At 53.9% G+C, this 174,888-nt stretch carries 161 protein-coding genes and 1 tRNA gene (1 of these 162 cut by a window edge); 106 read left to right on the forward strand and 56 right to left on the reverse strand.

Annotated elements, in window-relative coordinates; genetic code table 11:
• The 7 genes from putP to LJ739_RS15180 form a co-directional block, all read left to right on the forward strand.
• Positions 1-449, forward strand: partial view of a sodium/proline symporter PutP gene (gene putP, locus LJ739_RS15150; RefSeq protein WP_229161873.1) — the final stretch only. The gene continues 1,048 nt to the left of window position 1, outside the view; 449 of the gene's 1,497 nt are visible here — the last part of the coding sequence; the start codon falls outside the window, past its left edge; it ends in the stop codon at positions 447-449.
• A gap of 18 nt (positions 450-467) precedes the next feature.
• Positions 468-1,577 (forward strand): glutamate 5-kinase, encoded by a 1,110-nt coding sequence (proB, locus tag LJ739_RS15155; RefSeq protein WP_267494395.1) that lies wholly within the window; start codon positions 468-470, stop codon positions 1,575-1,577.
• Positions 1,574-2,821 carry a glutamate-5-semialdehyde dehydrogenase gene (locus LJ739_RS15160; RefSeq protein ID WP_229161875.1) on the forward strand — a complete coding sequence of 416 codons (1,248 nt, stop codon included), beginning with the start codon at positions 1,574-1,576 and terminating at the stop codon, positions 2,819-2,821. The genes proB and LJ739_RS15160 overlap by 4 nt, the downstream gene beginning before the upstream one ends.
• A 109-nt stretch (positions 2,822-2,930) precedes the next feature.
• Positions 2,931-4,181, forward strand: coding sequence for an MFS transporter permease (locus LJ739_RS15165; protein ID WP_229161878.1), 1,251 nt, complete (start codon positions 2,931-2,933; stop codon positions 4,179-4,181).
• A 189-nt stretch (positions 4,182-4,370) separates the two neighbouring features.
• The gene (locus tag LJ739_RS15170) at positions 4,371-4,568 is read left to right on the forward strand and encodes a DUF1328 domain-containing protein (protein ID WP_229161880.1); all 198 of its coding nucleotides are present in this window, start codon (positions 4,371-4,373) and stop codon (positions 4,566-4,568) included.
• Positions 4,568-4,852, forward strand: a complete 285-nt coding sequence (locus LJ739_RS15175) for a hypothetical protein (RefSeq protein ID WP_229161882.1) — start codon at positions 4,568-4,570, stop codon at positions 4,850-4,852. The genes LJ739_RS15170 and LJ739_RS15175 overlap by 1 nt, the downstream gene beginning before the upstream one ends.
• Before the next feature lie 270 nt (positions 4,853-5,122).
• On the forward strand, positions 5,123-5,686 hold the full coding sequence (locus tag LJ739_RS15180; RefSeq protein WP_229161884.1) for a lipid-binding SYLF domain-containing protein: 564 nt from the start codon (positions 5,123-5,125) through the stop codon (positions 5,684-5,686).
• A gap of 27 nt (positions 5,687-5,713) precedes the next feature.
• On the opposite strand, the gene LJ739_RS15185 is transcribed toward LJ739_RS15180, so the two are convergent.
• Positions 5,714-7,339 carry a diacylglycerol kinase family protein gene (locus LJ739_RS15185; protein WP_229161886.1) on the reverse strand — a complete coding sequence of 542 codons (1,626 nt, stop codon included), beginning with the start codon at positions 7,337-7,339 and terminating at the stop codon, positions 5,714-5,716.
• Between the two features lie 146 nt (positions 7,340-7,485).
• Between LJ739_RS15185 and LJ739_RS15190 the strand changes: the two genes are divergently transcribed.
• Positions 7,486-8,409 (forward strand): pepsin/retropepsin-like aspartic protease family protein, encoded by a 924-nt coding sequence (locus LJ739_RS15190; RefSeq protein ID WP_229161888.1) that lies wholly within the window; start codon positions 7,486-7,488, stop codon positions 8,407-8,409.
• A gap of 82 nt (positions 8,410-8,491) precedes the next feature.
• Positions 8,492-9,409, forward strand: coding sequence for an EamA family transporter RarD (rarD, locus tag LJ739_RS15195; RefSeq protein ID WP_229161891.1), 918 nt, complete (start codon positions 8,492-8,494; stop codon positions 9,407-9,409).
• Here the strand turns inward: rarD and LJ739_RS15200 are convergent.
• Both LJ739_RS15200 and uvrD read right to left on the reverse strand, forming a co-directional pair.
• On the reverse strand, positions 9,381-10,583 hold the full coding sequence (locus tag LJ739_RS15200; RefSeq protein WP_229161894.1) for a sensor domain-containing diguanylate cyclase: 1,203 nt from the start codon (positions 10,581-10,583) through the stop codon (positions 9,381-9,383). The two genes, rarD and LJ739_RS15200, sit on opposite strands and share 29 nt — an antisense overlap.
• 117 nt (positions 10,584-10,700) lie before the next feature.
• Positions 10,701-12,869, reverse strand: a complete 2,169-nt coding sequence (uvrD, locus tag LJ739_RS15205; protein WP_229161896.1) for a DNA helicase II — start codon at positions 12,867-12,869, stop codon at positions 10,701-10,703.
• Positions 12,870-13,036: 167 nt separating this feature from the next.
• On the opposite strand from uvrD, the gene cysE reads away from it, so the two are divergent.
• Complete coding sequence (cysE, locus tag LJ739_RS15210; RefSeq protein ID WP_229161898.1) at positions 13,037-13,840, forward strand: serine O-acetyltransferase; 804 nt, start codon at positions 13,037-13,039, stop codon at positions 13,838-13,840.
• Between the two features lie 3 nt (positions 13,841-13,843).
• Here cysE and LJ739_RS15215 read toward each other — a convergent pair whose 3' ends face one another.
• The 8 genes from LJ739_RS15215 to LJ739_RS15245 form a co-directional block, all read right to left on the reverse strand.
• Positions 13,844-14,560 (reverse strand): HAD-IA family hydrolase, encoded by a 717-nt coding sequence (locus LJ739_RS15215; protein WP_229161900.1) that lies wholly within the window; start codon positions 14,558-14,560, stop codon positions 13,844-13,846.
• A 3-nt stretch (positions 14,561-14,563) separates the two neighbouring features.
• On the reverse strand, positions 14,564-15,457 hold the full coding sequence (locus LJ739_RS15220; protein WP_229161902.1) for a tyrosine recombinase XerC: 894 nt from the start codon (positions 15,455-15,457) through the stop codon (positions 14,564-14,566).
• A complete protein-coding gene (locus LJ739_RS15225) occupies positions 15,457-16,152 on the reverse strand; it encodes a DUF484 family protein (RefSeq protein ID WP_229161904.1) in 696 nt (231 codons plus the stop codon). Before LJ739_RS15225 ends, LJ739_RS15220 begins: the two co-directional genes overlap by 1 nt.
• Complete coding sequence (gene dapF, locus LJ739_RS15230) at positions 16,149-16,979, reverse strand: diaminopimelate epimerase (protein WP_229161905.1); 831 nt, start codon at positions 16,977-16,979, stop codon at positions 16,149-16,151. Before dapF ends, LJ739_RS15225 begins: the two co-directional genes overlap by 4 nt.
• A 30-nt stretch (positions 16,980-17,009) precedes the next feature.
• Complete coding sequence (gene lysA, locus LJ739_RS15235) at positions 17,010-18,260, reverse strand: diaminopimelate decarboxylase (protein WP_229161906.1); 1,251 nt, start codon at positions 18,258-18,260, stop codon at positions 17,010-17,012.
• Complete coding sequence (gene lptM / locus LJ739_RS19200) at positions 18,261-18,461, reverse strand: LPS translocon maturation chaperone LptM (protein WP_407646790.1); 201 nt, start codon at positions 18,459-18,461, stop codon at positions 18,261-18,263.
• Positions 18,462-18,530: 69 nt separating this feature from the next.
• Positions 18,531-19,601 (reverse strand): MJ1255/VC2487 family glycosyltransferase, encoded by a 1,071-nt coding sequence (locus tag LJ739_RS15240; RefSeq protein ID WP_229161907.1) that lies wholly within the window; start codon positions 19,599-19,601, stop codon positions 18,531-18,533.
• A gap of 4 nt (positions 19,602-19,605) precedes the next feature.
• On the reverse strand, positions 19,606-20,118 hold the full coding sequence (locus LJ739_RS15245) for a phosphatase PAP2 family protein (RefSeq protein WP_229161909.1): 513 nt from the start codon (positions 20,116-20,118) through the stop codon (positions 19,606-19,608).
• Positions 20,119-20,294: 176 nt separating this feature from the next.
• Here LJ739_RS15245 and rraA point away from each other — a divergent pair, with 176 nt between their 5' ends.
• Complete coding sequence (rraA, locus tag LJ739_RS15250; RefSeq protein WP_229161910.1) at positions 20,295-20,780, forward strand: ribonuclease E activity regulator RraA; 486 nt, start codon at positions 20,295-20,297, stop codon at positions 20,778-20,780.
• 48 nt (positions 20,781-20,828) lie between these two features.
• Here the strand turns inward: rraA and LJ739_RS15255 are convergent, their stop codons facing one another.
• From LJ739_RS15255 to mpl, 3 genes are read right to left on the reverse strand one after another with little or no spacing between them, the layout of a single operon-like run.
• Positions 20,829-21,611, reverse strand: a complete 783-nt coding sequence (locus tag LJ739_RS15255) for a S1/P1 nuclease (protein WP_229161911.1) — start codon at positions 21,609-21,611, stop codon at positions 20,829-20,831.
• Positions 21,608-22,243, reverse strand: coding sequence for a flavin prenyltransferase UbiX (locus tag LJ739_RS15260; protein ID WP_229161912.1), 636 nt, complete (start codon positions 22,241-22,243; stop codon positions 21,608-21,610). The genes LJ739_RS15255 and LJ739_RS15260 overlap by 4 nt, the downstream gene beginning before the upstream one ends.
• Position 22,244: 1 nt before the next feature.
• The gene (mpl, locus tag LJ739_RS15265; RefSeq protein WP_229161914.1) at positions 22,245-23,588 is read right to left on the reverse strand and encodes a UDP-N-acetylmuramate:L-alanyl-gamma-D-glutamyl-meso-diaminopimelate ligase; all 1,344 of its coding nucleotides are present in this window, start codon (positions 23,586-23,588) and stop codon (positions 22,245-22,247) included.
• 209 nt (positions 23,589-23,797) lie between these two features.
• On the opposite strand from mpl, the gene LJ739_RS15270 reads away from it, so the two are divergent.
• The gene (locus tag LJ739_RS15270) at positions 23,798-24,769 is read left to right on the forward strand and encodes a class 1 fructose-bisphosphatase (protein WP_229161915.1); all 972 of its coding nucleotides are present in this window, start codon (positions 23,798-23,800) and stop codon (positions 24,767-24,769) included.
• A gap of 65 nt (positions 24,770-24,834) precedes the next feature.
• Here the strand turns inward: LJ739_RS15270 and LJ739_RS15275 are convergent, their stop codons facing one another.
• Complete coding sequence (locus tag LJ739_RS15275) at positions 24,835-26,838, reverse strand: sodium-translocating pyrophosphatase (RefSeq protein ID WP_229161916.1); 2,004 nt, start codon at positions 26,836-26,838, stop codon at positions 24,835-24,837.
• 332 nt (positions 26,839-27,170) lie between these two features.
• Between LJ739_RS15275 and ppa the strand changes: the two genes are divergently transcribed.
• The 4 genes from ppa (at position 27,171) to LJ739_RS15295 (ending at position 31,198) form a co-directional block, all read left to right on the forward strand.
• On the forward strand, positions 27,171-27,719 hold the full coding sequence (gene ppa / locus LJ739_RS15280) for an inorganic diphosphatase (RefSeq protein ID WP_229161917.1): 549 nt from the start codon (positions 27,171-27,173) through the stop codon (positions 27,717-27,719).
• Positions 27,720-27,779: 60 nt separating this feature from the next.
• Positions 27,780-28,988 (forward strand): MFS transporter, encoded by a 1,209-nt coding sequence (locus tag LJ739_RS15285; RefSeq protein WP_229161918.1) that lies wholly within the window; start codon positions 27,780-27,782, stop codon positions 28,986-28,988.
• A 12-nt stretch (positions 28,989-29,000) separates the two neighbouring features.
• Positions 29,001-29,459: a DUF3299 domain-containing protein gene (locus LJ739_RS15290; RefSeq protein WP_229161919.1), complete on the forward strand. Its 459-nt coding sequence runs from the start codon at positions 29,001-29,003 to the stop codon at positions 29,457-29,459.
• A gap of 119 nt (positions 29,460-29,578) precedes the next feature.
• Positions 29,579-31,198 carry a methyl-accepting chemotaxis protein gene (locus LJ739_RS15295; protein WP_229161920.1) on the forward strand — a complete coding sequence of 540 codons (1,620 nt, stop codon included), beginning with the start codon at positions 29,579-29,581 and terminating at the stop codon, positions 31,196-31,198.
• 50 nt (positions 31,199-31,248) lie between these two features.
• Here LJ739_RS15295 and LJ739_RS15300 read toward each other — a convergent pair whose 3' ends face one another.
• The 3 genes from LJ739_RS15300 to uvrA are packed head-to-tail and all read right to left on the reverse strand — an operon-like array spanning position 31,249 to position 35,181.
• Positions 31,249-31,944, reverse strand: a complete 696-nt coding sequence (locus tag LJ739_RS15300) for a 2OG-Fe(II) oxygenase (RefSeq protein WP_229161921.1) — start codon at positions 31,942-31,944, stop codon at positions 31,249-31,251.
• Positions 31,941-32,339: an acyl-CoA thioesterase gene (locus LJ739_RS15305; protein ID WP_229161922.1), complete on the reverse strand. Its 399-nt coding sequence runs from the start codon at positions 32,337-32,339 to the stop codon at positions 31,941-31,943. Before LJ739_RS15305 ends, LJ739_RS15300 begins: the two co-directional genes overlap by 4 nt.
• A 16-nt stretch (positions 32,340-32,355) precedes the next feature.
• Complete coding sequence (uvrA, locus tag LJ739_RS15310; protein WP_229161924.1) at positions 32,356-35,181, reverse strand: excinuclease ABC subunit UvrA; 2,826 nt, start codon at positions 35,179-35,181, stop codon at positions 32,356-32,358.
• Positions 35,182-35,324: 143 nt separating this feature from the next.
• Here uvrA and LJ739_RS15315 point away from each other — a divergent pair, with 143 nt between their 5' ends.
• The 28 genes from LJ739_RS15315 (at position 35,325) to tldD (ending at position 69,823) form a co-directional block, all read left to right on the forward strand.
• A complete protein-coding gene (locus tag LJ739_RS15315) occupies positions 35,325-36,674 on the forward strand; it encodes an MFS transporter (RefSeq protein WP_229161926.1) in 1,350 nt (449 codons plus the stop codon).
• 15 nt (positions 36,675-36,689) lie between these two features.
• Positions 36,690-37,268, forward strand: coding sequence for a single-stranded DNA-binding protein (locus LJ739_RS15320; protein ID WP_229161928.1), 579 nt, complete (start codon positions 36,690-36,692; stop codon positions 37,266-37,268).
• A 253-nt stretch (positions 37,269-37,521) separates the two neighbouring features.
• Positions 37,522-38,451: an MSHA biogenesis protein MshI gene (locus tag LJ739_RS15325; RefSeq protein ID WP_229161931.1), complete on the forward strand. Its 930-nt coding sequence runs from the start codon at positions 37,522-37,524 to the stop codon at positions 38,449-38,451.
• Positions 38,448-39,065: a PilN domain-containing protein gene (locus LJ739_RS15330; RefSeq protein WP_229161932.1), complete on the forward strand. Its 618-nt coding sequence runs from the start codon at positions 38,448-38,450 to the stop codon at positions 39,063-39,065. Before LJ739_RS15325 ends, LJ739_RS15330 begins: the two co-directional genes overlap by 4 nt.
• Positions 39,055-39,738 (forward strand): type II secretion system protein GspM, encoded by a 684-nt coding sequence (gspM, locus tag LJ739_RS15335; RefSeq protein ID WP_229161933.1) that lies wholly within the window; start codon positions 39,055-39,057, stop codon positions 39,736-39,738. The genes LJ739_RS15330 and gspM overlap by 11 nt, the downstream gene beginning before the upstream one ends.
• Before the next feature lie 10 nt (positions 39,739-39,748).
• Positions 39,749-40,057: a hypothetical protein gene (locus tag LJ739_RS15340; protein ID WP_229161934.1), complete on the forward strand. Its 309-nt coding sequence runs from the start codon at positions 39,749-39,751 to the stop codon at positions 40,055-40,057.
• Positions 40,047-41,705, forward strand: coding sequence for a pilus (MSHA type) biogenesis protein MshL (gene mshL / locus LJ739_RS15345; protein WP_229161935.1), 1,659 nt, complete (start codon positions 40,047-40,049; stop codon positions 41,703-41,705). Before LJ739_RS15340 ends, mshL begins: the two co-directional genes overlap by 11 nt.
• A gap of 2 nt (positions 41,706-41,707) precedes the next feature.
• On the forward strand, positions 41,708-42,616 hold the full coding sequence (locus LJ739_RS15350; RefSeq protein ID WP_229161936.1) for an ExeA family protein: 909 nt from the start codon (positions 41,708-41,710) through the stop codon (positions 42,614-42,616).
• Complete coding sequence (locus LJ739_RS15355; protein WP_229161937.1) at positions 42,613-43,752, forward strand: tetratricopeptide repeat protein; 1,140 nt, start codon at positions 42,613-42,615, stop codon at positions 43,750-43,752. The genes LJ739_RS15350 and LJ739_RS15355 overlap by 4 nt, the downstream gene beginning before the upstream one ends.
• Complete coding sequence (locus LJ739_RS15360) at positions 43,749-45,512, forward strand: GspE/PulE family protein (RefSeq protein WP_229161938.1); 1,764 nt, start codon at positions 43,749-43,751, stop codon at positions 45,510-45,512. Before LJ739_RS15355 ends, LJ739_RS15360 begins: the two co-directional genes overlap by 4 nt.
• On the forward strand, positions 45,499-46,731 hold the full coding sequence (locus LJ739_RS15365; protein WP_229161941.1) for a type II secretion system F family protein: 1,233 nt from the start codon (positions 45,499-45,501) through the stop codon (positions 46,729-46,731). The genes LJ739_RS15360 and LJ739_RS15365 overlap by 14 nt, the downstream gene beginning before the upstream one ends.
• The gene (locus tag LJ739_RS15370) at positions 46,724-47,254 is read left to right on the forward strand and encodes a hypothetical protein (protein ID WP_229161943.1); all 531 of its coding nucleotides are present in this window, start codon (positions 46,724-46,726) and stop codon (positions 47,252-47,254) included. Before LJ739_RS15365 ends, LJ739_RS15370 begins: the two co-directional genes overlap by 8 nt.
• 15 nt (positions 47,255-47,269) lie before the next feature.
• Positions 47,270-47,872, forward strand: coding sequence for a prepilin-type N-terminal cleavage/methylation domain-containing protein (locus LJ739_RS15375; protein WP_229161945.1), 603 nt, complete (start codon positions 47,270-47,272; stop codon positions 47,870-47,872).
• A gap of 111 nt (positions 47,873-47,983) precedes the next feature.
• Entirely contained in the window at positions 47,984-48,541 is a 558-nt protein-coding gene (locus LJ739_RS19155) for a prepilin-type N-terminal cleavage/methylation domain-containing protein (protein WP_324254911.1), read from the forward strand.
• A gap of 36 nt (positions 48,542-48,577) precedes the next feature.
• Positions 48,578-49,099, forward strand: coding sequence for a pilus assembly FimT family protein (locus LJ739_RS15385; RefSeq protein WP_229161947.1), 522 nt, complete (start codon positions 48,578-48,580; stop codon positions 49,097-49,099).
• Positions 49,059-49,679: a type IV pilus modification PilV family protein gene (locus LJ739_RS15390; protein WP_229161948.1), complete on the forward strand. Its 621-nt coding sequence runs from the start codon at positions 49,059-49,061 to the stop codon at positions 49,677-49,679. Before LJ739_RS15385 ends, LJ739_RS15390 begins: the two co-directional genes overlap by 41 nt.
• A complete protein-coding gene (locus tag LJ739_RS15395; protein WP_229161950.1) occupies positions 49,679-50,521 on the forward strand; it encodes a PulJ/GspJ family protein in 843 nt (280 codons plus the stop codon). The genes LJ739_RS15390 and LJ739_RS15395 overlap by 1 nt, the downstream gene beginning before the upstream one ends.
• A 10-nt stretch (positions 50,522-50,531) precedes the next feature.
• On the forward strand, positions 50,532-50,936 hold the full coding sequence (locus LJ739_RS15400; RefSeq protein ID WP_229161952.1) for a hypothetical protein: 405 nt from the start codon (positions 50,532-50,534) through the stop codon (positions 50,934-50,936).
• Positions 50,933-56,794, forward strand: coding sequence for a LamG domain-containing protein (locus tag LJ739_RS15405; RefSeq protein ID WP_229161954.1), 5,862 nt, complete (start codon positions 50,933-50,935; stop codon positions 56,792-56,794). Before LJ739_RS15400 ends, LJ739_RS15405 begins: the two co-directional genes overlap by 4 nt.
• A 221-nt stretch (positions 56,795-57,015) precedes the next feature.
• Positions 57,016-58,893, forward strand: coding sequence for an SUMF1/EgtB/PvdO family nonheme iron enzyme (locus LJ739_RS15410; protein WP_229161956.1), 1,878 nt, complete (start codon positions 57,016-57,018; stop codon positions 58,891-58,893).
• 250 nt (positions 58,894-59,143) lie between these two features.
• Positions 59,144-60,187, forward strand: a complete 1,044-nt coding sequence (locus LJ739_RS15415; protein ID WP_229161958.1) for a rod shape-determining protein — start codon at positions 59,144-59,146, stop codon at positions 60,185-60,187.
• A gap of 150 nt (positions 60,188-60,337) precedes the next feature.
• The gene (gene mreC / locus LJ739_RS15420) at positions 60,338-61,198 is read left to right on the forward strand and encodes a rod shape-determining protein MreC (RefSeq protein WP_229161960.1); all 861 of its coding nucleotides are present in this window, start codon (positions 60,338-60,340) and stop codon (positions 61,196-61,198) included.
• The gene (gene mreD, locus LJ739_RS15425; RefSeq protein ID WP_229161963.1) at positions 61,195-61,671 is read left to right on the forward strand and encodes a rod shape-determining protein MreD; all 477 of its coding nucleotides are present in this window, start codon (positions 61,195-61,197) and stop codon (positions 61,669-61,671) included. Before mreC ends, mreD begins: the two co-directional genes overlap by 4 nt.
• Positions 61,672-61,682: 11 nt before the next feature.
• A complete protein-coding gene (locus LJ739_RS15430) occupies positions 61,683-62,255 on the forward strand; it encodes a Maf family protein (RefSeq protein ID WP_229161965.1) in 573 nt (190 codons plus the stop codon).
• On the forward strand, positions 62,245-63,711 hold the full coding sequence (gene rng, locus LJ739_RS15435; RefSeq protein WP_229161968.1) for a ribonuclease G: 1,467 nt from the start codon (positions 62,245-62,247) through the stop codon (positions 63,709-63,711). Before LJ739_RS15430 ends, rng begins: the two co-directional genes overlap by 11 nt.
• Positions 63,708-67,568: a YhdP family protein gene (locus LJ739_RS15440; protein WP_229161971.1), complete on the forward strand. Its 3,861-nt coding sequence runs from the start codon at positions 63,708-63,710 to the stop codon at positions 67,566-67,568. The genes rng and LJ739_RS15440 overlap by 4 nt, the downstream gene beginning before the upstream one ends.
• A 1-nt stretch (position 67,569) precedes the next feature.
• A complete protein-coding gene (locus LJ739_RS15445) occupies positions 67,570-68,388 on the forward strand; it encodes a carbon-nitrogen hydrolase family protein (protein WP_229161974.1) in 819 nt (272 codons plus the stop codon).
• Positions 68,381-69,823 (forward strand): metalloprotease TldD, encoded by a 1,443-nt coding sequence (tldD, locus tag LJ739_RS15450; protein WP_229161977.1) that lies wholly within the window; start codon positions 68,381-68,383, stop codon positions 69,821-69,823. Before LJ739_RS15445 ends, tldD begins: the two co-directional genes overlap by 8 nt.
• Here the strand turns inward: tldD and yjgA are convergent.
• Positions 69,820-70,338 (reverse strand): ribosome biogenesis factor YjgA, encoded by a 519-nt coding sequence (yjgA, locus tag LJ739_RS15455; RefSeq protein WP_229161979.1) that lies wholly within the window; start codon positions 70,336-70,338, stop codon positions 69,820-69,822. The two genes, tldD and yjgA, sit on opposite strands and share 4 nt — an antisense overlap.
• A 106-nt stretch (positions 70,339-70,444) precedes the next feature.
• Between yjgA and pmbA the strand changes: the two genes are divergently transcribed.
• Positions 70,445-71,779, forward strand: coding sequence for a metalloprotease PmbA (gene pmbA, locus LJ739_RS15460; protein ID WP_324254912.1), 1,335 nt, complete (start codon positions 70,445-70,447; stop codon positions 71,777-71,779).
• 69 nt (positions 71,780-71,848) lie between these two features.
• Here the strand turns inward: pmbA and arcA are convergent, their stop codons facing one another.
• From arcA to LJ739_RS15475, 3 genes are all read right to left on the reverse strand, one after another.
• Positions 71,849-72,556 (reverse strand): two-component system response regulator ArcA, encoded by a 708-nt coding sequence (arcA, locus tag LJ739_RS15465; RefSeq protein WP_229161984.1) that lies wholly within the window; start codon positions 72,554-72,556, stop codon positions 71,849-71,851.
• 68 nt (positions 72,557-72,624) lie between these two features.
• A complete protein-coding gene (locus LJ739_RS15470; RefSeq protein ID WP_229161986.1) occupies positions 72,625-73,158 on the reverse strand; it encodes a YfiR family protein in 534 nt (177 codons plus the stop codon).
• On the reverse strand, positions 73,158-74,801 hold the full coding sequence (locus LJ739_RS15475; protein WP_229161988.1) for an ATP-binding protein: 1,644 nt from the start codon (positions 74,799-74,801) through the stop codon (positions 73,158-73,160). The genes LJ739_RS15470 and LJ739_RS15475 overlap by 1 nt, the downstream gene beginning before the upstream one ends.
• Positions 74,802-74,894: 93 nt before the next feature.
• Here LJ739_RS15475 and LJ739_RS15480 point away from each other — a divergent pair, with 93 nt between their 5' ends.
• Complete coding sequence (locus tag LJ739_RS15480) at positions 74,895-75,332, forward strand: DUF3293 domain-containing protein (protein WP_229161989.1); 438 nt, start codon at positions 74,895-74,897, stop codon at positions 75,330-75,332.
• On the opposite strand, the gene LJ739_RS15485 is transcribed toward LJ739_RS15480, so the two are convergent.
• The 5 genes from LJ739_RS15485 to LJ739_RS15505 all read right to left on the reverse strand — a co-directional run bounded on the left by LJ739_RS15485 (position 75,319) and on the right by LJ739_RS15505 (position 79,795).
• A complete protein-coding gene (locus tag LJ739_RS15485) occupies positions 75,319-75,648 on the reverse strand; it encodes a hypothetical protein (RefSeq protein ID WP_229161990.1) in 330 nt (109 codons plus the stop codon). The genes LJ739_RS15480 and LJ739_RS15485 overlap by 14 nt on opposite strands.
• Positions 75,645-77,078 carry a glycogen synthase GlgA gene (gene glgA / locus LJ739_RS15490; RefSeq protein ID WP_229161991.1) on the reverse strand — a complete coding sequence of 478 codons (1,434 nt, stop codon included), beginning with the start codon at positions 77,076-77,078 and terminating at the stop codon, positions 75,645-75,647. Before glgA ends, LJ739_RS15485 begins: the two co-directional genes overlap by 4 nt.
• Before the next feature lie 182 nt (positions 77,079-77,260).
• Positions 77,261-78,280 carry a 16S rRNA (guanine(1207)-N(2))-methyltransferase RsmC gene (gene rsmC, locus LJ739_RS15495; RefSeq protein ID WP_229161992.1) on the reverse strand — a complete coding sequence of 340 codons (1,020 nt, stop codon included), beginning with the start codon at positions 78,278-78,280 and terminating at the stop codon, positions 77,261-77,263.
• Positions 78,280-78,999: a tRNA (guanosine(46)-N7)-methyltransferase TrmB gene (gene trmB / locus LJ739_RS15500; RefSeq protein WP_229161993.1), complete on the reverse strand. Its 720-nt coding sequence runs from the start codon at positions 78,997-78,999 to the stop codon at positions 78,280-78,282. The genes rsmC and trmB overlap by 1 nt, the downstream gene beginning before the upstream one ends.
• 103 nt (positions 79,000-79,102) lie before the next feature.
• Positions 79,103-79,795 carry an alpha/beta fold hydrolase gene (locus tag LJ739_RS15505; RefSeq protein ID WP_229161994.1) on the reverse strand — a complete coding sequence of 231 codons (693 nt, stop codon included), beginning with the start codon at positions 79,793-79,795 and terminating at the stop codon, positions 79,103-79,105.
• 43 nt (positions 79,796-79,838) lie between these two features.
• Between LJ739_RS15505 and mutY the strand changes: the two genes are divergently transcribed.
• The 3 genes from mutY (at position 79,839) to LJ739_RS15520 (ending at position 81,450) form a co-directional block, all read left to right on the forward strand.
• Entirely contained in the window at positions 79,839-80,921 is a 1,083-nt protein-coding gene (gene mutY / locus LJ739_RS15510; protein WP_229161995.1) for an A/G-specific adenine glycosylase, read from the forward strand.
• A gap of 24 nt (positions 80,922-80,945) precedes the next feature.
• On the forward strand, positions 80,946-81,218 hold the full coding sequence (locus tag LJ739_RS15515; RefSeq protein WP_229161997.1) for an oxidative damage protection protein: 273 nt from the start codon (positions 80,946-80,948) through the stop codon (positions 81,216-81,218).
• Positions 81,219-81,374: 156 nt separating this feature from the next.
• Positions 81,375-81,450 (forward strand) — tRNA-Phe (locus tag LJ739_RS15520).
• 388 nt (positions 81,451-81,838) lie between these two features.
• Here LJ739_RS15520 and LJ739_RS15525 read toward each other — a convergent pair.
• Positions 81,839-83,386, reverse strand: coding sequence for a methyl-accepting chemotaxis protein (locus tag LJ739_RS15525; RefSeq protein ID WP_229161999.1), 1,548 nt, complete (start codon positions 83,384-83,386; stop codon positions 81,839-81,841).
• A 532-nt stretch (positions 83,387-83,918) separates the two neighbouring features.
• On the opposite strand from LJ739_RS15525, the gene LJ739_RS15535 reads away from it, so the two are divergent.
• The gene (locus tag LJ739_RS15535; protein WP_229162001.1) at positions 83,919-84,878 is read left to right on the forward strand and encodes a carbohydrate kinase family protein; all 960 of its coding nucleotides are present in this window, start codon (positions 83,919-83,921) and stop codon (positions 84,876-84,878) included.
• Here LJ739_RS15535 and LJ739_RS15540 read toward each other — a convergent pair.
• Entirely contained in the window at positions 84,823-85,686 is an 864-nt protein-coding gene (locus LJ739_RS15540; protein ID WP_229162003.1) for a type 2 periplasmic-binding domain-containing protein, read from the reverse strand. The genes LJ739_RS15535 and LJ739_RS15540 overlap by 56 nt on opposite strands.
• Before the next feature lie 189 nt (positions 85,687-85,875).
• Here LJ739_RS15540 and LJ739_RS15545 point away from each other — a divergent pair, with 189 nt between their 5' ends.
• From LJ739_RS15545 to LJ739_RS15575, 7 genes are all read left to right on the forward strand, one after another.
• Positions 85,876-87,888, forward strand: a complete 2,013-nt coding sequence (locus tag LJ739_RS15545; RefSeq protein WP_229162004.1) for a methyl-accepting chemotaxis protein — start codon at positions 85,876-85,878, stop codon at positions 87,886-87,888.
• Between the two features lie 61 nt (positions 87,889-87,949).
• The gene (locus LJ739_RS15550; protein WP_229162005.1) at positions 87,950-88,198 is read left to right on the forward strand and encodes a DUF6482 family protein; all 249 of its coding nucleotides are present in this window, start codon (positions 87,950-87,952) and stop codon (positions 88,196-88,198) included.
• A complete protein-coding gene (locus tag LJ739_RS15555) occupies positions 88,189-89,088 on the forward strand; it encodes a DUF1295 domain-containing protein (protein ID WP_229162006.1) in 900 nt (299 codons plus the stop codon). Before LJ739_RS15550 ends, LJ739_RS15555 begins: the two co-directional genes overlap by 10 nt.
• 245 nt (positions 89,089-89,333) lie before the next feature.
• Positions 89,334-91,229 carry a methyl-accepting chemotaxis protein gene (locus LJ739_RS15560; RefSeq protein ID WP_229162007.1) on the forward strand — a complete coding sequence of 632 codons (1,896 nt, stop codon included), beginning with the start codon at positions 89,334-89,336 and terminating at the stop codon, positions 91,227-91,229.
• Between the two features lie 167 nt (positions 91,230-91,396).
• On the forward strand, positions 91,397-93,637 hold the full coding sequence (locus LJ739_RS15565; protein WP_229162008.1) for a TonB-dependent receptor: 2,241 nt from the start codon (positions 91,397-91,399) through the stop codon (positions 93,635-93,637).
• 129 nt (positions 93,638-93,766) lie between these two features.
• Positions 93,767-94,537, forward strand: a complete 771-nt coding sequence (locus LJ739_RS15570; protein ID WP_229162010.1) for a dienelactone hydrolase family protein — start codon at positions 93,767-93,769, stop codon at positions 94,535-94,537.
• Between the two features lie 3 nt (positions 94,538-94,540).
• Positions 94,541-95,227, forward strand: coding sequence for an SOS response-associated peptidase (locus LJ739_RS15575; protein ID WP_229162011.1), 687 nt, complete (start codon positions 94,541-94,543; stop codon positions 95,225-95,227).
• Here the strand turns inward: LJ739_RS15575 and LJ739_RS15580 are convergent.
• Entirely contained in the window at positions 95,224-95,748 is a 525-nt protein-coding gene (locus tag LJ739_RS15580) for a hypothetical protein (protein WP_229162012.1), read from the reverse strand. The genes LJ739_RS15575 and LJ739_RS15580 overlap by 4 nt on opposite strands.
• 290 nt (positions 95,749-96,038) lie before the next feature.
• Here LJ739_RS15580 and LJ739_RS15585 point away from each other — a divergent pair, with 290 nt between their 5' ends.
• Positions 96,039-98,342, forward strand: a complete 2,304-nt coding sequence (locus LJ739_RS15585; RefSeq protein ID WP_229162013.1) for a carbohydrate binding family 9 domain-containing protein — start codon at positions 96,039-96,041, stop codon at positions 98,340-98,342.
• A gap of 2 nt (positions 98,343-98,344) precedes the next feature.
• Here LJ739_RS15585 and LJ739_RS15590 read toward each other — a convergent pair whose 3' ends face one another.
• Positions 98,345-99,292, reverse strand: a complete 948-nt coding sequence (locus tag LJ739_RS15590) for a GGDEF domain-containing protein (protein WP_229162014.1) — start codon at positions 99,290-99,292, stop codon at positions 98,345-98,347.
• A gap of 138 nt (positions 99,293-99,430) precedes the next feature.
• Here LJ739_RS15590 and LJ739_RS15595 point away from each other — a divergent pair, with 138 nt between their 5' ends.
• From LJ739_RS15595 to rplI, 7 genes are all read left to right on the forward strand, one after another.
• Positions 99,431-100,366, forward strand: coding sequence for an SPFH domain-containing protein (locus LJ739_RS15595; protein ID WP_229162015.1), 936 nt, complete (start codon positions 99,431-99,433; stop codon positions 100,364-100,366).
• A gap of 4 nt (positions 100,367-100,370) precedes the next feature.
• Positions 100,371-100,841 carry an NfeD family protein gene (locus LJ739_RS15600; RefSeq protein WP_229162016.1) on the forward strand — a complete coding sequence of 157 codons (471 nt, stop codon included), beginning with the start codon at positions 100,371-100,373 and terminating at the stop codon, positions 100,839-100,841.
• 16 nt (positions 100,842-100,857) lie between these two features.
• Entirely contained in the window at positions 100,858-101,931 is a 1,074-nt protein-coding gene (locus LJ739_RS15605) for a peptidase M42 (protein ID WP_229162017.1), read from the forward strand.
• A gap of 122 nt (positions 101,932-102,053) precedes the next feature.
• A complete protein-coding gene (locus LJ739_RS15610) occupies positions 102,054-102,932 on the forward strand; it encodes a DMT family transporter (RefSeq protein WP_229162114.1) in 879 nt (292 codons plus the stop codon).
• Positions 102,933-103,102: 170 nt separating this feature from the next.
• Complete coding sequence (gene rpsF, locus LJ739_RS15615; protein WP_229162019.1) at positions 103,103-103,495, forward strand: 30S ribosomal protein S6; 393 nt, start codon at positions 103,103-103,105, stop codon at positions 103,493-103,495.
• Positions 103,496-103,506: 11 nt separating this feature from the next.
• A complete protein-coding gene (gene rpsR, locus LJ739_RS15620) occupies positions 103,507-103,734 on the forward strand; it encodes a 30S ribosomal protein S18 (RefSeq protein ID WP_229162020.1) in 228 nt (75 codons plus the stop codon).
• A gap of 28 nt (positions 103,735-103,762) precedes the next feature.
• Positions 103,763-104,212 carry a 50S ribosomal protein L9 gene (rplI, locus tag LJ739_RS15625; RefSeq protein WP_229162023.1) on the forward strand — a complete coding sequence of 150 codons (450 nt, stop codon included), beginning with the start codon at positions 103,763-103,765 and terminating at the stop codon, positions 104,210-104,212.
• A gap of 51 nt (positions 104,213-104,263) precedes the next feature.
• Here rplI and LJ739_RS15630 read toward each other — a convergent pair whose 3' ends face one another.
• A complete protein-coding gene (locus LJ739_RS15630; RefSeq protein ID WP_229162024.1) occupies positions 104,264-104,902 on the reverse strand; it encodes an MOSC domain-containing protein in 639 nt (212 codons plus the stop codon).
• A 106-nt stretch (positions 104,903-105,008) separates the two neighbouring features.
• Between LJ739_RS15630 and LJ739_RS15635 the strand changes: the two genes are divergently transcribed.
• The 5 genes from LJ739_RS15635 (at position 105,009) to LJ739_RS15655 (ending at position 111,520) form a co-directional block, all read left to right on the forward strand.
• Positions 105,009-105,572, forward strand: coding sequence for an RNA polymerase sigma factor (locus tag LJ739_RS15635; RefSeq protein WP_229162025.1), 564 nt, complete (start codon positions 105,009-105,011; stop codon positions 105,570-105,572).
• The gene (locus LJ739_RS15640) at positions 105,565-106,074 is read left to right on the forward strand and encodes a hypothetical protein (RefSeq protein WP_229162026.1); all 510 of its coding nucleotides are present in this window, start codon (positions 105,565-105,567) and stop codon (positions 106,072-106,074) included. The genes LJ739_RS15635 and LJ739_RS15640 overlap by 8 nt, the downstream gene beginning before the upstream one ends.
• A 41-nt stretch (positions 106,075-106,115) precedes the next feature.
• Positions 106,116-107,069, forward strand: coding sequence for a DUF4097 family beta strand repeat-containing protein (locus tag LJ739_RS15645; protein WP_229162027.1), 954 nt, complete (start codon positions 106,116-106,118; stop codon positions 107,067-107,069).
• A gap of 157 nt (positions 107,070-107,226) precedes the next feature.
• Positions 107,227-108,615 carry a replicative DNA helicase gene (dnaB, locus tag LJ739_RS15650; protein WP_229162028.1) on the forward strand — a complete coding sequence of 463 codons (1,389 nt, stop codon included), beginning with the start codon at positions 107,227-107,229 and terminating at the stop codon, positions 108,613-108,615.
• Between the two features lie 73 nt (positions 108,616-108,688).
• Positions 108,689-111,520 carry an EAL domain-containing protein gene (locus LJ739_RS15655; RefSeq protein WP_229162029.1) on the forward strand — a complete coding sequence of 944 codons (2,832 nt, stop codon included), beginning with the start codon at positions 108,689-108,691 and terminating at the stop codon, positions 111,518-111,520.
• A gap of 62 nt (positions 111,521-111,582) precedes the next feature.
• Here LJ739_RS15655 and LJ739_RS15660 read toward each other — a convergent pair whose 3' ends face one another.
• Positions 111,583-112,806 (reverse strand): OmpA family protein, encoded by a 1,224-nt coding sequence (locus LJ739_RS15660; protein ID WP_229162030.1) that lies wholly within the window; start codon positions 112,804-112,806, stop codon positions 111,583-111,585.
• Between the two features lie 181 nt (positions 112,807-112,987).
• Here LJ739_RS15660 and LJ739_RS15665 point away from each other — a divergent pair, with 181 nt between their 5' ends.
• Positions 112,988-113,761: a substrate-binding periplasmic protein gene (locus LJ739_RS15665; protein WP_229162032.1), complete on the forward strand. Its 774-nt coding sequence runs from the start codon at positions 112,988-112,990 to the stop codon at positions 113,759-113,761.
• Here the strand turns inward: LJ739_RS15665 and LJ739_RS15670 are convergent.
• From LJ739_RS15670 to rsd, 4 genes are all read right to left on the reverse strand, one after another.
• The gene (locus tag LJ739_RS15670; protein WP_229162034.1) at positions 113,728-114,183 is read right to left on the reverse strand and encodes a secondary thiamine-phosphate synthase enzyme YjbQ; all 456 of its coding nucleotides are present in this window, start codon (positions 114,181-114,183) and stop codon (positions 113,728-113,730) included. The two genes, LJ739_RS15665 and LJ739_RS15670, sit on opposite strands and share 34 nt — an antisense overlap.
• Complete coding sequence (locus tag LJ739_RS15675) at positions 114,173-114,637, reverse strand: chemotaxis protein CheX (protein WP_229162035.1); 465 nt, start codon at positions 114,635-114,637, stop codon at positions 114,173-114,175. The genes LJ739_RS15670 and LJ739_RS15675 overlap by 11 nt, the downstream gene beginning before the upstream one ends.
• A gap of 73 nt (positions 114,638-114,710) precedes the next feature.
• On the reverse strand, positions 114,711-115,148 hold the full coding sequence (locus LJ739_RS15680) for a transcriptional repressor (RefSeq protein WP_229162036.1): 438 nt from the start codon (positions 115,146-115,148) through the stop codon (positions 114,711-114,713).
• Between the two features lie 31 nt (positions 115,149-115,179).
• Complete coding sequence (rsd, locus tag LJ739_RS15685) at positions 115,180-115,641, reverse strand: sigma D regulator (RefSeq protein WP_229162037.1); 462 nt, start codon at positions 115,639-115,641, stop codon at positions 115,180-115,182.
• 148 nt (positions 115,642-115,789) lie between these two features.
• Between rsd and nudC the strand changes: the two genes are divergently transcribed.
• The 3 genes from nudC (at position 115,790) to LJ739_RS15700 (ending at position 118,660) form a co-directional block, all read left to right on the forward strand.
• A complete protein-coding gene (gene nudC, locus LJ739_RS15690; protein WP_229162038.1) occupies positions 115,790-116,599 on the forward strand; it encodes an NAD(+) diphosphatase in 810 nt (269 codons plus the stop codon).
• 325 nt (positions 116,600-116,924) lie between these two features.
• Positions 116,925-117,989: a uroporphyrinogen decarboxylase gene (gene hemE, locus LJ739_RS15695; protein WP_229162039.1), complete on the forward strand. Its 1,065-nt coding sequence runs from the start codon at positions 116,925-116,927 to the stop codon at positions 117,987-117,989.
• 20 nt (positions 117,990-118,009) lie between these two features.
• Positions 118,010-118,660: a hypothetical protein gene (locus tag LJ739_RS15700; RefSeq protein ID WP_229162040.1), complete on the forward strand. Its 651-nt coding sequence runs from the start codon at positions 118,010-118,012 to the stop codon at positions 118,658-118,660.
• On the opposite strand, the gene queG is transcribed toward LJ739_RS15700, so the two are convergent.
• Positions 118,657-119,793 (reverse strand): tRNA epoxyqueuosine(34) reductase QueG, encoded by a 1,137-nt coding sequence (gene queG, locus LJ739_RS15705; RefSeq protein WP_229162041.1) that lies wholly within the window; start codon positions 119,791-119,793, stop codon positions 118,657-118,659. The genes LJ739_RS15700 and queG overlap by 4 nt on opposite strands.
• Here queG and LJ739_RS15710 point away from each other — a divergent pair.
• The 10 genes from LJ739_RS15710 (at position 119,793) to LJ739_RS15755 (ending at position 130,938) form a co-directional block, all read left to right on the forward strand.
• Entirely contained in the window at positions 119,793-121,301 is a 1,509-nt protein-coding gene (locus LJ739_RS15710) for an NAD(P)H-hydrate dehydratase (protein WP_229162042.1), read from the forward strand. The genes queG and LJ739_RS15710 overlap by 1 nt on opposite strands.
• Before the next feature lie 2 nt (positions 121,302-121,303).
• Positions 121,304-121,768 carry a tRNA (adenosine(37)-N6)-threonylcarbamoyltransferase complex ATPase subunit type 1 TsaE gene (tsaE, locus tag LJ739_RS15715; RefSeq protein WP_229162043.1) on the forward strand — a complete coding sequence of 155 codons (465 nt, stop codon included), beginning with the start codon at positions 121,304-121,306 and terminating at the stop codon, positions 121,766-121,768.
• Positions 121,765-123,099 carry an N-acetylmuramoyl-L-alanine amidase gene (locus LJ739_RS15720; RefSeq protein ID WP_229162045.1) on the forward strand — a complete coding sequence of 445 codons (1,335 nt, stop codon included), beginning with the start codon at positions 121,765-121,767 and terminating at the stop codon, positions 123,097-123,099. The genes tsaE and LJ739_RS15720 overlap by 4 nt, the downstream gene beginning before the upstream one ends.
• A 33-nt stretch (positions 123,100-123,132) precedes the next feature.
• On the forward strand, positions 123,133-124,869 hold the full coding sequence (gene mutL / locus LJ739_RS15725) for a DNA mismatch repair endonuclease MutL (RefSeq protein WP_229162046.1): 1,737 nt from the start codon (positions 123,133-123,135) through the stop codon (positions 124,867-124,869).
• The gene (gene miaA / locus LJ739_RS15730; RefSeq protein ID WP_229162047.1) at positions 124,862-125,803 is read left to right on the forward strand and encodes a tRNA (adenosine(37)-N6)-dimethylallyltransferase MiaA; all 942 of its coding nucleotides are present in this window, start codon (positions 124,862-124,864) and stop codon (positions 125,801-125,803) included. Before mutL ends, miaA begins: the two co-directional genes overlap by 8 nt.
• Before the next feature lie 88 nt (positions 125,804-125,891).
• Entirely contained in the window at positions 125,892-126,143 is a 252-nt protein-coding gene (gene hfq, locus LJ739_RS15735) for an RNA chaperone Hfq (RefSeq protein ID WP_229162048.1), read from the forward strand.
• Between the two features lie 19 nt (positions 126,144-126,162).
• Positions 126,163-127,452, forward strand: coding sequence for a ribosome rescue GTPase HflX (hflX, locus tag LJ739_RS15740; RefSeq protein WP_229162049.1), 1,290 nt, complete (start codon positions 126,163-126,165; stop codon positions 127,450-127,452).
• A 65-nt stretch (positions 127,453-127,517) separates the two neighbouring features.
• Positions 127,518-128,669, forward strand: a complete 1,152-nt coding sequence (gene hflK / locus LJ739_RS15745; RefSeq protein ID WP_229162050.1) for an FtsH protease activity modulator HflK — start codon at positions 127,518-127,520, stop codon at positions 128,667-128,669.
• Between the two features lie 3 nt (positions 128,670-128,672).
• Positions 128,673-129,554 carry a protease modulator HflC gene (gene hflC, locus LJ739_RS15750; protein ID WP_229162051.1) on the forward strand — a complete coding sequence of 294 codons (882 nt, stop codon included), beginning with the start codon at positions 128,673-128,675 and terminating at the stop codon, positions 129,552-129,554.
• A gap of 103 nt (positions 129,555-129,657) precedes the next feature.
• Positions 129,658-130,938: a ComEC/Rec2 family competence protein gene (locus tag LJ739_RS15755; protein ID WP_229162052.1), complete on the forward strand. Its 1,281-nt coding sequence runs from the start codon at positions 129,658-129,660 to the stop codon at positions 130,936-130,938.
• On the opposite strand, the gene LJ739_RS15760 is transcribed toward LJ739_RS15755, so the two are convergent.
• Positions 130,935-131,759 (reverse strand): LysR family transcriptional regulator, encoded by an 825-nt coding sequence (locus LJ739_RS15760; protein ID WP_229162053.1) that lies wholly within the window; start codon positions 131,757-131,759, stop codon positions 130,935-130,937. The two genes, LJ739_RS15755 and LJ739_RS15760, sit on opposite strands and share 4 nt — an antisense overlap.
• 126 nt (positions 131,760-131,885) lie before the next feature.
• Here LJ739_RS15760 and LJ739_RS15765 point away from each other — a divergent pair, with 126 nt between their 5' ends.
• The 3 genes from LJ739_RS15765 (at position 131,886) to LJ739_RS15775 (ending at position 136,455) form a co-directional block, all read left to right on the forward strand.
• Positions 131,886-133,067, forward strand: a complete 1,182-nt coding sequence (locus LJ739_RS15765) for an acyl-CoA dehydrogenase (RefSeq protein ID WP_229162055.1) — start codon at positions 131,886-131,888, stop codon at positions 133,065-133,067.
• 92 nt (positions 133,068-133,159) lie between these two features.
• Complete coding sequence (locus LJ739_RS15770) at positions 133,160-135,403, forward strand: dehydrogenase E1 component subunit alpha/beta (RefSeq protein ID WP_229162057.1); 2,244 nt, start codon at positions 133,160-133,162, stop codon at positions 135,401-135,403.
• Positions 135,400-136,455, forward strand: coding sequence for an ACP S-malonyltransferase (locus LJ739_RS15775; RefSeq protein WP_229162059.1), 1,056 nt, complete (start codon positions 135,400-135,402; stop codon positions 136,453-136,455). The genes LJ739_RS15770 and LJ739_RS15775 overlap by 4 nt, the downstream gene beginning before the upstream one ends.
• Here LJ739_RS15775 and LJ739_RS15780 read toward each other — a convergent pair.
• Entirely contained in the window at positions 136,452-137,174 is a 723-nt protein-coding gene (locus tag LJ739_RS15780) for a hypothetical protein (protein WP_229162061.1), read from the reverse strand. The genes LJ739_RS15775 and LJ739_RS15780 overlap by 4 nt on opposite strands.
• A gap of 216 nt (positions 137,175-137,390) precedes the next feature.
• On the opposite strand from LJ739_RS15780, the gene LJ739_RS15785 reads away from it, so the two are divergent.
• Positions 137,391-138,107, forward strand: coding sequence for a hypothetical protein (locus tag LJ739_RS15785; RefSeq protein WP_229162062.1), 717 nt, complete (start codon positions 137,391-137,393; stop codon positions 138,105-138,107).
• A gap of 929 nt (positions 138,108-139,036) precedes the next feature.
• Here the strand turns inward: LJ739_RS15785 and LJ739_RS15790 are convergent.
• The 3 genes from LJ739_RS15790 to LJ739_RS15800 form a co-directional block, all read right to left on the reverse strand.
• The gene (locus LJ739_RS15790) at positions 139,037-139,864 is read right to left on the reverse strand and encodes a DUF2306 domain-containing protein (RefSeq protein WP_229162064.1); all 828 of its coding nucleotides are present in this window, start codon (positions 139,862-139,864) and stop codon (positions 139,037-139,039) included.
• Positions 139,865-140,064: 200 nt separating this feature from the next.
• Positions 140,065-140,496 carry a hypothetical protein gene (locus tag LJ739_RS15795; RefSeq protein ID WP_229162066.1) on the reverse strand — a complete coding sequence of 144 codons (432 nt, stop codon included), beginning with the start codon at positions 140,494-140,496 and terminating at the stop codon, positions 140,065-140,067.
• 160 nt (positions 140,497-140,656) lie between these two features.
• On the reverse strand, positions 140,657-142,558 hold the full coding sequence (locus LJ739_RS15800; protein ID WP_229162067.1) for a propionyl-CoA synthetase: 1,902 nt from the start codon (positions 142,556-142,558) through the stop codon (positions 140,657-140,659).
• 329 nt (positions 142,559-142,887) lie between these two features.
• Between LJ739_RS15800 and LJ739_RS15805 the strand changes: the two genes are divergently transcribed.
• From LJ739_RS15805 to LJ739_RS15825, 5 genes are all read left to right on the forward strand, one after another.
• Entirely contained in the window at positions 142,888-144,480 is a 1,593-nt protein-coding gene (locus tag LJ739_RS15805) for an AbgT family transporter (protein WP_229162068.1), read from the forward strand.
• Positions 144,481-144,563: 83 nt separating this feature from the next.
• Positions 144,564-145,652 (forward strand): ferrochelatase, encoded by a 1,089-nt coding sequence (gene hemH / locus LJ739_RS15810; RefSeq protein WP_229162069.1) that lies wholly within the window; start codon positions 144,564-144,566, stop codon positions 145,650-145,652.
• Positions 145,652-146,071 carry a DUF4112 domain-containing protein gene (locus LJ739_RS15815; RefSeq protein WP_229162070.1) on the forward strand — a complete coding sequence of 140 codons (420 nt, stop codon included), beginning with the start codon at positions 145,652-145,654 and terminating at the stop codon, positions 146,069-146,071. Before hemH ends, LJ739_RS15815 begins: the two co-directional genes overlap by 1 nt.
• A gap of 103 nt (positions 146,072-146,174) precedes the next feature.
• Positions 146,175-146,783 (forward strand): glutathione S-transferase family protein, encoded by a 609-nt coding sequence (locus tag LJ739_RS15820; protein WP_229162071.1) that lies wholly within the window; start codon positions 146,175-146,177, stop codon positions 146,781-146,783.
• A gap of 3 nt (positions 146,784-146,786) precedes the next feature.
• Positions 146,787-147,446, forward strand: a complete 660-nt coding sequence (locus LJ739_RS15825) for a glutathione S-transferase family protein (protein WP_229162072.1) — start codon at positions 146,787-146,789, stop codon at positions 147,444-147,446.
• Here the strand turns inward: LJ739_RS15825 and LJ739_RS15830 are convergent.
• The 4 genes from LJ739_RS15830 to LJ739_RS15845 form a co-directional block, all read right to left on the reverse strand.
• Complete coding sequence (locus LJ739_RS15830) at positions 147,436-148,323, reverse strand: transporter substrate-binding domain-containing protein (RefSeq protein ID WP_229162073.1); 888 nt, start codon at positions 148,321-148,323, stop codon at positions 147,436-147,438. The genes LJ739_RS15825 and LJ739_RS15830 overlap by 11 nt on opposite strands.
• 66 nt (positions 148,324-148,389) lie before the next feature.
• Positions 148,390-149,283, reverse strand: a complete 894-nt coding sequence (locus LJ739_RS15835; protein ID WP_229162074.1) for a carbon-nitrogen hydrolase — start codon at positions 149,281-149,283, stop codon at positions 148,390-148,392.
• 4 nt (positions 149,284-149,287) lie between these two features.
• Positions 149,288-150,331 carry an agmatine deiminase family protein gene (locus LJ739_RS15840; RefSeq protein ID WP_229162076.1) on the reverse strand — a complete coding sequence of 348 codons (1,044 nt, stop codon included), beginning with the start codon at positions 150,329-150,331 and terminating at the stop codon, positions 149,288-149,290.
• A 76-nt stretch (positions 150,332-150,407) separates the two neighbouring features.
• Complete coding sequence (locus LJ739_RS15845) at positions 150,408-152,417, reverse strand: TonB-dependent receptor (RefSeq protein WP_229162078.1); 2,010 nt, start codon at positions 152,415-152,417, stop codon at positions 150,408-150,410.
• A 183-nt stretch (positions 152,418-152,600) separates the two neighbouring features.
• Between LJ739_RS15845 and LJ739_RS15850 the strand changes: the two genes are divergently transcribed.
• From LJ739_RS15850 to LJ739_RS15860, 3 genes are read left to right on the forward strand one after another with little or no spacing between them, the layout of a single operon-like run.
• Positions 152,601-153,020: a rubrerythrin family protein gene (locus tag LJ739_RS15850; RefSeq protein WP_229162080.1), complete on the forward strand. Its 420-nt coding sequence runs from the start codon at positions 152,601-152,603 to the stop codon at positions 153,018-153,020.
• Between the two features lie 55 nt (positions 153,021-153,075).
• The gene (locus tag LJ739_RS15855) at positions 153,076-154,428 is read left to right on the forward strand and encodes a heterodisulfide reductase-related iron-sulfur binding cluster (RefSeq protein ID WP_229162082.1); all 1,353 of its coding nucleotides are present in this window, start codon (positions 153,076-153,078) and stop codon (positions 154,426-154,428) included.
• 4 nt (positions 154,429-154,432) lie between these two features.
• Complete coding sequence (locus LJ739_RS15860) at positions 154,433-155,035, forward strand: DUF3501 family protein (RefSeq protein ID WP_229162083.1); 603 nt, start codon at positions 154,433-154,435, stop codon at positions 155,033-155,035.
• Positions 155,036-155,039: 4 nt separating this feature from the next.
• On the opposite strand, the gene folM is transcribed toward LJ739_RS15860, so the two are convergent.
• A complete protein-coding gene (gene folM, locus LJ739_RS15865) occupies positions 155,040-155,756 on the reverse strand; it encodes a dihydromonapterin reductase (protein WP_229162085.1) in 717 nt (238 codons plus the stop codon).
• 143 nt (positions 155,757-155,899) lie between these two features.
• Between folM and LJ739_RS15870 the strand changes: the two genes are divergently transcribed.
• A complete protein-coding gene (locus LJ739_RS15870) occupies positions 155,900-156,649 on the forward strand; it encodes a ferredoxin--NADP reductase (protein WP_229162087.1) in 750 nt (249 codons plus the stop codon).
• Position 156,650: 1 nt separating this feature from the next.
• Here LJ739_RS15870 and LJ739_RS15875 read toward each other — a convergent pair whose 3' ends face one another.
• A complete protein-coding gene (locus tag LJ739_RS15875) occupies positions 156,651-157,007 on the reverse strand; it encodes a hypothetical protein (RefSeq protein WP_229162089.1) in 357 nt (118 codons plus the stop codon).
• A 286-nt stretch (positions 157,008-157,293) separates the two neighbouring features.
• On the opposite strand from LJ739_RS15875, the gene LJ739_RS15880 reads away from it, so the two are divergent.
• The 5 genes from LJ739_RS15880 to LJ739_RS15900 all read left to right on the forward strand — a co-directional run bounded on the left by LJ739_RS15880 (position 157,294) and on the right by LJ739_RS15900 (position 160,971).
• A complete protein-coding gene (locus LJ739_RS15880; RefSeq protein WP_229162091.1) occupies positions 157,294-158,082 on the forward strand; it encodes a substrate-binding periplasmic protein in 789 nt (262 codons plus the stop codon).
• A 120-nt stretch (positions 158,083-158,202) separates the two neighbouring features.
• Positions 158,203-159,105 carry a DUF6662 family protein gene (locus LJ739_RS15885; RefSeq protein WP_229162093.1) on the forward strand — a complete coding sequence of 301 codons (903 nt, stop codon included), beginning with the start codon at positions 158,203-158,205 and terminating at the stop codon, positions 159,103-159,105.
• 64 nt (positions 159,106-159,169) lie between these two features.
• Positions 159,170-159,718 (forward strand): FMN-binding protein, encoded by a 549-nt coding sequence (locus LJ739_RS15890; RefSeq protein WP_229162095.1) that lies wholly within the window; start codon positions 159,170-159,172, stop codon positions 159,716-159,718.
• The gene (locus tag LJ739_RS15895) at positions 159,690-160,511 is read left to right on the forward strand and encodes an FAD:protein FMN transferase (protein WP_229162096.1); all 822 of its coding nucleotides are present in this window, start codon (positions 159,690-159,692) and stop codon (positions 160,509-160,511) included. Before LJ739_RS15890 ends, LJ739_RS15895 begins: the two co-directional genes overlap by 29 nt.
• Before the next feature lie 13 nt (positions 160,512-160,524).
• Positions 160,525-160,971, forward strand: a complete 447-nt coding sequence (locus tag LJ739_RS15900; protein WP_229162097.1) for a hypothetical protein — start codon at positions 160,525-160,527, stop codon at positions 160,969-160,971.
• Here LJ739_RS15900 and LJ739_RS15905 read toward each other — a convergent pair.
• Entirely contained in the window at positions 160,968-162,905 is a 1,938-nt protein-coding gene (locus tag LJ739_RS15905) for an alpha-amylase family glycosyl hydrolase (protein WP_229162098.1), read from the reverse strand. The two genes, LJ739_RS15900 and LJ739_RS15905, sit on opposite strands and share 4 nt — an antisense overlap.
• A 265-nt stretch (positions 162,906-163,170) precedes the next feature.
• Here LJ739_RS15905 and LJ739_RS15910 point away from each other — a divergent pair, with 265 nt between their 5' ends.
• Positions 163,171-165,582: a TonB-dependent receptor domain-containing protein gene (locus LJ739_RS15910; protein WP_229162099.1), complete on the forward strand. Its 2,412-nt coding sequence runs from the start codon at positions 163,171-163,173 to the stop codon at positions 165,580-165,582.
• Positions 165,583-165,700: 118 nt separating this feature from the next.
• A complete protein-coding gene (locus LJ739_RS15915; protein ID WP_229162115.1) occupies positions 165,701-166,921 on the forward strand; it encodes an MFS transporter in 1,221 nt (406 codons plus the stop codon).
• On the opposite strand, the gene LJ739_RS15920 is transcribed toward LJ739_RS15915, so the two are convergent.
• The 6 genes from LJ739_RS15920 to LJ739_RS15945 all read right to left on the reverse strand — a co-directional run bounded on the left by LJ739_RS15920 (position 166,848) and on the right by LJ739_RS15945 (position 173,907).
• A complete protein-coding gene (locus tag LJ739_RS15920) occupies positions 166,848-167,723 on the reverse strand; it encodes an SGNH/GDSL hydrolase family protein (RefSeq protein ID WP_229162100.1) in 876 nt (291 codons plus the stop codon). The two genes, LJ739_RS15915 and LJ739_RS15920, sit on opposite strands and share 74 nt — an antisense overlap.
• Before the next feature lie 17 nt (positions 167,724-167,740).
• A complete protein-coding gene (locus LJ739_RS15925) occupies positions 167,741-169,837 on the reverse strand; it encodes an alpha-amylase family glycosyl hydrolase (protein ID WP_229162101.1) in 2,097 nt (698 codons plus the stop codon).
• 21 nt (positions 169,838-169,858) lie between these two features.
• Positions 169,859-170,833, reverse strand: a complete 975-nt coding sequence (locus LJ739_RS15930) for an aldo/keto reductase (protein WP_229162102.1) — start codon at positions 170,831-170,833, stop codon at positions 169,859-169,861.
• A 111-nt stretch (positions 170,834-170,944) separates the two neighbouring features.
• Entirely contained in the window at positions 170,945-171,943 is a 999-nt protein-coding gene (gene cydB, locus LJ739_RS15935; protein ID WP_229162103.1) for a cytochrome d ubiquinol oxidase subunit II, read from the reverse strand.
• Complete coding sequence (locus tag LJ739_RS15940; protein ID WP_229162104.1) at positions 171,940-173,331, reverse strand: cytochrome ubiquinol oxidase subunit I; 1,392 nt, start codon at positions 173,329-173,331, stop codon at positions 171,940-171,942. Before LJ739_RS15940 ends, cydB begins: the two co-directional genes overlap by 4 nt.
• Positions 173,332-173,361: 30 nt before the next feature.
• The gene (locus tag LJ739_RS15945) at positions 173,362-173,907 is read right to left on the reverse strand and encodes a GbsR/MarR family transcriptional regulator (RefSeq protein WP_229162105.1); all 546 of its coding nucleotides are present in this window, start codon (positions 173,905-173,907) and stop codon (positions 173,362-173,364) included.
• A 168-nt stretch (positions 173,908-174,075) separates the two neighbouring features.
• On the opposite strand from LJ739_RS15945, the gene LJ739_RS15950 reads away from it, so the two are divergent.
• Together LJ739_RS15950 and LJ739_RS15955 are read left to right on the forward strand one after the other, a co-directional pair.
• Positions 174,076-174,258, forward strand: a complete 183-nt coding sequence (locus tag LJ739_RS15950) for a hypothetical protein (RefSeq protein ID WP_229162106.1) — start codon at positions 174,076-174,078, stop codon at positions 174,256-174,258.
• A gap of 80 nt (positions 174,259-174,338) precedes the next feature.
• Positions 174,339-174,743, forward strand: a complete 405-nt coding sequence (locus tag LJ739_RS15955) for a nuclear transport factor 2 family protein (protein ID WP_229162107.1) — start codon at positions 174,339-174,341, stop codon at positions 174,741-174,743.
• The last annotated feature ends 145 nt before the right edge of the window (positions 174,744-174,888 follow it).

Here is a 174,888-nt window from a genome sequence, read left to right on the forward strand (position 1 = left end):
AAGACATCTATCGTCTGAAGGCCGGACGTGCAGCCACCGATCAGGAAACTGTCAAGATTGGCCGCTATGGCGTGGCGGGCGTAGCGTTTGTGGCGCTGCTCCTGTCACTGGACAGCAGCAACAGCATCTTGTCACTGGTCAGTAACGCCTGGGCTGGCTTTGGCGCGGCATTTGGTCCACTGGTGTTGTTCAGTTTGTACAAGGCCAACCTGACACACAAAGCCGCCATCGGCGGTATTGTGGCCGGTGCCGCAACGGTCCTGTTCTGGATCTATGCGCCGGTACTGGCGGACGGGCAGGCGTTGAGCAGCGTTATTTATGAAATTATCCCGGGCTTCATCGTCAGTAGCGTGGTGATTTGGCTTATCTGCCAATTTGATGAGGCCCCCGAACAAGCGGTGCAGGATACCTTTGCCAATGCGCAACGGGTTCTGGCCGAACAACAGTAATACGAGGAATTTAGCGAAATGATTAACAACTCAAAGTGGAAGCGCATTGTCATCAAAGTGGGCAGTGCATTGATCGCTCCTCATAAACAGGGGTGTAGCAGCCACTACTTGCTCAGCATTGCACAATTTATTGTGCGTTGCCGAACGCAGGGGATCCAGGTTGTTCTGGTCTCTTCAGGTTCGGTTGCAGCGGGTTCTCACCTGTTTCCTGAGCATGAGAAAAGCAACATCGCAGTGAAAAAGGCCATGGCTGCAGCGGGACAGACGGAAATGATGGCGACGTGGGATAAGTTGTTTGACTTCCCCTCAGCACAGATCCTGCTGACCCATGCTGATTTACGTGACCGCGAACGCTACGTCAGTGTGCGCGAAACGGTTTTCAGTCTGCTGGACCATGGTGTGTTGCCGATCATCAATGAGAACGACACGGTAACCACTGACAAACTGAAAGTGGGTGATAACGACAATTTGTCGGCCATGGTTGCTGCTGCGGCAGACGCCGATGCGTTGATCATCTGTTCGGATGTGGATGGCTTGTACAACAAGAATCCTCATACCCATGACGATGCCAAGTTGTTGTCGTGGGTGGCGGATATTGATGAGGACATCTACGCAATGGCAGGCGGTGCTACCAGTGATGTGGGTACCGGTGGCATGAAGACTAAAATACAAGCGGCAGAAAAAGCGGTCTCTCACGGTATTGATACGTTTATCATCAACGGCTTTACCGAGTTGTCATTCAACATGTTGTTGGATGGCAAGAACCCAGGCACCCATTTCCAGCCGTTCGAAAAACCGATGAAAGAAGATGTGCATTGGATGACGCACACGTCCAAGGCACAAGGTGAAGTGATTGTTGAAGACAACTTTGAAATCCAGCTGGATCAGGAGAGTCAGCAATTGACCAGCGACGAGATTGTTGCAGTGAAGGGCGATTTTTCGGTAGGCGATACCATTCTGGTGCGTAAGGGTGACGGGACCAAGTTGGCCAAAGCCCGTTCCAATTACAGCAGTTGTTTGCTGAGTTTTATTGCAGACCAGGATGATCAGAGATTTGCCTCAGAATTCCAGGAAAAGACCGGCCCAATCATTTCTGAGAAGAACATAGCAGTATTGGAGAAATCATGAGCTTAATTAGCGAATTAGCTAAAAACGCTGCGATTGCAGCACAAACACTTTCTATCCTTGATGAAGCCCGTAAGAATGCCGTGCTGGGTGAGATGGCGGCGCGCATTCGTGACAACAAAGCGGCGATCATGGAAGCCAACCAAAAAGACCTGGCTCATGCCAAAGAGCAGGGACTGTCCGATGCAATGATGGATCGTCTGACCCTGAACGATGAGCGTATCGAGGACATGGCGCAAGGCATCGAAACGGTCGCCGAGTTACCCGATCCTGTTGGCGCAGAGCGCAGCCTGGGGCAGCGTCCCAATGGCCTGGAAATCAGTAAGATGCGCGTGCCATTGGGTGTGGTATGTATGATTTATGAGGCGCGTCCGAACGTGACCGCTGATGCCGGTGCATTGTGTTTCAAATCAGGCAATGCGGTGATTTTGCGTGGCGGTAAAGAAGCCTTGGTCAGCAGCATGGCTATAGCCCGTTTGATGCAGGATGTTCTGAAGGAACATGACTTGCCGGAAGCGTTGGTCAGTGTGGTACCCGATCCAGACCGTAAGCACATGATGGAGTTGATGGAGCAGCGCGACTACATTGATGTGATCATTCCGCGCGGTGGTGAAGGCCTGATCAACTTTGTGACCGATAACAGCAAGGTGCCTGTTATTCAGCACTTCAAAGGTGTTTGCCATCTGTATGTGGATAAAGATGCTGATTTTGTCACCGCAGTGAAATTGTTGTTGAACGGTAAAACCCAGCGCACAGGGGTGTGTAATGCCATTGAAGGATTGGTTGTACACCGTGAAATCGCCGATCAGTTCCTGCCCATTGTGGCGGAGGCGTTGTCGCGCAAAGGGGTCAAAATCAATGCCTGTCAGCGCGCCGCTGAGCATTTTGAAGGCTGTACCGTGTTGGCAGATGATGAATTCGGTGAAGAGTATCTGGCACTGGAGATTGCCGTCAGAGTGGTGGACGATATGCCGCAGGCGCTGCAACATATCCGCCAGTTTGGCAGTAACCATACAGAAGTGATTTGCACCCGCAATGAAAAGACCGCCCGTCTGTTCCAGCGGGCAGTCGATGCGTCGGTGGTGATGGTAAACGCATCATCCCGTTTCTCTGACGGCAGCCAGCTAGGTCTGGGCGCCGAGATCGGTATCGCAACCACCAAACTGCACGCGTACGGACCGATGGGTCTGGAATCCCTCACCACTGAAAAGTACCTTGTGAATGGTACCGGACAGGTGCGCGCCTAACCGAACAGTCGGATGAAAAGGGCGCAGTTTTTGCGCCCTTTTTTGTGCTTAACTTTCTGTTCCAAGTACCTTTTGTTGCACGCCCGTGAGGCTGGCTCTAGGATAATCTGTGCAGATACGCGCTATTGACGCGCTCAGCATTTCCATCGTCGGAGACACCAATATGTCAGAACAGAGCGGTCCATCAGCGTCCCAGCCTTTTGTGCGCTTGGTTACCATGTCAACGCTGACCAAACTGGCAGATGTGCTGATCTCGGCAAAAACCACTCTGCCTTGGTTGCTGGGTCACCTTGGGGCGCCTGCGTGGATGACAGCGTTGTTGGTGCCGATACGTGAATCCGGCGCACTGATCCCGCAATACATCATCAAACAACGCACCGCTGATTGTCGGGAACGGGTTCGGCTATGGCAAACAGGGATACTGATTGAAGGTATGGCCGTTTTGAGCATGGCCCTGATTGCGATGACATTGACAGGCCCCATGGCAGGTGCCGCCATCCTAGTGGCGCTAGGCGTGCTGAGTGTGGCCCGGGCGCTGTGCTCCCTAACCAGCAAAGACATGCAAGGGGTGTTGGTTGAGAAAGGGCGTCGTGGGCGCCTGGTCGGCATGGCCAGTAGTCTGTCGGGGATATTGAGTTTGCTTGGTGCCGGCTTGCTGCTATTTGGCGAACAGGTTATTGCGCAAGGGGTCATCACTGCGCTGTTGTTTGTTGCGGCGATGGGTTATCTGGCCGCGTTGCTACCGTCCTGGGGATTGTCCGCTGAGTTGAAAGATTCACAGGGCGAGGGCACTGCTTCACTGTGGCATAGCATACAATCCCATCCGTCACTGCGTCATTTGATCATCAATCGCTGTCTGCTAATGCACGGCGCCCTTATTGCACCTTACTTTGTGATGCAAGCTCAAGGGCAAAGCGGTTCCTTGTCACTGGCCTATTTCATCATTGCCAGTGCCTGCGCGACATTCTTGTCTTCCTACGTCTGGGGTCAGTTATCAGACCGCAGTGCGGTGCTGACGCTGCGGATCGCAGGCATCGCCTGCGCGGCCGTGGCGCTGGTGTTCTATCTGGATGTTGCAGGGTCCGGTGTGTGGGTATCGGTACTGCTGTTTTTCCTGCTGTCATTATCCTATGCCGGTGTGCGTACCGGGCGAAAAACCTATCTGCTGGACATTGCCGAGGGTACAAAGCGGACCGAATTTGTTGCTACCGCCAATACCTGTGTTGGTTATGTGTTACTCGCATTAGGAGGGCTCTATGCCTTGCTACATTCAGTACTGGGTCAACATCTCACGGCGCTGATGGCCGGTCTGATGTTGCTGGGGGTTGTTCACAGTCGTTGGCTGCAACGGGAAAAATGAACCGTTGGGTATGCAGACCTTGGGCTGTTTGCGTTAGGGGTGTCGCACATTAGCGACGAATGTGCTGTGAGTAGCGCAAGTCTGTTTTAAATAAATTCATATAAATCATGTGGATATGAGCTTTTTGCTCACGTTGGCATGAAATGAGCAATGTCTTCTGTCGACGAAAAGCTCGGCTAAGGAGGCAGAATGTTAGGTTGGGCAATAGTGTTTTTTTTCATTGCCGTCATTGCGGGCGTTCTCGGCTTTGCAGCTGTTTCCGCCGCCGCTGTGGGTATTGCAAAAGTATTGTTTTATCTGTTTGTGGCATTTTGGGTAATTTCAGTATTGACCAATGCCCTGCTTGGCCGAAGTAGCAAAACCCTGAGTCTAAAAAGGAGAATATAATGAAGACTGTAGTGAAACTTGTTCCATTCAGTGTGTTGATGGTTGCGTTGCTGGCCCTGGGAGGCTGTGGCGAGGACGACACAGCCGAGGATACCGGCAAGAAAGTGGATGAATGGGTTGCTGAATCCAAGGATGCGCTGGAAGACGCAGGTGATGACGTTAAAGACCTGGCCGAAGACGCCAGGGATGATCTTGATGATAAGGCGACGGATGTCGGCAACGCGATTGAAGATGCCTGTGAGAATGCCAAAGAGCAACTAGATACCGAAGACAAAGATTGCTAACGGTGCTTTTTTGATACACAAGCAGCCGACAACGTCGGCTGTTTGTGTATTTGTGGTCCGGTGTCTATCAATAGCGACTACTGAGTGCGCGAAACGAAAGACTGGCTTGAATAGCCATAACATGGGCAAGCTTTAGCGCTGAAAAAGCACGTCGCCAACATGCAGGGGTGTGAATACCCGTTTCACGGCAATACTAAAAAGTCCCTGTAACGTGACGGATCCGCAAATGCTTTGCTATGTTGGATGTACACAAATAAAAGGAGAAACACAATGACAGCATTACGCTATGTCAGTATTGGGTTGATGGCGATGATGTTGCTGGGCTGCGCCGCTCAGCAGGGCCAAAGTGTGGCGGAACGTCGTTCAGCGGTGATGACGATGCAACAGGAAGTGCTGCAGCAGTTGTATGCCGAAAAACCCAGTGTGAAGTCGCAAATCCGCGACGCAGTGGGCTATGCGGTGTTTGACAGTGCCAATGTGAATTTAATCTTAGCGAGTTTCGGCGGCGGTTACGGCGTGGTGAAAAACAACCGTAGCGGGGCTGTGACCTACATGAAAATGGCAGAAGCCGGACTGGGATTTGGCGCGGGTGTAAAAGATTTTCGTCTGGTGATGGTGTTTCACGAAGCAGCCGCTTTATCACGCTTCATTGAACATGGATGGGCGTTTGGTGCACAGGCGGATGCCGCCGCAAAGGCCGGAGATAAAGGCGCCGCTGCCGGAGGGGAAGCAACGGTTGACAACATTACCGTGTATCAGCTGACGCAGTCAGGGATCGCCTTGCAGGCGACCATCAAAGGCACCAAATTCTGGGTCGATGACGAGCTAAACTGAACCTGTTCAACGTGCCTTTGATGGAGGTTATTCCTCCATCGGGGCACAGAATACCCGCAGTGAGCGGGGCACAATGGTAACCAGCACTTCGTTATCAGTGTAAGGTTCCCCGTCAATCACATACTCAATGGTGTCCTGGGAGCGAATGCGAATGCGGCGCGCCCGGGTGTAGTGTACATCATCGGCCAACGCCTGATTGGCAAGGCCGCTCAGCGCCAATTCAAACATGCTCACCAGATGGTTCTCCGGGCGGGCATCTTCTGCCAGCCAGGTGATGTCAAGTAAGCCGTCTTCAATATCTGGGGCTCCACCTCCCTGTGCCAATACTGTGGTAAAGGGGGCTGCGTTGGCAATCACCAGGCTGCCGGTATTCAGCGGACGCTCTGCTTGCTCATCCAGCTTTACAGTGAGGGCCATTTGCTGGTTGCGTCGCACCGCTTCCCATAGCGCGTTGAGATAGGCAAATTGACCCGACATGTCTTTTTGTTCCCGGTTCGCGGCAGAAATCATTTGTTGTTCGAAACCAATGCCGGCAACCAGCAACATCACTCGTTCGTTACAGCGCGCGGTATCAATGGTACGCCGGGTACCCTCGGCGATGTGGGAACAGGCCACTTCCACCGGCAACAGCTTACTGCTGCTACCGTAGAGAACGTGGGCCAGCGCGTTGGCAGTGCCTAACGGAATGATACCCAGGGTCGCTTCCGTGTTGATCAGGGCGCTGGCGACCTCAGTGACCGTGCCATCACCACCGCAGGCGATCACATTGATTGCGCCGTTTTGCAGGGCCTTCTCGGCCAATGCAGTGCCATTGACTGACTCGCTGGTTTCGACCGTTTTAAGCAGGTAATGGGGACTGAGAATTTGTTCGATTTCCCGCCGGTAGGTTTGCCATTTACCCCCACCGGCTACCGGGTTGGCAATTAGCCAGGTGGTGGGGCGTAAATCCAGAACAGCGTCGCGATGCACATTCTCCAACGCCCGCAGTTGCGCCCGGTTCAGGGCTGCGGTGGTCCGTATCTGCTGGATCTGTTCGAGGACTTCTCGCACGGTGCGCTGACGATCTTTGGCCAGCAGGTAGGCGGCCATAACCAGTACTGAACGACCTCGTCCCAAAGCACAGTGGATCACGACTCCCCGCGATTGGCGACGTTGATACTCTACCCAGCGAATGGCTTGTAACAATTGCCCAGGGGGAGGGCTTTGATGATCGAGGACCGGAATGTTGAGGTACGCAAGTTCCTCCGACTCGGCGGTCCAATCCAGCCCGTCAAATTCCGCGGTGACATCCAGAATGGCCTGAACCCCTTTGGCCTGTAAGGTGTGCACATCTGACGGGAATAACCGGCAGGCCAGATATAGTCCCGGTTGGATTTCCTGAATGGCCGGTACCTCATCCCGCTTACGTTGCCATAGGTTGTAAAACTGTGCGCCAAGCAAGAAGGGAATGAATAACCAACGGACGTACAGGGGGATCGAACCATTCGCCCGTTTGCGAAATATCCCCGGTGCTTTAAAAAGATAGGCGACGGAGACAGCCAGCAGTGAAAAGCCAATCCACAAGCACAGCGCCTGTAGCAGCCACCATGGCAGATACCAGGCCAGCGCAGCAAATGCCGCAGCCGCTACCAAGTAATATTTGATGATGAACATCTTGGATCCTTTTTAAGTGTGGATGTCAGACCATGCTAATTTGGCTTGTCGTTACCCCTACGAACATCCTTTGTTACAACCGGAAATAATTCTGAGCTTCACTTTATCTTACACTGTGTGCAATCCCAATGATCAAGGATAGAAAGATGTTTTCATTTAAGAAGTCAATTGCACTGTCGCTGGTGTTGCTGGTGAGTCTGTGCAGCCAGTCGGTACTGGCGGGGGCAACCCGGTGGGTGCCTTTTGAACTGGTGCAAGGACGCATTTCCATTCCCATCGAACTGGATGGCGTCAGTACCCGTGCCATTCTGGATACGGCATCAGAATTTAATGCCATAAGCGAGTCTTTCATTCAACAACACAACCCCGACGTTGCTGAAGGCAAAATTATTGAAATTCGCACCGTGTATCGTGACGAAAAACGTCAAAGTTACAACGAAGTCGACATCGAGATGTTCGGCGTCGACTTTACCATGGACAAGCTGGTATCGATTGACATCGGTGTACCCGACACGGCAATTTTGCTGGGTGCAGGTTTCTTCGATGACTTTATCATTCAGATAGATTACCCGAATGAGCGACTGCGCCTGTTGAGCCCTGGCAGTGTTGATTTGGCAAAATTAAAGAATGTTGAGTCTCAAACTCATCGGGAAAACTATATGCCGATCGTCAAAGCGTCTCTGAATGATGATGAAGATGTGTGGCTTGTGCTGGATACTGGCCTGAGTGGCGGCGTGTTGCTGGAACGCAGTATTGCTGACGACAAGGGCTGGTTATCGTCAGCTGTTAGCCGCCCGACCCCGGACGTGCTTGAGCTAACTCAGGTCGATACCTTTGCCTTCAACAAGGTCACTATTGGCCCGTACGAACTGGACAATATTGAAGGATGGGTGCCGGTTGCCGGACAGGATATGCCCATCACTAAAACGGGCAAGGCGCAAGGAGCAACCCGCATCAAAGGCAAGAAAATTGACGGATTGCTGGGCAACGATGTGCTGCAATACTTCGTCCTGACACTGGACTACAAATACGGCCATGTTCACCTCGGTCTGGCTGAAGAGACTAATTAATCTTGTATAAAGGGGGATATGGCATTGCAATTTACGGCCGTATCCCCGACACTCTCGGTCTCTTCTTTCCCGAGAGCTTTCCATGTCCGATAAAACCGCAAAAGCTGGCGTTTTGTTCGCGATCGCAGCGTATAGCATGTGGGGCGTTGCGCCCATGTATTTCAAGCTGCTCACCCATGTCCCTGCGATGGAAATCCTCGTTCACCGAATTGTCTGGTCGGTGTTGGTACTGTTGATCCTGGTCTTGGCGCTGGGCCAGTGGCGCAAGGTCACCACGGCGTTGGGCGATCTTAAAGTGTTGCGGGTGCTATTGGTGTCCGGGATATTGTTAGCAGGTAACTGGTTATTGTTTATTTGGGCAGTGAACAACGATCACCTGCTGGATGCCAGTCTGGGCTACTATATCAACCCGTTGCTGAACGTGTTTCTGGGGCGCCTGTTCCTGGGGGAACGCCTGCGTCCACTGCAACAATTGGCTGTGGTGGTTGCGCTTATCGGTGTAACGATTCTTGTTGTGTCATACGGGCAAGTACCCTGGATCGCATTGGTGCTGGCGGGTAGTTTCGGGGTGTACGGGTTGTTACGCAAACAAGTGGCAGTGGATTCCATGCCCGGGTTGTTGGTGGAAAGCAGCATGATGTTGCCTTTTGCGGTGGCCTACTGGATTTGGTTCGCAGGACCGGCCAGCGACTTGACGACCAATAGTCTGTCGATGAACCTGATCCTGATCAGTGCCGGTATTGTCACCACTGCCCCGTTGCTGTGTTTTACCGCAGCGGCAAGACGGATCATGTATTCAACGTTGGGTTTTTTCCAGTACATCGGACCCAGCATGATGTTTGTGCTTGCCGTGGCGTTGTATAACGAGCCCCTGAGCCAGGCGCGGCTGATCACCTTTGCCTTTGTTTGGACAGCGCTGGTCATTTTCAGTCTGGATTCGTTGCGCAACTATCGCCAGGGACGTAAAGAACTCAAGCGTTCTCAACAGGCGGCGTCATAACAAGGCAGTTGCGGCCCTTTTTCTTAGCCGTGTAGAGGTTGTCATCCGCACTTTTAAGCAACTGCTCTATCGGCTCATCACGACAAAAACCGACGGCGCCAAGGCTGACGGTACATTGTATGGTTTGTTTCTCGTAGGGGATGGTTGCGGCTTCCATTTCACGCCTGAAGGCGTCTAAGCGCTCCAGCGCACGCTGCTGTTTGTCATCCCTGACCAGCAGGCAAAATTCCTCACCACCAAACCGCGCGGTGAGATCCTGCTTGAAGTGCTGTTGGATGAGATTGGCCACGTGCTGAAGGACTTTATCACCACCATCGTGACCGTAATTATCATTGACCCGTTTAAAATGGTCTAAATCCATCAGTGCCAGCACATCTCCCGCTCGGGCATGGTAGCGGGTAAGTTGCTCGAAAAAGTACCGTCGGTTGGCCAGCCCCGTCAGGTAGTCACTGTTGGCAGCCCGCTGTATCTCTGCAATTTGATCGATGTAATCCATGTTCTGGACAACACGGCACAAAAACTCTTCATGTTCGCAGGGCAGGTAAAGGAAGTCACTGGCGCCGTTTTTCATTAATCGCGCCGAAATGGAACCGGAGCGTTTGTCCGTCATGCCGATGATCGCAAGTTGGGTAGCGTCAGCACTTTTACGAAACTGAGCGATCAGGGAAATGGCAGACTGCTCTACCAGATTGTCATGTACCAGAACGAGCTTTATGTCTGGCGTTTCGGCCTGGATCTGCAATGCAAGGTCGGGATTGCTGGCAGGGTAGACCAGAAAGTTTAGCTGGGTGAGGCGGGTGCATAGCGCGCTGCGGGAGCGTCGTTCACTGTCAACCACCAACACGCCGGTGTGTTTGTTGATTTCCAGTCTGTGCAGCAAACGCTGAAGATATTCAAACACCTGGACACTGTCTTTAACGATGTAATCAACCACGCCAAAGCCCAGCACGTGCTTGCGCATTTCATTGTCGAGGTCGGTGGTCAGGGCGATTGTGGGAAGAAACGCGTCAACTGCAAACTGAATGCCTTCACCGTGAGGCGCGTCAGGCAAAGTGTAGTCGACCACGGCGCACAGGAATTGTTCAGGTGACTCTTGGTTAAACACCTGTTTGGCCTGAGTCAGAGAATCGCAACAAATGGCCGTTAACTGCGCTTTACCAATGACACGCTTCAATAACCTCGTACTGTGAGGTTGGTGTTCAATGACGAGCACTTTGTGGTGCATAGGACAGCCGCCGCGTGGATTTACTCTCAATCTATCAGATGGCAGCTGTCCGTCAATGTTCAGTGCTTATAGCGGGACCAGTTTAGCGTAGGCCATCATCAGCCATTTGTTGCCAAAGTCATCGAATCCTACTTCCACCCTGGCGTGGTCACCACAGCCCTCGTAATTCAACACTGTTCCGTCACCAAACTTTGGATGCGCTACCCGTTGACCCAGCGCCAGCCCGGTGTCATTGAACACTTCGTGACTGGTGGCCGGCTGGAAACGGTTGTGAACCGGGCGACTCACCGTATTGCGCAGGCGGACTTCCTCAACACAGTCAGCAGGTATTTCCCGAATGAAGCGCGATACTGTGTGGTACTTGTCCTGGCCATAGATACGTCGGCTTTCGGCGTAGGTCAGATAGAGTTTACGCATTGCACGGGTCATACCCACGTAACACAGGCGTCGTTCTTCTTCCAAACGACCAGGCTCTTCGTGACTCATCTGGCTGGGGAACATGCCTTCTTCTACACCGGCGATAAACACCAATGGAAATTCCAGTCCCTTGGCCGTGTGGATCGTCATCATCTGTACCGCATCCTGGTGCGCATCGGCCTGCGCTTCGCCGGCCTCCAGCGAGGCATGGGCCAGAAAAGCTGCGAGCGGTGTCATGTTATCGACATCCTCTGGCATATCAAACTGTTTGCAGGCAGTGACCAATTCTTCGAGGTTTTCCAGCCGTGACTGCGCCTTTTCACCTTTTTCGGCTTGGTACATGGCGTATAAACCACTGCTACGTATCACCGTGTCGGCCTGCTGATCCAGACATTGTTGTGCCGTGTGTTCCTGCAAGTGAAGGATCAGGTCAACGAAGCCTTGCAAGGCACTCGCTGCGCGTCCTGAAAGACGCTTTTCGCCGAGCAATTGCAATCCAGATTGCCACAGTGACTGGTTGGTGTTCTTGGCGGCATCCCGCACCAGGGCCAGGGTTTTCTCACCAATACCGCGAGCCGGCGTGTTCACTACCCGTTCAAACGCCGCATCATCAGCGGGGTGATTCACCATGCGCAGGTAGCCCAGTGCATCTTTGATTTCCTGACGCTCGAAAAAGCGTAAGCCGCCGTAGATGCGATACGGTATGCTTTCCTGCAGCAAAGCCTCTTCAAGGACCCGGGATTGGGCATTGTTGCGGTATAAAATGGCCACGTCTTCCAGTGCGTCGCCCTGGTCCCGCCATTCTTTGATACGGGCAATGATAAACCGCGCTTCATCCAGTTCGTTGAAGCCGGCGTAAACGGAAATTTTCTCGCCATCCCGATCATCGGTCCATAACTCTTTACCCAGACGACCCTGGTTATGATCGATCACCGCGTTGGCTGCTTTGAGAATGTGACCGGTAGAACGGTAATTCTGCTCCAATCGGATGGTTTCTGCGCCGGGGAAGTCACGCAGGAAATGCTGAATATTTTCAACATTCGCACCACGCCAACCGTAAATGGACTGGTCGTCATCGCCCACAATGACCATGGTATTTTCAGGGGTTTTTAGCATTCGCAGCCAAGCGTACTGGATGTTATTGGTGTCCTGGAACTCGTCGACCAGAATAGCCCGGAAACGGCGCTGATAATGGGCCAGTACGTCGGGATGGTTGACCCACAATTCGTGGGCGCGCAGCAACAGTTCAGCGAAGTCGACCAGCCCTGAACGATCGCAGGTTTGTTGATAGACCTGGTATATTTCACGCATCTGGCGCTGGGTCGGATCGTCATTGACCTCGATGTGCTGGGGGCGCAGTCCTTCATCTTTATTGCCGTTGATGTACCATTGTATGTGCTTTGGTGCCCAGTGCTTTTCATCCAGGTTCATGGACTTGAGCACCCGCTTGATCAGCCGGTACTGATCGTCTGAATCGAGGATTTGAAAGTTTTGTGGCAGGTTGGCTTCCTGATAGTGGCTGCGTAGTAATCGATGCGCCAGCCCATGAAACGTGCCCATCCACATGGTGTGCAGAGAACGTCCCATCAGGTGTTCTACCCGACCACGCATTTCCCGCGCTGCTTTATTGGTAAAGGTAACCGCCAGAATGCTGAATGGCGCGATATTCTCTACTTCCATCAACCATGCAATACGATGGACCAGTACCCGCGTTTTACCTGAGCCTGCACCTGCCAGCACCAGCATGTCTTTGGCGTCAGCACCGACTGCTTGTCGTTGTCGCTCATTGAGTTGGTCGAGTAACCGCGATACGTCCATCTGAGGTCCTTTGGGGTAGCTTACTTCAGCCGCAAAGTATACCGATACATACTGTGTTTTTATACACTTAATTGGATTCGCTATTAGATAGAACCCATTGCTATTCGGCAAAACCCGGTAACAACCGTTACACTTGTGTTTTGCCTCAATCATCACTACGGAACAGCATGAGCGCCACAGCACCCCTACACCATACCGACACTTTTTGGCAGACATTGAAACAAGAAGCGGAGCAAGTGATCCGTCAGGAGCCTTTATTGGCCAGTTTTATTCATGCCTGCATTCTTGCTCATCACAACTTTGAAGCGGCGTTGAGTTTTATTTTGTCGAATAAAATGAAAGATGATGTGATGCAGGTGCTGGCCATTCGTGAAGTGTTCGATGAGGCCTATATGCTCGAGCCCGCCATCGTGGATGCTGCTATCAGTGACATCAAGGCGGTGTTTGACCGCGACCCTGCTGTGCATTCCTACCTGACGGTACTGATCCACTTTAAAGGCTTCCAATCGATTCAGGTTCATCGACTGGCCCATTACCTGTGGAAACGAAGACGCACGGATCTTGCGCTGTTCATTCAAAGCCGTAACTCCCAGGTGTTCGGTGTTGATATTCATCCGGCAGCGCAGTTTGGTCGCGGCGTGATGTTTGACCATGCCACCGGCATTGTGGTCGGCGAGACCACGGTGATTGAGGACAATGTATCTATCCTGCAGTCGGTAACCCTGGGAGGGACCGGCAATGAATCTGGTGATCGTCATCCGAAGATCCGCCAGGGTGTCATGGTCGGGTCCGGCGCTAAAATCCTCGGCAATATCGAAATTGGCAGAGGCTCCAAGGTGGGAGCCGGTAGTGTGGTACTGAGTGATGTACCTGCCCACGTCACTGTAGTGGGTGTGCCGGCTAAAATCGTGGGTCGCCCCTGTTGCGAAAACCCCTGTGAAACCATGGATCAGAACGTTTTAGAGGACTGAGATCTAAGCCAGCTCAAGCAGTTCATCCAGCGTATCAAGCTGAATATCGGGTAACACCTGAACAGGCTCATGTTGCAATGACATGGGCCGGTTGTGTGCATACCAGGCAGTGCTGTAACCGGCACGACGGGCGCCCATAACGTCTTTCTCCAGATTGTCTCCGATGTGCAAGATGTGCTGGGCGGGCAGGTCAAGGTGTTGCTGAGCGATGGTGAACATGGTGCCATCAGGTTTCATCGGCTGCTGCAGATTGGCATGCAGACACAGGTCAAAGTAGTCTGCGATGCCAATTGCCTTAAGGTTCACATTGCCATTGGTAATGGCCACCAGTGGCCACCGTTGTGCACACCTGCTTAATAAAGAACATATAGTCTTATCTACTTTGAAGTCACTTCGAACCGCGTAAAAGTGGTTGAATGCATCCTCGACCAAGCGAGAGAGCTGAGGCTCTTTACAGCCAGCTAAAGACAGGCCGTGGGTTAGGGTGTGCAGACGCAGCGCACCCATATCGGTGGCCAGTCGGGGCTGCCGAGACAGCACATGGTCGCGACAGTCCCGCCAGTAGGAAGGAGCAAGTGATTGTGTGGCGGGCCATTCTTGGTGCAGGTAAGCGCGCAATGCCTGTTCTGCACGACGCATCACCGGGGTGTTGTCATACAGGGTATCATCGAGATCAAAACTGAGGGCGGCCGGTTTGGGCAGGCGTCGATACCAGCGCATAAACTATCCTTTCTTGGCGCGCGGGTGCGCCTTATCGTAGACCTTGGCCAGGTGTTGAAAATCCAGGTGGGTATAGATCTGGGTGGTGGACAGGTTGGCGTGTCCGAGCAACTCCTGCACACCGCGCAGATCGCCGCTGGATTCAAGAATATGGGTGGCAAAAGAGTGTCTTAATTTATGTGGATTGACGGTAACGTCCAATCCCTGCTGGCGAGCCCAATGGGCCAGCCGCTTGGCAATTTGCCGCACACCAATACGTTGTTTACGCTGGCTCAGAAACAAGGCGGGCTCGTGATCCTGACGCCACTGTTCGCGCACAGCCAGCCATTTTTGCAGCCAGTCTCTGGCCTGTCGTCCAATGGGGACGCGGCGTTCCTTGCTACCTTTACCCCAGACCCGAAGTTGACCATTGGCGAGCACATCGCCGACGTTAAGCCCCTGTAACTCGGACAACCGTAACCCACACCCATAGGCCAGTTCGAACATGGCGCGATCACGAATGGCCATCGGTGAGTCAGGGGCGATGGTCAGGAGCTGCTGAACTTGGTCCACATGCAGTTGCTTTGGCAGAGGGCGCCCTTGCTTAGGCGGCTGGATACCCTTGGCGGGGTTGCTTTTTAACACGTTATGGGCGACTAAAAACTCGCACAAGCCGCGTAACGCAGATAGCCGTAATGCCAATGAGCGCGGAGAAAGGTTTTGGCGCCTGCTACGTTGCAATACCTCGCGCACTTTGCGGCTATCCAGCTCGGACCAATCATTGATCGCTGCCAGTGCCATGACGGTGTCGAGCTGGCGACGATAATGAACGCGGGTCGCCTGGGCCAGGTTGCGCTCGTAATGAAGGTGTTCGATGAATTTATCCAGCCAGGCATGCATGCCATGTGGCCCAGACATCAGTAGCCTGCCAGTTTGGGCAACAATATGTTGAGAAACTGTTGGAGCTGAGAAATCAGCAATGTGTCCATGTCCGGATTGAAGTGGCTCGGGTCTCGGCTGCCCACTGCCAGAATGCCCAGTTCGCCTTTATCGCCCAGCAACATCAGGGCGGCAGACTCGGCCGGCTGGACACCAAACAACAGTTGTTTCTCGTGTTGGCTTAAACGACCAAAGAAGAAACATTCTTTTTTAAATCGCTTTTCAATGAATAACTTACGTTGAATCTCAGGAAGAGCATTGGCGCCGCTGAAGGCCCGCAAAGTGACCGATGCCAATTTCAATTGATTGATCATCGCGTCTCGCAAAACGTCAGTGACTTCGCTGAAATAACGGCACTTGAGCAAGCGCATGTTCAGATCGGCATAAACCCGATAGATGGCTTCATTCTGCTTGGCGATGTCGATCAACTGATTGAGTTTGATACTGAGCTGTCGTGACTTGGCTCGTAGCTGCTCGCTCTGTAACTCGACCAGAGATACGCTACCTTTTTGCTGATGAGGGATCTGCAGCTGTTCGAGAATATCGGGGTGCTGAATGAAAAAGTCAGGGTTGGCCTGCAGGTACGCAACCACATCGGCGTCGCTGACGGCAGCGACACTGTCCAATTCGGTCAAGGGTGCTTTGGCGCAGGATTGTCCCGATACTTCATTCATAGGCTCAAATATCCATCAAAAATGTGCTCGGCGGGCCCGGTCATCTTGAGCACATTGTCTTTGCCCTGCCAACGGATCCGCAGACTGCCACCAGGTAAATCTACCTGAACATCTTTGCCCAGTTTACCTTGAACTTGCCCAACTGCAACTGCTGCGCATGCGCCGCTTCCACAGGCCAGGGTTTCACCACAGCCGCGCTCGTAAACCCGCAGCTTGATGTGACTGTCATTCAGTATTTGCATAAAGCCAACGTTGACCCCTTCAGGGAAACGTTCGTGCTGGGTCAGTATGGGGCCAGTGGTTTCGACATCCGCTTGGTCGATATCGTCTACCGTCAGTACACAGTGTGGATTGCCCATCGACACGGCACCGACAAAGAAGGTCTGCTCGTCGGCGCGGATAATGTAAGTGCCTTCTTCTTTATTCGCTTTCAGCGGGATGTCGACAGGGTCGAACTGTGGCTTTCCCATGTTGACCGTCACCTGGCCATCCTTTTCAAGGTACATGACCATGCGACCTGCTTTGGTGCTGACAACGATCTTATTGCGGTTGGTCAGCCCTTTCATGCGCACAAAACGGGCAAAACAACGGGCGCCATTTCCGCATTGGGACACTTCCGAGCCATCCGCATTGAAAATACGATAGTGGAAGTCCTGTTCAGGATCATAAGGAGGCTCAACCAGCAACAACTGATCGAAGCCGATACCAAAATTGCGGTCAGCCAGTTGGACGATTTTCTCTTTGGAGAAAAACACGTTTTGCGTGACGTTGTCGACAACGACAAAGTCATTGCCAAGTCCTTGCATCTTAGAAAATTGGATTTGCATTACCACATATTCGGCATCGTTTTCGCTAGTTTACGAAACTTTATGCTCTCCTTTCCATAGGTCTTGTCGTTTTTCTCGTTCACGCACCAGAAAAGCCCGTTCGCCATCCACCAGGATTTCGGCCGCGCGGGGCCGACTGTTGTAATTGGAGGCCATCACAAAGCCATAGGCACCCGCACTGCGCACGGCCAATAAATCGCCGGCCTGGATCCCCAACTCGCGATCTTTACCCAAAAAGTCGCCGGTTTCGCACACCGGTCCCACCACGTCATAGATGCGGTGAGTGCGTTGCAGAGATTGATCCACTTCGATGATCCGCTGCCAGGCTGAATACAACGCCGGGCGCAGCAAATCATTCATCGCAGCATCAACGATGGCAAAATTCTTTTCTTCACCTTCTTTCAGAAACTCAACTTCGGTCAGCAATATGCCAGCATTGGCCATGATTGCACGTCCGGGCTCAAAAATCAGAGTTAAATCCGGTCGTTGTGCCATGCGGGTCATCAAGGCTTCGACATATTGGTCGGGATGTGGGGGAGTCTCCTCACGGTAATTCACACCCAGACCGCCGCCCACATCCAGGTGGCGAATGTGGATGCCTTGCTCTGCCAGTTCATCAATCAATGCCAACAAGCGATCTAAGGCATCGACAAAGGGCGTGCTGTCGGTTAACTGGCTGCCGATATGACAATCCATCCCAACCACATCCAGGTTCGGATAGCTGGCGGCCAGTTGGTAGATACGCACGGCGTGGTCCCGGGCGACGCCGAATTTGTTGGCTTTTAATCCGGTCGAAATGTACGGGTGTGTCTTGGCGTCAACGTCTGGATTTATTCGGATCGAAATCGGTGCCTGCTTGCCTCGGGCTCCGGCTACCTCATCAATGCGCGCCAGTTCCGCTTCTGACTCAACGTTAAAACACAGGATATTGGCATCCAGGGCTTCACCAATTTCTTCGCGGGTTTTGCCCACACCGGAAAACACCACTTTGGCGGGATCACCGCCAGCTTCAAGTACCCTCGCCAACTCACCGCCGGATACAATATCAAAGCCGGAGCCAAGCTTGGCCAGTACACTCAGCACGCCCAGGTTGGAGTTGGCCTTTACCGCATAGCAGACCAAATGTGGATGTTTGCCTGCTGCCCGGTCAAAGGCATGCCAGTGACGTTCAATGGTGGCTCGGCTGTAGACATACAAAGGCGTGCCGTGTTGCCTGGCCAGCTCAGTGACATCACACTGCTCTGCAAACAAACGTTGATTCTGGTACTGGAAAAAGTCCACTCAGGCCCCCTGTTCTTGATCAGGCGATTGCGCGGGTGGTGTTTGTTGTTCAGGCGCATTATCTGCCGGTGGAGGCGCGGTTAGCGGCCCTTTATTGCCACAGGCGCCAAGGGTGAATAACAGGCAGATGAGCGCGAAACAACGGCGGAAAGTCGGCTGCATACCAAGGACTCTCGGATAATTTGATGATGCCGGTATCATCCCATCGGTGGGGGAAAAATCAATAACCGAATGGGAATTTTAACCATCCGATGGCATAAGGTGAGAAGGTCAGCTGGTAGCCAGCTTAAGCAGCCGTTGTTTTACCGAATGGGGGTAGTTGACCTGCGCCCACAATGCCTTGCAGATCTGCTCAGTATCCTCCCACTCTTCATTCAGCAACCAATCGATAAACAGATCGGGGTTGCTCGGAAACGTCACCGGTTCCGGCGCAGGCAGTTGTAGCCAATGTTGCATGGTCTGGAGGTCGAGCGTTTGCATGCTAGTACACAGATCAAGCTGTTGTAGTGTGAGTACGTTGGACAACTGTTCGTATTGTCCCGCCAGGGGTTTGAGTAACAGCTTTTTGCCCAGCTGCAACGCTTCACTGGACAATTCAAAGCCTGCGTTGGCAATCACACCGCTGCAATGTTTGATGGCATGCTGGAAACGGGGTTTGGACGGTTTGCACCAATGAATGTTGCCGCTGGTGTGATCGTCTCTGATGTGCGGATGGAAGCACTGAAACGCGGTGTCCGGTTGACTCGACAACAAGGCTGTAATGGCCGGCACTTCCTCAAAGGGCAAGTACACCAGACAGTGTTTTTCATCCGGTTGCACGTCCAGAGCTTCTTCGATGAACGGTGGCATGATGGTGTGGCCAAAATGATACCAGTGCACGCCCAGTTGTATGTCTCCCGGGGCGAAAAAGCGGGTCAATAGTCGGTCAACAAAGCGATCACCCTGTTTTGGAACCGGATAAGCAAAGGATGCCTGGTGACTGATCGATATGCACGGTGTGTTATCCCGTTTCGCCGCCCAGGCGGTGATCGGCTCAAAGTCGTTCAACACCACATCATAGGACGTCGTATCGCATTGGCGGATATCACGCCACAGTTGCACAAGATTGGCTTGTTTCAGGGTTTGCCACTGGCTGACACGTCCTTTTCGGGTGCTGAACGTCAGTCCTCGCAGGGCCTCGTACTGACCAAACACATCCATGTCAAAGTAGCCCTGCGGCTGACGGCCGCTAAACACAAAATCCACCGACAGTTCGCTGCGTCGTGCCAGTGCTTTTGCCATTACCCTGGCCCGGGCAATATGACCATTGCCGGTGCCTTGTACGCCATACAGTATTTTCATCGTCCTACACTAAAACCACCAGACTGAAGGAGGAAATCATCAAACCAAGACACGCGCCGACCACAATGTCACTGGGATAGTGAACCCCCAGCAACACGCGGGAAAGTCCGATGGTGCACGCCCAGGGATAGGCAATAAATGCCATGGTGGGATAAAAGTGCACTACCTGGGATGCCATCAGGAAAGCCGCGGCAGTGTGCCCAGAAGGCAAACTGAATTTATCTGACGGTGTAATGTGGGCGTGCAGGTTTTTGAACAGGTCACAGGGCCGTTGTCGCTTGAAGGCCTTTTTCAGCACCACGTAAAGCGGTAATTCCAGCGCATAGGCAATCAATGCAGAGTACAAAAACAGGGCGCCATGCAGGGGATCGAATGCCCACAGCGCGAGTCCTATCAAGAAGTACAGATGGCCATCCCCGGTACGTGAAACCCAGCGTATCCAGCGACAGTCACGATTGGCTGTCATATTAAATAGCCAGTAAAACAATCGGGTGTCAGTTTTGGTTAAGCGGTTCATGGTCACCACCTCTCCCTGTTACTGACCTGCACAGTACGCAGGGGCTGTGACACAGATGTGACAATCCAGCGAAGTGTTTATGACAGTCGCCAGGGACGTCTTTACAAAGAACTGTTTTACAAAGTGAATATCTGCCACTACTCTGTCAGAAACAGCCTTGGGTATGGAACCGACGTATGGACTACAACACCTCCGAGCTTTGTGATTTATTCGCCGACAATGTGGATGTGGTTGATCCGATGTTTGTCAGTTATGGCGGCCGAGCCTCTTATGGTGGTGAGGTCTCAACCATCAAGTGTTTTGAAGACAAGGGGTTGATCGATAAAGTCCTTACCCAAAATGGTGCTGGCAAGGTGCTGTTGGTCGATGGCGGCGGCTCTACCCGTCGTGCACTGATAGACGCAAACACAGCCATGATCGCGGTTGAAAACGGTTGGGAAGGCATCGTCTGTTACGGCAGTGTGCGTGATGTCGATGCCCTTGAAGACATTGATTTGGGCATTCATGCGTTGGCATCCATTCCGGTCAACGCCGACTTTGAGCAGACCGGTGAAGCGGATGTAGCGGTTAATTTTGGTGGCGTGACATTCCTGCCGGAAGATCATATCTATGCCGACAGCACAGGGATCATACTGTCTCCGGAACCTCTCGACATCGACTAGCGCACAAAAAAAGGGCCATCGGCCCTTTTTTTATTGCTATTCAACCGCTTATGGCTGGCTGAACAGGGCGTTGAGGTAACTGGCGATACGAACGCCGGCCTGCTGCAGACGCTGTTTTACCGTGGGCAGGTTCTGGTGCAGGTATTGGTAAGAAATGGCATCTTTGTCCGGATAAATGGTGTCGCGAATCGCGGTTGATTCTTTAATCCATACCAACGGATCGTTTTGAAGCCATTGCTGCTGTTGCTCGGCGGTGATTTTGGCCAGCAACCAGTCGCTCCACTCCGTATACGATAATTGCTTCTGATCAATCATGCCCGAGTCCCACACCCGGTGCAGGTTTGAGTTTTGCCAGAAAAATTCCAGTTTTACATCGTTGCCGCCCCGGTCGGTGCCGTTCCCGGCATGCAGTGGCTGGTGCAAATCGCCAATGATGTGGACAATAAAATGCAGCGCCAGACGACGGTCTTCCAGCGGCGCCTTGGGATCTTTCAGGGTACGGCTGAAATCCTGCAGTGCGGTGTATGCATCACCGTGCTCGGGATGTTCCGCTTCAGCGTAGGTTTTGCCATGGGGCACCGTCACGTAATGCCAGGGATTGGCGGTCTTCTGCCAGAACTCGGTTTGTTCAGAGCGCATTTCGTCCGCCAGTGTAGACATTTCAGCCAGGGTAACGGTGGGGAAAAGGGCGGCGATTTGCGCCTGTGCCTGTGGTGTCAGATATGCCTGGGCGATTTGCCCGCTAATCCGGTGGCCGGTTTGACCCCAGCCGAAAGCTGGCGACTGGAACAACACGCCGACGGCGATGATGGCAAGCAGGTTTTTAATCATGATCTATGATCCCTTCCATTTGGCTGGTAGCCCCAACGGGGTACCAGCGTTTGTTCTATTGCGAGGTGGTCCAGTATACGGGCCACCACAAAATCGACCATGTCCTGAATGGATTCAGGCTGATGGTAAAAGCCTGGTGCTGCAGGCATCACAGTAACACCCATGCGAGACAGTGCCAGCATGTTTTCCAGATGCAGTGTAGACAGCGGCATTTCGCGAGGCACCACAATGAGTTGGCCCCGTTCTTTAAGTACCACATCAGCGCCCCGTTCGATCAGGTTGTCACTTTTGCCCGTCGCCACCGCAGACAACGTGCCGGTTGAGCACGGACAGATGACCATCTGACGAGGTGCGGCAGAGCCGGACGCGACCGGTGAAAACCAATCGTCTTTACCAAATACCGTCAATTGGTCGTCTTCACAGCCAAAGCGGGTGCGAAAAAACGCACTGGCTGCATCGGGCCCGGCGGGGATTTTAAGGTCCTGCTCGGTGGCCATGACAACCCTGGCCGCCGATGAAATCAGCAGATACACCCGGCACTTTGCGGCCAGCAGCTTCTCCACCAAACGCAGGCCGTACGGTGCACCGGATGCGCCAGTGAACGCGACAGTGATGGTCTGTGGTTGTTGCATGTCAGGCCAGCTCCTCTAGCAGTCGTTGATGGATACCGCCGAAGCCACCATTACTCATGACCAGCAGGTGATCGCCCGGACGGCAATGTTGGATGATAGCACGGACCAGATTATCCATATCCTGATACACGCCAACATCGACGTCACTGAAAGCTTTGAGATCATCGGTTGGCCATCCCAGCCCTACCGGGGCATACACAAACACACTGTCGGCATCACCCCAGCTCTTGGGCAAGGTCTCGCGGTGTACACCCATCTTCATGGTGGCAGAACGCGGTTCGAGTATTGCCAGAATACGCCCGTCACCGACCCGTTTTCTGAGCCCTTGCACCGTGGTCTGGATGGCGCTGGGGTGATGGGCAAAATCGTCATACACGGTGATGTCGTTAACTTGTCCACGAACTTCCATGCGCCGTTTAACGTTGACAAACTCGCCCAGCGCGGCGATGGCAATGTCCGGTTTAACACCGGCATGACGGGCCGCAGCAATGGCCATCAGCGCGTTGTTGACATTGTGTTGTCCGAACAGCGGCCAATTCACCCGGCCCAGGCGTTGACCCTTAAAGCTCACATCAAAGGCGCTACCGTCTTGATTCTGGTTGGTGGCCAGCCATTCACCGCCGAGAAATTGCACCGGGCTCCAGCAGCCCATGTCCAGCACTTTACGCAGGTTTTCATCCTGCTTTGGCGCAATCGCCAGGCCAGTGCCGGGCAGTACCCGCATCAGATGATGAAACTGGCGCTGAATGGCCGACAGATCGTCAAAGATGTCGGCATGATCGAACTCCAGGTTGTTCAGCACCAGCGTGCGGGGATGATAGTGAACAAATTTGGAGCGCTTATCGAAGAAGGCACTGTCGTATTCATCGGCTTCGATGACGAAAAACGGCGCATCGCCCAAACGCGCGGAAATACCGAAGTTTTCCGGCACACCACCGATCAGAAAACCCGGATTCAAACCGGCATATTCAAGGATCCAGGCCAGCATACTGCTGGTGGTGGTTTTGCCGTGGGTGCCGCTGACCGCCAGGACCCAACGATCCCGCAGCACATGTTCGCTTAACCATTGTGGACCACTGATATAGGGAATATTGCGATCCAGCACGTATTCAACCGCCGGGTTGCCCCGCGACAACGCATTGCCAATGATCACAATGTCCGGTGCCGGGTCAAGCTGCTGGGGATCGAAACCTTGTGTCAGCGTGATCCCCAACTGCTCCAGCTGGTCGCTCATGGGCGGATAAACGTTGGCGTCGCTGCCTGTGACCTGATGGCCCATCGCCTTGGCGATCGCGGCAATGCCGCCCATAAAGGTGCCGCAAATGCCCAGAATATGTATGTGCATAGTTTCAGAGTTGAGCTCGAATTTTGGCTAAGATTACCAGATTCATTTCGCCTAACCCACTGAAACTCTATCAGTTCGTGTGAAGAATCTGGCCATTACGGCTGAGTTTTTGTGCAAATGCAGGTACAATCCTACGCCGTGCGAAAAAAAACAATGACAAGCACAGCTACCTTCAGTACCTACACACAAAGGAAAAGGGCCAGAACCCGATGAAACGACTTAACTCCCAACTGCAAGAAGACGGTGCACCGCTTGAACTTATCCTGCTGATCAGAACATTGTTGGCGGGCTGTAAAGAAATCTCTTTCCGCGTTAGCCAGGGTGCTTTGGCTGGCGTGCTGGGATCACTGCTGAGTGAAAACGTACAGGGTGAAACGCAGAAAAAGCTGGATGTGATTTCCAATCAGATCCTCAAGGACATCCTCAAAGAATCCGGTTATGTTAAAGCCATATCGTCGGAAGAAGAAGACGATGTGGTGGCCTGTAATCCGGAAGGCAAGTACCTGGTCAGTTTCGATCCCCTGGATGGCTCGTCAAATACCGACATTAACAGTCTGATCGGCACGATTTTCTCCATTACCCACGCACCACAGTGGATGGAGGCGGATGATCCTTCTGCCTTTCTGCAGCCGGGTATCCAGATGGTTGCGGCAGGCTACGTGCTGTACGGACCGTCTACCATGCTGGCAATGACCACCGGACGGGGTACACATCTGTACACGTTGGATAAAACCCACGGTGGTTTCCTGTTAACTGAAGCCAATGTGCAAATCCCGGAGCAAACCAAAGAGTTCGCCATCAACGCCTCCAATCAGCGTCATTGGGAACCGCCGATGCAACAATACGTGTCAGATCTGTTGCTGGGTGATGAAGGGCCTCGGGGCAAAAACTTCAACATGCGTTGGGTCGGGGCAATGGTCGGCGATATTCACCGGGTATTGTGTCGTGGTGGCATTTTCGCCTACCCGTTTGACCAGCGTAATCCGAAGATTCCGGGCAAGCTGCGGTTGTTGTATGAAGCCAATCCAATGTCATTCCTGATTGAACAAGCTGGTGGTGCTTCTTCCACCGGCGATACGCGTATTCTTGAAGTGATGCCGCGGGAAATCCATCAGCGGGTGCCGGTGATCATGGGCTCTCGTGAAGAGGTTGAAACCTGTTTGACCTATTACGCCAAATAACAGCGTTACATCAGAATGAAAAAACCGCTCAGTTGAGCGGTTTTTTTATATCAACAGCACATCGTCTAAAGATGTGGCAGGATTGGCGCTATCACCAGACTGACAATCGCCATGACGTTGATCAGGATATTCATCGAAGGACCCGAAGTGTCTTTGAACGGGTCTCCGACGGTATCACCCACAACAGCGGCGGCGTGCACGTCAGAGCCTTTGCCACCGAGGTTGCCTTTTTCGACATACTTTTTGGCATTGTCCCAGGCGCCGCCGGCATTGGCCATCATCAGCGCCAGCAACACGCAGCCCAGTAATGCACCGCCCAACATACCGCCGAGTGCATGGGCACCAAGGCCAAAGCCGACAATCGGTGGCACTGCCACGGCAATGGCACCTGGCAACAGCATTTTCTTCAGTGCTGCTGTGGTAGCAATGTCAACGCAGCGCGCTGTATCCGGCTCCGCCTGACCTTCCATCAAGCCTTTGATTTCACGGAACTGACGACGAATTTCCTGGATCATTTCAAACGCCGCATCACCGACCGCCGTCATGGTAATAGAGGCGATCAGAAACGGCAGTACGCCGCCGATGAACAAGCCAATCAACACCATCGGATTGCCCAGATGCAGGGTGAAACCGTCAAACCTCAGGGTCATGGTTTCCACAAATGCGGCAATGATTGCCAGCGCTGCTAAGGCTGCTGCGCCAATCGCGAAGCCTTTGCCGATCGCAGCTGTGGTATTACCCAGTTCGTCCAGAGAATCGGTGATCTCGCGGGTTTCTTTGCCCAGCCCACCCATTTCGGCGATGCCACCGGCATTATCAGCGACCGGACCGTAGGCGTCGATGGCCATGGTGATGCCGACCGTGGCAAGCATACCCACTGCGGCGATACCTACTCCGTACAACCCGGACAGGCTGGTCGACACAAAAATGATCACGCAGATGGTCAGCACAGGAATCACCACCGATTGCATGCCGACCGACAGGCCAGTGATCATGACGGTGGCCGAACCGGTCTCTCCGGCTTTGGCAATTTTTCGTACCGGGGCGGCAGCGGTGTAATACTCCGTGACCAGACCGATAATGATGCCACCTACGGCGCCGCTGAGTACCGCCCACCACACGTGGGTATCAATGCCGGCCTGACCGACTACGAAGTAGGCGGCGGCGATGAACAACACCGCAGCAGACATGGTGCCGGCGCGCAATGCCACGTCGGGTTTGGAAGAGGACATCATATTGACCAGAATGATGCCCAGCACCGAGCACAGTAAGCCTGTGGAGGCGAGCGCCAGGGGTAAAAACATCAGTGATTCACGGCTACCCAGAGTACCCACGGCCATGGTTGAGGCAATCGCAATAGTGGCAATCATTGAACCGCAATAGGACTCAAAGATATCTGAACCCATGCCCGCAACATCGCCCACATTGTCACCTACGTTGTCGGCAATTACGCCGGGGTTGCGGGGATCGTCCTCGGGAATGCCGGCCTCGACCTTGCCGACCAGATCAGCGCCAACGTCAGCACTTTTGGTGTAGATACCGCCGCCAACACGGGAAAACAAGGCGACCACCGAGGCACCCATGCCGAAGCCGTGGATGATGTGCGCGGTGCTGGGATCACCCCCAAAATACCAGTAAAGACTGCCAAGGCCCAACAGGCCCATGGACGCCACACACAGCCCCATGATTGAACCGCCCATAAAGGCGATGGATAAGGCGTCTGCAGCACCCGTATCGTGGGCCGCCTGGGTCGTTCTGACGTTCGCTTTGGTGGCAGTAAACATGCCGATGTAGCCGGCCAGTGCAGAACACAATGCGCCAACCGTGAAGGCAATCGCGGTGTACTGCCCGAGCGAGAAATACAGTGCGATGCCCACCACCAGCGCGAATAAAAACAGCATTTTGTATTCACGGTGCATGAACACCATGGCGCCATGGTGAATGGCATCAGCAATTTTGCCAATCGCCGCGTTGGTGACCGGCTTGCTTTTGATGATCATATAGATGGCCAGTGCGCAGCACAGGCCGGCAATCCCCAGCACGGGTGGCAGGTAGAGTAGGTCGGTCATAATATCCCCTAAAGACAGAGTGGCTATGACACAAAGTGCGACATCACTGCAATTACCCTGGGCGAAAGCAGCACACGCTTTGCGATGTTTGGGTCTGTCGGTACGCGTTTTTCGCGTAGTGATTGGCGCCCGATAGCCCTTTGTTTTATTTACAAAAAATTAACATCTTCGGAGTGACTATAACGATCATTATGGGCAAAGTTCAAGCTTTTGCTGATTTATTGTGCGTTTTGCTCAAAAAGCTGCCTTATCCGGCGGCTGAAAGATTTCATCTTGGCCCTGTAGCCAGTATAATTGCACCATCCCAAACACGTTTTTAGAAGGTTACTCCGATGAGCTTGAATGCTGTGCCCGCAGGTAAAAACCTGCCTGACGAAATCAATGTGATCATTGAAATCCCCGCCCATTCTGATCCGGTGAAATATGAAGTCGACAAGGAATCCGGTGCGATTTTTGTAGATCGTTTCATGGCCACCTGCATGCACTACCCTACCAACTACGGTTACGTGCCGCACACTCTGTCAGAAGACGGCGACCCGGTTGATGTATTGGTGATCACGCCGTTCCCACTGTTGGCCGGTTCCGTGATCCGTTGCCGCCCGGTAGGCGTGTTGAACATGACCGATGAGTCTGGGGCCGACGCTAAAGTCCTGGCGGTGCCGGCTGACAAGTTGTCGACCATTTACCGTGGCATCACAGAAATTGATCAGACCCCTGAATTGCTGCGCAATCAGATTGAGCATTTCTTCGAGCACTATAAAGATCTGGAACCTAACAAGTGGGTTAAGATTGAAGGCTGGCAAGGCAGCGATGCAGCCAAGCAGGAAATTCTCGACAGCGTGAAACGCTACGAAGAGACCGACGACAAGCCTGCGTTCTAACGCACTGAAAAAGCCGACCATGAGTCGGCTTTTTTTATCCCTTTTTTGTTTGGAGCGCGCATGAATCTTCAACCCTGGCACAAGCAACCGCATACTTTGCTGTTGGCAATGGCCGGTCTGATGCCCTTGGTGTTTTCAGTATGGATGGCGTTGCTGAATAACTTTGTCGTTGAGAAGGCTGCCTTCAACGGTGCCCAGATAGGGATTTTGCAAAGCTTGCGCGAAGTGCCAGGCTTTTTGGCATTCACCGCGGTGTTCGTGCTGCTGGTGATCAAGGAACAGTCCTTCGCACTGTTGTCGCTGGCACTGATGAGCATCGGGGTCGCCGCCACTGGCTGGCTGCCGTTTGAAATTGGGTTGTATTGCACAACCGTAGTGATGTCGATTGGGTTTCATTACTTTGAAACCATCAATCAATCACTCACCCTGCAGTGGCTGGCGAAAGACAAGACCCCGCATTTCATGGGTCAGCAATTGGCGGTCAAGAGCCTGGCGTCGTTGTTAGCGTATGGCGGCATCTGGTTGCTGATGGAATGGTCAGATGTCAGCTATCGCACCACCTACATGCTGGCCGGCGGGATTGGTGTGCTGGCAGTGTTGGCGTTGTGGTGGCACTTTCCGCGCTTCGAACAACCAAACACCCAACACAAGCACCTGCTGCTGCGCAAACGCTACTGGTTGTATTACGGTCTGACGTTTTGCAGTGGCGCCCGGCGACAAATTTTTATGGTCTTCGCCGCGTTCATGATGGTGGAAAAGTTCGGCTATTCTGTGGGCGATATCAGCCTGCTGTTCTTGATCAACTATGTGTTCAACCTGCTGTTTGCGCCCGCGATCGGACGCTGGATCCATCGCGTCGGCGAACAGCGCGCACTGATGATTGAATATACCGGCCTGATCCTGGTGTTTGTGGGCTATGCCGTGGTGGAGGATGGCCATGTGGCAGCGGGTCTGTATGTCGTTGATCATCTGTTTTTTGCCATGGCCATCGCGATGAAAACCTATTTCCAGAAAATCGCTGATCCCAAGGACATCGCTGCCACCGCCAGTGTCAGTTTTACCATCAATCATATTGCTGCAGTGGTTATACCGGCGTTGCTCGGTATGGTATGGTTGGTGTCTCCTGCGGCGGTTTTTGTGACCGGAGCAGGATTCGCATTGTGTTCATTTGCCCTTGCCGCTAACATGCCCCGCCATCCGGCGCCCGGTTGTGAAGTGCGCAGAAATCCGGGCCGCTGGGCCAATCAATTGTCTGAATCGATCGACTGAGAGAAACTGACCATGCGCTGTGTAGTACTGTTTGCCTTGTTACTGTCGTCAACGGTGTTTGCCGAGCCGCCGGAGGTGTATTGGGAAGACCTTGTACCCAGTGGTCAGAGCCAGGCTCAGGCCCCGGTAAATCATGACGGTAGCATGGTCCAGCAGGATCTGGATGCGCCAGTAGTGCATACCTACGACGGCAAGACGGTCAAGATTCCGGGGTTTGTCGTGCCGTTGGAAGGGGATGGGCGCAACACCACTGCCTTTTTGCTGGTGCCTTACTTTGGCGCTTGTATCCACGTTCCACCACCGCCCCCGAATCAGATCGTGTATGTGAAGTTTCCCGATGGCGTGCCGATAGATAATATCAATGACGCGATTTGGGTCACCGGCGTTTTAACCACAGACGGATGGCAGGGCGATATCGCCACGGTTGGCTATGTGCTGGAAGGCAAACAGGTCAGCCCGTTTGAAGGCTAGCGGCTAAAGACCAATGGCAGTTTACCGCTGTGTTGCCAAAATCTCGTCTATACTCGTCTAAGTGTTGAATATCTAACGCAATATTCAGTGACGCTGGCACATTAACGGTAGGTAGATTGATGAATTTTTTACTGCGCATGTCAATTGCTCAAAAGCTGTTCCTGATCCCGATCATTGGCACCGCCATGTTTGTGGTCTATTTGTTGATCACCAGCGTAACGGCACTCAACAATGTGGCGTCGCTGGAAGATGCCAAAGACGTGCAGTTCCCTGCATTGCAGGCCTCCAGCAGTGCGTTGGTGGATATGGAAAAGGTGCGTGATGTACTGGCCAGCGCGGTGACCACCGGTGACGAGGAGTCACTGAATCAGGCCAGTGAATATGCCAACCAGGCCCGGCAAGGGCTGAATACCATCAAGTCGGTGGCACCTAATCTCAGTGCCCAGGCCAATGGGATCCAGAAAACCTTCGACGATTACTATTCGCTCGCTTTTGAAGTGTCAAAATCCATGGTCGATGGCACCGCTGACTTTTCCAAGTTGGGTCAGTTGTCGTCACAGATGAACGAATACTACGATAAGGCCACCAAAGACCTGGCGGCGTTTCGTGATGCCCGCCTGAACGATTTCGAATCCGCCATTTCTGAGTCCAACAGCGCTGCCCAACGTATGATCGTGGTGGGCGTGGTGATGGGCATTTTCACCACCGTGGTGTTGTTTGCCACGGCGTTCCCGATCGTCAACAGTCTGAAAAGCAGCGTCAATAAGGTGGTTGATTCACTGCGCGACATCGCGCAGGAAAACGGTGATTTGACCGTCCGTCTGGATACCCGCAACAAGGACGAAATTGGCGATTTGGTGTATTGGTTCAATCAGTTTATGGAAAAGCTGCAAAATGTGGTTAAAGACATCGTTAACGCCTCTTTGCCATTGTCCGAGCTGGCGCAAAACCTTAACCAGCTTACTGACGACACCAATCGTACCATTGAAGTGCAGCAGCGCAGTGCGTCACAAGCCAAGTCGGGTGTTGATCATCTGACCGAGAGTGTTAACTCAGTGGCAACCAGTGCGGCAGAAGCGGCGACCGCTGCGTCTGAAGCGTCTGACGCGGCCCATGACGGTCAAGCGGTGGTGGATGAGACCGTGCGTAGCATCCAGCAACTGGCGACCAACGTGCAGGAAACGGCAGATGTGATCAAAAAACTGGAGGCGGACTCGAATCAGGTTGGTGTGGTACTCGATGTGATCAAAGGTATCGCAGAACAAACCAACTTGCTGGCGTTGAACGCGGCCATTGAAGCCGCCCGTGCTGGTGAGCAGGGACGCGGTTTTGCCGTGGTCGCGGACGAAGTACGCACCCTGGCGTCACGCACCCAACAAAGTACGGAAGAGATCCAAACGACCATTGAGCAATTGCAAAATGCAGCCCGCTCTGCTGTAACAGTGATGGGGCGCGGTACCGATCAGGCCGATGCCAGTGTGGAGACCGCCAATAAAGCGGGTGCAAGCCTGGAAGTGATCACCAATACGATCGGCAAGATTACCCATATGAATGACCAGATTGCAGCGTCCACCGGCGAGCAGCAAAAAGTGGCAGATACCATTTGTATGAACGTGGATGAAATCAACGAGAAAACGGCCGAAACGTCAAACAGCTCCGGTCGCATGGCGTCGGTCAGTAGCGAGCTGGCACAACTGGCCAAACACCTGGAAGCGATCACCAAGCAGTTCAAGGTCTAACAACGTCTTTTGCAACAATCTGACGCCCCGCACCCTGCGGGGCGTTTTGGTTATTGGGTGTAGATTTTTTCTGCCTGGTTGAACAGGATCCATGAGGTCAGAATGTATTTGTCATTGGAGCGTGGAATGTTGCCCCGGTGGGTATGGGTGAAATAGGCCGGTGCGATAACCATGCGACCTGCTTTGGGCTGCACCTTACGCTGCTGGTAATAGAATTCGGTTTCACCGCCTTCATCGACATCATTGAGGTAAAACATGAACAGCATGATGCGGTGCAGGGCATCGTTGTGCACCGGCTGCGGGTACACTTCTGAATGCCAGTAGGGATAACCGCCTGAATTCGCGTCATATTTCTGCGCGTTAATATCGCCAATACGGAACAGGTACTGCACCAGGTTGCTCAGGTTGGGCTTACCGACCCGGTCAAAATTTTCCATCGTTAATTTGACCGGTTGCCCGTTGTCCGGGTCTTTGACGGTCAGGCCGATGGGGCCGATCAGGGCAAACAGGTGCTTTTCAAAATACTTGATCACATGCTCACTGATCTTGGGTAACAATTGCTGAAAACTGTCTCTGAACTCCGGATGCTGACTGATTGACACGTCTGTTGAACGTTTCTTATCGGTATCCACACCGCCACCCGTGCGTCCTTGATAACGGTTGTTGCTGTTTTCGAACTGCTGAATGAACTGCTCGCACAATGCCGGGCTGAGCACATCGTCGATGACTTCGATAAAATCGCTCATGCCGTCTCCTTCAGGTGCTGACTGAGTGCCTCTCGTTGCTGAGCCGTGATCGGCGCAGCTTTATTGGCCTCGTAATCAAAATGTACCAGGGTGGTGGTACCCGAAGCGCATTTCTGACCGTTTTGCCAGACTTCCTGGTAAGTATCGAAAGAGCTGTTGCCCATGCGGGATACGTAGGTACGCACTTCCACCGGCGAACCGTAAAACAGCTGTTGATGAAAATCGACCTGATAGCTGGCCAGGATCAACGGCCAGTTATCCAATGACAGGGTCGGGGTGAAAATCCGGAAGATATCCTCCCGGGCGGTTTCGAACCACGCCACGATCACCGTATTGCTGACATGGGCGAGGCCATCGGTTTCACAAAATCTGACTTTAAACGTTTCACTGAGCATGTGGTCTCCGCAACAATCAGTTGAGCATGGGTTTCAGGAACCGGGCGGTATGTGATACAGCGCTCTGGCAAAGGGTTTCCGGCGTGCCTTCGGCGATAATTTGGCCGCCACCGGCGCCCCCTTCAGGGCCCAGATCAATCAGCCAGTCGGCGGTTTTGATCACATCAAGGTTGTGTTCAATGACCACCACGGTATTGCCGTGATCACGCAGTCTGTGCAGTACGTGCAACAGTTGCTGGATGTCGTGGAAATGCAATCCGGTGGTGGGCTCGTCAAGAATGTACAGGGTCTGGCCGGTATCCCGCTTGGACAGCTCCTTGGCCAGTTTGACCCGTTGGGCTTCACCACCTGACAGGGTGGTCGCAGACTGCCCCAGCCGAATGTAGGACAGGCCGACATCCATCAGGGTTTGCAGCTTGCGGGCAATGGCCGGAATGGCATCAAAAAAGTGACGTGCATCTTCTACGGTCATTTCCAGCACTTGGTGGATGTTCTTGCCTTTGTATTGCACTTCCAGGGTTTCCCGGTTGTAGCGCTTGCCCTTACACACATCGCAGGGCACGTACACATCGGGCAGGAAGTGCATTTCTACCTTGATCACACCATCGCCCTGGCACGCTTCGCAGCGTCCCCCTTTGACATTGAACGAGAAACGTCCGGGTTTGTAACCGCGGGAGCGGGCCTCTTGGGTACCGGCAAACAGCTCCCGTATACCGGTAAAAATGCCCGCATAGGTGGCCGGATTCGAGCGCGGTGTGCGTCCAATCGGGCTTTGATCGATGTCCACCACTTTGTCTAGCTGATCGAGCCCTTGTATGGATTGGTAAGGGGCCGGTTCACCGGTAGTGGCGCCATTCAATTCGCGATGTGCGATTTTGTAAAACGTGTCGTTGATCAGGGTTGACTTACCCGACCCGGATACACCGGTCACACAGGTCATCAGGCCAATCGGTACGCGCAGGGTAACGTCTTTGAGGTTGTTACCACTGGCCCCTTCCAACACCACCCACTGGTCGTCCTTGTTCACCGTACGTTCGGCAGGCACTTCGATCTTTTCCCTACCGGATAGATATTTTCCTGTGAGTGAGTGTTCACTTGACTTTATTGCCTCAACGTCACCCTGGGCGACGATTTCTCCACCGTGAACGCCGGCACCGGGGCCAATGTCGACCACATAGTCGGCCGCCCGGATGGCATCCTCATCATGCTCAACCACGATCACGGTGTTGCCGAGGTCACGCAGATGCGTCAGGGTTGCCAGCAGTCGTTCGTTGTCACGCTGGTGCAGGCCGATGGACGGTTCATCCAACACGTACATGACGCCCACCAGACCGGCACCAATCTGGCTGGCCAATCGGATGCGCTGGGCTTCGCCGCCGGACAGGGTGTCGGCGCTGCGGGACAGGTTCAGGTAGTTCAACCCAACGTTGACCAGAAAACGCAAGCGGTCACCGATTTCTTTGAGGATCTTTTCCGCAATCTGGGCGCGTTGGCCGTGCAAGCTGAGGCCCTCGAAAAAGGCCAGTGAATCGGCAATCGACAGCTCAGTGATGGCGGGCAGGGTGGTGTCTGCGATAAACACGTTGCGGGCTTCGAGGCGCAGGCGGGTGCCACCACAACTGTTACAGTGCTGTTGGCTTAGGTATTTGGCCAGTTCTTCCCTTACCGCGTTGGATTCTGTTTCGCGGTAGCGACGCTCCATGTTGGGCAGGATCCCTTCGAACGGGTGTTTGCGCTCCATGATGTCACCGCGATCATTGATGTACTTGAATTTGATCGAGGTGCCTTTGCTACCGTATAGCACAACCTCCTGCGCCTTTTGGTCGAGATCCTGCCAAGGTGTGGTCAGATCGAAACCATAATGTTCAGCGACGGCTTGCAGCATCTGGAAATAGTAATAGCTGCGTTTGTCCCACCCGCGGATTGCTCCACCGGACAGGCTGAGTTCGACATTACTGATCACCCGCGCAGGATCAAAAAATTGCCGTGTACCCAGACCATCACAGGTCTGGCACGCACCCGCAGGGTTGTTAAACGAGAACAAGCGGGGTTCCAGTTCCGCCATGCTGTAGCCGCAATGGGGACAGGCGAAATTGGCGGAAAACACCAGGGGTTCTTTGCCCGGCTCATCCATAAACGCCACTCGGGCGGTACCACCGGACAGTTGCAGCGCGGTTTCGAAAGATTCTGCCAGACGCAGTTTGAGGTCGTCCCGGACTTTAAAGCGGTCGACCACCACTTCGATGGTGTGCTTTTTATGCAGATCCAGCGGCGGCGGATCGGATAGATCGCACACTTCACCGTCTATTCGGGCGCGGATAAAGCCCTGGGCGGCGAGGTTTTCCAGGGTTTTGATGTGTTCGCCTTTACGGTCCTGTACAACTGGCGCCAGCAGCATCAGTTTGCTGCCTTCGGGCATTTCCAGTACCCGGTCAACCATCTGACTGATGGTTTGCGCAGCCAACGGGGTATGATGATCGGGGCAGCGGGGTTCGCCGACGCGGGCGAACAACAAACGCAGGTAATCGTAAATTTCGGTAATCGTGCCCACCGTCGAACGGGGATTGTGTGAGGTCGACTTTTGCTCAATGGAGATCGCCGGTGATAAGCCCTCGATGTGATCAACATCGGGCTTTTCCATCATCGACAGGAATTGGCGCGCATAGGCAGACAGGGATTCGACATAACGGCGTTGTCCCTCTGCGTACAAGGTATCGAATGCCAGTGATGACTTACCTGAACCAGACAGCCCAGTGACCACAATCAGCTTGTCCCGGGGCAAGTCCAGGTCAATGTTTTTCAGGTTGTGGGTGCGTGCGCCGCGAATTTCTATTTTGTCCATACCGACCTTATGGAAGCCGAAAAGCGACAATTATTGCACAGTCTGTCACGTCACTCTATATCCGTGCAGCCAAGGGCTAACTGATTTATCAAAATATGCTAAACTGCGCCGCCTTGTAGTCACCTTAAATCATTGAAGTTGTTTTGAACGCTACCGAAATCCGCGGCGCTGTGTCGCTTGCCATTGTCTATGTACTGCGCATGTTGGGCCTTTTTATGGTCTTGCCGGTACTGGCCGTATTGGCCATTGAATACCCGGATTATTCGCCGTTGCTGGTGGGCCTGGCCGTCGGTGGCTATGGGCTGACCCAGGCCTGTCTGCAAATTCCCATGGGCGTGTTGTCTGACCGTCTGGGTCGCAAGCCGGTGATCATCGCCGGTTTGTTGCTGTTTGCCCTTGGCAGTGCAGTGGCGGGTATGGCCACCAGTCTGCAATGGGTCGTTGTGGGGCGTTTTTTACAGGGCGCAGGTGCGATTGCGGGTGCTGTGATGGCACTGGCCGGCGATATCAGCCGTGAGCAACAACGTCCGAAAGTCATGGCGATCATCGGCATCGCGATTGGTTTCTCGTTTTATTTGGCGGTCTTGCTGGGCCCTATCCTGGCGGAGCACGTGGGTCTATCAGGCATATTCTGGGTGACCGCAGTGATGGCCTTGCTATGTTTGCCGTTAGTCGTTTTTGCGGTGCCGACGGCAACGAATCTGGCGCCGGTGGGCGATACCCTGCCGGTGCCCGGCGATGTGCTGCGACTGATCAGTCATCCCACGTTGTTGACCCTCAACGTCAGTGTGTGCTTGTTGCACCTGTTGATCACTTTATTGTTCATGCAGTTGCCGACATGGTTGGCAGATAAGGGCTACGGGTTGGATGAACACTGGCAAATTTACCTGCCGGTGTTGGTGGCGTCTGTGTTAGCCATGGCGATGCTGATGCGTTTGACCCCGCGGCTCGGAAATACCCTCAGTGCCGGTATTGCATGGTTGTTGTTGGGCACATCGTTGCTTGGTTTCAGCACCTCGGTTGAGCAACTCTGGACCCTTGCGTTGTTGTTGTGGGTGTTTTTTACCGGGTTTAATTTCCTCGAAGCCAACTTGCCTGCCTGGGTATCCAGCGTAGCACCGGCCGGGAAGAAAGGCTCTGCCATGGGGATCTATGCGACATGGCAGTTTTTCGGTGCGTTTTTAGGTGGCAGTATTTCTGGACTTGCAAGCGATTTAAATGTGCCACACTTAAGCTTGAGCATTGCAGGTGTTGTCTGCATTGTGTGGATTTTCAGTCTGCGCAAATTGCAGAGGACTGAGCGTGTAAAACGGTATACACTACCCATCAATCTGGGCGCCCGCAGTGAGGCGCAACTGAGCCAGGCGCTCGGTCAGTTGCAAGGTGTCCTCGACATTACCCTCGTACCTGACCAGCAGGTGGCATATCTGAAAGTAGAAGGCGCGTCCTTCGATGTACGAAAGGCCCGAGCAGTGGCCAGCAATGAACAGTAAAAAGCAGGAGTTAGCATGGCGAGTAAAGGCGTAAACAAAGTAATCTTAGTGGGCAATCTGGGCCAAGATCCAGAAGTTCGCTACATGCCCAACGGCAATGCCGTCGCCAATTTGAGCCTGGCTACCAGTGAAAGCTGGAAAGATCAGCAGGGACAAATTCAGGAACGTACCGAGTGGCACCGCCTGACCATGTACCGTCGTTTGGCTGAAGTGGCTGGTGAGTACCTGCGCAAAGGCTCACAGATTTACGTGGAAGGCAAATTGCAGACCCGTAAATGGCAAGACCAACAAGGCCAGGATCGTTACACCACCGAAATCATTGTCGATCAAATGCAAATGTTAGGTGGTCGTGGTGGTCAGGGTGAAGGTGGTGGATTCCAGAATCAGGCACCTCGTCAACAGAACCCGGGTTACAATCAAGCACAAGGTGCACCTCAAGCCCAAGGGCAATACGCAGGTGGCAACCAAGGCGGTAGCCAAGGAGGAAGTCAGGGTAATTACCAGGGCAGCCAGCAGGCGCCACAGGGTGGTAGCAAGCCACAGCAACCCATGGCCGAACCGGATTTTGACTTTGATGACGACATCCCGTTCTAAATCCCTAAAAACCTGCTTCGGCAGGTTTTTTTTGCGCTCGCTGAGGGTCATTTTGATCAGCTCAACTCAGCGATTTGGCAGTGGTCGGTTGGCAACCGACCCTGATTCAGGGTTAGGAATGCCGTTTTAGGTCAGAAATAACCGCGAAGAAATGGACTAACTTGTTATTTTAAATAGGGTTTTAAGTGCTAGCACTTTGATACATTCTTTGCTGTAATAGCCCTAAGGCATATAACGACAATAAGCTGCCACTATGCGCATGGGTTGGCGGGCGTTTCTGAAGCAACGATTCAGGGGCGCTTCGAAGTTCTTTTCACTGGGGATTGAGTTAGGTTTGCAGGAACTGCACCTGACCGCCTTGGTACGTTCCGGATCGTCCCTGCGCATTGCGCTTCGCACCACATTACCCATGCAAAACTGGGTTGAACACCTGAGTACCTACGTTGCCCAACACGGATTGGCCAACACGCCCTGCTATGTGGCGTTTTCGGTGACACGCTATCAAGTCCTGCAAATTGAACGCCCGAATGTCCCAGAGGCGGAGATCGCCCAGGCATTGCAATGGTCTGCCAAAGAGCTTCTCGGCACCGACCAGCCGCTGGTGGTGGAATACTATGAGCATCCGGTTCAGACGCCGGGTCACAACAAACTCAATGTGATTGCCATGCCGCAACAGGACATTGAGAACATCTGCGGCGGCATGGTGATGGCTGGATTACAGTTGCGTGGGATCAGCGTTGCCGAGCTTGCCATCTGTGAACTGTTTGCTCCAGAGGACGATGCTGTCCTGACATTGGTGCAACAGGGGGGCCATGATCTGTGCCTTAACATTGTCAAAAACGGCAACTTATATTTTTCCCGGCGCTTGCGGGGATATGAAAATCTGGCCGGTTTTTCCGCTCAGGAACTGTCGATGGGCGTGGCGGAAAACCTGTCGATTGAAATTCAACGCTCGATGGATTATTTCGAAAGCCAACTTCGACAGGCACCGGTACGCAAGCTCTTGGTAGGGATCGACACCCAATACCCAGATGAGTTGATCAGTGTGTTGCAGGCGCAGTTACTGATGCCGGTGGAGGTCATTAATCCTCCGGGTGTGGCCAATCAAGAAGCACTGGGAGGGACGCCGTTGCCGAGTCTTGGCGCTGCACTGACACCTTGTTCGTTGGGAGGTGTTGAATGAAAAACCGGATCAATTTCTACCGCCCCGCGTTTCAACCTCGTTTGGTATTGCTGAGTGCGGGTTTTTCCACAACCTTAGTGGCGTTAGCATTGCTTATCACGGTGGGGTGGACCGCCTATGCGTATCAGCAGCGGGCCTTGTCACAGCAGCAGGCGCTGCAGGGCGCCGATAGTCTGGCGCAAGCGCGCACGACGCTGGAAAAACTTACCCAGACCTTGCAGCAACGTAAACCGGATCCGGTATTGGTGGCGAAAAACCGCGCATTGTCTGAGCAGAACCGCATGTACCGCAAAATAGTCTCTGCGTTGCAGGCCAGAGAACAACAAAAGCAGCGGGGGTTCTCGCCTCTGCTTAGCGATCTGGCACGCCTGCATCATCAGGATATTGCCCTGACCCGTATCCAACTGGGCGCAGATTTCATTCAGCTTGAAGGCCACAGCGCCAGTTCTTCAGCGGTGCCGGCCTGGGTTGAAAACTTAAAACACAGTGATGTCCTGTACGGTACCGGGTTTGCGCAGGCGCGCTTACAGAGAGATGAAGATCAGGCTTCACTGGGTTTCGTGTTGACCAGCGCCAGTCATGCTGACACCGAGGAGGTGCGCCGTGGCCAGTAATCGTATGTCGCGCTGGCAAACGCTGTTTGAACAATTGACTGCCCGTGAGCGTGGTTTGGTGGTGATTGCTGGTGTGTTGGCGATCACCATGGTGGGTTACTGGATGGTGATTGAACCGATGAACCAACAACAGCAACAGGCCGCGCAGGAAGCGCAAGGATATGCCCAGCGTTTGGCCGCCACTGAAGGCCAGATTGCGGCGGTAATGACCGCGTTGAAAAACGATCCTAATGACAGCGAGCGGCAACAACAGGAGGCGTTGCTGGCTGAACAGGTCGCGTTGAAAAACGCCCTCTACTCGCAAACTCATGACTTGATCCCGGCCGGTAAGATGGCGTCTTTGCTGCGAGAAATGCTGTCCCAATCCGATCGTGTCGAACTGATTTCGTTGCGTTCGTTGCCGCCAACACCATTGTTAACGGCGGACACGACCGGCGGTGGCGACCAGCTGGCGGTGGACACCAATCTTTACCAGCACGGTGTTACGCTGACCATCGAAGGCCGGTATACCGATGTGCAGTCCTATTTGTCAGCCCTGGAGTCCTTGCCCTGGCAACTGTACTGGCAGGCCATGGACTATCAGGTGACGAATTATCCGGTAGCCAGCGTGGAGCTGACCGTGTATACCCTCAGTACCCAATCAACCTTTATGGGGGTGTGGGATGAAGGTTAGCGGCGTTTGCTTGATACTGTCTTTGATGGCCTTTTATAGCCAGGGGGCTGTGGATCCAACCCGGCCACTGAACAGCAAGGGGCAGTCGGCAGAAGGGCCGTCGGCGGTCAAGAATATTGAGGTCAATGCAGTGTTTGTTGGCCCGTTAAATCGACGCGCAATCATCAACGGTGATTTGGTCACCGAAGGGCAGGTGTGGAAAGGTATTGAGGTGAAAGCCATTGATGCCGAGGGCGTAACCCTGCTTGATAATGATCAGATAAGGCGCATTAAAATGAATCAAAAAACGGTGTTGAAAGAGCATGGGAATGAAGGCTAAACGCTGGCTTACCGGTCTGGCTGCGGTGGTCCTGACAGGATGTCAGAGTACATCTGTCGGGCCCGCACAGCAGGCAATGGAGTCATCAGCGCAGGAAGCTGAACAACGCACGTCTGCCGCTGCTGCAGATCAATTGAACACATTGCCCAGTGCGGTCGATGAAGCATTGATGCCCCAAACCGAGGGCAGTCAGCAAGCGCTGTTCAGTGAACCCTTGTATGACGTTAACGCGCAACAGGTGGATGCGGTCAGTTTCTTTTCGTCATTGGTGGCGGACACGCCATTCAGTGCAGCAATTCATCCGGACGTTAGCGGGACGATCAGCCTGCACCTGAAGCAGGTGACCCTGTCGGATGTGATGACGCTGGTGTCAGACTTGTATGGATTTGACATTCAACGCAGCGGCAAGGTCTACCGAGTTTATCCGGCGGGTATGCGCACAGAGACCATTGCGGTCAACTATCTGCTGATGCAGCGTGATGGTATTACCCAAACCAGCATTTCATCCGGTGGCGTGTCTCAACAGGATGGTTCCAACCGACAGAACAATAATCGAAACGGGTTCAACAATTTCTCCGGGAATAACAGCAACGGCAACAGTATCGGCAGCGGCCAGTTTGGCAATACCATCAATGGCACCAATATTCAGACCCGCACGGAAACCAATTTCTGGGAACAGTTACAAGAAACATTGAACGGTCTGTTGGGTGATAAGGAAGGCCGTTCGGTGATGGTGATGCCACAGGCGGGTCTGGTGACGGTGCGCGCATTACCCCGTGAAATTCGCGAAATTCGTACCTTTTTGCAAGCGTCCCAACGAAATATCCAGCGCCAGGTGGTACTGGAAGCCCGGGTGCTGGAGGTGTCCTTAAGTGACGAGTATCAGCAAGGCATCAACTGGAGTCAGATTGTTGAGAACAGCGGCAGCACGGAGTTTGTGTTGAGCACCACCGGTGGCAGTTTCGGCAATGGCATCTCGGCAACCTTGGGGGGCGTCACCAACCTGTCGTTTCTGAATGCTGATTTCTCCGGAGTGTTGTCACTGCTGTCCACCCAGGGCAACGTGCAAGTGCTTTCCAGTCCCAGGGTCACGGCGACAAACAATCAGAAAGCGGTGATCAAAGTTGGTGATGATGAATACTTTGTCACTGATGTGTCCAACCAGAATACCATCACATCGGGCACCACCACGGTGACCCCCAACATCGAGCTGACGCCGTTTTTCTCCGGTATCGCCTTGGATGTAACACCTCAGATTGATGACGATGGCAGCGTGTTGTTGCATGTGCATCCTTCTGTTGTTGAGACCGAAGAGCAGGAAAAAGTTATCACCCTCAACGAAGAACGCTTTGTACTGCCGCTGGCACAAAGCAACATCCGCGAATCAGACACTGTGATTCGGGCCAGCTCCGGTGAAATTGTGGTGATTGGTGGTTTGATGCAGTCGATTATCTCTGAACGTCATTCGAAAACCCCACTACTCGGCAGTATCCCGTTACTTGGCGAGTTGTTTACCAGTCGACACGACGTGGAAACCAAGAAGGAGTTGGTGATTTTGCTCAAACCCACGGTGGTTGGGCCGGATACCTGGAAGCAGCAACTCCGACAGAGCCGTGACAAGATGGCCGACTGGCTATACGTGGAGTAGTCATGTACCTGTACCACTTCGGCATCAAAGAGCTACCGTTTACGCTGACCCCGAATACCAGCTATTACTTTGCATTGCCCAGTCATAAAGAAGCCTTGAATGTCCTGATGACCGCGCTTAAGACCGGTGAAGGGTTTATCAAGGTTACGGGTGAAGTGGGCACGGGTAAAACCCTGATCTGCCGAAAGCTGCTGAATGAGTTGCCGGACAATTTTGTTACGGCCTATATTCCCAATCCGTACCTTTCCCCCGCCGAGTTGCGCCGCGCGGTGGCAGGGGAGTTGGGTGTGCAACTGACCGATGGTGCCGACCAGCAGGAGTTTACCCAACGCATTCAGCAACAGGTGATCGCATTGCACCAACAGCAAAAAGCCGTGGTGTTGATCATCGATGAGGCGCAGGCCCTGCCGGTTGAAAGCATTGAAGCGTTGCGCCTGATGACCAATCTGGAAACCGAATCCCGCAAACTGCTGCAAGTTGTCCTGTTTGGTCAGCCTGAGTTGGATGACAAGTTGGGCTTGCCCGAATTGCGCCAGCTCAAACAGCGGATCACGTTTTCCTATACCCTGAAACTGATGGACTCCCATCAGGTTCATCAATACGTGCAGCACCGTATGCGGGTGGCTGGTTATCGTGGCCAGGATCTGTTTTCTCCGGCGGTATGCAAGGTATTGTTTGCCGCCAGTCGCGGCACCCCCCGGGTGGTCAATGTGTTATGTCACAAGTGCCTGATGTTGGCGTTTGGGGAAGGAAAGAGCGGCGTGGATCGCAAACACGTTGCCATGGCCATCAAAGATACTGAAGCAGCCCATTCGGTGGCATCAAGCCATTGGCAGCGGCTGCTGATTGCAGGTCTGGTGTTGCTCAGTGCCGGCGCCTTGTACCTGGCTTATGCGAGGTATGGCGCATGAGTGTGGTGAACAAAATGCTGCAGGATCTCGAGCAGCGTCAAAACGGACAAATCCCTGACAATGAATACCGTCCACCCCGCAGTGGTTCGGGTAAGACCTGGATACTCGGCAGTTTAGTGATCATTCTTATGATGGTGGTGGCGTGGCTATGGTGGCAAGGCCATGGTGCACCCGAGCCGGCAAGTCCAGCAACGACGTCATCATCACCGCAATCAACACACAGCGCTGACACTGCTGTTGCGCCAGTGGTGAACCAAGCCCAGCCTCAGGCTGAAGTCGTCGAAGACGATACCGTCCTCAATCCCCAGTCGAACGAAGCGGCGCCAAGTCCGTCGATGAACCCTGAACGACGGGTGTCATTGGGCGTGGCAGCTACCCCAATGACCCAGCCGCAAACCGACCTGTCCACTCGTGAGCAACCGGCGTCGGTAACCACGCCATCCTCGGACATGACGATTAACGAGACTGCTCCGAAGAGAGCGGATGAACAGACGACGGAACAAAGCAACGCGCTGCCCGAGGAAGAGGACGGCACAATGTCCGTGGCTTCGAGTAGCGCAGGTGTGTCGGTGATGGATTTTCAGCAGCAAGTCGAACTGGCGCTGGCGGAAGGGGATGATGCAGGCGCGATGCTGGTATTGCAGCAATGGCTGAAGATTACGCCCGGTAACGGCAAGGCACGCAAGCAACTGGCGGCGTTGCAGTTTGCCAACGGCCAGGTGGCGCAGGCGCGGGATGTCTTGCAACAGGGGCTTGCACAAGCGCCGGAACACGACGACATCCGTACCATGCTGGCGCGGTTGTATGTGCAACAAAACGATCAGCAACAAGCGCTGGCGCTGTTGAAAGAAGCACCAGCGACCAGTGGTCCATCACCTCAGATGTTGGCCTTGCGCGCAGCACTTGCAGCTCGGCAGCAGGACAACACCACCGCATTGCAGGACTATCAGTATCTGGTCCGCTACGCACCGGATAACAGCAGTTGGCGCCTGGGGCTGGCCATCGCGCTGGAACGTGCAGGTAAAAATCACACTGCGCTGAGCGAATACCGGATATTGCAGCAGCAACACAGTTTGTCAGATGCATTGATGTCGTTTGTTGATCAACGCATCGGTGTGCTGGAGGGCGGCTCATGAATCAGCCCAAACAGAAAATCCGTCTCGGTGACCTGCTGCTACAAAACCACATCATTAACCAACAGCAGCTTGAGCAGGCACTCACCGCCCAGAAAGCATCGGGGCGTAAACTCGGCCATGTGTTGGTTGAGCAGGGGATTGTCAGTGAACAGGAACTGTTGAGCTTTTTATCCCAGCACCTGAAGGTGCCATTGATTGATATCCCCAGCAGCCGTATTCGTTTGGAGCATGTGAAGCTGTTGCCCGAAGTGCAGGCACGACGCTACCGGGCGCTGGTTATCGAAGACAGCGGTGACCACATGCTGGTGGCGATGAGCGATCCGGCGGACCTGGCCGCAGTGGATACCCTGAGCGACCTGTTGCCTAAGCCGATAAAACTGGCGGTAGCCAGTGAATCTCAGTTACTCGAGGCGTTCGACCATTTTTACCGGCGCACCGAAGAAATCGCATCTTTCGCCCAGGAATTGGCCGAGGAATACAACGAGGAAAGCGATTTTGACTTGCTCGGCGGGCTTGAAGACGAGCAGGACACAGCGGTTGCGCGACTGTTGCAATCGATATTCGAGGATGCGGTGCAAGCCAAAGCATCAGACATCCACCTGGAGCCCGATGAAGGGATGCTGCGTATCCGCATGCGTGTCGATGGCCTGTTACAGGAAAACCTGATCCGGGAAAAGAACATCGCGTCGGCACTGGTACTGCGCCTCAAGCTCATGTGTGGTCTGGACATTTCCGAGAAGCGTCTGCCTCAGGACGGCCGTACCCAGATACGCATTAAAGGTCATGTGATTGATGTCCGTTTGTCGACCATGCCGGTGCAGTCTGGCGAGTCGGTGGTGATGCGATTGCTCGATCAATCGGCGGGCATTCTGACCCTCGAACAAACCGGCATGCCATTGCCGATGTTGCGCCGTTTACGCACCCTGTTGACCCGACCACACGGTATGATCCTGGTCACCGGACCGACCGGTTCGGGTAAAACCACTACCCTGTATGGGGCGCTTAGCGAGCTGAACCAACCGGAAAAGAAAATCATCACGGTGGAAGACCCGGTGGAATACCGCTTGCCACGGATCAATCAGGTTCAGGTTAATCCGCGCATCGATCTGACCTTTTCAAATGTATTGAGAACCACGTTACGCCAGGATCCCGACATCATCATGGTGGGGGAGATGCGTGACACCGAGACGGTTGAGATTGGCCTGCGTGGCGCCCTTACCGGTCACTTGGTGTTGTCGACGTTACATACCAATGATGCTATCAGCAGCGCAATCCGATTGCTGGACATGGGCGCGCCGGGTTACCTGGTCGCCAGTTCACTGCGCGCCATCGTGGCACAACGGCTGGTGCGGCGGATCTGTGATAATTGCAAAGAAACCTACACCCCCTCAGAAGAAGAAGTGTTCTGGTTGAGTCACCTGGATGCCAACGTCGGCCAGATGCAGTTTAAGCGGGGTAGCGGCTGTCAGAATTGCAACCAGACCGGTTACCGTGGCCGTGTCGGCGTATTTGAACTGCTGGAAATGACCGAGAGCATGATGGACGCATTGAAGGCCGGTGATACGGCGGCGTTCAGCCATGCTGCGCAAAACAGCCCACAATACGCGCCGTTGTCGAATGTCGCGTTGAGTTACGCCAAGCTTGGTGTGACCACCGTAGAAGAAGTGCTGCGATTGGTGGAGATGGTGTCAGAAGTGGTCGCACCCAAAGCCAAAGACGACAGTGACGAGCCGGACGAGGTGACCCATGGCGATGTATAAGTACAGTGCCAGGGATGCCAACGGCAACCTCACCACCGGGGCGATTGAAGCCGCGGATGCCGATGCGGTGGCCAAAGTGCTGCTGAATCGCAGTATTACACCATTAACCATTGAATTGCGCAGCGAAGATGAGCAGGCGCAACAGTCCGGCATTCACTGGTGGACGCCCCGTGTCAGCCTGGACGATTTGGTGATTTTCGCAAGGCAGATGTATTCGCTGACCAAATCCGGCATACCCATTTTACGCGCCGTCAACGGGCTTGCCCACAGTAGCAGTGCCAAGCGTATGCGGCTGGCGCTGGAAGATGTGGCCGACCAATTGGAACGTGGCCGCGGTTTTTCTTCCGCCTTGCATCAGCATCCCGAGGTGTTCAGTCCGCTGTTTGTCAGTGTCGTTCACGTGGGGGAAAATACCGGTAAGCTGGATGAAGCGTTTCTGCAACTGGCCCGTTATCTTGAGCGTGAACAGGAAACCCGCAAGCAGATAAAAGCCGCCACCCGTTACCCGATTTTTGTGATTGTGGCGATCGCCATCGCGATGGTGATCCTGAACCTCAAAGTGATCCCGGTGTTTGCCGGCATGTTCAACAAATTCAATGCGGAATTGCCCGCCATGACCCAATTCCTGCTCGGCATGTCAGCGTTTTTTGTCAATTACTGGCCGTATATGCTCGCCACGTTATTGTTTGGCATTTGGTCAGGGCGTCGATACCTGGCCAGTGCTCAGGGCCGTTATCGTTGGGATCGGCGCAAATTAATGCTACCCGCGGTAGGCAGTATTTTTGAACGTACCCTGCTGGGGCGATTTGCACGTAGCTTTTCGATGATGATCACCGCCGGTATTCCGTTGACCACCGCCTTAAATCTGGTCGCCGATGCGGTGGATAATCACTACATGGCGGACAGGATTATCGGTATGCGGCGCAACATTGAAAAGGGTGAAAGCTTGTCCCGTGTGGCCTCAGCTAGTGGTTTGTTCACGCCGCTGGTGCTGCAGATGATCAATGTCGGTGAAGAAACCGGCCGGGTCGACGAGTTACTGACCGAAGTGGCCGACTACTATGAGCGCGAAGTGGATTACGACCTGAAAAGCCTGACGGCCAGGATAGAGCCCTTGCTGATTGTCATTGTAGCGGGGATGGTACTGGTACTGGCGCTGGGTATCTTTACGCCGATGTGGGACATGATGGGCGCCTACAGGGGGACGACCAGTGGATAAATTTGAAGCCGGACAGGAAAGCGCACGCACCTTGATGGGCAAATTGGCGGTGTTGGCAGTGTTTGTCACGCTGATGGTATCGGCGATTGTGTATTTCAACCGCTATGAACCGGACTACAAGCGTCAGACACTGGTCAATCTTGCCGACCAGTTTGCCAAGAGCGTGGTCAATGCTCACTGGCAGTGGCAGGCGGAGGGCCGTCCACAAATTGTGATGTTGAAACATTATGAACCGCGCCTGGATAACGAGGCGGAATTGATTGAAACCGATCGCCGACCCATTCGCATGAGTCACCTCGGTTGGCCACGCACGGAACCGTCCAGCCAGGGCTGTGAGCAGTTGTGGGGCATGGTGCTGAACTTACCGCTGGAGATCGAAGGGTTTAAGGTGTTCGCCGAGTACTTCGACGGGGTTCAACAATCGGATCAGGCGCTGGATGCTCGTTGTCGTTTCCGGTTGTCAGTGGGACCTTATTTTGAATATCACATTTTTACTGGTGCGGTTAGCCAGGTCAAAGACTAATCACGGGAGAGGGAGATGGAGCACGCAGGTATAAAACGAAACGGATTTACCTTGATCGAGCTGGTGATTGTGGTGGTAGTGCTGGGGATCCTGGCGGCCACGGCACTGCCTCGGTTGCTGGATGTGACGGAAGATGCTGAAGATGCCACCGTCGAGGGCGTGGGCGGTGGATTTGCCACCGGTGTGGGGTTGGTGCGGGCGCAATGGGAGATTGAAGGTCGCCCGTCTGAGAACCAGGCCACCAATGAAACCTTCGTCACCATCGAAGGGATCCCGATTGGCGTGGATAAAGACACGGGTTTTCCTACCGGCCACCTGGATAACGACGGTAGCAGTGAGGACGACAGCCTGGTGGACCTCGACTGTGAGAGCATTTTCAATCTGATCATGCAAAGTGCACCCACCATCAGTTCAGACTGGGCGCAACGGCCGTTTGACGATTACCGTTACTTCACCCGCGCCACTGATGGCAACGGCTCTGGTGGCAACGATTTGTGTTACTACTACCTGACCCGGACGGTTAAAAACCAGGTCGCCGAACCCACCGACAATACATCGGGCAATGGGTTTATTTATGATCCGCGTATCGGTCAGGTGATCATTTTCAGTAACAACTGATAAGGGCCGGTGACATAGGCCACCGACCCACGGCAATACGGTGCACTCAAGGGGTGAGGCACAGGACAAATTCAGGGAAATAAAAACTATCACTTACGTGAGGATAACAACATGCAACAACGTGGTTTTACATTAATTGAACTGATCATCGTGATCGTGATTTTGGGGATTTTGGCGGTCACGGCTGCGCCGCGTTTCATTAATCTGCAATCGGATGCGAGCCGTGCAACGCTGGAAGGTGTTGCTGCTGCTTTGCAAGGTGGTTCGCAACTGGTTTATGCAAAGTCAGCGATAGAGGGCGAACAGGCCAATGCCAATGCGGCGGATCAGGCAGCAACCCGTACCGACGACGTTGAAATTTCAGGGGTACGGGTGGAAACTGAATTTGGTTACCCGGATGCTGATGATACCGATGCGGCCAGCCTTGCTGCCTGGGTAGATTTGTCTGCGGGCGATTGGACCCTGGTGGAAGGCACTGGTGCGGCTGCTGTGGCAAGCCCGGCAGACGAAACATTTGCGATATATCCTGCGGGCAAAGTTGTGGGTGCCGGGCAGGGCGTTGATTTTTCAATTGTTGCTGAAGACGGTGCCAGTTGCCATGTACTTTACACAGAGGCTCAGGCAGCAAATGCATTACCGACGATTACGATTGTAGGTGGTAGCTGCTAACGCGCATTCGGCTCCGTTAGCCCAAGGATGTTGACTGTGAGGCATCTCAAGGGATTTACACTGATTGAATTGATCACCGTGATGGTGCTATTGGCCATCTTGGTGGTCACAGTGGCCCCTCGCTTGCTGGGCAAGGGAGGGTTTAGCGAAGCCGTGTATCAAGGCAAGTTGATCAGTGCGTTGCGGGCTGTGCAGTTGCGTGCCATGCAGCACACCAACAGTGCGCTGTGTTTTCAACTGACCGTGCGGACTGGCAACGCCTCGGCGTTTGGTCCGCCCATCAGTGACTTTTCCGATACCAGTGCAGCCAATGTTGCAGACAGCTGTTCTGTGCAGATCAGTGCGGCGCAAACGGTCGAATCCCTCAGCACCAGTAATGCCCAATTAACCGCCGATGGTATTCGGTTGATCGGCGATGTTCCTTACGTGCGCTTCTCACCCATGGGTTGCCCCATCGTCGCTGGCAATGCCTGTGGCAGTGAGGTCGTGATTACAGTGCGTGGGGAACGGGATGTGAATGTCTGTATTGAAGCACAAGGCTACATCCATGCGTGCTGAGTCACGAGGGTTTACCTTGATTGAATTGGTGATTGGCATCATTGTTTTTGCCATCGCCCTGACCACGATTATCAGTTTCCTCGCTCCTCAGGCCAGGCGCAGTGCTGATCCCATAATGCAAGTGCGCGCGACGGAGCTGGCCCAATCATTGTTTGATGAAATCACCGCCAAGGCGTATGACGAAAACAGCTATGCCAACGGCTCCCAGGTTCGCTGCAACGAAGACATTAACCAGGACGGTGAGTTACTTGTTGCCGACGGTGAAATTGCCTGCAGCGCTGTACTCGGTGCGGAAGAAGGGACGCGGGACGCGTTTGATGATGTGGACGATTATCACAATTTTGTCTTGGACTACAATCTGCCCGGCAGCTTTACCAATGCACTGGGGGAATCGATTGTATTGGATGGTCGTCAACTGTATGCAGGCTTTCGTGCGGAAATAACCGTTTCCTATGCCGGACAGTTTTATGCCGAACTTCCTGCGCCCGAGCGGTTTCAGGACAGCAAACGGGTGGATGTGCTGATCACCCTGCCTAACGGTGACGAACTGACCTTTAGTCAATACCGGAGCAATTTCTGATGACCATCAGAGCGGGTTCAGGGGGATTTACGCTTATCGAGTTGGTGACAGTGATTGTGATCCTTGCTGTGGTTGGCTTAGGTATGGTCAATTTCACCCGTTTGGGTACTCGTGTGTTTGTTGATGTCACTCAGCGCGATCAATTATTGTCCGACAGCCGTTTTCTGGTCGAGCGGCTGAACCGGGAAATTCGTACTGCATTGCCCAATAGCCTGCGGGTGACCGGCAATAGTAACGGGCACTGTCTGGAGTTTATGCCGATACGCTGGAGCACCTATTACTTTACCTTGCCGGTGGCTCCGGACACAGGCACAGAAGCTGAGGTGGCGTATGTGACCGCACTGGACACTCTGGTGCCGCCACCTTATACCTTGCAGGTTGGGGATCAGGCAATTGTGTACCCCTTGGTTGCCAGTGATGTGTATGAGACCTCGGACAAATCCGTGGCGATTGATAGTGTTTCGGCACCGGTCGGTGGCAAAGTCACCCTAACCTTTGCAGACACTGCCTCGTTTCCTCAGGGGTCTCCCAGTCAGCGACTGTTTGTGATCAATCAGCCGGTCAGCTACTGCGCCTTGGCCGATGGCAGCGTGCGACGTTTCAGTGGCTATGGGGTGAATGCCGTGCAGCCACAACTTCAGGCGGTTGACGGTGGTGTGCTGATGGCTGAAAATCTGGTCAATCAATTGTCTGCAGCGGCGGGCAGCAGTAGCGATGACCCGTTCAGGGTGGTGCCGGCAACCCTGACCCGCAGCGCCCTGGCGCTGGTGCGGCTGCGTTTCGGGCGAGACGCAGAGGTGATTACCTTTAACAATGAGGTACACTTACCCAATGCGCCATAGTAGCCGACCTATGCAAAGTGCTCGTACTCAACATGGAAGCATGTTGGTGATGGCTATTTTTGTGATAACGGTACTCGCCTTTCTTGGTCTTGCCGCGCTGCAACTACTCACTACCTCCAGTACCAATACCGTGTACGAAGTTTACGGCCTGAAGGCCCGTCAGGCGGCCCAGTCAGTGCTGGAAGCCAGTATGGTCAACGCCTTTCCACTGGATGGCAGCGTCGCCAGTTGTCAGGAAATCAACGAGGTGTTTGATGCCTCCTCCGGCCTGCAAGGCTGTCAGGCCGTGTCCCGATGTGCCCTGCAAACCTATGACAACGAAGTGTTTCTGCGTTTCGTCAGTACCGGCTCATGTCAGGTTGGCGAGATCTACACCCAGCGTCGCTTGATGGTTGATACGGTGGTGGCGCAATGAGAACGGTGTTGGCGGTGCTCATGGTAATGCTGTCGGGGTGGCAAAGCGCCTTGGCGCAGAGTTGTCAGGTGAATTTTCCTGATGGGTTGTCCACCACCGGCACCGGCGCGATCCATTTTGGCTACAACGCCCGTCTGATTGGCAGTCCCGACAACATACTGGACACCAACAACATTACCCAAAACGCTGGCTCGACACGCTATACCTGTACCACGGCTGATTGTTCCGCGGCTGTTACCGGTGGCCTGAACAGCTTTTCACCGGGTCCGTTCCAGACCCATGCCAGTGCGGTTGATGCGTACATCGGCAACAACCGGGCTGCACAATTTGGTTCCTATGACTATTCTGCCTATCGCAATGTGGCAACCGGGCAAAAAACCGCGCTGTATTTCAGTGCCAATCATACAACTTACTATTTCAATTCCCTGTACATCGGCTATCAGAGCATTGTGTACCTGCGCGCCGGACAGACCTACTGGTTCAATGATTTGAGCATGAGCTCCGAAGTGGTGTTCAACGTGGTCGGTACCGGCACCGCGACGGTGTTTGTTAACAACAGTACTTTGACCTTGCCCTTTGCGACCCGGATCAATAGCAGCAATTACTTTGCCGACGGTGATGCCAGTAAACTGGTGCTATACACCTATGGCAACCTGACCATGAACAACCTGGCTACCGTATCAGGCTTGGTTTATAGCCAGGGGGCGGCCAATCTGGTGTCTGCCAGTTACCTGTCCGGCGCGCTGACTGCAGGTAGCGCGACGCTGAACAGTGAGTCAATTGTCAAATATCAACCTGCTGCTGTCAGCGGCGCCAATTATGGCGCCTTGTGTATTGCCCAGACGAGTCTGGTCGCCCGTTACGATTTTGAAGAAGCAGACTGGTTGGGGGCCGGTTCGGTATTGGATTCTTCCGGTAACGACAACCATGGCTCTCCGGTGGGTGGGGTTTCACCGGTGCAGTACAGTGGCGGTACTTGTTCGGTCTTGTCGGTGCCCTCGAACACCACAACGACCCAGGATGCGGTGGACTCACAGGTGGATATCAACGATGTGGGTAACACCGGCAGTATTTCGTTCTGGTACCGCAGCCAGTTGGCTTGGTCGAATAGCACAGCCCGCCAGTTATTTGATGCCTCCAATCAGGTCCCAGACCTGGATAAGCATTTTTACCTCAGTCTGGCCGGTGGTGTGCTGGAGTTTGGCATCGAAGATGACCTCGACCGTGGCGTGTTTGCCCGGTTGACCGGTCTGAGTTTTGCAGCCCAGGAATGGGTATTGATCACGGCGGTGTGGGATTTGCCCAACCGGCGCATTCAGTTGTATGCCAACCGGCCCGGCACCAATCGCACCACCACGGTCAGTGACAGTAACCTGACCAACGTGCTGGGCGATATGAGCACCTTGTATTGGGGAGATAATCGCAGCGGCTACTTTGTGCAACGCAGCACCGACAATTCCGCCAATGGCGAGTTCGATGAAGCCAGGATTTACAATTATGTGCGCAGCAGCAGCGAGATCCAGGCCGATGCCAGTAATCCGCCGTCGTGCACTGATCCTCTGCCTGCACCGGTTGCGCACTGGCCGATGGATGTTTGCAGTGTGGATGGCAGTGTTGGCGAAATTGAAGACGTGATAGGTAGTGCAGACGGTCAGACGGTCGATGGTGCAACCATTTCATCCAGTGGCCGTTATTGTCAGTCAGGTGAATTTGACGGTACCGGTCAGCATATTCTGATCCCTCACAATGCCGTATTTGCGTTGCCACAAGGCAGTATTTCACTGTGGTTAAAAACGCCGGACCTTACACACAACAATGACTACTCTACGGGTGGCCAGGGGATTTTTTCCAAAGATTCTACCGGCACCGATTTTGGCGGCTATCACCTCGGCTTCTGGTTGGACGGCAACGGCGCGGCAGTGGTGCGCCACCAGGATGATGCGGATAACAGTTACATCATTTATTCCAACAACGGCGTGCTGCAATCCGAACAGTGGCATCACTGGGTATACACCTTCGGACCTGCCGGCATGCAACTTTACATTGATGGAAACCTGGTCGGCAGTGTCAGCGGGTTTACCGGTGGCCTGGTGAGCAATCCTGAACCGGTGGTGCTCGGTTCCAACGGCTGGCAAACCGGCAATGGCGAAGCGTCACCGGCAGACTTACGGGATCATTTCCTCGGTCAATTGGATGACGTGCGTCTGTATGATCAGCAACTCACGGTCGATCAGGTACAAAGCCTTCGCGCTCTCAGTCCCTACGATTGTCTGGTGTGTCAGCAGACCGACGAATTGATTGCCCATTGGCCACTGGATCTGTGCAGTGTCGATGGCAGCAGTGACGAGGTCACCGATATTGTCAGCGCCTATCACGGCCAGACGGTCGGTGGCGCCAGCTTGAATCAGGATGGCAAGTATTGCCAATCCGGCGTATTGGACGGGGATACCGGTCATTTGTTGATGCCTTACCAGGGCGCTTATGAAACCCCGAACGGGGCGATTTCACTGTGGTTTAATAGCGCCGATGTGACCTTTAACAGCCATACCGGACAAGGGGGGCAGGCATTATTCTCACGTGACGCTGATACCTTTGGCGGTGGTGGTCACCTGACCATCTGGGTGCAGAATAACGGCGCCATCCGGGTTCGCCATCAGAGTGACAACACCAGCAATGACATCAGTGTCAGTAATCTGGTGCAAAGCAATCGCTGGTATCACCTGGTGTACAGTTGGGGTGTGCGCGGGATGGAGCTGTACCTCGACGGGGAGCTGGTCGGCAGCAAAGCCAGTTTCCGTGGCGGACTGGAAGGCAACCAGGAAGACATCGTGTTCGGTGCCAATGCCTGGACTACCCAGAATAACAACAAAAACACCCCGGATTTACGCGATTTCTTTTACGGTGAACTGGATGACATTCGCTTTTTTGCCAGTCAGATAAGCGCCGATAAAGTGACCGCACTGTATCAGCAACCATCCTACTCCTGCATCAATTGTGACACCGACGTGCTGGCGTTGTACGGCTTTGAACAAGACAGCTGGTCGGGCACCCGGCCCATACTGGATACCAGCGGCAATACCCGGGATGGCTCGAATCTGGGTGATGTCAGTCCGTTATTTCCATCCCAACAGGTGGCGTGCCAGGTGATGGACGTGCCGGCAAACAGCGATACCACGGTGGATGCGATGGATACCCATATTGATATCAATGATCAGGGTGGTCGTGGCACCTTGTCGTTTTGGTATCGCAGTGCATTGGACTGGAGTGATAGCACCGCGCGACAATTGCTCGACGCATCTTCTGATGTCACCAGCAAATATTTTTATCTCACCCTGGCGGGCGGCGAGCTGGAGTTTGCCCTCGAAGACAGCGATGATGCCGATGCCCAACTGAATGCCGGCGGATTGACCTATGCTGCGGGGGAGTGGGTGCACATCGCGATTGCCTGGGACCTGACCACCGACAGCATGTGGCTGTTCGTCAACGGTGCACTGCTGGCACAGAATACCAGCCTCGGACTGAACGGCACGCTCGGTGATGTGGATACAGTGTACATTGGCGATAGCCGCAGCAGTTATGTGCGCAGTCTGGGCACTCATCATTCGGCCGAGGGGGAATTTGATGAGGTGCGGTTCTATGCCTTCGCGCAGGACGCCACCCAGGTGACCGAGGACATGGATGCGGCAGAGCCCTGTGCGCTGGTGGATCATTTTGAAATCCTTCACGACGGGATCGGTCTGACCTGCGAGGCCGAGTCGTTCACGGTGCGGGCGTGTGCGGATGCCGATTGCGATACGTTATTCGAAAGCAGTGTCAATGTTACCCTGGCGCCGTTTAACCAGGTGTTGTCATTCTCCTCCGGTCAGGCAACGGTGTTGGTGAATCACGATGTAGCGGAAACCCTGGAGCTGGGATTGAGCAGCACGTCTCCGGCGGCGTTCACCGTACCAGGATACCAGTGCCACAAAGGGGCCGTACAAAGCTGTCGTTTTGAGTTTACCGATGCCGCCTTTGAATGGTTCTCGCAGACGCCAGGCCAGCCGCTTGGCGATCAGGTGGCAGAAACGCCGTTTGATGGGGTGTCCTTGCGCGCGGTGAAAGATGAACAAGGTGTGTGTACTGCGCTGGTTGAGGGCAGCCACACGGTCACCCTGACCCAACAGTGCAGCGATCCTGATGTTTGCCAGACACCGCTGACCGTTAACGGGGTTGCCTTGGCCGACGCCAACCCGGTGTCGCTGACGTTTGACAGCAACGGCTATGCCGACGTGACCGGCCTGGCCTATGCCGATGCGGGTGAGATCAGTCTGGCTGCCAGCACTGACATCGCGACAGATACCGGCAATGTCACGATTGAGTCTGGTGTCAGTCGTTTTGTGGTTTACCCGGCATCGCTGGATATCAGCCAGACCGTTGCTGCCAATGGTAGCGTCGCAGGTGAGCCTTTCACCCTAGTCATCCAGGCCAAAGGCAGTGACGGTAGCGTGCTGCCGAATTATCGGCCCGGTCAGTTGCAGCTTAAATTGCAGCAGGACATCGGCGGCTTGCTGCCGGGCAAACTGAATATCGGCACATTGGTCACCAGCTCTGCATCACCTGCGTGGCAGGATGTCGCTCTAGCCTTTAGTGATGGTGAATACCGTAATGGCAGTGCGACGTACAACGAAGCCGACACGCTGCAGCTTTCGGTTCAGGATGCCGATTATCATGGCCATCTGATTGGCGGGGCGCCTGCAAGTCAGACATTGGGGCGCTTCGTACCGGCGTATTTCAGTGCCGCCTGGCGAGCCTCCAATGCGGACCGTCACCCGTCACTGGTTCCTTACTGTGATGTCAGCAACAGCTTCAGTTATTACGGTCAGTCCATCGGTTTGTCGGCCACGCCGAAGCTGGTGATGCTGGCCAAAAATGCCGCGGGTGAGCAGATGGGCAACTATCGCGACAGCCGGAATGACTGGGATTGGGCCAAAAATGCCAGCGCCGCTCAGATACTGTGGCAGGATGACACGCCGAAACTGACTGAACAGGGCGAAGTGGATCCCGCCGGTTGGCAGGTTGGGTTTGCCAGCACCCCGTCATTTAGTTTCACTGAACCCACCGGACGCTTCGGCACGTTGGTGATCACCATGGATGACGCCAGGATCAGTTATGCGCAACCGGTGCAACCGTTACCGCCTCACGACGGCGAAGTGACCCTCACCTGGTCCAAAGAAATGTTGACTGATGATCGCTTCGACCCGGCCAATCCGATTTGCTACCACGGACAAGGGGGGGACTACACCACCGATGCGTGTCAGGGCTTCTCACCGGCCAGTGCGTTCACCGGCACAGAGCTGCGCAGTGGGCGGCTGGTGTTGGACAATGCCTACGGACCCGAAACCCGCGACTTGCTGGTGCCGCTGCGCATAGAGCACCGTATTGATCAGTCCTGGCAGCTCAACACCGATGAACAATGCAGCGCGCTGGCCTGGACAGCCGCTCAGTACCGAATGAGTGAACCGCCGGGTACGTCCGACTACCGGGACGTCAGTGCCTGGACCAGTGTTGATTTGGCCCGTACAGATTTGCGCCTTTACAATGGCCAGAGCGTGGCGCAGCAGGGTATTCACGTCAATCATCCGGTGGTAGCAGGGGTACCCCAACAGGGGCAGGCATTGTTGAGCATTAACCCCTATGCGGATGGCAGCGAAACCTGGGATGATTACCTTAATTTTGACTGGAACGGTGATGGTATGATCTGTAATCACAGCACCCAGCCGGGCTGTAGCAGCGAAACCATTGACCGACCGTCTGCTCTGCTATCCTTTGGGCAGTACCGTGGCAATGATCGGGTCATACATTGGCGGGAAACGTTCTGAGTCGGTTTGCGCGCTGCCTGACCATGCACTTGGCCGGACAGGACAGGTTTTTGCCCATTCCCGGGACAGAACGCTTGCGCTTTTTGTGTCAACTCAATAGCATAGAAGATTAGTGTGAAAATAAGCACATGGTTTTTTTCAGGCTCTGGCAATATGCTTGTCACCCATACGATAACAACAAAACGCTGTATGCCGTTTGGCAAAAAGTTTGGAACCGAATAATGAATCGATTAGCACACTTGGCTCTGGCCGTCGCTGTTTCACTGAGTGCCCCGGCTGCATTGGCAGCCGATTTGTCGGTGCCCGAAATCGAGCAGCAAATCGCGCAGAAACAATCGGAGTATGCAAACTACAACGACAACCTGGCTGCAGAGACTGCCGCTGCGGGTACGTTGGAGTCGGAACTCGAAGAACTGCGCGAAAACGCTTCACTGGCTGAAGTGGACCGCCAGACTGCGCTGATTGAGATGAATCTTCAATACGAAAAAATGGTGGAAGATCCGTCGCTGGATATCACCCTGGTGCAGAAGAATTATCAGAATGCGGTGCGTGAACACAAACTGATCAAAGATGCCATCACTGATAAATACAATGCATGGCAGGCCAAGTTACGCGAAGTGGAACAACTGCAGGTGTCCAAACACAGCTTGCTGAATACCCTGGAAGGGTTAAAGGAATTGTTGAATACGGCCAGGGTTGACCGTCTGTACCGCGAATTTAATCAGAAAGAATCGGTCTCTGTTGCGCACAACATTGCCTGTGACCGAGACGAAACCCTGAACAAATGTATGGAGCGTGGCAAGAACCTCGCCAAGCAAAAAGCCTCCAAGCGTTTCCTCGATGCCATTTATGAAAGCCTCAGTGAATCCGTAGAAGCAGAACGTCGTCGAGCCTCTTCCGATGGTTATGTGCAGGTACTGCGCAGTGAAGTGGTCGACAGCAACTTCTCCGGTATGGGCAATTTTAACGTACAGTTGAACGTGCAACTGCAGGGTAACCTCAAGCGTAACGAAGGTTGTCACTTGCTGGGTCTGGACGAGCGTTATTGTGTGCTGGACTCGGATAGCGCGGTGGCGGATACCGATCCTGTGGCCGTGCCTGCTGCTGTGTCTACCGACGAGTCGGTGATGCATGAGTTAATCGTACGCTCCAATGTGTTCGATGATGAAGTGTTCATCGACGGTGTCAGCTACGGTTCTACCCGTCTGCAAATCATGCTGCCTGCCGGTGAGCATGACGTTGAAGTGGTTAAACGGGGCTATGAGCCTTACCGCCAGTCTGTGATGTTAAAAGAAAACCAGACCCTGCGAGTGGAACTGGAGCGTGCCAAATATACCTTTGCCAAAGGTGAACGCATTCAGGATATCCTCGCCGGTGACCTGCCTGGACCAAACCTGGTGGTCATTCCTGCGGGCAATTTCCGCATGGGTGATATCAGCGGTGTCGGCCTTGATAATGAGCGACCGGTGACGACCCAGGAATTGAGCTACTCCTATGGCGTATCAGAAAACGAAATCACCGTTGGTCAGTTCCAGGCGTTTGTGGAAGCTACCAGTTATGTCACAGAAGCCGAACAGGACAAGGGTTGTGCCTATTACGACAATGGCAAGGCCGTGTTCGAGGCGCAGCGCAACTGGCGTGCTCCTGGCTATATGCAAAGCGAAAATCACCCGGTGGTGTGCATCAGTGTTAACGATGCTCAGGCCTATGCAGACTGGTTGTCTGAAGCCAGTGGCCATACCTACCGTTTGCCGTCTGAAGTAGAGTGGGAATACGCTGCCCGTGCCGGCAAAGAGACCGATTACTGGTGGGGTGAGGGCGTCGGTACTGACAATGCCAACTGCGGTTGGTGTGGTAGCGACTGGTCAAACGTCAGCGCAGCACCGGTTGCATCATTCGAGCGCAACGGCTTTGGGTTGTACGACACTGTCGGTAATGTGTGGGAATGGACCAACAGCAATCGCGTTCAAAGCGGTAGCGTCGTGCGTGGTGGCGCATGGAACTTTGCGCCACGGTTAGCGCGGGTTTCCACCCGCATGGAACTGGATGCCAGCTTCCGTTCGAACTATATCGGTTTCCGCGTGGTCAGAGAACAGTAAGCCCCGCGCTGCCAATGTAAATATCAGCCCGGCACTTGTGCCGGGTTTTTTGTGCCAGCGATCGGCCCGGCATAGGGATAAAATGCCAACAATTTTAAGGTTTTTGCGCGATCTGCTCACGAAGTCGACAAAAATGATACTTTTAAGTGGCTTTTTATACCATCAAAGCCCCTGTTCACTTGCCGATCAGCAGGGGCATTGGTAAAGTTAGCGGATACCCATTTTATCTATCACAGGACGCGGTCACGCCATGTTTAAAAAGCTTCGAGGCATGTTCTCCAACGATTTGTCAATCGACCTCGGAACAGCAAATACACTCATCTATGTCAAAGATCAGGGCATAGTTCTGAATGAACCTTCCGTTGTGGCGATCCGACAAGAACGTGCCGGTGGGCCAAAAAGTGTTGCTGCTGTAGGTCATGAAGCCAAGCAGATGCTGGGTCGTACACCCGGCAACATCAAAGCCATTCGTCCCATGAAAGACGGCGTTATCGCGGACTTCTATGTGACTGAAAAGATGCTTCAGCACTTTATCAAACAAGTGCATGACAATAATTTCCTGCGTCCCAGCCCGCGGGTGTTAGTGTGTGTTCCGTGTGGCTCAACACAGGTAGAGCGCCGAGCCATCCGTGAATCTGCGCTGGGTGCCGGTGCCCGCGAAGTGTACCTGATTGATGAGCCAATGGCGGCCGCCATCGGGTCTGGATTGCCCGTATCTGAAGCCACCGGCTCGATGGTGGTGGATATCGGTGGAGGTACTACCGAAGTAGCGATCATTTCATTGAACGGTGTGGTGTATTCTTCGTCAGTGCGCATTGGTGGTGATAAATTTGATGAAGCCATCATCAACTACATCCGACGTAATTTTGGTTCACTGATTGGTGAAGCAACCGCAGAGCGCATCAAGCATGAAATTGGCGCCGCGTACCCGGGTGAGGAAGTGAAAGAAATCGAAGTGCGGGGCCGCAATCTGGCTGAAGGTGTACCTCGTGGCTTCAACCTTAACAGCAATGAAATTCTGGAAGCGTTGCAGGAACCACTGACCGGTATTGTGTCAGCGGTGATGGTTGCGCTGGAACAATCCCCCCCTGAATTGGCATCAGATATCTCGGAGCGAGGTATGGTGCTGACCGGTGGTGGTGCGCTGCTGAAAGATCTGGATCGGTTATTGATGGAAGAAACCGGTATTCCGGTTGTGATTGCCGATGACCCGCTGACCTGTGTTGCTCGGGGTGGCGGTAAAGCCTTTGAAATGATTGATTTACACGGAGGCGACTTGTTCAGCTACGAATAAGTACTGAACACGCATCACCGCCCATGGGTGGCGGTGATGTGACGATACACAGTTGGGGGAGTACAGGGTTATCGCTATGGCAGTTGACGTTTTTACGCCGAACACGCTGATGCAACCGCGAAGCCCTGTTGAAGTGGCGGGTGATGCACAATGAACACCATGTTTACACGGGGGCCGTCGCTACCTCATCGCACCGTATTGGCCCTGTGCCTTTCCATTCTGCTGATCCTGGTTGACCATCGTCTGGATGGTTTTGCCGCCGTTAAGGTTTACCTCAATTCATTGGTCAGTCCTATCCAGTACCTGGCCAGTCTGCCCGGTCAAATGCTCAGTGCCAGTGCCAATCGCCTGGTTTCTCACCAACAACTGGTGGCTGAAAATGCGCGGCTTACCCTGCAAGCGGCGCGCATGCAGGAGAAGTTGCAGCGATTCGAGCTGCTGAAATCGGAAAATGATCGTCTGCGCACCTTGCTGGGATCGCCAGTGCGACCAGATGCCCAGATCATGGTGGCCGAACTGATGGCGGTCGATAATAACCCCTTCAGTCACCAGATTGTGATTGATAAAGGCGCCATTCATGGCGTCTATGAAAGCCAGTCTGTGCTTGATGACAAAGGCATCGTTGGACAGATCATGGAAGTCGGCACCACCACCAGTCGTGTCTTGTTGATTGCCGACATCACCCATGCCATCCCGTTACGGATCGCACGCAACAATGTACGCCTGGTAGCCAGTGGTTCCGGGCAACTGGATGAACTGTTTGTGGAACATGTACCGCACAGTGCCGATATCCAGGTTGGCGACGAGCTGGTGTCCTCGGGATTAGGCAATGTGTTTCCGGAAGGTTATCCGGCGGCAAAAATCACCTCCATTGTGCGCGACGAGTCGCGACCCTTTGCCCAGGTACGTGCACGGCCAATGGCGCAACTGGACCGGTTAAAGTACTTGTTGCTGCTGTGGCCCAGTGATGCGCCGGTACAACCTGTTTTTGATGGTCAGGGTGAATCATGAAGTTGCGTCACTACACCATCTTTTTGTCCATCATCGTCGCTTTGGTGTTGCAGGTGACACCGATGCCGCCGTTGGCCGATCAATTACGCCCGGATTGGGTGTTGTTGGTGCTGGGTTACTGGACCCTGGCGTTGCCCAACCGGGTTAACGTGGGGGTGGCGTTTCTGGTCGGCCTGGTGCTCGACATATTGCTCGGCACCGCCATCGGCATCCACAGTTTCGCGATGTGTGTGTGTATTTTTGTGCTGGCAGCCAACTATCAGCGTCTACGCAACTATTCGGTCTGGCAGCAAGCGGTTGTGATCGGCATTCTGGCCGCTTTGTATCATTTGCTGGTGTTCTGGCTGCAGCATTTGCTGACCGATGTAAACTTCCTGTTTACGTATTTGTGGCCAGTGTTTACCTCCATGTTGATCTGGCCGTGGCTGTTCTTGTTGCTACGCAAAGTGCGTCGCCAATTCCGCATTTCTTAACAGGACACACTATGTTGATTCTGGCTTCTCAATCGCCCCGCCGGCGGGAATTACTGGCCCAACTCGGTGTCTCGTTTACCACACTGCCAGCCGACATTGATGAAACTGTGATGACCGCGGAGTTACCCGACGCGTATGTTGCCCGATTGGCGGAGCAAAAAGCCGCAGCGGTCAGGCAACAAGTGGCGGTGAGCGACTGGGTGCTGGGCTCCGATACTGCGGTTGTGATTGACGGGCAAATTCTGGGTAAACCCGCTGACGAGGCAGAGTTTCGGAGCATGATGCTGCGCTTGTCAGGCAAACAGCATCAGGTCCTTACCGCCGTCGCCCTGATAGGGCAAACGGGGACTACACTCAAAGTAGTGACAACTGACGTCACCTTTGACGTTCTGACCGATGCACAGATCCATTGGTATTGGCAAACCAGCGAGCCCAAGGATAAAGCCGGTGGCTATGGTATCCAGGGGCTCGGCGGACAATTTGTGAAACACATCAACGGTAGCTACAGCGCGGTGGTTGGGCTACCGTTGTGTGAAACCCGACAATTACTCGAACAGGCAGGCGTGGAATTGTATGAGTGCTGAATTACTGATCAACGTTACCCCTTCAGAATCCCGTGTGGCGTTGATCGAAAGTGGGATATTGCAGGAAATCCATGTTGAGCGACACACCAAACGGGGTTTGGTGGGGAATATTTATCGTGGCAAAGTGAGTCGCGTTCTGCCCGGCATGCAGGCAGCATTTGTCGACATTGGTCTGGATAAAGCGGCGTTTTTGCATGCGTCTGACATCGTGATCCACAGCGAAGTGGTTGAGGAAGTGTCTACCAGCCATATCGAGAAGCAGGATATCCGTGAACTGGTGCGTGACGGCCAGGACATTGTGGTTCAGGTGGTAAAGGACCCCATCGGCACCAAAGGTGCACGACTGACTACCGACATCACTATTCCTTCCCGTTATCTGGTGTTTATGCCCAGCGTCACCCATGTGGGGGTGTCACAGCGTATTGAGGATGAAAGCGAACGGGAGCGTTTAAAATCGCTGGTGCAGGATTTCTGTAATGAGCAGGGCGGCTTTATCCTCAGAACGGCAGCAGAAGGGGTTGGTGAGCAGGAACTGCAACAGGACGCTGAGTTTCTGCGCCGCTTGTGGGCCAAGATCCAACAACGGATGAAAAAGGCCAAATCCAACGTGCTGTATGAAGATTTGCCGCTGGCCCGCCGTGTATTGCGGGACTTTGTCGGCACCGAATTGGATCGGATCCGTATTGATTCCAAGTTGTCTTTTCAGGAGTTACAGCATTTCACCCGTGAGTACGTGCCGGAATTGAACAAGCTGCTCGAATACTATCCTGGCGATCGACCGATCTTTGACCTGTATGACGTGGAAAATGAGGCGCAACGTGCGCTGGAGCGCCGTGTGGATTTGAAGTCCGGCGGCTATCTGATCATCGATCAGACCGAAGCGATGACCACTATCGACATCAACACCGGTGCCTTTGTCGGACACAGAAACCTCGAAGAAACCATCTTCAATACCAATATTGAAGCGACCCAGGCCATTGCCCGTCAGTTACGTTTGCGCAATTTAGGCGGCATGATCCTGATCGATTTCATCGACATGACAGACCCGGATCACAAGCGACGGGTACTGCACAGCCTTGAAACGGCCACCAGCAAAGATCGCGCGAAAACCAATATTCATGGCTTTACCGCATTGGGTCTGATTGAAATGACCCGTAAACGAACCCGAGAAAGTTTGGAACATATCCTGTGCGGTGAGTGTCCAGTATGTAAGGGGCGTGGCTCGATCAAAACGGTGGAAACCATCTGTTTCGAAGTCATGCGGGAAATTGTACGGGTGAATCGCGCCTATGATGCCGACAAATTCGTGGTCTATGCGTCACCGGCGGTGGCAGAAGCGCTGATGGGAGAAGAATCCCACATGCTGGCAGAACTGGAAGTGTTCGTTTCCAAACAAATCAAAGTGCAAACGGAGTTGCTCTACGCCCAAGATAAATTTGACGTGGTAATGATGTGAGCAAACAACCCCGCGTAACGGCGTCGAAGTTTGTCGGTGTTGCGATCAAAAAATTGTGGACCTTGATGGCCATCACGCTGGTGACGGTGGCTGTGTTGATCAGTGTGTTGCGTTACACATTGCCACACCTTGACCAGCAGAAACACCGGGTTGAACAATTTCTGGCCGACCAATACGGCATTGATTTGAGTATCGGTCAGATCAGTGCCGGTTGGCATGGCATCGGACCTTCATTGGTGTTGCAGGACGTACAGTTGCGCCAAAATGCGGCGTCGCCACTGGATTTAAGCGTTCAGACCACGCAAATTGAAATCGATTTCTGGGCATCTGTGCTGGCGGGTCAGATCCAGTCCACACGCTTTGAACTGGATGGTCTGGCGCTGCGCATCAATCTGGCACAACTACAGCAGGGTGAGTCCGATTATCCGGTGGTCGACGCATTGCAGCGCTTGTTTCTGGAACAACTGCAACGTTTTTCGGTGACGGACAGCCATATTGCCGTGACCACACGCTATGACGAACAATTGATCCAAATTGAAACCCTCAGTTGGGTCAACCAGGACCAGCATCACCAAGGGGTTGGTCAACTGCAGGTGGTAGAGCTGGCCAGCAATTCGGCGTCTTTTGTGCTCGATTTACACGGTGACCCGAGCGATCTGAACGGACTGTTCTATGCCTCCGCGGAAGCCCTGGATGTATCTCCCTGGCTGAATCAATGGCTGCCTACCGAACAGGAGCTGACCACCAGTCGCGCCAACATGACGTGGTGGTCTGGGATCAAGAACAGCCGGGTTACGGATGTACACGTAGAATTCGGTAACAGTGATTTTGCCTGGGACACGGCACAGAGCACCCTGTCAGCTTCCGTCATCGGCGGGGATTTACGTGCCGAACCGGACGCTGAAGGCTGGCGTTTTAACCTGGACAACCTGATCATCAATATCGATCAGCGTACCCTGGCCAGCAATTGGCGAGGTCATATTGCTCAGGATGGCCGCTCTCGGTTGATGTTAATGAACAGTATCGACGTTGCGCCGTTGCTGCCGTTGACTGCTTTGGTGCTGGATGAGCAACAGCAATCCATGCTGGCTGAGTTGGATCCTCAGGCCAGTATTGACGAGTTGGCAGTGATGTTCAGTCAGCAGGTCGCAGCTTATGCCCGCTTTAATGATATTGGCTGGCAGCAGACCGCCGCAATTCCGGGACTGGAAAACCTCACTGCCGAACTGTTCTGGCAAGGCAAACACGGTGGCTTTACGTTGCGCGGTGTACAAGACATTGTGCACATCGATGACATGCTGGACGACGATTTGTTGTATCAGGATTTGCAAGCCCAGGGCTTTGTGACCCTGAACGACGGCGGTTTCAATCTGCAAGTACCCCAGTTGCGTTTGCGCAACGACTGGTTGTCATTGACCCAACGTCTGGCATACGACAGTCACAGCGACGTATTGCAGTCGCAAACACAGATAGAACCGATGTCCGTGGCCAGGGCCAAGCGTCTTTTCCCGGGAACCTTGATGGGTCAGCAAACCAAAGCGTACTTGTCTCGTGCGCTGGTTGATGGCCAGGTGGGTGCTGCCGAGGTATTGTGGTTTGGTCGACCGGCGGCGTTTCCGTTTGATAATAACCAAGGGGTGTTTCAGGCCCGTGTACAAATCAGCGACAGCACGTTTGCGTTTGACCCCGGTTGGCCCGCCTTGACCGATTTGTCCCTGTCGCTGGCGTTTGACAATGAAGCGTTGGTGATGACCAGCGAAGCTGGCACGTTGCAAGGGGTTGAACTGTCAGATTTGCACGCGGTGATCCCACGCCTGGTGAGTGACGCCCGTCTGTTGATTGATACCCATGGTCGTGCCGAGGGGCAGGTGGTCAGTCAGTTGATGATGGACAGCGACCTGTCAGACAGTGTCGGTGTCGCATTGACAGACGGCGTGCAACTCGGCGGTTCGGTAGGCGTCAAACTGCACCTGGATATTCCCTTAAGTGGCAATGACGTGGTCGCCAAAGGCGAGGTGTCGCTGGACAACAACACGTTGTGGGTACCCAGTCTGGACATGACCTTCAACAAAGTGGGCGGCACGGTGTTGTTTGAAAACGACCGTGTGCGTGTTGATGAGTTGCAGGCGGATCTGTTGGGCCAGCCGGTGCGAGTGAATTACCTGGGGGCTCTCGAACCGGGGCAGGGGTATCGCTCTCAGATCAGTATGCACGGAGACTGGCAGGTGGCAGCTCTGCTGGAACAACAACATCCGCCATTGCAGGATTGGCTGAGCGGTGCCTCCACCTGGCGTGCGATGGTGGATTTGTTACTGACCGATGAGGGTTACGAGTATGCCATGGATATTCAATCCGATTTGGTTGGCGTGGGCTCATCCCTGCCGTCACCTTTTGCCAAAGTTGCGGTAGACAGTATGCCGCTGCACGTTGTCGGCCAGGGTGATCAACAAGCCACAACCGTCAAAGTGTCATTGGGTGAAGACATCGTGTTTAACGGTGTATTGCCCCATGACACGCTGCAGTTTTCACGCGCCCATTTAGGGGTGGGCGATACCGATGTATTGAGCATGGGGCTGGGTTTCAGTATTTCAGCACAGCTGGAAACCGTTGATGCACAACGTTGGTATCAGGCCATCGATGCCCTGATTGCGGGGATCCCCGATGGCGAAGCGCCAATGCTGGGGGAGCCACAGCGCATTTATGTGGAAGCACAGCGCCTCAATCTGTTCGGACACCATGTGGATAATCTGGAGTTAGTGGCCAAGCATTCGACACAGGATTGGCTGTTGCAACTCAATGCCCAGCAGCTACGTGCAGATGTTCAACTGTACTATGACTGGTTGAACAAGGGGGTTGATGTTCAGGCGGATTTTCTCGATCTGACCCCCCCCAAAGACACCAACACCGATGCCGCAGTGATAGACACACTTCAGCCGGATTGGCAGCGCATGCCGCCGATCCGTTTTCAATGCCAGCGCTGCCGTCTTGATGACATGGACATTGGCAAAGTGGGTTTTGCCCTGCAGCGTGCCGACCAGGGCATGACGATTGAGTCACTGAGCCTGGAAAGTGCCCATGGTAAAGTGCAGGCACAAGGGCGCTGGCAAACCGGTGATGATGCGGTTATGTTCACCGCGTTGGAAGGCGAATTTACCAGCTCAGATTTGGGCGCCTATTTAAAAAACCTTGGCGTGGATTCAGGGATCAAGGACTCCAAAGCCAGCTTTGCTTTTGACTTACAATGGGATGGCGCACCGTTTGCCTTCAACCTGGAGAGTTTGGATGGCGACGTCAACTGGCGTCTGAGCGACGGTTACCTGACCGATGTAAGCGACAAAGGATCACGCATCTTCAGTTTGTTGAGTCTGCAATCGCTGGTGCGAAAACTGAGTCTCGATTTTCGTGATGTGTTCGCCAAAGGTTTCTTCTATGACAAGATGACGGGCAGCTTCCAGGTGGCCGACGGCAGGGCACATACCGAAGATACCGTGATCGATGGCGGTGCCGGCGAAATGACACTGACGGGTTACACCGATTTGCCGAGCAGGGCGTTAAATTATCGTATCGGTTTTACCCCCAACGTCACCTCAAGCTTGCCGTTACTGGTGTACTGGATGGTCAATCCGGCATCAGCGATTGCCGCCCTGGCGATAGACCAGGTGTTAACAGAGACCAAAGTGATCTCCAATGTGCAATACTCACTGACGGGTACCCTGGATGAGCCTCAACTCACCGAGCTTGATCGTAAAAGCCGTGATATCAGTTTACCAGCTCGGGTTGATACGCCGCCTTCATCTCAGGGAACGCCGCCAGTACAAGAGCCCCAAAGCCCTGATTCTCCGGGGCAAGGAGAGTGATATGAGTACCGTAGTGGCACTGCAAATGGTGTCAGGTCCTGACACCCAGGCCAACTTACAGCAGATTGACAAGTTGCTCAGCGAACAGACCTTTCGTCAGCCCGCGCTGGTGGTTTTACCCGAATGCGTTGCCTGTTTTGGTGGTCGCGACAGTGACTTGCTGGCCATCGCCGAAACCCAAGGGCAAGGCCCGATTCAGGACGCTTTATCCGACATTGCCCGTCGCCACGGTGTGTGGTTGGTGGGGGGAACCATCCCGGTGAAAGTGCCTGACAAGGACAAGTATTTCGCCAGTTGTCTGGTCTACGATGAACAGGGGCAACAGCGTGCCCATTACCGCAAAATTCATCTGTTCGATGTTCAGGTTGCTGATAACACCGGTGACTACAAGGAATCCCGCTTTACCGATCCCGGTGATGAGGTGGTGGTAGTGGATACGCCTTTTGGTCGGGTCGGCGTTGCCGTGTGCTATGATTTGCGTTTTCCAGGTCTGTTTCAGGCCATGGGGCAGGTGGATATCCTTGTGCTGCCCAGTGCCTTTACGCAAAAAACCGGACAGGCCCACTGGATGCCTTTGCTCAGCGCCCGAGCAATCGAAAAACAATGCTACGTGGTGGCAGCCAATCAGGGCGGAGAGCACCAGAACGGTCGACAGACGTTCGGCCATTCCTGTGTTGTTTCCCCTTGGGGCGAAATGTTGTCGATGATAGAGAAAGGGCCGGGCTTAGCCATTGCCGCAGTCGACGATGAGCACATTCATAAGATCCGAACGGCGATGCCGGTGGATCAACACAATCGATTCAGGAGCACTTTTGTCTAATTCAGTTGAACACAACCTGTTACATGCATCTGGCTTGGATCGTCACGATCTGGAGCGGGTGCTTGGCCATATTCATCAACACCAGACCGATTTTGCCGACCTGTATTTCCAATCCAGTCAGCACGAAACCTGGGTGTTGGAAGACGGTATCATTAAAGACGGTAGCTATAACAATGAGCGTGGTGTCGGCGTGCGCGCCATTCATGGTGAAAAGACCGGTTTTTCCTATTCTGACGAGATTGCTTTACCGACCCTGATGACGGCTGCTGATGCAGCCAGGGGCATCGCAGCCCATGGTGGCCAGCATAAGGTGGCCGCACTGCACAATACAGACATAGAAACCCGCTATGGCACTGACAACCCGATCATCGGGATGCAGGACAAAGACAAGATTTTGTTGCTGCAACAAGTGGATGCGTATGTGCGCCAGCAGGAGCCGACCGTTAGCCAGGTGATTGTCAGTATCAGTGGGTCCTACGAAGAAATATTGGTGGCTGCCACTGACGGTACGTTTTGTACCGATATTCGTCCGTTAGTACGTCTAAATTGCTCGGTGCTGCTGGAAAAAGGCGAACGTCGGGAGCGGGGCAGTGCCGGCGCCGGTGGACGCTATGGTTACAGCGAATTTTTACAAATGGACGGTGACGTTCCGGTCTATCAGCGACTGGCTGATGAAGCGTTGCATATGGCGCGCGTCAACATGCAGGCCATCGACGCGCCCGCGGGTCAGATGCCGGTGGTGTTGGGCGCGGGTTGGCCCGGCGTTTTATTACACGAAGCGGTCGGGCATGGTCTGGAAGGTGATTTTAACCGTAAGGGCGCATCGACGTTCAGTGGTCGAATCGGCCAACAGGTTGCCGCCAAAGGCGTGACGGTCGTTGATGATGGCACCTTGAGTAATCGGCGTGGCTCGCTCAACATTGATGATGAGGGAACCCCAAGTCAATACAACGTGTTGATTGAAGATGGGATCCTAACCGGTTATATGCAGGACAAACATAATGCCCGGTTGATGGGCGTGAAGGTCACCGGCAACGGGCGTCGTGAGTCTTATGCACATTTGCCGATGCCACGCATGACCAATACCTACATGCTCAATGGGCAGTATGCACAGGAAGAGCTGATCGGCTCAATCGAAAAAGGCATTTATGCGCCTAATTTCGGCGGTGGTCAGGTGGACATCACGTCGGGCAAATTCGTGTTTTCAACCTCAGAGGCTTATCTGATCGAAAAGGGCCAGATCACCACACCCATCAAAGGAGCAACATTGATTGGCAATGGGCCTGAGGTGATGAAGAAAGTGTCCATGATCGGCAATGATCTGGCGTTGGATAAAGGCGTCGGTGTGTGCGGTAAAGACGGCCAGAGCGTGCCGGTTGGCGTCGGTCAGCCCAGTCTCAAGGTGGATGAGCTGACCGTCGGCGGCACGGCTTAAGCGGGCAGCGCTTCTTTAAGGTACTGAAACAGCTCTCTGGCTGCTTTTGGGGGCTTGTTCTCAGCCGCTTGTTTGCTGGCCTGACGTACCAACTGGCGCAACTTTTGACGGTCCAGTTCAGGATGTTGTTCCAGCAATGCCTGCACTGCCGAATCCCCTTGCGTCAGCAACTGGTCTCGCCATTGCTCCAGCTTGTGAAAGTGCTGGGTCGCCTGCCGGTGGCCGGCTTCCAGTTCGTGCAGTGCTCGCTCCAGGGGGGCTGTTTCCCGGGCGCGCAGCAACTTACCGATGAACTGTATTTGGCGTCGGAAACCTTCTTTCTTGCGGTTGATCCGGCGTGCAAGCTGAACCGCCTCCTCCAGTTCACTGTCCATTGGCATTTTGTCCAGCGACGCCTGGCCCAGGTTGACCAGTTTCTCGCCCAGTTTTTGCAGCGCCGCACTTTCCTGTTTCAGTTGGGTTTTACTTTTGTAATCAGGATCATCCTGATCAATATCAAAATCGCTGTCCGTCATAATCGTGTCATTAGTGTTATAGTAAGGCCAATTGTAACTCAGCCGACCCCGCCCTGCACAGAGGCGATCGGCGGTGGCAGCAGCAGTTGCCCTTGGTGGGAAGTTAATAACGCACATGCACAAACAGATTGAAGAAATACAACAGGTGGTTGATGACGTACTGAGTATGGCAAAACGTCTGGGCGCGACCCAGGCCGAAGCCAGTATGTCGAAAGTTCAGGGCATTGCTGTGACTTCACGTCTTAAAGACGTAGAAACGGTGGAATTTACCAATGACGGCGGATTGGGGATCGCTGTGTATGTTGGCAAACACAAAGGCAGCGCTTCGACTGCAGATTTGAGCGCCGATGCACTAAAGCTAACCGTCGAAAAGGCGATTGAAATTGCCCGCTACACATCTGAAGACCCGTTTACCGGGTTGGCAGAGGCGGAGTTTATGGCACAACACAATCCCGATCTGGATTTGTATCATCCGCAACCGCTGGATACTGAACACGCGATCAGACAGGCGATACTGGCCGAGACAGCGGCGCTGGATGCCGATCCGCGCATTACCAATTCAGATGGTGGCTCCTACCATGCCAATCTGGGTCTGAAGGTCTACGGTAACAGCCATGGTGTCAATCTGGGGTACCCCAGCTCCCGCTATAGCCTGTCGTGTGTGGTGATCGGGGAACATCAGGGCGATATGCAACGGGACTATAGCTACACTGTTGCCCGCAATGCGGCCGATCTGACTGACCCTGTCAGCATCGGTCAGGAAGCCGCCCGTAATACTCTGGGCAGGCTGAATCCGCGCAAGGTTCGCACCGGACGGATGCCTGTGTTGTTTCACCGCGAAGTGGCGCCGGGCTTGTTTGGCCATTTTGTCTCCGCAATCAGTGGCGGAAGTCTGTACCGTAAATCCAGTTTCTTACTGGATCATAAAGGTAAACAGGTGATGCCAGACTGGCTGACCATCGAAGAGCGTCCACACCTCAAAGGCGCACTGGCAAGCTCCAATTTTGACAATGAGGGGGTTGTTACCCGGGACATGACCATTGTCGAGAAGGGTGTACTGCAGGATTACCTGTTGACCAGTTATTCGGCACGTAAACTCGGTATGCAAACCAACGGCCACGCCGGTGGCATCCACAACTGGCTGGTGGGTCACAGTGGCCTGTCTGACCCTGATATGTTGGCGGAGTTGGGCACCGGGCTGTTGGTCACCGAATTGATGGGCCAGGGGGTGAACGTAGTAACCGGCGATTATTCCCGCGGCGCGGCTGGATTCTGGGTCGAGAATGGTCAGATCCAATATCCCGTCAGTGAAATCACTGTGGCTGGCAATCTGCGTGATATGTTAATGAACATCCGCGTGATAGGTGCCGAGCAGGAAACCCGCGGCAGTGTGCATACCGGTTCAGTGTTAATTGACAACATGCACGTAGCGGGCGATTGATACCCCCTTCAGAGCATAAAAAAACGCAGCAACCGCTGCGTTTTTTTGTTGTTGAGCTCAAGTACCCAATCAGCTGTCGACGGAACCGCAGAAGCGATAGCCTTCACCGTGAATGGTCACAATCAAATCTTCAGCACTGGGCTCAGACTCAAAGTGTTTACGGATGCGTCGAATGGTCACGTCTACGGTGCGGTCATTAGGGCGCAATTCACGGCCGGTCATTTCCATGATCAGTTGTTCACGGGTAAGGATCTTGCCAGGGTTGCTCAGGAACAGGTGCAGCGCGCGGAATTCTGAGCGGGGCAGGCGGAATTCCCGACCGCTGGGCGAAATCAGGCTGCGGCTGTCACCATCCAGCGTCCAACCGTTAAAGCTCACACGACTGGGCAAGTCGTCATCTTCGCTGCTACTGGTGGTTCGTGCCAGAAGGTTGCGGGCACGGATGGTCAGTTCACGGGGATTAAACGGTTTCGTCAGGTAATCATCCGCGCCAATTTCAAGGCCGAGAATTCGGTCAACATCGTTGTCACGACCGGTCAGGAAAATCAAACCGACATTTTTACGATCCCGCACTTCACGGGCCAGAATCAACCCGTTTTTACCGGGCAGATTGATGTCCATGATCACCAGATTGATGGCGTTGTTTTCGAAGTACTCATGCATTTGCTCGCCATTTTCGGCCTCAAATACATTGTAGCCTTCTGCCTCAAACAAACTCTTGAGCGTAGTCCTTGTTACAACTTCATCTTCAACGATTAAAATATTAGGCGTCTGCATGTGTTTCGCACCCTTGCTGTTCTCTATACAGCAGTTTATCAGAAAATTTACACGGATCAGGTATTTATCTAGAGGAATTTAGCATGCCTAAGAAGCAATGAGCTAAATTTCAACGGCGATTTTCGGTACTGCTTCCTGTCGATAAAGACATTTATCTTCGACTGTTGTTCCACCAGACTGACCAATCCGCCCTGGTTGGTAAACCTGCGGGTGACGCCCACGGTAACCAGCTTTCGGTTCAAAGCCTCTAGCGCTGCGTAAACCTGTTCGGATTCTTCGCTTTTATCTACCAACAAGACATCACAATGTCGGGCTTCGGCGTCTTCGATGCTATTGAGGCGAAATGCCTGGGTTGGCATGCCGTTTAATTGTCGCACGCCAACTTTTGCGAACTCTTGTTCGTACAGATATGGGGCGGACTCCAGAAAACAAAAGGTCAGGTGCGGATTTTCCTGTTCCTGAGACGGGAAAATGGTGTAGTTGGCAATATGAAACAGGAACGTAGTACGAATTTCCCTTGCTCGCTGGTCTTCATCTGCCAATGCGGATGTGGCTGGCAGCAGGCTTATCATGAGGGACAACAGCACGACAAAACAACGCATCACGAACTCTTGGCAATGTTCTTGGCATCGACGCGCTTCACCGGAAACGAGATTTGGAACTCAACGCCATGGTTTTCTTCACTGGTGATTGAAATGGTACCATTCAGCGCCTGTGTGACCAGGTTGTACACCAGGTGCATACCCAGCCCACTGCCACCCTGACCACGCTTGGTGGTCACAAAGGGGTCGAAAATCCGTTTGCGCAGATGTTCAGGTATCCCTTTGCCGTTGTCTTTGTAGATGATGTTGAGCTTGCCGTCATTGATCAGGTCGACAAAGATATCGATGTGGCCGTTGTCCATGAACTCGAATCCATGGATCACCGAATTCATGATCAGGTTAATCATGATCTGGTTGATCGGCCCGGCTTTGGTTTCGATATACAGCGTATCGTCACAATGCAGAGTGATTTCGTGATGGTATTTTTTCAGACGCGGACGCAGTGACAGCAGTATCTCGTCCATCAATTGTGAGAAGGCAAACACTCGGCTGTTTTCTGAGGACTGGTCGACAGCCACTTGCTTAAAGCTGGAAATCAGCTCGGCAGCGCGGTTCAGATTTCGGTAGATGATGTTCAGGTTTTCCTGACCTTCATCGATAAATTTGGCCAGTTTGCTGGCTTTGAGCGATTTGCTCTCGAATTCCTTCTGCAGATCGGTCAGTCGGTCGAGCATCATGGTTGAGGCGGTAACGCCCAGACCAATCGGTGTATTAACTTCGTGGGCAACACCGGCGACCATGTCGCCCAGTGACGCCATTTTCTCATTCTGGACCATCTGGCGTTGAAACTGGTGCAGCTTTTCAAGGGTTTCAATCAGTTCCTGGTTGGCTTCCTTGAGCGCGGTCGTGCGCTGATTCACTTTTTCTTCCAAATTGGATTGCAGACGACGCTGCTCCGCTTCTGCCTCTGCCTGTCCCTGCATGTGCGCCTGGATGCGTTCCAGCATGTCATTGAAAGACTCGGCCAGGATGTCCAGTTCCTTGATGCTGGTGGGCTCAGCGCGGCCACTGTAATCCCGCTGGCGGGATATGCGTTGAACCAGATTTACCAACTGCTGGATTGGGTCGGTAATTGCACGCTGTAGACGCAACGTGAGCAGGAAGCACACCAGTATGGTCACCACCAGCACCGTCAGGGTGATGGTGATGGAGTTTGCCGTCAGGTTGTCGAGGGACTCGGCGGAAGAGCGTAAGTAGGTATAGCCCAACACCTGGCCGTTGAGGCGGATTGGGCGGATAACTTCAATGACACTGTTGGTCAGTATCGGTTCACGCAATTCTTCAATGCGGTTAAACATCGCCGGGATCGGGGCCATGCCGGTTTTGTTGTAGCTGGCGAAAAAGGCCAGTTGCTCTTCCGGTCCGATGTTGTAAATGTGGACATTCTGGATGAACGGCGCGACGCTCAGTCCTTTGAGGTTTTCCTCTTCGGTGATGTTGTCGTCAAAGGCGATACTGCTGGTGGCATTGCGGGAAATCAATTCGGCGAAAATGTTCACTTCATCGATCAACTCGGCCTTGTAACTGCTGATTTGGCTGAACAGGGAAATGATCGAGGCAAGCACAAGCGCCAGCGTGGTAATGGCCATGACGACCCACACAAAGAGGCTTTTAATCGACAAAAAACGGGAATGCTTCGGCATCTAAGGGCTCAGCAGTACTCTTGTCATCGGTATCGACGCTTGTTTACGTATACTGATATAAAGTTAGCAAAAATAAAACTGTTTCACGCGTAAATGTCACAAAATTCAAACCCTACCGATCTCAATGCCTTGTGGAACGCCTATCAGCAGGTGCGGTTTATCCATGCCGACATGCCGGAATCGGGTCAGCGTTTTGCCGTGATCACGGCCTGGAATCCCTACTCCCAGGCGCTGGACGCAGGGCAAAACGATTCGCGCCAGCGGCACTTAATTCAGCAGGTCGAACAACAAGGGTACCGGTGGTGGCCTGTACGGGTAGCGAATAAATCCCTGACCTACTGGGAAGACAGTTTGATGGTAGTTGCACCAAGAGCGGAGGCTGCTGCGTTGGCAACGACGTGGCAGCAAAATGCATTTTATTGGGTGCAAAGCGGCAACATAGAACTGGTCCCCCTTGCCCCAATGGCCGGATTCCAGCCGCAATGGGTCGGACGTTGGGCGCTGCTATCGGAATTCCTCAGCGACGAATAAGCTCGAGCAGGGTCTGTTGATCCATTTCCAGTGCCCGGGCTGCACGATCAAGGCTGACCTGTTGATCGATGATATCCAGCTCCCCCTTGGCGGGCAGACGCAAATCGCTGAAATCAGTCATACAAATGCACACAATCTCGCCCTTTTGGGTACTGGTCAGGGGGACATCCACCGGCGAACGTTTGTAAAGTAAGTTATCGCAAACTTCGGTTCGGGTTGGGAGTTCTACGCAAACCGTGGGCAGTTGCTGGGCCGTTGCGACAGTACTGATGGCGATTATTTGCCCCATCAGCATCCGTGAGATCAAGCGCGTCATCCGTTTGCCTGCGCCTCCGTGTAGAGTCGTTCATAGTCCACTGCCGCGTCTTGCCAGGTGAATCGGGTGTTCATGGCCCGTATCCGCATCGCGGCGAACAAGTCTGGGTATTCATGATAGAACAGCAAAGCCCGCCGCAGGCAGTTTAGCAACGCCGTGCTGTCAGGATGTTCAAACATAAAACCGGTGGCATATTCAGGCGCACTGTGCAAATCCAGCACGGTGTCTTTGAGACCCCCGACAGCCCGAACCACCGGCAGGGTGCCATAGGCGAGACTGTACATCTGGTTGAGACCACAGGGTTCAAACAAGGACGGCATCAGGAAAAAGTCGCTGCCTGCTTCAACCAGGTGGGCCAGTTTGACGCTGAAATCTTCAATGAAACGGAATTTGTCAGGGTGCTGATCACGGTGTGTTTTCAGGGCGTCGGCAATCGATGGGTCGCCGGTACCCACAATCACCAATTGCACATTGTGTTGCAGCAAATTTGCCATGATCGGCAGAATGTAGCCAAACCCCTTTTGTTCGGTCAGACGGCATACCATGCCAATCACCGGTACGCTGTCATTTGCCGGTAGCCCGCATTCCTGCTGCAATGCCTGCTTGCACTGGGCCTTGCCATCAAGATTGTCCGAGGTGTAGTTGGCGGGAATGTAGGGGTCCGTGGCCGGATCCCATTGTTGGTAATCACAACCGTTCAAAATGCCGCTGACGGCACTTCGACGGGCCTGAAATTCATTGTACAGGTTATGGGAGCCGAGCGGGGTTAACAGTTCCTGCGCATAGTTGGGACTGACCGCGTTAATCCGTGTGGCGTAGCGGATCCCCATGCGCAGATAATTGAGTGCATTGCCGTCCAACTGCTGTTGGAGTTGTTCATAGGGCTGCAGAAACGGAATGTCGGCAAACTCATGGGTGCCCTGAAACGCACCATTGTGGATGGTCAGGACACTTTTCGTGTGCTGAAAGTAGCCACTGTTGTCGGCTTGCATCAGAAACGGCACCATCGCGGTGTGCCAGTCGTTGCAATGCACGATGTCAGGATGGAAATCGAGTGCTTTGGCGGCTTGCAGTGCAGCTGCAGAGAAAAACGCAAAGCGTTCAGCATTGTCGCCGTAAGCGTGATAACCGTCAGAGTACAGTCCCTGGCGATTAAAGTATTCGGGGTAATCCACACAGTAGACCGGCACCTTTTCCAACGACAATGCCTTGACGCCGAACTCATAGCGCCGCTTGTGGGCATACAGCTGTTGCCGTGGGCAGCAATCGTCCAGATCGTACTTGTCGGCCAGGGATTTGTAGTAAGGCTTGACGATACGCACATCGTGACCCATGGCAATCAGCGAGATGGGCAATGACTTGGCGACATCAGCCAGACCGCCGGTCTTGGCAAGATCTTCAACTTCTGAAACAACAAACAGGATCTTCACTGGTTACTTTCCGTTGTGCAGCCGGGCACCACGAACGGGTGGTTTTCGGCAGTGGGAACAGGTACTGCTGACGTTACTGTGTGCACCCGGCTGTATTCGCAAATACCGGCCCGGTGCCAGACTCAACAGGTTACTCAAGTTATCGTGCAGTGCAACCGGAATTTCCTGCGATGTGGCGCTGATCAGGCCTGTGTTCGGTACACGGTAAATTTGTTGGTCTTGGCCAGCACCTGATGCTGACCGAATGTTTTGTCCAGCGCATCCGGGTAGGGCAGAAAACGGTTGGCAACCATTACCAGGCTACCCTTGGGCTGCAGGTGTTGTCGCACATCACGGATCAGGGCATGGGTGATGCCATAATCGGTTTTGATCCCGGTATGAAACGGCGGGTTGGTGAAAATGCCGTTAAATTTGCCGCTCACCTGGGCCAGGCCGTTGGAGGCAATGACCGTCGCTTCAAGATCATTGGCGGCGAGGCTTTGCTTGGCACAATACAGTGCCAGCGCACTGACATCACACAGCATGAGCGTTGCCTGGGGCTGACGCAGACCCAGATAGCAGGCGATCACACCGTTGCCGCAGGCAAAATCAAGCAGCGTGCCTTTGGGGACCTGACGGGTTTCAGTCAACAGCAGTGCAGTGGCCGGATCCAGTTCGCCGTGACTGAACACGCCGGGCAAAGAGCACACGGTAACAGGGATGTCATTAATGATATGCGTGGTTCGTTGCAGATGTTCATCTAGCTCAAAGGGGGATTGCCCGTCGTTGCGCACGCCGATAAACAGCGAACAGTGTCGGGCGGAGTCAACCTTGTTGACCACATCGCAGTGGTCGTCGAGCAACTTGGCGGCCGATTTGATACCGCCTTTGTTTTCACCCACGATCCACAGTTGTCCCCCTGGCTTTACCACCGATGCCAGATTGGCCAGCAACATACGCGCATGGGCTTTGGCTTTTGGCAGGTACATCACTGCGCCGTCAAATGGGGTGTCAGTGGTGTAAGCTGCGGTAAAGGTATGCCGCTCGGCAGGGTGTGTGGCGATACAGCGTTGGTATTCATCGTAGTATTGATGAAAACCCCACAAATCGTCATTGGGCAAAATGCTGAACAGATCCCCATCCACCGGATTGGCAATCAGCCAACGACCCTTGGCGAACGCATCATCATTGCGCAGTAGAACCTGGGTTTGTGGTGCACTCATCAGTGGCTACGCTCGAACATTAAATCCCATACCCCGTGACCCAGGCGATGCCCCCGCTGCTCGAATTTGGTCAATGGTCGACGTTCCGGGCGTGGCACGTAGTCATTGGTGGCCGACAGGTTGGTATAACCGGGCGCCTGCTGCATCACTTCAAGCATGTGCTGTGCGTAATTCTCCCAATCGGTGGCCATGTGAAAGACACCACCAATGGCAAGTTTGTGACGCAAGCTTTCAACAAAGTCGGGTTGGACGATGCGACGTTTGTGATGGCGTTTCTTGTGCCAGGGGTCGGGAAAAAACAGCTGTACACGGCTCAGGCTGGCATCACCGATGCAATCACGCAGAATTTCCACGCCGTCGTGACAGTAGACCTTGAGGTTGGTCAGACCCGCCTCCAGCGCGTCATTGATACAGGTGCCGACACCGGGCCGATGCACCTCGATGCCAACAAAGTCTTTATCGGGTTCGTTGCTGGCCATTTCCACCAGGGATTTGCCCATACCAAAACCGATTTCGAGCACCAGTGGTGCCTGTCGACCGAAAACCTGTTGCTGATCCAGTAACCCGTCTTGGGGGTTCAGCCCCATGCTTGCCCAGCCTTCTTCGATAGCACGTGCCTGCGCTTTGGTTAACCGGCCTTCACGTTTCACAAAACTCTGGATTTTGCGCACATAAACACCCGCTTCGGCGGCTTCTTCAGGCGTTTTGAACTGGCTCATGGGAGGTTCCTGTCACTCGGGTTGATAAAACGCTGCGCATTATGCAAGCAGACGTGGTGATTGCAAGCAAAAACACGACTAAGCATAGATCAAAGCAATGCCTTCAGCATAGGCTGTCCAACAGCTGTGCAACCGCTTCAGGTTGTTCCAGCGGTAGCATGTGTCCGCTATTGACCAGACGATGGACCTGCCAGTTGCATTGACCATCGAAGGCCTGTTGCACAGTGTCGGCGGGTACAAGGGTATCCTGCTCGCCAACGATCGCCTGTGCCGGGCAGTCCAGTCCTCGCAACGGGAGGGTCATATCCTCTCTGGGCGTTGTGGCCTGAATATGCCCTTTGAGCACTTGGGGGCCCAGGTCATTGCTCATGGTTTGCACGTAGTCACACCAGGTTTGCTGGTTGGCTGGCGCAACAAACTGTCGGGCACGTTTCAAGGTCATGCCCTGGTAGCGCTTGTGGGCGATGGCATCGAGGATTTGTCGGCGCTGCTGCAATTCGCTGTCATCCAGTCCTTTCGGGCTGTAACCCAATAAGGTAAGGCCGGCGATATCGACAGGATGTTGACTGGCGTATTGTGCAGCCACATAGCCACCCATCGAAAAACCGACCAGGTGCACAGGGCCTGGCGCACTTTGCACCCTGTCATCGGTGAGCATGAGCATGTGTTCGAGACTGTCCGCCCATTGCAACGGGACATAGCTGTAGGGGGTTTGTAGTTGTCGCCACAACGGCAGCCAGACACGCTCGTCGCACAGGGTTCCGGGCAGGAATATCAGGAGGGGGTTTTCAGGCATCAAAAGTGATCATTTTGCTGAGCTTTACGGTATGATCCCATCAATGTCGTTAAAACTCCAATGTTCCGTGTCAGCAGCCCAACCGTTCTCCTTCGCCACCACTGTATTAGCCTGGTTTGATCAACATGGCCGTACCACGTTGCCGTGGCAACAACAGAAGTCACCCTACCGGGTGTGGGTATCGGAGATCATGCTGCAGCAGACGCAGGTTGCCACGGTGATTGGCTATTTTGAGCGTTTTATGCACCGTTTCCCGGATGTCATCACATTGGCTGATGCACCGCAAGATGAAGTATTACACTTGTGGACCGGACTGGGCTATTACGCCCGGGCGCGAAATCTGCACAAAGCCGCGCAACAGATACGCGATCAGCACGACGGTCAGTTTCCCCAGTCATTGGACGATGTCATGGCGTTGCCGGGCATTGGTCGCTCCACGGCAGGGGCGATATTGTCCATTGCATGCGGACAATCCCACAGTATTCTGGACGGCAATGTTAAGCGTGTATTGAGTCGCTATCGGGCCATCGAGGGCTGGCCGGGCAAAACCGACGTCAGCCAGGCGTTGTGGTCACTGGCCGATGAGCTGACACCGACTCAGCGCACCGGGGATTATACCCAGGCGATGATGGATCTCGGCGCCACAGTGTGTACCCGCAGTAAACCCCGTTGTGATGCCTGCCCGTTGCAATCCGACTGTCTGGCCTATGCCCAGGGACGTCAGGTGGATTTTCCCGGCAAAAAGCCCAAGAAGACGTTACCGGTAAAACGCACTACGATGTTACTGCCACTGTGGCAACAGCAGGTGCTGATGTACCAACGACCGCCACAAGGGCTGTGGGGCGGATTGTGGTCCTTGCTGGAAGTCGAGGATGAAAACGCGATTCGGGCAGCCATGTCCCCCTGGGGCATAAAACGGTATGATGTGAAGGCGCTGCCCTCATTCCGGCATACATTCAGTCACTTTCACCTGGATATCCAGCCGCTGTGCTTGCATTTGGCGGATGTGCCTCAACATAGTGTGCAGGAGCCCCGTCACCTGTGGTACGACATTGCACAACCGCCCAAAGTGGGGCTTGCAGCACCGACGAAAAAACTGATCGACAGTCTCAAGGGGCTGTTTTAACCACCGAATAGAGCAGGAATCAGGATGAGCAGAACCGTATTTTGCCAACGTTTACAAAAAGACGCCGATGGATTGGATTTCCAATTGTATCCCGGCGAACTGGGTAAACGGATCTTCGACAATATCAGCAAAGAAGCCTGGGCCGAGTGGCAGAAAAAGCAGACCATGCTGATCAATGAGCACAAACTCAACATGATGGAACCCACGGCCAGAACGTTTTTGGAACAGCAAATGGTGGGCTACCTGTTCGAAGGTAAAGAACCGGATATTGAAGGTTACGTACCCCCAAGTCAGTAGTCGTGGGCGTTAAATTGTCCACAATCGATGGCTTTTTGCGCAAACGTGCGGCCAAGGGCGAAAATTCCTAAAAAATCGGTTGACTTGGGCATGCGAAATCCGTTTAATACGCACCCACGGCGCGGCCAAGAGATACACGGTCGCCATACCGAGATTGCCCAGATAGCTCAGTCGGTAGAGCAGCGGATTGAAAATCCGCGTGTCGGTGGTTCGATTCCGCCTCTGGGCACCATTATTAAACGAGAAAGCCCCAGCAGAAATGCTGGGGCTTTTTCGTTTGTAAGATGCCAAGGGCATCTTACGGGCTTCGCCCAGTTCGATTGCTCGCCACATCCCTGTGGCTCGTCACTTCGTGACCATGCTTCGCATGTCCAAAAATGTTCCAGACATTTTTGTCCGCCTCTGGGCACCGCCGAGCTGGGGGCCTTTCATCAGGGGTAAGAGACGCCCGGAAATGGCGAGGGCACGCAGTCATTTCAGTCTCGCACGCCCGGCCAGAGGACGGCCGGGCTGGGAGCGTTACCAGGGATGGGGTATCCGTTCGGCTCTTTCACGGGCTTCGCCCAGTTCGATGGCTCGCCACATCCCTGTGGCGCGTATTCTAATGGACTGTTTGGTGGTTAAGAGAACTGTGCCACCAGGGATGATTGCTGATCGACCTGTTCGCGCAGGCTTTGATTGAGGGTTTGCGACGTTTTGCCGTGTTCCCCGCTGGTGTCGGACAACTCTTTGACCAAGTTAACGTTTTTCGCCACCTGTTCGGCAACCACCGATTGCTCTTCGATCGATGCGGCGATGGTACGGTTCAGATCGGCCATTACGGTGACCTGCTCCTGAATGACGCTCAAACTCTCACCACTGTCGGTGGCACTGGAAACACTTTTCTTGGACAACTCTACCCCTTGTTCCATCGCTGTCTGTGCACGCTCGGAGGCTTGTTTGAGGGTATCGATACGTTTGGTGATTTCCTCGGTAGATTGTTGGGTGCGGGCTGCCAAAGAACGCACCTCGTCGGCGACCACCGCAAAGCCACGCCCCTGTTCGCCGGCGCGGGCCGCTTCAATGGCGGCGTTTAGCGCCAGCAAGTTGGTCTGTTCGGCAATGGCGTTGATTTCATCGAGAATGTTTTGGATCAGGGCATTGCCCTCCACCAATGTGGCGAGTTCTTTGGCGGCACTTTGCAATTGACCATCCAGATGATTGATGTCCCTCAGTGCTGAGTCCACCGACTGTTTGCCTGACACGGTGTGTTGTTCGAGTTTGTCTGATGCTTCGGCCGCCTGGTTGACGGTGTCGGCCAACTCCTGAATGGTGGAAGAGAACTGATCCATGGCTGTGGCGATTTGGCTGACTTCTCCGGATTGTTGCTCCAGCAGCGATGCTACTGTCTGGCCGCTGTCCGAGGTTGCCTGGGCATTGGCATTGACGTGCTTGGTGGCATCATTGACCCGTCCCACCACGGCCTTGAGTTTGGCCTGCTGCATGTCGATGGCCAAATCGATGTAGCCCAGCGCATCGCAGTGACCGGAATACAGATAGGTCATCAGTGGGTTGCCATAGATCTTTTTGGCTTTTTCCACCACCTTCAGATAACGGTTGCGCCATTGGAAAAACGCACCGGCCAGAATACTGGTGGCAACAAAAGAAAAGGCATTGGCCCAATTGATGCCATGAAACAACGCATCCAGCAGCTCGACGCCTGCCAGCACCACCAGCCCCGCCATCACAAAAGAGGTGACATTGAATGTCGAACGGCTGCAATGGCTTTTTTCGCCGTTGTTCAGCTTGCGGTATTCGGTGGTCGCCCGTTCAACCACGTCAGGGCGAGGTTTGGTTCTGACCGATTGGTATTCGTAGATTTCGCCTTTGTTGTTTCTGATCGGGGTAACAAACGCATTGACCCAATAATAGTCGCCGTTTTTACAGCGGTTTTTTACCGGCCCCATCCATGATTCACCGGATTTCAGCGTGCGCCACATGTTTTCAAAGGCGGCTTTTGGCATGTCTTTATGCCTGACCAGATTGTGCGGTTTGCCACGCATCTCATCCAGGGTAAAACCGGCAATCTCACAGAACTTATCGTTGGAGTAGGTAATGTGGCTTTTCAGATCGGTGGTGGACAACAGTATGTCGTGTTCGGAATAAGTGACTTCGTTTCCGGTACTCATGGTGCGTTTAACCTTATTCTAATTATGGTTATTAACAGACTATTGTTTACATGAAATTTACACCTTTGCAAATGATTGCAAGTTAAGTAAGTTGGCACTCACTAATTATTTTTCCTCAGTTTAAAGGCGTTAGGTCACGTGTGAAAAGACTTGCAGCGGGATCGAAGCAGGCAACGTTGGCGGGTTATACTTTAGGCTAAAAATTAACCTGAAATCGTGTTGGGTAAAATAAATGGGCAAACATTGGCCGATGCTAAAGCTGCCTTCACATCCGCCAAAAAACGTCCGGAGAGGTGGGGTTTTTGTGAAAGTACCTGCTTCAGGCTTGGTAGGCGGCACCAAATGTGCCCCTGTTACAAGGCTGGTTAGCTGACGGCGTCGGTGTGCAATGGAGTTTTATTGTGCCAGCGTGTTGTTACCTGTATATCGCCTGGTATGCCTTGAAGGGATGTAAACCGGCCCCGACCAGCGATGCTTGATCTTTTTATCTTAAACGATTAAGTTTCGTTCAATGAAGATGGAGAAACGACCCATGAGTAATCCCTTACATCCGGTTATTTGCTTTGGTGAAGCACTGATCGATTTCCTAAACAGTGGCCATCACCAATCCGACGGATTGATGATCCAGCATTTTCAGCAGTTCCCCGGCGGCGCGCCAGCCAATGTTGCGGTAGCCATCGCCAAACTGGGAGGGAATGCCCGTTTTATCGGTCAGGTTGGCAGCGACATGTTTGGTGATTTTCTGCTCGATTGTTTGCGTCAATACGGTGTCGATACATCCGGCAGTTTGCAACATCCCACGGCACCTACCGCGTTGGCATTTGTGGCCCTGGATGAGCACGGGGAACGCAGCTTCTCGTTCTACCGCGATCGCAGCGCAGATGTGTTGCTGACCAGCGAGCAAATTGACGATCACTTACTCCGTGATGGGCGGATTTTTCATTTGTGCAGCAACACACTGACTACCCCACAAATTTGCGTCACCACTGAGGGATTGCTGCAAAGGGCGGCTGAGGCTGGTTTGTTGGTCAGCATGGACGTCAATCTACGCCACAATTTATGGCCCGCCGGGCAGGCGGAAATTGCTGTGGTCAATGCCGTGGTTGCGCAGGCCCAGGTGCTGAAATTTTCCCGTGAAGAGTACGACTATTTATACCATGGCGACGAGCAGTACATTGCACAGTTATTGGCTGAGCAGGCGCGATTGATTGTGATCACGGACGATGGTCGACCGATCACTTTTTATACCCGCAACGGGCAAGGAACGATTGAGGCACCGAAGGTTGATGTGGTTGATACTACCTGTGGCGGAGACGCGTTCTCAGGAGGACTGTTATGGCAACTGAGCCGGTTGGACGATCCGATAGCGGTATTGGCTGATCCGCAACAGGTTGAAAAAATCATTGCGTTCGCTGCCCGTTGTGGCGCCCATACGGTCACACGCCCCGGCGCATTTCCGGCCTTGCCTGTGGCTGCTGATGTGTGTGATTGAGTTCTAGAAGGGTGCGTTGTTCAAGGTTCAGGCCTTCGAGCTGATCGCCGTGGTATTGGTTAAACAAGGCATCAAATTCGCCACTAGTGACCAGCTGTTGCAAGCCCTGTAACAGGCTTTCGGCCAGTTCTTTTTGGGTAGGATGGGTGAAAAAGTAATAGTTGTTGGGATACGACAGCAACAGTGATGATTCAATCACCAGTGATGTTCCTTGTAATTGCTGCATCTCTTGCTTCACTGCCAACGCAGAGCGGGGAAAGTAATCGGCCAGACCATCCCGCAACGCTTTGATCATACCAGGGTAATCCAGTTGGCCGTCGATGCTCAGTCCATTGCGCTTCAGGACTTCAAAATCGGACCAACCTTCACTTTGAACACACAGCTTTTGTGCCAATGCCTGGAGATTTTTGACCCGCGCAAAATCTGCCTGTCGGTCACTACGGATGATAAACACCCGTTTACCGTGCAGGCCTTTATATAAAGGGATGGGAATGGCGTTTAATCCGAGCTCGGTGCCTTTGCTGGCGGACAGCCAGTTGAGGTTGATGACCTGGTTGTGCTGCAAAAAATAATTGGCTCTGGCGGCATTCATGGTTTCTTCAGAATAACGCACCTTGATGGTGTCATTGCCAGAGGCTGCCAATGCCCGTTGCAGCAATGTTTGCAGGTAGCGGTTTTCCTGCGTGTACGGGTTGCTTGAGCGCGGCAGTACAATGTCACCGTTAAACGTTGTTACTGCACTACAAAAGGGTGTGACGACGAGGCCAGCCAACACCGTTAGCGCACAGGCTATCTTGCACCTGAACAAGCTGATATCCCCTTACCGTGACGCCGTGGGTTATTTCCGCTGTTCCAATTCGGATTTACCCTTAACAGCACTGGTTAAAACCTATAGTCTAGACCCTTATCGGCCGATATCGGCCCCAGGACGCAAAAATAATCATAAACGCGTTGGTCATGTACCAACAGCTTAACAGACTCCTTGGAACCAACAACTATGCAACAGCAGTCGATACGACGGAAGTTTATTTTTGTGGTGGGTGGAACCATCGCGATCCTCCTGTTCATTGCCGCCGCAATGGTGGTCAGTCATACCGCCAGCATAACCGAAGATGCGGTCAGCGACGAAGTGAGTAGCCTGGTGCAGCGAGAGGCTATCAAAGTTGAACAGTTTTTCTACCGCTACGGCGGTATGGCCCGCACGTTTCTTGAGGCACCCCATTTCCAGGACTTTTTTATGCGCCACGATCAGCGTGGGCAACGCAGTGCCGGTATGGATCAAATCACCGAAACGTTTGAGCGTATCAGTGGTGCTGATCCAAACATAAAATCGGCCTTCTTCGCATCAGCTCGAACCGGTGAATATTTTTACGAAGCCGGTAATGTCGGCGTCGACAGTGACGGTGAACATGCCGGAGACCCGGCCCATGGGTATTTTGCCGATAAACGTCCATGGTTTCAGACTGCCATTGAGCAGCCCGGATTTTATGTCAGCCCGCCGGCAGTGGATTCACAGGACGGCACGGTGTCTGCGGTGGTGCAGTCGCCAATCAAGGTCAATGGTCGACTGATCGGCGTTGGCGGTGTCGATATTCTGATCAGCACGATCGGTGAGGTGTTGCAGGACATCCGTTATCGTCAACAGGGTACCGCGTTTCTGCTCGATGAGGCGCAGAACATCGTATACTTCCCTAAGCAGGAAAAGTCCCTCGAGCTAAGCCAGGCCATCAGCACCTTTGACAAGGTGTTTGACGATACCGAAGGATTTTCCGCTCTGGCCAGCGCGATCAGAACGCAGCAAGGCGGCATGTTGGAAGTTCAATGGCGCGGAGAAGCGTATTATGCGGTTTGGCAGCATGCCAAGCTGGACGACCCGCGCATGGACTGGTCATTGGGTATTCTGATCCCGGCATCGCTGGTGGCGGAACCCATTAATACCGCGATGGCAACCACCATGTTGGGGTCACTGCTGTTTATCGGCATCATCACCTGGGTCACCTACGTAGCGGCGAGTAAAATCACCCGTCCGTTGAAGCGCCTGCAGGATGCACTGACCGACATCGCCAGCGGTGATGGCGATCTGACCCGTCGCATTGATATTGATACCAACGATGAAGTCGGTCGGCTGGCGACCCAGTTTAATCGCTTTACTGACAAGTTGCGGGTCCTGTTGCAGGAGACGGCCAGCAATACCAAAGCGGTGGCAGATGCGGCCCGTCAGTTACGGGAAGTGTCTTACAGCACTAACAAGGAAATTCAGCAGGAGAAGACCCAGGTCGAAACCGTGACCGCGGCGGTAACAGAAATGGCCACGACGGTCATGGAAGTATCACAAAATGCGGCGACGGCCAGTCGGGCCGCGGATGAAGCTGAGCAGGAAACCGGTACCGGAACCGCGTTGGCACAACAAGCCATGGATGAGATTGGTGGCCTGGCTGCGTCGATTCAGGAAGCGGTCAAGGTGGTCAGCGGCCTGGGTAAAGAGTCTGACAACATTGGTGCAGTGGTCGATGTGATCAACAGCATCGCCGAACAGACCAATCTGCTGGCGTTGAATGCAGCCATTGAGGCTGCCCGGGCCGGTGAACAAGGCCGTGGATTTGCCGTGGTTGCCGACGAGGTTCGTTCGCTGGCCAGTCGCACCCAAGAGTCGACCGATGATATCCGCAAGATGGTAGAACGTCTGCAGGACATGGCGCAGCGCACCGACACGGTGATGCAAGCGGGCAATGCTCAGACCGAAAAAGGGGTTGAGAACGCGCAGCGGGTAGTGGCCTCGATTGAACGGATCAATGCATCAATCGGAACGGTACAGGAGCAGAATCGCAGTATTGCGGTAGCAACGGAACAGCAAACCGTGGTGGCTGAGAGCATCAATCAATCGTTGGTAGCAATCACGGATTTGAGTGATGTGACCGCAACCCATGCCGAAGAATTGGCCCGTGAAGCCGACCGACTCAGTGCGGTGGCCAATGATCTGCAGGCGGTTGTCGGGCAATTTAAAGTGTGATCCGAACGCGGTGTGCTGCGTTAAAACTGTACGGTTAAACCATTGTACGGAGTACACCGCCATGAACCTGATCATTGAAGCCCTTGAAGGTGGCAATTACCTCGCCAGTATCGTTGACGGTGCCCGTCAGTACTGCATTTACGATCAACATAACCAACCTAAGTGTTATTCGAGCATTAACAGCATCAAGCAGGATTTGTCCCTGGAGCGCTTTGAGCATGTGTATTTGCAGCATCGAGTCACCCAGGATGAGATGATTGGCCAGCCCCAGGTCGATAATCGTTTCAGCATGGAGATTGAGTGGCATTGAGTACATTGTCTGACCAATTCAGCGCACGCCAACACTGGCGAGGTGTGCTGGGTGTTTTTGTGATGGCTATTCTGCTCGGCGCAGTGTGTGTCGCGTTGGGCATGGCAGTAACCGGCGGGAAAATTGCGCTGACCGAGATGGCGATGATTGCTGTGGGTCTGTTTGGTTTGCAATGGCTGGGGGTGTTGCATGCAGCGCTCACCGGTGCAGGAGAACGCTATTTTGATGCCGTGGGTGCAGCCAGTTTCCTCGCTGTTGTGTGGAGCGTTTACGCTTTAGCTGCCGATGATGGCGTGTTGCCGTTGCTGGTTACCCTGTTGGTCACCTTGTGGGCAGCGCGTCTGGGCAGTTTCCTGCTTAACCGTATTCTGCGTGACGGCCACGATCGCCGGTTTGACCAACTGCGTGATGACCCGGTGCGTTTTACACTGGCCTGGACCGTACAGGCCGTTTGGGTTTGGCTTACGCTATTGTGTGTGTTTGCCATCATCACCACGCCAGCGGCACAGGTCTCGCTGTGGACAGCCGTCGGCAGCGGGCTTTGGCTATTGGGTTTTTGCATTGAAACCGTTGCGGATGCACAGAAGCGACAGTTTCGACGCCATTCCCCCGACCGGTTTATTCACACCGGGTTATGGGCGTTGTGTCGCCACCCTAATTACGCAGGCGAGATCCTGCTGTGGTGCGGTATCGCCCTGATCAGTGTGCCGATGTTGTCTGGCCTGCAATGGGTGGCGCTGATTTCACCCGTTTGGGTGTACGTGTTGCTGACCCGCATCAGTGGTATTCCACTGCTGGACGAAGATAATCAGCGTCGCTTTGGCGATGACCCTGCGTACCAGTCCTACCGCCGTAAAACACCGGCACTGTGTCCTCGCCTGGGTCAATAACTGACTAAGTGTTCAAGAAATTGTGCTGTTTTACGATACAGTGGTCAGGTTTCTGGTCTTAACACAGCACCTTGAATACACAAACCGGGTTCCAATGACATTTGGTTGAACATCAACTAGTTTTATTGACAAGACGATCGCCTGATAGCCATCAGCGACACATCGTTTGTGTGCCAGTCAACATGGATGCTGCTGTTAACGTTTAATCCACTGCTAATAGGTTGTATGCCATGGTGTCAGCTTCCATGTCGATAAAAATGAAATTTTCGCTGGCGTTGTTTATCGCCGTTATCCTTGCCACGGTGTTGGTGGGGACATTAAGTCAGTGGCAAGCCAGAGCATTGGTGATTGAGCGTGTTGAAACCATTCAGTTACCCAATGTGTTGCAGCGTATTCGCAATCAGATCGACAAAGAAATTTCGGTGCTTGATGAGGCCGCCCGCCAACTGGTGTCTAACCCGTTTATCGAGAACTGGATGCGTTCTGGCCATCCCAAGCAGGATGAAGCCACGGTCATCGCGCAACTGCAACGGGTGCAAAAGCAATACAACCTTACCAACGCCTCTGTGGTAAATCGTCAGACTGCACACTACTGGAACCAGGATGGCTTTTTGCGCGTGCTTAACGATGATCAGGTGGACGGTTGGTTCTACGCCTACCGGGCTAGTGGCATGGCGAGTTCCAAGAGTTTGTATACCCAGGACGGGGACTCCAAGTTGTTCGTCAACTACCAGGATTTAAACGGTGTTGTGGCATCGGGGATCGCCCGCACCATTTCCGACTTTCAGCAGATGCTCAACCGCAACACCATTGCCGAGACCGGTTTCGTATTCCTGGTCGACAGTAGCGGCATGGTTAAACTGCATAAAAACAGTCGTCTGATTGAACAGACCAACCTGAACAGCTTGTACGGTCAATCGGCCGGCCAGCTGCTGCGCAAACAACCGTTTTCCATGACCCAGGCCGACATTGACGGTGACAAGGTGTACCTGGCCAGCAGCTACATTGAAAGTGCTGACTGGTATGTGGTCGCCCAGGTGCCTGAAGCAGAGTTGTTCAGTGAGTTGAATGCGGCATTGATCAGCATGGTATTGCAAATCCTGGTGATAGGCCTGGCCTGTGGAGCGATTGCATTGTGGCTGGCCAAGCGTTTAACCCAACCGGTTGCCGAATTGGCGCAAACCTTTGAGCGGTTGGGAGCGCAGGAAGCGAACCTGGATGTACGTCTGCAGGCGCAGAATTCGGCCGAATTGCAGGCCCTGCAAAATGGCTTCAATGGTTTTATTGAAAAAATTAAAAACACCATTGATGCTATTGCCAACACCAGTGGTGAACTGAAGCAGGTGTCGGAAACCGTACTCAGGCAGGCGGATTCTGCCTTTGAGCTGGGCAAGACCCAGTCTCAGCATACCCAGGATGTGTCCCAGTCAATCGATCAATTGAATGCCTCTGTGCAGGATATTGCCGACAATGCCACCGATGCATCTCGTACCGCGGAAGTGTTACAACAGGTCAGTGGTGAAGGCCGCAGTGTGGCGGAAACCGCCAGCCGGGCGATCCATGAACTGACCCAGCAGAATCAGGCGGTAGCCACGTCAATCGAGCAACTGGTTAAACACACGGAATCGATTGAAAACGTTCTGAACATCATCAAGAGTATTTCAGAGCAGACCAACCTGCTGGCACTCAACGCCGCCATCGAAGCTGCCCGTGCCGGTGAGCAGGGGCGGGGGTTTGCAGTGGTCGCTGATGAAGTGCGTTCGTTAGCTCAGCGTACACACGATTCTACCGATGAAATAGGCAGTACGATTCAGCGTTTGCAGGAAGAGGTCAGTAAAGCCGTTAACCTGATTCAGCTCAGTCAGCAGAAGTCCTCGGAAGGCAACCAAGCGGTGGAACAAAATGCTGAAACCCTGGCAGACATCGAACGACAAATTCAGGATGTGCTGGACAAAAATCGCCATGTGGCAGCCACCACCCAGCAACAGGCGAAAGCGGCCGATGAGGTGGCACATAATCTGGTCCTTATTCGCCAGGAGATTGATGCCTTTTTATCGTCCTCCGATCAAGTGGCCCAATCCAATGCAACCCTTCAGGATTTGGCCAACACCCTGGATCGACTGGTGAAACAATACCGTTAGTATTGACTGATTGGTCAAGAAATTTCCTTAATCCTGTCGTTTGCGTTTATACTATGTCTTCAGGGGCGCTGTTCAGCGCCCCTATTGCCATCCCGACATGGCGATTGTTCATTTTTGCACCCGTGTGAGTCGTTTTTGATGCCTCACGACCGTCTATGGAAACACACATGAAAAATACCTGTACCTCTTTGCAGCGCCGTCTGAGCATGTTGGCTGCCAGCATTGTTACGGCCTTTTCTTCTAACGCCGTGGCTCAGCAACCAGACCAGCCGCAAGCCGATGAGGTGGAAACCATTATGGTGACTGCCCGTAAGCGCACTGAAAGCCTGTTCGAATCCCCAACCGCGATCACATCCATCGGCGAGAAGCTGCTGGAAGACGCCAACGTAGGCAATCTGGATGACATTGGTAAGTACGTGCCGAACCTGAACATTTCTCGCTACGGTGTGGGAAATACCGGCCATGCGTCGATTTTTATCCGCGGCATCGGCTTGCAGGATCACATTATCACCACAGACCCGGGCGTGGGTGTGTATGTTGATGGGGTTTACCTGGGGCGCCAGATGGGTGCCAACCTGAGTCTGCCAAACATTGAGCGGGTAGAAGTACTCAGGGGCCCACAAGGTACCCTGTATGGTCGTAATACCCTGGGCGGCGCGGTCAACATCATCACCAAACAACCGGGTGATGAAGCCATGGCCCGTGTCACCGCCAAAGCCGGCTCACGCGGCCGACTGGCAACCGAACTGTACTATAACAATGAACTGACCGACCAGCTCAGTGTGTCCGCCAGCGGTGCGTTTAAACGCCGTGATGGTGTGGGTGAAGCCGTCAATCTGGCCAATCCTGAAAAAGAAATCGGTGAAGAGCAGGAATACAGTGCACGTCTGGCGGCCAAGTATCGCTTCAACAACGACGTATCCCTGTTGTGGTCTTTCGACATGGTGGACAACGAATCCGGCCAATCCCCTTACACCATTGAATTCACCACCCCGCTCGACCCGAACGACGTTTTCAACGGTGACTTCCCATTGTTGACGCCTGACCTGCTACCCTCAGACCCGGACGATCTGGGTACCACCGTTGCAGGTATCGAATCGACCGCTTATGAGGGCTGGGGAAGTGCCCTGACGCTGGCGTGGACAATCAATGAGCACATTGACAGCAAGTTGATTGGCAGTTATCGCACGTCGGAGTATGAAGGTGGCCTTGATGACGATGCCTCTCCGCTGAACCTGTCTGAATTTCCGGAAACCGGTGAAGCGGATCAGTACTCGTTGGAGCTTCAGGTTAACGGTGCCTATGACGGTTGGGACTTTGTGTCAGGACTGTATTTCTTCAATGAAGACGGGAAAACCGAATCTGGTCCTTGGGTATTTAGCCCGTTCAACACTCCTGATGGGTTGCTCAACGATGGTGTAACGCCGTCTTTCGGTGACTACGGTTTCTTCGATTTGCAACAGGAGACCAATGCCTACGCTGCTTACTTCAACGCTTCTGTTGATGTGACAGACAAACTCAGTGTTGGTGGTGGCCTGCGTTATTCGAAAGATGAAAAAGACGCCAATGCGATGTTCCCGAGTTTCGCCGAGCGCAAGTACCTGTCTGAGTCCTGGAGCGAAATTACCTGGGATATCAATGCCGCTTATCAATTGGACAACGGTCTGAACGTCTACGGCCAGATCCAAAAAGGCTATCAGACCGGTGGTTTCCCACCTCGTCCGTTCGGCGGTGCTGCGCAGTTTGTGTCGTTTGATGAAACTACCGCAATCAATTATGAAATGGGCTTCAAAGGCCGTCTTAGCAATGATTTCTCGTTACTGGCGGCGGTGTTTTACACCGAATACACTGACCTGGCGCTGCCCTTCTCCGATCCCACTGCCGGGGGCGGCTTTGTCACCATCGTCGAAAATGCCGGTGAGTCAGAAGCCCGTGGTATTGAGCTGGAAGCCACCTGGAATGTGACCGATGACTTCGTTATCCGCACGGCAGTAGGTTACCTGGACGCCGAAATCACTCAGGTTGATGACGGAGTGCTGGGCATCGGTGAAGGAGATGCGCCGGCCTTGACGCCTGAGTGGACAGTGATGATTGCGCCTTCGTATTTTGTCGACCTCGACAGCGGTGCAACCTTGTCGTTCAACGCCGATTATTCATTCCGCGATGAGATGCAGGGCCAGTCGGTCAATAATCCCAGTGAACGCATTGACGCCCGTGAACTGTTCGGTTTCAGCGTGACTTATCTGTCCGCTGCAGGAGACTGGCGGGTCAGTTTGTACGGTGAAAACGTGTTCAACGAGATTTACGATCAGGGACGCCTGCAGCAGTCAGGTTTCGTCGGCATCGTACGCAGCAATGATCGCAGTGAATTTGGCGTGCGATTCAGCAAGGAATTTGAGCTGTACTAACCAACAGCGATAGCACGATTATCCAAGGGCGCTGAGGCGCCCTTTTTTATTGCAGTGATCGTATACAACGGTTTGGACATACTTAGCTTACGCGGCTAGTCTTGTCGAACAACCTCAAAGGAGAACAACATGTTAGGTCGGATTGTAAGTGTACTTTGCCTGTTATGGTTAGCGCCTGGCTGGGCGGCGGTGACTGAAACGCCTGTGACCCTGCCGAATGATTTGGGAACTGCTGTTGTGTACAGTAACAGCGACGCAGCGTCACCGGGCGTGGGGATGATTGTTGTACACGAATGGTGGGGCTTGAATGACTACGCCCGTGAGCGTGCGCGGATGCTCGCCGAGCTGGGTCATACGGCCATCGCGGTGGACATGTACGGGCACGGAAAAGTGGCCGAACACCCAGACAACGCCAAAGGTTTCATGCAGGCCGCATTTAACGATCCCGACACCATGAATGCCCGCTTCAATGCGGCCAAAGCCATTCTGCTGGAAAACCCCAACGTCGACAAAGAACGGGTGTATGCGATGGGCTATTGCTTTGGTGGTGCCGTGGTATTGAATCAGGCGCGAATGGGCAATGATCTGGCCGGTGTTGCCAGTTTCCATGGTAGCCTGGGCTCCCAACTGGTTGCCGAAAAGGGCAAGGTCAAAGCCCGCATCCTGGTGGCCCACGGCGGCGCTGATCCGTTCGTTCCCCATGAACAGGTCAGTGCGTTTATGCAAGAGATGCTCGACGCGGGGGTCGACCTGCAGTTTCGCAATTATCCCGAAGCCAAACACAGCTTCACCAATCCGGGGGCGGACGAGAAAGGCAGCAAATACAACATGCCACTGGAATACAATGCCGAGGCCGACAACGACAGCTGGCAGGCATTACTGGCGTTTATTGACGAATAAGCCATGTGTGGTCGGTTTGCCAATCACGTTGGCGCCATGCATGGCTGGGATGCCGTGCTTGGAGACTGGCCCGGCAGTGGCCAGTTGAGTTTTAACGTTGCACCGACCCAGCCGGTTCCGGTGGTGCTCCGTGGCGGCACTGCAGTGATGCGATGGGGCATGATCCCGCCGTGGAGTGATACCCCCAATCCGAGCTTTTCCACCTTCAATGCCCGGCTTGACAGTGTGGCGCAAAAGCCCACGTTTCGTCACGCCTGGGCCCTTGGCCAGCGATGTTTAGTGCCGATTCTGGGCTATTATGAATGGCGTCAGCAAAATGGCCGCAAACAGCCGTATTTTGTGACCCGAGAAGACAAAGGACCCACGGTGTTAGCGGGGCTGTTTGAAACCGCCCATCGGGAAGGCTTTCCACCTTCATTCACCGTTCTGACTCGCCCTGCACAAGGGCAACTGGCCACGCTGCATCACGCCATGCCGGTAATGATCTCCGCAGAATCAGGACAGGCGTGGTTGCAGGATGATGTCGAGATGGCCTGGCAAATTGCTCATAAGGATACGCCACAAGGGATGTATTTCTATCCGGTGTCGCCGTCGGTAAACAATGTACGTTGGGACAATCCAGATGCCGTAAAGCCTCTGTCTGACACTGAAAAAGCGGATGATGCGGCGCAACAGGGGTTTGATTTTTAGCCCGTTTGCGGATTTCCCGGGTACAGTTGCAACATCCCACTGCTGCCCTGCAAATCGCCGATGATCCAAATCTGACCGAAGGGGTGGAAGCGGGGTAGAGACACCTGATCCAATTGTTGACGAATAATCGGCGTTCGCCACGCGGGGTGGGCGTTGCGGATCACCAGCCAGACCCGTTTTGCCTCATACCGACGGGTGCTCTTATGGGCCAGTATGCGATTGAGACTGTGTACCAGACGCAGATGAGGATCATCATCGCTCCACAGCTGCTTCAACGCATAACGGGTTTTTTGATCCAACTCCCGACCCAACAACAACATGGCTTCTTCTTCGCTGCCATACAGGTGAGCAATTTCCAGGTCAACCGGCTGTTCGCCAATCTTGCAGCTCAGGTCCGGTTTGCGCGGCAAGTTGCTGTGCAGCAAGGTGCCGGGAATACCGAATCGTTGTTGGTAGCAGCGCAGAAAGATTTCGCCGGCATGCTGTTCCAGCATGCGTTTTTCTTCATCACTGCTCAGCATAGGTTCCCTTATTAACAATGTGGCTGCAACTGACCAAACTTGCACCAATATCCCCAACCAGACGTCTAACGTCAACGGAAATTCTCCAACACAACCAGCCCGTCAGGGTGATCAGATTTCGCCTTGACCCGGATGCTAGTCGGGCAAAGGGGGTTAAACATTTTGGTTTTTTATCGCAATGATTGACGCATTGGACGGATCCGAGCTGTAAGTTATTTGCGACAGCCGCTAGAGTTACCGGCCTTAACGCCCAAGGGCTGGTTAAACAAGAAGAAAATGAAGGACTTAGGATGAAGTGTGTTGGCGTCTGGCGTTATCTGAGCGGATTTTTGCTGTTCGCGGGCAGTGCCTTGTGTGACGCACAGCCCCTGATCATCCCCGCCACGCAGAGCACCATTACCGTGGATGGCAGCATTGATGATCCGGGCTGGCAGGATGCCAGGGTCATCCAATTAAACTATGTGACCCGTCCGTTTGAGAACACCGCGCCTCCGGTCGCGACAGAAGTGCGGGTGGTTGAAAATGGTGAAATGCTGTTTGTGCGGTTCATTGCCGACGATCCTAATCCCGATGCAATCAGTGCGTTTTACCGGGATCGTGACGGGATCTGGAACGATGATATGGTGGGCATAAAGCTGGACACTTTCAATGATAGTCGTCTGGCTTATCAGTTCTTCATCAATCCTCTGGGGATCCAGGCGGACTCGATTGAAAATGAAATGACCGGCAGTGAAAGTGACAGCTGGGATGCCATCTGGCAGTCAGCCGGACAAATCACTGAGCAGGGCTTTGTGGTCGAGGTGGCCATTCCGCTGCGTATTCTGAATTTTAAAGAAGGTGAAGAACACAAGGTGTGGGGGGCTGAGTTTGTGCGCTTTTACCCCCGCAATGAGCGTCTGCGTATTTCTAACACGCCTCATGATCGCAACAATGCCTGTACCTTGTGCCAGCTCAGTGAAGTGTCCGGGTTTAAAGGCGCCAGTCAGAGTCAGAACCTGGCGCTGATCCCGACCCTGGTGCTGGGAAGAGGACGTAGCCGTGACCCCTACGAAAGCCTCGATTGGCAGGACGACACGGTGTTTGAACCTGGACTCGATCTGAAATGGGCCATCACCCCGGAAGTGTCGTTGCAGGGCACATTGAATCCGGATTTTTCACAAGTCGAAGCGGATGTTGCCCAACTCAGTATCAACAATACGTTTGCGCTGTATTTTGATGAAAAACGCCCGTTCTTTCTGGATAACGCCGACTATTTCGACACCAATCAGACACTGATCTATACCCGCAATATCGCCAGCCCGAATTACGGAGCCAAAGCCACCGGACGCATGGGTGATCATACCCTCGGTGTGTTCGTGGCGGACGATGAAAGCACGACCTTCCTGGTACCCGGAAACCTTGGCTCAGACATTGCCGTATTGGAAGAATCATCCACCAATCTGGGGCTGCGTTACCGCTACGATGTGAACGACGATGTCAGCCTGGGCGCGGCGTTTACCGCCCGTGAGTCGGACAATTATCACAATTATGTCGCCGGCTTCGACACCAAGGTTCAACTGACGGATCAGGATGTATTACGTGTTCAGTGGGTGGGTTCAAATACCCAGTATCCACTGGGTCTGTATCAGGATTTTTGTACAGACGGTGGCTGTGACAGCAGTGATCAATGGAGTGAGGCTGCGCTAAGACTTGATCACGAGGATGACTTCAACGGTCAGAGTTATCGGGTCAATTACCGTCATGAAGAGCGCAATTGGCATTTCAGGGCTGCCCATTACCATCAGGATCAGGATTACCGTGCTGATTTGGGTTTTGTGTCTGGCGTGGATCGTAATCAGACCGTGATCGGTGGCGGCTACGTGTGGCTCAGTGACGACAACTGGTGGAATGCTATCGAGGTATTTGGTGACTGGGATGTGACCTATAACGATGCCGGTGACATGCTGGAAAAAGAGACCGAAGTCTATCTCAGCATGAGCGGCAAATGGCAATCCTACATGGAAGTCGGCTTACTGCAGCGGGAGCGCAGTGGGTTGCGGCACGATCCGAGTATTACTCAGGTGAAAGGCAACACCCAGTGGTTTGCCGAGCAGATGGCCAGCACTTACATTGAGTTCCGCCCTGTCGCTGAAGTGCAGGCAAGTGTGTATGCCCGGCTGGGTGATCAGATCGATTTTGAAAACGATCGTCTCGGCGAACAGGTTTACATCAATCCGGAAATTTCCTGGAGCATTGGCCGACATTTGCAACTGGATGTGCGCCACACCTACAGCGCACTGGATGCCGACGGTCAGGATGTTTTCACCGCCAATCTGACCGATGCCCGCATGACGTACCAGTTTGACCAGCGGCAGTTTTTACGTTTGGTACTGGTGTATGCCGACATTGAACGTAATCCGGATAATTACCTCGAGCCCGTCGATCGCCGCTACCGCAGCCTCGGTACCCAATTGCTGTACAGCTACAAAGTCAATCCATTGACCAAGTTCTTCGTGGGTTATGCGGATTCGGCGTTTCAGGACGATCAGATCACGGCAATGACCAATACCGACAAATCGGTATTCATGAAAATCAGCTACGCCTGGTTGCAATAAGATCAGGCGATCAGCTCGTGAGTCTGTTCTGAAGGGTAGACGTCAACACGGTTGCGCCCCCGGCCTTTGGCCATGTACAGGGCTTCATCGGCTTCTGCGTATAACTGTTCAAAGCCAACATCACAGGGGCGGCAGGTCATGCCCAATGAGGCGGTCAGGTAGATCTCCCTACCCTCATAATGCAGGGGCGTCTGGGCAATCAGCGCACGTACGCGCTCAGCCACCTCCAACGAAGTGACCGCGTCGGTCTGGCCAAGAAAAATGGCAAACTCTTCACCACCAATTCGCCCGACAATGTCGTATTGTCTGAGCGCCTGTTTAAGGCTTTTTGCCACATGCACGAGCACCTCGTCACCACCGTGATGGCCGTATTGGTCGTTGATGTTTTTGAAGTAATCCAGATCCATGACCACCATGGTGACAAACCCTTCACTGCGCTGGCAGCGGGCCAGCTCAGACTCGACCGACTCGACAAAGCTGCGTCGGTTGGCCAGTTGGGTTAACTCATCGGTCAGGGCCAGATGGTGCAACTTTTCATTGCTGCGCTTGAGGCGGGATTCGGTGACTTTCTGGCGGGTAATGTCTTTGGTGTGAACCAGCAGTTCTCCGCTGTCCAGCAGGTGTTCGGAAAACAGCATCCAGCGACCGTCGACCAAATCCACTTCAAACAGACGAAATTCAGACTTACGTCGCACCGTACCCACGTAGGACAGCCAGTCATCAATGTCATTGGCTTCGATATTGAGGCCGCGCTTCTGGGTAAAGGCATGATGGACCAGGTCGGCGAAATTGCAGCCATCGGTACAGATATCTTCCAGACAAAAAATGTCCCGAAACACGTAATTGGAAAAAATCAGCTTATCGTTGGCGTCAAACACGCCATAGCCATCTTTGCTGGTGTCAATAAACCGCAATAGCAGGGCTGTGGTATCGCAGGATTGGGTCGGCATGGTGACGTTCCCGAAACGCTTTTTTTTACTATAGTCAATCTTGCCAGAAACGCTTAATTGCACATTGTGTTGTTTTGATTGCCGTGCTTTACCGGCTCAGAGTATGATGGCGACAGTGTTGTTAAGGAGTGAAACAAAATGGAGTTGTTGTTCGATTACGTGTTAACCGTTGAAGCGTTTTTGCTGGTGTTTGTGTTGGTGCTGCTTAAAGCATCGATCAAATTCGTGCCACAAAACCGTGCCTTTCTGATTGAGCGTTTCGGGCGTTATCAATCCACCAAAGAAGCCGGCCTTAACTTTATTGTTCCCTTCATTGACGTGGTCGCTGCCGACCGCTCGTTGAAAGAGCAGGCAGTGGATGTGCCCGAGCAAAGCGCGATCACCAAAGACAATATTTCGTTGCATGTTGATGGCGTGTTGTATTTCCGGGTGCTGGATCCCTACAAGGCCACTTACGGGGTTGAAAACTATGTGTTTGCCGTGACCCAACTGGCCCAGACCACCATGCGTTCCGAATTGGGTAAAATGGAGCTCGACAAAACCTTTGAAGAGCGGGATATGCTCAATACCAACATTGTGCGAGCCATCAACGATGCCGCGACGCCGTGGGGAATTCAGGTGTTGCGTTACGAAATTAAGGACATCATTCCGCCTAACTCTGTGATGGAAGCGATGGAAGCGCAAATGAAAGCCGAGCGGGTTAAACGGGCCCAGATCCTCGAATCTGAAGGTGATCGCCAGGCCGCAATCAACCGTGCAGAAGGCGAGAAAGCTGCAGTGGTACTGGCAGCCGAGGCAGATAAATCGGAACAGATCTTACGCGCCGAGGGTGAAGCCAAAGCCATCATTGCGGTTGCCGAAGCCCAGGCTGAAGCGTTGCGTCAGGTCGGTGAAGCGGCGAATACCGAAGAAGGTCAGAAAGCGATCCAGTTGGATCTGGCCACCAAAGCTATCGAGGCAAAACAAGCCATTGCGAAAGAGTCTTCGGTCGTGCTGTTGCCGGATGATAAAACCGATGCTGCCAGTCTGGTTGCTCAGGCCACCAGTATCATTCAGACATTGAATAAAGGATAGGCTGATGGAATGGTTTACACAGGACCTCCCCCAGCATCTGGTGATCCTCGGTCTGGCATTACTGGCCATTGAGATTCTGATCCTGGGGTTTAGCACCTTTGTGCTGTTTTTTGTCGGGGTCGCTTGTATCGTGGTTGGTGCACTGATGTATGTGCAGATTTTGCCCGATACCGGGTTGATTGCCATGGCCAGTGTTGCCGTACTGACGGCGCTGGAAGCCGCATTATTATGGAAGCCCCTCAAACGCATGCAGAGTCAGGTGGACAACAAACCGGCGCAAAACGACATGGTGGGCTATCATTGGCGGCTTGAGCAGGACATCAGTCCACAGCAACCGGGTGAGCATTCCTACAGTGGTATTCTGTGGCGGGTTGAAACACAGAATAGTATTCCTGCCGGTGCGGTTGTCAGGGTTGATCGGGTTGACGTGGGAGTGTTGTTTGTAAGCCCACAGACGCAAAACGACAGCCAGTAGATAGTGGAGTGCGACAATGTTTACCCGTGTGCCAGACGGCTTTATCAGTTTACTCAATACCCTGCTCAGAAACCCGTCTGTGGTCGGAGCGGAGCACGCGTTTTTCCGCGTATTGCAACGGGAGCTGGAAGAGCGTGGTGCAACGGTTAACTGGTACGAAGGATTATTGGTGGCCCAGGGGGCAAAGCCCGACAGTCTGTATTTGTCGGCCCATATTGACCGCCACGGCCTGATTTGTACCGGGCCAAACGAGTTTCAGTACGCAGCCTTTGTGGCCGGGGCTCGCTCCGATCTGCTCGGCAATTCGGTCAGTGAACAACTGATCCAGAAAATCGTCGACCGCTTTCAGGATGACGCGGTGTATGCCTATGAGCCATGGTCCGGCGCATACCGGGGGCAGGGAAAGATCACTTCATCGTATGTTTGCGAGCATCGCAATAACCTCATTTTTACCCTCGAAGGTCTGGCCCATCTGGTTGCCGGGACGCCGGTTGCTTTCAGTGATCGCCTCAAGGTCAGCGATGTCGCGCTGGTCGGTCAGCTGGACAATGTGCTGACGGCGGCGGCGTTGGTGTATTTGTTTGAATGTGGTTTTGAGGGGACTGCCTTCTTTACCGCCCAGGAAGAAGCCGGTAAAAGCTGGCGCTACTTGCTGGAGTGGTTCCGTCGTTTTGGCGGTCGTACCAATCAATTGATCGTGGTGGATACCAGTCCTTACCCAGACTTTGACGTGGCGTGTCAGCAGCACCTGGTGCTGCGTAACAAGGATGCCAACGCACCGTTTAACGCTGCACTGACCGAACGTCTGGCTTCTGTGTGTGCCAGTATGGGTTATACCTGCCAATACAAAGATGCTTATGTCGAGCGCCGCAATCTTGACCTTGTCAGTCAGGGCCTGGAGCCTATGTCGTTGGGTTCCACCGAAATGGGGCGTATCGTACAAGCCTCCGGTGGGCTGGTGGACGGTACCACCCTGCAAATCCCCACTTCGGGTTATCACACCATGGAAGAAACCGCGCCGATTGACGCTGTGTTGGCGTTTCTGAACGTGCTTGTGCATGGCCACAAGCAGTTGAACAGTTCATCCTGACCGTGCCATTCCACTGTTGCCGCCGAATCATTTTGGCTTGTGCAACCTTTCTGCTACCCTAGCGCCCGTTTTTTGGCGGCGCGTTGTGTCGACCCGGTGATAGGCAAGAGGAGTTCAAGGTGATAGGTGAGATTGCGGCATTGAGCACGGCGTTGTGTTGGGCTATCGCAGCGCGCATGTTTCGGGTGTTAGGGGCAAGTTTTTCGCCGTTGGCACTGAATTTCTGGAAAGGCCTGGCGGCGATCGGCATCTTGTTGGTCATTACCCAGTTTTTTCTGCCGGCAGTGTCGCTACCCAACAGTGCAATCTATTGGCTATTGCTCAGCGGTGTTATCGGCATCGGCCTGGGTGATACGTTTTTTTTCCAGGCACTGAACAAAATCGGCGACAGTCAATCCATTCTGGTGGCTGAGACCCTCGCCCCCATTTTCACCGCCCTGTTGGCGATGGCATGGATCGCCGAATGGCTGACCTGGCAGCAATGGGTTGGGGTAGCGATGGTACTGTTTTCGGTCGATGTTGTAATAAAACTGCAAAAGCGGGATACCCAACAGATTTTCGAAGCCTCCGGTTATGTGTATGCGGCGCTGGCAGCACTTTGTCAGGCGGTGGGGGCAGTGATCAGCCGGGACATTCTGACCGAGACGGGCGTAGACGCCTTCAATGCCAGCCAGGTGCGCCTGATAGGCGGTATGGCAATGATTGTGTTGCTGATGGTGGTCACCCGGCAACGCTGGATGCCGATAACGCTAAACAAAATGCGCACCTGGCGACTGTTCGCAGGGGCCACCGTGATCGGCACCTTTGCGGCTCTGTATCTGCAAATGCTGGCCTTCACCTATACCAAAGCCGCGGTGGTTCAAACCTTGTTTGCAACCAGTGTGATCTTGTCATTGCTGGTCGCCAAAGTGCTGGGTGAAAAAGTTAACGGCAAGACTGCGATCTGGTCGGTTTTTGCCCTGGTGGGCGTGGCTGTGCTGGTGGCCGCTGAGCACCTTTAGTCCCCTCGAAGCGACACGCAATCGGCAAGTTCAGGGGCGCGATTAAATTCCCTTGTGTTCCGTGACCAGTTTATATACAATTCGCGCCCTTAAATCAGCCATACATTATCGTTCCTTGTCTCGACACAGTTTGGCTGTGCTGTAAGAGGCTACAACCGTAAGGAGCAGACATGCGTCATTACGAAATCGTGTTCATGGTCCACCCTGACCAGAGCGAACAAGTACCAGGTATGATCGAGCGTTATACTGGTATCATCACCAAAGACGGCGGAACTATCCACCGTTTGGAAGATTGGGGCCGTCGTCAACTGGCTTACCCAATCGAAAAACTGCACAAAGCACACTACGTTCTGATCAATGCTGAAGCATCTGCAGAAGCGATTGAAGAGCTTGAAACTGCTTTCCGATTCAACGACATCGTGCTGCGTAACATGGTTATGCGTACCAAAGGTGCTGTGACTGAACAGTCTCCTATGGCGAAAGAAGAGCGTCGCGAAGAGCGTCGTGAAAAGCGCGAAGATAAGCCTGCTGCTACTGAAGCGGCTGCTGAAAGCAACGAATAAGGAGACAGATAATGGCTCGTTTTTTCCGTCGTCGTAAATTCTGCCGCTTCTCTGCTGAGGGCGTAGAGCAAATCGACTACAAAGACATCGCTACCCTGAAGAACTACATCACGGAAAGTGGCAAAATCGTCCCTAGCCGTATCACAGGTACCAGTGCGAAGTATCAGCGTCAGTTGTCAACCGCTATCAAGCGTGCGCGCTTCCTGGCGTTGTTGCCTTACACTGATTCTCACAAGTAATCGTTGGCGTAATTAAGAGGTAGCAAAGATGGAAATCATTCTACTAGACAAAATCGCCAACCTGGGCGGTTTGGGTGACCAGGTAAACGTAAAATCTGGTTACGCACGTAACTTCCTGTTCCCTAAAGGTAAAGCAGTTCCTGCAACCAAAGCGAACGTGGAAAAGTTTGAACAGCGTCGTGCAGAGCTGGAAGCGAAAATCGCTGAACAGCTGAAAGCTGCTGAAGGCCGTGCTGAGAAATTGGCCGCGTTGGAAAACGTGACCATCGCAGCACCTGCTGGTGACGAAGGTAAATTGTTCGGTTCTGTTGGTACGCGTGACATCGCTGACGCCATCACCGCTGCTGGTGTTGACGTTGCTAAAGCTGAAGTTAAGCTGCCAATGGGCACACTGCGTGAAACCGGTGAGTTCGAGATTGACCTGCAGTTGCACTCAGACGTAATGACCACCATCAAATTGGTGATCGTTGCTGAGTAAGCCTGTCTAGGTTTGCAGTCTTAAAAACACCGCCCCAAGGGCGGTGTTTTTTTATGTCTTGTCGGCGCGCTTGGCCAGTCGTTCCTGCCACAGCGGTTCCAACGACGGCAGCGTCGCCCATTGTGACAGCAACGATGCGCTGGCCTGTTGATCATAGATGACCCGCACCAGGCTAGCTACCGACATGCCGGGATGTGGCTGTGCCGTTCTTTCGACGGAATATCCCTTCTGCAGGGTTCCACCTTCTAACACCCGAAAATACCAGCCACAGATGGCCCGTTTGGCGATAAATTTGTCCACATCAGGCCAGTTCAGGCGGTGATTGATTTTCCAGCAAGGGATGCGCGGTCCACTGACCTGCAAGACCACCTCGCCCATACGGTAGGTATCACCGATGCATACCGATTCATCATCCATATCAGCGATAGTCAGATTCTCACCTAATACCCCGGGATGAAGCGAGCGGTGCAGCAACGGAAAGCGTTTGTTCAGGATCTCATAACCAACCAGGCTGTATTGGTGGAGTGCCTTGTGAGGGCCGCCGTGAAATCGTCGATCGGCCTGGGTGTCGGTTACGATGCCTTGTGCTTCGATGACAACACTGTCCTGAGGTTGTTTGACAATGGCGGAAGACTCCTGGCGCGGACCAAATGTTTTTGCCGTTCCGGCGTACAAGCCCTCAATAACCATAAAATCGTCCTTCTGATTTTTTTGCATGAATTTTTTGGTGCTTTAAACCTTTGTGAATTACCCTGCGACTAATCTTTCAAAGCAACACAGATGACAGAACACATTGATGACACAAGGAACCGTTGTCGCTGCCGCTGACACCTTCGCAGAAAAGAGCGAACGGGATTTGATTGCGGCAGTGCAACAAGGGGATAAAAACGCCTATCACAAACTTTACCACGCCTACATCGGCCAGGTATACGGTTTGTGCTATCGCCTGGCGGGCGACCGCGGGCTGGCGGAGGATGCTGCGCAAGAAGTGTTTATTCAACTGTGGCGGAAGATCGGAAATTTTAAAGGTGACAGTAAATTTTCGACCTGGTTACACAGCGTGACGAGCAACGTGTGCATCTCATACATACGCAAACAAAAAGGCTGGTTTCAGCGCATGTTTAACATCGAGGATACCGACGCTGCCAATGAAGTGGCCGAACCTTCCAGTGCGGAAGTGTGTTTGGATGACTACATTCAGCGGTTGCCGGAACGGGCGCGAATGGTGTTTGTTTTACACGCCATTGAAGGGTATCGGCATGAGGAAATTGCCACCATGTTGGGTATGGCCGTTGGCTCGAGCAAAGCGCAATTCCACCGCGCGAAGCAACTATTGAAGGAGTGGATGGGGTATGACTAAACAGCAATTTGATGCGCAGCTTGAAGCGCAACTGGCTGAGCTTCCCAAAGCGCAGATGCCACAACGGGATCTCTGGCCGGGCATTGAATTGGCGTTGGCCCGTGAAGAACAGCACGACGATGCTCGTTCATCCGCAGGCGATAACCGCCGCACGGTGGTGTGGGCATCACTGGCTGCCAGCGTGGCAGTGGTGGGCCTGGTGGGCGTGTTGAGCCTGCGTAGTCCGGCACCACAACTGGATGGCATGCAGTTGGTTAATGCCCTCAGTGCACAGCATGAACAACAAAAAAATGCCTTGCTGGTGAAATTTCAGGATCAACCGGCGTTGACCCAAAACTGGCAACAGCAACTGGATGAACTCGATTCTGCATCGGAAGCCATTAAAGCGGCACTCGATCAGGATCCCGACAATATGGCACTGCTGAAGATGCTACAGAAGGTTCACCAGCAACAGATTGATTTGATCGAACGGGTTCACTCACCCAAGTGGCAACAAATTTAATGGCTCCCCAACAACGGCGAGCTGCAACACAGGACAGTATGATGAAGCAATTACTGATAACGTCGACCCTCTGTTTGTTTTCTTCCCTGGTATGGGCGGGAGAGCAAATTGATCGCACCCTCGAAGCCGCTGCCAGTGGTTATGTCGAAATTGAGCATGTCAATGGATACGCCACGATCAGGGGCTGGGATAAAAACCAGGTTCAGGTGAAAGGTGAACTCGGCGATAAGACCGACGAGTTTATTTTTGAGCGGGATGGTAATGAAGTGGTGATTAAAGTCGAGGTGGAAAAACGCCGCGGCAGCTGGACCAACTGGGGCAATGATGATGGCGACAAACTGGAAATTTTTGTGCCGATTGGCAGTCGCGTCAGTTATACCTCAACCAATGCCGATGTCGAGGTTAAAGACATCAATGGCGGCGCGAGCATTGAAACGGTTAACGGTGAAATCGATGTCAGTGCACTGCAGGGGCGGGTGCGACTGGAAGCGGTGAATGGTGATATCAATGCCACGGATCTGGCTGGGGATGTCAAAATTGAAACCGTCAATGGTGACATCAAGGACCGCAACACCCGCGCGACTGATGTGACCTATGAAAGTGTTAACGGTGACATTGATGTGCAAGCCGAAGTGGAAGAGTTCCGTGCAGAAACGGTTAACGGAGATATGGAGCTGAATTTGGGTACGGTCAAACTGCTCAACGTCAACACCGTCAATGGCAGTATTGAAACCCAAATGACGCTGGCCCGTAAAGCCGATGTCCGGGCGACCTCTGTCGGTGGCAAGATTGAACTGGGTTTTCGTGGCGATGTATCAGCACACTTTGACATTGAAGCACATGCCGGTGGCAGCATCAGTAATGGCCTTAGCGATGACCGTGAGAACAAAGCCAAATACGGCCCCGGCCGTTGGTTAGAATTCTCTGTCGGTGGTGGTGACGGCAAAGTGGATGTGTCAACGGTAAGTGGTCGTATCAAGCTGGTACGCTTGTGAGGTGAATCGACTGACATCAGAAAGCGTGGCTAAAGGCCACGCTTTTTTTTATCCCTGCAGTGCGTTTACCCACACTGGACTTTCCTGTCAGCGATGCTTTTTATATGCCGATATTTAGCGCATAATATGACCCTTAATCGTTACCCGGTTGGCCAGTGTGAAAGTTGTATCCCAGAACAGTCCCGACAAAAAAATTGAGAAACTGAAGATACCGCCCCATTCCATGGAGGCAGAGCAATCAGTATTGGGCAGTATGTTGATTGCCCCCGATTCATGGGACAAGGTGGCCGAAATCGTGGTGGTGGATGATTTTTACAATCGCTCCCATCAGTTAATTTATAAAGCCATCCTGAACTTGTTGGGTAACAACCAGCCGGTCGACCTGATCACTGTGTCCGAAGCCTTGGAAAAAGCCGATGCGCTGGAAGATGCGGGTGGCTTTGCGTACCTCGGTGAGTTGGCCAAAAATACCCCCAGCGCGGCCAACGTGGTGGCTTACGCCGAAATCATTAAAGAGCGAGCCATCACCCGTGAACTGATTGGCGTGGCTCATGATATTGCCGAGGTGGGTTACAACCCGGAAGGACGTGACAGCTCGGAAATTCTGGATCTGGCCGAAAGCAAGGTGTTCGAAATTGCCGAAAAGCGTACCGGTAGTAACGAAGGCCCCAAAGGCGTTGAAATGGTACTGGGCAAGACCATTGACCGCCTTGAAGCACTGATCAAAAACAACAAAGAAGTGACCGGTGTTTCCACCGGTTACAACGATTTGGATAAGAAAACCAGTGGTCTGCAACCCTCGGATCTGATCATCGTTGCCGCCCGTCCCTCGATGGGGAAAACCACCTTTGCCATGAACTTGTGCGAAAACGCCATGTTGCTGGAAGAAAAGCCGGTGTTGGTATTCAGTCTGGAGATGCCTGCAGAGCAGATCATGATGCGTATGCTGGCCTCCCTGAGCCGGGTAGATCAGACCAAAATCCGTACGGCGCAGCTGGATGACGAAGACTGGGCACGGATCTCCAACACCATGGCGATGTTGAAAGACAAGAACAACCTGTTTATCGACGATTCGTCAGGCCTGACACCAATGGAAGTGCGTACCCGGGCACGTAAAATTGCGCGGGAGCATGGTGGCATCAGTATGATCATGGTCGATTACCTGCAGTTGATGCAGGTGCCATCATTGTCCGATAACCGTACTCTGGAAATTGCCGAAATCTCCCGTTCACTGAAGGCCTTGGCGAAGGAACTGGAAGTGCCGGTGGTGGCCTTGTCGCAGCTTAACCGTAGTCTTGAGCAGCGTGCCGACAAACGTCCGGTAAACTCGGATTTGCGTGAATCAGGCTCTATCGAGCAGGATGCTGACTTGATCATGTTCATTTACCGGGATGAGGTTTATCACGAGAACAGTGAGCTTAAAGGCATCTCTGAAATCATCATCGGTAAGCAACGGAACGGCCCAATAGGTACCGTCCGATTGACCTTCCAGGGGCAATTCTCACGCTTCGACAACTATGCCGGTCCGGCATACTCTGACGAATAATTCGCCGATAATTAATTTACCTGCTGGTCAATTCCCTCTAGTATGACTGCATCATGGCTCAGTGGACGGTGCAGTGAGAAGGTTATTGAGCAGCTTATTGTGGGTATGGGCTCTGTGGTCCGGTAGTGCCTGGGGCGTAGATATTTCTCAGTTGCCCAGTGATAAGTCTGTCACTCCCGTGGTTTTGTACGCAACCACTCAGGCCTGTGACGGCTATGAGCCAACCACACTCGCCGAATGCCCGGCACTACAACTCAGTGATGATTCCGTGATCAATTTGGGATTCACTGATGATGAATACTGGTTCACTTTCTCACTGCTAAACACCCGGTCTAAAGCCCATTCAGCCTACGTTGAAATTGCCTACCCGTTATTGGATCACATCGATTTTAACGTGGTGAGCGATGGCAAGGTTATTGCGCATTATTCGCTGGGCGACCGTCAGCCTTATGCACAACGTTTGGTTAATAATCCGAACTTTATTGTACCGGTCGACATCCCCGCCAATCAGAGTGTCACCATTGTTTTTGAAGTGAGTACGGGCTCGTCCATGCAGGTGCCTGTGCATGTATGGGCCAGCGAAACCATGGTGTCAGCCAAGGCATTCGAATTGTTACTGGCAGGGTTGTTTATCGGCGCTATGTTCGTCATGGGCGGCTACAACTGTATGTTGTATTTCTCTACCCGGGATCGCAGTTACCTGTTGTTTGCCTCGATGTTGTTTTTCTACGGACTGGTCGAGAGTGATTTACTGGGTATCAGCTACGCGTTGTTGTGGCCTGACTCTCCGGCATGGAACAACATGAGTCTGGTGGTAGTCAGTATGGGGGCGCTGAGCAGTCTGGCACTGTTTTCAAAAACCTTTTTGCAATTGGCTCGCAACAGCCGCAAAACCCGTTTTCTGTTAAATCTGTGCCTGGGCCTGTGCACCTTGATTCTGCTGTTGACACCGATGCTCAGTTATCGCTCTTTGATCATGGTGACGGCAGCGTTGGTAGGAATTATCCCCGCACTAGCCTATGTCAAAAGCGTACAGTTGTGGTATCAGGGCGTACAGAGTGCGCGCTATTTTGTGGTGGCGTTTTCCTTGTTCGTGGCCTGTGCAGGCTTTTTTGCGATCAGCAAATTTGGCGGCTTCGACCGCAGTTTTTTTACTGAGTATTCGATTCATTTTGGTGCCATTTCGGTGGTCACCCTGATTTCCCTGGCCCTGGCCGATCAGGTCAACGCGGAGCGAAGGGACAAAGAAAAAGCCCAGTCCGAAGCGATCCACTCGTTAAACAATTTTGCTTCTATCTATAACAATTCCACCGAAGGGCTGGTCAGCCTGGATGCAAATGGTCGTTTCACTGCCGCCAATCCGGCCTTTCTCGCCATGTTCGGTGTGTCATCATTGCAGCAATTGCAGACCCACTTTGACACCCTGGATGATTTGCAAATGCAGCCAGGGCAGGGCCTGTTAACCCGAATTCTCGCCCTTGGAGGATTGCATCATCACGATGTTCGCTGTCAACGGGCCGATGGTGAGGCATTCTGGGCAATGATCAACAGTCGAATCGAACGGGACGACAATCATCATATCGTGTCGATTGAATGTTCGATGCAGGATATATCTGAGCGCAAACAAACCGAAGGGCAGCTCCGATATCTGGCGGATTATGACCAGTTGACTGGACTGATCAACCGTAATGCTTTCCAGGAACGGCTCGATCGCCTGATCACCCAGGCCAGGGAGCACCCAGGCGAACATGCGTTGCTGTACATCGATCTGGATCGGTTCAAATTGGTCAACGATACCTGTGGCCACCTGGCAGGTGACGAATTGCTGAAACAATTGGCAGTATTGTTCACTCAGCATGTGCGACAGCGCGACGCAACGGCGCGCATTGGTGGGGATGAATTTGCCATTTTGCTGGAGCATTGTACCGTCGACAAGGCCACCAAAGTCGCAGACACATTGAAGACGGCGCTCAGCAAGTACCGCTTTAGCTGGCAGGGAAAGCACTTTGATGTGGGGGCCAGTATCGGGGTCGTGCCGATCAATCAATATTCCCAGGGCATGGTAAATCTGATGAACCTGGCTGACTCAGCCTGTTTGCTGGCCAAAGAACAGGGACGTAATCGTGTGGTGGTGCATGATGAAACGGAAACACTGAGTGAACGCATCCGTGCCAAAGACTTGCTGACCACGATTCACCAGGCCATCGACGGAAATGATTTTATCCTCTACGGCCAACCTATCGTGGATCTGAAAAACCCTGACTTTAAAGGCTATGAAGTGCTGTTGCGTCTCGAAGCTGGCGAACAGATCATCGGCCCGGGCGTGTTTATTCCAACTGCGGAACGCTACAACGTGATGGCCAAGATTGATCGTTGGGTGATTGAACATGCAATGGCGTATTTGGCGGAATGTGACTTGTCATCCACCCAGTTAGTGACCATCAACCTCAGTGGCCAGACACTTTCCGATCCGGATTTTCTGCCATTGTTGATAGATCAGTTGGCCGCGTACCCTCATTTGGCGCAATTTCTGTGCTTTGAATTGACAGAAAGTGCGGCATTAAACAATCTATCGGACTCCTCTGCGCTGGTTCAAAAGATGAAAGAGATGGGGGTCAAATTTGCCGTGGACGACTTTGGTAGTGGGTATGCTTCCTACAGTTATCTGACCCAACTGCCGATCGACTATGTGAAAATAGACGGTTCGTTTTGTCAGAACATTGATACCGATCCGCTGTTGCAGACCATTGTTAAGTCGATCACCGAGATTTGTCACATGATGGACACCAAAGTGATCGCTGAGTTTGTTGAATCCCAGGCCGCGCTGGATTGTCTGGTCGGGTTGGGCGTGGATATGGCGCAAGGCTTCTATCTGGGTAAACCGGCACCGTTAACAGAAATATAAGCGGCCAGACAGGCAATAAAAAAGCCAGGCAACTGCCTGGCTTTTTTGCGTCTGTGGAGTGGCTACTTTTGCACTTTGACTTTTTGTGTGGCCGATACCACCGCTTCAATGCGGCGGTTCATGGCATGTGCCTCGGCTGAGTTACCGTCATCCAGCAGGCTGGTTTCACCATAGCCTGCGGCTGTCAGTCGTTCAGCGCTGATACCGTATTGATTGATCAGCAGATCGCGAACGGCGTTTGCCCGTCGCTCAGACAACGACTGGTTGTAATCGGCATTGCCGGGTGCAGACGTGTGTCCTTCAATCACCGCGCTGGTATTGGGGAAGCGTGCCATAAAAGTAGCAAACGCCTGGAATTGCGGATCGTCAGGGTTGCCGATGTCGCTGCTGTTGTTGGCAAACAGCACGTTCAGGCGTTGCGTGACGCTTTGTTCAACAAATACACTGCAACCGACGGCATCAACTTTGTCGGTGATCGGGGTTTGTGGACACTGGTCGGCATCATCCAACACGCCATCCTGATCACTGTCCAGCACCAGGCTACATCCTCGTTTACCCACGGCCGTGCCTTTGGGGGTGTTCGAGCACATGTCCTGTGCGTTGCTGACGCCGTCGCCATCATGGTCGTCGTTGCAGCCGCGGCTATCCACGGCCAGCCCCGCAGGGGTGTTCGGACAAGCGTCCAGGCTGTCTTGCACACCATCACCATCAGAATCGACCGTCGTTATCTTTGGCGCTTTGGGCGCATCGCCACCAAAGGTATAGGCCAGACCCAGCTTAATGCCGTAGTCACGGAATCCTTCACCAAAGTCATGGTAAACCGCAGCTTCAGTGATCACCCGCCAGCGCTCACTGACTTGCCAGTGCTTGCCCAGACCCAGGTTGGCGAGGCGATGGCTCTCTCCGATGGTTTCATTTTTTATCCCGGCAAACAGGTAAAGTGCGTCATTCGGTGTGAAATACATCGCATCCACGCCAATACGATTACCGGCGTTGTTGGGGGCTCTGCTGCCCAGACGCTGTGCGTTGGTATCGATATCGAGTTCAGACCATTCCAGACGCACGCCCCAGCGGGGTTTGAAGCGAAAGCCGAACTCGGCGCCGATGCCGTGTCCATCTTCCAGATAACCGAGGGGATCAGGTTTATCGCCATCGGCATTGTAGTATTCGGCAAATCCTCCCACCCATGACTGATAGGGCATTGCATCGTCTGCAGACTGTGCTTGAAGGGGGAATATGGTGGCGCCAAGTATCGTGCCTATGGCGAGGGAAGTCATACGTTTCATGGTTCATCCTGGTTATTGTGTTTTCATTCGTTGAAAAACATGTGTTTGTGTGTCGCGACCCAACGTCCTTTATTTTATCGGAGAAGTTGGTATGACGCTAAATTTCAGAGACTTTTTTTGCATTCGAGGTACACTATCACCAGTACGTGTACTTCGAAGGAATGGATTTCTGAGACAGTTAGTGGTTAATACCGATACCAAGCGCCGCGGTTTTTGGCTGGTGTTTGGCATACTTCTGTTCGTCGGAATGCCGTCTCATGCTCGTCAGCCGGTCGAACGTCCGTCAGGTGTTGTGGTATCGTCGGTATCGCCAGAGTTTCCCGATGGCCTGCACGCCCGTTACCTGCATTTCATAGCTCAGCAACTGGATGTTGAGCTCGAAATTATCCCCATGCCGTTTGCGCGGCGCCTTGCTTCGCTGCAAAGCAATGAGATCGATATGATGGTCGGGCTACGTTATCGCGCTGACCTGGATGAAACCCTGATTGTGATTCAGCCCGGTTATGAGCGCGTCGGGATGACCGTATACGCCCTTGCCGAGCAGGCCCAGTGGTATCAAAAACGGCAGGATTTGCTGGGTAAGCGGGTAGCACTGACCCTCACCGCCCATGGCTATGGGGCGTATAATTTTGGTGAAGGGATCAAAATTATTCCTGTCAGCCGGTTACAACAAAAAATTGATATGTTGCGTCTGGGGCGCACGGATGTGTTTGCCCATCTCACCGAAGCCACAGAAAAAGCGTTGCTCGCGCGCAATCTGCAAGAACGTATTGTGGCAACAGGATACCAACCCATTCCGGTACTCAGTTTTCATGTCGCGATCGGTAAGCAATCGGTTCTGGTGCCCAGGGTGGATGAGTTAACCGCCATTGTGGAGAAAGCGGTGGCGGATGGCACGTTTGCGGCGCTGCGCGACGCTCATTACGGATCTGAAAACGACGTGGCGCATCCCTGAGCAGTCGCGATCAGGCGGCGGGGTCCCCCGTGATCACGGTGCTCGCCCAGGTAGATACCCTGCCAGGTGCCCAACAGCAGCTTTCCCTGAGCGACCGGAATTGACACACTGGCGCCAAGTAAGCTGGCCTTGATGTGTGCAGGCATGTCGTCGTCGCCTTCATAGGTATGCTGGTAGTACGGGGCATTTTCCGGCGCTAACACGTTGATGTGTCGCTCCAAATCGGCGCGAACCGTGGGATCGGCATTTTCGTTCAGGGTCAGGCTGGCACTGGTGTGCTGAATAAACAGGTGCAATGTGCCAATGTCCATGTCCTTTAGCGCCGGGAGTTGCTCAATCACTTCTTGAGTAATGAGATGAAAACCCCGTGAACGGGGCTTAAGCGTCAGCGCTTGTTGCCAATAAACCGCATTACTTGTCAAAGCAGATTTCCAGATAGGCACTACCGGCATCACTGGTGAAGGGCATGATCATTTTAGGACCATCGACTTTGTGGTTGATGGTGTGATCTTTGCCGGACACGACAATGGGTGTGGCCATGCCAAATTCGTAACCTTTATCGGCCAGCTCATTTTTGGCGCCACCACAAATCATGTTGGTTATCTCGCCAACCATGTCGGTTACTTCAGGGTTAATTTTCGCCGGCTTCTCACCCAGCATACGATTCATGATTTCTAACGCCAGGGCTTCATCAAACGTGATCGACAGGGAGCCTTTGACCTGCTCACCGACCATACCAATCAGCCCGGATACATCGCCTCGGGACACGTCATCGGTCTTCTTCTTCGGTTTACCTGGCTTGAGTTCGGTTTGCGCCATGGTTTTTAACACGTTCATCAGTGCGCTGATAAACGGGTTGATGAATTCTACATTCATGTGAGAATCGGTTCCTTGTTATGTGGCAACGACGAAGGTTGTCAGACTTCCTTCGGGCGTGTTCGTTGCGCGATTAATGTTGCTGACACATGGCGCAAACGCCATGGGCTTCAATGGTTTGTCGGCTGACCCGAAAGCCACGGGTTGCGGCTTGCTTATCGAGTGTTTCTTTCAGGCCTGCAGACTGTATTTCTTGTACATCGCCGCACTCGTCACAGATCAGAAACTGGACAGGGTGACTACAGCCAAAATGGTGACAGGCGACGAAGGCGTTGCTCGATTCAACCCGATGGACCAAACCAAATTCGAGCAGAAAGTCGAGGGTACGGTACACCGTCGCGGGCTTTGCACTGTTCTCGGTTTCTTTCAGTTGATCGAGCAGTTCATAGGCACCGATGGCGCCTTCTTTGCTCAGCAACAAGGCATATACCTTTTCCCTCAGCAGGGTGAATCGGGCACCTTGCTCTTCACAGTAGGCGCGGGCTTTAGTGACTTGTTCCTCAATTGTCATAGTGTACTGCTCTGATGGCCGACAATGGACGTTATTCGACCGTTTCCGTGTGCCAAAGGTTAATGAGTTGGTCTTCCATGGCAAAGCGCTCTTCAAGGGCCTCGCCAAGAACGGTTAGCTGCTGATCAAAACCTTCCAGACCTGCGTCACCGTCCAAATCGGCGAAATGGTCGTGAAAGCGCAGTGCCGTGTCCGTTGTATCGGCAATACGCGGGTACAGGGACTCGGTGAGTCGTTCTGCCTGCGGGGTGGTTTGAACGACAAGTTTGTCATACACCTCGAAATGCCCGGCAGACACATAATCCATCAGCAGTTCACAGAACTCGCGCACTGCATCAACGTCGGGTAGGGCATGTTCGTTGTGTAAAAACGGTGGTAACCCGGCGAGTTTACAATATTGCACCAGTAATGCCTGGCGTTCCTGCAACCAAAGGTCGACAGTGGTGTGTACCCCGGCCCATTTTTGTTGTGCTTTTTCAACCTGATTCAACATGCCAACCTGCCGTTATGCAAATCCTGATGTTGGGCCAGTATAGCACCGTGGTCAGGGTAACAAAACCATTCACTTTGTGACCGCAGTTAGGGACAAAAAATCTGTGGTAGACTTGCCTCATTGTTGAACACAAACGCAGGGAAAAAGGGTGTACGACGTTGATAAGCAACAAGCGGGTTGGTGGTTTATTTTCTGTAATGATCGTCTGCTGAGCCCGGGAGAATCCCCTCAGTGGGTCGAAGCCCATTGGCATGATCTGCCATTTCTACATGATTATGAAGATCAAGTCGTTCGCGTCGGCGAGCATCAATCTAAGCCCTGCTACGCTGTTGATGTTGGCGCCCAAGCTCCTGAAGGGCTGGATTGGACCGCCAACAGTCTGCGCAGCATGATCCTGGGTCATCTTGGTGAAGACAGCCTGAACCTGATTGCCAGAGCATGGCAACTGACGGTGTTTTTGCGTACCCACCGTTGGTGTGGTCAATGCGGCAGTCAAATGCACCGGGTCCAGTGGGAAATCGCCACGCACTGTCATCGTTGTCAACATCGCTGCTACCCTCGCGTGTCTCCGTGCATCATCGTGGCGATACGCAAAGACAATCGCATATTGCTGGCGCAGGGACCGAGTCAGCGAGAACGTAAAATGTGGTCGACCCTGGCAGGGTTCGTAGAAAGCGGTGAAAGCTTAGAGCAGGCCGTTCACCGTGAGGTGCTTGAGGAAGTTGGCGTCAACATTCGTAATGTCCGCTATTATGGCAGTCAACCCTGGCCTTTTCCGCACAATCTGATGGTCGGTTTTCTGGCTGACTACGACAGTGGTGAGATCCGCGTCGACGGCGAAGAGATCCTGGTTGCTGACTGGTTTGATATCAATGACCTGCCGTTTGTGCCACCGCCCGTGTCAATTGCCGGGCAATTGATCGAAGCGACCAAAGGATTGGTCAACAACAATACCTGACAGCGCGGAAAACTGCGGACATAAAAAAGCCCCACCGCAAGGGTGGGGCCGTAGTTTGTTTAGCGTGGAGGTCTCGTGTACCGAGCTTCTTGATTCTTATTATTCTGTCCAACAGTGTTTGTTATAGCAGACGATTTGGTGAAATTGCAAGGAATAATCCCCCTCGGCACCGTTGTTCATCGCATCGCTGCGGGGCTCAAGACGGGGGTTGTGTGCACAGGAAAGTCCCAATCAGGCATTGGTATTGGGGCAAAAGTCGCTTAAAATCACCCGGTTAATTCAGGCCGAACACACCATTCGGGATGCAACCCGAAAAAGGAAACACATGCAGTTAAAAAATGATCGTTATTTGCGCGCACTGGCGCGTCAACCTGTGGATTGCACTCCTGTTTGGATGATGCGCCAAGCAGGCCGCTACCTACCTGAGTATAAAGCTACCCGTGCCGAGGCAGGGGACTTTATGTCGTTGTGCAAAAACGCTGACCTGGCCTGTGAAGTGACGTTGCAACCGCTACGGCGCTATGCGTTGGACGCCGCGATCCTGTTTTCCGATATCCTGACCATTCCCGATGCAATGGGCCTGGGGTTGTATTTCGAAGCCGGCGAAGGGCCCAAATTTGAGCGTCCTATTCAATCTGCTGCGGATGTCGATGCTATCGGCATCCCTGATCCTGAGCAGGAGTTGGGTTACGTGATGAACGCGGTACGCACCATCCGTAAGAACCTCAACGGTGACGTGCCATTGATTGGCTTTTCAGGCAGTCCCTGGACCCTGGCCACCTACATGATTGAAGGAGGCAGCAGTAAAGCCTTCACCAAGATCAAGAAAATGGCCTTTGCTGAACCAGCGGTATTGCATCGGTTACTGGACAAGATCGCCGATTCCGTGATCCTGTACCTCAACGCCCAGATTGCGGCCGGTGCTCAATCCGTGATGGTGTTTGATACCTGGGGTGGTGTGCTGTCACCCCGTGACTATCAGGAATTTTCCTTGCAGTACATGCACAAGATTGTGGATGGATTGACCCGTGAAGCCGAAGGGCGTCGCGTACCGGTTACTTTGTTCACCAAAAACGGCGGCATGTGGCTGGAGCAGATCGCGGCCACCGGTTGTGACGCGGTCGGGTTAGATTGGACCATTGATATCGCCGATGCCAAGCGACGGGTCGGCGACAAGGTTGCATTGCAAGGCAACATGGATCCTTCCATGTTGTATGCCCCACCGGCACGGATTGAGCAGGAAGTTGCGCATATCCTGCAAGGCTTTGGTCAGGGTAGTGGCCACGTATTTAACCTTGGCCATGGTATCCATCTGGATGTTCCACCGGAGCATGCTGGCGTGTTTGTCGATGCTGTACATCGCCTCAGCAAACCCTATCATCAGGGCTGATTAACGGGCAGGAGGCAAGGATGAACAAGCTGGTTACCGGGCTGCTGATCACGGCCATCCCGCTGGCGTGGTTATCGGGTTACTGGATTGGACGTGCCGATGATCAGGCCCGTCAAATGATGCCCGGTGAAGGGCAAACCGTGCAGATTGAGAAAGAAATCCTGCACGCGCCTGTCTCGCCTAAGGTCAGCTTGACCTCGGGTAATCCGCCAGTCGCAGATGATAGCCCCGCAAATGTAGGTGATGACCGACCCCAAACGGATGAAGAGCATCAACGGCAACGGGGTGAGGCTTTGCAACAAACCGGTGCGGCGTTGGCTGCCCCGACTGCGCCCGAAGTGGAACATCTGGCTGAGCGGGACCAATTTGAGCGAGGTTTCAATGAGCATGAGCGTGATTTGCAGGCGGAAACATACTTTAGCGACTTTTTGCGCTTGCATGATGATCGTGATGCCATTGACCTGCAAAAAATCCAATGCAATGCGGACGCCTGCCAGTTAATTGGCCAGTTTGACGGTGAGCACGACAAGTGGGATGCCGTGCTCGAACAAATGCGCGCACAGGATTGGTGGCACTACAAAGGCACTTCCAGCACCAGTGCGACCCGTGATGGCGTGACCTACTTCAATGTGTTTGTGAATAAATCTCCGGGTGCCGGGGACGACGATTAGGCATCCCGGGGCAGGCCTTTCTCGACACTTCTGATCAGTCGCTCGGTCTGTCGATTGGCCGGTTTTTCGGCCCGTTGCTGTTGCTGATCCAATGCCCACACCAAGTGTTCATCGACCAGCGGTGAGGCCCCCTGGCGGGCCTGCTGCAATGCAGCGACGATGGCTTCACTGTAAGGGGCATTACCCAGTGCCACGGCAATGTTACGTTGCCAGCGTTGATGGCCAATGCGCCGTATCGCTGAGCCTTCGGTGGCGGCCAAAAAGGTAGCTTCATCCCAGCTCAGTAGCGTGATCAGCTCCTGGCTGAGCAATTGACGCCGGGGCAAGAAATCGGCTTCTTCGGTAAGCTGGGCGTAGCGATTCCAGGGACAAATCAACTGACAGTCATCACAGCCATAGATGCGATTGCCCATCAGTGGTCGCAGATCTTCGGGAATGCTGCCTTTGGTTTCAATCGTCAGGTACGAAATACACCGTCTGGCATCCACCACATAGGGCTCGACAATGGCATTGGTGGGGCAAATGGTCATACACGCCGTGCAATCGCCACATTCTTCTTTGACCGGCACGTCGACCGGCAACGGAATATCCACAAACAGCTCACCCAGAAAAAACCAGGAACCGGCGTTCCTGTTCAACGTCAGGCTATGTTTGCCGGTCCAGCCGATGCCGGCCTTTTCCGCAGCAGCATGTTCCAGCACGGGGGCACTGTCAACGAAGGGCCGATAGTTGAGGGTCTGGCAATGGGCTTCAATCTGTTGCCCCAGTTGTTTCAGGCGTTTGCGCATGACTTTGTGGTAGTCCCGCCCCAACGCATAGCGGCTGATGTAGGCTTTTTGCGGCTGTCTGAGATCCCGGGCAAAGCTGGCGTCCGGTGGCAGATAGTCCATCCGCACACTGATGATGCGGCAGGTTCCCGGCACCAGTTCCTGTGGACGGGCGCGTTTCATGCCGTGTTCTGCCATGAACGCCATATCGCCGTGATACCCTTTATCGAGCCAGGCCTGAAGAAACTTTTCGTGCTGGCTGAAGTCGATATCACAGATGCCAATCTGCTGGAAACCTAGCGATTTGCCCCAGGCCTTGATATTTTTTGCCAATTGATTGATTTCTTGTTCAGGAAAGGTGGCCATTGAACCCTCGCGTAAATACAGCCGCACAGAGTGTATCACACTCCGTTTATTCGGCGGACATCATCCGTCAGTATGAAAAGGCGGCCGCAGATCAGTGCGGTGATGCCATGTACACACTGATGGAGCGTGCTGGCTTCAGTGCGTTTAAGCACCTTAGTCAGACGTTTGGACATGCGCATCGGATGACGGTGGTGTGTGGCAGCGGCAACAATGGTGGCGACGGCTATGTGGTGGCCCGCCTTGCATTGCAGCAGGGCTGGCAGGTCACTGTGGTCACCTTACCGGATGCACAGCCGTCGACCGAGGACGCCAGCTCTGCGCGGGATGCTTACCTTGCTCAAGGCGGCCAGATTAGTGTGTTTGACAGCAGCGAATTGCCCTCTGCGGATGTGCTGGTGGACGGCTTGCTGGGCACCGGCTTGAAAGGAGATGTCAGAAATGAGCATCGCGACCTCATCAACGCCATCAATGCCAGTCCCATGCCGGTGGTCAGCCTGGATGTACCGTCTGGCCTGAACGCCGATACAGGCATGCCGCTGGGTTGCGCTGTTGAGGCGTTAATGACTGTAACATTTATCGCCGCCAAAGGCGGTTTGTTGACCGGACAGGGGCGCCAGTACGCGGGGCGGGTCTGTGTTGAAGCATTGGGCGTGGGTGAAGCGTTTGCCAAGCTGGCGCCGAAAACGGACTGGGTCTGGCGTGGATTGTCGGATTTTGCCCCCTTGGCTGCACGACCACAAAGTGCCCACAAAGGGGTATTTGGTCGGCTGTTGTGTATTGGCGGCAACCGGGGCATGGCCGGTGCCGTGCGCTTAAGTGGTGAAGCGGCATTGCGCTGTGGCGCCGGGCTGGTGAAAGTGCATTGCCATGCCGGCAGTGTGCTACAAGTGGCCAATGGCCGGCCCGAATTGATGGTTGCCAGTGAGGGATTGGCATCGGCATTGTCCTGGGCCAGTTGTATTGTGCTGGGACCGGGATTGGGTAAAGACAGCTGGGCACGGGATGTGTTTAATCAGGTGCTTAGCTTTGTGATCCATGCGGATGTTCCCCTGCTGATAGACGCCGATGGGCTAAACGTGTTGAGTGAGCACTTACATAAGCTAAAGTGCACTAATCTGGTGATGACGCCCCATCCTGCAGAGGCCGCCCGACTGTTAGGGACCAGTACCTCGGCCGTCGAGTCTGACCGTTTTGCCGCGGTGCAGGGATTAGCCGAGCGCTATCAGGGGGTCTCTGTGCTCAAGGGCAGTGGTACCCTGGTGTCCGCAAGTGATGGCATCATGATCTGTCGGGACGGCAATCCAGGCATGGCGACGGCCGGTATGGGAGACGTGCTTAGCGGCGTGATCGGTGGCTTGATGGCGCAGGGGATGCGTGCGGGTGATGCAGCGCGCTATGGCGTATGTCTTCATGCTGCAGCCGGCGATTTGGCTGCCGAAAGCGGCGGACAACGTGGTATGCTAGCGTCTGATATGTTTAACCCGTTGCGTGTATTACTGAACCAATAACCATGAAAGAATACGTTTTACTGCCCGATGAGCAGGCCACTTTAACACTGGCGGCGAACCTTGCTAACGCATGCCATCGCGGTACCGTTATCCATTTACTGGGGGATTTGGGGGCCGGTAAAACCACCTTCAGCCGCGGTTTTATCCAGGCGCTGGGGCATAAGGGGGCGGTTAAGAGTCCTACTTACACACTGGTTGAACCCTATGAGCTGGACGATTGGCGGGTGTTCCATTTTGATCTGTACCGGCTGGCCGATCCGGAAGAATTGGAGTTCATGGGTATTCGGGATTATTTCGCCGCAGACACCCTGTGTTTGGTGGAATGGCCGCAGAAAGGCGGCCCGCTATTGGCACAGCCGGATTTAACCATTAGTATTGATTTTGAGCCGAGCGGGCGCAGTGCACAACTGGTGTCTCATTCGGCCAATGGTGATGCCCTGTTGAAAGCAATGAAAAGCGACCAATGACAACACTGCTGCAACGACTTGTACTACTGTTTTCCTGGCTCAGTCTGTTGGGCTTTGGGTCCGTGGCGTGGGCGCAGAATGAAATCTCCGGTGTGCGGATCTGGCCGTCACCCACCAATACCCGCCTTGTATTCGACATGGCGAAGACCCCCGATTACTCCTATTTCACCCTTAACAATCCACGCCGCCTGGTGATCGATTTGGCCGACACCGATCGGGATATTGATTTCGCGGCCTTTGACAACGACAGTGACCTTATCCGGGTTATCCGTCATTCAACCCCCAAGAATGATCGTGCGGTGCGGGTCGTGATTGAGTTGTCCAAGGCGGTGAATACCGACATTTTCGCCTTGCCACCGACACCACCTTACCGTAATCGTCTGGTCATCGACCTCACCGACCCTGACCCGGATAAGCAAACGGTAGTGATGCGCTCTGATGAGGCCAATCAGGACCGTGACATCATTATCGCTATCGATGCTGGTCATGGTGGAGAGGATCCCGGTTCCATCGGCCGCGGGGGAACGTATGAAAAGAACATTACCCTGAGCGTGGCGAAAAAACTGCAGGCGTTGGTGGACGCTCAACAAGGTATGCGGGCAGTAATGACTCGAACAGGCGACTACTATATCTCGCCCAATGAGCGACCCGAATTGGCCCGCAAGCACAAAGCGGACTTGTTTGTATCTATTCACGCTGACGCGTTTACCACTCCTCAGCCCAGCGGCGCCTCTGTGTGGGTGTTGTCGATGAGTCGCGCAAACACCGAATTGGGCCGTTGGATGGAGAAAAGTGAGCGCCATTCTGAATTGCTCGGTGGTGCGGCACAGGTGATTGAGGATACCGCCAGCGAGCGCTATCTGGCACAAGCATTACTCGATATGTCGATGGACCATTCCATGAGCACCAGTTACGACTTGTCAAAACGGGTGATCCGAGAAATGCGTGCGGTGACCAAAATGCACAAGAAGACCCCTCAGGCAGCGAGTCTGGCAGTTCTGACTTCACCGGACATTCCCTCTATCCTGGTTGAAACCGGCTTTATTTCGAATCCCCGTGAAGAGAAGAACCTCAATTGGGCGCAGTTCCGTCAGCGCCTGGCAGATGCCATGTTTAATGCCATTCAGGCCCATTTCAAGCGCACGCCGCCCGATGGTACACTGTGGGCCAAATTGCGAAACCTGAATCGCACCCACAAGGTGCAAAGCGGCGAGTCTTTATCGTTACTGGCACAGCGGTACAATGTGCGGGTCAGCGAAATTAAAGCGGCGAACAACCTGACCAGTGACATGGTGCGCATTGGCCAGGTGTTAACCATCCCCAGTATTTGATCATCTGACGTTTCGACGTCCTTGAGGTTACCCGTGTCTATCCAGATTTTACCGGCTCAACTGGCCAACCAAATCGCTGCCGGTGAGGTGGTTGAACGCCCTGCTTCGGTGGTCAAAGAATTGGTTGAGAACAGCCTGGATGCTGGCGCTGATCAGATTGATATCGAGATTGAAAAAGGCGGTCACAAGCGCATCCTCATTCGTGACAACGGCAAAGGTATCGCCAGGGATGAACTGGGCTTAGCCCTGAGCCGTCACGCTACCAGTAAAATCGGTACCCTGGACGATTTGGAATGCATTGTTAGTCTGGGGTTTCGCGGTGAGGCCCTGGCCAGTGTCAGTTCTGTTGCCCGACTGATCCTGACCTCCCGTCCCCCAAACCAGAGTGAGGCCTGGCAGGCGCGAGCTGAAGGGCGTGACATGGCCGTGGACATTCAACCCGCGGCCCATCCGGTCGGCACTACGGTGGATGTGGTGGATTTGTTCTACAACACGCCGGCCAGGCGTAAGTTTCTGCGCACCGAAAAAACAGAATTTCAGCACATTGATGAGGTTCTCAGACGTATAGCCCTGAGCCGCTTTGATGTGGCATTCAGCCTCAAGCATAACGGCAAGGTATTGCGCCGCTTCCCGCGCTGCAACAGCGAAGATACGCGGCTCAAGCGGGTGGCGACCATCGCCGGTAATGAATTTGCCCAGCAGGCGTTGGTTATTCACAGTGATTATCAGTCGTTGAAGCTGGATGGCTGGTTGTTACCCCCGCAACTGGCCCGCGCGCAGAACGATGGCCAGTACGTGTATGTGAATGGCCGCATGATGCGCGACAAACTGATTTACCATGCCATTCGCCAGGCGTTTGAAGGGTTGGTGGATGAGCAGCGCTACCCGGCCTTCGTGCTGTTTCTGTCTTTGGATGCGGATCAGGTTGATGTGAATGTGCATCCCGCCAAGCATGAAGTGCGTTTTCACCAGGCCCGACTGGTTCACGATTTCATTTACCGTGCGCTGGATGACGTGCTGCAGCACAACCTGACTCAAGTGGACCAATCTGCAGAGCGTCAGACCCTGGCACCTGCGGTGCCTGATCATGACTATATTAGTCCATTGCGCCCCGCGCGCAGCGACCATCAGATCAGTGACGGTGGTAGTCGCCCCGCAGCAGCTCGATCAGGCGCTACGAGTGCTCCTGCGGCCGGTTATTCTCGCTACCAACAATTGATGTCGCCACAAACCTCCGCTGATCCAACGCAGAGCAGCCATTACTGGTTGTTAGATGACGGTATGGTGGCACTGTTTGATGAGGGACAGTTACGGGTGTGCAGTGCACAACAGGTGATTGAAGTGGCCAGCCGCGTTCCTGAAGAGGACAAAGCGGTGGTCTCCCAGCCGTTGCTGATGCCGGTGTCAGTGAGCGCCGACAGTGGATTGTTGCACATTGCTCAACAGCGCTATGAACCTCTATTGGCGCTGGGCATCGACATTGGCTGGACCGGACAGCGCATCATGGTGCGTAAAGTCCCTGCCGGCATGCGGCAGCAAAACTGGGCGGACATTTTGCCACGGTTATTGTCTGAAAACGCAACGCCACCCTTTGATCAGGCCTGGTTGCAGCGGGTGCTGCATCCCGTCAGTGACAACATAGATGAAAACCAACTGACGTCGGCACTGAAGCTGCTGAGGCACGACCCCGAGGGGTGGCAGACACTGCTGCAACGCAGTGCAGTGATGCCGGTTGCCAGCTGGTGGAAGGAACAACACAACAATGGCTGAACAGCGCATTACTTCGACGTTGCCACCGGCGATTTTCCTGATGGGCCCGACGGCGTCGGGCAAGACAGACCTCGCCATACAGTTGGTGGAACAGGCGCCCTGTGAACTGATCAGCGTTGACTCGGCGCTGATCTACCGCGACATGGACATAGGCACCGCCAAACCGAGCGTCGAAGAGCAGGCCCGCGCCCCACACCGCTTGCTGGACATTCGTGATGCGGCGGAGAGTTATTCGGTGGCGGAATTTCGCCAGGATGCACTACGGGAGATGGCAGACATCACCCAGCGCGGCAATATCCCGGTGTTGGTGGGCGGCACAATGATGTATTACAAAGCGTTGCTGGACGGTTTGTCGACGTTGCCGCCGTCTCAGCCGGATGTGCGGGCCGAGATTGAACAACAGGCCGCCGATAAAGGTTGGCAGGCGTTACATGACGAGCTTGCGAAGATTGATCCCACCTCGGCGGCCCGTATCCATCCCAATGATCCCCAACGTCTGGCCAGGGCTCTGGAAGTCTATCGTATCAGCGGTAAGACGTTGACCGAATTGACCGTGTCAAAGAGTGATCCCATCCCGTATGCGGTAAAAAATTTTGCCATCGCGCCCAGTGATCGGGTTATACTGCACGAGCGTATAGAAAGACGGTTTAATTTAATGATCCAAAACGGGTTTGAACAGGAAGTGGCGAGCTTGCGAGCACGCGGGGATTTGCACCTGGACATGCCGTCGATGCGCTGCGTGGGGTACCGGCAAATGTGGCAATATTTGTCAGGTGAACTATCCCATGACGAAATGATCTATCGGGGAATCGTAGCGACCCGTCAATTGGCAAAACGCCAGTTCACGTGGTTACGCAGTTGGCCGCAACTCAACTGGTTGGATTCCTTTGCGAAAGACAATTTGACTAAACTGATGAAGAACAGCAATATTTAATCGTCTGCCGTTGCTATACACGTCTCACTTTTACTGTATACTTGGCAATAATGGGTGCAAAACCATAATAAAAATAAAAGGATAGGAAATGGCTAAGGGGCAATCTTTACAAGACCCGTTTTTGAACGCACTGAGAAAGGAACGAATCCCAGTGTCAATCTACCTGGTAAACGGCATTAAGCTGCAAGGACAGGTAGAGTCATTCGATCAGTTCGTGATCCTGCTGAAAAATACGGTCAGCCAGATGGTGTATAAACATGCTATCTCTACGGTCGTGCCATCTAGAGCAATTTCAATGGCCAGTGCACAGGCAGACGCGGACAATCACCAACCCGACTAAGAGGTAGTAGGAGAAATGCTTGTTTGACCGTTATGAAGCCGGTGAGCAGGCGGTACTTGTCCATATCGATTTTTCTGACGATAACAGTAAAGAAGATTTGCACGAGCTGCAGATGCTGGTGTCGTCAGCAGGGGTCAATGCGGTTGATGTCATAACCGCTTCCCGACACTCTCCCCATCCAAAATATTTCTGTGGCAGTGGAAAAGCAGAAGAGATCGCTAACGCCGTGCGTGCCAATGACGCCGACGTGGTGATTTTTAATCATGCATTGTCACCTTCCCAAGAGCGGAATTTGGAGAAGCTTTGCAAATGCAGGGTGTTGGACCGTACCGGACTGATCCTGGATATTTTTGCCCAGCGCGCGCGAACCCATGAAGGTAAATTGCAGGTCGAGTTGGCCCAGCTGCGGCATATTTCTACCCGCCTTATCCGCGGGTGGACCCACCTTGAGCGCCAAAAAGGGGGGATTGGCCTGCGTGGCCCGGGTGAAACCCAATTGGAAACCGACCGTCGTCTGCTGCGCGGGCGGATTAAATCGATTTTGCGCCGCCTGGACAAAGTCCAGAAGCAGCGTGAACAGGGGCGTCGGTCGCGTAAACGTGCCGAAATCCCAACCTTGTCATTGGTAGGGTATACCAATGCGGGTAAATCCACCTTGTTCAACACGCTGACAGACGCACAGGTATATGCCGCTGACCAGCTGTTTGCTACCCTCGATCCGACATTGCGTAAAATTCAGCTTCAGGATGTTGGGCCAGCGATCCTGGCCGACACGGTGGGCTTTATCCGACATCTGCCCCATGATTTGGTGGCGGCGTTTAAAGCCACGCTGCAGGAGACGCAGGAAGCCGACTTGCTGCTGCATGTGGTTGATTATGCCGATGACCAGTACCGGGAAAATACCGACCAGGTCAATGAAGTGTTAGATGAAATCGGCGCCGGTGATATTCGCCAGTTAATGATCTGTAACAAAATAGATCGCATGGATGGCGTTGAGCCTCGCATTGACCGTGATGAGGACGGGGTACCGGTAAGGGTATGGCTTTCAGCTCAGCAAGGATTAGGGATTGAATTATTGTTCGATGCCCTCACTGAGTGTTTATCACATAGTATGGTGCAATATCGATTACGCATTCCGCCCAAGGAGAGTAAACTCAGAGGCGTATTGTTCGGATTGAATTGTATTTCGTCGGAGTCCTATGCGGATGACGGCGATTGGTTGGTCGATGTAAGAATGCCCAGTGCCGATTGGCATCGCCTGGAGAAGCGTACCGAAGGTACGGTATCTTCTTACGTGGTGAAACATTAGTGGCGATCGCATCAGGTTGCCAACCCGTAGAAAGAATTCTGATTTAAAAACAGTGGAGAAAAAGCATGGCTTGGAATGAGCCTGGTGGAAATAACAACGACCCCTGGAAGAACAAAGGGGGACGGGACCAAGGTCCACCGGATTTGGACGATGTGTTCAAAAATTTATTCGGCAAGTTTGCCAAGTCCGGCGGTGGCCGGGGACCGGGTGGTGGCAAGAGCATGGGCGGTATTGGCCTGGGCTTGATTGCCGGTTTGCTGGTAGCCATCTGGGTGATCAGTGGTTTCTATACCATTCGGGAAGCAGAGCGTGGTGTGGTATTGCGCTTCGGTGAATTCAACCAATTCGTTGAACCGGGTTTGCGCTGGAAGCCCACCTTTGTGGATGAAGTTATCCCGGTGGATGTGCAAACGGTACGTGACATGCCGTCGGCTGGCTCAATGCTGACCGAAGATGAAAACGTGGTTACCGTGGAAATGGTTGTGCAATACCGGGTTGTCGAGCCCTACAAATACACTTTCTCGGTTACTAACCCTGAGAAGAGCCTGTCTCAGGCGCTGGACAGTGCCATTCGTTACGTGGTGGGTCATTCCACCATGGACAATGTCTTGACCAGTGGCCGTGAAGTGGTGCGTCAGCAGGTGCGTGAGGAGCTGGAAGCGATTCTGGAGCCCTACGACATCGGTATTTCTATCGTCGATATGAACTTGAAAGATGCCCGTCCGCCGGAAGCAGTGAAGAGTGCCTTCGACGACGCCATTGCCGCACAGGAAGATGAAGAGCGTTATATCCGTGAAGCGGAGGCTTACGCCCGGGAAATCGAACCCCGTGCCCGTGGTCAGGTAAACCGTATGCTTGAAGAGGCCCAGGCCTATAAAGAGCGTGTCACGCTGGAAGCGCAGGGTGAAGTTGCCCGTTTTGCCGAACTGTTACCTCAGTATCAGGCCGCGCCGGAAGTGACCCGTCAGCGTATTTATCTGGAAACGATGGAAAACGTGTACAGCAATACCAGTAAGATTCTGGTCGACAACAAGGGCAGCGGTAACATGATGTACTTGCCACTGGACAAGATCCTTGAGCGTCAGCAGAGCAACACGCCATCAGCAGCACAGCGCAATACGCTGGAAGGGCTGCGTAATGTGGATCCTAACCCACAGAACACACCCAGCAACAATACCGGGATCCGCAGTGACCGATTCCGCAGTGGGAGGGACTAAAGCATGAAGAATTTTTCTATCGCATTGGTGATTACCCTGGCGTTGCTGGCCTTTGGCTCGATTTTCGTGGTCAAAGAAGGCAATAAGGCCATTGTCATTCAGTTTGGTAAGGTGCAGCGTGATGTGGACACCGGACAAACCAACGTGTTCGGTCCCGGCATACACTTTAAATTGCCGTTGATTGACCGAGTGGTGGCGTTGGATGCCCGTATTCAGACCCTGGACGATGAGCCGGACCGGTTCGTTACCTCAGAGAAAAAAGACTTGATCGTAAACTCCTACGTGAAGTGGAAGATCAAGGATTTTGCCCGTTACTACTTGTCCACCGGTGGTAACAAGTTACAAGCGGAAGCGTTGTTGAAACAAAAAGTGAATAACGGTCTGCGAAGCGAGTTTGGTGCACGTACCATTGCGCAAATCGTCTCCGGCGAGCGTTCTGCATTGATGGACGAGGCGATGAAGCAAGCTTCCGATGGTTCGGACGATCTGGGTATTGAAATCGTGGATGTGCGGGTTAAGCAAATTAACTTGCCTCAGGAAGTCAGTAACTCCATCTTCGACCGTATGCGTGCCGAGCGTGCTGCAGTCGCCCGTGAGCACCGCTCTCAGGGTAAAGAGCAGTCTGAAATCATCAAGGCAGAAATTGATGCCAAGGTGACGGTGATGCTGGCCGACGCAGAGCGAAATTCCCGCCGTGTGCGCGGTGAAGGGGATGCTCAGGCGGCCAAGATTTACGCTGATACCTACTCACAAAGCCCGGAGTTTTACAGCTTCCTGCGCAGCATGGATGCATACCTGAAGAGCTTCAGCAGTAAACAGGATGTGATGATCATCGAGCCAGACTCGGATTTCTTCCGTTACATGAACAAGCGTGACGATAAGTAATCACGGCTAAGCAAACCCAAAAAGCGCCTGCGGGCGCTTTTTTATTGGGAGATTGTCAATGCCAGCTACACTGTTCAAGTGCACCGTTTGAACAGAGGAAGTCATGCCTGTCATCCGCGAATGTTATGCCGCCTTGCCGGAAACGCCGGTATATCCGACCGAACAGGGAGGACGTACTCACAACAAAATCCTGATGGGCACCTGGGCCGGTGTGGTCGAAGACAATGGCGGCGAGCGGGTGAAAGTCTCGACGGCCGGCAGAGACGGCTGGGTATACAGGGATGCGCTAAAAGATCAGATGGACCTGAAAGTGTTTTTTGTCGATGTTGGTCAGGGCGATGGATTGCTACTGGAAAGTCCCGGGTTGCGTATGTTGGTGGATGGTGGGCCGAACCAGCAGTTGTTGCGGTACCTCAAAGGCTACCAATACCGATATCTGCTCGGCAATCCAGGGTTTATTCAATTTGACCTGATGGTGGTCAGTCATTTCGACGCCGACCACTACAAGGGCCTGACGGCCGTGCTCAACGATCCTCTGTGCCGGGTCGATTCCCTCATACACAACGGTATTGCGCGATTTTCCACCCGTCGCGCCAGTCGGCCAGCGGGCCATGATACCGATCTGGGGCAGCGCCGTGATGATCATTTGGTCACGTCGTTTTCAGACATTGATGATGCCAGGGCGTTGTTGGCTGGCGGTGGTTTGCAACGGACTTTTGAACAGTTCTTGCGCGCAGCGGTGAATGCTCATTCGGAAGGAAGGCTGGGGGCAATGCGCCGGGTCGATCACCGTACGGGTCGTCTGCTGCAACAACAGGGACTCTCCGTAGACATTCTCGGCCCGGTGACTGAAGACATTGCTGGCAGCACAGGCTTTCGTTGGCTGGGTGGCTCGTCCCACACCCGCAATGGCCACAGTGTAGTGCTCAGAGTCGACTATAAGCGCCCTGCGACTCAGGGACATACCTTGCTACTCGGTGGTGACTTAAACCATGAAGCACAAACCCTGTTGATGGCCCATTACCACCCTGACAATCCGTTCAGAGTCGACGTGTGTAAAGCCTGTCACCACGGCTCGGCGGATTTCAGTGTTGGCTTTCTACAGCAGGTGTTGCCCTATGCTACGGTGATCTCTTCTGGCGACAATGAAAGTTATGCTCACCCCCGTGCAGAAGCCCTGGGCTGTGCCGGGCGGTATAGTCGAGGTGAGCAACCGCTGGTGTTTTCTACCGAACTGGCACGCTCGGTCAGCTCCGGTGGCGATGTGTTGTACGGGATGATCAACTGCCGTTCTGATGGTCGAACGCTCATGTTTTCCCAGATGAAGGAACGCAACAGTGGCGCCGATATCTGGGACAGCTATGTAGTGCAACGGCAGGACTAGAAACTACTTACCAGGCGCGACAAGGTATCGATGGTATCTGAGCGGTGGCGGTAGGCCAGGCCGATTTGGCGGGTCTGATCCAGCTCGCTGATCGGTCGGAACACGATGTCCTGCTGGTCGGCGGCGTCCAACGGGATCGGGATATACGCGCAGCCCAGTCCTGCCCTGACCAACCCCATAGCGTATTCAATGGTGGTTATTCTTGCGCGAATATCGAGGCGGATATCCTGCCCCTGCAGCTTTTCCCACAGACTGTTCCAGCCTTCACATGGGGTGCGTTGAATAAACGGTTGATTGGCCAGTTGATCCAGACCGATGGTGGTTTGCAGCGCCAGTGGATGGCTGGCCGGGATTGCCAACTGGTATTGCTCCTGCCACATAGGGACGAAGTGTTCCTGACCACGACACATGTTGGCACTGATGATCCGGGCATCACACTCGGCAGTGCCCGGCACCAGGGTCAATTCCATTTGATCGATGGCGGCGGTGAACTGCTTGAGTAGTGTGCTCATCCGTGCCACGCCCAACCCTTTGATCAAGCCCAGACGAAACGGGTAGCGCTGTTGCTTGTCACTGAAGATCTCACGAATGGCACTGGCCTGACTCAGTAAGCGCTGTGCCAGAGGGTACAGCTGTTGTCCCGCTTCGGTGGGCTTCACGCCGCGGGCACTGCGCAGAAAGAGTTGCTGGGACAACTCATCTTCAAGGTGTTTTACCGACGCGCTGATCGACGGTTGGGCAATAAAACACTGCTTGGAGGCGGCGCTGAAGCTACCGGTGTCATACACCGCAACGAAGTAATGCAGGGAACGTAAATCCATAGGTAATATCTATAGCTTATAGAGTTAATTAATATTATTCCTTTAGCTATATTACCCTTATTATCATTCTGTTAACAATTGCAGAATGCCCCGGCAAGGCGCCGGTGCTCAACAGGAGTCAGTGTCATGTCCTCAAAACCCGCTTTCAATTGGCAAGATCCCCTTAACCTCGACGGCATGTTGTCCGAAGAAGAGCGCATGGTGCGCGACAGCGCCCATCAGTTCTGTCAGGAACGTCTGATGACCCGGGTACTGAAAGCCAACCGTGACGAACATTTTGATCGGGAGATCATGAATGAGATGGGCGAGCTGGGCCTGCTGGGGGCGACCTTGCCGGAAGAGTATGGCTGTGCCGCGCTGAACCACGTGGTGTATGGCCTGATTGCCCGTGAAGTTGAGCGAGTCGACAGTGGCTATCGCAGTGCCATGAGCGTGCAGTCGTCATTGGTGATGCACCCTATCTATACCTACGGCAGCGAAGCGCAGCGACAAAAATACCTGCCCAAACTGGCCAGTGGCGAGTGGGTTGGTTGCTTTGGTCTGACCGAGCCTGACTCCGGCTCCGATCCGGCTAGCATGAGTACCCGTGCGGTGAAAACAGACGGTGGCTATCGCCTGACCGGCAATAAAATGTGGATCACCAACTCGCCGATTGCCGATGTGTTCGTGGTGTGGGCCAAGCTGGATGGCGAGATCCGTGGCTTTGTGCTGGAAAAAGGCATGCCCGGTCTGAGTGCACCCAAGATTGAAGGTAAATTCTCACTGCGTGCGTCGATCACCGGTGAGATCGTGATGGACAATGTGGAAGTGGGTGAAGAGCACCTGCTGCCCAATGTCAGTGGTCTGAAGGGCCCGTTCGGGTGTCTGAATAAAGCCCGTTACGGCATTGCCTGGGGCGCTTTGGGTGCGGCTGAGTTCTGCTGGCATGCTGCCCGTCAATACACCCTGGATCGCAATCAGTTCGGACGTCCTCTGGCGGCGACCCAGTTGATCCAGAAAAAGCTGGCCGACATGCAAACCGAAATCACCACGGGTCTGATGGCCTGTGTGCAGGCTGGACGCCTGATGGATGCGGGCCAATTGGCCCCCGAAGCCATTTCACTGATCAAGCGTAATTCTTGTGGCAAAGCACTGGACATTGCCCGCGTCGCTCGTGATATGCACGGTGGCAATGGTATCGCCGATGAATTCCACGTTATCCGCCACGTGATGAACCTCGAAGCGGTGAATACCTACGAGGGTACCCATGATGTGCATGCCTTGATCCTGGGTCGGGCACAAACCGGTTTACAGGCCTTTTCGGTGTAACGCGTTGCCCCGGAAAGTGATAGCGCCTGCAGCGTTTCCCCGCGCTGTGGGCGCTGCCTGTTTACTCAGCTGAAAAACCAGCAGGAGCCATCATGCAAGATCGCAACGCGGTTGTTCGACAACAATTTATCGATGCCGTCCAAGAAGGCAATTTACCCTCAGTAGATTTGCCCATGGGGCTGGCAGACACAGACCTGACGCCGGCTCAATTGGTCGACCTGTTCGAATCGCAAATCATGAGTCGTCATTTGGATTTGCGCTCCCGACAGATGCAAAAGGACGGTAACAGTTTTTACACCATTGGCAGTGCCGGGCATGAAGGCAATGCCGCCTGTGCGTTGGCTGCTCGACCCGATGATATGGCGTTTCTGCATTACCGCAGTGGGGCATTTGTGGTGCAGCGCAGCAAACAGGTTGATGGTGAAACGCCCTTGTACGACATGCTGTTGAGTTTTGCCGCTTCCAGCGAGGATCCGATATCCGGCGGTCGTCATAAAGTACTCGGCAGCAAGTCGCTGAGCATCCCGCCGCAGACCAGTACCATTGCTTCCCATTTGCCCAAGGCGGTGGGTGCGGCGTTCAGTATTGCCTTATCGCAAAAACGTAGCGGCCAGCATCCATTACCCAAAGACAGTGTGATCCTGTGTAATTTCGGCGATGCGTCTGCCAACCACTCGACCGCCCAAGGGGCGCTCAATACCGCGTGTTGGGCGGCGTTCCAATCAGTGCCTTTACCCATCGTGTTTATCTGCGAAGACAACGGCATCGGCATTTCCACCCGTACGCCGAACGGTTGGATTGCAGCCAACTTCTCCCGGCGTCCGGGCATGACCTATGTGTCTTGTGACGGGCTTAATGTGCTGGATACCTACCGTCAGACTCAGCGGGCGCTGGACCTGGCTCGTCGTGCTCACAAGCCGGTGTTTCTGCACATGCGTACGGTCAGATTGCTCGGTCATGCCGGCTCGGATGCCGAGTTTGTGTACCGCAGTGCCGAGGACATTGCCCGCAACGAAGCCATGGATCCATTGTTGTACACCGCCAAGCTGGTGATTGATGAGGGTCTGATGACACCAGAGCAGGTGGTGGCGCTGTATCTATCGGTAGAAGCGCGGGTCGAGCATGTCAGTCGTCAGGCCGCCGGGCGGCCACGACTGGAAACTGCCGAGCAGATCAAACACAGCATCATTCCGCCTTGCCGCGATGTGGCAGTTCCACCGGTGGCTGACAGTGATACCCGTGCGGCATTGTTTGCCCATGAAAAGCATAACCTCAAAAAGCCCCAGCACCTGGCCAAGCTCCTGAACTGGGCAATGATGGATATTCTGGCCCAATACGATAACACCCTGGTGTTTGGTGAAGACGTGGGCAAGAAGGGCGGAGTCTACAACGTCACCGCAAAATTGTACGAGAAGTTCGGTCCGGCCCGGGTGATCAACACATTGCTCGACGAACAGGCTATCCTCGGTGCCGCCATTGGTCTGGCCCACAATGGTTTTATTCCAATGCCGGAAATTCAGTTCCTGGCTTATGTGCACAATGCTGAGGACCAGATACGCGGTGAGGCGGCAACCTTGCCGTTTTTCTCTAACGGTCAGTTTACCAACCCCATGGTGATCCGCATCGCCGGGCTGGCTTATCAGCGCGGCTTTGGTGGGCATTTCCATAACGATAATTCACTGGCGGTGTTTAGGGACATTCCCGGTATCGTGATCGCCTGTCCGTCCAATGGTCGTGACGCGGTGCACATGTTACGCCGCTCGGTGCAACTGGCCCACCAGGAACAGCGGGTGGTGGTGTTTATCGAGCCGATAGCGCTGTACATGAAAAAGGATCTGCTCGAAGAAGGGGATAATGGCTGGTCGTTTGATTATCCGGCCCCGGATGAAGAGGGCATCGCGCTGAGCGAGTTTGGCCTCAGTGGTGAGGGCAAAGACGTGCTGATCATCAGCTACGGCAATGGTCACTATCTGAGCAGTCAGGCGGCCCACGATCTGGCCCAGCAGGGTATCCAGTGCACCCTGATGGATTTGCGCTGGCTAGCGCCACTGGATGAAGCCGGGATTGCGGACGCGGCGCGGGGTTATTCTCACGTGCTGGTTGTGGATGAATGCCGCCGTACCGGCTCTATCAGTGAAGCGTTGGTGACGCTGTTGCACGAACGAATTGGCGGCCAGCAGATTGCGCGGGTGACCGCGGAAGACTGTTTTATTCCGCTAGGCAGTGCGTCTTACGCCGTACTCCCCAGCCGCGAACAGATTGTTTCCGCCGCCGTGGCCCTGGTTGGCCTTGAAGGCGATGATGACGTACTCATTCAGCAGGTATCAGGACAATGACAAGCAAACAACGTGTCGTGGTGGTGTGTCCCGGACGGGGCACCTACAACAAACCGGAACTGGGCTACCTTGGGCGCTACCACAGCGACAAAACCGCGCTGCTCGAAACCATCGATGCTTACCGCCGGGATCAGGGCCAGCCATCGGTGGTGGAACTGGACAGCGCCGAGCGCTACAGCATGGCCACCCATACTGCTGGCGAACACGCTTCTGCGCTGATCTACGCCTGTGCTGCCGGTGACTTTGCTGACATCGACCGTGACCAATATGAGATAGTTGCGGTAACCGGCAACTCCATGGGCTGGTATATCGCCCTTGCGACCGCCGGGGCACTGTCGCCCGCCAGTGGCATTGATGTGATCAACACCATGGGCTCAATGATGAAAGACGGTGTGATTGGCGGGCAGTTGATCTATCCGGTGTGCAATGCCGACTGGCATTTAGACAGCCAGCATTTGCGCACTTTACAGCAGGCCATGCGCGAGGTGAACGCCGATGCCGCGCATCAGGTCTATGTGTCGATTCGTCTTGGTGGTTACTGGGTGATTGCTGGCAATGACAGCGGTCTGAAAGCACTGGAAAAAGTGTTGCCTCGAATTGATGATACCTATCCGATGCGTCTGCACAATCATGCCGCCTTTCACTCGCCTTTGCTGGCTGAAGTGTCCGAAAAAGGCCGCGCAGCGCTGCCGGCATCGGGTTTCAACCCGCCACAGATCCCGATGGTCGATGGCCGTGGTCATATCTGGCAGCCTCACGCCACCGATACCCAGGCGCTGTGGGATTACACATTGGGCCACCAGGTGGTGGAAACCTATGATTTCACTCGCGCCATCGCGGTCAGTATCAAGGAATTTGCGCCGGACAAGCTGATTGTCCTCGGCCCCGGTGCCACCCTGGGCGGTGCCATTGCCCAGACACTGATCCAGCATCGTTGGTGGGAGCTGGGCCAGAAGAGCGATTTTATCGCGCGACAGAAAACCGACCCGGTGGTGCTTGCGATGGGGATCCCCGAACAGCGGGCGCTGGCAACCGGCAAGCCTGCCGACTAAGGACTGAGGGTGATGCGGATATCGGTGAGATACACCGACGTGTCGCCCTCATACCCGGCATCCAGGCCAACAAACACCCATACCAGGCCCTGCGGGTCGCTGACCACTGACAACCCCTGCTGGGCCGACAGGTCGAGGGTTTTGGCCGCATAGTTGTTACTGTCACAACCGAGTTGGCTACTGCCAATATGCCCCACCACTTTGGCATCACTGCCACCACTGCTGCCGTTACCCTTGTCGGCGTTGAGGTAGTAGCCTTCGGCCTGCGGTCGCTGACTCACAGCGCCCACTTTCACCACCACCGACTCTCCCGGCGCCCCGCCAACACCGGCACAGCCGGTACCGGCGCGGGTTAACAGTGTGACACTGGCGGTAACACGATAGTTGGTGCTCACGGGTAATCCACTGAGCGGGTAACGCAGAAACACAAAGGCATCGGCACTGGGATTATCGAACAACAGCCGATACCCCTGGCCACTGACATCATCCGGCAACGGGGCAATACCAGTGCTCAGCAGCATCTGGTCGCGCTGGCTGTCACTGACATCACTGACCGCCACCCGCCATTGACCGGCGCCGTTGTTGAAATCGGTGGTCACGGTGCGGCTACCGGGTGGGTCGATGGGGTCGCCCAGATGAATTTCGGCGCGGCAGCCCAGCAGGCTAAAGAGCATTATCGGCAGTGTCCAGAAGCGGTGCATGTCAGCGTCCTTGGTCATGGTCTCATACAGTATAGATGGGTTAGCTGAGCGGGGGCTGAATGGGGATGGGTTGTTTATTTCTTAACCAATTGATTGTCACTTTCCTTTACAGAAACCTGGGAAAGTCGCCGGAATATTTAATTATTTTCAATATAAACAATCGGTTAGCGAGCTGGTCTGACAATTGCTGTCGTGCAACCCGTTGTTAATTTGTTGTTGTACGTATAGGGAAATATGAAAAATACACTGTTCAAAGTCGTACTGCTCGGTACGCTGTTTGTTTCGACTCACTTGTCCGCTGCGCTGGTTACCTGGAATTTTACCGGTAGCGTGATTGTCACCCAGTCTGACGCTGACTATCAGGACACCTATTTTGACGATAATACCGGCATCCGTGTCGGCGACCGGGTGGAAGGCTCCGTCAGTTGGGATCCTGAAGTGGACCCACTCGATAGTTGGTGGTTTGAAGATCAGATGGTGATAGAAAGTGTTTTGCGACAACCAATTGATATACAGGCGAGTTTTTTTACGGCTTCCGGCATTGAAACGCTGCATGTGAGTGGACTTGGAATCCCTTATATGATTCAAAATTGGGATCTTAGTGCGGGTATGGTCGGCTCGCCGCCCGGACGCTATGATGTGCTGTCACTCATCACCTATGAAGGTGATATTTCTGCTTACTTTCGCTTGATTGCTCCCGCGTTTTCCAACTTATTCGCGCTGGACGGTTTTAATCCTGCACCGCCCAGTCTCGACGACCTCGATTTGGGACGATTGCATTTCACTTACGACAATGACGTCACCGGTCAAGCGGACAGTGTGTTTATCCAATTTGACTCACTGTCAGTGGCAGCGGTGTCTGAACCCTCCACTATGATGATGGCGTTGTTGGGTAGCTGGCTGTTGCTGCGCCGTGGCCGCAAACACGTTCGCAATCAGAAAACGCAATAGCAGACCCAATATCAGCCCCGTGTTGGGCTGATATTGGTGCTGTCTGGTGGCTGGATGCAACCTGTGGGCATTGCGGGTGCGGTTTCTGCCTTTTGAGAATACAAAAGCCGGACATTTCTCCGAATTGTCGAGGTGAAACCGAGCACTGAATCCATCCCTGGTAACGCACCCAGCCCGACCGTCCGTTGGTCGGGCGTGCGAGACTGAAATGGCTGCGCGCCCTCACCATTTCCGGTCGTCTCTTACCCATGATGTGTCGTGCAGCGCTCTCGCCTATGGTCGTTTTAGTGCGTATTGAGTAAACACATCCCTGATGATCTTCACCCAGCCGCGACGTCCTGTCGCGTCGTTGCGCGCATTCAGATGGCTGTACTCACCTTGCGCTCATTGCTGGGATAAGGCACCCAGTCAATGAGCACTTAGCAATAGTCCAGGTCGGGCATCCATTGCCCTCCCGTTCACCACTCAATGGGCTGCACGTTTTCGCCCATTGCTGGCGTGGTTCACCCTGTACCGTCGTTCGTTCCTCGCCGATAGGCGTTGTTTGTTGGTATCGGCGTATCAACACATCCTTGTGGTTTGGTTCCAGTCTTTGGAGAACGCAGAAGCGGGATATTTCTCCGAATTGTCGAGGTGAAACCGAGCGCTGAATCCATCCCTGGTAACGCACCCAGCCGGTACATCCTGTACCGTCGTTCGTTCCTCGCCGAGCAATTACCGATTGCTCGACGTCTTCTTCGAAGACCGGAGCCTCACCCTTGCGCAAATCTTCGCGCATGACAGTTCTCCGTTGTTGGCGTAGTCAGATAGCCTGCCTCATCTTGCGCTAATCGCAGGGATAAAAAATATCACTTTGTCGTAGGACAAGTCAGGTAGCCTACCTCACCTTGCGCAAATCTTCGCGCCACAGCGCGCGATAGATTTGCACCTCAAATAACCGTTAGGACTTTTGCGATGCGTGGGGTCCACATCATGGTGATGGCTGCAAAGACGCCAATCAGTGTGATCAGGGCGCCGATCGTCATGACGGTGGTGGCCGCCCACACCTTGTGGTTGTGCCGTTGCCTTTTGACCCAGAAATACAGCTCTGCAATGGCCATGGGGATGAGGTAACAGGCAAACGACAGGAACACATCCATCGGTCCGTTCACGTTCGGTGTGTTGCCGTTGGGACCTTGATTGACCAGGTACCAGCCCATCAGATACAGTCTGAAACTCCACACCCCATTGACCAGAATGAAAGTGTGTACGGCCCAGCGCATGTGCAGATCGAAACGTCTATTGACCGCGTAGTACCAGGTTGCAGCCACAGCTAGCAGGATCAATAACCCGTTAACGGTAACGCCCTGACTGAAGTTGAGCCCTTTTATCCATTGCAGGTACAAGCCGGTTAGCGCACCACACAAGCCCAGCACCAGGAACAGGCGACCGTTCCAGCGGTGAAACCCTCTGAAGCGGTTGCGTATGGCCGGCACCAACTGGAACAAACCGAACAGCGATAGGTACACCGACGGTACAATGTGGGAGAAAAATACCACCCGATCAAAGCCTTCGGTCTCCCTGACCCCGGAAGCGGGGCTGATGTCAGTGATATCGACCCCAAATGCCAGGGTCAGGGCATAGATAAAAAAGACGTACAGGGCAAATGCCCATTGTCCGACGAGCGCGATGGCAAACCAGCTTTTAACACTGATATCCAACGCTGTTTTGGCATTTTGTAAACCAAACATTCCTGAGCTAATGACTGATCCAGACATCGTGCTGACTCCCTCTGATAATTTGTCTGCACAGTGCAGCAATGACGGGGGGACGTCGTGCCGAATTTGAAAATCGGCACAGGAAAGTGGGGTTTTTAACAACGTGGTGTGTTGGTAGCGAAAAGAGGAAGCCGGTTGACTATCGCTTCCTCTCACTAATGTTGAATTCCCCCACTATAAGGGAGCAGGATTTTTAAGCGTTAAAACGCCAGTCCGCCATTGATAGGTATCATGGCAGAGTGCCGCATGCTGCTCACGGAGTAGACCTGTCTGCCGTAAGCAACTACAAATGTTTTGCTACTATTGGGGTCTGTATTTGTTGCTTGCACAATGCCATGACCGGAATAATTCCCACTACCCTGTTGCAAACAGAAGGTTGCAGATGATCGAGCTGCTAACGTTGCTGACTGATCAAGTGCACTAATATTGACAGGATATAGTAATGGACCCGTATACTTGTTACCTGATGCATCATACAACGTCACTTTGATATCAACTGGACTGCTAGATGTATTTGAGACACTAAAGCAGGGCGTTTCTGAAGAAGTAACTGCCCAGTAGGGTACGATTGCCTCTCCTGCGTGTGCAAAAAGTGATGCGAGTGACAGGCTGGCTACAATGAACTTTTTCATGTTTGTTCTCCTTTAACAAACGAATGTTTCCCCGACAATTGAGGTTTATGTAAGGTAAGGTTATTACCCTTCCAGGTCAAACCCCAAAGAATTGGAGTCCCCCAGCAACGAGGCAAGTGTGCTCTGCTCTAATACCAGCCCTGACTCATTTGACTAGCCCCTAACACGCTTCAGCTTGGATCATCTGGTGTTGCTCCATCACGGCGGTGATTTCCGTCAGGCTGGCGGGGTCGTCGATGGTGGACGGCACCGTATACGGTTGGCTGGCGGCAATCTGGCGCAGGGTGTTTCGCAGAATTTTGCCCGAGCGGGTTTTGGGCAGTCGTTCCACCGTGACCGCCTGTTTGAAGCAGGCGATCGGCCCGATATCATGGCGGATCATCTGCACCAGGTCATTGTGCAACGTCCCATTGTCGATACTGACGCCGTCTTTGAGCACGACCAAGCCGATGGGCACCTGACCTTTGAGGTCGTCATGCACGCCGATGACGGCACATTCGGCGATTGCAGGGTGGGCAGCGACCACCGCTTCCATCTCACCGGTGGACAGTCGGTGGCCAGCCACGTTGATCACATCATCGGTGCGGCCCATGACAAACACATAGCCGTCTTCATCCTTGTAGCCGCCATCCCCCGACGAGTAGAAGCCTGGGTATTCACGTAAGTAACCATTCACAAACCGGTCATGGCAGCCCCAGATAGTGGGTAGGCAACCCGGCGGCAGGGGACGCTGGATGGCGATCGCGCCTTGTTGACCGGCCGGCAGCGGTTGTCCCTGAGGGTCAAGGATTTGCACATTGAAGCCGGGCACCGGCACGGTAGCCGAGCCGGGCTTAACTGCCAGGTTTTCAATGCCGGTCAGATTGGCGCAGATGGCCCAGCCGGTTTCGGTCTGCCACCAGTGGTCAACTACCGGTTTTCCGGTTTTCTCCACGGTCCATTCATAGGTAGGCGGGTCGAGGCGTTCACCGGCCATGAAAATGGTCTCCAGGTTACTGAGGTCGTACTGACCGATCAGCTTGCCGTCTGGGTCGGACTTTTTAATCGCCCGGAACGCCGTTGGGGCGGCAAACAGGGCTTTGACCTTGTGCTCACTGGCTACCCGCCAGAAGGCGCCGGCATCGGGTGTTTTGATCGGCTTCCCTTCGTACAATACGGTGGTGCAGCCGGCCAGCAGCGGCCCGTAAACGATGTAAGAATGGCCGACTACCCAGCCAACATCCGAGGCGGCCCAAAACACGTCGCCGGGTGCCATGTTGTAGATGGCTGACATGGAATAGTGCAGGGCCACTGCGTGACCGCCATTATCTCTTACCACCCCTTTGGGTTTACCGGTGGTGCCTGAGGTGTACAGAATGTACAACGGGTCTGTTGCGTTGACAGCCACACAGTCCACTGAAGAAGCCCCAGCGACGGCCTGCTGCCAGTCTTCATCACGACCGGGGACCAGCGCCGCTTCACATTGGGGACGCTGCAGAATGATACAGCCCTGGGGCTTATATTCAGCCTGCTTCAGGGCATCATCCAGCAGCGGCTTGTAGGCCACGACCTTGTCGATTTCAATGCCACAGGAGGCGCTGATCACCAGTTTGGGGCGGGCATCGTCGATACGCAAGGCCAACTCATGGGCGGCAAATCCGCCGAACACCACCGAGTGGATTGCACCCAGTCGTGCCACCGCCAACATCGCAATCAGCGCTTCAGGCACCATCGGCATGTAAATGACCACCCGATCACCTTTGCCAACACCTCGTGCACTTAGGGCGCCGGCAAAGGTCGCCACGGCATCGGTAAGCTCAGCATAGGTCCAGGTTTGTTGGGTGTCAGTAACCGGTGAATCGTAGATGAGAGCCGTCTGGCCCCCACGGCCTTGGGCAACGTGGTGATCGAGGGCCATGTAGCAGGTGTTCATCTCGCCGTCGCTGAACCACCGTTCAATGCCATTGTCGTCGTTGCTCAACACCGTTGCGGGTGGCACAAACCAAGGCAGATGACTGGCTTGGTCAGCCCAGAAAACCTCAGGTTGTTCAATGGCGCGTTGGTATTCAGTGAAGTAGCCCATAGTGTTGTGCCTCGATGGAGAATATTTATGACGGTGTCTGGACTGGAATGTAGACAATATTGGCCAAAAACCGTATTAGACATCAGTCTTATGCCTGTTATTGTCGACAATCTGTGGTGCTTTGCCGCCTGTGAAAATGTGCGGGTGGGCAATCTAAGTGGTTGATTTATGGCTGTGTTTTGAATGCCAACTGATCCGAATGGCGCCGCTGGGGTATACGATGGGGCGATATAACGATTTCAATTGCGCCCGAAGGCTGCGTTTTTAGACTGAATTTTGATACCATAGTGCCGCATAATTATAAAAGTTACGACAGAGGATCCATTTTGTTGGTAGAAGAAACTGGAAAGTCCACAGAGACTAACCAGAAAGGGGGCCTGTTTGCCCGTTTTCTGGCGACCGTTGAGTGGTTGGGTAACCTGTTACCTCACCCCATTACCCTGTTTGCCAGTTTGGCAGTCTTCATCGTTATCCTGAGCGGTATCCTGGGCTATTTTGATGTAGCCGTTGCCGACCCTCGACCCGTGGGTGCCAAGGGGCGGGATGCGGATGGCATGATTGAAGTGATATCGCTGGTCAGTGCCGAGGGCCTGCAGCGCATCGTGACCGGCCTGGTCACCAATTTCACAGGCTTTGCACCGCTGGGTACCGTGCTGGTGGCTCTGTTGGGCGTGTCTGTAGCCGAGCATTCGGGCTTGTTGTCCACGGCCATGCGTGGTCTGGTAATGAATGCCTCCAAGCGCATGGTAACCGTAACCATCGTGTTTGCCGGTATTCTTTCCAACACTGCATCAGAGCTGGGGTACGTTGTACTGATCCCCCTTGCTGCGATGATTTTCCACAGCCTCGGCCGTCACCCGTTGGCGGGTTTAGCCGCTGCATTTGCCGGGGTGTCCGGTGGCTACAGTGCAAACCTGTTGCTGGGTACGGTGGATCCGTTGTTGTCGGGGATTACTGAAGCAGCGGCACACATGATCGATCCCGAATACAGCGTTGGGCCGGAAGTGAACTGGTATTTCATGTTCATCAGTACCTTCGCAGTGGCGTTTATGGGCGCCATGGTGACCGAGAAAATCGTTGAACCGCGATTGGGTAAATACGATCCCAGCGAAGCGTCTGTTGAGCTGGAAAAGCAAGACATGGTGCCGCCTACTGCGCAAGAGAAAAAGGCCCTCAAAATGGCGGGTCTGGCGTTTGCCATCACCTGTGGTGTGCTGGCCCTGACCATCGTGCCGGAGAACGGTATTTTGCGGAATCCAGAAACCGGTGGAGTGGCAGGTTCGCCGTTCCTGAAAGGCATTGTGGCGTTTATTTTCATCACCTTTGCCATCCCGGGCTTCGTATATGGCCGTGTTGCCGGAACGATGAAAAACGACCGTGACATCATCAACGCCATGTCAAAAAGTATGGGCACTATGGGCTTGTATATCACGCTGGTGTTTTTCGCTGCCCAGTTCGTGGCGTTCTTCAAGTGGACCAACCTGGGCACGGTGTTGGCGGTGAAAGGGGCAACGATGTTGCAAGCGCTGGGGCTGGATGGTCCGGAAGTGTTTATCCTGTTCATCATCATGTGTGGCATTGTAAACCTGTCATTGGGCAGTGCATCTGCACAATGGGCAGTGACCGCACCGATATTCGTGCCGATGTTGATGCTGATTGGCTTTGCTCCTGAAGTGATCCAGGCGGCTTACCGTATCGGAGACTCGGTGACCAACGTTATCTCACCGATGATGAGCTATTTCGGTTTGATCCTGGCCATGGCTGCACGCTACAAGAAAGACTTGGGCATGGGTACGCTGATAGCGACCATGTTGCCCTACAGCATGGTGTTTGTGGTCGGCTGGACTATCTTGTTCTACGTCTGGGTGTTCTTGTTGGGCATGCCGGTAGGTCCGGGGGCAGCAACCTACATCGGTCAGTAAACGCCGGGCGCATTTTCAGCAAACGTAAAAGGTCCATTTGTGGGCCTTTTACGTATCAGGGCGGTTGAAAGAGGGAAACGGACATGAAGTACAAAAATACACAGGGCTTTGATCATGGTCAGGCCGACCGGATTGGTGTGTTGGTGACCAACCTGGGCACCCCCGACGCCCCCAATCGTGGCGCGCTGAAAACCTATTTGCGTGAGTTTTTATCTGATCCGCGGGTGGTGGAAGTGCCACGTGCATTATGGTGGTTGATCCTCAACGGTGTGATCCTGAATATCCGCCCGTCTCGATCTGCCAAAGCCTATCAGGGGGTCTGGACCGACGAAGGCTCACCGTTGCTGATCCACACCCGCGACCAGGCCAAGGCGTTGGCGGATAAACTGTCTCAGCAATATGGCGAGCAGGTGGTGGTCGAGTTTGCCATGCGCTATGGCAACCCCAGTATCAGCACGGCGATTGACCGGCTGTGTGCCCAAGGGGTGCGCAAATTGTTGGTATTGCCGCTGTACCCTCAATACTGTGCATCCACCACGGCATCAACCTTCGATGCGGTGGCCGAGGACTTTCGCCAACGACGCTGGTTACCCGAGTTGCGCTTTATCAATCACTACCATGACTACCCGCCGTACATTCAGGCGTTGGGGGAGAGCATTAAAGCCCACTGGGCAGAACACGGTCGCGCACAGCGCCTGATCATGTCCTACCATGGCATCCCCAAACGGTACCTGACCAACGGCGACCCTTATCACTGTGAGTGTCACAAAACTTCCCGGTTGTTGGCTGAATACCTGGGGCTGGAAAAAGACCAGTACATGACCACCTTCCAGTCCCGTTTTGGTCGGGAAGAATGGTTGCGTCCCTACACCGATGAGACCCTCAAAGCGTTACCCGACCAGGGGGTGCACGAAGTGCAGGTGGTGTGTCCCGGGTTCTCGGCAGATTGCCTGGAAACCATCGAAGAGATTGGCGAAGAAAACCGCGACTATTTCCTGCACGCCGGTGGCAAGCGCTATGAATACATCGAGGCGCTGAACAGTCAGCCTGCCCACATCGATGCGTTGCTGTCACTGGTTCAGCAGCACCTCAATGGCTGGACGCTTAGCGAAGACTATGATGGGCGAAAGGCCCGGGCTGATGCCTACACCTATCCTGAGAGTAACGGCTGATGGACAAACCAAACGTGCACATTCCACAGGAGTTGCAACAGGCCCAACGGCTGGCGCAACTGCTGGACAACGCAATACGCATTCCAATCATTGGCTACCGGGTCGGCTGGGATTTTCTGATCGGTCTGATCCCCGGTGCTGGTGATATAGTGATGGCGCTGATCGGTGCCCGGATGTGGTTGCTGGCCCGTCGCATGGGTGCGCCAGGGCACATTCAACGGGCCATGATCCGTAATCTTGTACTGGATGCTTTGTTTGGTCTGATCCCACTGGTGGGTGACCTCATTGACCTGTTTTTCAAAGCCAACCAGACCAATGTGCGCATGCTGGAACGCTGGTGGAACGAACAACACCAGCAGGCACTAAAGGCGCAAACTGGTGAAAAAATGGCTCAGTGGAGTGCTCAGCAACAAGACTGAACCGGGGCATTCATCGCTTTTATAGGGGTTAAACACCAGTGATGATTTGTCATTGTCGGGGCTTGTCATCTACGCTGGGATGACAGCGCTACCGGAGCACCCTATGAAAATTTACGAGACCCGCACGGCACCCAATCCTCGCCGTGTGCGAATTTTTCTGGCCGAAAAAGGCATCGACATGGACTATCAGCAGGTCGACATCCAAGGCGGTGAAAACCTGTCTGACGTCATGCGTCGTCGCAATCCGATTGCCAAAATTCCCATCCTTGAACTCGATGACGGTACCTGCATCAGTGAATCGGTGGCCATCTGCCGCTACTTCGAGGTGTTGCATCCTGATCCTCCGCTGTTCGGCACATCGGCCTTAGAACAGGCCACTATCGAGATGTGGCAGCGGCAGATTGAATTCGGTCTGATGAACATGATTGGGTTGTGTTTCCAGCACAGTACCGGGTATTTCAAGGACCGCATGACGCCAGTGCCGGAATTTGGCAAGGTTGCGGGTGAGAACGCCATCGCCTATCTGGACGTATTGAATACGCGCCTCGGTGAAAGCCCTTATTGTGCAGGCGATGTATTCAGCATTGCCGACATCACGGCCTTGTGTGCGATTGATTTCGCGAGGGTGGTGAAAATCCGTCCCGGCGAGCAACACACCCATGTGAAAGACTGGCATGCACGGGTCAGTGCCCGTCCCAGTGCGCAGGCCTGAGCCATGATCAGTCTGTACACGGCGGCAACGCCGAATGGCTGGAAGGCCTCGGTTACCCTGGAAGAAATGGGCATGGACTACACGGTACATGCCCTGAATCTGGCCAAAGGCGAGCAAAAAACCGCAGATTTTCTGGCCATCAACCCCAATGGCCGCATCCCTGCGATTGTTGATCACGATAACGACGATTTTGCAGTGTTTGAGTCGGGCGCGATCATGTTGTATCTGGCGGAGAAAACCGGCCGGTTAATGCCCACGGATGCCAAACAGCGCAGCCAGGTGATCCAGTGGCTGATGTTTCAGGTCGGTGGTGTCGGGCCAATGTTGGGACAGGCCAACGTGTTCTATCGCTACCTGCCGGAGAAAATACCCACCGCCATCGATCGTTACCAGAACGAAGGGCGTCGTTTGTTTGAAGTATTGGATGGTCACCTGGCCGATCGGGAATACCTGGTTGGCGACTATTCCATCGCCGACATTGCTAACTGGTGTTGGGTGAGAACCTATAAATGGTCGGGTGTGTCAGTTGACGGGCTCGAACATCTCAACCGTTGGCGCAAAAGCATTGAGGCCCGGCCGGCGGCACGACGGGGCGTGGAAGTTCCGGCACCGATAGATCCAGAGGCGCTGCTGAAAGGTGCCGCCAAGGTGGTCACTCGCTAGAAAAGGGCGTCATCCACAGCGCGTCATCATTAAGCGGGGTGTTATCCGGCAAGGTCGGGTTATCAAGACGGTGTACCCGTCGTTGTTCGAGCTTGAGGGTATCTAAGGCCCGCTTATGGGCCGGATAGCTGAGAAACAACTGCTCGAAGCTGCCGTCTTCGATGGCTTTGCGCAACCCGTATTCCAGACGTTGGGCCAAGTCTGGCCGTGACGGGTCGACAAAAAAGTACATCGCACTGGGGTAGACCAGCAGGTGTTGTTGCTCCACCGCCAGCGAACCGCCCAGAATATCCAGCTCCGGTAACACTTCCAGCACCGAACGGGGAAAATAGTCAACGATGCCGGTCTGGACCAGCTTTCCCAGCGTGGCGTGCCAGGTTTCTTTGGCGACCTGCAAGCCTGCGTGTTCAAGAATGGCGACATCCGGCCAATCATGGCCTTGCACAGCGACCAATTGGCCCAACTGTCTCAGCGTGGTGATACTGTCAAAGCGGGATTGGTCCTTGGCCCTGATCAGGAACACCCGATGACCAATCAGGCCTTTTAGCAATGGTATGCGTACCGGCAGTGCCTGTTGCTCCCGTTCCCGGTTTGTGACGGTCCACATCACGTCAAGCTGATGGGCTTGCAAGCTCAGGAACTGGCGACTCTGACGCATCGACGTTTCTATTGCAGTCAGTTTGACCGATTCATATTGGGGCGTGGATTTGTCCACTGCCAACGCCAGCAGGGCAATGAAATAGTCACCGTACTCGGCGATGGTGTCGGTGTTGTTCAGGTAACGAATGGATGCGCTGTCGTCGGCCGACAGATCGAAGGGGAGCCAGATCAGACTGAACAGTGCTATCAGTCTGATGCGAGAAAACACACAGAGCATAGGGCACGTCGCTTAATGAAGTTACTTCAGTGTGGCACAGCGACGCGCCTCTGTCATCTGCCGGGACTAATCCCGCCAGCGCCGGGTCAGGTCCTGGTAGTCGTCGATGCGACGGTCACGGAAATAAGGCCAGATGCGCTTAACCTGCTCGGTTCGGGTCATATCAATGTCGACCACCAGATTTTGCGCCTCATCGATGCCGGCTTTAGCCAGGATCTCACCCTGCGGGCCTGCGACGAAACTCTGTCCCCAGAACTGGATCCCCGGGTCACCGTCGACCGGTGAGGCTTCAAAGCCGGTGCGGTTAGCGACCACCACCGGTAAGGAATTGGCAACGGCATGGGCCCGTTGAATGGTTTGCCAGGCATCATGTTGACGCAGGCGCTCATCTTCGCTGTCGGTCATGTCCCAGCCGATGGCGGTGGGGTAAAACAGCAGATCGGCACCACGCATCGCCATTAAGCGAGCCGCTTCCGGATACCACTGATCCCAGCACACCAGTACGCCCAGACGTCCCACGCTGGTATCAATGGGTTCGAATCCCAGGTCGCCGGGCGTGAAATAAAACTTCTCGTAAAACCCCGGATCATCGGGGATGTGCATTTTACGGTATTTGCCGACCATGCCTTGCTGTCGGTCGAACACCACCGCGGTATTGTGGTAAAGGCCTGAGCCACGCTTTTCAAATAAGGATGTGATCAGTACCACGTTGTGCTTGGCGGCGACGTCGGCAAAGTAGTCGGTGGCGGGACCGGGAATGGTTTCCGCCAAATCGAAAAAGTCGGTGTTTTCCTGCTGGCAGAAATACAACGTGCTGTGCAGCTCCTGCAACAGGATCAGTTCACAGCCCTGTTCGGCCAAAGTGGCAATCTGTTCGGCGCTGGCTTGCCAGTTGCGTTGCTTGTCATTGTCCGCAATGGCTTGTTGTACCACGCCAACGCGCAATGTTGATGAAGTCATAGAATTACACCTCGGTGGTTAACTGGGCGAGTACCTCGCCTTTCAGCGTACCCTTAGGTACCTGCATGCTGATGCAATGGATGCTACCAAATTGCTGGACCAGCGGTAAGGCGTCAATCGCAACCACCTGAAAACCGGGATGGGCGCGTTGCACGATCTCCAGCGCCTGCTGGTCTTGTGGTGCCCCATACACCGGGAACAGGATTTGCCCGTTGCTGATCAGGTAGTTGGCATAAGATGCCGGTAATCGTTCACCCGCCGCATTGACGATACAGGGCAGGGGCAGCTCGAAAATAGTATGTTCAGGGCAGTGTTGACGGCATTCTTCGACCAGGTCGCGCAGGCCATCATGATGGGGATCCTGTGGCACATTAAACGCACTTTGGATCACCAGCCCCTGGCTTGGGGTAAACCGTACAAGCGTGTCAATGTGACCGTCGGTGTCATCTCCTTCCAGATGACCATGCTGAAAAATGCTCACCCGTGTGGCGCCCAACTGCTGTGCAAATGCAGCCTGGTAGGCACTGAGCGATTGATCACCATTGCGCTCGGGGTTTTGCAGACACAGGGCAGTACTGAGTAAATGACCCTGTTGATCGATTTCCAGTGCGCCCCCTTCGCATACCATGTCGACAAACCGCATGGGCTCTACGCACATCGACGCCAACACATTCAGGTTGATGTCGTTGTCTTTGCGGGCGTCGAATTTGTTGCCCCAGCCATTGAACACATAACTCAGAGGGACCCGTCGCTCGCCGCTGGCAAGGGTCAGGAAACCATAGTCCCGCACCCAGGTGTCGTTGTAATCGGCTTCGACCAGTAACACGCCACTGAGATTGTCCGCCATGGCTACAAAGTCGGGCTTTGCCTCGCTGCGGATCAACAAAATAACGCCCACGCCGTTTGCTGTAATGGCTTGCATCAGCGCCAGGTAGGTTTGTCGCGCTTCCACCAGCCAGGGGGCCCAATCGGTATGTTGGTCCGGCCAGGCCAGAATGATGGCTTCCTGCGGCGCCCATTCCGGCAATAATCGTTCAACAGATGTCATAGAAATCCTTAAAAACCCAAGGTCACGGATTATAGAAGTTGTTGTGTTCTGCGTCTGCTACTGGTCGCGATCTTTTTTATTGCCAGTGGCGTTGAATCCCCAGATAGACGCTGCGCGGTTCGCCGATAAAGTAACGTTCGTTGCCAAAGGCATAGTCCGCCCGCTCTGCGTAGGCGGAATCCGTCAGGTTTAATGCCTGCAACGTCACTGTCCAGGCGTCATCTAACTGCCACCGGGCCCTGAGGTTCAGCAGATCATGCCCCGCGTAGCGGGCGCTGTTTTGCGGATCGGTATAGTAATCGCCCATATGCACCCATTCCAGGTTGACCGCCAACTGCTCATCGGGACGCCATTTCAGGCCCACGCGGCCCATGTGGCGGGGGGCAGTATCAATGTCATTGCCTTTCACGTCGCCGTTACTGAAGGCATAGTCGTCGCGATAGGTATGACGTGCCAATGTAGCGGCGACGGACACCCGCCACTGTGCATTGATCGGTTGCTCGAGCTGCAGCTCCACACCCTGGTGGCGGGTAGCCCCATCATTGACCTGCCGGCGTTCACTGTCCTGGAAGATGACCCGGGACTTGGTAGCCAGGTACACCGACAAGTCTATCCAGCCTTGTCCCACCGGTGAGCGCCAGCCGACGTCCACTGAGCGCAGTAATTCGGTTTTCAGATCGGCCGTGGTTTGTCCCCCTTGCAGGCGGAACAATTCTGTGGCCTGTGGTGCTCTGAACCCCTGGCTGACAGAGGTATACAACTGGCCGTCATTGTCGAGCTGATAGCGGGCAAAGGCTCGTACAGATGTCTGACCGTAGGATTTGGACTGACTGGCAGGGCGGGTAAAGCGACAACCATTGATGTCGGGCGCACAGGCATCACCGTCAGGAAGATGGTTGCGATAGTCATACTCCAGCCAGTCGTAACGCACACCGGCGCCCATATGCCATCGATCACTCAGCGCCAGTTCACCGCGTAGATAAGGGGCCATTTGACGGCTGATAACGGTGTAGTCGTAGTGGCTACCAGCCGGCACGGTGGGTGAAAACGGTTCGGCTTGTGTTTCTTTCAGTCCGCCCTCGGTCCATTCTGAGTCCACGCCCCATTGCCACTGCACGTCTTCGGATTGATGGAAGCGTGCCAGTTGCACACCAATACTGCGATGGTGATTGGATTCCGTTGCCTGCCAGGGCAGGTAGTGCTGCAAAAACGTCATCTGATTCCAGCGCAGGTAAGGGGTGATCTGCCAGCGTGATTGTTCGCTGTCAGTAGACCGCCAGTGGCTGGCAATACGCACGCTTTGCGCGTCTCTGAACGCTTCCGGGTTGGGATTGCTGCGTCGCAAAACGGGGTCGCGATAGGCGTCTTTACCCTGTACAAAACCGGCCGTTTCCTGATTCAGGTTGGTCGCCGTGAAAGTGGTCTTGCTGTCCCACCCGGCACTTTCGTGTTGATGCACCAGTGTGGCTTTTTGTTGATCAAAGCCGCTGTCGGCCTGGTAGCCATTGTCACTGGTGCCGTTGATGTAAATGCCGGTGCTGGCGTGCTGGGTGTGCCAGCGGCTGGCCAGTGTGGCATGGCGATACACGTGAGGACCAGCCCGCAGGGTGAAATCATGACCTTGTTCGCTGCGGGGCTGTGGGGTAAGCACGTTGATCACGCCGTGCTGGGCATTGCTGCCGTACAACACACTGGCAGGACCGCGCAGTACATCGATACCGGTGGCCTGTTCAGTATTGGCATCAAACAGTTGATTGGCATTGCAAAAGCCGTTGGCACGCAATGAAACACCGTCTTCGGCGATCAGAAAGGCACCGCAACTGCCGGCACCGGTCAGCACCGGCGAGCGGATCGCCGTCAGGTGTTCCTGTCCGTTCCCGCGACTGACCCACGCGCCAGGAACACGGGTCACAAGCTGTTGCATATGCTGGTGGCCGGTTTGTTGTATGGCGTCTTTTGACAGCAGGGAAAGGGCAAAGCTGGTGTCCTTCACTGCGATACCGGGTTGACGGGTGGTTACCGTGATCTGTTCCAGCTCAGTGTTTTGTTGGGCGTTACCAACAGCACTGAAAAGGGACAAAAACAAAAATGATTTCAGAGGCTTAATCAACACAGTTTCAAATCAGGGAATTTGTCGGCAATTATCCCTCAAACCCGCCCGGAGGTGAATCACTTACGCCGATTGACTTAATCGCTTTAATCGATTGCTCAAAGTTTGTTCGATGACTACTTTTAAGAAGGCAAACACTGTCCATTTCTGGAGATCATCATGTCACTGAAAGGTTCACAAACCGAGCAAAACCTTAAAGATGCGTTCGCCGGCGAGTCCCAGGCTAATCGCCGCTACCTGTACTTCGCTTCAAAAGCCGATGTGGAAGGTTACAACGATGTCGCAGCCGTATTCCGTTCCACGGCAGAGGGCGAAACTGGACACGCCCACGGTCATCTGGAGTATCTTGAAGAAACTGGCGACCCGGCGACCGGATTGCCCTTCGGTTCAACCCAGGACAACCTCAAAACGGCCATTGCCGGTGAGACTCACGAATACACCGATATGTACCCGGGCATGGCAAAAACGGCGCGGGATGAAGGCTTTGATGAAATCGCCGATTGGTTTGAGACCTTGGCTAAAGCAGAGCGAAGTCATGCCAACCGCTTCCAGAAAGCCCTGGATACCCTGGATGCCTGATTGGGGCTGACAAGCGCAGTGCCCATTGGGCACTGTCCACTGACAGGATTTGATTATGTGCGCTGGCAAAACCACCCGCGAGGGCAGTCTCGAGGCGCCCACGCGCCACCCGATAAATTGGCAGGATGAGGCGTTCTGGGATCCACAAGCCCTGGAGCAGGAACTGGAACGGGTATTTGATATCTGTCACGGGTGCCGACGTTGTGTGAGCCTGTGCGATGCATTCCCCACCTTATTTGATTTGGTCGATGAATCAGACACCATGGAAGTCGACGGTGTCGACAAGCAGGACTACCACAAAGTCGTAGAGCAGTGTTATCTGTGTGACATGTGCTACATGAGCAAGTGTCCGTATGTACCGCCACATGAGTGGCAGGTGGACTTCCCGCACCTGATGCTGCGTGCCAAAGCACAGCACTTTCGCGCCAACGGCGCTTCGCGAAGGGACACCTTGCTGACCAGTACCGACAAGCTGGGCAAACTGGCCAGCATTCCGGTGGTGGATGTGACCGTCAATGCGTTGAATCGCAGCCCTGCATTTCGCGGCGTGCTTGAGTCGCAATTGGGTGTGCACAAAGACGCGCCCGTTCCCGAATACCACCACCGCACCCTGCGCAAACGGGTTGCGCCTATGCTGAAAACGCTGCCCGCCGAGTCTGTCGGTCGAACAACCGGCAAAGTGGCGCTGTTTGCGACTTGCTACGGCAACTATAACAGCCCCCACCTGGGCGAGGACCTGGTCAAGGTGTTTCAGCACAATGGTATTGGTGTCGTTTTGGTGGACAAGGAGCAGTGTTGTGGCATGCCCAAGCTGGAACTTGGCGATCTGGATGCGGTGCATCGCGCCCGCGCGAACAACATTCCCGCCCTGTATGAGAAAGTCCAGCAGGGCTATGATCTGATCGCGCCGGTGCCTTCCTGCGTATTGATGTTCAAACAGGAGTTGCCGCTCATGTACCCGGATGACGAGAAGGTTCAGGCGGTCAAAGCGGCCTTTTTCGACCCGTTTGAATACCTGTTCTTGCGGCATAAAGAAGGCAAGCTGAACACCGACTTCAAGACCGGTCTGGGCGATATCAGCTACCACGTGGCCTGTCACTTGCGGGTACAGAACATTGGCCTGAAAACCCGCGATGTGCTGGCGCTGATACCGGATACCCGGGTGGATGCTCAGGAGCGTTGTTCCGGCCATGATGGTACCTACGCCGTCAAGGTGGAAAGTCATGATAAGGCGGTGAAAATTGCCCGACCGGTGGTGCGTAAGATTGACCAGGCCAAGGCCGACCATCTGGCCAGTGATTGTCCGATGGCATCGGCACACCTGGCAGCACTGGCGGAAGGAGAAATACAACCGACACATCCGTTGACGCTGTTGGCGATGGCTTATGGGTTGACCGATGGGGAGTAGTGCAATGCAGAAATTACATCGAGAGCAGCTGATGTCACTGGAGGAATATGCCGAGCAGCGCGCTGCGTTCCGACGGGACGTCATGGCACATAAAAAGCACCGTCAGGTGCCTATTGGAGCTCACTTGCGTCTGTTGTTCGAGGACTACACCACCATCCACTATCAGGTACAGGAAATGCTGCGCATTGAACGAATATTTGAGCGCAGTGGCATTGAAGAAGAACTGGATGCCTACAATCCCCTCATCCCTGATGGCACCAATCTCAAAGCCACGATGATGATTGAGTATGCCGATCCTGACGAGCGCAAGCGACAGCTGGCAACCATGATTGGTATCGAGAAATGTGTCTACCTGCAAGTGGATGGTTTTGATCCCGTGCACCCGATTGCCAACGAAGACTTATCCCGTGAAACCGAAGAGAAAACCTCGTCGGTCCATTTTCTGCGTTTCGAGTTCAGCCCGGACATGATCCGTGCCTGGCTGAGCGGAGCAAGCGTGTGGATTGGCGTGGAGCATGCCGCGTATCATTATGGCCCTCTGGCATTGCCTGCTTCGGTGCAACGGGCGCTGGGCGAAGACTTTTCGCCGCTGGAAGTAACCCATTAGCGGTCTACTTAAGGTGGCGTCCGCCATCCAGATACAGGCAGCGGCCGGTGATGTAGTCGCTGGCGAGCAAATAACGCACTGTGTTGACTGCTTCTGACGGTCCCGGACACGTCTCCAACAGCGACTTTTTCAGCGCTTTGGCACGGTAAGCCTCGTCATCTCCCTCATTGAACATCAGTAGCGCCGGCGCAATGCTGTTGACCTTAACCGCAGGTGCCAGGCGCTGCGCAAAAGACAGGGTCAGGTTATGTAATGCGGCTTTGCTGGCGGCATACGCCAGGTGTTTGGCGCTGCCTTTGTCCTGCACTCCATCCGTCATATGGATGATGTCGCCTTTGATGTTGTCAGCCCCTAACATGTCGGCACAGGCAAGGTTGATCTGGTAGGGCACCTGGACATGGATGTTCAGCATCCGGGCCATGGTTTGCGCGGCTGGGGTACTTTCACTTTCGGCCTCCCAGTCTGAGGCATTGTGAATAATGGCACGCAGTCGATCGTGATGGGTTTTCAGGTAATGGATGAAACGTTCGATGCCTTGTTGTTCCGTAAAATCGGCTTCAATCAGGGTTGCACCGGCGGCTTTGAGTGTCGCCAGGCCGGGCCGTTGGCTGCGATAGGTGACCAGCACATGATGACCATCGGCCAGCAGGGCCTCGGCAACTGCCAGACCGATGCGCTGTGCACCTCCGGTAATTAAAATCGGTGCGGGAGAATGTTCCATGGACTTACTTGTTCGGACCAGTTTGCGCCAGTCTATGTCAGTCGTCTTGATTTACCAAGGGCAGGGCAAAAATACCCCTGTTCAATGCATGGATGAAATTGTACCGCGGATGCGGTAGCGTGGACAAAAACGGAGGGTATGGCATGGCACAATGGCTTGATGGAACCGTCGTTAAGCGTATTGGCTGGAACGATCATTTATTCAGTCTGCAAATCGATTGCGCAGATTTCCCGGCGTTTACTGCCGGTCAGTTTACTAAATTTGGTCTTCGTATCGATGATACCAAGGTGTTATCGCGTCCCTATTCTCTGGTCAATGCCCCGCAACAACCCTTGCTGGAAATCCTTGCTGTGCCAGTTGAAGAAGGGCAGTTATCGCCGCAGTTACATACCCTTAAAGAGGGTGATCCCCTTTGTGTGATGGCGCCGGCAACCGGTTTTCTGGTGATCGATGAAGTGCCGGATGCAACAACCCTGTGGATGATGGCGACCGGAACCGGTGTCGGGCCGTTTTTATCGATTTTGGCGGATCGCACGGTATGGTCACGGTTTGAGAACATAGTGCTGGTCTATGGTGCCAGAACCCAAGCGGATTTGGCGTATATGCCCCTGTTGCAGCAATGGCAACAGGACTATGCAGGTCGTTTCCGTTTTGTGCCTGTGGTCAGCCGCGAGGATAATCCTGGCGGATTGCGAGGACGTATCCCTGGCTTGATTGAAAACGGTGAATTAGAAAAAGTGGCCGGTGTGACGTTAGCACCCGCCAATCAACACGTGATGCTGTGTGGCAATCCCGACATGATCACTGAAACGGTTGCGGTACTTGAACAGCGCGGCATGCACAAGCATTTACGCCGAAAGCCTGGTCACGTCAGTCTGGAGCGGTATTGGTAATCTAATTGAGCTGTTTACGTTTGAGAATACCCAGCTCGGCGATGACATCCACCAAGGGAATAAATCCCGCAGGTGTTGACAGGTTGACGTAACCATAGGCCCGTTCAACCAGAATATCGCCGTATTGACTGGCGCGTTCGGGCTGCGGGGAAAAATCGACCGCCATATTGTCCACATTGACCCATTGGGTGGGGCCACCGGTCGCCGCAAAAGCAATGTCCAGTTCGGCATGTTTGACGCTGGTGGCCAATGCATAGCTGTCGAGTGCCGCCATGACCATGCGGATCATCGAACGCTCATCGGGTGCCGATGCCATTTGTTGCTGCAGCAGATGCTGTGCGTGAAAAATATCAATCATGGCCACATCCTTCACTGTAAAGTGTCAAAGTAACCGAGCCCCCGTCAATGTGCAACTGTTGCGCCTGGGTTAGTTGTAAAGCAACGGGCGTCGGTCAGATCATCTGCGTTGAACGTGATTTTCCCCCGCTTCACTGCTAACGTTAAGGCATGGAAGGCAGCGATATGGAAGCCGATGTTCGTTACCGTCGGTAAGGCCGCTGCCCATAACCTTGTGTGTGACCGTGCACGGACAAGCCCCCGTCGGGCAGCGTGTTTGCACCTCATAATGAATTTATCAAGGCGATATGTTGTTGCTTCAACGGGCGTTGCTCAGTGTCTGTCTGTTGCTGTTTGCACCACGAGCGATGCCATCGGACACGACTCTCAGGGTAGTGATCGGGGATGTCGATTATCCTCCGTATTATGTCCAGCAACAGGGCACCCTGACGGGCCTGGGCGTGCGGCTGCTCGACGCCATTGTGGCGCGTACTGATCTGTCGTATACCGTGACCCGGCGCCCCTGGTCTCGGATGCTGTCGGAACTGGCCGATGGCCAGCATGATCTGATGCTGGTCTTGTACAAAACCCCTGCACGGCAACAACAGTTTGTGTTTCTGCCTCAGGCGTATGCCCAGGAGCCTATTGTCTTGGTGTGCCAGCGGCCCTGCCCTATAAAGTACACCGGCTCGTTATCGACCTTGCAGTCTCACTTTGTGACCGTGACGCGCAACTACTCCTACGGGCAGCATTTTGATAAGGCTCGCCACATACAACGGGATTTTGTCGAAACCGAGGAGCTGCTGTTCTCGCTAATGGCGAAGGATAAAATACCCTTGACCATCGTATCCCTGCCGCGCCTGTTATGTGCTGATGATGTGCAACAGATCCTGCCTCATTACCGCATCCTCAAACCCAATGTCTCTGAGGAACAGGTGCACTTTGCATTGTCGAAAAGCAGCCGCGATGCGGCGTGGTTTACGCCGTTTTCAGCGGCCTATTTGGAAGTAGTGCGCAGTCCTGAATTTGCCCGCTGGTTACGTTTTTTTACCAGCACTGCCAGTTCCAGTCCCTCCATTTGCCCACCGGTACGATAAGCCACACCTTGCCGCGCATAAAATAATACTGGTAATGCAAATAGGAATAGTTTGCATTAATTATTCAGTCTCGGTATAGTCCCGCCAAATATTTAGCCGTACTTTTACTAAGGGAAAATGATGTTTGTACTTTGTCGTCGCGCTGCGTTTTTCACTGCCGCGTTTGTTGCCTCTTTGCCTGCTACCGGTATTGCCGCGGAAAACATGTTTGGTGTGGTCAAAGGCGCGGAAACTTTGCCTCAGGATGCCATGGAAATCTATCAGAAGGTTAACCGTCGCAGTGACAAAGGTCAGGGTGATTACACCGCTTATGATTTCGTGACAGAAGTGGAATACGGTGTGAGCAACCGTTTTTCTGCCGCTGCCGGCCTGAAAATGATGCGTCTTGATACACAGGGCTTGATCATTGATGGGTATCTGCCCAAGGCCAACGATATTGGCCTTAAGCTGAGTGGTATCGAGTTCAGCGGCAAGTACATGTTTTTGAGCCCGGCCAAAGACGACATCGGCCTGTCCATGTACATGAGTGCAAATTATGATTGGATTGACCCTCATTCCGGACAAGATAAAGACACCTTGTCTTTTGAAACGGAATTACTGACTCAGAAGTATTTCCTCGAAGGCGAGCTAATTTGGGCGACTAACTTGGGTCTGGAAGCGACCTATGCTGATCGTGCTGCTATCGATGATCTGCCGGAAGGGTTTGAGTGGCCGACTGACCCTGAAATGGAGCTGGAACTCAAGTTCGGAACCGCCATGACTTACCGGGTTGCACCAAAATGGTTTGTCGGTGTTGAGGCGTTTTATGAAACCGAATTTGAAACAGAAGTAGGGCAAGAGCGCTGGAGCGTGTTTGCCGGACCGTCTATTCACTATGGCAGTGCTACCTGGTGGGGAACGCTGGCCTTTTTAACCCAGCTCGAAGGTGGCGGGGAGCAATACGCAAACCAATCTGATACGAGCCTACACCTGATTGAAAAGACCAAGCAGGAGCTGCGTCTGGCGGTTGGTTTTAATTTCTAGGCCGCAATGGTCCAATTCATCACTGCCCGCCTGAGCGGGCAGTATTGTCAGAGGATAGCGAACAATGGACAAGCATCTGATTAACAGTTTGTGGTTTATGCCGCTGACCGTTATCGCATCACCCGCCTTTGCGGTGGATTATTTCAGTATTGAAGAAGCGCAGCAGTTGCTATATCCGGATGCAACGGCATTTACGGCGGCCAATCTCAGCTTAACCGATGAGCACAAGTCAACCATCAAATCGCTGGCCGGAACCCGACAACGACAGAATGAACAACCGGTGTGGCGGGTGGAAAAGGACGGCGAGTTACAAGGCTGGTTCATTATTGATGACGTTGTCGGTAAGCATGAATACATCACTTATGCCACAGCAATCGACCAGCAGGGTAACGTGTTGGGGATGGAAATTCTGAGCTATCGTGAAACCCACGGCGGTGAGGTTAGACGGGAGAGCTGGCGCGAGCAGTTTGTCGGCAAAACAGCGGGTGATACCTTTAAGTTGGACGAAGATATCCAGAACATCAGCGGAGCCACCCTGAGCTGTCGAAACCTTACCGACGGGGTAAAACGTTTGCTGGTGATCCATGAACAGTTCTTGCGCCCCGCACAATGATGAGCCCGTTCGGCGTGTCCAGCCCCTGCTAGGTACCTTTGTTGAAATTGGGCTTTGGTCAAACCGAATGTCGCGCTCAGCATTGCTGGAGATTTCCCGGCATGCTTTTGCACGCATACGGGTTGTGCAGGACCGATTGAGTGCCCATAACCGAGACAGTGAATTGGGATTCCTTAATCGCCATCCCGGCCAATGGATCCCTCTGAGTCAGGACGCTCGTCGGGTGCTGTCACTTGCCCGGTCGATGGGGCGCCTGAGTCAGGATCGTTTCAATTGCACCGTTGGCGGTGCGTTAGTTTTGCGAGGTGCGTTGCCGGATCTTGGTGGGCCACTATCACTCCCATCAGGTACCTGGACGGACATAGACATAGACGGCAATAGAGCCCGTCTGCTTCGGCCAGTACGCGTTACTTTAGATGGTATTGCCAAGGGATACGCGGTTGATTGCGGGATCGCCGAACTAAAGCGGTATGGTGTTGATGGAGGGTGGATCAATGCCGGTGGCGATGTTCGCCACTTCGGTGCCCAGAGTCTGAGCGTTATGGTAGACTCACCGCGTTTGCGGCGTGGCGGACTGACGTTGTGCAATGCTGCTGTTGCCTCTTCACAAATTCGCTACGCACCGCGTGAGGGGCATCCGGCTACTTATGTTGGTGAGGCAAAGGAGCAAGCATTGCTCAGTGTTAAGTCACCGTTTGCCTGGCGTGCCGATGCGATGACCAAAGTCTTAGCCGCCTATCCTCCTGAACAGCGCAGTGCGGTGGCTGCTGCGTTCAACAGTGAATATCTCTGAGAGTCATAAACCCATGCGACGTCTAAAAGGTTATCCCCGACTTTTTTACCCCTTGTTGTTGTTGGCACTGTTGGTGGTTATCGCCAGTGGTGTGTTGATGACTCCGACAATGCTGGAATTTAAATTAGCCTTGTCTCAGCCGTGGCGCGTTCCGGGTGTATGGTGGACAACTGTTGCCGGCAGCCATGCAGCCAGCGGATGGCTGGTCAGTCTGCTGGTTGGCGCATTGTGGTCAGTACATATGCGCAGTCATTGGCGCAAAAAGCAACAGCGCGTCACCGGGTTGGTCAACGGCCTGTTGATGCTGGTGTTAGGCGCTACAGCGATAGGCCTCTACTATGCCAGCGAGGAAGTCAGTCAATACTGGTTGGCATTGTTGCATGTAGCCGGCGGTGCTGGGTTTTGTGTGTTTTTTGTGGCCCATGCTTTTGGACGTCGAGCGACAAATGCACTTGACTAATTCCCGTCCAGGTTTGCGCCTATCCACACCACTCCATAGGGCGGTATGCTGAGGGCGTCGCTGGCCTGATAGTGTTTACCGGTCAGCAGGTCATCGCCGGCCGCCTTGGGGCCCAACGCTTCAAGGATGCGTCCATCGAGAGACTGTGTTTGCTCACTGAAATTGAACAATGCCACCAGGTGTTGGTTGTTCAGGTGCCTGGCCACGGCAAACACGTGATCATTGTACGGTGTCAGTATGTCGGTTGCTCCTTCACCGAAGATGGCATGGCGTCGCCTGACCGACAGCATATGCTGCAGGCTATCGACGATACCATGGTGAGGGTTGGTGCCGTGCAGGCTGGCGTCGATGATATCGTCTGTTAACGCCACGCGGTGTACCCAACGATCGTCATGGCGCTTGTCTGGGTCGCTTTGATAGCTGTAGTCATTTAATAACCCCAGCTCGTCACCGCTGTACAGAACCGGAATGCCGCCGATGGCAAACGTCACAGCGTGCAGCAGCAATATGCGTTTTACCGCCAGTTCAATCAATGCCGGATCATCTTTCTCTATCGCCTGTTCGAGCCCGGCCAGCGAGGCCATCGATCCACACACCCGACAGTCACCGGTCTGCGGATTGTCTGCAAAGGCCACGCCGGTGGCGAATGAGCCCTCAAAACGGCCGGTGTAAAACTGATTCAGAAAATGGCGGTGATCGGTGCCGTTGATCCCCAACGACGCGGCGACGTCATCATCGAACGTCCAGCCGATGTCATCGTGACAACGAACATAGTTGACCCACGCGCAATCCGGCGAAATGGCGAAGCTTTTCTGCATCGACGCCGTCAGCAGGCGGGTCTTACGGGTCGCCAGACTGTTCCACAGCAATGCCATTAACAGCGGATTGTAGGACAGCTGACATTCCTCGGCGTCGATGTATTTAACCACTTCATCGGGATGAACGATGGCTTCGGATTTAAACACCACCGCGGGCGCTGCAATCTGTAGACAACAGTTGAATGCCTGGATCAGTTTGTGCGCATTGGGTTGATTTTCACAATCGGTGCCCATCTCTTTCCAGATGAATGCCAGGGCATCCAGACGCAGGCCTTCACAGCCAATATTGGCCAGAAACAGCATCTCTTCGGTGATCGCCTTAAACACCTCGGGATTGGTGTAATTGAGATCCCATTGAAAGCTGTTAAAGGTGGTCCATACCCATTTTTGTGCAGCGTCATTCCAGGTGAAGTTACCGCGCCGTACCTGGGGAAAAATTTCCCGCAAGTGATGCTCATACTGGTCCGGCACGGTTTTATCATCAAACAGGTAGTAATAATCCTGATACACAGGGTCTCCCTGTTGAGCGGCGAGGGCCCAGGGGTGATTGTCGGCAGTGTGGTTAAACACAAAATCCAGTACCAGACTGATGCCGGCATCCTCGAGGGCTTTGGCCAGGGCACGTAAATCGTCAATGTCGCCGAGGGCTGGATTGACCCGTCGATAGTCAGACACCGCATAGCCACCGTCACTGTCACCTTCGGGCACCGCATACAATGGCATCAGGTGCAGGTAATTGATCCCCCAGGCCTGCAGATACGGGATGCGTGCTTTGAGACGTTGTAAGTCACCGGCAAACAAGTCGACGTAGCAGGACATGCCGACCCGATCCTGTGATTTATACCAGTGGGGATCTTTCAGGCGTTGCTTGTCCAGCGCTTTCAAACGGTTGTTGCGTTGCAGGAAACCTCGCAGCAACCGCTGCACCAGATCTTCACAATGGAAATGCAGGTCGTACCGCGACGGGTATATGTCGAGTAACAAGCCAAACAAACGTGGAAAGTGCGCGTTCAAACGTTGTTCGAAGGTACGCCGCTGGCTGGGGTTGAGCCCCTGCCAATCCAGATTGTTGACAATACGTTGCAGCGTCACACTGCTTTCTTTACCGACATTCATTGTTCAAGCCTATCGTTTCAACTTACACGATTAAGTTAGCACTGATCAGTGTTGTGATCCACTGTTTGTAGCGAATATTAGACAAAATGATTAACAATGTGTTTACAGTTGTAAATTCTTTTGCTAGCTTTACTGAAACGATTAAGTTGGTCGGTGAATATCATCGCCCATGAGCATCCCAGGTACCACAGGTGTCTGGCAAAACCAGGACAGTGCACTAGGCTGAGGCAAGGGTCACAGCAGTTGCACGCATTCGGAGAACACTATGCAAGCGCAATTTACCCGTACCCCATTGGCCATGCTGATTGGCATGGCATTGTCGGCTTCTGCCGTTGCCCAGCAACAGGACGAACAGGCCAGCAACACCGATGCGTTGGATTTTGAACAGATCATCGTGACCGGCTCGGCCCGCTCAACCACCAAGATGGACTCCAGTGTTTCAGTCAGTACCCTGAGTGAGGGGGATATCGCCGTTGCCACTCCCCGTTCTACTGCAGAAATATTCCGCTCCATTCCGGGGATCCGCTCAGAGTCCACCGGCGGTGAAGGCAACGCCAATATTGCCGTTCGCGGATTGCCGGTTGCGGCTGGGGGAGCTAAGTTCCTGGTCCTGCAGGAAGACGGTTTGCCGGTGATGCAGTTTGGTGATGTGGCGTTTGGTAATGCGGATATTTTCCTGCGTGCCGATTCTACGGTGTCCGGCATTGAAGCGGTGCGCGGTGGTTCAGCGTCCACCATGGCCAGTAACTCTCCGGGTGGTGTGATCAACTTTATCAGCAAAACCGGCGATTTTGGCGGCGGCAGCGTTGCAACAACCGTGGGCGTGGACTACGACTCGGTGAGAACCGATTTTGAATACGGTGGCGACATCAGCGATTCGATGCGTTTCCACATCGGTGGTTTTTTCCGTGAAGGGGAAGGGCCACGTGAGACGGGCTACAACGGTAACTCCGGTGGTCAGATCAAAGCCAACATTACCAAGGAATTTGACAGTGGCTACTTCCGTGTTTACTTCAAACACCTGGATGACAAAGCCACCGGTTATCTGCCGATGCCAATGTATGCCAATGGCGATTCCATTGCTGGCTTTGACGCCCAGTCTGACACGCCCCACTCGGCGTATCTGCAACAAACCGTGCGCCTCAACGGTGATAACCAGATCAGCCGCGGTGATATGGCCAATGGCATGAACCCGCAGGTCACCAGTATTGGTTTTGAAGCCAATTTTGATGTCTCCGACCACTGGACCCTGGTCAATCGCTTCCGGGTATCAGATATGAAGGGCAACTTTGTCTCTCCGTTTCCTGCCGAAGTGGCGTCGGCCAGCAGTGTTGCCGAAAGCATTGGTGGTAGCGGAGCAACCCTGGTGTACGCCAACGGACCGTCGCAGGGCACTGCGTTTACCGACAACACTGGCAACGGTCTGGTGATGCGCACCCACACCTTCGACGTGGAAATGAGCGACTTTGGCTCCTACGTGAATGATTTGAAGCTGTCGCGGGATTTCGACAACGTCTCACTGACCCTGGGGTACTACAAAGCCCGTCAGGACATCAGCATGAGCTGGTTATGGAATTCTTACCTGATGGAAGTGAAGGGCGACAATGCCGCGTTACTCAACGTTGTCGGCGAGGATGGTACATCCTATTCAGATAACGGCCTGTATGCCTACGGTGTGCCTTACTGGGGTAACTGCTGTCAGCGCAACTACGACATTCGTTATGACATTGATGCGCCCTATCTGGCCTTGTCCGGCGAATACGGTGACTTTACCTGGGAAGCCAGTGTACGCCGCGACATGGGCGATGCCTTTGGTACCTACGCCGGTGCTGCCGTGAGCAGTCGTGACATGAACGGTGACGGCGTGATCTCAATGCCGGAGACGGCAGTGGCAGGCATCGATTTGGCCAATGCCAGCGTGGTGAATTATGACTGGGGATACACCTCGTACTCCATCGGTGGTAACTACCGGGTTGATGAGGATACCGCGGTATTCGCCCGCATCAGCCGTGGTGGTCGTGCTAACGCCGACCGCTTGGCCTTCGGTAAAATCAATGCCGACGGCAGTGTGGCTGACGAAGATGCGGTGGATATTGTTGACCAGTACGAAGCCGGTGTGAAATACCGCAACGGTGGTCTGGGGCTGTTTGTCACCGGTTTCTATGCCGAAACCGAAGAGCAGAATTTTGAAGCCACGTCACAGCGGTTCTTTGATCGCGTCTATGAAGCCAAGGGCATTGAAGTGGAAGCAGCCTATAACCTCGATGCGCTGACCCTGAAAGGCGGCTTTACCTGGACGGATGCGGAAATCAGTCAGGATGATCTCAACCCGGCAGTGGTCGGCAATACGCCACGTCGCCAGGCTGATTTCATTTATCAGCTGACCGCCCGCTATCAACTGGACATGGGCAGCATTGGCGCCAACCTGATTGGCACCACCGACGCTTACGCGCAGGACAACAACGATCTGGAATTTGACGGCTATAACCAGGTTAACGTGTTTGCCGACTATTTCATTACCGATGACTTGACGGTGGCCGTTAACATCAACAACCTGTTCGATGAAGTGGGTATTACCGAAGCCGAAGAAGGTTCAGTGGCAGGCAATGACAGCATCATCCGCGCCCGCACCATTAACGGACGTACCACGTCCGTTACGCTGAAGTACCGCTTCTGATAAGCATCAATAAACCGGACGTAAAGCGTCCGGTGTGATCCCTGATGAGGAGACAGGCATGAACAGTGCTGCGCACAGTGAACAGAACTTGCGGCTGATCCGCTGGTTGACCTACCTGATGTTCATGATGTTTGCGATGACATCTGACTCGGTGGGGGAAATCATCAAAGAGGTCAAGCGCGAGTTTGATGTCACCAATACCCAGGCCAGCCTGATGCATTCGCTGTTCATGATCGGGATTGCTTTTTCGGGGTTGTTTCTGGGGTTTCTGGCTGATCGCTTCGGGCGTAAAAAGACCATTATCCTGGGACTGGCGCTGTTTGCGGTGTCCTGCTACCTGTTTCTGGTGGGCACCACCTTCAGCTTTATTCTCAGTCTGATCACCTTGTCGGGCATCGCCGTGGGAGTGTTTAAAACCGCCGCACTGGCATTGATTGGCGACATCTCCCGCAGCACCAAAGAGCATACCGGCACCATGAATGGCGCCGAGGCGTTTTTCGGTGTCGGGGCCATCATTGGCCCGTTGCTGGTGGCCTGGTTGATCCGCCAGGGCGTAGATTGGAAGTGGCTGTATGTGATCGCCGGGATCATGTGTACCTTGCTGATCGCTATGGCATGGCGGGCCGGTTATCCTGATCATACCCAAGGGCAGGTGGCCAGCGAGCCCATCAATGTGATGCGTAGCCTCAAGCTGCTCAAAGATCCCTATGCGATGGGCTTTTCCATTGGCGCGTTTTTGTACGTGGCGGCGGAAAGCGCCATTTATGTGTGGATGCCCAGCTATCTGGTGTGTGATGCCACCGATGTATCGGCGGCGTTTGCCTGCTACCAGAGTGAGGCGTCACAAACCCTGGCGATGTACGCGGTATCGGTGTTTTTCGCCTTGCGGGCGGCCGGTCGTTTTGTCGGCATATGGATGATGCAGCACTTCAACTGGGCGTTGGTCTTGATGCTGTTCAGCCTGGCGATATTGCTGTGCTATCTGGGTGGCCTGTGGGGCGGTCGCGATTGGGCCTTGGTGTTGTTCCCCCTCACCGGGATCTTTATGTCGGTGATCTACCCGACCTTCAATTCCAAAGGGATCAGTTGTTTCCCCAAACATGAACACGGCACGGTGGCGGGTGTGATCCTGTTTTTCACCGCCGCTGGTGCAGCGGCCGGGCCCTTTATCATGGGCGTGGTCAGTGATGCCTTTGGCGGTGACGCCAAGTACGGCTTCATGGTTGCTGCGCTGTTCAGTGCATTGCTGTTCGTCGGACTGTTGTTTAACTATTGGCGCAATCCAACCCAGGCCCGTCTGGCCCAGATTGAAGCCACCGAGTATCGCCATTCGGCCTGACAGAGTGTCCCTTGGGCGGCCGGTGGTGTGCTATCCATTGGCCTGCCCGTTCTGCCCACAGGGCATACAACGCGCCACTGGGGTGAAAGCCATCTGCGGCGATTAAGTCCGGGTGCAAATTGTAGTCAAACGGCAAATAACCATAGGCGTGTTGGGCACACCACTGATGCAGTGCGCTGTCCAATTGCCGGGCATGCTGACCCACGTACCAGCGCAACGGGTTAGGCAAGGCGTGAAACTGGCCCATTGGTGGTACTGCACTGTACAGCAGATGACAGTCAGGCCAACGTAGCCTCGCCGCGTCTGCCAGAGCCTGGCAGCCTCGCAGATAGTGGGCCGTCGAGTGACCCCGTGTCACGTCGTTGACGCCGGCTGAAATCAGTACCACATCACACTGCTCAAATGTGCACTGGTCAATCAATGGCAGCATATCCCAACTGGTTTTACTGCTGGCTGCCTGCAGCTGCCAGTCCACCTGATAGTGACTGGCCAGCAGTGCGGGCAGGTGGCCACTGAGGGCGTCACCTTGTTGCTGCACACCAACCCCGGCGGCAGCAGAATCACCCAGGATCAACAAAGACAGGGGCGAGCCCTGACCGGTATTGCCCAGTCGTGCGCCATCGGGCTCGGGCAGTTCGACAATGGTTCGCCGTACATACAGGCCCTGGGCCAGCAACACAGGGGCTAGCAGGTATTTGTACAGGTTGAGTTGGGCGGCTGAGGGTATCTGCATGGTGATGGTCGTGGACTCAACATGCTTACAGCATAGCGGATTGGTAGCGCACAGGCGATGTCGAGCCATCACCTGTGCGTAACGGGTTAGTCCTGAGTTGCTTTACGCGGACGGGGGAAAGTCACCAGCGTGGACTGGCTCATGCCGTTCATGTTGCTGACCGTCAGGCGCATGCCACGGGGTTGCAGCTCGGCCAGGGTGTCCGGGTGGATGCTCAGGGTATACGGCGGTGTTGCATCGTGTCCCATCAACTCATAGCTGCCCAACGCCGTTTGCATTTCCACACTGAGCACATACAGCGGTACCGGGTTGTCTTTGGCACCGGGCAGATCAAAGCGGTAGGTAACCCGATCATCCTGCTTGTCGATACCCTCGAATGTCACGGCCAGGTTTGCATCACTGGGCAACGGCTGGTTGCCCTTGTACACCGCGTAACTGAACGGCGGCAACTGCAAGGTCAACGTGGCGTTGGCCTGTTCCAACTGGTTTTCACCGGCCACATGCAGGTAGGCGGGGGCCAACGCAGGCAATTGCAGCTGTTGGGTTTTGTCTGACGGGTTAAATGCCACCAGGTATTCGGTGCGCGCTGTTGGCGCTACCCGCGCCATGGCAAACGCCTGATTGTCGTCACTGCTGCCACGCATGTAAGTGATGCCGCGACGCAGTGCAGTATGAGACTTGCGTACCTCCGCCAGGGTCTGGATGGTGTTGTACAGTGGGTGAGTCGGGTCGAAATTGGCCGCTTCGGTGGTCAGGTTGGTGCCAATCAGCTGATTGTCATTGTAGACCGCCACGTGTGACGGGAACATGTCTTCGCGGGCATCGACGTCGCCACCATCGCCGGTAAAGCCCTGCTCGTCACCGTAGTAAATAACCGGTACACCACGGGAGAAAAACATGAACGCATGGGCCAGTTTGGCGCGTGCCAGGCGTTCTTCCTCTGAGGCGTCCGGGTTGGCTTTGTCAATGAAGTGACCGAGGCGCCCCATGTCGTGATTGCCGAGGAAGTTCATCAGCAGGTCCGCCTGACTGTCGGCGTCATTGTAGAAATCATCATCGGCAAACAGCTTGGCCACTGCGTCGGCACCTTTGTCTTCAACAAAGGCACTGGCCGCAGCACGCTGGAAGCCGAAATCCAGCACAGAGGGTAATTTGCCTTCGGTGGTATATCGACTCAGGACTTCCGCAGTCGGGTCATACACTTCACCAAAAATATGGAATTGGGGGATCCCTTGTTCCTGGGCATGCTCGACGATGGCGGGGCCAAATTTCTGCCAGAATGACATGTCGACATGCTTGACGGTGTCGATACGGAAGCCGTCGGGTTTGAACGCGGTGATCAGATTTTTGTAGATGTCGATGAAGCCGTCGACCACTCTGGGATCCCGTGTGTTCAGATCATCCAGTCCGGCAAAGTCACCATTGATGGCACTTTCCCCTTCCCAGAAGCTGTCTCCCTGGTTGTTGTAATAAGCCGGGTCGTTGAGCCATTCAGGCACTTTCACCGACGCTTCCTGTTCGGGCACAAAGGGGGTGTAGGTGTCACCCGCCGCCACTTGCTCCATCGACTTGTACGCACAGCCTGGCTCACCGGCAATGAAACTACCGTCCGGGTTGTGACATTCGGTGTAGCGGATCACGTCTGCGGTATGGTTGGTAATGATATCGAAGAAGATCTTCATGCCCCGTTCGTGGGCGGCGTCAATCAGTTGTTTGAGCTCGGCGTTGGTACCGAAATGGGGGTCCAGTTCGGTGAAGTCGACAATCCAGTAGCCATGATGGGCAAAGCCGCCTTCCTGAATCGCCTTGTTGCGCAGAATTGGGGTCATCCAGATGGCGGTGATCCCCATGTCTTGCAGATAGTCGAGCTTTTCCTCCAGTCCTTTGATATCACCGCCGTGGAAGGCCCACTTGGAGGTCAGGTCCAGCCCGCCGTAGGAAATGGGCTTGTCCGGGTTGCCGTTGTCATTGCTGACATCACCGTTATTGAAGCGATCCGGTAAGACGAAGTAGAACACATCGTCGCGTACATCGCGGTTGAGGTAATCCTGGTAAATGTCCGTCGCGGTATCCGGCTCGGCGGCAGGCACCTGGGCCAATCGTTGGTCGTCCCGGGTTGCCGGCGAACAGCCCAGCAACGTCAAAACACTCAGGGTGGCAATGGCCGTCAATGAACGTTTCATGAAGTTTTTCCTTTATAACGGTTAGGGCAAGGCGCGACCGCGCGCCGCCAGATACAATTCATACCAGTGTTCGCGGCTCAGGGTGACCTTTTCAAGGTCGCCACAGGCCAGGATGCGTGAGGTGTGAGTGGTGCCGATCACCGGTTGAATACCGGCCGGGTGACGGGTCAGGAACGCCAGAACAATGGCTTCCCGGGAGACGTCGTAGTGCTCGGCCAGGACAGTGACCTTGGCGGCGGTTTGCTTGACGGTGTCGGGCTGATCCTGAACATCACGGCCGGACAACAGTCCCTGACACAGGCTGCCCCAGGACTGCAGCTGTATGCCGTGTTGCTGGCAATGCTCAATCGTGCCGGGCACAAAACCGACATGCTGGCTTTGTGGCGTACCTGCAAGCACCCCTTGGTCGAGCCAGTCGTGACGCAACAAACTGATCTCTATCTGATTGGCAACCAGTGGCATGTCCAGATGATGCTGTAGCCACTGCAGTTGGTGAATGTGCATGTTGGATACACCGAAATGACGCACCTTGCCGCTGCTGTGCAACTGCTCGAACGCTTCAGCCACCTCTTCGGGGTCTGCCAACGGGTCCGGACGATGCAGTAACAAAACGTCCAGGTACTCGGTGTTCAGCCGCTTGAGGCTGTTATCCACGGACTGCAGGATCCAGTGTTTGGAAAAATCATAACGCTGCGGGTTGTGCGCATCGGCGAACCGGATCGCGCATTTCGACTGCAGGTAGATGGCTTCCCGAAGGGTGGGACGCTGCTCAAGGATCTGGCCAAACACTTGCTCGGCTTTGCCACGGGTATAGATGTCGGCATGGTCAAAAAAGTTAATGCCGATTTCCAATGCAGCGTCGACCGCTTCATTGGCTTGCCTGAGGTGCTCGGCATCAACAGGGGCGTTGTCCCAGCTGCCGCCAAGTCCCATGCACCCAAAAGCCAGACGGCTGACATTTGGCAAATGCTTTGCCAGTGGAAGGGTCGTTTTCATGTGATTCCTGATGACGTTCGCGTAATGCCAGTGTACGGGTTGTTAAGCCGAAGTAAACTGCATACGTTTGCGTTAGGCGCCTGCTGCTCTGCAGGCGCCTCTGATCAGGCATCAATAGTAGGTCAGATCGCGCACTTTGCCCCAGAATACCCGGTAGGAAAACACCGTGTACGCCAGAATGCAGGGGATCACCACTAGCGCACCATACAGGATAAATCGTAGTGAGTCCGGTGCACTGGCCGCCTCGGTGAAGGTCATGACGCCGGGCACCACATAGGGATAAAAGCTCACGCCCAGGCCGGCGAAGCAGGTCAAAAACACCAGGGTGGTTAATACGAATGGCAGCCAGCAGCCTTCATCGTTGGCCAGCGGCAGGCGACGTAACACCAGAACCTGCAGGGTCAGAAACATGAAACACAGCACCGGGATCATGGCAAACAGGTAGGCGCTGGGGGCTGTGGTCCAGCGGCTCATCACCTGCTCGTTGATCAGCGGATTGACCACACACACCGCCAGGATACCCACGAAGCTGACCATACTGGCCCGGGTAGCCCAGCGGATGGCCCGCTGTTGCAAATCCTGTTCGGTTTTCATGATCAACCAACTGGCGCCAATCAGGATATATGCCATGGTGACGCCCACCGCACTGAGCAGTGAGAAGATGATGGCGCCGAGGGATTGCTCGAACCCCATCACATAAGCACCGAGCATATAGCCCTGGCTGGCGGTGGCCAGCAATGAGCCGATTTTGAACACATGGTCCCAGGTACGTTTGCGGCCGGGGCGAACCTTGGCGCGAAAATCAAACGCCACACCGCGCAAAATCAGCCCAATCAGCATCACCGCGGCGGGCAGGTACAAGGCTTTGAGGATGTAGCTATGGGCGGTTGGAAATGCGATCAGCAACAGTCCCACGGCCAGCACCAGCCAGGTTTCGTTGGCGTCCCAGAACGGACCGATGGAGGCGATCATCTTGTCACGATGTTGTTCATTGTTCATCGGCAACAGCAAACCCACACCCAAATCGTAACCGTCCAGAATGGCGTATACCAACACGGACAGAGCCATCAAGAATGCAAAAATGTCAGCAAGGGCATAATCCGGGATCATTTTGAGCCTCCAGGTTGAGCGAGAGGTGCGGTATCCGCCGGACGGGCCTGACGGAATGGATTGTCATGTTCATGGGGCTGAATTTCTTCGATTTCCACCGAGCGTCGGGCCATCAGGAACAGGGTTCGGATATAAGCGACCAATAACACCGCGTACACAGTAAGGTAGGCGCTCAGGGAGAGCCACACGTTACCGGGGTGCACATCGGTGACCGCATCGGCGGTTTTCAGTATGCCAGTGACCAGATAGGGCTGTCGGCCCACTTCGGTCACGTACCAGCCGGCGAGGGTGGCCAGCCAACCGCTGAAGGTCATGGCGACCAGGCCACTGAGCAGCCAGCCCGGCATGGCCGGTTTGCGCCAGGCGTAGAAGCTGCCTAGCCAGGCCATGGCCAGCATCAGCAGGCCGAGCCCGACCATCAGCCGGAAACCGTAGAACACCGGTTTGACCGGCGGGTGTTCGCCCTTGAATTCGTTTAGCCCTCGAATCGTGCCATTGGGGTCGTGGGTCAGGATCACACTGGCCAGGTTGGGAATTGGCACTTCGAAATGGTTGGTGCGCTCGGTTTCATCCGGCACAGCAAACAACAGTAAAGGCGCCCCTTCGGTGGTGTCCCATACCCCTTCCATGGCGGCCACTTTTTGCGGCTGATGCTCAAAGGTGTTCAATCCGTGCAGGTCGCCGACAAACACTTGTAAGGGCGCCAACAACGCCGCTGCGGTTAATGCGGTTTTGAGGCTCAGCTGCGGTGCCTTTTTATTGTCGCCTCGCTTGATCCGATAGGCTGAGATACCCGCCATCAGGAAGCAGGCGGTCAGGCCGGAAGCGATCAGCATGTGGGCGAAGCGATAGGGGAATGAGGGATTGAAAATGATCGCCCACCAGTCTTTGGCATGCACCACACCGTCGATGATTTCATGGCCGGTGGGGGTTTGCATCCATGAGTTAAGGGCCAGGATCCAAAACGCTGACAAGGAGGTGCCGATGGCGACAATAAAGGTGGCCAGGGTATGCACCCAGGGTGGTACCCGGTTGATCCCGAACAGCATAATGCCGAGGAAAGTGGCCTCGAGGAAAAACGCGGTCAGTACTTCATAACCCAGCAGTGGCCCGGCAATGTTGCCCACGGTCTCCATAAATCCGGGCCAGTTGGTACCAAACTGGAACGACATGGTGATACCGCTGACCACGCCCAGAGCGAAGGTCAGGGCAAATACTTTGACCCAGAAACGGTAAATCCGCATCCACACCGGATGACCGGACAGATGGAAACGGACCTTGAAGTAGCACAGTAACCAGCACAGCGCGATGGTGATGGTTGGGAACAGAATATGAAAGCTGATGTTGGCGGCAAATTGAATGCGTGACAACATGAATACGTCAGCCATGGTTACCTCCCCAGGCCAGAAAATGAGAAATCAGCGTTTGTTGACCAGCTTGTCTTTCATGTCGAGTACCTTGCCTACCCCGGAGCCCAGTTTCATCAGGGTGTTGAGCTTCTCAGGGCTGAGCCGCTGCAGCTCTTCACTCCAGGTGGTGATGGATTCCAGCAGGTCGTGCATTTCTTTCAGACGAGACTGGGCGTAGGCTTCCTGTGCGTTGGCCGGTTTGTCCAGCAGCAGGTCGCGCAACACACTCAGGGTGGGGTCGATTTCGCGCTTGCGACGCTCTTCAAACACCCGCTGGGCCATGTCCCAGATACTGCCCAGTGCCTGGAAATAGTCTTTGCGGTCACCGGGAAAGTGCTGTTGCTGCACCAGACGCCAACCTTGCAGCTCTTTGAGGCCCATGCTGACATTGCCCCGGCTGATGTTAAGGGCTTCGGCAATCTGGTTGGCACTCAACGGTTCATCACTGACCACCAACAGGGCATACATCTGCCCGACAGTGCGGTTAAACCCCCAACGGCTGCCCATTTCGCCAAAGTGCATGACGAAGGATTCGATCATGGGTGTCATTTGCATTTTCAGAACCTTTTAAAGTTTCAGTAATTTCTGAAAATAATAAATGTTTATTTGATCCGGCGCAATGTCTGGCAGGAAAAATCCTTGTTTTTGTGCTGTCGCCGGGTATTGACGCAAGGGGCAAGCCCTTCCATGCTGGGAGATAGGGTTGCAGGTTTTGGAGATAATATGTTCGGCATTAAGGGGATAGGACGACGTCATCCGGGCATTAGTCTGGCCCAATGTCAGGCCATCGCCCGAAAATTCGACAGTGTTGACGCCTGGAAAACCGGTCATCCGCAAACCTACCGTCGCGCCTATGCCAAAGGCTGGCTGGCGATGTGTACCCAGCACATGAGAACGGGGGAGTAGGGCGATGAACGTAAAACTGGCCGTTTTTCCGCACAGTATTCTACAGTGTTATTGTCGAGCAAAAATCCGGGGAGCTTACTGTGGACGCGAAAGAGTGTGTGACTGCGTTTATTGCATTCGCCAATGAAGGGAATATGGACAAATGTACTGCCTTGCTCAGTGATGAATTGGTATGGACAGATGTGGGAACGACCCCCTTTTCTGGGCGCTATGAAGGAAAAACGCGCGTACTGGAAGGGCTAATCGGCCCTCTTTTCTCCCAATTGAAGGCCGGCATTCACACTGAAATAGAGGCAATGATCGCCGAAAGCGACCGCGTCGTTGTGCTGTCAAAAGGGACCGCCGAGACCCTTGATGGCAGGCCATACAATAACGACTACTGTCAGGTATTCACGGTTCGCGATGGCCTGATTGTCGAGGTGATTGAATATTGTGATACGGAGATGGTCAACAGGGTGTTTGGATCGGGCACTGTCCGCGGATAGCGCCGCATATGCCGGTGTCAGTAATGAGCGAATAGTGGACATCGCGGGATGTTGCAATAAATGACTGCTCTTGTGCATTGAGCAGACCCTCGTTTCACCTGCCATTTCAACTGAAAACACAGAACATGGTTTTTCAGGGGAAGCG

Origin of the sequence: Fluctibacter halophilus (genome assembly GCF_020687825.1) — a bacterium.
GTDB lineage: Bacteria > Pseudomonadota > Gammaproteobacteria > Enterobacterales > Alteromonadaceae > Fluctibacter > Fluctibacter halophilus.

Excerpts from the sequence above, each read along its gene's own strand:
- proB (WP_267494395.1), top strand. The coding sequence starts at position 468 with ATGATTAACAACTCAAAGTGGAAGCGCATTGTCATCAAAGTGGGCAGT.
- LJ739_RS15160 (WP_229161875.1), top strand. The coding sequence starts at position 1,574 with ATGAGCTTAATTAGCGAATTAGCTAAAAACGCTGCGATTGCAGCACAA.
- LJ739_RS15170 (WP_229161880.1), top strand. The coding sequence starts at position 4,371 with ATGTTAGGTTGGGCAATAGTGTTTTTTTTCATTGCCGTCATTGCGGGC.
- LJ739_RS15175 (WP_229161882.1), top strand. The coding sequence starts at position 4,568 with ATGAAGACTGTAGTGAAACTTGTTCCATTCAGTGTGTTGATGGTTGCG.
- LJ739_RS15180 (WP_229161884.1), top strand. The coding sequence starts at position 5,123 with ATGACAGCATTACGCTATGTCAGTATTGGGTTGATGGCGATGATGTTG.
- LJ739_RS15185 (WP_229161886.1), bottom strand. The coding sequence starts at position 7,339 with ATGTTCATCATCAAATATTACTTGGTAGCGGCTGCGGCATTTGCTGCG.
- LJ739_RS15190 (WP_229161888.1), top strand. The coding sequence starts at position 7,486 with ATGTTTTCATTTAAGAAGTCAATTGCACTGTCGCTGGTGTTGCTGGTG.
- rarD (WP_229161891.1), top strand. The coding sequence starts at position 8,492 with ATGTCCGATAAAACCGCAAAAGCTGGCGTTTTGTTCGCGATCGCAGCG.
- uvrD (WP_229161896.1), bottom strand. The coding sequence starts at position 12,869 with ATGGACGTATCGCGGTTACTCGACCAACTCAATGAGCGACAACGACAA.
- cysE (WP_229161898.1), top strand. The coding sequence starts at position 13,037 with ATGAGCGCCACAGCACCCCTACACCATACCGACACTTTTTGGCAGACA.
- LJ739_RS15215 (WP_229161900.1), bottom strand. The coding sequence starts at position 14,560 with ATGCGCTGGTATCGACGCCTGCCCAAACCGGCCGCCCTCAGTTTTGAT.
- LJ739_RS15220 (WP_229161902.1), bottom strand. The coding sequence starts at position 15,457 with ATGTCTGGGCCACATGGCATGCATGCCTGGCTGGATAAATTCATCGAA.
- LJ739_RS15225 (WP_229161904.1), bottom strand. The coding sequence starts at position 16,152 with ATGAATGAAGTATCGGGACAATCCTGCGCCAAAGCACCCTTGACCGAA.
- dapF (WP_229161905.1), bottom strand. The coding sequence starts at position 16,979 with ATGCAAATCCAATTTTCTAAGATGCAAGGACTTGGCAATGACTTTGTC.
- lptM (WP_407646790.1), bottom strand. The coding sequence starts at position 18,461 with ATGATACCGGCATCATCAAATTATCCGAGAGTCCTTGGTATGCAGCCG.
- LJ739_RS15240 (WP_229161907.1), bottom strand. The coding sequence starts at position 19,601 with ATGAAAATACTGTATGGCGTACAAGGCACCGGCAATGGTCATATTGCC.
- LJ739_RS15245 (WP_229161909.1), bottom strand. The coding sequence starts at position 20,118 with ATGAACCGCTTAACCAAAACTGACACCCGATTGTTTTACTGGCTATTT.
- rraA (WP_229161910.1), top strand. The coding sequence starts at position 20,295 with ATGGACTACAACACCTCCGAGCTTTGTGATTTATTCGCCGACAATGTG.
- LJ739_RS15255 (WP_229161911.1), bottom strand. The coding sequence starts at position 21,611 with ATGATTAAAAACCTGCTTGCCATCATCGCCGTCGGCGTGTTGTTCCAG.
- LJ739_RS15260 (WP_229161912.1), bottom strand. The coding sequence starts at position 22,243 with ATGCAACAACCACAGACCATCACTGTCGCGTTCACTGGCGCATCCGGT.
- mpl (WP_229161914.1), bottom strand. The coding sequence starts at position 23,588 with ATGCACATACATATTCTGGGCATTTGCGGCACCTTTATGGGCGGCATT.
- LJ739_RS15270 (WP_229161915.1), top strand. The coding sequence starts at position 23,798 with ATGAAACGACTTAACTCCCAACTGCAAGAAGACGGTGCACCGCTTGAA.
- LJ739_RS15275 (WP_229161916.1), bottom strand. The coding sequence starts at position 26,838 with ATGACCGACCTACTCTACCTGCCACCCGTGCTGGGGATTGCCGGCCTG.
- ppa (WP_229161917.1), top strand. The coding sequence starts at position 27,171 with ATGAGCTTGAATGCTGTGCCCGCAGGTAAAAACCTGCCTGACGAAATC.
- LJ739_RS15285 (WP_229161918.1), top strand. The coding sequence starts at position 27,780 with ATGAATCTTCAACCCTGGCACAAGCAACCGCATACTTTGCTGTTGGCA.
- LJ739_RS15290 (WP_229161919.1), top strand. The coding sequence starts at position 29,001 with ATGCGCTGTGTAGTACTGTTTGCCTTGTTACTGTCGTCAACGGTGTTT.
- LJ739_RS15295 (WP_229161920.1), top strand. The coding sequence starts at position 29,579 with ATGAATTTTTTACTGCGCATGTCAATTGCTCAAAAGCTGTTCCTGATC.
- LJ739_RS15300 (WP_229161921.1), bottom strand. The coding sequence starts at position 31,944 with ATGAGCGATTTTATCGAAGTCATCGACGATGTGCTCAGCCCGGCATTG.
- LJ739_RS15305 (WP_229161922.1), bottom strand. The coding sequence starts at position 32,339 with ATGCTCAGTGAAACGTTTAAAGTCAGATTTTGTGAAACCGATGGCCTC.
- uvrA (WP_229161924.1), bottom strand. The coding sequence starts at position 35,181 with ATGGACAAAATAGAAATTCGCGGCGCACGCACCCACAACCTGAAAAAC.
- LJ739_RS15320 (WP_229161928.1), top strand. The coding sequence starts at position 36,690 with ATGGCGAGTAAAGGCGTAAACAAAGTAATCTTAGTGGGCAATCTGGGC.
- LJ739_RS15325 (WP_229161931.1), top strand. The coding sequence starts at position 37,522 with ATGCGCATGGGTTGGCGGGCGTTTCTGAAGCAACGATTCAGGGGCGCT.
- LJ739_RS15330 (WP_229161932.1), top strand. The coding sequence starts at position 38,448 with ATGAAAAACCGGATCAATTTCTACCGCCCCGCGTTTCAACCTCGTTTG.
- mshL (WP_229161935.1), top strand. The coding sequence starts at position 40,047 with ATGAAGGCTAAACGCTGGCTTACCGGTCTGGCTGCGGTGGTCCTGACA.
- LJ739_RS15350 (WP_229161936.1), top strand. The coding sequence starts at position 41,708 with ATGTACCTGTACCACTTCGGCATCAAAGAGCTACCGTTTACGCTGACC.
- LJ739_RS15355 (WP_229161937.1), top strand. The coding sequence starts at position 42,613 with ATGAGTGTGGTGAACAAAATGCTGCAGGATCTCGAGCAGCGTCAAAAC.
- LJ739_RS15360 (WP_229161938.1), top strand. The coding sequence starts at position 43,749 with ATGAATCAGCCCAAACAGAAAATCCGTCTCGGTGACCTGCTGCTACAA.
- LJ739_RS15365 (WP_229161941.1), top strand. The coding sequence starts at position 45,499 with ATGGCGATGTATAAGTACAGTGCCAGGGATGCCAACGGCAACCTCACC.
- LJ739_RS15375 (WP_229161945.1), top strand. The coding sequence starts at position 47,270 with ATGGAGCACGCAGGTATAAAACGAAACGGATTTACCTTGATCGAGCTG.
- LJ739_RS19155 (WP_324254911.1), top strand. The coding sequence starts at position 47,984 with ATGCAACAACGTGGTTTTACATTAATTGAACTGATCATCGTGATCGTG.
- LJ739_RS15390 (WP_229161948.1), top strand. The coding sequence starts at position 49,059 with ATGTCTGTATTGAAGCACAAGGCTACATCCATGCGTGCTGAGTCACGA.
- LJ739_RS15395 (WP_229161950.1), top strand. The coding sequence starts at position 49,679 with ATGACCATCAGAGCGGGTTCAGGGGGATTTACGCTTATCGAGTTGGTG.
- LJ739_RS15400 (WP_229161952.1), top strand. The coding sequence starts at position 50,532 with ATGCAAAGTGCTCGTACTCAACATGGAAGCATGTTGGTGATGGCTATT.
- LJ739_RS15405 (WP_229161954.1), top strand. The coding sequence starts at position 50,933 with ATGAGAACGGTGTTGGCGGTGCTCATGGTAATGCTGTCGGGGTGGCAA.
- LJ739_RS15410 (WP_229161956.1), top strand. The coding sequence starts at position 57,016 with ATGAATCGATTAGCACACTTGGCTCTGGCCGTCGCTGTTTCACTGAGT.
- LJ739_RS15415 (WP_229161958.1), top strand. The coding sequence starts at position 59,144 with ATGTTTAAAAAGCTTCGAGGCATGTTCTCCAACGATTTGTCAATCGAC.
- mreC (WP_229161960.1), top strand. The coding sequence starts at position 60,338 with ATGAACACCATGTTTACACGGGGGCCGTCGCTACCTCATCGCACCGTA.
- mreD (WP_229161963.1), top strand. The coding sequence starts at position 61,195 with ATGAAGTTGCGTCACTACACCATCTTTTTGTCCATCATCGTCGCTTTG.
- LJ739_RS15430 (WP_229161965.1), top strand. The coding sequence starts at position 61,683 with ATGTTGATTCTGGCTTCTCAATCGCCCCGCCGGCGGGAATTACTGGCC.
- rng (WP_229161968.1), top strand. The coding sequence starts at position 62,245 with ATGAGTGCTGAATTACTGATCAACGTTACCCCTTCAGAATCCCGTGTG.
- LJ739_RS15445 (WP_229161974.1), top strand. The coding sequence starts at position 67,570 with ATGAGTACCGTAGTGGCACTGCAAATGGTGTCAGGTCCTGACACCCAG.
- yjgA (WP_229161979.1), bottom strand. The coding sequence starts at position 70,338 with ATGACGGACAGCGATTTTGATATTGATCAGGATGATCCTGATTACAAA.
- arcA (WP_229161984.1), bottom strand. The coding sequence starts at position 72,556 with ATGCAGACGCCTAATATTTTAATCGTTGAAGATGAAGTTGTAACAAGG.
- LJ739_RS15470 (WP_229161986.1), bottom strand. The coding sequence starts at position 73,158 with ATGCGTTGTTTTGTCGTGCTGTTGTCCCTCATGATAAGCCTGCTGCCA.
- LJ739_RS15475 (WP_229161988.1), bottom strand. The coding sequence starts at position 74,801 with ATGCCGAAGCATTCCCGTTTTTTGTCGATTAAAAGCCTCTTTGTGTGG.
- LJ739_RS15480 (WP_229161989.1), top strand. The coding sequence starts at position 74,895 with ATGTCACAAAATTCAAACCCTACCGATCTCAATGCCTTGTGGAACGCC.
- LJ739_RS15485 (WP_229161990.1), bottom strand. The coding sequence starts at position 75,648 with ATGACGCGCTTGATCTCACGGATGCTGATGGGGCAAATAATCGCCATC.
- rsmC (WP_229161992.1), bottom strand. The coding sequence starts at position 78,280 with ATGAGTGCACCACAAACCCAGGTTCTACTGCGCAATGATGATGCGTTC.
- trmB (WP_229161993.1), bottom strand. The coding sequence starts at position 78,999 with ATGAGCCAGTTCAAAACGCCTGAAGAAGCCGCCGAAGCGGGTGTTTAT.
- LJ739_RS15505 (WP_229161994.1), bottom strand. The coding sequence starts at position 79,795 with ATGCCTGAAAACCCCCTCCTGATATTCCTGCCCGGAACCCTGTGCGAC.
- mutY (WP_229161995.1), top strand. The coding sequence starts at position 79,839 with ATGTCGTTAAAACTCCAATGTTCCGTGTCAGCAGCCCAACCGTTCTCC.
- LJ739_RS15515 (WP_229161997.1), top strand. The coding sequence starts at position 80,946 with ATGAGCAGAACCGTATTTTGCCAACGTTTACAAAAAGACGCCGATGGA.
- LJ739_RS15525 (WP_229161999.1), bottom strand. The coding sequence starts at position 83,386 with ATGAGTACCGGAAACGAAGTCACTTATTCCGAACACGACATACTGTTG.
- LJ739_RS15535 (WP_229162001.1), top strand. The coding sequence starts at position 83,919 with ATGAGTAATCCCTTACATCCGGTTATTTGCTTTGGTGAAGCACTGATC.
- LJ739_RS15545 (WP_229162004.1), top strand. The coding sequence starts at position 85,876 with ATGCAACAGCAGTCGATACGACGGAAGTTTATTTTTGTGGTGGGTGGA.
- LJ739_RS15550 (WP_229162005.1), top strand. The coding sequence starts at position 87,950 with ATGAACCTGATCATTGAAGCCCTTGAAGGTGGCAATTACCTCGCCAGT.
- LJ739_RS15560 (WP_229162007.1), top strand. The coding sequence starts at position 89,334 with ATGTCGATAAAAATGAAATTTTCGCTGGCGTTGTTTATCGCCGTTATC.
- LJ739_RS15565 (WP_229162008.1), top strand. The coding sequence starts at position 91,397 with ATGAAAAATACCTGTACCTCTTTGCAGCGCCGTCTGAGCATGTTGGCT.
- LJ739_RS15570 (WP_229162010.1), top strand. The coding sequence starts at position 93,767 with ATGTTAGGTCGGATTGTAAGTGTACTTTGCCTGTTATGGTTAGCGCCT.
- LJ739_RS15575 (WP_229162011.1), top strand. The coding sequence starts at position 94,541 with ATGTGTGGTCGGTTTGCCAATCACGTTGGCGCCATGCATGGCTGGGAT.
- LJ739_RS15580 (WP_229162012.1), bottom strand. The coding sequence starts at position 95,748 with ATGCTGAGCAGTGATGAAGAAAAACGCATGCTGGAACAGCATGCCGGC.
- LJ739_RS15585 (WP_229162013.1), top strand. The coding sequence starts at position 96,039 with ATGAAGTGTGTTGGCGTCTGGCGTTATCTGAGCGGATTTTTGCTGTTC.
- LJ739_RS15590 (WP_229162014.1), bottom strand. The coding sequence starts at position 99,292 with ATGCCGACCCAATCCTGCGATACCACAGCCCTGCTATTGCGGTTTATT.
- LJ739_RS15595 (WP_229162015.1), top strand. The coding sequence starts at position 99,431 with ATGGAGTTGTTGTTCGATTACGTGTTAACCGTTGAAGCGTTTTTGCTG.
- LJ739_RS15600 (WP_229162016.1), top strand. The coding sequence starts at position 100,371 with ATGGAATGGTTTACACAGGACCTCCCCCAGCATCTGGTGATCCTCGGT.
- LJ739_RS15605 (WP_229162017.1), top strand. The coding sequence starts at position 100,858 with ATGTTTACCCGTGTGCCAGACGGCTTTATCAGTTTACTCAATACCCTG.
- rpsF (WP_229162019.1), top strand. The coding sequence starts at position 103,103 with ATGCGTCATTACGAAATCGTGTTCATGGTCCACCCTGACCAGAGCGAA.
- rpsR (WP_229162020.1), top strand. The coding sequence starts at position 103,507 with ATGGCTCGTTTTTTCCGTCGTCGTAAATTCTGCCGCTTCTCTGCTGAG.
- rplI (WP_229162023.1), top strand. The coding sequence starts at position 103,763 with ATGGAAATCATTCTACTAGACAAAATCGCCAACCTGGGCGGTTTGGGT.
- LJ739_RS15630 (WP_229162024.1), bottom strand. The coding sequence starts at position 104,902 with ATGGTTATTGAGGGCTTGTACGCCGGAACGGCAAAAACATTTGGTCCG.
- LJ739_RS15635 (WP_229162025.1), top strand. The coding sequence starts at position 105,009 with ATGACACAAGGAACCGTTGTCGCTGCCGCTGACACCTTCGCAGAAAAG.
- LJ739_RS15640 (WP_229162026.1), top strand. The coding sequence starts at position 105,565 with ATGACTAAACAGCAATTTGATGCGCAGCTTGAAGCGCAACTGGCTGAG.
- LJ739_RS15645 (WP_229162027.1), top strand. The coding sequence starts at position 106,116 with ATGAAGCAATTACTGATAACGTCGACCCTCTGTTTGTTTTCTTCCCTG.
- LJ739_RS15660 (WP_229162030.1), bottom strand. The coding sequence starts at position 112,806 with ATGAAACGTATGACTTCCCTCGCCATAGGCACGATACTTGGCGCCACC.
- LJ739_RS15675 (WP_229162035.1), bottom strand. The coding sequence starts at position 114,637 with ATGAATGTAGAATTCATCAACCCGTTTATCAGCGCACTGATGAACGTG.
- LJ739_RS15680 (WP_229162036.1), bottom strand. The coding sequence starts at position 115,148 with ATGACAATTGAGGAACAAGTCACTAAAGCCCGCGCCTACTGTGAAGAG.
- rsd (WP_229162037.1), bottom strand. The coding sequence starts at position 115,641 with ATGTTGAATCAGGTTGAAAAAGCACAACAAAAATGGGCCGGGGTACAC.
- hemE (WP_229162039.1), top strand. The coding sequence starts at position 116,925 with ATGCAGTTAAAAAATGATCGTTATTTGCGCGCACTGGCGCGTCAACCT.
- LJ739_RS15700 (WP_229162040.1), top strand. The coding sequence starts at position 118,010 with ATGAACAAGCTGGTTACCGGGCTGCTGATCACGGCCATCCCGCTGGCG.
- queG (WP_229162041.1), bottom strand. The coding sequence starts at position 119,793 with ATGGCCACCTTTCCTGAACAAGAAATCAATCAATTGGCAAAAAATATC.
- tsaE (WP_229162043.1), top strand. The coding sequence starts at position 121,304 with ATGAAAGAATACGTTTTACTGCCCGATGAGCAGGCCACTTTAACACTG.
- LJ739_RS15720 (WP_229162045.1), top strand. The coding sequence starts at position 121,765 with ATGACAACACTGCTGCAACGACTTGTACTACTGTTTTCCTGGCTCAGT.
- miaA (WP_229162047.1), top strand. The coding sequence starts at position 124,862 with ATGGCTGAACAGCGCATTACTTCGACGTTGCCACCGGCGATTTTCCTG.
- hfq (WP_229162048.1), top strand. The coding sequence starts at position 125,892 with ATGGCTAAGGGGCAATCTTTACAAGACCCGTTTTTGAACGCACTGAGA.
- hflK (WP_229162050.1), top strand. The coding sequence starts at position 127,518 with ATGGCTTGGAATGAGCCTGGTGGAAATAACAACGACCCCTGGAAGAAC.
- hflC (WP_229162051.1), top strand. The coding sequence starts at position 128,673 with ATGAAGAATTTTTCTATCGCATTGGTGATTACCCTGGCGTTGCTGGCC.
- LJ739_RS15755 (WP_229162052.1), top strand. The coding sequence starts at position 129,658 with ATGCCTGTCATCCGCGAATGTTATGCCGCCTTGCCGGAAACGCCGGTA.
- LJ739_RS15760 (WP_229162053.1), bottom strand. The coding sequence starts at position 131,759 with ATGGATTTACGTTCCCTGCATTACTTCGTTGCGGTGTATGACACCGGT.
- LJ739_RS15765 (WP_229162055.1), top strand. The coding sequence starts at position 131,886 with ATGTCCTCAAAACCCGCTTTCAATTGGCAAGATCCCCTTAACCTCGAC.
- LJ739_RS15770 (WP_229162057.1), top strand. The coding sequence starts at position 133,160 with ATGCAAGATCGCAACGCGGTTGTTCGACAACAATTTATCGATGCCGTC.
- LJ739_RS15775 (WP_229162059.1), top strand. The coding sequence starts at position 135,400 with ATGACAAGCAAACAACGTGTCGTGGTGGTGTGTCCCGGACGGGGCACC.
- LJ739_RS15780 (WP_229162061.1), bottom strand. The coding sequence starts at position 137,174 with ATGACCAAGGACGCTGACATGCACCGCTTCTGGACACTGCCGATAATG.
- LJ739_RS15785 (WP_229162062.1), top strand. The coding sequence starts at position 137,391 with ATGAAAAATACACTGTTCAAAGTCGTACTGCTCGGTACGCTGTTTGTT.
- LJ739_RS15790 (WP_229162064.1), bottom strand. The coding sequence starts at position 139,864 with ATGTCTGGATCAGTCATTAGCTCAGGAATGTTTGGTTTACAAAATGCC.
- LJ739_RS15795 (WP_229162066.1), bottom strand. The coding sequence starts at position 140,496 with ATGAAAAAGTTCATTGTAGCCAGCCTGTCACTCGCATCACTTTTTGCA.
- LJ739_RS15800 (WP_229162067.1), bottom strand. The coding sequence starts at position 142,558 with ATGGGCTACTTCACTGAATACCAACGCGCCATTGAACAACCTGAGGTT.
- hemH (WP_229162069.1), top strand. The coding sequence starts at position 144,564 with ATGAAGTACAAAAATACACAGGGCTTTGATCATGGTCAGGCCGACCGG.
- LJ739_RS15815 (WP_229162070.1), top strand. The coding sequence starts at position 145,652 with ATGGACAAACCAAACGTGCACATTCCACAGGAGTTGCAACAGGCCCAA.
- LJ739_RS15820 (WP_229162071.1), top strand. The coding sequence starts at position 146,175 with ATGAAAATTTACGAGACCCGCACGGCACCCAATCCTCGCCGTGTGCGA.
- LJ739_RS15825 (WP_229162072.1), top strand. The coding sequence starts at position 146,787 with ATGATCAGTCTGTACACGGCGGCAACGCCGAATGGCTGGAAGGCCTCG.
- LJ739_RS15830 (WP_229162073.1), bottom strand. The coding sequence starts at position 148,323 with ATGCTCTGTGTGTTTTCTCGCATCAGACTGATAGCACTGTTCAGTCTG.
- LJ739_RS15835 (WP_229162074.1), bottom strand. The coding sequence starts at position 149,283 with ATGACTTCATCAACATTGCGCGTTGGCGTGGTACAACAAGCCATTGCG.
- LJ739_RS15840 (WP_229162076.1), bottom strand. The coding sequence starts at position 150,331 with ATGACATCTGTTGAACGATTATTGCCGGAATGGGCGCCGCAGGAAGCC.
- LJ739_RS15850 (WP_229162080.1), top strand. The coding sequence starts at position 152,601 with ATGTCACTGAAAGGTTCACAAACCGAGCAAAACCTTAAAGATGCGTTC.
- LJ739_RS15855 (WP_229162082.1), top strand. The coding sequence starts at position 153,076 with ATGTGCGCTGGCAAAACCACCCGCGAGGGCAGTCTCGAGGCGCCCACG.
- LJ739_RS15860 (WP_229162083.1), top strand. The coding sequence starts at position 154,433 with ATGCAGAAATTACATCGAGAGCAGCTGATGTCACTGGAGGAATATGCC.
- folM (WP_229162085.1), bottom strand. The coding sequence starts at position 155,756 with ATGGAACATTCTCCCGCACCGATTTTAATTACCGGAGGTGCACAGCGC.
- LJ739_RS15870 (WP_229162087.1), top strand. The coding sequence starts at position 155,900 with ATGGCACAATGGCTTGATGGAACCGTCGTTAAGCGTATTGGCTGGAAC.
- LJ739_RS15875 (WP_229162089.1), bottom strand. The coding sequence starts at position 157,007 with ATGATTGATATTTTTCACGCACAGCATCTGCTGCAGCAACAAATGGCA.
- LJ739_RS15880 (WP_229162091.1), top strand. The coding sequence starts at position 157,294 with ATGTTGTTGCTTCAACGGGCGTTGCTCAGTGTCTGTCTGTTGCTGTTT.
- LJ739_RS15885 (WP_229162093.1), top strand. The coding sequence starts at position 158,203 with ATGTTTGTACTTTGTCGTCGCGCTGCGTTTTTCACTGCCGCGTTTGTT.
- LJ739_RS15890 (WP_229162095.1), top strand. The coding sequence starts at position 159,170 with ATGGACAAGCATCTGATTAACAGTTTGTGGTTTATGCCGCTGACCGTT.
- LJ739_RS15895 (WP_229162096.1), top strand. The coding sequence starts at position 159,690 with ATGAACAGTTCTTGCGCCCCGCACAATGATGAGCCCGTTCGGCGTGTC.
- LJ739_RS15900 (WP_229162097.1), top strand. The coding sequence starts at position 160,525 with ATGCGACGTCTAAAAGGTTATCCCCGACTTTTTTACCCCTTGTTGTTG.
- LJ739_RS15905 (WP_229162098.1), bottom strand. The coding sequence starts at position 162,905 with ATGAATGTCGGTAAAGAAAGCAGTGTGACGCTGCAACGTATTGTCAAC.
- LJ739_RS15910 (WP_229162099.1), top strand. The coding sequence starts at position 163,171 with ATGCAAGCGCAATTTACCCGTACCCCATTGGCCATGCTGATTGGCATG.
- LJ739_RS15915 (WP_229162115.1), top strand. The coding sequence starts at position 165,701 with ATGTTCATGATGTTTGCGATGACATCTGACTCGGTGGGGGAAATCATC.
- LJ739_RS15920 (WP_229162100.1), bottom strand. The coding sequence starts at position 167,723 with ATGGCTCGACATCGCCTGTGCGCTACCAATCCGCTATGCTGTAAGCAT.
- LJ739_RS15925 (WP_229162101.1), bottom strand. The coding sequence starts at position 169,837 with ATGAAACGTTCATTGACGGCCATTGCCACCCTGAGTGTTTTGACGTTG.
- LJ739_RS15930 (WP_229162102.1), bottom strand. The coding sequence starts at position 170,833 with ATGAAAACGACCCTTCCACTGGCAAAGCATTTGCCAAATGTCAGCCGT.
- cydB (WP_229162103.1), bottom strand. The coding sequence starts at position 171,943 with ATGATCCCGGATTATGCCCTTGCTGACATTTTTGCATTCTTGATGGCT.
- LJ739_RS15940 (WP_229162104.1), bottom strand. The coding sequence starts at position 173,331 with ATGGCTGACGTATTCATGTTGTCACGCATTCAATTTGCCGCCAACATC.
- LJ739_RS15945 (WP_229162105.1), bottom strand. The coding sequence starts at position 173,907 with ATGCAAATGACACCCATGATCGAATCCTTCGTCATGCACTTTGGCGAA.
- LJ739_RS15950 (WP_229162106.1), top strand. The coding sequence starts at position 174,076 with ATGTTCGGCATTAAGGGGATAGGACGACGTCATCCGGGCATTAGTCTG.